We start from the raw sequence: 167,943 nt of genomic DNA on the forward strand, positions 1-167,943 counted from the left end.
CAGTTTGATCGGATAAACCGAACCAAGATTTATAAGACATCGAGCTTTTGACTAATCCGAGCACGACGCTTTTTCAAATTATTGGCAAGTGCATATAAGATCATGCTTAAAGCAATCGCCAATATAAGCAATCCGCACAAGATTATATTTACAATCTGAGAGATCCGCTCTGCTTGTTGCGCGCGGAGATCTAAAGGCTGGGTGATTGCCGTAATGCTTTTACCATAGAGCTGCTGCTGCATCACCCATAACTGTTCAGGCTTAAAATCATAGGCTTTAAACTGAACTGGATTACGCTTTTCAGCTTCGATCAATTGATTCACATAACTATTTGCAGTCTTGCGATCAATAGGCTGATGTAACATTGCAACCTGCGCTAAAACATAAGCTTTTTCAGTCGGCTCAATGTCAGCTTGCTGTAAGTCTTGAGCAATTTGGCTCTCAACAATATTATTTTGATAACTCATCCATTGTTGATAAGCCTGTTTGGTTTCATCTTTCCAGTCATATTGGATATAGCTCAGGCCTGACCAAAGCAAAATAAATGCAATGACCCAAGCCAAGATTCGTTGCGACCACGCCTGAAAACGCTGTTGAAAAAACTTAAATTTCTTCACCCAACTGACCAGTAAAAATGCACCAATGAATGAAATAAATATTTTCAGAAACAGCCAACCAAACCAGGACAACAGATTAAATAAATAATCGACAGGTTGTTTAAATGGGATAAGTTCTTGAACATGATAAGGCAAATCCAAGGCCTGAACATGTGTCGAAAGATCAAAAAACCGATAGATGAATTCTTTTTGCAAAAATAGCGATGCAATACTCACTACCACTAACATACTGGTCAAAATAAACCAGAGCATTAAATGTCGCTGACGCTTTTTCAGAACATCCAAACGTTGGTCTATCGGCTGTACGCTAAAATCTTCTATAGGCGACAATGATCTTTCCTTTAATAACTAAAACACATCTCAAGATTTAGATGGATTCTGTCCACTATTCTCCAGAACCAAATGATTTAAACTCTCCTGCAATGCTCGTAAACGAGTGGTCGCTTCGGCACGTTTTTGCATGCCCTCTTTCTGAATTTGAATCACATCATTTACCGTTTTAATGAGGGTGTTTTGTACATGTTCAAGCGTTTCCACATCAATCACTGAACGCTGATTGGCCTTAGCAGTATCCACGGAGTTTTGATGCAATAACTCAGCATTACGACGCAATAATTCATTGGTGGTGTCATCAATCGCTTTTGCTAACTGCACGCTGTTCTTTTGCTCTTGTAATGAAATCGCCAGACTAATCTGGTTTTTCCATGCCGGTAACGTAATATTTTTAATGGCATAGAACTTATCCACCAACATCAAGTTATTCGACTGAATAATCCGAATCATCGGCAAGGTCTGCATCGCAGATTGTTGTAAAACTTGCAAATCACTGACTCTTTTTTCAAGGTTATTGGCCAAGTGATTAAGATCATAGATCTGCTGAGTGATTTGCTGATCTTGCTCTTGCGTGGTGAGTGTCGAAATCTGCTGTTGAATATCTTGCTGTTTCAATTGTCCTGCAGCGATATAAACACCCAGTTGCTTATATTCATCCTGTACTGCATCGAACATTTTATCTAGTGTTCCAACACGTGCTTTTAGACCAGTCTGTGAACTTTCAATTTCTTTGACCAGCACATCGATTTGCTCTTTAGTCGTATTAAAGTGCTGATCAAAGCTCTGTTTGGCGCCTTTAAATTTACTCAGCAAGCCACCAAAGAAGCCTGAATTTTTAGACTTATTCAAAATACTTGAGGTATTGAGTTGTTGTGCAACCTGCACCACTTCATTCAACTTTTGCCCTGTAGCATCTAAGTCCTTATTTTGAACCAAACTGAGTAATTCATCGGTATAAGTGGATGTTTTATTGGCAATATTTTTGCCATATTCTGCCACTACAGTGGTGCTGATATCTGCCAGCTCTTTGTGCGCATCCATCACTTCAGCAAAATCTTGTGGCTGTAAGCCTAAATCTTTTAGGTTCAACTGCTCAAAACGTTGCGCTGTCTGAATTTCAGGCTCATGAGATACCTTGCTAAGTTCTGAATCTGACATCATATTTCCCTCTTATTTCTGTAATGATTGTTTCAAATTTTGAATTAAATCTTCTCGGCTCTGATCCAGCTGATCCAGTGTCGCTGTTGAATGAGACGCTCGGCTTTGTTCTAAATGATAGCGCCATGCAGGAATCAAGACTTGCTGCGCCTCTTTGAAACGATCCAGAAGACTAAAAGATAAGTGCTGAGATAATTGCATTTGTTTCATCGCAATATCATTGCTTGTTTGCAATGTCTGCAACGTATTGATCTTTTTAGAGAGCCGTTCAACAAAATGGTCTAGTATTTGCTGTTTCGTAAATTGAGGATATTCTTTTAGGAACTCATCAGCAGCCTGTATATAGGCAGCCATTTGTTCTCTTAACCCTAGGGCTTGCTGTAAACGCGATTGGGACTTTTGAATCTCGATCTGCAGTCTCTGGCTTAAATGATTTGCCTCATTGATTAAACGATCCAGATCTTTGACATACTTGACCTGCCCTGCATCATACTCAATATCAATACCTAACCATTTTTGCAGCGCATTAAAACGGCGTGTAGCCAAATATTTTTTAGATGATGACAATTGCTGAATGATTTGAGCAATCACTTCACTTAATTGTTGATTCAGCCTAGGATCTACGCCATTTAATAAGACACTTTGCGCCTGCACTAAGTGATCTGCATAATAATTGAGACGATGAGGATCATTGAGCAAAGGCAACAGGTCATTACGCTTAATCGCTAAAATATGCTCTTGATTAGACTCAATTTGCGATAAAGGTATTAGGTCGAGCGGTAGCGTCATATCAGTTGAAAATCGTAACAACAAATAAATTTGAACATTCTTAGTTGTAGCATGTTCTCGCTATTTCGCATACTTAAATGTTGTTATGTTTTTTAAAAACGCTTGCCCTGCTATTCATGAAAAACCCTCTGAATTACAATGAATAAAGAGAGAGTTCATTCAGCCGATTAAGTCACGTTTTACTCATCATTGAGTGCACATTCAAAATTATTAGGACTCTGTTTACAACGCACCTTTTTCAAGAAGTTCATCATCTTGGGATCATAAATTCCAGCTTTGGTTAAAGCGATACGAGCTTCTCGCATCATTTTCATATAGTTCACCTGTTCTTCTGGTGAAATATTCATCCAGTATTTTGCAGGAATTTCTTTTTCATATTTGGCAATAATATTAAAGGTACGTCCCAATTGCCCTGCCACCCATTCACGTGATTTCTGCCCGAATCCTTCGGGAAATTTATCTTTTCGAATAATAAAGTTTGCCGAGATTTGTGTCAGTGGAAATTTTACAATTCCGCCTTTATCTCCCAACCCCTTATACAATTCAAATGGTTTGTAGGCGACGATTGGTGCAGGCACAATATCAATCTGATGATTATTAAACTTTGCTCCAGCATTGGTCACATCGACGGAGACCGCCTGGGCACCCACTTGCGCAACAAGCTTAGGTTGTGCTTCATCATAAGCAAAGACCCCTACTTTTTTACCTGCCGCCTTTGCCAGTGTATTAATACTTCGATCTACTACAAACAAATATGCAGGGCCAATCGTTCCTAAACCTGCAATTTCATAAGGCCCATTAATCATACTTTTTGCAGCTTGGGGCTTAGACAGTAACTGATAGGCAAGAATGGCGGTTTTTAAATCGGTCAATGCCCCAATCGCATCTAAAGAGCCAATATATTTGTTGAACTGACGCCCACGTAAACCGCTGATGATCGCACCATCACATTGTCCAACTTTTAAATCCTCGGCAGCGACGCGCTCATCCACATAAGCTCTTAAATCAATGTCAGCACCCCACTTTTTAGCTTCGAGCGCATAATCCTTTGCCAATGCGAATGCATCACCCGACTTACCAACTGGATCAAAAACACAAACCGTCTGTTTGGCCTGAGTTGTCATTGCACATCCGAGTAGTGTCAAACCGATTAAACTATTTCTAATTATCATTTTTTTCTTCCCGATAAGATTTATTGTCTCTATCCTCCTCCATCACACCTGATTTATTTCTATTATCCTATGACATGTTTTGCATTTTTAACAGATTTGCAGTCAATTCCTCAGTAATCGGATGCTGTCGGGTTTTAATAAAGATTGTTGTGATTGAACAGCTTAATTTCTAAGCTTGACTTGACGGTAACGCATAAGTCCCGATCACATGTGCGACAGGTTCATCGTCATCAAGCGAATATAACCAGACCTCACCCGTTACCAAAGTTTTCCCCACTTTGATTAATTTACATACTGCCCGAATATCACGGTTACCATTGGGTTTACGGAAAAAGTTAATGGTCATATTGGTGGTGACTGCCATCGCGACCAGACCTAAGTGCCCCATAATTGCAATATAGAGTACATAGTCGGCAACCAACATGAGTGTCGGACCTGAAACCGTTTGACCAGGCCGTAAATCCCCTGTATCGACACGATAAAGGAGTTGCGCACCTTTCGGTGTAATTTCTTCAATCACACTTTTTTTCAGTGCTTGTGGAAATTCCTGCGCCAAAAATCCCTTAATTTCTTCTTTCGTTGCTGCCATGCGTTTTTCAATCCCATATATTGTGTTATTTTCACTTTAAATTCAAAAAACTATGATTTCTCTTCCTGATTTGAAAGCTCATTTAATACTTGCCAATAGCTTGGTGGCTCTGAAACATGTCCTCTTTTACGCAGCATTTCATGCATTCTAGGTAGTTTGAAATAAGGTACCGCTGCCATTAAATGATGTTCTTTATGATAATTAACATGAATTGGAGCCACCAAAGCACGTGCAATATAGCCTGCTTTAGTCGTACGAGTATTGCTCAAGGCACTATGACTACTTGGCATCCCTGCATGTTCTGCCATAGAACGCACCCTTAAGAATAATGGAAACGGGGTTAAATAGGCCAATACCCAAAGCGCATAAAGTTTAGGATGACCTGCCGCCCATAAGGCTGAAAATAAAACCGCATTGGTTGCAATTGCACCCCCACTATTTTTTAAGAATGCTTTGGGATAATCCGTCCAATGTCGCCCTTCCTGCGAAATCCAGCGACGATCATTCGAGACCGTCCATTCCATTTTCTCAACATCCATCAATACACGCCCAACCGCAAATTTAAACCCCGTTACACCAGACAAATCACGCATAAATTTACGCATTAGGGACTTTTTAGTGGTTGGGAATCCTGTTACAAGGGAAAGGTCTGGATCATCCTCTGTTGAAGTTTTACTGTGATGGCGCATATGATGCTTTCGATATTTATGCAAATCGTTCCAGATCGGGCGAGCACAAAGCCAATCGGTTAAGGTGTCATTCAGCCATTTGGTTTTAAATAAACTTTGATGGGAGGCATCATGCATAATAATTGCAAGAGCTAACTGACGGCCTGCCAAAATCACCAAAGCGGCAATACACATCAGTAACTTGCCCCAAGCAGGTAAATATTCCCAAGAGCTTGCAACCGCAGCAAAAGTTCCACCAATCACCGCCCAAGTTGAAAATACAGCCCAACTGCCATGCAGGTCTGATTTGCTCGTAAGCTCAGTAATTTCTTCCCGACTAAATAGGTCGCTAATCGCCACACGTGTATTCATATTCCTTCCCTCTATGTGTTCTATTTTTCTAAAACTACACAATTTATATTTTTATTTTAAATTAAGTAATATTTCTGTCAATCTATTAAAATTAAATTATATGTAATATTTGTAATTAATATTTACTCGATTTGACCCTCGTAGAATTTTCGCCAAGCCTCTAAACCGGTCTGATCCAATTGTTGTACACTTTGTGCAAATTGCTCGCGAAGCTGTACGTCCACAAAACTTTCAGGCAGCAAAGGATCATTCATCAACAGTGAAATGGTCTGTCGTCCCAGTAGTAACGACTCTCGAGCAGCTTCTTCTAAACTCAGTTGATGAACTGTCGATAGCCAAGTTTGAATCATATGGTTATATTTTTCATAGTTTTGATTTAAATTCTGTGTGGCCCACAATTTTGGAATTCGATCCACAGTCATGGTATCGAAATGGCTAATTTGGCAAATTTTTGCGCTGGCCTCTAAACCAGACACCTGCAATTCAGCAAAAAGCTGCTCAAAAGAAATTACTAAATTATCAGGACGAATATAGATCCCTTGTTCCAACTCTTTAAAGCCAAAGTGCTTTAAGGCCCGCTCCCGACGATTCAATGCAGTTCGATCGACCCGTCCTAACTCACCCGTAAAAACAGCCAGATAATGTTGATTCCACACTTTCGTTTGTTTGGTGCCATGCTTACGGTTCAGCATCACATTGGCCCATTCATGTGACTGAAGGGTAAATTGATAGGTTCCACGTTCAATGGCCTCGATTACCCCATCGCCAGATAAACGCGTAACCGCAACACGAATACTATTTTCACTAATCTCAAATAGCCTTGCTGCAACAATAATTTGCTTAATGGAAATCGCTCGCCCCTGAAGACCTAACAATAAATCAATAATTAAGTCTCGAGCATTCATTTTCGCTATTATCATGTCGCAGTAGAACCAGTATTCACATAGAAAATATTTAAATAAGAGAAGGGATTTTAACTGAGAATCTCCCTTTTCGCATTTGCCAAAAGGGAGATATTTTTATTTTTTATAGGAACACAAACAATAAGATAATACCGAGCACGATACGGTACCAAGCAAACACACGTAAAGTATGGCGTTCAACAAACTTCACCAGTGCACTCACCACCAACAGCGCTGAAAAAAATGCTGCCACAAAACCAACGCCAATATTCAACATGTTGTCTTGCGTCAATACATCCGCATTACGCGCTAAGTCAAAGACTGCTGCACCCAACATGGTTGGCATGGCCAAGAAGAAGGAAAACTCAGTTGCTGCCTTACGAGACAAGCCAGCAAACATCCCACCCACAATGGTTGCACCTGAACGAGATGTACCTGGAATCATCGCGACACATTGTGCACAACCCACCAAAAATGCTTGCTTGTAGGTGATTTTAGTCGCCTCTGTAGTTTTATGATCAAAGTTCTTGGACTCAACCCAGAAAATGATTAAACCACCAATAATCAAAGCGAATGCCACTACAAGCGGGCTAAACAAAACACTTTTGATAAAGTCAACCGCAAAAATACCAATCACAACGGCTGGAATAAAAGCGAGTAAGACACTAAAAGTAAAATGCCGCGATTCTGCATCTCCACTAAAGAAGCCTTTGACCAAGTCAAAGATCTTTTGACGGTATAGCCAGCACACAGCCAAAATTGCACCAAGCTGAATAACAACTTCAAACACACGACCGTCATCAGAATGAAAGTCAATCATATGACCAAATAAAATCAAATGACCGGTGCTTGAAATGGGTAGGAATTCGGTAAGACCCTCAATAAAACCCAAAAATAAGGCTTTTAAAATTTCAATATGTTCCATAACTTACTCAAAAGTACGTAATATAAAAATAAAAATATATGGCAAGCTTACCCTGAAATGTTGTCATTTTATGTGACTGTCACGTAACGTTTTTACGAAAAATTCAGATGAAGATAAAAATGTCCCTTAAATAATCATCAGACTATTTTTCTTTTGCATTTGCTCGACCACTTCATGCGTATCAAAACCTAAACGCCAATATAAAAGTGCTAAAACATCGAGTTCATCCTGTGTGATAATACGGTCATTCCAGAGACATCGTTCTGCAATAGATAAAATATTCAGACGATCACGTAACAACAAACCCGAAACATCATTCAATATTTCAGCCAAATCGAGTGGCTCATCTGAAATATCAGCATAAGTTTGCATTTCATCTTCGGTCAGCAGCATTTGTAAGATACGTTCACGTACCTCTAACTGATTTGGACTATTAATCTGCTGCACATGCAATAGCGCATCAATCAAATGCACAATCTGAGATTTAATATCCTCAAAAGCCGTAGGTAAATGTACAGGCATTAAATTAAGTTCTTGCTTGACGCGTTCCAGCAACAAGGCATCAAGCAGTCCAACCTCGCCATCTTCTTGAATAATACAAGCAAGTTTGGTGAGAAACTGGCGGGCAATACTGGTCGGCATATGACCAATGTTTTTACAAGCATCATGAAAAATCTGTACATGAATACGGCCATCCAGATTCAATAAAGCATCGACAATTGCATGACTGACTGGGGCTTCTTGAGGAATAAATTCACGATATTGACGAATCATTAAAATCGCGACCATGACTTCCCGTGACCCCGTTGCGGTCTGCATTGCTCGTTGAATTAACTCTGGGCGTTTTTTATTCTTGCGGACTTCTGAGCTCAGTGGCTTAATTGCATCATTTAAAGCAAAACTAATTGGTGATAAACGTAGTAAAGGTAATGGCTGTGGTGAACTCCACGGCATTGCAATATCAGCACCCTCTTCCTCCAAGGAACGAAATAAACTGAACAAGGGCCGATTACGAAGCTTTCTTAAATTTTCTAATTGTAGGTCTTGCAACAAGGTTGGATTAAGTTCATAAATTCGGTCTTTGATACTCGGATGAATATTCATCCAACTTTGCGGACTCAATGAATTGGCGAAGCACATATGTGAAATCGATTCAGAATAAGCACTATGAATCTGAGAGCCTGAATGATGCACATAAATCCGCAATAAAGTCTGGATATTGGCATTATTGTTCATTAAACGCATGGTTTTCAGATCATTACGAAAAGTACGACCACTGAGCGTCAGATATTTAATACAACGGGTAATCAAAATGCCTAAACTTCCAATCAGCCAAATCACTCCGCCAATTGCAACAAAGATGGTCTCAAATTTATTCCGATAAGACGTAACATAAGGGTTATAACCTGCTTGCGCTAGCTTACTTCCCCACTGACTAAACGTCGTTAACCCACTATATAGAATTTTCAGCTTGGTATTTTCTACTGCTTCGCCAGATAGAATCTGGTTAAACTCATAGCTCAATAAACCATAAAGCTCAAGTTCATCCAAATTTTGTAGTGCACCCCACGTCAGAATAATTACGATATCCTGAGATCTAAATCCTGCTGTTAGTGCATTCACGCCCACTTCATCGGGGAGTACATAAACCGCAGGTGTATCAATATCAAAACTTTTGGCAATCTGTTCGACCACTTTTAATGCGGTACTTTCTTCTGGAATACTTTCATCAAAAACCAGACGCCGCGCTTTAAGCTGTTTCGCCAGTGAATGACCACCTTCACGCAAAACATACAGCTCTACGCCAACCGACCAGAACAAAACAAAAAACAGTAAAACAATAAAATACGGGCTAAGAACATGCCACCAAATCGGTTGTGAATAATCAAAAAAATGAACGACCAATCCCAAAATCAAATTGAGAATAAAGACGGTAAGTAACATCGCAAGAAGGCAAAAGCTGACTGACCATGCAATATTCTTATTTTCAATTAAATAATGGCTCATTTCTTTCAATGTAAGTTTTCCCGATTACATTGTTTCAGTTAAGGTTTTCTTAACCCCTATCATAAAATAAAAAAGCGGGAAATTCCCGCTTTTCTATGGATTAAGATGATTACTCTTCTTTAATACCAGTTAAATCGACCGATGCTGCATCGATATTCACATCAATATAACTATCTGATTTATTTTTCGCAGAATCACTACGCTTTTGTTCAAGGTTATCAAGGTAGGCCTGATCAATACCACCAGCCACATAAACACCATCAAATACTGAACAATCGAACTCAGTTAGATCAGGAACTTTGCTAGTACGAACTGCATTTTTTAAATCTTCCAAGTCTTGGAAGATCAAACGGTCAGCACCAATAATTTCACGAATTTCTTCAACGCTGCGCTCAGAAGCAATCAACTCGGCTTTTGCTGGCATATCAATACCATACACATTTGGATATTTTACCATTGGTGCAGCAGAAGCAAAGAAAACTTTCTTCGCGCCAGAGTCTCGTGCCATTTGAATGATTTCATTACAAGTTGTACCACGTACAATCGAGTCATCGACCAATAAAACGTTTTTGTCTTTAAATTCAAGCGCAACGGGATTCAGCTTTTGACGGACTGACTTTTTACGTTGTTGCTGACCCGGCATAATAAAGGTACGTCCGATATAACGGTTTTTCATAAAACCTTCACGGAATTTCACACCTAAAATATTCGCCAATTCTAAAGCAGAAGTGCGACTGGTATCTGGAATTGGAATCACGACATCGATGTCGTGTTGCTCACCCCATTCTTTCAGAATCTTGTGCGCCAGCTTCTCACCCATTTTTAAACGGGCTTTGTATACTGAAATCCCGTCAATGGTTGCATCTGGACGCGCAAAGTATACATATTCAAAAATACATGGACGATATTCAGGATTTACAGCACATTGCTTGGTAAACAGTTGACCATCGCTATCAATAAAAATTGCTTCACCAGGTGCAATATCACGTTCAACTTTAAAACCAAGTGCAGTAATCACAACTGATTCAGAAGCAATAATATACTCTACACCCTGTTCGGTCTCACGTGAACCGTAAACCAAAGGGCGGATACCATTTGGATCACGGAAACCAACCAAACCATGGCCTGTAATCATCGCGACAACACCATATGCACCTTTACAACGCTCATGTACGCGAGAAACGGTGTGGAAAATATCTTCTGGTGTTGGATTTAAAGTACCGATCTTCTGTAACTCATGCGCAAACACATTCAGTAAAACTTCAGAATCAGAATCTGTATTCATATGACGTAAATCTGTTTTAAACAGGTCATCATGAATTTCAGCAGCATTGGTCAGGTTACCATTGTGCGCAAGGGTAATACCGTAGGGAGAGTTTACATAAAATGGTTGTGCTTCTGCACTGCTTGATGAACCTGCTGTAGGATAACGAACATGTCCGATCCCATAGTTTCCAAGTAATGCACGCATATGACGCGTATGGAATACATCACGTACCATACCGTTATCTTTGCGGAGGAATAAACGCCCTTGATGGCAGGTTACGATCCCTGCAGCATCCTGTCCTCGATGTTGCAGCATCGTTAAGGCATCAAATAACATTTGGTTCACTGGTGATTTACCGGCTATCCCAACAACTCCACACATAGCAACCTCGCGACAAGCTAGCGATTAATAAAAAGGGTTTTTCGTCGAATGATCAGAACGTTCATTGACTGAAGCTCGTTCTGATTCGTCCATTTCTTTCGAAGGGCGATGTAATAACGCCCCCTCAGATGTCATTTGATTTAAAGCTTGATTTGCTGCATCTTTGGACAATTCAGTTGCCAAAGGCGCATAAGGTAATAGAATCTGTACAAATTTAGACTGTTTCCAGTGCGGCGAGCTCTCAACCCAAGGTCCTAAACCTTGCATTGCAATGAGGACAATTAAAAGTCCTTTTAACGAACCAAAAGCACCACCTGCTAAACGATTTAATGGGCCCAATTTCAAACTTTTCAAGAGGCCATTCAGTAAGGCAGACACAATCCATGTACAGACCACAATGATCAATACAATAAAGGCAAAAGCCGCAATTTTCTGTACAACAGGATCTTGGCTTAAACTGCTCATCGCAGGTGCCAATACAACGGCGTACTTTGCCCCAACGATCAATGCGAATATCCATCCGATCAAGTTCGCAAAGGCTTTTATAAATCCTTGACGCAAACCGTTCAGCCCTCCAATGAGCAAGATGACCAGAATAATGATATCAAGTGTATTCATTTCACACTGTCATCGCATCAATACAGTCTTTGACCAGTGTTGGGCCTGTATAAATCAGTCCGCTATAAACTTGTACCAGACGCGCACCTGCTTGTTGTTTCGCGACAGCCTGTTGTCCAGCTAAAATGCCACCAACGCCAATCAATGGGATTTGTCCTGCCAATACTTCAGCAAATTGACGTAAGCACTCGGTACTCTTTTCAAAAACTGGGGCGCCAGACAAACCACCTGCCTCATTGCCATTTGGCAAGTTTTCCACACCTTCACGACCTAAGGTGGTATTGGTCACAATCAAACCATCAATTTTGAATTGCAATAATTGTGCTGCAATAAATTGAATATCTTCAGGAGTTAAATCTGGTGCAACTTTAAGGACGAGAGGAACATAATGATTATATTGATCTGCCAGTTCGAGCTGGCGATATTTTAAAGTGTGCAACAATTCTGTGAGCGCATCACCACTTTGTAAACTACGTAAATTCTTGGTATTTGGTGATGAAATATTCACCGTAATATACGACGCGTAATTATAAACTTTTTCTAAGCAAATCAGATAGTCGGATACTGCATCTTCAACAGGTGTATCCGCATTTTTGCCAATATTGATGCCCAAAACACCTTTAAATTTCGACGCTTTGACATTCTCAATTAACTTATCAACCCCATCATTATTAAAGCCCATACGGTTAATAATCGCTTTTGCTTGTGGGATACGGAATAAACGCGGTTGAGGGTTACCTACCTGTGGACGCGGTGTAATGGTTCCAATTTCAATAAAACCAAAACCTAATGCCGCTAAAGCGTCAATATGTGCACCATTTTTATCTAGTCCAGCAGCAAGACCGACAGGGTTTGGAAACTCAATTCCCATACATGTCACAGGTTTTGCAGCAACTTTCTGATGCATAAAGCCCAGTTTATGCGCTTTATCTAGCATAGAAAGTGTAAGTTCATGTGCACGCTCTGGCGCTAAAGTAAACAACAAAGGGCGAGCCAATGAATATAACATACCAATCACAGTCTACTGATTTTCAAGTAAACGTATTATAGGCATAGGCGTACCAAAACGCCATGCCTGACATAGGGTTTTTAATTGCTTACTGTACTGTTGCAGTTAATTTAATCTGATTATTATTTGAGACCAGATCCATTTTTTGAATACTGATGCCTGCTTGTGACAATTGCATCAAAAAGTTAGCCAATACCGCATAGTTCTGATGTTCAGCAACCAGCTGGATCTGCTCGCCATTTTGTTGTGAAGAAACAGCCAGACCTTGTTGTTGTGCGGTACGCTGGATTTTATCTGCCGCCGTTAACCCTTGCTCATTGGCAGGCTTCATGGTTGCTGCATTGCTCTGCATCCACACGGTAATATCTTTTAGATCATTCAAACGTTTCTGTTGCTTGTCTGCCAAAACATGCATTTGCCATAAAGATGAACCAATGGCGGCCACAAGCACAAAAATGGTGGTGACAATCACCATCACCCGTTCACGGGCAGATAAGCTTTGTAGATATTCATTTAATGCTTCAACTTTCTGATCGAAACTGTTCTGTAATCGAGTTAATGCTTTCATTATTTTACTTTCACCACCCCAATTGCACCGACACTATCTGCCTGTACATTGCCTAATTCAGCTTGAAAACCTTGTTGATTCAATTGCTGTGTTAAGCCTTGTAAATCATCCGCAGATTTTGCTTTAAGCGACAGAGCCAAGGTCGAGGCATCATAACTCACTTGTTGCGCTACGATCTGTTTTTGCATCAAGATTGGACCAACACGGCTCAAGAGTGACAACGCTTGCGTATCACCAAGTTGGCTCATACGCAGTTGTGCTTCAAACGAGCTTTTCAGATTTTGTTCAGTCACACGACCACTTTCACCAAACCAAGCTTTATATTGTTCAATCGCTTGAGCCGAGGTTTGATCGGCCACTTTTTTCAACTTCGACCAACGCAAAGCATCATAGCCAAGCTGTACAACAATTACAGCCAACAGCACTGCTGCGGCAGCTTTCCAATAACCTGACCATTGCGTTTCTGCATTTTTTGCTTTGGGTAAAACATTAAACGGATGCTGTTTAGGTCTTAACAACGGCTCAAATTGATAGCTAAATTCAGTGCGTTGATCTTTAGTAGATATAGTCGCTAGGCTCTCTAACTGAGCAGCATTTAAATTCGCAAATTTATACTGGGTTTCGGCTGTCTGAAACTCGAGATATAGCGCCAGATCATCAATCGAGTTCCCAGACCATGTATTTTCTCTTACCAATAAATGATCATATAGATTCAGCAGCACCACCTGATTCGGTTCAGGCTCAGCTACGATCAAAAAATCTGGTAAAAATGCGGCAATCTGAATCGGTAAAAGACTGAGTGCATGTTGCCAAGTTTCAATCGATGATTGTGCAACCCCCAGAATATTGAGCTGATCATTTTGAAAATGATGAACCACTTTCATTTGATCAATCGGCAAGGTCACAAATTCTTCCAAGAGGTATTTAACACCCTCCTGTCCCAATTGTTTGTAATGCACTTTACTCATCGGTTGTTGTAATAATTGCGCATTGCGGCTTGGAAAATAAACCACAGCCTCTTTTCCATGATGCTCTTGCAAGTCCTGAATCAACTGTTCAAGGCTCGGTGCCTGCAACCAACTTTCCCCTGCCGACCAATACCATGTTCCATTGGTTTCGGGCATCCATAAATACAGCATCGGTGTTCAGTACCCTTATCCTATTGCGGATATATAAAAATTATAATGTTGGTGTAAAACGATTCTTTTGCGTCGACAAACCATTTGCGATCACAGCTTGATCATAAATACGAGCTTCTGCCAATGCAAATGGATTAAAGCCTTCATGTGTCAATTGTTCTTCAATATGTGCCACAACATTCATATGACACACCACTGCAATCGACTCATAGGGTAATTTGGATAACCATTCAATCGCATCTTTAGCATCATCATCGGGTTTAATCTTATCGCAAATTAAAACTGGGATACCGTAAAAATATGCTTTGATATGCGCCAAAGTTTCCTGAGCACGCAATAAAGGACTCACCACAAAAATTTCTGGCTGGATAATATCTTTTAAAAACTGGCCTGTTTGCTCAGCTTGTTGATGCCCCCGTGGCGTGAGCGGGCGTTGCATATCGTTTCCATTAATAGCTGGAGACGCTTCACCGTGACGAACTAAAGTTAACTGCATAAAACGACCTTATTTGTTATTCCTATAGCATAACCATGATTGATGACAGTTTTTTGATTAGACTTCATGATGCGGCAAAACAAATTCCACATCACTGCGATGACCATTCTTCATCAAAGATAATGCAATGGTCATTGGTGGCGCGCCTTCAAAAATCACTTCATATAGCGCATTGGTAATCGGCATATACACATCCAGTTCTTCGGCTTTGGTTCGCACCTGAACAATGGTATTAATCCCTTCAGCCGTCTGACCGAGCTCTTTGGTCGCTTGGTCTAGGGTTTTCCCTGAGCCTAACGCAAAACCAATCTGATAGTTACGACTTAATGGACTATTACAGGTCGCGAACAAATCACCCACACCCGACAAGCCTAAAAACGTCAATGGATTAGCACCCTGCTTGACCGCAAAACGACTCATTTCAGCCAAAGCACGGGTTAAAATCATGCTCTTGGTATTTTCACCAATCTTATAAGCACCACCCATGCCCATGGCAACGGCATAGATATTTTTTAATGCGCCACCCAATTCAACGCCATGCACATCATCACTGCCAAATACACGGAACAAGGCACTATGCAAAGCATGTTGCACGGCATAACGTACTAGTTCCGATTCACTGGCAATAACCGTGCCAGATGGCATACCTGCCATGATTTCTTTGGCAAGGTTTGGACCAGATAGTACGCCATAAGGGACTTCTGGTAATTCGGCACGAATAATTTCGCTCATAAAACTAAAGGTTTTTGCTTCAATCCCTTTGGTCAACGAAACGACTGCTTGTGAGCTAATAAACGGCGCAATCTGTTTTAAGACATCACGAAAAGAATGACTTGGGATCGCAACCAGAATAATATCACGATCACGTACTGCAAGTTCCAGATCAGCAACCGCACGCAAACCCACCTCTAATGGATAATCAGGTAAATAGCGTTTATTAATATGGGTTTGATTAATTTCTTCGGCAACAGCAGCATCACGAATCCAGATCATGGTATCGCAGCCATTTCTAGTCGCTAAATTTGCCATCGCCGTACCAAAACTGCCACCGCCCAAGACGGTAATTCTCAATGCTGTTTTCTGATCTACGGCAACTGGCTCAACCAGATCGCTAAAATTTAACTCTGACATTTTTTATCCTGAAACGAATTTTTTTCTTTAATAAATAGCTAAAAAAGCTTAGCTGTCTTGCCATATTTTTATAAAATCTTGGCTATCAATCGCGGCACGGGGTGCAATCGCTTTCGCTGCTGTGCCAATATAGATAATCCCTGAAATTAAATCCTGCTGTTTTAAGCCCAATTGCTGCTTTAACCAGTTCGACTCTACGACGGCACCAGAACGCCACATTGTTGCAAAACCTTGCGCCTGTAAAGACAGCAAAAAGTTTTGAATCGCTGCACCTGAACTTAAAATCTGTTCAAAATGTGGAACTTTAGGATGATCCTGAATCGATGTTAAAGCTAATACCAATAATGGTGCACGAAATGGATGCTGTTTAACGCGATCGAGCTGTGCTGGATCAGCTTCACCCAAATCAGCTAAAGCTTTGGCCAAATGCTCGCCAAAAGTAGCTCGTTGCTCAGGTGTGATAATTACAAACCGGGTGGGTTTTAAGCGATGATGATCAGGCGCGGTCAATGCTGCTTGCACCGCTTTTTCGAGTTGTTCTGTATTCGGCGCTGGCTCAATGAGTTGCCCAATAGATTGACGTTGATGAATATTTTGATGAATTGTCTCTATAATTGAGTCCGTCATTGAAATGAATCTAACTAACACAAGGATGGCCCTAGATTAGCATAACCTGAATGATTTCCACTACGCTTATTCGTACTTATAAAATCTGGATATCCTGATTCTTGCTGTTAAATCGACAATCTAATAAATGCTAAGCTCATCATTCATTTGAAAAAATTAACAGAGTCCCTGCACAAACTGTACATAATCTGCAAAAGCACTCAGCGTTTTTATGTTCAAATAATACCATTCAGCAGCAACTTGAGAAAAAACATGAAAAAAACCGTCATCATGAGTTTACTTGGTGGTTTAGCCCTTGGTTTAACGGCATGTGCCTCAACACCAACCAATACCTTAGCGATTCAGAAAGAAAATAATCAATATGAAGTGACCGGTATTGGTAAAACCAGTCTAATCGCGAAAAACAATGCGATTGCAGCAGCGCAAAAAACCTGTACACGCAATACCGCCCCAGTCGTTGTTGATGAAAAAACTGCATATCAAGGGGTGTTAAAAGGTGTAGTCGATGAACAAACAGGTCGAATGGTCGAAGCTGCAGCAGGTGTGCTTGGTACCCTTACAGGTAAAAATGCATCTTTAGCAAAAGATGACGATTATCAAACGACGCTCACGTTCTATTGCAAAGCCAATTCATAAATACAAAAAAGCCGATGTTCAAACATCGGCTTTTTTCTGCACTGTCACTTAGTGAGCTTCGCTCGCAGCGACTTCTGAAGCTGCTTCTTGTTCAACAGCATCTGTATTGTGTTCATCTAAATTCGGCTTATCAATCGCATCAATTGCAGCTTGTTGCTCTGGGGTCGTCTGTGTTGATACAGCAGCAGCTGTCTGATCTTGCTGTTCAGCGTTTTTCGCTTCTTCTTTCTTTGCACATGCACTGAGCATGATTGGAGCAATGATTAAAGCGGCAAGGGTTAATTTGAATTTCATCACGGCTTTCCACAGTTACTTGGTTAAGTTGTGACAATCATATTTCAGATATATGACATTTTCATGACGGCATCGTTGTACAAAAGTAAAAAGAGCCGATGGACATCGGCTCTTTTTGAATGATCTACTGATGAATCAGTTCATTGCAACCTGATTATGCACGCTCAAGCAATACTGCAACAGCAGGTAAAGTTTTGCCTTCTACGAACTCCAAGAATGCACCACCACCTGTTGAGATATAACCAATTTGATCAGCAACTTGGTATTTATCAATCGCAGCAAGCGTATCACCACCACCTGCAATCGAGAAACCAGCAGACTCAGCAATTGCCAGTGAAAGCGCTTTAGTTCCTTCACCAAACTGATCCACTTCAAACACACCGACAGGACCATTCCAAAGAATGGTTTTTGATGTTTTTAAAATGTTTGCAAATGCTTTAGCCGTTTCAGGACCTACATCCAAGATCATGTCTGTGTCTGTAACATCCGCAACATTTTTTACAACCGCTTGTGCGTTCGCCAATGAACCCAAGAAGTCTTCAAAGTTGATTTGGCTTGCATCTGCAACCACAACATCCGTTGGTAATGGAACACTCACTTTTGCAGCGATTTGTTTTGCAGTCTCAACCAAATCAGCTTCATACAGTGATTTACCAACGTTATAGCCTGCTGCTGCAAGGAAGGTATTGGCAATACCACCACCCACAATAATTTGATCGCAGATGCTAGACAATGAGTTTAAGACATCAAGTTTGGTTGATACTTTAGAACCCGCAACAATCGCCACCATTGGTTTTTCTGGGGTTTGCATTGCACGACCAAGCGCATCTAACTCAGCTGCCAATAAAGGACCCGCAGCGGCGATTGGTGCAAAACGTGCAGCACCTTCTGTTGAAGCTTCTGCACGATGCGCCGTACCAAATGCATCCATCACAAATACATCACATAAAGCTGCATATTTTTTTGCAAGCTCTTGGTTATTTTTCTTTTCGCCATGGTTGAAGCGAACGTTTTCAAGTAACACCACTTGACCCGCAGCGACTTCAACACCATCTAAATAATCTGTGAATAATTTTACGTCTTGACCTAAGGCTTTGCTTAAATAAGCAGCGACTGGAGCAAGCGATTGTTCTGGTTTTGGCTCACCTTCTACAGGACGACCCAAATGAGAAAATACCATCACTGCCGCGCCTTTTTCTAAAGCCGCTTTAATGGTTGGCAATGCAGCACGTAAACGTGCATCACTGGTAATTTCCCCATTTTTTACAGGAACGTTTAAGTCTTCACGAATAAGAACACGTTTACCTGCTAAATCAAGATCAGTCATGCGCTGAAAATTCATGGATGGCTCTCTAATTGATTTTAAAAACGGCGTAATTTTAAATGATTCTCTGAAATAAAGGTGAGTTTTTTTGCAGAAAAGCTGCCGAAAGCTTCAGTTTTGATTATGATAATCAGGATCACTAAAGTTTTATATTATTATGTCTATTCATCCAGATCCTAAAATTAATCGTTTAAACGTCCTTGGTGAACCTTTAGCCAGCTGTTGTTATGATCCGATTACAGGGTATTTTCGTAATGGTTTTTGCCATACGGCGGTCACTGATCTAGGTCAGCATACCATGTGTGCACAAATGACGTCTGAGTTTTTAAATTTCTCACAAAAAGTCGGCAATGACTTGATCACGCCTTTACCCGAAGTTGGCTTTCCTGGACTTAAACCCGGTGATTTCTGGTGTATCTGTGTTACCCGTTGGGTCGAAGCCTATCAAGCAGGACAAGCACCACCGATTAAGTTGAATGCTTGCCACAATGCCGTTTTGCATTATGTTCCATTGAATATTCTGGTGGAATACGCAGTCTGATGCATCAACGTGAACTGATTCTGGCATCTAGCAGCCAAACCCGTAAAGATCTGATGGATCGGTTAAAGCTTGATTATCGTTGTATTTCACCAGATATTGATGAGTCAGCAGCAGGTGAATTGCATGCCGATGATTTGGCAAAACGACTCGCTTTTGAGAAAGCCCGTGTCGTCGCAGAACAACATCCCGATGCGATTATCATTGGCTCGGATCAAGTGGCTTGGCGTGAACATGCCCCGTATGATTTTATTGGTAAACCCTTAAGCGTTGAAAATGCAATTCAGCAATTACAGGAAAATTCAGGTCGAACCGTAATTTTTAGTACTGCGCTGAGCGTCCAACATCTGCAATCTGGCTTTGAAACCACATTGGTTGAACATTACCAAGTCAAATTTCGTCAACTGACATTGCCGGAAATCGAGCGCTATATTGAACTTGATCTGCCCTTACATTGTGCGGGTAGTTTTAAATGTGAAAGTTTAGGGATTAGTCTATTTGAGAAAATGATGGGTGATGATCAAACCACCTTAATGGGCTTACCAATGATTCAGCTGTGTAAAATATTACGTCAATTTGAGCTAAATCTTCCTTAAAAAAACACCCTGACCTAAACTCAATTTAGATCAGGGTTAATGCTTACTCCTCGACCACAGTGACTCTTTTTGGCAAAGCAAACCAAATAAAAATCGACAGAATCAAGAACAATAACGCAGCCACATTCAATACGGATCGATGCGATTGGCTAAAGGCCTGTTTCGCTGCCTGAATCAAATGTTCAGCAATTGTTGGCTGTAATTGTTTCGCCGCTTGAATCGCCTCTCCAATTGAACTACTCGCCTGCTGCAGCATGTTATTCGGTACATCGCTTGGTATTACAATCGAGTTGGCATAGAACCATGACAACATCAGACCGAAAAATGCGATCCCCAAACCTGCACCTAGCTCGTATGCCATTCCTTCAATCGCACCCGCAGCCGTTGCTTTGCTCGGTGGAACGGAAGACATAATTGCAGAGGTTGAAGAAAGTAAAGCAATCTCCACACTCAAGCCTAATAACACCATCCATGCCCATGCGTGGATTTGTGCTTGCATAAAGTTTGTATTGGCCAAGCCCCACAGACTCATCGCACTCATCAGCATACCCAATGAAGCAACAGAACGTAGACCAAAACGGTTCACCAACAGACTGGCAATTGGACCACCTAAACTAATCGCAATCATGAACGGTAAAATAAATGCCCCAGCGGCCAATGGCGAAAGCTGATACACAAATTGCAGTTCTTGCGAAACCAGCAATTCAAATCCCACCAAAGCCATCATTGACACAATCGCCATAATCACGCCAGTCGCAATAACGGGATGTCTAAACAATTGAATATCAATCATTGGTGATTTCGAGGTCAACTGCTGACGAATAAAGCCAACCAACAAACTAAAACCGACGGCAAAGATCAGAACCGACCACACGCTAAAACCATGCATCACCGATTTCACTGCATAGATCATACTCAAGATGGCGATCACCAAAACGAGCGCCTGCAATAAATTCAAGTTTTGCTTTGGCTGACCTGTTTGTTTTGGAATCAAAAATGCAGCCAATACCACCACGGTGATCATGATAGGCACATTGATCAGGAAGACTGAACCCCAATGGAAATGCTCAAGCAAAAAACCACCGAGCAGTGGACCAAAAGCTGCACCACCACCACCGACTGTTGCCCAGATCCCTAAAGCAAAGTTCCGTTGTTTTTCATCCAGAAAGGTATTACGAACTGCCGATAAGGTTGCAGGCAGAATCATTGCCCCGCCCACGGCCAATAAAGCACGTGAAGCAATCAATGCCAATGCCGTTGGTGAAAATGCGGCTGCCAATGAAGCAAGACCAAATAAAAAGGCACCAATGATCATCAATCGTTTATAACCGATACGATCACCCAAGGCACCCATCGGCAAAATCAGCCCTGCCATGACCAGTGAATAAATATCAATAATCCATAACAGCTCGTTGGCTGAGGAAGAAAGCGACTCGCTTAAAGTGGGCGTCGCTACATGTAGGATGGTTGCATCAATCGCGACAGGAATATAGATCAATACAACAATTGCAAGAATTAACCACTTGCGTGACATAAATGCCTCTAAATTGGACAACTGTTCAAATTGGCGCTATTATAACCAAAATTGAACACTTGTCCAACTTTTGGATTTAAGTGAGTTTGTTTCTGATTTGTATATGCAATAGGTATTAGAGAAAGAATGGCTTATTTAAACCGCGAACAGCGTCGTGACATGATTTTGCAGGCCGCCATGCAAGTTGCCTTAAACGAAGGATTTTCTGCAATGACGGTTCGCCGTATCGCCACTGAAGCCCAAACTTCGACTGGGCAAGTTCATCATCACTTCGCCTCTAGCTCACAGCTCAAAGCCGAAGCTTTTGTTAAACTGATGCAGCAATTGGACGAAATTGAAAATCAGGTGACGACTGCCAATTATCTACAACGTCTTTCCCTCTTGCTTGGCTGTGAAAATATTGAACAAATCCAGCCCTATTTACGCCTTTGGAATGAAGCAGAGGTTTTAATCGACCAAGATCAGGAAATCAAACTGGCTTATAACATTGCCATGCAAGACTGGCACCGTTCTATTGTTCAAATCATTGAAGATGGCCAAGCACACGGCGAATTTCATTTTGACACCAATCACCATGATATTGCATGGAGACTCATCGCTTTTGTTTGTGGCTTAGAAGGTATTTATAAATTAGGCTTAATCGGTTTAAATGAAACTGATTTTAAACGCCATACCGAAGCCATTATTCAAGCAGAACTATTTAAAAAAGCAGAATGAGTAAACAATGAAACGACCATTATTACAAAGCCGAAGACTCGATTTATTTGTATTTCAAATGGACGATCTTGTTGATATCTATCCTTGTGTGACAACAACATTAACCCGTTATATGGCATGCGAACCCGCTCGAAATTTCGCAACGCAAGAAAAAATTGGTCAAGAATGGCTAGTCAAAGAAACAAAGAATACCGACCGACATTTTGTTTTACGCAGCAAACAAGATCAACGTTTTATTGGTCTCATTGGGGTTCATCGAATGCAGACCTCAACACCCGAACTGGGATTATGGATTCGGGAAGATAGTCATCATCAAGGTTTTGCTAAAGAAGCCTTGTTTGAAGTATTTCAATGGGCTTCATTACATCTCTCTGCCGAATATTTCTTATATCCAGTTGCAACCGAAAATCAGCCAAGTCGAAAACTGGCTGAATTTTTAGGTGGAACAGTTGCTGCACATAAAACCGAAAAGAAATATGATGCCGTGATTTATCATATTCCGCCCTATCAAGCAAAGTCCAATTAGAACCAGCCCTTTCGCCCTGTTAGAATTTCATCTGCACATCGTAGGGTTTCTTGGCTCAAGCCCCATAGACGATAATCCCCTGTTGCCGAGGTGACATTAAAATTATGCGTATAAGCAAAACTCAGTTCACGATCAACATCACACCACGCACCTGAACCATTAAAGCCCACATGCCCAAAGCCATGTGGCGCACGTTTGCCCATCGTTAAAATACGGTGGTATCCCAAACGCCAATGCATTGGAATCGGCATCACGCGATCACGCGCTTTACTTTGCACCGTACTAAGTTGCTTAAATACCTCTGGACGAATCAGTTGCTGCCCTTGCCATTGTCCTTGATTGGCCAGCATGGCATAGACTTTTGCCAAACTATCCGCCGTAAATACACCATTGGCCGCAGGAATGACCGCTTGCAATCCTTCATCACTATAGAAGCTAAAATTGCGCATCCCTTTAGGGATCATGGCATCCTGAAAATCTTGTGGATTTTGACCTGAAAGCTCCAATAATCTTTCTGATAAAGATGCTTTACGTGGAGCATTATTTTTCTTGCTTTGTGGCGCACTTGTTGATGGTGCTTTTGGCCTTTCCAATAAACGTGCCACCCGACCCAATTCTGAAGTTGGTATACCAAAATACGCGCCATCCAGCTCAAGAGGTTGTACAAGATAACGCTGCATGAGCCAACTTAAGGGTTGTTTGGCTGCCTTCTCAATCACACCACCTAAAATCCAACCATAAGTTAAAGGCTGATAAGCAAAACTTTGCCCTGCTGCAAAACGTGGTGTCGCTGCGGCCATAACCTCCAGCATATGCGACCAGTCCAGCATCTCTGTTGCAGTTTCAATGGTATTGCGAATATCAAATAGACCACTTTGATGTGACAGGACATGACGTAGCGTAATATTGGCTTTGCCATTCTGAGCAAACTCAGGCCAGTAATAGGCAATCGGCTGCTCATAATCCAACACACCTTCACTGACCAATATATGTGCAAGTGTTGCCAGAATACCTTTACCAGTTGAGTAGCACATCGCTAAAGTATCGGATTGCCAATCTTCTTGTTGAGATTTCTTACCCGTGAAAATATCAACCACTTTTTGACCTTGGAAATACACCACCAATGCCGCCCCACCTTGCTGGCTACGCGCATCTTGCAAGCGACTAAATTGGCTTGCTAAATCAATAAAGCGTTCATCAACACTGCCATGATAATGCTGCGTATCGGCAAATAGAATTTCTTTAATCACGGCTCAATTCCTTATGATATTTATGTTTTTATAATCTCCCTGTTGCGAACAACAGGGATCATTTGCACGACATGATGGTATTAAAGGGCTTTTACTGTACCTGCAACATGTGGCTTTTTAGATTTCACATTACGAATCAGGAAATCTGTTTGTTTTGGCTCAGTCGCAGTTAGAAACTCTACCGTTGAAGGTAAATACATTGGCAATTTGAACCAGACATCTGCTTCATACGCTGCTGGAAGCTCAATACTCGCCAAAGCTTTAGCCTTGCTCCACATCCCGTGTGCAATCGCCTGTTTAAAGCCAAATGCCTTTGCAGTTACGGCATGGATATGAATCAAGTTAAAATCCCCTGAAATCACGGCATAACGACGGCCGGTATTTTCAGAAATATTCCATTCTGCCTGTGGTTGATAAGCTGGCTCTTGAGACTCTTTGGCTTTTTCAGTCGCTTTATTCTCAGTTTTTTGGCGAGATAAATAAGTGGTTAAACTTTCCATCACCACTTCACTACCCACTTTGGCAGTGGTGATGAAATCAAACTGTAAGCCTTTGTCGTGTGGTTTTAACTCACCAAACTTACAAGACAGCGTAATTTGCTCATTTACAGCAATTTTGCGAGTTTGCTTGATCTGGTTACGAATATGCACCAAGCCCAAGATTGGGAATGGAAATGCTTCGCTGGTCATCATATGCATTTGCAGGCTTTGCGATAAAACTGCTAAATAAATCGCAGGCACGAAACCATCATTTTTAAAACCACAAATCTCGTTATAGCTTTCTAAATGTTTGCTATCAATCTTAAGTGTATCCACCACATATTCAACTTGTGGTAATACTTTTTCACCCTTTGGCTTTTTGAAAATCAGACCTTGAATGACTTTTGGATAAGCTAAATAAGGTTTTGGCAGTTGACTAAAATGACGTGTATTCATAATAAACCTTTTATATTTTAGGAATCCTCCCCAACCCTCCTTTCATAAAGGAGGGAGCTTCCACAAATTATACAGGTTTTAATTTTTAGGAATTCCCCTCTTTTTAAAGAGGGGTTAGGGGAGATTTTATAGCTTGAAGTTCTTAAGCACCTAACAAGCTTTGACCGCAGACACGAACAACGTTACCCGTCACGCCTGTTGAACCTGTTGATGCATACCAAGCAATCGCTTCAGCGACATCTACAGGTAAACCACCTTGGTTCATTGAGTTCATACGACGACCCGCTTCACGAATCGCGAATGGAATCGCAGCAGTCATTTGCGTTTCAATGAAACCTGGCGCAACTGCATTGATGGTAATTCCATTCTTTAATGTCGGTGCAGTAAATTTCACCAAACCAATCACACCCGCCTTAGACACAGCATAGTTGGTTTGACCAAGGTTACCCGCGATACCACTGATTGATGATACACAAACGATACGGCCATTTGCATTTAAACCATCATGAGAAAGTAAGTAATCGTTAACACGCTCAATGGCAGACAAGTTAATGTTAATTACAAGATCCCAAAGCTCTGGTTTCATGTTTGCCAAAGTCTTGTCACGAGTAATCCCCGCATTATGCACGATTACATCTAAACCGCCTTGTTTTGCAGCAGCAGTTTTGATTTTTTCACCTGCATCAGCAGCAGTAATGTCGATTGCCAATACTGAACCACCAATTGAACCCGCAACACGCTCAAGATCTGCTTGTTGTTGTGGTACATCTAAGCAAATCACATGTGCACCATCACGTGCCAAAACATGTGCAATCGCTTCACCAATACCACGGCTCGCGCCAGTCACTAATGCAGTTTTACCTGCAAGTGGTTTTGCCCAGTCCAAATCAACCACATCTGCTTTAGAAACACGAATCACTTGACCAGAAACATAAGCTGAACGTGGTGAAATCAAGAAACGTAAAGTTGATTCAAGGTTTGCTTCCGCACCTTGATCGACATAGACCACTTGTGCAGTAATCCCCTTTTTGAACTCTTTACCAACAGACTTGATAAAACCTTCTAGCGCACGTTGTGCAATCGCCTGTTTGACTGTTTTTGCAGTTTCTGGTGTGGTACCAATCACGATCACACGTCCTGAACTTGAAATCTGACGAGCAATAGGATTGAAGAAATCGTATAACGCTTTTAACTGCTCTGAATCTTGAATACCAGAAGCATCAAATACAACCGCTTTAAATTTAGACTCTTTATCATCTGAATTCAGTGGACGAAGGTTTAAGCCTACTTTCGCAGCTGTTTGTTGTAATTCAACATTATTACCGACATAGCTATCGACATGAATATTACTCAAAACCTGAGCAATCGCAGCAGAAATCGTGCTTGATGGTGCTGCGCCAAGCAATACTGCACCATTTACAACTGGTTGAGCACTTTCAAAACGATCTAGCGCAACTGGCGATGGTAAACCTAGATTTTTTACGACAAACTTACCTAATGGTGATTGTGTAAATGCTTGGTACTGATCAGTCATGGTTATTATCTCTCATACAAATGAATTTGTTACAAACACATGAATCATGTTGGGATATGGCATGAAATCAATGTCTGATTGACTCATCGCAAATCATACTTGAGTTCATGTCTGGATGTCTTGACCTGAATGTGGTCTCAAGCGTCATTCTAGTCAATACAGCAGTATTGGAAATATGGTATGTTTGTAGCAAGAATATCGCAATTATGCTTGGAAAAGCCTTATGAGCAAAACAACTCAAGAAAATCCAGCAGTCGAGACTTCAGCTCAAGAGACTGTGTCAAATACATCAAAAGCAGCTTCAACTTCACGTAAAACTGCAAGCACAACTCCAAAAGCCGCAACGACGACACCAAAAACAACGCGTGCTCGCTCTACCGCGCGTAGTGCAGCTACGACAAAAAGCACTGCTTCTTCGACAACAACGAAAGCAGTTGCAGCTAAAACAACCAAACCTTCTGTTCAACAGGATAAAACCATGAGCCAAAACACTGTGCGCCGAGTTGCCATTATCGGCGGCAACCGTATTCCTTTCGCTCGCTCTAACGGCGCTTATTTCACAGCTTCCAACATCGATATGTTTACAGCTGCGTTAAACGGTTTGGTTGAGCGCTTCAACCTACAAGGCCAACGCCTAGGCGAAGTGGTTGCTGGTGCTGTATTAAAGCACAGCCGTGATTTCAACATGACACGAGAGTGTGTATTAAATACTCAACTTGCGCCAGAAACCCCTGCATATGACATTCAACAAGCATGTGGTACGGGTTTACAGGCAGCATTCCTTGTCGCAAACAAAATTGCTTTAGGTCAAATCGAAGTGGGTATCGCAGGTGGTGTTGATACCACTTCTGATGCGCCAATTGCTTTCGGTGATGGCTTACGTAAAGCCCTACTTGAACTTAACATTGCGAAAACAGGTAAAGACCGTTTAAAAGCTTTAGCGAAAATCAATGTGAAAGATCTTATGGATGCACCTAAAAATGGTGAACCACGTACAGGTTTATCGATGGGTGACCATCAAGCAATTACTGCGCTTGAGTGGGGTATTCCACGTGAAGAGCAAGATATTCTAGCTGCTTCTTCTCACCAAAAAATGGCAAAAGCATATGAAGAAGGTTTCTTCGATGACTTAATCACACCATTCTTGGGTTTAAGCCGTGACAACAACTTACGTGCAGACTCTACAGCTGAAAAATTAGCAAAATTAAAACCAGTCTTTGGTAAAGGCGAAGCTGCAACCATGACTGCGGCTACTCAACACCATTAACTGATGGTGCGTCTTGTGTACTTTTAGCGTCTGAAGAATGGGCGAAAGCCAATGGTCATGAAGTACTTGCTTATCTGACTTTCTCGGAAACTGCAGCAGTTGATTTCGTTGGCAAGAAAGAAGGCTTATTGATGGCACCTGCTTATGCAGTTCCACGTATGCTTGAGCGCGCTGGCCTTAAACTTCAAGATTTCGACTACTATGAAATCCACGAAGCATTTGCATCACAAGTGCTTTCTACATTGATAGCTTGGGAAGATGAGAAATTCTGTAAAGAGCGTTTAGGTTTAGATGCACCTTTAGGTTCAATTGATCGTAGTAAGTTAAACATTAAAGGTTCTTCTTTAGCTGCGGGTCACCCATTTGCTGCTACAGGCGGTCGTATCATTGCAACTGCTGCGAAAATCTTAAATGAAAAAGGTTCAGGTCGTATTCTCGTTTCGATCTGTGCTGCTGGTGGTCAAGGTGTAACAGCGATTATTGAAAAATAATTGTTCACCTACCCATAAAAAGGCTGAATCATTTGATTCAGCTTTTTTATTTAGAGCACATCTTTGACTTACACAGTAGCTGCATTCATCTCGCCCGCTTAAACTTCACATAATAATCGTTTAACACGTTAATCGCTTGCTTCAATTCCTTTAGATTTTTCTCAGTGTTGCCCAATCGCTCAACAAAACGTTGCGAATGCAATTCCAAATCAATCTTTTCATTAATTTGCGGTGTAATCCGAAATAACTTCTCCAGATCATCAAATCGGTCTAATTTTCGATTAGAAAAATATTCCAGACGAACGCTCAACCCATTCAACACTACACCATTCAGAATGGCGCCTTGCTCAGCATCAAACACCAAAGCATGTTCTTTTAAAAATAATTGCTCAGGTGTTTCTTTGGAACTTTTAAAGAGATTGGTGAATTGACTCAACATGGTGGATGATCACATAACTATTTTCGGGTCTATTAAACCGCTAAATCTTCGATGGAAGCAATCACTTCATCTCACATAAAAAAGTATCTTCCAAAAGATGCCTTCTCTGCCTTCATTTTATTGCCCGTACTGCTGCTTGAGGTATTCCACAATTTTAGCCGACTCAAACATTTTCACGCCTGTGTTCGGATCAACCAAATATGGGACCTGAATATCTCGCCCCATTACTTCAACAATTTTTTCACGTTTACCATTGGGCAGTGGAATATATTTTCCAGGCTTCAAACGCAAAATTGCTGGCCCCATATCCTGCCAACGCTCTTTAGCAACATTATGCAGAAGATAAGGCAGTTCGAACTCAGTCAGTACTTCACGAACCAGCCGTGTATAAGGGCTTGCCTCAAAACTCCACAGCTCCAGTAACTGTGCTGGCGCTGGTCGGTCAACAATCTGCGGATTAATCCATACTCCACGCGCAGCATTGGCAGCGGAAGCTAAAGCAGATACATAGGGGAGCTTTGGATAATGACTAAACTTCTTTGGTGTTTGTCCTGTTTTGCCATAATGTTTAAACAGATGATGAATAATTTGCTGTGACTCATATAACTGATCACCCGTATTTTCATCTATCAGAAATGGAAACTGTTTTTTACCACCAGTTGCTTTGACAATCTGACGATATTTCTGCCCCCCTTTTGGGCAGGGATAAATCTCTACATCCAGATTCAATAAAGTCATTACTTCACGAACACGGCGGCAAAATGGAGAACCTTCAAACTCGTAGAGCTTAAGTGCTTTTGCAGGCTGATTTGGAAATGGTGTACCAGAAACACCTCTTCCACCTTCAATTACAGTTGCACATACAGATTGTAAAACCTTGAATTGATGGCTCACCATTTTCAACATAATATTATCCTTTTAGCAGTCGACTAATTTTTCTTCTGCAATCACAATGCCATTATTATCTGCATAGATATAATCGCCAGAGTTGATTGTCACACCACCAAAATACAATGTGATGTCCACTTCACCTATGCCTTTACGATTACTTTTTTGTGGAATGGCAGCCAATGCATGTACGCCTAAATCGAGTTCTGCAATCGCATCAACATCACGGACACAACCATAAATCACGACACCATTCCAGTGATGCTTAACCGCTGACTCAGCAATCAAATCCCCCATGAGCGCACAACGCATCGAAGCACCACCATCAACCACCAACACTTTACCCGTACCATCGGTTGCCAATAATTCTTTTACACGTGAATTGTCTTCAAAACACTTAACGGTCACGGCTTGTCCACCAAATGTCTTACGGGCACCATAACTTTTAAAGAATTTACCATCTAGAGATGGTGTTACGACTTGTAACTTTTTTTCAGGATTATCATCTAACAAATCACATGTTACGAAAGGGATTGCGGTCACTGAAATGCTCCTTTATCTAGTTTGTTGTATGCTTAAATTATCATAGTATTTGAATGCTGCAGTTTGAGTTTGTGCTGCAATCAACATAGTATGCGCCAATTGCTCAGCAGTAACAGGTTTAAATTTAAACGGTCTGGTCCATGCTTTTTCGACCAGCTTAAATGCGGTCTGCGCCAAGTCCTCAAGCAAGCGAATATCACTACGCTTACCAATTAACAGTGAGGGTTGGAAAATTGATAGCTTATAAATTGACAGGTTTTTTAGGTAGTTTTCCAATTCGCCTTTGACTTTATTATAAAAAACTGGCGAATTAGCATTCGCTCCCAATGCACTCACCACCAATAAATGAATATTTTTATCCTGAACTAAATCTGCAAAATGGGCATTGATTTCATAGTCAATCGCATAAAAAGCATCTTTAGATCCTGCTTGTTTGATCGTACTTCCCAAACAACTGAATGCATGGGTATAGGGACTTACATCCTCATCATTCAATAGCAGAAAGTCTTCTAATATCAGCTGTGTTACTTTGCTATAAGATTTTAATATTTCTGAACTTTTTCTAACCACCACTGTAATTGAACTAAAATCACCTGCTTGCTGCAACGCATCTACAAGGGCTTGACCAACCAAGCCTGTTGCGCCAATAACAATTGCCTTTTTATCACCTATTTTCATTTTTATTTGTTCCAATCAATGACTAAGGCTAATGTAACGTTTTCTTGCACGTTTTTCACCTGTTAAATCTACTTAAAAGTATCACAAGACTTGACTTCGCGGCTTAGTTTCCTCAAAATATGGCACTTGTTTACGGGCTGGTGAATGTTGCTAATGTTTATTGGTTTTAACTTCAGCCCGCCCAGACCAACTTATTTTCAAGGAGTGCACGAGTGGCAAACTCTGCTCAAGCTAAAAAACGTGCTCGTCAAAACGTTAAAGCACGTAAACACAACGCAAGCTTACGTTCTATGGTTCGTACTTATATCAAACGTACTGTAAATGCGATCGCTGCTGGTGATTATGCTACTGCTACAGAAGCTTATAAAACTGCTGTTCCAGTTATCGACCGTATGGCTGATAAAGGCATTATCCACAAAAATAAAGCTGCTCGTCATAAGAGCCGCTTGAACGCTCAAGTTAAAGCATTAGCTAACTAATTTGATGCATATAAAAAAGCCCGAATATTCGGGCTTTTTTATTATGTTTAATTTTTGATGTAAGGCTGCATCCCTGTTCCCGCTTCTGTCACGATCCTGACTAACTTCTGACAAAAGTTATGACTTTCTTCAAGTAAACCTAAATCACTGGCACGTGCATGATTCTGTGTCAGCACAGTTTTATGATACTGATAACGCTCTTGCAAATATAGTTCATCTTGGCTCAAGGCCAGCATCATTAATTCAAAACGAAAATCCAGATCAATTTTAATTCCTTCAGGCATATCCCCATACGCCCAGGCCTGCAACACCTCTAATCGGCTTTGTCCCAAATTAGAAAAGATAAAATTGATATAATCATCCAGATTTTTAAAGAAATTCTGAATATCAGCCTGTGTATCCCATCGACCTGTTAAGGCAAAACACGGTTCTGCGTGATACTTCTGCCCTGTATTCTTATGTACATCCATAGAGCGCAGCCTAAAAATCAAACGCTCTGATAACTGTTCTTGCAACTGCTGAGGAATAAAGCGGTCGGTCAAGTCCATCGCAAAAGATAGCATTGGACTAACTGTTAATTTTCTTAGCACCATTTTTAACTGATAAAAAACACCCAGTTGTTTTTGCGTCAATAAAAAACAGCGATAGCCTGTATCCAAAGCCAATTCAGGACGACCAATATTCCCCCAATTTGAAATAAAGTCATGAGCAACATTAAACACATTAAGACTTAACTGCTGGGTATAGAATTGTTGTTCAAACCACTGACTGATCAATTGCTCAGCCTCAGGCATATTCTGTGGGGCTGGTAACTCACCTGCAACCTTAACAGGCTCAGGTTCAACCAAAGCTTCGATCTGCTGAGTATGCAAAGGCTCCAATAAATAAGGTTGCAGCATATGGGAAACCGCATTTTCAGGAGATTGCAACTCTCCTGTAGCCCATACATTATAATTCGGCTCATAGAAGCCTATCCCTGTTTCATGAACCGCCTCATAGAAAACCCGATATACCGCATCATTTTGCGCTTCACTTGCCCAAGTTTCCAACTGGATACTGGCACATATGCCCTGAGCAAATTTATTCTTAATTTCTTGCACCCACTGTAGGGTCTGTTCAGAAAAATAGGATTGATATTGTGGATCACCAATCTTGTTGCTAAATAACTCTAACCACGCCTGCAAAGTTCTGCCATGACTAGAGATATTACGATATTGCTGATGCAACTCAAAAGCAACTTGATATGAATCATCTTCTGCGGGAACTTTACCTGTAAAAATTTCAGGCTCCCATAAATAAATTGTGTTTGATAACATCTTTTTATCCAATTATGTGTCAAGTTTCTCTTTTTATAGCCTTATCATGACGAAAAATGATAAATTTTAAAAGTGCACTTTTATTATTTTTTAAACTTTATAACAAATATATTCTGGATAAAAAAATATGAAGCTCCGAAGAGCTTCATACCATTCATTTATGACACACAAATAAAAATATTAAGGGGCAACAGCCAAAATCTTGCTCGCAACGGGTAAATTCTTGGCAGACAAACCTGCAAGGATCAAACTGTTATTTGCTACAGGAATTGTCCATTTTTGATTCGCACCGCTGGTACAACGATAGCGAATTAAGCGTGCACGGTTATTGGTTAAATAACCACCCTCTAAATCAAAGCACTGATTTGACTGCTTAATCGCTTGTGCAGTCGTATCAATTTCCCAAACCTGACTACTCACGCCACTACAAGGCATAAGATTAATCACATTGCCTGCGGTGGTCGTTAAACATTGATCGATATATTGCTTGTTATGAATTTTACCCAAGGCATCGTAGACCCACTTTTCTGAATCATTACCAACACAACCCGTAGAACCACTGATAAATGCATTGAGTTGTCCATTGGCCAAAGTTTCAGCTTTTAGGCAGTTGGTACGGTTCATTAAATTGGTACTCGAAGCAAAGTTCAAATCACCTTTAAGCGCTAGCTTTTCCAAAAAGGCCTGAAATGCCGTTACTGCATCAGCATTTAAATGATCTAAATCTGAACGATACACATTGATCCAGCGATTTAAACGATACAGCTTAATTTGCTGCTGGGTATAACGTACCATTTCATTCTGAGCATCTGAAGAAAGCTGATCTTTAAAACCTCGGTATGAATCAAACAACAGCTTAGATTCAGGCGAAAGATTTACAACAGGCTTATCTTTATTATCAAGCAAGACCTGCTCGAGTTGAGGTAGCTCTATCGCTCTGAGCGCTGAGTATTCTGCTTCTTTACCAATTTCAACTGCGGGTGCTAAAGCAATTGTATTGGCTGGAATCGACATGCTCGACAGTAATACCGCCGCTTGATTGGCTTTTTTACAATACAGATTAACTTGCTGTGGCGCCTCACTTTGTGCAAGGTTGACATGGAATTTATTGGCTTTGCTATTGCTGTTTATTCGCTGTGGTGCCAAAGCAATATTTTGACTCGCACTTGCAAACTGCACATTCAACCAGCAACTTGCCGTGACTGCATTCGGATTGGCTTGCGGCAGGTCAAATACATTACCCCAGTTCCCTTTGGCAGCAGGATAGACCAAGCCTGTTTGTGTTTCTGGATCATAGCCACCCAGAATGGTATACACAGGCACACCAAACATTCTTGGTTTCAAGTAATTGCCATCGGCGCGGTTATACCAAACATTGCTTGAATTAGGCGTTTTAGGCTGAGCCACTTCCATACTACGGGTTATTGCATTCCATTTTTTATAGCCTGTTGGCGAACTTGCATCCCAGACATAACGATCAAATGCTGGCTGAATTTTCAAATAGGTACTATAACCAGTGTAATGGGTATATTTAGAAATACTGCTTGCAGTTGCACCACCAGACATTGCATCCCAACCATAGGCATATTTATTCAGGAAGTTAGGAACTCCATTGGCACCATCACCTAGATTGGTGGTGGTCCAATTGAGGTTACCACGCATTTTATTTCTAAAGGCAATATAGCCCCATCCACTATCTGCATGATGCGCAGCCCAGAACATATTGTCACCCACAGCGCCAGGATAATGCCCAAGCCCATAGTGATGTCCAATCTCGTGACTAAACTCATTACCCACAGAGTCAATCAAGGTCAGCATACCATTACCACCACTTAAGCCATGGGTTGCCTCACCGTTGCTATATTTACCACGTGCATAATGTGCCACGACACTTTGAGTAATTTGTGGTTGTTCCTGACTGGCCATTGAAGCACTGGTAATCCCCCAATTGGCTAGGTTAATCCCAACACCAAAGGTCGATTTAGCCGTATCCTCACGCATATCACCACTATAGACATCACCCGTGCTTGCACTGGCAGTATCATAAATGATACCGCTTGCCACCATAACTTTATTCAACTTTAAGTCATCATATTTAGCAACAATCATGCGTGCCGCAGGAATCGTTTGAAAATAATCTGTGCCTGCCTTTGCAGGCTCGAGCAACATATAATGACCTGTTGATTTTGGCGGGTCGGTCAATAGGCCTAGACGGATATTTTGCAATACCAATTCACCCGGTGCGGCTAAATCAATATTATCAGCAGTGAGCTCACCACTACGATTATTCAGTGGATCAATGACCCGAAGATGCAGGCCTGCACGAATTTCACTCCATTTTAATGCAACCGTCCATGCTCGCTTTGAATAGCTTACTGGTGGGCGCCCATCGGTATTGGACTGATCAGAAGCCGCAATTCGTGATGGCTCTTTTAATTTAACCGTTCTGAGCAGTTGATTACCTTGATAAATTTCGACTTGTAGTTTTTGCAGATCACCCATTTCCGCCAGAGGTGTCACCAACAACAAAGCATCTTTTTCTGTGGTTAAACGCGGCATTGAATCTTTTTCATTATTTTTAGGGTTCACTACATGGCTTTGTGCAAACTGCAACATTGCAGCAAAACTGCCATTTAAATCATTGCGTAGTAACCGTGGTAATCCAAGTTTATCGTAATCATAAAAACCTAATACCGCCTCATCGATAAGATCTTTGCGAGGTTCAGGATACTTTTCTGCAACAGGTGGGATTGAAGGCGTCTCAGTATTTCCATTCCCGCCCTGATTGGGTATTTCGGTCGTGGTATTTCCTGAACCATTATTTGGCGTTTCTGGCGTGTTAGGCCCTGAACCGTTATTCGGTGTCTCAGATGTGCCGTCACCCGGTAACTCATTGGTTCCATCACCTGGAATGAGGTTGCCATTTCCAGCAGTGGTTTGATCATTCTTTGGTGGTTCATTATGGTTTGCCCCACTTGTACGATCAGCCCCACCTCCACAAGCGGCCAGCATGATCGATAGCAAACAAACTGTTAAATGCTTAAGTTGTAATTGCATCACATTTCCCCAAGAAAAATTTGATAAATTATCGTTAACGACAAATTAGGTTAAATAGTTAAAATTTATATAAATCATATGCTTATATATACTAACAATTTTATTACCATCAAGGGAAATTAATTTATAGTTAAAAACAAGAAACACTAAGTTTATGGCACACGCACCCCCAGTTTATTCACACCGCTAAATTAAATATAAACCATCCAGCAAGCTTACCATCCCCTCATGAGCAAACTGCACGCTAAACAATTCATCAATTAAAGAGGATATTGATATTCAAAAAGGCGAATGTTCAATTGGAACATGGCTCTTCAATGCAAAATAGTATTCAAGCCAATCAAGCAAAAGCGATTAGATCAATTCATTCAAGTGCGAGGGATAATGTACTTATTGCAGATTCAGCGACCACATTCAGCTGAGATAAATCGATTATTTCTAGTGATATACATGGCTCAATCTCAACCACGTTGTAAGCCCACCTTAGCAGTATCGAAGGACAGAAATTAGTAAAAGGCCGATAATTAGATTATTTTGCACTCAGCTATAGATAAATCCCAATATAGCATTTGGATTCAAATTAACAGCGATTCAGTGCTTTTTACTATTATAAAGTTGCCCGTCGTTTATTAATGCTATTGATGCAAAAACTGTTTAACATCTAATTTATTAAGTTCGCCACGCCAGATCCATTTCAACTGGCTTTCAACAAAATCCTCGCCCTCAAACCAGACAAACAATCCTTCCATCATGGCGGGCCAATCTGTTTGTTCAATTTGATTTTTACCTGAAATCACAGCAAGGATTGCTGCAATAATCGTGTCATGACTAACCGCTAAACTCAGACCATTCTTTTGTGTGGGATGCGTATGGTAAAGCAATTCAAGTACATCAAACACACCTGCAATCGGATGCTTCATTCCTGGTAATGCATTATTCACAAAACTATTAATAAACCCCAAAGCTCCCTGCTTGCGAAAGTACGGGGCTGCTTGCTGTATATCCAACACAAAACTACCAGGCTCAACCAATAAACGCTGTTCCACAATTTCAATATGATGGGTATTCACGGCTTTACGGGTCTGGTCAGCCCCTTCAATCATCAAGGCTGCAGTATCCACACAACGCTGAATTGGGCTTGAAATACAATGCTGGATTGCACGATCACTATGCTGGCTTAAATATTCACCCCAAGCATAGGCCAACTCTCGCCCCTGTTCAGTCAACTGTAGATCATAACCCGCCAAGCCCTGTCCATTCACCAACTCACGCAGGGAATGACGCGTAAATAACGTCACAGGTGTTGAAGCATCGGGTAATAAATCGATTGCTTCAAACATGCTTTTAGGCAATAGATGCAGGGCCATATTCACACACAAAATCAAATTTAATCCACTATACCATGTGCAAGATGACTCTCAATCTAAAATGCCAGAATGAGCCAGGGCCTGGTAAGCAATTTTTTTGCAATGTTGATCTCGATAAGCGATAAAGCCGCCATTCAAGACTGTTTCACGCTGGTTATACATAAAAGGTTTTTCGTCCAAGGTCATCAAACCACCACCGATACTTTCCAGTAAAGCCTGTCCTGAACTGGTATCCCATTCAGAGGTTGGGTGAAAGCGAGGGTAAATATCAATCTCACCTTCCAGCATCATACAAAATTTATAAGCACTGCCCGCCTCACGCCGCTCTACCTGACGACTCTGTAAGATTGGCTCAATAAAGTTTTTATACTTTGGATTTTTGCTGTTGTGACTCAAGCCAATTTGCAGTGGTGCTGCCAAATCATGTTCTTCTAACTGATATTGCGCCCATTCTTGTCGGCTAAAGCTATATTTATAAGGTCGTTGCGAGGTGTAACCAATATACATCACCTGTTCGCACGGCACTGCAATAATCGCAAAAGTGGTTTTATGCTCTTCAATCAAACTGAGATTAATGGTGAATTCATCACGCTCATGGATAAACTCTTTAGTTCCATCCAGTGGATCTAGCATCCAGCAGCGCTGCCATGCCGCACGTGCAGAATAATCGCTTTCTTCTGACAACACGGGTAATTGTGGTGTCACTGTTGCTAAATGCTTCAATAAAAAGTGATTTACTTTTAAATCGGCTTGCGTAACTGGGGAATCATCACTTTTTTCCTGAATATTAAATTCGCAACCTGCACAATAACTTTGGTATTCTTCCAGCAATATTTGACTAGCCTGCGCCATAATTGGAACAAGTTGTGTAATTAACTGATCTTGTGGGGCAAGCATTTTTATAAACATAGACCAACCTTATGTCATATTCAGATTTACAGCAGCCGATTGCCATGTTTGACATGGACGGCACATTACTCGATTTAGCCTTTGATGATTTGATTTGGAATCATTGTTTGCCTGAACGACATGCTCAAGTGCATCAATGCACACTTGCACAAAGCCAACAGACCTTATTTCAATTTTACCAACAACATAAGCATACACTATCTTGGTACTCTTCGGCGTACTGGACGGCTAAAGTAGGTGTTGATGTGTTGCAACTGCAATACGAGCATCGCGAAAAAATCCGTGCAAGAACTGGCTGCCATCAACTGTTACAACAGTTAAATGCGCAAGGCTATCGCTGTTGGCTACTCACCAATGCCGATCGTGCCAGCCTAAAACTCAAACTTGAAAATGTCGAACTGAGCCCTTACTTTGAACTTATGATCAGTAGCGAAGAACTTGGGCACGCCAAAGAAGAAATCGCATTTTGGCAAAAGTTACAACAACTTCATCCATTTGACCCAGCACAAGCGGTCTTTATTGACGATACAGTTGCTGTGCTCAAAAGTGCTGAAGATTTTGGGATCACTCAACTCTTTAGCATTTTACAGCCATCTAGCGGAAAATCCGCCAGAATGGCAACAGAACTACCCTATCCCGCACTTGATCAATTAACCGAACTCGTTGATTATCTTGAAACCAATTTACAGGTAACAGATGCCAAAACAGCATGAACCAGACAGCATGGATGCCATGCGCATTGATAAATGGCTTTGGGCAGCACGTTTTTTTAAAACACGCTCGATTGCCAAGGCCGCCATTGAAGGTGGTAAAGTTCACCACAACAATGATCGGGTGAAAGTTTCCAGAGATGTCCGGATTGGAATGGAACTGACCATTCAACAAGGTTTCGAGAAAAAAACTGTAGTGGTCAAGGCACTTTCTGCCGTCCGGGGTGGCGCTCCGGCAGCCCAGTTACTTTATGAAGAAACAACAGAAAGTATTGCGCGCAGAGAGTTGCATGCATCTCAGCGAAAATTGCATAATCTAGCCCGACCAGATCACCGACCAAGTAAAAAAGATCGTCGTGATATCAATCGTTTTAAACAGGAAAATGTCCAATCATGGTCTTATCATGATGAGTAGATTTTGATGGATATTTTTCAATTTTGGATGCGTCATTTTGTGTCGCATAGACACAGATCAGATGTAGAATAAACAACGAGAATCTGCCACTATACTCAAGTCCCAACAAGTTGAGATTCAATACATCCACTTGGGTTAGTCGTTAAGAAATAAAGTTTTGAGGTTTTGAGATGGATGATAATAAAAGTAAGGCGTTACAAGCTGCGTTAAGCCAGATTGAAAAACAATTTGGTAAAAATACAGTGATGCGCTTAGGTGATAACACAGTACAAGCTGTTGAAGCGGTTTCTACAGGTTCTTTAACACTTGATATTGCATTAGGGATTGGCGGATTACCAAAAGGCCGTATCATTGAAATCTACGGTCCTGAATCATCAGGTAAAACGACCATGACATTACAGGCGATTGCTCAATGTCAAAAGAATGGCGGTACTTGTGCCTTTATCGATGCGGAACATGCATTAGATCCAGAATATGCACGCAAGCTTGGTGTCGATATTGATAATCTTTTGGTTTCACAACCAGACCACGGTGAGCAGGCACTTGAAATTGCAGATATGCTGGTGCGTTCTGGTGCAATCGATTTAATCGTTGTCGACTCTGTTGCAGCATTGACCCCAAAAGCTGAAATCGAAGGCGAAATGGGTGACTCACATATGGGCTTACAAGCACGTTTAATGAGTCAGGCTTTACGTAAAATCACAGGTAATGCAAAGCGCTCGAACTGTATGGTGATCTTCATTAACCAAATCCGTATGAAGATTGGTGTGATGTTTGGTAGCCCAGAAACCACAACAGGTGGTAACGCACTCAAATTCTACGCCTCTGTACGTTTAGACATTCGCCGTATCGGTCAAGTCAAAGAAGGCGACGAGATTACGGGTAACGAAACACGCGTTAAAGTTGTAAAAAATAAAATGGCACCTCCTTTCAAAGAAGCAGTGTTCCAGATTATGTACGGTAAAGGGACTAATCAACTCGGTGAATTGGTTGATCTTGCAGTTCAACAAGACATCGTACAAAAAGCGGGTGCTTGGTATTCTTATCAAGGCAATAAAATTGGCCAAGGTAAGAACAATGTGATTCGTCATTTTGAAGAAAACTCAGCAATGGCTCAAGAAATTGAAAAGCTGATTCGCGAACAACTACTCACCAAGAACAAACCAACTGAAAATACAGAAATTGAAGAAGAAGAACCAGATTTCTTAGAAAGCTAAACTGAAACGCCCTTCGGGGCGTTTTTCTTTAATGAAGGAAATAAATTTTGTTTAACTCAAACAATGAAAAAACTGAAAAGCCTAAAACACTCACTGGTTCGAGATTACGCTCATATGCCTTTGCTCTACTCACGCGTCGCGATTATTCCCAAGCCGAATTAATTGCCAAACTGAATCAATATGCGATCAACCCAGAAGAAGTCGCAACACTGGTCGAAGAGTTAGCACAGCAAAATTATCAAAGTGATCAACGAGTCGCCGAACTCACCCTAGCGAGCCAACTCAGAAAAGGCAAAGGTTTGCAACGCATTAAACAAGCACTGAAAGCCAAACAACTTGATGCTGAGCTGATTACTGAAGAACTTGAAGAGGTCGATTGGCTTGATCAAGCCTATCAGCTTAAAGTTAAAAAGTTTGGAGAAGAAGTGGCAACTGATCCAAAAATCAAGGCAAGACAAATTCGGTTTTTACAATACCGTGGCTTTGATATGGGCGTTATTATGAAAGCGGTTGCTCGAACGAGCGGAGAAGAATAAATGGTGGCAGCCCTACCAGCATGACTTCGGCACATCATAGTTCTACTACCGTTGCTACCTTCCGGTCCTGGCGGGGTTCGTAGAGTACAATTGCGAAGCTACCAGCAGGGCTACCATTGCCTGACAAAGTATAGAGATTTTTACCTGAGTTGCAAGACTTCTCGCTGTTTTTCCGCAAGTTTTGCATTCAACTGCCTAATTCCTCGTCAACTGCTATATATTTGTTATCTATTCACTTTCAATACGAACAAACATTAAACAACAACCTCGTAATTTCCTGCAAAAGTGCTTGAAGATTGTAAATGCTTATTGCATTTAAATGAGTTGCTGTTTTAATGGCTTAATCAAAAATCTATATCTAGTGTGTTGCAAGTAAAAAGTGAAGACTTTTCGACCACAGCTTTATTTTTCAACTTATGGATGAATTTTTATGCTAAAAAAGCATTCCGTACTTTTTATTGCCCTGCTCAGTAGTGCGCATTTATATGCCAATGTTCCAATTGAATCGCGCTCTTTGAGTCAACAACAAGCCAATAATGTTGTTGCTGGTACTCCTAGCCTAAACTGGGAAATCATGCAAAAGAACCAAAAGCTTGAAGAAGAAATTCGTAAGCTCCGTGGTCAGCTTGAAGAACATGACAATGCCATTGAGCAATTAAAAAAAGAACTGAGCAATCGCTACACTGACCTAGATCAACGCTTAGAGCTGCTTTCGCAAAAAATTGATCCACCAGAAGATCATCCAGAAGCCCAAGATGGAACTGCTCCTGCAGCAACCGCCAATGCTGAGGCTGCAGCGCCCGTGATTGCACCAACAGCTCCAGCGCAACAGCAACAGGCTGCTCCATCGAAAGCAGAACCTGCTGCAGATCAACCATCTGCCAATACAGCGACAACAAGCAATACCACCAATCAAATCGAGCTCGAAAAAGCAGCCTATACCGTTGCACTCGACGCTTATAAACAAGGCGGTGCAAAAAAAGCCATCCAGCCAATGCAGAACTTCATCAAAAACCATCCCAATGGAATTTATGTGGGTAATGCATACTTTTGGCTAGCTGAGTTTTATTTAGCCGTTGAGCCTGTAGATTATAAAGCTGCAAAGCAAAACTATAATATTGTTGCGACTCGCTATCCAAACTCAGCAAAAGCATCCCGTGCTGTCTATCAACTCTATAGTATTGCCAAAGAAGTGGATAAGAATACCGCCTTAGCCAATCAATACAGAAGTAAACTCTTAAGCCAATATCCGCAATCAGAAGAAGCGAAATTCATTCAGAAAAAGTAGTTTTCTTTTTGCAATAAAAAAGCCAGTTCTGATCGACTGGCTTTTTTATTGCTTAGAACAAACTTATTTGATCTTTGCCTGTGATTTTAAGTATTCAGTATAGTCTTCTAAGACTTGCTGGCCACGGAACTGTTGATAAAGCTTATTCAGCTCTTGTAACTGCTCAGCAGGCAAGGTACTTGCAACACTACTATTCACATTTGAAACCGCAACAATCACCAACTCATTTGGTAATTTCGCTGTGGTTGCAGACCATAGACCCTCTTTAGCTGGCGCTGGAATGCTGAATGCTGCACGCTCAATCGCACGTTTTAAACCTTGTGAACGCGCAAAGGTACCCGCATTTTCAAAAGTCACCTGTGATTTTGCAACCACTTGTGCCGCAGGTTGAGTTTTAAAGTCAGCAAGAATCGTTGCAATTTTCGCTTGAGCAGCTTTATACGCCTTCGCCTCAATGACTTTAGCTTTCACTTCTGCAGTTGCCTGATCTAGAGGCTTAACTCCTGCTGCATGATAATTACGAACCTTAATCCAGATCGTATCGCCATTCGCCAATTGAATATTTGAAGATGCATTACGGTCACCGTTTTTCACATCATCATTAAACAATTTTGCTTTAACGCTTAAATCACCTAAATATGGATTATTCGTTGTAAGGGTCACAGCATTTGCAGATTCAATACGTGCACCTTTCACTTCTTGTGCAACCACATCTAATGAATCACCTCCAACAACCATTTCATTGAGATTGTTAACCGTATCACTGAATAAATTCGCTGCTTTCGACTTTTCAACCTCAGCCGTCAAACGAGCTTTCTCAGCTTCAAACGATGGTAATTTCACCATTGGTGATTCAGCTTCAATAATGTGATAACCATATTGGGTTTTTACTGGTTTTGAAATCTCACCATTTTTTAATGCATTCACTGCATTGTCAAAATCAGCCGAGAAGACACCTGGTGCATATGACTCAACCAAACCACCATTCGCTTTAGAGCTCGGGTCTTCTGAGAACTGAGCAGCAGCCTGTGCAAATGATTCACCTGCCTGAATTTTTGCATACACCTCATTGGCAAGCTTTTGAGCAGCCGCAGCATCACGTGCATCAGTAGTGATTAAAATATGCTTAACTTGACGTTTAACTGCTTTTTTCTGTTCATCAACAAATGCCGCATAAGCCTGCTGTAAATCTGCTTCTGTTACTGCAAGATTTGTTTTAGGAAGCAATGCTGGCGTCAATACCACATAATCAACATCAACACTCGCAACTTGCTTAAACTCATTTTTATGCTTGTTGTAGTAGTCGGTAATTTCCTGATTTGATACAGTTACACCCTTTTTATAATCATCCAGCTTGATACTCGCCAAATGCAAGGTCCGTTGTTCAGTTTGTAGATTTGCCAATTGCTGCACATCCGACTTACTAACCAATGCATAATCCATTAAAGACGTTGAAATCATTTTCAATGCATGATCCTGACGCAAGCTTGCAATTAAAGCTTGATTGGTCATTCCCACTGAACGCAAATAATTTTCATATAAGGTCTTAGAGAATTGACCATTTTCTTGAAAGCTCGGTTGCTGCGCCAGCATTTGTTCAAGTTGCACATCACTTAAAGTCATACCCAACTTTTCAGCTTGTTGCTGTAATAAGCTACGCGCAACTAATGCATCTAAAGCTTTCTCCTGAATAACTGGTAAATTTAAAAGCGACTCATCACCTTTCACCAAAGAGAGATATTGGTCTTTATAGTTTTTGGTGGCACTTTCTAATTCTTTATTAGAAATATCTTGACCGTTTACCGATTTCGCAACATCTGCTTTATTGCTGCCACTAAAATATCCTTCAATACCTACAAGTGCTAAAGGGGTCAAAAACAAAACTAACAGGACTTTGCCAAGCCAACCCTTAATGAGAGTACGAAACGATTCCATAAGAATTCCAATATTTTATTTCGGGGCAATTTTAACTGAAAAACAAAGGCGAATGAATGCAGAATAAGAATCAAATTAACTTTTTCATTCAATAAATAAAAAACGCACCCTAAATGGTGCGTTTATTGATTTAAAAAGATTACGCAACCGAATCTTTTAAACCCTTACCAGCTTTGAAGCTAGGTACTTTACTTGCTTTGATTTGCAGCTCTTCACCAGTTTTAGGGTTACGACCTGTACGAGCAGCACGTTCTTTCACGCTGAAAGTACCGAAACCAACTAAAGTAACAGTGTCACCTTTCTTAAGTGCTTCAGTGATTGACGCAATTGTCGCATCGAGTGCCTTACCAGCATCCGATTTAGACACTCCCCCTTTTTCAGCAATCGCATCAATTAATTCTGATTTATTCATGATAAAAAATATCCTCTTAATATCGTTTGTTAAGATCCAAGGCTATAGTTTAAAAGGCCATGACGCCTTTATAGCAATGCTTTGGGGGAGAACGCAATACTAGAAGGACCTTTTAATTAAAATAAATACTGAAATACGACATAAACGGACGAGTTACCTGCCATTTTTTTACTTTTTATTCAATTTAGCCTTCAATTGATCATTTTCTTCGATCAACGCATCAACCTTAATATGGAGTTGCACCAGTAACTGTTCGATATGCTGTAGATCCTTTGGCGTGACCAAGCCAATACGATTCAACGAGTGGTTGACACTCGTATCTAAAATCTTTTCAACCTTGTCTTTGGTGTCTGTTACAGACTCTTTGGCTTTTTCTGTCACCTTGCCGACAGTGTTATCGGCAAAATCGACTGTTTTAGACTCCAGCTCCTCACCCACCTTGACCAGTGAGTCAAACAATTTATTGCCTTCCTCTTCAGCACGTGAAAAAGCACCCAAACCAGCCAGCCAAATTTGTTGTGTATATTTTTTGAAATCAAGTGCAGATTTTTTAGAACTCTTTGATTTTGGCTTAGTTTTTACTTCAGCTTCTTCATTAGGATTTTCTATATTTGAGTTATCCATTGACCATTACTCCTAAGCACTTTACAAACAGTATGTCGTATTTAACCATAAAAATGTTTTTATAATATCAAAGTTAAGACTTGATCGTTTTAAAAAACTGTTCTACAAAGCAATAAAGTCATGTAAATTATTTTTAATAATTTGAGTACGGATGCTCAGGTTTACAGATTTTATTGTTTCGCAACGTTATTGGTAAGGAAAAAGAGATCTATGAGTGATACGCAACAAAGACATAAACATCCCCATTTGTTGCTAAACATTGTCATCATTGTTTTAGAAACTTTTTTCTCCTTCATCTTGACGCATGATGCTGGCCTACGCCTACAAGCAAAAAAGTTGATCGACAAAAAAATGACTATTCGAATCAATAGTTATATTCCTTTCTTTGACTTTTATATCCAATTTACCGAAAAAGGTCTTTTATTTGATATGAAAGCGCTGGATCGAAATATCGATCTGGAAATTAATAGCACATTGATCGATTTGATTAAGATATTTGTGTTAAACAATCAGCGTAGCATTACAAATATGCGCATTTTAGGTGATGCAGCCCTTGTAGAAGAGTTTCTAGATTTAGTTCCTCATCTAACCCTCTCTAGTATTTTAGCAAACTGGAAACAATGGTTTAACCTGTTTAATGATGAAGCAGAAGTCATTGCAACCCAACAGCGTATTGCTCCACTATTGGAAAAAATCGATCAACAACGTTCTGAAATCAATACATTGCTAGTAGAAGTTAAGCAATATCAGAACCGCATTCATCGCCTGCAAAAACGTCAACGCTTGATCAACATTAGCTTTGCTGTATTGAGCTTTATTTTCATTGCCTTTTTTGTTTATAATACGTGGATACAATAATTCCAACATATTTCACTTTTCACGCTGATTATGGCAATTTAAAACTTGACTATTTTAGTCGGAATTCATAAAATTTAAGCATCTAGTCTAACCATGTGTACCGAATCATGCGTCTTACAACTCGCGGTCGTTACGCAGTGACTGCTCTACTTGATTTAGCTTTGCAGCCAACTGAACAAACGATCACGCTTGCGGAAATAGCAGCACGCCAATCCATCTCAGTCGCTTATTTAGAACAGTTATTTGCGAAACTCAAACGTCATGGGTTAGTTTCAAGCGTTCGTGGTGCAAATGGTGGCTATCACCTTGCACGTAATGCAAGTGAAATTACTGTGCTAGAAATTATTGAAGCTGTAAATGAAACCGTTGATGCAACACGTTGTGACCACAAAGGCAACTGCCAGAACGGTGCGATGTGTTTAACGCACGACTTATGGCAAGAACTCTCCCACCATATTGCCGATTATCTCGCAAAAATCACGCTTGCTGATTTAATTGCGCGTGACAACGTCCAAACTGTTGCTTTACGCCAAAATTCTTCAAGTTTAGATTCAGCCCTTCTATCGGTTACAGGTATTTGACATGAAACGTCCAATTTATCTTGATTACGCAGCAACCACTCCTGTACTGCCTGAAGTTGCAGAACGTATGATGGAATGTTTAACGTTCGAGGGAACTTTTGGTAACCCAGCATCACGTTCACATGCATATGGTTGGCAAGCCGAAGAAAAAGCTGAATATGCGCGCGAGCAGGTTGCAAATCTTATCAAAGCAGACCCGCGTGAAATCGTGTGGACTTCAGGTGCGACTGAGTCAGACAACCTTGCATTAAAAGGGATTGCTCAGTTCTACGGTTCAAAAGGCAAACACATCATTACAAGTAAAATCGAACACAAAGCTGTGCTAGATCCTTGCCGTGAGCTGGAAGAACAAGGTTTTGAAATTACTTATTTAGAGCCAGAACCACGTACCGGTTTAATTACCCCTGAAATGGTTCAGGCAGCCCTACGTCCAGATACAATTCTTGTTTCCCTCATGATGGTAAACAATGAAATCGGTACCGTAACAGACGTTGCTGCGATTGGTGAATTAACTCGTGCCAACAAAACATTCTTCCACGTCGATGCAGCTCAAGCTGTTGGTAAGGTAGAGATTGATCTTTCAACAATGAAAGTTGATTTGATGAGTTTCTCTGGTCATAAAGTTTATGGCCCTAAAGGCATTGGTGCACTTTTCGTTCGTCGTAGCCCACGTGTTCGCTTAAAAGCACAAATGCATGGTGGTGGTCATGAGCGTGGTATGCGTTCTGGTACTTTAGCGACACATCAAATTGTTGGTATGGGTGAAGCGTTTGAAATTGCGGGCAAAACCATGCAAGCAGAACAAGAGCGCATCCGTAAATTACGCGACAAACTTTGGAATGGTTTACAAGATCTTGAACAAGTATTCTTGAACGGCCACCCAACACAAAACGTTGCAAACTATCTAAATGTCAGCTTCAACTTTGTTGAAGGTGAATCACTGATGATGGCACTGAAAGATGTTGCTGTTTCAAGTGGTTCAGCATGTACATCTGCAACTTTAGAACCTTCATACGTTTTACGTGCTTTAGGTTTATCTGATGAGTTGGCACATAGTTCAATTCGTTTCAGTTTTGGTAAATACACCACTGAAGCTGATATTGACCATGTGTTAACAATTACCAAAGCTGCGGTTGAGAAATTACGTGAACTTTCTCCGCTTTGGGATATGTACAAAGAAGGTATCGACCTTTCAACAGTTGAATGGGCAGAACACTAATTCATTGCACGCTCAATTGAGCAGTTCATTGAAAACGTGTTTTTAACCCTCATATTAATATTAGGCTGACCCCGAGGTTTGGAGAAGCGACATGGCTTATAGCGAAAAAGTAATTGATCATTACGAAAACCCTCGTAATGTAGGTGTTTTAGACAAAAATGCAGAAAACGTAGGTACAGGTATGGTCGGTGCACCAGCGTGTGGCGACGTAATGCGTTTGCAAATTCAAGTCGATGACAATGGCGTAATTGAAGAAGCTCGCTTCAAAACTTATGGCTGTGGTTCTGCAATTGCATCAAGCTCACTGGTAACTGAATGGTTAAAAGGTAAGACGCTTGATGAAGCTCAATCAATCAAGAATATTGATATTGCGACTGAACTTGCACTTCCACCAGTAAAAGTACACTGCTCTGTCTTAGCTGAAGATGCAATTAAAGCTGCGATCGAAGATTATCGTGGTAAAAAAGCGAAAGCTTAATTGATGACCGAAATAACATTGGAGTTTTCATGATCCATCTAACCGAAAATGCTGCGACTCACATCAGCAATTACCTGCAAAACCGCGGTAAGGGTGAAGGCATTCGCATTGGTGTGAAAACTTCGGGTTGTTCTGGGTTGGCTTATGTACTTGAATTTGTCGATGATATCGATGCACATGATCAAGTGTTTGAACAGCTCGGTGTTAAAGTTTTTGTTGATCCTAAAAGCCTAGTTTATCTCAATGGTTTAGAGATGGATTACGTGAAAAACGGTCTGAACGAAGGCTTTGAGTTTAATAACCCAAATCAAAAAGGTGAATGTGGTTGCGGTGAATCATTTACTGTTTAACCTCAACCACCCTCTTTCTTTTCGTCAAAACAGTGTGTTCCGCACTGTTTTAACGTATTTATCAATAGCGGAATTCATCTCCCATGAATCATTTTGAGTTGTTCCAATTACCCGAAGCACTCGATATAGATTTAGCTGCTTTAAAAAAACAGTTTTTAAGTTTGCAACAGCAATATCATCCAGATAAAGCTGCTGACAAAGATCAGGCCTTGATCAAGTCAAGTGAAATCAACCAAGCGTATAAAGTACTCTCACAGGTTGATAGTCGTGCAGCATATTTACTTGCGTTAAAAAAACAAGATCACCATCTGGATCAATCTATTAGCGATTTTGAGTTTCTTCAATCTGCACTCGAAATGCGCGAGCAACTAGATGAAGCGACCTCAACAGAGCAACTTCGCACATTAAAGCTTGAAATTCAGCAATGGATTGACGGTCTAATTCGTGAATTCAAACTCGATTTTGCCGATGAAGACTGGGCTGAAGCACGTGATACTGTTCGTAAGTTACGTTTTTTCCAACGTGTTATGAATGATATTGATAAAGCTGAAGATCGCATGTTGGATGAAGAAGATAGCTTCGACCTCGATGATGATTTCTAATCCGCTGTTACCAATTATTTTCAAGGGATACCGCACGCATGGCACTTTTGCAAATTGCTGAACCTGGTCAATCTACTGCCCCGCATCAACACCGTATTGCGATTGGCATTGACTTGGGGACAACCCACTCTTTAGTGGCGACAGTGCTATCGGGAAAACCGAAAGTTCTACAAGATGACAAAGACCGGGTTTTACTTCCATCAATTGTTCATTACGCAAAGGATGCAACCACGTTTGGTTATGAAGCCAAGCCATTTATGCTGACTGACCCAAAAAATACAGTGGTTTCGGTCAAACGCTTTATGGGTCGCTCGCAAGCAGATATCAAATTCCAGCATCCATATACGCTTGTTGGTGCAGAAAATGAAATGCCAGCATTTGAAACTGCTGCGGGTCGAAAAACACCTGTCGAAATTTCTGCAGAAATTCTAAAACAGTTAAAAGACCGCGCTGAAGCAAGCCTGAATAATCCTGTGAATGGTGCGGTGATTACTGTTCCAGCTTATTTTGATGAAGCACAACGCCAAGCAACACGTGATGCTGCACAACTCGCAGGCTTGAACGTTTTACGTTTACTGAACGAACCGACAGCCGCGGCTGTTGCTTATGGTCTTGATCAAGAGACCAACCTCAGCACAGATCGTAACTATGTGATTTACGATCTAGGTGGTGGTACCTTTGATGTGTCAATCTTACGTTTTTCGCAAGGTGTCTTTGAAGTTCTTGCAACTGGTGGCCACACTGCTCTCGGGGGTGATGACCTTGACCGCCTAATCGTAAAATGGGCCAAAAAACAGCTCAACATCGAGACTTTAAGCGATGAAGAGTATGCCGTTTTTGTGATTGCAGCTCGTCAAGCCAAAGAATATTTAACAGATCACGAATCTGCTGAATTAAAATTACTGGATGACCGTTTAACGCTAGATCGACCTACTTTTGAATCCATTATTCAAGTTGCGCTCGATAAAAGTATGAGTGTGTGCAAACGCGTATTACGCGATGCCAAACTTGAACTTGATGAAATTGAACATGTGGTCCTGGTCGGCGGTTCAACCCGTTCGTATGCCGTACAGAAAGCGGTACGCGAATTATTTGAACGTGAGCCATTATGTACCATCAACCCTGATGAAGTGGTTGCGATTGGCGCATCAATTACAGCAAATCAGCTGATTGGTAATAGTCAGGATGGCTCGTTATTGCTTGATGTCACACCACTTTCACTTGGTCTAGAAACCATGGGTGGTTTGGTTGAGCGCCTGATTTCACGTAACACTGCTATTCCTGTCGCACGCCGTCAGGAATTTACCACCTATCAAGATGGTCAAACCGCCATGTTAATTCATGTGGTGCAAGGTGAGCGTGATTTAGTCGAGCATTGTCGTTCATTGGGCCGTTTTGTATTACATGGCATTCCACCAATGACTGCGGGTCAAGCACGTATTGAAGTGACGTTCCAAGTCGATGCCGATGGTTTATTGACCGTATCAGCCAAAGAAACCACTTCTGGTGTGCAGGCGCAAATCGATATTAAACCATCTTATGGCTTATCTTCAGCAGATACTGAGCGTTTATTGGTTGAAGGTTTCCAATATGCCGAAGAAGACAAACATCTTCGTCACTTGCAAGAAACCAAAGTCGAAGCACAACGCGAGCTAGAAGCACTCGAACAAGCATTGAAAGCAGATACGGATTTACTTTCTCAGCAACAGGCTCGCGATTTAATCCTTGCCGCTGAAGCATTAAAAGCCCGTCTGAAAACCGATGAGCTTGCAGCGATTGAACATGCAGTTCAGCAACTTAAAATTCATAGCGATGCCTTTGCTGCATTGCGTATGAACCGACATATTGACCATGCCTTAAAAGGTACAAAACTTGAAGATTGGTCAAACTCAAACTAAAGGTATAGGTGATCAATATGCCACGTATTAAAGTTCTTCCTCATGCACAAATTTGCCCTGAAGGTGCAGAATTTGAAGTCGAACATAACGCCAATTTATGCCAAAGTTTATTAAAAAATGGTATTAAGATTGAACATGCTTGTGACATGTCGGCAGCCTGCACCACCTGTCACGTGGTTGTGCGTAAAGGCTTTGACAGCCTTGAGGAAATGAATGACGTTGAAGCAGATTTGCTTGACCGCGCGTGGGGCTTAGAGCCTGACTCTCGCCTCTCTTGCCAAGTTGAAATTGTGGATGAGGATTTAGAAATCGAAATTCCTAAATACACCATCAACCACGCTTCAGAAAATCATTAAGCTTAAATGATAGTTTAAAATAAAAAAGCTAGAGTTAATCTCTGGCTTTTTTATTTCTCACTGTATCGTGCTGTAAAAATTAAAGATTGATGCGCAGCAGCGCCAGCCATGATGCCATCTCCAACAGACAAGAACACCGAGCTCCCCGATCAAGCCACATCGCCACAAGCCCCTGTGATTAAAGTTTCTTGCATGGTATTGAGTTTAATCGCCTCACCCATTGCGTTCTACTCTATCTCACCACCCAACAGAAGAGTCTATTCCTGCCCCAATATTTGGTAGTTAGTCATTCAATGGCAATTTAAAAATTACGCTGCTTTGGAATATTTGTCAGCCGTAGCTAAACTGACCATTTTTGCGATTATTTATGAGATTGAAAATCCAGAATACTGAGTCGAACGTGTCATGAATACTACTTTGAATCATACCATTTAATATGTACAAACCACTCTGACAAAACAACTCAAAGCCACGACTAACCTCATTAGCTAGTGAATTTGATCATTTATATGAAATTCATGCACATTCACAATGAACGTGAAATAGAATGCTAATTATTATCTAACTTCATCATCTAAAGTCAGTTTAGGAATACCCTGTGCATTGGTAATTTTTTGCTGGGTCTTGATCCTCTGAACCATATTTTCCAGGATTTCTACCAGTTCAGGATATTCGTAGTTCTGTACCTCTTCCAGATTCAGAACCAAATGGAAGCCTTTATAATCGAAATCAAACCATTTTTGCGTATCTGATTTCTTGCCTGTGAATTTCTCCATCACTTGCCATGTTTTAACCGGGCCTTGAATGCCTTTTAAATAAATAGGCACTTTCGGCACACACAAAAACTCATTTTTAATCAATTGATGAGTGTCATCAGCAATTAAAATTTCATCGACTTCAGCTGCAGATTGCAAGCGTGCTGCCAAGTTTACATCGCGACCGACAATGGTATAGGCCATACGATGTGAAGCACCATAATTGCCTACGTGACAATAACCTGTACTGATGCCCATACGAATATGTAAAGCGGGATAGCCCATTTTCTTCCAACGTTCACGCAGCAGCTTCATTTGTTGACGCATCGCAATTGCCATTTCCACACAAGACTTGGCATCTTGCTCAACGCCTTGCGAGTTTGGATCGCCGAAGAAAATAAGAATCGCATCGCCCATAAACTTATCGACGGTCGCTTCGTACTGCTTGGCAATTTCAGTCATATGACTCAAATAATCATTGAGCAAGAAAGCCAAATCATCAGGAATCAAAGTTTCTGAAAGTTCGGTAAAACCCTGAATATCGGAGAAAAAAACTGTTAATTTTTTGCGTTTGTATTCAATTTTTGCTTCTGCTTCACCACGCATAATCGATTGCCACAATTGCAGTGGCGCATAACGACTCAACTGATTTGCAAATGCAATATAGCGTGTCATCTGATTATGATAATGCTGACGTTGCTGCCCGAGGATATTTAAACGACGGTGTTGGTAATAATTACCAATCACAATAAACATCATTAATCCAAGCAGACTGACCACGGTCAATTCAGGATTCGTTGGCTCAAAATATTGCTCTGCGCCAAAAATTACGAAGGTACTAAAATAGAAAATAATAACGCCAATCAGGCCGATTAAACATGCAACAGGTAGAGAAATTCTGTTATTCAAGCCGACGTAAAGCAATCCAAATAAAATAGTAAAAGTAGGAACTAAACTTAAATGGATAGCAGCTAGTACAAGCGCTACAACAACTGCCTCATTGGCAAAAAGAACATTTTTTTCTATTTTTTTATCAAATTTATATTGCAACCATTTTTCTAAACGGGGACAAAGCAAAAAATAGACAAGTAACAGAGGAAGGAGATAGAGTTGATAGCTAGCACTGGTTGAGGTAAATGTATAAATTACCAAGATCAGCGACAGAATCGAATATCCCATCAAACGATGAAAATAAGCGAACTGTCTAGGTTCTTTATCAATCAACCTATCTAGTGGCACCCTATCCTCCTTTTGTTATTATAGAATACTGTATTTCTTCTATTTTTCTGGATCAGTCCATACGCCAATCAAATGGCATATCACCCTGTCCACGCAATGCCAACATCAATGTTTGACGCATATGCGCAAGCACATCATTGCTGTATGGCACAGCTGGCATTCCCCATACAGGTTTCGGCCATGCAACATCATTTTGATAACGCACCACATGATGAAAATGAAGCTGCGGAACAACGTTGCCTAAAGCTGCAACATTCATTTTGTCAGCGCGGAACACACGTGACAGCTGGCTTGATAACCAACTTGACTCACGTAAAAACTGTTCTTGGTCTGCTTGGCTTAATTCATATAATTCTGTTACACCTGGAACACGTGGAATCAGGATTAACCAAGGAAATTGCATATCATTCATTAAACGACATGTTGAAAGCGGAAAGTCGCCTACAAAAAATGTATCTTGAGCAAGTTGTGGATGCAAACTAAACATATCTTTATAAATGATGCAGAATAATGATGATCAATACTATCACATCAGTTTTGATGTGAATATTATTAGTAACCCGTTTGCTTACAAATAACAATGATTTTCCTCATTTATTGCATGAACATCGGATCAAAACATGATCACATCTACTAAAAAAAAGTACATGCTCATTTAATCACCACATTATGTGCTTAAAAACCTCAATTTAACTCACTCAATAACTTATTCAATAGCTCAACAATGAACTGAATTCGCTTATCATACTCGGCCAATTGCACCATGACTTTTAAGCGTTGTCCGCCTTCCATTCGATAGTAGGTTGGATTTTTTTGCATCAACTGAATAATGCTAATTGCCTGCACAGGTGTATCAGGAGCAAACTCGATATAACCGCCATTACTATTGATATCAATCTTAGTAATCCCCAACTGCTCTGCACGCAAACGCAGTTGATGGACACTAAACAATTGCTTCACGGGTTGTGGCGGAATACCAAAACGGTCGATCAACTCCATACGGATATTATCAAGCTTCTCCTGACTATCGGTATTACTGATACGCTTGTAGAACAACAGACGCTGATGCACGTCACCGAGATAATCATCTGGGATCAAGGCAGGCATATGCAGATTAATTTCAGCAGTTAACGAAAGTGGTGCATCAAAGTTTGGGGTCTTACCCTTTTGAATTGCTTTGGTCGCTTTTTCAAGCATTTCCATATACAGGCTATAACCAATTGCCTGCATTGAACCGCTTTGTTGTTCACCCAATAACTCACCCGCACCTCGAATCTCCAAATCTTCCGTCGCCAGCATAAAACCAGCCCCCAGAGTTGAAGCGCGTTGAATGGCATCTAATCGTTTTTCGGCATCTCCTTTGAGGTGCTTGATCGATGGAACCAATAGATAAGCATAGGCTTGATGATGCGAACGTCCAACACGACCACGCAATTGATGCAGTTGCGCCAGCCCCAGTTTATCTGCACGCTCGATGATGATGGTATTGGCATTGGGTACATCAATACCTGTTTCAATGATGGTCGAACAGACTAGCACGTTATATTCTTTGTGATAGAACTGCTGCATCACCTGCTCAAGTTCACGTTCTCGCATTTGACCATGTGCCACAGCCACGCGTGCTTCGGGAACTAAATTGCGAATAGTTTCGGCAGCACGTTCAATACTATCGACTTCGTTATGCAATAAGTACACCTGACCACCACGTAATAACTCACGCAGAATCGCTTCCTTAACAGAATCATCAGTATGTTCTTGTACAAAGGTTTTGACCGCTAATCGACGTGCTGGTGGTGTTGCGATAATCGAAAGATCACGCATCCCCGAAAATGCCATATTTAAGGTCCGTGGAATTGGTGTTGCAGTTAAAGTCAGCATATCTACATCAGCACGTAGTGCCTTAATACGCTCTTTGTCTCGAACCCCAAAACGATGTTCTTCATCAACAATCATCAAACCCAAATTTTTAAACTGTATATTTTCTTGCAGAATCTTATGGGTTCCCACCACGATATCAACTTTGCCTTCGGCTAAGTCTTCAATGGTTTTCAAATGAGTCTTATTGCTGCCAAAACGAGACAATACTTCAATGCGTACTGCCGTATCAGCAAAACGATCTTTAAAAGATTCATAATGTTGCTGGGCTAACAGTGTCGTTGGGACTAATACTGCAACTTGTTTATTATTTTGCGCCGCAACAAAAGCCGCTCGCATCGCCACTTCTGTTTTACCAAAGCCCACATCACCACACACCAAGCGGTCCATTGGCTTGGCAAGTTGCATATCATGTAGGGTCGCTTCAATGGCATTGGCCTGATCAAGCGTTTCCTCATAAGCAAATCCACTGGCGAATTGCATATACCCTGTATGATCCAGTTCAAAAGCAAAACCTGGTTTTGATTGACGTCGTGCCTGAATATGTAATAACTCGGCAGCCACATCATGAATTTGCTCTAAAGCTTTACGCTTTGCCTTACTCCACGTATCTGTGCCTAATTTATGCAATGGTGCCAGATCTGGATCACCGCCACTGTAGCGACTGATCAGATGCAAATTGGTTACTGGTACATAAACTTTTGCACCATCGGCATAGTCAAGCTGCAAGAACTCATGATCCTGCTCGTCGATTTCTAAAGTAATTAAACCTGCGTAGCGTCCAACACCATGATCAATATGCACCACAGGTGCACCAATACTCAGCTCGGTTAAACTACGGATTAAAAACTCTTCAGATACTTCTTGCTGACGCTTACGGCGACGCTGCACCACACGATGTTCATAAAGCTGATTTTCAGAAATGACCGATAATTGATGACTGAGTAACAGACCTCGATCCAGAGGTGCACTGGTAATTGCAACCTGTAACTTGTCTCTTTGGAATTGGGCAAAACTATCTACGTTCTGGATTTCACCTAACACACTACGCAGGGCATCTTTCAAAGTTTCACGACGACCCGCACTCTCAGCCACCAATAAAACAGGATGCTTGGCTTGATCAATGTAATGTTTTACTGCTTCAAAAGGTTGTTCTTTTTTCGGATCAACTGCCAGTTTAGGCGGTTGTTCAGCGGCGATATTGAGTACGCCGGCTTTGGTCTCAAAAACTTCTGCTGAAGCCAAAATTCGAGGAAATTGATTTAATGCCTGTAAAACATGGTTGGGCATTAAAAATAATTCTTCTGGCGGTAGAATCGGTTGATCAATGTTATGTCGTCGATCTTCATAACGACGCATTACTTCTTTCCAGAAGTTCATTAAATCATCTTCAATTTCACTATTTGTAATGACAACGCAATTATTAGGTAAGTATGTCGTCAACATACTTTGTGCTTCCATCACCTTCTTCTCAAAGAATAATGGCAAGTAAAACTCTAAACCTGGCGTTGCAATTCCCTCTAATACATCCTGATAAATCGGATTTTTCTTTGGATTTGCAGTTGGGAAGCTTTCTGCATAACGATCTCTAAAGGTAGAACGCCCTTCTTTGAGTGGAAATTCTTTTGCAGGTAAAACAGTAAAGTTTTTTAAGGATTCTGTGGTTCTTTGTGTTTCTGGGTCAAAGAATTTTAGGCTTTCAATTTCATCATCAAATAAATCGATTCGAATCGGTTGATCTTGTCCAGATGCAAAAATATCCATGATACTACCGCGAACTGCAAATTCACCGTGATCATAAACTGTGTCAACTAAGCGATAGCCTGCTTGAACCAATTGCTTCTTTTGCGCTTCAAGGTCAAGTTTCTGTCCTACTTTAATATCAAAGTGTTCGCCCACGACCCACGAATAAGGCGCAACGCGTTGCGCTAAAGTACTGGCTGAAACCAGTAAAATCCCTTTTTGTGGCATATTTGATAAAATTGCCAAGCGCTCAGAAACAATATCTTGATGTGGAGATAAACGGTCATAAGGCAAGATTTCCCAATCTGGGAAAATTATCGGCTTGATACCATAAAATTCGAGTTCGCTCTCGAGCTGAGCAAGATGTTGATTATTCCTTGCGACAATGACATATAGATTTGAACTTTGTGAAGCAATTTCTTTGAATAATAATGCTGCGGATGAGCCCATTAATGAACCAATCCAGCGTTTTTCGCCCGCTTTAAATTGTTGTAAGTTTAATTGAGAGATTTCTTGTTGAAACATAGAGAAAATCATGCAATCTAAAAAGATAAGTACCCTATTTTAGCATGATGTTTTTTAGTTGAAGAGCAAATTCCCCTTATTCAAACAATTTAATTTTACTTAGGCTATTCTTGTTATTTAATTTAGCAAAGAAAGCTCATATAGAGCCTTCTGCTGGATAACATCAATCTATACATCAATTTTAAAACCTAAATTAACATCACAAGCCGCTTGTCCCCCACGAACACCGAAGTTCTCCGAGGGCAGTTCACGAAGCATAATTTTCACATGGTCTTTAGGTATGCCAATCGGCTCAAGATTATGCACAATCATTTTATACAGCTTTCGCTTTGCATCTAAAGAGCGCCCAAGAAATGCATCAATACTGATCAAGGTATAGCATTCGGGTTTGGCCTTTTCTGGCGGACATTGAAACCGATGTGCTTCATGAACAATTAAACGGACATTTCGATCACCGTGCATGATTTTAAACGCATCTCTGAGTGCTGAATGAACGGCTTCCATAATCTCAAGTTCTACATCTACAGCATATTGTTGCCTGACCTCAATAAGTACACTAGGCATATTGTTATTCTCCTACGATGTTACATGGTGATATCTATTTATTTTTACTATTTTCAATCACGATATTAAATAAACTTTATTGTCCTGACTTTATCAATACTGTAATCGAGTCATTTTTGCCAAGACAATAAAAAAGCATTCTTCAGAAAATTCCAAAAAATGCTTTTTCTCATCATTCATCATTATTTAAGATGCGAATTTTGCATTTGGGAAGAAACGGCCTTCAATAAGGTCATAACACCACTGGAAAATGAATGTATAAACCAAAATACACATCGTCAACCCAAAATCCAGGATCAGAGCTTCAAGAAAACTCATCTTCATCATATAAGCGATGATTGGAATTGTTGCCAACATTAAACCGCCTTCAAAACCTATCGCATGAAGAATACGCACAGGAATCGTTCTTTTCCACTGATATTTATGTTCTACTTTTTCAAAGTAATGATTAAAGATCATATTCCAGAACACGGAAATGACAGCCATGATCGTGCCAAGAACACCTGTCACTTCAAGCGGCATACTAAAAATAAAACTTAACGCAATTGCGATGATGACCAATAAAATCACTTCATAGCTAATTGCATGAATGAGTCTTCTTTTGGAAATCAACATTTAATAACACTCTTTTGTTTGGATAGTCGCTATTTTATTTTTATAATTTTGATTAATCCAATCAGGTTCTTTCAGTTTTTTTGACAGATGAATATTAATCAAGAACAACTCATCATGTTTCAAGCCGTTATTGAAACCGGCTCTTTCTCAGCCGCAGCACGTAAATTAGGCAAGGTTCCTTCAGCGGTAAGTATGTCGATTGCCAATTTGGAAATTGATCTCAATCTTAATCTATTTGAAAGATCTGGACGTGAGCCTATACCAACCGCCGAGGCAATCGTACTTTATGAGAAAACCCAGCAATTATTGATTGAGATGAATCAATGGAAGCAGCATGCCCACGCACTGAGTACAGGCCTGGAGTCAACCCTGAATATTGTAGTGGTATCTGAACTGCTTTATACCAATTGGACCGACTACATTACCCTGCTTGAACAGCGCTTTCCGAGTCTTGCCCTTAATATCTTCTCTGCTCCTCAAGAAGATGCTTTACAAATGTTGCTGGATCAATCGGCACAGCTGGCCCTGATGTTCGAACGTGAGCAACTGGATAGCCGCGAACAATTCGTGGAACTAAAAAGAGAGGCGCTTGTCCCTGTCATTGCTAAAAATCACTCTTTAGCGCAACTCACTCATGTGTCTTTTGAGCAAATTGTACAAACACGTCAGATTGTCGTAGCAAGTCGTGATTACAGCATCAAGCCAGAGTTACTCTATTCAAAAGACTATTGGCGTACGGATAATCACCATTCGGCCTGTATGATGATTATTCGTAACTTAGGTTGGGGTGTTCTGCCTTTACAGATGTTTAATGAAAACCCAGAACTTAAAAAGAAACTTAAGATTTTGGAGATGTATGATTTCACACCAAAATTTGAATATTATGTCGATCTGGTGTGGAGCCGTGAAAGCGAATTGGGTCTGGCTGCAAAATATTTGATTGATCATATTCGCTTACAACGTCAGCAGAATGAATCCTGAGACTTACTCAGATGAACAATACAACCAACAAAAGCGGGGCTTTGCTTTCATGCAGATTGTGTTATAACAGAAGTTACCAATAATATTGTTTATTAAGAATGCGATATCAATGACTCAGACTGCATTACACCAATTAAAAAATTTAACTACTGTTGTTGCTGATAGTAGTGATCTCGAAGCAATTGAAAAGTTTCGTCCTTTAGATGCAACAACCAATCCATCACTCATCACAGCAGCGGCAGAACAACCGGAAAGCCGAACACTGATTGAAGACGCCTATACCCAAGCAAAGCAAGAAGGCTATCAAAGTGATGAACTGATTGAACGTACCATTGATATTTTGACGGTCAAATTTGGTGTCGAAATTTTAAAATTGATTGATGGTCGTGTCTCTACTGAAGTCGATGCATCTCTGTCATATAATACTGAAGCAACAATTAGTAAAGCACGTGAGTTGTCTCAGCTCTATCAAGGTTATGGCATCGAACAATCGCGCATCCTGATTAAAATTGCTTCCACTTGGGAAGGAATTCAGGCAGCCAAAGTTCTAGAAGCTGAAGGAATTCCTTGTAACCTGACTTTATTGTTTGGTTTACATCAAGCTCAAGCCTGTGCTGATGCCAAGGTCACACTGATCTCGCCTTTTGTGGGACGTATTTTGGATTGGTATAAAAAAGCCGAAGGTGTTGAGCAATATCCAATTGCCAAAGATCCGGGCGTACTGTCGGTGAAGAAAATTTATAACTATTACAAACAGCATGGTATCCCAACCCAAGTCATGGGTGCGAGCTTCCGTAGTACGGCACAAGTACTGGGTTTAGCCGGTTGTGACTTACTCACGATTGCCCCTAATCTATTGGCACAGTTGGAGCAAGACCAACAGCGTGTTGAAGCTCAGCTCAGCACCGAGTTTGCCCGACAAGCAGAAAAAATCGAACGTCCTGCACAAACAAAAGAAAGTTTTAAAGCTGAGCTTGAGCAAGATCTGATGGCTTTCCAATTACTGCAAGGCGGCATTGATGGCTTTATCAAAGCGCGTGACCAGTTAAGTTTATTGCTGCGTCAATCTTTTGGAATTGATGCTGAAATCCAACCTTAATTAGTCGATTTTTCACCAATAAAAACCGATTTTTGCTATATTAGCGAAAATCGGTTTTTTAATGAGTTTATTGTGTTCGGTATAACAGATTTAACCACTTATATTATTGGTACAATCTTAATTGTGTTATTACCTGGTCCAAATTCACTCTATGTCATGTCCGTAGCATCCCGTTATGGCATTCGCACTGGTTATGCCGCTGCATGTGGTGTATTTACTGGCGATTTTATTTTAATTCTGTGTACCGTATTGGGCGCGGCCTCTTTACTCAAAGCCTTCCCGATCTTATTTATTATTCTCAAATTGACAGGTGCATGTTACCTCGCTTACTTAGGCTTTAAATTATTGCAAGGCGCTTATCAAACGTGGAATAAACCACCGCATCATGTAGAAATGGCCGAACTGCCGAACCTTGATCAGGTTCATCCCTATCGTACCGCACTCAGCATTAGCTTGCTAAACCCCAAAGCGATTCTATTCTTCCTCTCCTTCTTTGTTCAGTTTGTTGAACCAAGTTATGCTTACCCAGCATTCAGCTTTTTAATTTTGGCAATTATTCTACAAATCGTGAGTTTCAGTTATTTAACAGCCCTCATTTTTTCAGGGATAAAACTTGCTGGCTTTTTCAAACATAATTATAAGCTCGCAGCTTCTGGTATCTGTCTGGTCGGCATTTTATTCTTTGGTTTCGGTTTAAGATTGGCTACCTCGACTTTAACTTAATCTAGATTTAACCGAATGATCAATTTATTCAATCATTTTAGAACTACGATTTAATACGCATTAACGATATACTTTTCAACAAATTTTAAACAAGTATAGATGCATAGATGCAACGTCTCCTTCAGGATTTTTCCATTCCAGCAGTTTTCGCTGGCTTTATTACATTCTTAATCGGGATTAGTGTTTCCGCCGTCCTTGTTATTCAAGGTGCACAGTCTTTAGGTGCCAATACCGCCCAAATCAGTTCTTGGTTCTGGGCTCTGGGGCTTGCCATTGGCCTCTCTGGCTTAATCTTGTCCTGGAAATATAAATATCCTGTTGCCACGGCATGGTCTACACCCGGTATTGCACTGATTATTGCATCGACTGGACATTACGATCTTTATGAAGCCATTGGTGCCTTCCTGATCTGTGGTATTGCCATTGCTGTGGTCGGCTTTTCAGGGATTTTTCAAAAACTATTGGCCCATATTCCACAAAGCTTAACTTGCGCGATGCTTGCTGGGATTCTATTAAAGTTCGGTATTCAGATTTTTAGCAGCTTAGAAAGTCATCTCGGCTTTATTTTAAGTATGCTCGTGATTTACTTGGTGTCAAAACGCTTATTCCCACGTTATAGCATTGTACTGACCGTCATTTTAGGCGCGGCCATTTGTCCCCTGTTTATTGATTTTCAACTCCAAGCCATCACATGGTCTCTAACTCAACCTGTATGGATGCAACCTTCATTTTCGTGGTCTGCGATCTTGGGTTTGGCGTTGCCTCTGTTTGTGATCAACATGACCTCACAAAACTTACCAGGCATCGCCATGATTAAAAGTTATGGCTATCATCCACATGTCAATCAATTGGTGGGTTGGACAGGTGTTGCACATACTTTTTTCGCGCCTTTTGGCTGCTTTTCAATCAACCTCGCAGCAATTAGTGCAGCAGTGAGCTTAGATGATCAAGTGCATCCTGATCCAAGCAAACGTTATATTGCAGGTATCAGTTGTGGTCTGTTCTATATTTTGATGGGACTTTTTGCAGCAACCTTAGTCAGTTTATTAATGTCATTTCCGCAGATTTTTATTGTGGCACTTGCAGGAATTGCGCTATTTGCAACGATTAGTCATAACATTGCGGTGGCTTTTTCAAATGTAGAAGAGCGTGAAGCAGCATTATTAACTTTTTTATGTAGCGCTTCTGGTGTTCAATTCTGGGGCATTGGCTCTGCATTTTGGGGCCTGTTATTGGGTATCTTGGTACTGCTGCTCTTTAGATTTAAAGCAAAAAAATAAGCCTTAGTTGACTAGGGTCTGTTGACATTTCAGCCATGTCTTGCGTTATTAGCTAAAACAACATAAACAAGGCATGAAACGCAGGTAATGGTAGTCCCCTTGCCAAGTTTCATAACGCAGCTTAGGGAAGTTTTAGCTATAACCCTACGGGACAGAGACATTTTTTGTCGCTACTACGTTATGCCTTATTCATTTAGAATAACTAAATCTCATAAGTCATGCCTCGTATCGTCTAAAAATGTCTTCTGTCGCAAGCATCTGTGAAATATCAACAGACCCTAAGGCTTATTCAACAATAGAGAGGAAAATTGTGGATTACTTTTCCTCTAAATCTTTCTGCGCTTCTTCATCATTAAGGATTCGGGCAGCCTGTTGAGGGCGAATTAATGGCGCCGTTGGTCGTGGATGCGTATGAGTATACTGTAAGCCGACGCCTGCATAGACATCATCCGCTGCAATTTCAGTTTCAAAACGCTCTTCATCACGATCTCGAATTTCATCGGTAATCCGTTGTACTTCGTCTTCGTCAACACCCAATTCATGTAAAATCACTCCACCGAACTTGATTGCTGATTCAAAGGTTTCACGGATCATATAATCGACTTTCTGTTTCACTAAGTAGAGTGAATGCTCACGGTCATACGAACGCACCAACAGCTTTGCCAATGGAAATTCGTGTGTTACCAACTCCACAATCCGATTCGTCGTTTCTTTACTATCCACACAGACAACAATGGCTTGTGCCGAAGAAGCACCAGAGGCATGCAAAATATCTAAACGGCAACCATCACCATAATAGATTTTAAAACCAAACTTTTCTGCGTTTTGAATCATATCAATGTCATTGTCAATAATAGTGACATCGACGCCACGTGCTAATAACAGTTGACTGGTTACTTGGCCAAAACGACCAAAACCGATCATCAAAATACTTCCACTCAAACCCTCGGCCACCTGAACATTGTCCAAATTGACTTGATCTTTGGCTTGCGTGAAGCGTTTGAAAATGATGCCTAAAATCGGTGTCAACACCATCGACAACACCACAATCGCAGTAAGATTCGACTTTACCGAATTATCAATCACTTGGGCACTTAGCGCTGCAGCAAAGAGTACAAAGGCAAATTCGCCCCCTTGTGCCATTAACAGTGCACGATCCAGTGCTTCCGTATGCGAACTTTTGGTGACTCGCGCTACGATATAAATCATCAGGGCTTTAGCAAACATCATCGCCAATACGCCACTGAGAATCAGCTGCCAGTTTTGCGCAACCACGGAAAGATCTAAAGACATGCCTACGCCAAGGAAGAACAAACCCAGTAGTAAACCACGGAAAGGCTCAATATCAGCTTCAATTTGATGTCTAAAGGTCGATTCAGACAACAGCACGCCTGCCAAAAATGCACCCATTGCCATAGATAGACCGCTTACTTGCATCAACAATGCGGCACCTAAAACCACAAGAAGTGCTGCGGCAGTCATGACTTCACGTGCCTTGGCAGCGGCCAACAATCTGAATAATGGATTAAGTAACCAATAACCTGCGGCAATTAAACCCGCTATTGCAATAAGTCCAAGACCGATACTTTCTAAACGTGTTGAGGTTGTTTCAACCACATGGTTGGGTGCCATAAAAGCCACAATTGCCAATAAAGGAACAATCAATAAATCTTCGAATAATAAAATGGCAACGATCTTTTGACCTTGAGGTTGAGCAATATCCCCTCGATCGCCCAATAAATGCATCACAATGGCTGTCGACGTCAAGACAAAACCTGCGGCACCAATGAATGCAACTTGCCAGCTAAAACCAAATAGCAAACCAACACCTGTGAGAGCTAAGGAACAAGCAACAATCTGCAAAGTCCCTAAACCAAAGATTTCACGTCTTAAACTCCATAAATGCGAAGGCTGCATCTCCAGACCAATCACAAATAAATACATCACAATGCCTAATTCGGCAATATGCAAAATCGAGGCAGAATCATGGAAAAATGCAAAGCCGAACGGCCCAATAATCAGACCCGCAATTAAATAACCTAATACTGAACCTAAGCCAATGCGCTTAAAAATAGGAACGGCAACAACCGCTGCCGCGAGAAGCACCACTGGTGCAATTAAACTAATAGAATGTGCTTCTGAACTCATACAGTTCTCATTGTTATCTAGCTGCTTTCATTTTATGTGAAACATTACACGTTTTATATATCATTTATGAGACAATGTATCTCAACTCATTCATTTAACAGCTTTTAAATCACTGCTTTTTCAAGAATAAAACAAAGGCTTAATTGATTGCATTTTTATCCCAAAAAGCCTGTCGAATTTGAGGCATTGCATTAAGGTGATTAATCATGTGCTGAGCTTCTTCAGCATCAATTGAGGTTGCAATGAGTGTCACCTCAATCTCAACTTCTTTTTCCCCAAATGGCGTGACATCAATATCTTTTGCAGGGTAATTATGATGTTTTAAGGTGAGATTCAGTTCATCCATTACGGCTTTGCTATGGCTACGATCACAAATGATATAAATCACATGCAAAACCTCAGTGTCATCGTCTAATGGACGACGATCGATCACATGCACGATCGGACGCAGCAAGGTATTAGCCGCCAGAATAAATAAGGTGGCGATAATAGCCTCTACGATTAGGTCTGCGCCCGCAGAAGCTCCCACAGCTGCCGAACACCACAGAGTAGCAGCTGTATTTAAACCATGAATATTGCCTTCTTGACGCATAATCACACCGGCACCCAAGAAGCCAATCCCTGAGACCACATAGGCAATCACTCGGACAGCTCCATCTGCCCCCGTGAGATTTATTGCAATATCTACAAAAATCGCAGCGCCAACGGCAACCAGTACATTGGTTCTTAACCCTGCCGTCCGCTGCCGATACTGACGCTCTATACCAATTAATGCACCTAAAGCGAATGCTGTAACAAGGCTAATTAATGTATCAACGATATTAGATAAATCAATATGTTGTAGAAATTTTAATTGCATTATACACCTATTGTGTTATTGCCAGCCATAACGGCGGATATACATTGTTTTGACCCATTGTGTCACACACATATAGGCAATCAAGATGAAAGGTAGATAGAAAAAATAACTTAGCGGTAAAGCTTCCAATTTCAAATAGCTAGCTAAAGGCCCCATTGGTAAGAATATACCAATACACATAATGATTGCAGTCATGACCAGTAATGGTGTTGCAGCTCGGCTTTGAATAAATGGAATTTTAGCGGTACGAATCATGTGCACAATCAATGTTTGCGTCAACAATCCCACAACAAACCAACCCGATTGGAACAAAGTTTGCTGTTCTGGCGTATTCGCAGAGAACACAAACCACATCAATGCAAATGTAAGGATGTCAAAAATTGAACTAATCGGCCCAAAAACGATCATAAAACGCCCCACTTCCTCAGGTTGCCAACGTTGCGGCTGAGCAATCAACTCTTCATCGACATGGTCAAATGGAATCGCAATTTGAGAGATATCGTAAAGCAGGTTCTGGATCAGTAAGTGAATAGGCAACATTGGTAGAAATGGAATAAAAGCACTGGCTATTAATACCGAAAAAACATTACCAAAATTTGAACTTGCCGTCATTTTGATATATTTCAGCATATTGGCAAATGTTCTACGTCCTTCGATCACACCTTGCTCAAGTACCATCAGACTTTTTTCAAGCAAAATCAAATCTGCCGATTCTTTTGCAATATCAACCGCTGTATCAACAGAAATACCAATATCCGCAGCACGAATGGCAGCTGCATCATTGATACCATCTCCCAGGAAACCAACCACATGCCCATTGGCTTTAAGTTGCTCGACAATTCGTTCTTTATGCACGGGACTGAGTTTTGCAAAAATATGGTACTGCTCTACCGCTCTTTGAAGCTGTTGGTCGGTCAGGGTTTCAATCACACTACCCAATAAAACCTGCTTAAAATCGATCCCAATTTCACGGCATACTTTTTGAGTGACAAATTCATTATCACCTGTCAGTACTTTCACCGTTACACCGTGTGCATGTAGGCTTTTTACTGCCGCCATTGCTGACTCTTTTGGCGGATCAAGAAAAGCAACATAACCAATTAAAATAAGATCGCTTTCATCGACGACCGAAAAGTTTTCCTGTGCATTTGAAAACTCGCGATATGCAACCGCCACAACACGCAAACCGTCCTTGTTATAACGCTGAGTTAACGCTTCAATCGCTACTTGCCGTTGCTGGGTCAATGCTTCAATTTTTCCGTTAACCTCAACATAACGGCAAACTTTCAGCATTTCTTCTACCGCACCCTTGGTAATCATTCTGACACGATCTTCGGGTGTCTTCACGACCACAGACATCCGACGACGATCAAAGTCAAATGGCACTTCATCTACTTTTTTATAGTGTAACTTTTGCGTTTTAATATCTTGGCCAACCGCTTCCAGCACTGCCACATCAAGCAGATTTTTTAATCCGGTTTGATAATAACTGTTTAAGAAAGCCTGCATTAAAACATAATGTGAAGTTTGTCCATGTACATCCACATGCTGAGATAAAAAGATTTTATCTTGTGTCAACGTTCCCGTTTTATCTGTGCAGAGTACATCCATCGCACCAAAATTTTGAATTGCATCCAGCCGTTTGACAATTACTTTCTTTTTAGAGAGGAAGACTGCGCCCTTGGCTAAGGTTGAAGTCACAATCATCGGTAGCATTTCAGGTGTTAAGCCGACCGCAACTGAAAGTGCAAATAGAAATGCCTCTGTCCAGTCGCCTTTGGTGAAACCATTAATAAATAACACAATCGGTGCCATCACCAACATAAAGCGAATCAGTAACCAACTTACTTTATTGACCCCCATCTGAAACGATGTGGTCCCCCGATCTGTCGCCGTCACACGATGTGCCAAAGCACCGAAATAAGTTTGAATACCAGTACTGACTACAACAGCTTGGGCTGAGCCAGACACCACATTGGTCCCCATAAATACGATATTTTCCAACTCAAGCGCACTTTGCTCCTGCATATTTTTTTGCAATGCAAATTTTTCTACAGGCATCGATTCGCCCGTCATTGCAGCTTGCGACACAAACAAATCTTTGGCTGTTAAAATGCGACAGTCTGCAGGGATCATATCTCCCGCTGAAAGCAAGATGACATCACCTGGAACCAAATACTGAATCGGCATTTCAAATTGAGTATTTTTTTGATTTTTTACATCAATTCCATAACGTTGTTGCATCAATGTCAGATCATCATAGCTGACCTGATGACGTAACACCGTTGCTGTGTTACTGACCATGGCTTTTAATGCATCTGCTGCCTGATTAGACTTTGACTCTTGCCAATAGCGTAATAAGGTTGAAAGTATCACCATTACACTAATAATACTGGCACCGGTTAGGTCATCTGTCAGAAAGGCAACCAAAGCTAACAAGCTCAATAAAATATTGAATGGATTGCGATAGCAATACCAAAGATGTTGCCACCAGGTTAATGGCTTTTCATGTGCAATTTCATTTAACCCAACAAGTTTCTGTTGTGCGTTTGCCTGTTGCTCAGTTAACCCCGAATTTGAACTATTTAATTGTTGTAATAACTGTGCTGAATCAAGCTGTGCAGCATCCACTAAACGAGCAGATAATGTTTTACCAATTTCTTGTGCATAGCTTGATTGATGTAATTCTTTAAATGATTGACTCCGCCCAAAAAAGCGCATGAGGTGGAATCTTTTAAGAAATGCAGTAAAAAGTCGTTGCCAGAGTTTCATATTGAAATCCTCTTTTTTAGGCATGCAAAGGCCTTGACCTTATTTTCATCAATAAAGTCGATTGAAAAAATATAAATTTAGGAAATAAAGAAGTTGAGCATTCTTAGAATGAAGGGGTAAAACTTAACCCAAGCCCAAACCATCTCTGTCGAAAGGCATTTAGACGTTCGCCGATTGAAGCTTCTAATACGAGGATATTTGGAATGAGGCTGTAATTCACAGCAGCTTGCACAAAGGGTGATTGACGGTCTTGATTATAGGTTTCTGCGCTTATGGCGAAACGGTCGGATAAAGAGTAATTGGTCGCAACTCCCCAACGGATTAAACCGACATGATCCGGACCATCCTGATAACCAATATTGGTATTGAGGCCCAAGCGTTGATCAATCAGATTAAAACTCATCGGTACGTTGAAAAACCAATCTAGATCGGAGCGCTGTTTAGATTGTTCATCACGTGACAACATCAGGCTGGTAGCAACACCCCAGTGGTTACTCATTGGCTTTAAGACAGTTTTCGCTTGAACAGAAAAACCATGCACATTATCCAGATCTTGGGTCGCATGATAGCCAAGCGAGACTTCAAAATTTTGGCCTAGATTACAGGCTGGCGTAATCTGATAGGAACTGGCTCCGCCCTTTAAAAATAGATATGACGATTCTAATTGACAATGATGTGCTGCGGTTATTGAAGCATCATCTGTATTTAACAGTGGATCTGCCTTGCTCTTTTGAGCGAGCAGCAATACCCCACAGAGTAAAAATACGCTGAGGGTATAATACCATTGAATGGAAGCGTGTAAAAACATAGGCTTCTCCCCATTTTTAGGTGGGAAACTAAACGGGCTGTAGTCAATACAATAAATTTTTGCTAATACGTAAAAATTTTATAAGTCAGGGAATAATTATATACATTTTATCAAAGCTATCTCCTTGCAAGATAGCCGACCTAAAAGGCTAACTTGCTCAGTATTCGCTTTGGTTTAAAAGATAATTAAACCCGAACCTCGAACAACTTCCCATTTAGGATCTCCGTTGAATAAACTCATCGGCATTATAGGGGAAGTTATTAGATTAACAAGCCCCTTTTCATGAATTTTTTATTGCAACACACAATTCAGTGCGACAAGGTTTTATTGCTTAAAGCTCTCTCACTACTACTGTTTTGGCCATTTTGTCATGCCAACCCTGTTTCTTGGAGTCAAATGCAACCCAAATTAAACCAATAAAAAATACTAATGTAGCTGGAATATAACCAATGTAGCGAATAATCCCTTGCCCAACACTAATCTTTTCTCCTGTTTTTTCATCCAAGACTTTTAATCGAAGTAAACGTTTACCTGGCGTTCCTGCGAATTTAATCCAGCAAAAAATGTAAAAAGCTGCTGTGATGATTTGCCACACCCAATCCCATGTAGACATAAACTGGAATGATGAGAACCCATCTGAGGCAACAGTAGTATCACCACCCCCAAAGATCATGGTTAAAGGAATTAATGCGACAATGATAATGATCGAATCAATAATTGCTGCGCCAACACGTATCCAGAAACCCGCATACTCATATTGTTGAGACATATTTCCCCTCTCTTTGATTATTTCTATAAAATATTAATAAATAATAACCTGTTGCAGCATTTATTTATATTATCTTTTGTTGTAATTCTCGCTCAAAAAAATCAATAGTTCGTTGCCAAACCACTTGTGCTTCCGGCATACCGCGACTCACGCTACGAAAACCATGCGGCATATTATAGGTATAGGCTTCCACACGATCACCCAATTGTTGAATAAGTTGATTGCGTTTGGTCGCTGGACAAAATGGATCAACCGTAGACCAATGTCCTTGTAAAATACGAACTTGATCTAAAGATTCTTTTTTCGGTACGCCTGCTCCTTCAATCCCTAATGAGTGGTGATACACCACAGGCGCCAACATATCGTCTCGTTTGGCCATCTGAATGACATAGCCGCCTGTAAGACATTGCCCCAACATCCCCAAACGTCCATTTGACCGTGGATCTGCTTTTAATGCATCCAGTAATACATGAATTTCCTGATTCACCCCACTATCCGCAGCATTGGTTCGTCCTGCCTTATTTACCATAGCACGAATACAATATTTGACTGCGCCACCACTAAATAAGTTAGGGACATAGACCAAATAGCCACGATCCGCCAAATCTTGGGCATCTTCTCGATAGACATCTAAAATACCGAATAACTCATGCAGCAATAATATGGCAGGTGCTTTTTCTAAGGTTTGAGCAGGTGCATACACTTCAACTTCAATTTGACGTGTCGGTAATGTGATTGTTTTTATTTCCATTGCAGTCATCCGTTGCGTTCGAATGATTTTCATCCTATTTGTGACAATATCAATTGTCAAATAAAAAAGGATGTCTGACGACATCCTTTTTACATTCATTCAATCAGCTGGTTAAATACTTAATAAACTGTTCAAAGTCTCTGCCACATTTTTCGATTTTACTTTAGGCTGTAGGCCTTTAAGTGCCTGTTGCACTTGGCTACGTTGTGGTTCAGCCAAGGTGTACCAACGTGACAATACTTGCAATAATCGAGAACCCAAAATTGGATTTTTCTCATCCAGATAAGCGGCAAGCTCGATGAAATGATCAACACCAAAACTCCAGGTATTGACTGGGTTTGCTGCCAAACCACCACTCACTGCACGGATACGATTCGGTGTTCCCAAATCATAATCGGCATGTTTGGTCAGATACTCAATTGTTTCTGCTGTTGCACACGGGTTCGATGCCTGGATACTAAACCATTGGTCTAAAGATAAGGCTTCATCTTTAAAACGGTTATAGAAATCAGCGAGCGCTGCTTGCGCTTGTGGTGCATCGTTCCACACCAAAACACGTAAGGCCCCTAAACGCTCAGACATATTGCCCGTTTGTTGATATTGCGCATAAGCCAACTCAAAGACCGATTCATCACCTTGACGTGCCAGCATGTTGAGCATGATATTTTTCAATGCTCGCACGCCCATTGCCAAAGAAAACTCTTTCTGTTGCGCTGGATCAAGGGCTAAATAGGTGTCTTTCCAGAATGAGCCCAACTCACGCGCTAAACGATCCAGTACCGCTTCACGTTTTTCACGAATCAGTTCGGGTTCATAGTCCTGATCAATACGGCTGCCCAAGTAGTTTTCACTTGGTACATCAAATAAACGCGATGCCAGTAACGGATCTTGATTCACTAATTCAGGCAAGGTATTTTTAATCGCCTGAATATAAATATCTGCCTTATGATCGTCTAATAAAATCCGTTCCAATAAGGTTTGTGTGGCTTGCCATTGGTTAAAACCATTGGTTTCATGCTGAATTAGAAAAGCCAGATCGTCATCGGAATAGTCAAATACCAAATTCACAGGTGCCGAGAAATTACGCAATAAGGAAACGACAGGTTGCTCGGTTACCCCTGTAAATTCAATTGTTGCTTCATCTTGATCAAATAAATACACCCCATCTTTGACCTGATTCACAAACAGGTCTATGCTGTGCAAAGTATATTGCTCACCCGTATTAGCATTAAATAAAGCCAAGGCCACAGGAATTGGCACTGCTTTAAGGTTTGGATATTTTGGATGTGCTTTCAAGCTTTGTTTGAAGCTTAGACGATAAGTCTGTGCCGCAGCATTATATTCACCTTTGGCTTCTAACTTTGGCGTCCCTGGCTGGTTATACCAAGTCAGGAAATTAGAGAGATCCACACCAGAACCTGCACTTAATGCAGCCACCCAGTCTTCCACTGTGACCGCTTGCCCGTCATGACGCAGGAAATATTCATCAGTCCCTTGACGGTATTTTTCTTTGCCCAATAAAGTAGCCATCATGCGATTGATTTCAGCACCCTTCTCATACACCGTAGCAGTATAAAAGTTGTTGATTTCAACAAAATGATCTGGGCGTGGTGGATGCGACAATGGACCTGCATCTTCCGGGAATTGATGCGACTTTAACACGGCCACATCATCTATGCGTTGTACGGCCGCTGATTGTAAGTCTTCAGAGAAAGACTGATCACGAAAAACCGTTAAACCTTCTTTTAAGCACAACTGGAACCAGTCACGACAGGTAATCCGGTTGCCTGTCCAGTTGTGAAAGTATTCATGTGCAATCACCGACTGGACTCGCATAATCGCAGCATCAGTGGTGTATTCTTCATCGGCAAGTACACAAGAGGTATTAAAGATATTTAAACCTTTGTTCTCCATTGCCCCCATGTTGAACTGACTTACTGCCACGATCATATAGTTATCGAGATCGTAAGGACGCCCATAATGTTCTTCATCCCAGCGCATTGAATGCTTTAGGGCTTCCATCGCGATGTGACATTTTGGGATATCTTTTTCAATCGCATAAATCTCCAAAGCAACATCACGGCCTTCGGAAGTTGTATAACGATCTTTCAATACTGCTAAATCACCAATCACACAGGCAAATAAATAGCTCGGTTTTTTGGTTGGATCTTGCCAGATCGCAAAATGACGGCCCTCTCCAGCCTCACCCGTTTCCAATAAGTTCCCGTTTGCAAGCAATACTGGATATTTCTTGTCTGCTTCTACTCGCGTTGTAAATTCAGCAAGCACATCTGGGCGATCTGGATAGAAGGTAATTTTACGGAAACCTTCAGGTTCATTTTGAGTGACAAATAAATCCCCTGCCTTGTATAGACCTTCAAGCTGAGTGTTCGACTCAGGATGAATGATCACTTGCGTTTGTAGAATGACCTGATCTGGTGCATCAGTGATCACCAATTGTTCACTGTCCAGATCATATTGCTCGGCACTCAGCGTCTGACCATTAAGTTGAATTGATTTGAGTTCCAGATCACGACCTAACAGAACCAATGCACCTGCTGTCTGACGTTTCATCACCAGTGTAGAATCAACAACGGTATGATCATCATAAACCTGAATATCCAGATTGATGGATTCAACCAAGAATGAAGGCTTTTGATAGTCTTTTAAATAAATGGTTTGATCTGCCTGTACAGGGGGCTGCGCCGCAATATTCATCAGTATTCCTTATCTTTCATCATGTCGGATGGTCTTGTTGGCAAGACTCTTGATGAGTCGATCATACGCCAACTTACAAAAGCTGTCTTTAGAGCCACGTACCAGTTTTAAGAATTTTATTGGGTTTACTTTTCATCTTTTCAAATTTATTGAGCAAATCACGTGCCGTTTAGACAAAATTACAACATGGTTTTCCATTCTTAAATAAATGCTACAGAATCGAAGGGGTTTTATCGCTCAACTTACATTTTTTCTGGCGTTTTACATTTTGTGCACGGTTATTGCTTAAGTTTATATGCCAATGTAGGTAATACAATAAAACATGTGAGGGTATGACGATGGAATTAAAAGCACACTTATATCGTTTAGAAAATATCAAGGCGATTCACGATCTAGCAAAAGCAGGCGTGGATCATCATGTCATTTCCGTTTTTTTAACTGCAGAAGGAATTGAATTGACCGCATTAGAAGTGACCAATATCGTGAACACCTATGACGCGCTTGGTAAAGAAAAATTACCGAGTAAAAAAGTACAAGCACTCATTGCTGCAAAAAAAATCGGTCAGGAGGACGAAAACTTACCATGCCCAGTTTAATCATTCACTTTAACCAAAAAACCTCGAAGCGATTTCGAGGTTTTTTTTATAACTATTTGATTAAGGGGTCGCGTTATCGGTACGCAACCAGACGACTGTACGGCCCAATGCTGAAACGCCCATATAACCACGCATACGTAAACGTTTACCTTCGCCTGTTACCACGCCTTTGCCTTTATAGATACGGCCAGATGTCGGCTCCAATACTCGACCATCAATATAAGAATCCGGCTTATCTGGATCTTCCCTAAAGCCTGATAAAATCTCTAGACCTAGAATCGGTTTATTGGTATTGGGTGCTGCACATTTAGTACAATTGGTCAGTGCAATGCCGTGTGAGTTTGGATAACGATAAACAATCTTCCCATGATAACGGCCGTCATTTCCTTTACGGATTTCTACGATTGAGAGTTGCTCACCTGTTCGTTCTTCGATACTTTTCCAGTAGCCCTCAATTGAAGCTGCAAAAGTCGTTGCGCTTGCACAAGCAATAGTGAGTCCCATGATTCCGTTCATGAGCATACGATTTAGCATATTAACCCCGTCTAAAAAAAGAAACCTATTCATCGTTATAGGTTTAATGCACGGAAATTATCACACTTTTTAATAAGTTACACTGTACGCTAGCGTTCATTTGTATAAGAAATGAGTTATCTATTTGCTGAGCTTTAAACAATAATCGTTATTGTTTAGTACAAATAAAAAAGCCCAAACAGGTCGTTTAGGCTTTCTAAAGAACGATTGAATCCGTTAAGGATTCGCGCTGTCGGTTCGAATCCAGACTTGAGTACGTCCAAGTGCTGAAATTCCCATATACCCCCGCATGCGCAGACGCTTGCCATCGGCACTCAATTGCGCCTTACCCTTATAAATATTACCTGTTTTAGGCTCAAGAACTCGACCATCAATATATTGATTCGGATTTTTCGGATCTTCTTTTAGCCCCCACGCAATTTGCAATCCGAGAATTGGCTTATTTTTAAATGGTTCAGGACATTTAACACAATGGGTCAATACTGTCGCACCGCCAGGAACGGGATAACGATAGACAATCGTTCCTGTATAGGTATTATCGGGTTTCTTTTTAATTTCCACGATTGAAAGCTGCTCCCCTGTACGATCATCAATACTTTTCCAAAATCCTTCTGGGGTTGAAGCAAAACTAAGTGTCGTGAGTACAGTGAAAGAGATGCCCATGATTCCTTTCATGAGTGTGTTTTTTTGCATAATCAACTCCGTAATGCAAAACCGATCCGTCTATGACTTCATTTTTATACGAATGTTCAGAAACAGTCAACACAACAAAAGGTCATTTAATTACTTAAAATCAAACAAAATTTTAATTAATTCTCAGAATTTTTAATTAATGATTATGGCTTGGCACTACACATACAAATCCACTTTAAGATTCGACCTTAAGCAGAAACTCAGACAGTGTTCCGCATCTCAGCAACGATTAGATTGCCTAGAGTGTATGAAGCTTCACCTCTTTGAGTGTCTACAATCTCACCTATAATTTTGATCTCGCTGTAAACTTTGCATCACTCTACAGATACAGCATGTATAATTCTGTTTTTAATGGTCGCAGGTTTCAAATCGATGGATTTACAGATTCTACAAAAACAGTTAGATGAAAGTAGCCATTGCCCGTTGTGCCGCGCGTCGATGTACTGGATTGAGGCAGAACAGTACAATCAAGAATTTCAATTCCACGAATGCAGCCACTGTCAGCACCGTGTCTTTAAAAGTGACAGCAAACTGAATTGCCATTGTGCTCAATGCACCGCTCAACGGAAAAAACAAACCCAGCAGACCATTTTACAAGAACAGCGAAAGAACAAAGTTAAAGACGAGGTCATTTATAGTCTGAATCAACTGAGTTTTTTACATAAATTATTTTTGCTCAGCCTGCTAGATAACTATGCACGCGAAGACATACAGCATGATGAGCTGATTCATTGGCAGAATATTAAATATCGAGAATTTACACCCAACTATTTGTTCCAGAATCATTTAGTTCAAGAATTACTGAAACTCGGGGTATTTAAGTCACAAGATAGTAACTTGGAAACTGAACATTTTTATTTGAATGTTCGACTGGATGGCTATTCTGACCCGAGTCTGTTTAGTGTCACCCAACAATTGCGGCACTGGTTTTATGAAAACCTGAGTCTAGGAATTCCCTTTAAAAACACCGATGAGGTCAAGGATGCCCTCTATCTTGTGCTTTACCAAGAAATTGTACAATTCATGCAGTTCTATTGTCGAACTTGGGGCATCCAGATTGCAGGTAGCCGCCCATTCCAAGCTTTTTGCTACCGTTTAATGGAAGGTCTCGCTGTTGGCCAAATTTTTTATTTGATTCAAACTGCATTAGAATATCTGCATAAACAGAATGCCTTACAGCCAAGAAATGATAAATTCATTAATACCAATTTATTAAAAAAGACATTGGAACAATATCGTGAGCGCGCCTTAACTGAACGTTGGGAAACCACGACCTTACCCAGACCTTACACCATTCCATTTAGTAAAATGAGTGAAGTGCTGCTGTTTAAATTTTTGGGTTATGACGAGAGCATTTTTATTCAGCCAGTCTGGAAGTCTTGGCGAAAAATCGAACCTCGCTTAAGTTTCTACTCGGTTAAGCGATGCATGTATTGCGGTTCAAATGACTTAATTGTGGATTATGATGCCGAAGATTATGTGTCATTAATTTGCCGTCAATGTAAGCATCAAGATCATTATTTCACTCGCTAATAAAGACCTTATTCAGGATATGTCATGTCACACAAACAACAACTGATTGATCAAGTCATCGAAGCTTGGCGTGCCTTACAACAACAAACGCCTTTAGTGCAATGCATGACCAATAGCGTTGCCAACAATTATGTGGCAAATATCTTACTGGCAGCAGGTGCATCTCCTGCCATGATTGATAATCCATTTGAAGCCGAAGATTTCACTAAAATCAGTGCCGCCTTAAGTATCAACCTGGGTACACCCACCAGTGAACAGACCCAAGCCATGTTGATTTCAGCTCAAACGGCTCAACAGCAGCAAGTGCCTTGGGTACTTGACCCTGTCGGTTATGGTGCAGTGTTAAAATGGCGCAGTGCAACGGTCGATCAACTGTTAACATTCCAACCCAGCATTATTCGCGGCAATGCTTCGGAGATCAGTACCTTAGCGGGCAGCCAAATCCAATCTAAAGGTGTCGATAGCACTTTAAATAGTCATGAGGTTTATGCACAAGCCAAAAGCCTATTGCAGCACACTGAATGTGTTGCAATTTCAGGTGAATCAGACTTCATCATCTCTAAACAATTCGATGCGGTGATTCAAGTCAATGGTGGCTGTCATTTACAACCCAAAATTACCGCAACAGGGTGTGCCTTAGGCGCATTAACCGCAGCCTATCATTCAGTCAGTCATCCAACCATCGCTGCACTTGCCTCACACATTCATTTTGCCATTGCTGGTAAACTGGCTTATGAGCATGCGCAAACCGTTGGCAGCTTTCATGTGGCCTTTTTAGATTATGTGCATATGCTGGATGACAACCTGATTCAGCAATATGTCGATATTGAAATCATTTAAGTATTTCATTCCACAATATTCATATGTACAGAATAAACAAACACATCACTGATATGTCTGTTTATTCTGGGGCTGAATGAGCAATCTGCTGATTGTCTTTTCTGAGCTAAAGACGGATAACCTTGTCATAATGCCGAGGGTTTAGACGAATCATCAACCCCGCAACAATCACGACCATCAATATATGCCAAATCCATCCTGCACGATATGTGTCCGTCATACCATGCAGTACTGCAACCCACCATGGCGCAAGCGCCGCCAATAGAAAGCCACCACCCTGCATCAAAGCTGAAAGTTGTCCCGCATGCGTTGGGTCAGCTAAATGATCGAGCACTACAATCATCAGCAAGGCAAAACATCCGCCTAAGCCCGCTCCCACGGTAATCGCCCAGAGATAAGGCAAAGCATCTGCAAAAAAGGCCAAGCCTGAAAAGCCAATCAACTGCAAGATCAAGGTGATCGCAATCCAAATACGGCGATCTCGATTGTTACGGGATAAATAAGGCAATAGCAATGCGGCTGCCGCTTGGCTGAGTGTTAACACAGCCATCAAATTACCACTCGCAGTTGCTGTCCAGCCCTGTGCTTGGAAAGCAGGTGCCAGCCAAGCCACAATCGAGCTATAGCCACCATTGATTAAACCAAAACAACAGATCAGCAGCCAAGTTCTTGGCTGTTTTAACAGGGTTAATATTGAAGGCATTTTATTATGCTGCCGCGCTGCTTCAGTCAAAAAGCAACTTGCAAATACAAGAGCAAGTAATGCAGGCAAAACAAAAATAGCCAGCCCGATTTTCCAGTTACCGCTACTATTTGTTACTACTGGTGCAATGAGAGCACCAAGCGCTCCTCCGCCCATCAACGTCGCTGAATAAAGCCCCATCATCGGGCTTAGATGGGCATGGAATTCTCTTTTTATCAGACTTGGAAAAGCTGCTTGAACTACCGCCACACCAAAACCAATAATGGCTGCCGTTCCAATTAAAGCCCATCCATTAGGTACAATGAAACGCAAGCCACACCCTAAGCAAATCAGCCCTAAGGCCCCGAGAATGACACGCCGTTCTCCAATCGCACGCTGTATTACAGGCCCAATAAAAGCAATCAGCCCCATCAGCACCATTGGCACTAGAGTTAATAGTGCAATGCCTTGTAAACTCAATCCAGTCGTTGCTCGAATCTGATTGGCAACGGGCCCAATACTGGTCATGAATGGTCGAAGGTTCAATCCCACCAAAGCAACGGTTATAATCAAAAAAGATCGCTGATTTATCCTATTCATGGTTTTAGCTGCACATCAATCATGTAATGGATTGCCAATAGCGGTACAAGTCCGGCTTTGTTTCAATGCGTACAGGCACATAACGGATTGTCATCGACTGCTCTGCAAAGGGTTTGGCTAAGTCAGCATAGATCGCAGCCGTTGACAAACCATAGGCTTCAGCATCTTCATTGGAATGTGCATAAGTCACGCCACTAATGCCCGCCATACGCATCGCTGCCATACACATAGGACAAGGCTGCCCACTGGCAAATACAACACAACCGTCCAAATTGGCTGTCCCCAATTGCTGGCTTGCGGCACGTATTGCCAAGAGTTCTGCATGTGCGGTTGGATCATTACTTTTCAATATTTCATTGACACCTGACGCAATCACTTGGCCATCTTTCACTAAGATTGCACCAAACGGCCGTCCACCTTGCTCGCAATTTTGATAAGCCAGTTCAATGGCCTGACGTAGAAAATCGGTATTCTGTTGCACGTCTATACTCCAATTATTTTGCTTTTGCGCCTGCACGCAGTAACGCTTTTTCGATATGGCTATAACCACGTGCATGCGCATGTTCGAGTGCCGTAATCCCATCAGCATCAGGAATATTGACATTCGCCCCTGCTGCAATCAGCACATCGACAATCTGTTGATAAGGTTGCGTACCATTGCCTAAAATGATCGCTTCCAATAAAGCGGTCCAGCCTAAGTTATTGATATGATCGACATCCACACCCGCGTCAATCAGGGTACGAACCGTATCCACATGGCCACGTTCAGCCGCAGGAATCAATGCTGTGCCACCATAGCGGTTGGTACTTTTCAAATCAGCACCATGCTTTAACGTGAGCTTTAATATTTTTAGATAACCACGCGCTCCTGCATAGAGATAAGCACTATCCTGCATTCGATCTTTGGCATTGACATCTGCACCTGCATTCATCAAGGCTTGTGCGGCATCGAGATTATTGGCACGCGTTGCAACCAGTAAAGCGGTAGAACCAGAGGCATCACGGGCATCAATCTGAATATTTTGAGCAAGCAACTGCTGGATTTGTGCTACATTATTGCGTGCCGCCGCCGTATGTAAGGCATCTTCTTGCATCGCATCTCCCGAACTCGCATGGCTGCATGCAGTCAATGCCATCGTACAAATAACCGATAATAATGATTTGTGCATAAAATCCTCCTTGGCTCAGCCGAAGTTATTAGATGACAAATAAACACTATGACTAGGATAATCAGCTTCATTTCTATTTAAAAATTAAATTATTTAATAAAATCTATTAAGATTATAAATACCATATAAACAACACCACCAAATTCCACTGCCTCAAGGGTAAGTCGATATGTTTGATCCACGCTTGCTTCGTGCCTTCGTCAGTATTTATGAAGCAGGAAGCTTTACTTTAGCTGCTGAACATTTGCATATGACACAATCTACAATCAGCCAACAACTCGCCCGACTAGAGGAATCTGTAGGTAAGAGCATGATTGACCGTAATGCGCGCCCCTTACAACTGACCAGTTCAGGTGAATATCTGATTAGCTACGCACGGCGGATTTTAGCCCTGCAACAAGAAGCACTGATGATTTTGAGCGATCCATCAGGCACGATTCCAATTCGGATTGGTTTGCCTGAAGATATTATGAATAGTGATATGGCTTTGGCCTTAAGTGCCTTTAGCAAACAACACCGTACGGTACGGCTAGATGTGACTGCAGGACTCAGCCGCGATTTGATGGAACGTTATCGCAATGCACAACTTGATATTGTGATTGTCAAAGAAACTGCGGCCAGTTCTGATCATCATGCCTGTTTCCCCGAAGAAATGGCGTGGTTTGAAAGTATTGATCATGGCGGGGATTGGTCTGATCCACTACCCTTGGTGACCTTCCCACAAGGTGGGCTCTATCGTGATGAAATGTTTGAACGGATTGAACGTGAGCGCCTACATGGCTATATCGCCTTTACCAGCAATAGTTTAGCCAGTGTATTAGTCGGTGTTGAAACTGGTCTGGGTTTATCACTCTTGCCTGTAGCGACCACCAAAGGCCATCGAGTACAGGAATATTTGCCCTTGGGTAAAGCTCAAGCAATGACTGTTGCGATCTATGCCTGGGATAAAGATGGTCTGGTGTTTGATCTTTTAGCACAAATGACGAGCGTACTCAGCAACCGTTTTGAAGCATCACAACGTGAATGATTTGTGCTCAAATCACCTAACAGCTCAGGCAATGCGTCATTATGTGCCAAGCCTTATGCTAGATGTGCCAAAAATAGATGACATGGCACAAAAAGTTAAAACACCTGATTTACTGTCAAGACTATACCAATAGCGCTGATTACTATCGATTGAAATAGGCAGCTTTGACAAGTAGATCAGCATGACAAAACAGACAGAAAAACGATACCGCCAGTATGATCGTAATCACCTGATTTTTAATGTGATTGATTCGGGTCCAATCGATGGTAAACCCGTCATTCTTTTGCATGGTTTCCCCGAGACTGCACAAAGTTGGCAAGCCACCAGCACCATTCTCAATCAACAAAACTTTCGAACGTTTGCGATTGAACAACGAGGCTACAGCCTAACAGCCTCACCCAAAGGTCGTTTTCAGTATGCTATTGGAGAGCTGGTTGCTGATGTCAAAGCCTTCATCGATTTATTAGGCCAACCAGTATACGTCATTGGCCATGATTGGGGTTCAATTGTCGCCTGCGAATTGGCCCAGCAATTCCCCAATCTAGTCAAGCATCTCACATTGGTCTCGGTTCCACATACTGGGGCATTTCTGAAATCCATGCTTAGCAGTACGCAAATCTTTAGCTCGTACTATATTGGCTTTTTCCAATTGCCCTTTATTCCTGAACTGCTGTTTAAACGGGCCAAATCACTGAGTCGGCTATTGCTAAAAAACTCAGGGATGAATGCGGAACAAATCAGGGATTTTCAGCAGTATTTCATTCAAGAAAATCGCATCGGCACAGCAATCAACTGGTATCGCAGTATGCCACTCGCACCTTTCAACTCGACCTTTAACAAGGTAAAAGTCCCTACCTTATTTATCTGGGGCAATAAAGATATTGCAGTTGGTAAGAAAAGCGTACAGTTGAATAAACAGTTTTTTACTGGCGCATATCAGGAAATTTATCTGGATGCCACACATTGGATTCCTGCCCAGAATGCCGAGCAACTTAGCCATTATTTTATCAATGCCGTGAATGAGGGAGAACACTATGCATCCTAAACAACGACTGGAAAATCACTATCTTGAACAGCGCCGTGTGCAATTCGATTTTAGCAATACACCAGAATATTGGATCTATGACAATCCTTTTGCCACTCATTTAGTTAATGCAGTGCATTTGATTTTACCTGTGGGCGAACTCTGGATGTGCCGCTCATTTAATGAAGCCTTACCTTATGTCAAAGATGAAAAGCTTCGTGCCGATGTAAAAGGTTTTGTCCATCAAGAAGCGCACCATGCCTCCGCACACAAGGTCGCTCAAGATTATTTACGTCACTATAATTATGATATTGATGAATTTCTTGTATCTTTAGACAATATCTTTAAACAAATTAATGTTGCACCTTTTGGCTTAACCTTATCCAGTACTCTGGCATATCGTTGGCTCACAATGCGCATCGGTATCGCAGCTGCGGCTGAACATTTTACAACGATGCTGGGAACTTGGTGCCTCGAAAACCAACCTTGGCAAAATAAAACTGCTGATAAAATGATGTCTGATCTGATGACTTGGCATTTGGCAGAAGAAGTTGAGCATCGAAGTGTAGCTTTTGATCTCTATATGCACTTATGTGGTGAAGAAAATAAAATCTTTGCCTACTTACAACGCCAAATGATCATGCTGGCGGTCGCACCGGGATTTACTTTTGCCATCTATCAATGCTTTAAGGAACTTGCTCGACAAGATACTCAAACCAAACGCTATCAAAATTATGGTCTGCTCCGTTCCCTAGCTCAAATGGCAATTGAAAATGCCCGTAGCAAACAGGTACCAAGCTTTTTCTCGGTGGTCTTTAGTTTAAAACATTGGCTGAAACCGAGCTATCACCCATATTATGAAGGCGATACTTTAAAAGCCTTGCAAGTCATCAATAACTCCCCTGCGGTCAAAGCCCTAACCCAACTTCGGGTTTGCTAAGTCACTCAATTATTCCTTCCACTTCCAGGCACATGATGTGCCTTTTTTTGTTTTAACAGAATTCAAGATAGAAGCCCTATCAATATAAACTTTTTTAAGGTTTTAGCGATGAAAGCTATAACGATTGCCAAGTCTCTATTTGTTTCACGAAAATATGAACTAGTTCGGATGCGGTGCAAATGAATAGGAATAAATCAAAGATGGCTCATCACATTCACAGCCAGGATAGGTATTTTCCCGCCAAACGCCATCCACTTCATTTGATTTTTCAACAATAATAAAATTATTGATTTTTTGCTGTTTCAGCTCAATCTTGATTTAACGCTGAGATCTTCTACTCTCAAATCATAAAACCTTTTTAGTTCAATGTTTCAATCCTATCTACACCGACGCAAAGATATCTCTCTGGAAAGTATTAACATTCAGCCCTAAAATTTGACCTGAAATATCATCTTAAAAGAATCAAAGTCAAATGAATGAATGATTAAATCATGTTTTAATTGATTAATTTTTTAACCATAGATATAGAGACCAAAGTCCATGATTCTGTCCTTTGATGATACACAGAGATTGAATTGAATAAGTTAAGATAACTTATAAATCAACTGCATCATGCTGCAATGATTTATCTTTAATTGGGTTAAAGGATTTGGCTTCGAAATTAGCAGAGCAATTATGACTGATCTTCCAAGTATTCCATCCGTTCTATTAGAACTCATCAATAAATATTTACAGCAACAGAATATTTCGAGTCATCAGCTCAATCAACTTACTCAACAGTACGCCAATCAACCGAGAATGCCCTTACACAAATGGTGGAACTTGCTTGAAGAAATCCACCAGCAACACCCAACGCCTGTGTTAGGACATTATATTGGTGAACTCTCAGAGCCGCATCATATTCATATTTTAGGCTACTTGGCCTTATCCAGCCCTCATCTACTCAGTTTCTTGAATTGTTTTAAAAACTTCCAGCCCCTTTTACAAAATTCAGCTTCATTTTCTATTGTGCAGAAAGAAGATCGCTTCTGTATGTGCTGGACACCCGTGGTGCATAAAAACTCTCAGCTTTCAAATGAAGTATTGCTTTCTGGTGTATTGAGTACCATTCGAAAGATTTTACACCGACCAGATATTCAGCCTTTAAAGATTGAGTTCTCTGCTGTTGCACCTGCCGATACCACACCTTATCTGCAAATTTATGGTTGCCCTGTCAGTTTTGATTCAGAAATATTACGATTATGGCTTCCGCTGGAGATTCTGCATTTTCCAATCCCTAGTCACGATCCACATCTTAAAAAACTGTTGGATCAGCAGGCTGAAGCCTTGCTAAAGAGCATTCCAAATCCTGATACCTTTTTAAAAGACTTACAGTTGCTCATCGTGAATATGCTCAAGATGGGTGAACCCTCGGCGGAGCATATCGCCAAACAGATGAATCTATCGTTAAGAAGTTTTTATCGTAAGTTAAGTAGCTATCATTTGCAGTATAGTGATCTGGTAAAAAGCATTCGTTTAGAACTGGCTAAAAGCTATTTACTCAAATCAGAGCTGTCACTCACTGAAATTGCGCTGTTACTGGGTTATGCAGAACAAAGTGCTTTTAGCCGGGCCTTTAAACAGTGGGAACACCAAACCCCGTCAGAATATCGAAAAAATCAGCTTGCCTAGCACCTACAAAAACCAAAAGAATGAATCATCAATATGACTCACCCCTTCAAAAAAGCACTGATTGAAAATTTAGAAGCTAAATCCAATATTTAAATTGATGCGGTAGAGCCATTGGTCACTATACGGCGAAACAGTTGAGGTAAACCCCGTTGCATTGGATGCACCCCCAATAATATTGGCGTTTTTACCCCAGCTATAATCTGCCCACACCATAAACGGCGAAGCAATAAACATCATCCCAGTGGTATTCATTTGTGAAGCTGACCAATCAGCACGTTTCTTGTCCATATAACTATAGTCATTATAAAAACGGATGGCTTTGAGTTTGCCCATATCCTGTACGGGTAAGGTATAAGCCAAGTTTAAACTGGCGACGGTGGCTTCGGATGCAATGAAATAGGCAGGGGTAAAACCATTATTCCCCATCAAGGTCATGTCATTATTGATCCCTTCTGGATTTTTGGCATCATATTGGTAATGAATCACAGAGCTTTGTAAATTAAAACGTTTGTAATTATTATCCGTGTGCAAACCGACCGCATAATACTGACCATTTTTATCGGTCGTTTTATTATGCAATTGTGCAATAGCCCCCGATACACCAAACTCTTGCTTACCGAATTCGGTTTCCAGCTTACGTACAATACGCGTATTCAATTGATGCCGCTTTTCATTTTGATAGGCTTTCTGGTTTGGAAATGCATTGTTCCTCAGATCATCATAGGTGGCGCTTTCAGGTGAATAACGAAGGTTGGTCTCCAGCATTTGCGGATAATAGCCCAGTTTCACATCCCAATCCTTGTTATGAAAGTTCCAGTTCAAACCAGGTGCAATGTTATTGCCATAACCCAAGAAGAATGGAATATGATAAGTCCAGCCATTTTGCGGATAAGGATAAATGGCAAAGGGCTTATAGACAAAACCTGCTTCTATACTGTTATTTTCATCTAGGTTATAACCGACATAGGCTTTCTCAACCGAACGTTTTTCCTGATCTTGAAATAAATAACTGGCATTAAAATAGGCATCGTCAAATTTGCCTTTTACATCCACCCGAAAAATATCGAAATACAGTTTACCAAATCCACCATTGGCCCCTTGCCAATTTTCATAACGCTGATTGAGTCGTACCACACCGCCGACTTGTACTGAATCCTTGCTGTCTTCACTTTTCCATTCTAGGGCTGAGCTTTGTGCAAATACATTTGCACTGCTACCCAAATAAAATGCAGCACATAGCATGGCTATAGAGGTCTTTTTCATCTCTTGATTCCTTGGTTTTTGTTCCAACGATCCTGTTGGCTAGCTTTTTTGTTTTACCTATAAAACATAGTTTTTATCGTTTTATGGGCAAAAAAATTTGCCCATAAAGCGGTCTTCACATCAGTACGGACTGCCAATGATCAGTAGGATTAGTACAATTTTTTCTGTGGTGGACCTGCAAAGTTCAATGGCCCAATTGAATGCATATCCAGTTCAATCACGCTTGGACCTTTAAAATCAACCGCTTCCTGAATTACGGTCTTGAATTCATCCGCACTACCCACTTTCCAGCTCTTCACACCCATTGCTTCACCTAAGACTTTGTAGTCTGGGGTATGCAATTCATTGAAATACTGGCGACCACCGAAGTAATTTTTCTGAATACCGCGCATTACGCCATAACCACCATCATTCATGATCATCAGCACCATATTGGTATTTTCTTGCGCCATGGTGGCAATTTCGCCAATGCCTAACATCAAACCGCCATCACCAACCAAGCCAATCACTTTCTTGTCAGGATTAGCAATCGACGCACCAATCGCAGTGGCCAGACCTAGACCAATGGCGCCTGCTAGAGAGTGAATATTCTGGTTTGGCGCCTGTACTGGGAATAAACGGCTGCCCCAAGTACTGCCTGACATGGTAATGTCACGTACAAAAATACCATCTTGCGGTAATGCGGCACGTAAGTGATCACAGATCAAGGCATATTGATCCAGTTGCTTGCGTAAAGCATCAATCGCGGCCTGTTTAGCCTGAACCACTGCTGCATCATAATCTGCGTCGACTTTTGAGATACCTTGCAAGCCTGTCAATACGCGTTGCAACACATCTTTGGCATCTCCACAGATGAAATTACGAACTTTGTAATTACGCTGTTGTGCGACAGGATTGGCATCAATCTGGATAATATTGTCAGGGAACTGCACGGAATAGGTTTTGGTTTCATTACTACGTAAGCGTGAACCCACCACCACCAATAGATCAGCATCTTTAAGTAATTGTTCAACACCAGCCGAGTTATGGAATGCGCCTAAACTACGAGGATGATCATCGGCCAATACGCCACGTGCATGTGTTGATGACACCACAGGAATGCCGAGATCAGCGATGGCTTTAACTTCCGCAACACTATTCAACGTCCCACCACCGATCCAAAACACCGGGCGTTTGGCTTTTTTCAGTTCTTCGACGATTAAGTCGACTTCGATCTGTTCAGCTTGTGGCAATTCAAGCGCTTTTACTGGCCCTAAGTTCAGCGGCAAATCGATTTCTGCTGCTTGCACATCAATCGGTAACTCAACACTGACTGGTCCCATCGGTACTGTCGTTGCTACACGAATCGCTTCACGAATCACTCCCACCGCATTGTCCGGGCTGGTAATACGAAATGCCGCTTTGCTGGATGCACGTAAGAAGGTCAGCTGATCTTTAGTTTCATGAATAAAGCTGGCATCACGATCTAGATATTCACGCTCCAATTGTCCAGTTAAATGCAACACTGGACTGCCTGCATTCATGGCTTCAATCAGTGAACCAACTGCATTACCTGCACCTGCACCCGTACTGGTGAGCGCCACACCCAGTCCTTTAAAGCGTGAATGACCATCTGCCATAGTGACCGCACCTGCTTCACCACGTGCCGCCACAAAACGGATTTTTTCACGGCGACCGACTGCATCGGCAATCGGTAAGTTATGGATCAAGATCACCCCATAAATACTGTCTACTTGGTGTGCTTCTAAAACACGGGCGATGGCTTCGCCGACATTTACACGTTCTGTCATTGCTATATTCCTTAAAAACTGTTCATTCCATGAATGTATTAATTCGCCCAAGGATTTGGCTGTTCGCTTAATCCCATATAGATGCTTTTTTGTTGCATATAAGACAAAATGCCTAAACGACCTTTTTCACGCCCGATCCCACTTTCTTTAAAGCCACCAAATGGCGCAGAAATCGAGAATTTCTTATAGGTATTGATCCAAACCGTACCCACTTCTAAAGCGCGCGCAATTTGCCATGCCTTGCGATAGTTTTCAGTCCAGATGCCTGCGGCAAGACCAAAACAGCTGTCATTGGCTTGTGCCAGTAAATCTTGCTCATCGTCATATTTCATCACCACCAGTACAGGGCCAAAAATCTCTTCCTGACAGGTTTGTGCTGAATTACTTAAACCTGTGATGATGGTTGGCAAGTAATAACTACCTTTGGCCAACTCACCTTCGGTTAAGGCATGACCACCAACTAGGACTTGCCCACCTTCTTGTTTCGCGAGCTGTACATAGTCATCAACCGAAGCCAAATGTTTCGGATTGATCAAAGAACCAAGATGTACGCCTGCGGTTTCAGGGTGTCCAACACGCAAGCCTTTGGTAATTTCAACCAGACGACTGAGGAATTGATCATAGATACTGCTGTGTACAAACAGACGCGAACCGGCAATACAGGCTTGTCCTGCTGAACTGAAAATACCGTAAGCCACACCTTTGGCTGCCAATTCAATATCTGCATCTGGCAATACAATCGTTGGGGATTTTCCACCTAGCTCTAAAGACGTCGTAATTAGTTTATCTGCGGCAAGATGTGCCAGATGACGACCTGTAGTGGTTCCGCCCGTAAATGAAATCTTACGCACCAAAGGATGCTTTACGATTGCATCACCAATCACCGAACCGCGTCCGACCAATACACTGAGCAAACCTTTCGGTAAACCCGCTTCTTCAAAGATTTTGGCAAGTTCCAATGCAATCAAAGAAGTCACTTCCGCAGGTTTTAGAATCACGGCATTGCCGCCCGCAAGCGCAGGTGCCAATTTTTGCACTTCACTGGCAATCGGTGAGTTCCACGGGGTAATTGCAGCGACTACGCCTACAGGTTCATGCACGCTCATGGTCATAAAATCTGCAGCACGTTGCGTGGTCAACTCGTCATTCAAGGTTTCACAGGCTGCTGCCACATAACGCGCTGTTGCCGCTGCACTTAGGGTCAAGGCTCGGGTTTCAGCCAAGGGCTTACCATTATCACGGGTTTGCAGCTTTGAAAGTTCATCCACACGCGCTTCAATAATGTCGGCCACTTTATATAAAATACGGGCACGTTCATGCGGCATGCTGTTACGCCACTCTGCTTTACGCCAAGCGGCATCTGCTTTTTCAATGGCTTCATTGACATCTTCCAGACTCGCCGTTGAGATTTCAGCATTCACCGATTGATCTGCTGGAAATAAACTTTGAATCGTCGCGCCTTTACCTAATCGCCATTCACCTGCGATATAAATTTCCTTCACCATGATCAAATCCTTTAAATCTGAATTGCTTCAACACTATTGCGGCAAGCGCGAATCACACTGAGTGCGGCTAAGGTTGAGGTTTTGGGATTACTCGCCAATGGCACACCAACCAGTTCAATGGTCATTGCACCGAATACACCCTCTGCAACAATGGTGTGCTTGTTTTTGTTGATATTTGGATCAACCGTCAATTCCACCATGGTGTCATCCATACCCAGTCCAGCCAGTGCAATCGTGGCGGCTACATTGGCATTGGCTGGAAACTTCAAGGCAGCTTCTCTGGCTGTACCACGGAAAAAAACTGTTGCTTCGCTGACCTGATCGAGGTCGACCAATTGCTCGGCATAGCTGCCACGCCAGCTTTTCGGACTCTTACAGCCCTTATAGGTGACCTTTTCTAAACCACCTTCTTTGGCCGCAGAGATACCATCAATCCCAGCAATGGCACCCGCTAAAAGGTGCAGATGTGCATCATGTTGTTCTGCCGTGGTTTTGAGTTGAATTAAAAATTCGTTATCCGCCAAAGTGCCTACTGAGATCAAGCCAATGGTCCAGCCTTTTTCCAAGACTTTTTGTGCATGTTCTTTCACCGCAGCTTGGCCTGCCACTTCAATCACATAATCAGGTGTTCCCTGACATTGATCAATTGAAGAAATCACCTGTACATCAGCAGCAACCTGCGCCTGTACTTTTTCGATACTGCGAGCAGGTACCACAATCCATTTAAGTTGCAGGTCTTGTGGCATGTGGGCATACACTTCTGCCGCCATCGCGCCAAAACCAATCATCATCAACTGTTTCATGTGCACACCTTATAAATGTTTGTTAAATCCACCAGAAACATCCAGTGTCGAACCTGTGGTATACGATGCCAAAGGCGATGCCAGAAACACCAAGGCACGTGCTGGCTCTTCTGGCTTGCCTAAACGTTGCATTGGAATGCCACGATTTTTGGCAATATTGCCTGTCCACTGTTCCCAAGTCGCATTGGGGTCTGAACGGGTTTCAAAACGGCGTTTCCACTGTGCTGATTCCACCATGCCCAACAGGATTGAATTGACCCGAACACCATACTGGGTAAATTCATGCGCCAATGAATGGGTCAGATTCAGCAATGCTGCACGCGCAGATGAGGTTGCAATCATGTGCGGTTCAGGTTGCAGTGCCAGCAAAGAATTGACATTGGTAATCGACCCGTATGCCGAATGTTTTAAATCGTTTAAGAAAGCACGTACTGGATGTAATACACTGAAATACTTCAGTTCAATTTCCTTCATCCAGTCTTCGTCTTGGGTGTTTTCAAAATTAGACACACGCCCCTGACCTGCGTTATTGATCAGCATGTCGACATTGCCCAGATACTGATTGACCTGTTGTGCAAAGCGTTTGACATCTTCTTTATCCAAAACATTGCAGATACTGGTGAAGATATTGGCATGCGGATATTTTTCTAAAATAGATAGTTTTGATGCCGCCAAACGCTGCTCATCTCGACCACACCACGCCACTTTGGCACCTTCTGCAACTAAAATTTCGACTGCAGCCAAACCAATGCCTGACGAGCCACCTGTGACAACTGCTACTTTTCCTTCAACTTGGAAGCTCATATCCATATCTCTCGTTTAAATCTTAATGTGCCGATAAAACAATGTCGTTAAACTGTTCAGCTTGATCGACATAACTTAGATGACCGGCATCTGTAATGAGATGACATCGGCTCAATTGCATTTCTACCGCCAATTCCTCGATTGCTTGCGCAGGCGTAATGCCATCCTTGTCACCTGCAATCACCACACAAGGAACGGTAATTTCTGTTAAATAATTTCGAATTTCATCATAGGCCAACAAATAAGATGCTCGAGTAAAACCCTCTAATCTCAGTTGCCCCATCACTTCACTGACCAATGCCAGTGCCTGAGGGTCTTGTTTATAAATCAAATGTGGTCCACGACTGGCTGCCATGCCTGCATTGCCCAAGCTTTTCAACAGATTCGGGCGCTTTTGATAGACCTGTGCTTGGGTCTCTTCATCGAAACGTTGGTAGCCTTGTGCTGCATTGGCAAGGATTAAGGTCTGTACCCGTTCAGGATAAAGATGGGCAAACGCACTGGCTTGTAAGGCACCCAATGAATGACCAATCAGCATGGCTTTTGAAATGTTCAATGCATCCATCAAGCCCAATACACGTTCTGCATAATCAGTTGCATTCGGTTGTTCTGTATCTAGGTTGTCAGATAAGCCATAACCGGGTGCATCCCAAGCAATAACATGAAAGTGCTGACTGAGTGTCTCTAGCAGATTGATCCAAGAAGCTGAACCCGAACTAATCCCATGCAATAAAATCAACGGCTGACCTTGGCCTGCTTCACGATAGGCTTGCACCTGCCCATTCACTACAATGGTTTTCACTGGATATTTGGCTAGCGTTTCAATCAGCGTCATCATGTCCTTCCTTGTATTTGCGCTAATCTGTCGAATCAGCGTTTGATTTGAGACAATGGATGCTCAGGTGGATAGTTCGGAATGGTTGGTTTACCCGCGCCCAACATCACACACATCAAGGCATCTTCCTGACCCGGATTAAATAAGCCACGGTAAATGCCTGGTGGAATCGAGATCAGGTCACGCTCTTTCAGTCGGGTCTCGAACTTTTCACCGTTATGTTCAATGAACAGATCAATCTCGCCACGCAACATGAAAAATACTTCTTCAACATCGTGATGAATATGCAAAGGCCCTTCGCACTGCGCAGGTAATACCATGGTTGAGAAGGTAAAGTTTTCCGCTGGAACGGTGTTGCCATCATTGACCACGCCTGTTGCACCAGTCCCCATATAACGCATTTGTGCACGGCGATATTTCGGGTCATAGTCCGCTTGGAACTTCAAAGCATCAAAATCATATTTACGTGTTTCAAAGCGTGCGATACGGGTATTTAACCAGTCTTGTAAGCTTGTACCTTCAGGTTGTGTCCATGATTCGAATTGTTGAGTAGTCATGTTTTAACTCCTAGGTTTTGTTCAATATTTTGATTAATAACGTTTCAATAAAGGAACTAAGAAGAACGATCCAATCACAGCGACGGCTGCCAAAAAAGTAATTCCTAAATTAAAACTGTGGGTTTGCATCACGATGTAACCGATCAGAACAGGCGCAATTGCGCTGGCAAAATTACCCATTCCATTGAAAATTCCACCCGCAGTTGCGCCAACATCGGCAGTTGTGACACGGGCAAGTAAAGCGAATACGGCTGCCACACCAAAGCCCCAAGCCATTGCGCTTAAAGACATTGCTGCAATCACCAGAATCGGATCAGTCATAATCACCATGACATACATAAAAATGCCTGCCACCAACAGGCCACTGAACACCTGAACAGCACGGCGACCTAACTTGTCCGAAAGGAAAGCACCAATCACTTCACCAATCAGCATGGCAATAAATGGAAGGCTTGAATAAACCCCAAACTCTTTCAGGTTAAAGCCTTTGTCCTGAATCAGATAAGAAGGTACCCAGCTATTTAAGCCCCAGAGATAGGTCATGAGTGCAATATTGAAAATGCACACCAGCCAAAACGCACGGTTCTGTAATAGCACTTTGGTGTTATGAATATGGCCTTTGAAATTGACACGTTTGCTGGTCGATTCCAGTTCAATGGTTTTCTTGAGTTGTAAATTACGCAAGCCAAATGCAATCGCAAGCAATGCAATCACCGTTAAACCCGCCATTACAAAGAAGGTGGTGTGCCAGTCGTGCTTCGCAAGCACTGCGGCGGTAATTGGAAAACCCAGAAATGCACCGATCGGCGTACCTAACAGGAACATGGTCGAAGCGCGCGCTTGCTGGCGGTCGGTATAGGTTTGTTTAACGATGGCATAGGCCAATGCAAACAAGGGTCCCTCCGCGAGGCCAAGCAAAACGCGCAAGATCAACATGCCGGTATAGTGGGTGGTAAAGCCCATACAAAACATTAAGATGCCCCACGATGCGACACTCCAGAACAGCATTTTCTTTGGATTGAAAATATCGCCCAGAAAGCTTAAAAACACCGAGGAGAATCCATATGCCAGCAAGAAACTGGTCATCAACCATCCGAGCTTGGCTTTATCTTCTGCAATCCCCATCGCAGCTTGAAAGTGCGGGTCAGCAAATAACACCGCAATACTAATTTTGTCGAAGAATGCCAGTACAACACATACCATCAGGACAAAAGCAGGAACCCAATGCTTTAATCCACTTTTCTCTTCATTACTCATACTTCATTCCTTCGATTGAGTCATGAACCGGATCTAATGTTTATGGTTTTAATTTCATCACATTAAATTCTGGGTCTGCTAATAGGTTTGGGTCTAACACGGTATCCGACTGCATCCAGCGCTTTGCCAGTTTGACCAATTTGGAATCATTGATTGCGATCATATTGAGTAAATGGTTTTGATCATCCAGATACAAATAACTGCATTGATCAGCTGCGCTTTTGCGAACCACAATCTGCCCAGTTTTTTCAGGTTGATAGGTGCCTAAAATCTGAATGTTGAAGTGATACTGATCTGACCACAGCCACGGAATATCGCTATATTCGGTTTCAATACCCAACATCGATTTTGCAGCAGCAATCGCCTGATTCTGCGCATTGGCCCAAGACTGAATGCAATAGCCCAGGCTTGGATGAATCGCAACATCACCTGCGGCATAAATATCCTGATCTGAAGTTTGACCAAAACCATTCACCACGATGCCATCTTTCACGTCCAAGCCCGCATTAACACCCAGCTCTTTGGCAATATCCGCACCTGCACCTACAACGACACAATCAAACAGCTCACTTGCATGTGGATGATTGACCACTTCAACTTTTTTCTGACCCGCTTCAATCAAATGCAGATTTTTACTGTCGAAATGAATCTGGGTACCCTGCTGCTCATGCATGTTTTTCAAGAACTCAGAGACATCGGGACTGACACTACGTGCACACAGACGATCGCCATATTCAAAAATATGGACCTCTTTGCCTTGTTTACGTGCCGTCGCTGCAATTTCCAGACCAATCCAGCCACCACCAATCACGGCTAACTTTTGCGAATGCTGCAAGATTTCGGCCAAACGCTCACAATCCTGAACATTACGTAAAGTCACCACATTAGGAATAAACTGCCATGTATTGACTGGAACACGTGCTCGACTGCCTGTGGCGATCAACAATTTGTCATAGGCTAAAACCTGTCCATTTTCCAGAACCACCTGTTTCTGCTGGCGATCCACTAGCGTTGCTAACGCAGGTTTATGCCACTGGATATTGAACCCCTGAATCTGTTCTGGAGAAAACAAATGTAAGCTTTCATAAGTGGCTTCTTTTGAAAGCACCTGTTTTGACAATGGTGGGCGTTCGTAAAACACACAGTCTTCATTGGAGACCACATGAATTTCACCTGAATATCCATTTTGACGTAAAGTACTGACTGCCCAACCCGCGGCTTGTCCTGCACCCACAATTACGATTCTGTCCATCGCTTGTTCTCCCTGCTCTATATTGTGTTACACAGGTTTGACTTGACGACGAGTGTGATCATCCAGACCACCTTCAATCGCCCATTCAGTGAAAAGTTCTAGGCGATGTTCTTCAACCCGTGGCTGCCATTCTTCGGTCAAATAGTCATCATTGGTGTAATACTCAAACGCACCACCGAGCGGTGAATTGACATACCAGAAATAAGCTGAAGAAATCGGATGGCGTCCCGGACCAATGAAAGTCGACCAATCAGAACGGTTCATATGCAATCCACCACCAATCACCTCGTGAATATCACGCACAACGAATGCCACATGATTGAGTCCCGCAGGTTTATTTGGCACTGAAAGTAAGAACAGGTCATGGTGGAAACCTTTACCACGACAGCGTAAGAATGCACCACGATTGCGATAAGCATCGGATAAGAAGAAACCAAGTTTTTCAATATAGAACTGTTCCGTCTTTGCTAAATCAGACGTGAAAAACACCACATGACCAATCGCAACAGGTTGTCCTTTGTCATACACCGGACTGGCTGCATTGACACGTTGTACATTGCCGTACTGGTTAATACCTTCTGTTTTTAATGCAGGTAGATCTTGGATAAAGCTTTTCTGAAATCGAATGGTCATACCATTGGGATCAATGCATTGCACTAAATCAACACTGGCTTGATAGCCACCAACATCCTTTAACGTGAATGTTAAATTTGCCAAATCCTGTGCCGCATCATCTAGCCCCCAAGTCACTTCACGTAAAGTTGAACCTGACTCAATTGCGGGTGGTAGACGTGGATCATCACAATCAAATAAGTAAATCTTGCTGCCATTTTGTGTCTGGTAAAGATCCGTCCCTTCAATATCTGACTGACTTTGCTTGAGACCAAAATCTGCCAAAAATTTATTCGAAGCAGCTCTGTCTTCAACGCCAAACTTTAAAATCTCAATCCCTGTAATCATGAGATCACTCCTTAATTAAAGACAAAACCACCATTTACTGGGATATTTTGTCCAGTCACGAATGAGGACAACTCTGACAGTAAATAAAGGGCTGTTCCGTTCAAATCCTGCGGTAATTGCTGACGCTGAATCGCACGACCGTTGACATATAAATCATGACGTTCCTGCGGCACATATTCTGTTGCTTCAACCAGAGTTAAACCCGGTGATAGCGTGTTAATACAAATATTGAATGGTCCGAGTTCTCTAGCCATGGAACGTGTCATCGCAGTCAAAGCCCCTTTACTCGCTACATAAGCCATCAGATTCGGCGCGCCCCATAAAGCGGTATCCGAAGCGACATTAATAATCTTGCCTGAACCAGACTGCTGGAGATAAGGCACACATGCCTTGGTCACCAACCACGTACCTTTGACATTGATGTTCATGACCCGATCCCAAAGATCAGCGTCATAATCCATCATTCTTTTGCCACCCACATTGGTTGCCAGTGCGGCACAATTCACTAAACCATCCATACCGCCCAGACGTTCAGCCGCTTGCTGAACTGCTTGCTGGATCGAGTCAGCATTGGCCAGATCAATACTCACCGCATCAACCTTTAAGCCTTGTGCTTGCAAAGCAATAGCTTCTTTTTGCACCAGATCAGTCAGGATATCAGCCATAACCACTTCAGCGCCGGCTTCCGCAATCGCCTGTGCAAAGTCTCGACCCAAGCCTCTTGCCGCACCTGTGACAAGGACTTTTTTGTCCTGTAACAATGCGACATTAACCATGAACTTCTTCCTGCATTTCAATACGGTTTGAGCTATGCAATGCTGCAATTTTCTTTAACTGTTTTTCCGCTTCTTTTTTCATTAAACGGCGTAAACGAGAGAGACCAACATCATGTTGATAAAGGAATTCGTGTTGACGAGCGTTCGGCGCGAGATTTTCTAAAATAATCCGATCTTGCTCCAACACATCCCAATGCAATTTTTCTAAATGGTTGCGGTAAAGGAAGCGCCAGACATGACGTTGCCAGCCACTGACTTTACGACAGCGCCAGAAGAATACACGGGTATTGTTGGCATCAATCGGTGTGGCATACCCCACGATCCAGAACTCGCCGCCTGGGCCAAAATCTTTACGATATGGAATCGAAAGACGTAGCCAGCTTGCACCGGTATTGGCATATTCAACCCAGTCAAAATTCACTCCGACTTGGCCTTCTTTTTCAAAAATAAAGCCATTGGGCGTTGAACGGTGTTTCATTTCTGCCGTTCGGTCACCTTCTGCCATTGAGTGTGAGGTGCAATGCAAATAGCTGCCATGCATCGGGTCCATCACATTATCAATTGCGTACTGATGATTCACTTTCCAGTCCGCCTGACATAAGAATGAACTCCACTCATCACTTGCCAGTTGTTCAGGAAAATCCAGCGGCGTCGGTGCTTCATTGGCATCAATGCCGAACCACATAAAAATGGCACCATGCTGCTCGATCACAGGATAGCTTTTGACACATGAAGTCCCTTTCATTGGGCAGTCATGTACCGCAGGTACATCTTCCACCACGCCATCATGGCGAACTTCAACACCGTGATACCAGCAAGCTACACGATTGCCCAGATTCCAGCCTAAAGAAAGACGTGCGCCACGATGCGGACAGCGATCTTCCAAAGCATGAACCTGACCTTCTGCATCACGCCAAACTACAATGTTTTCGCCCAAACGGGTAATACCAACTGGATTAGCCGCCACTTCCCAACTTGCCAGCACTGGATGCCATTGGTCGCGTAAACCTAAATCCAAATATGCTTCTACACTTGGTGTTACTGATACTGCTGCGTTCATCACTATTCTTCCTTGAATTAATAACCTAAACGTTGCATTTCTTCCGAGAAGGTTTCAGAAGTCCATAGCTCACCCGATTCACAACGGAAGCCTTGTTGATTTAAAGACTGCACTAAATCACCAAGTTCTGTTACACCTGCTGCAAAGGCTTTAATTAAGTACTGAACAAAATCTTGCTCATAGGCCGTTGGCGCTTTATACCGTGTCTGCCAAACCAGAAGCTCTGCCTGACCTGGTATCTGAATATTGTTGATCCCTGCTTCAGTCGCTGGCGTGGCATGAATCCAGTTCGCTAGCTTCTTATTAAATGTTTCCATGAGATTCCATCCTTATAAATAAGATTTATAGTTGAATTTGAACGTCCTGCCCTTCAACACGTACTGGATAAGTACATAGATCGCGGCATCCTGGTCCACTTTTCAACGCACCGGTTTGAATATCAAAAATGGCCTCATGTAATGGACATTCCACGGTTTGATCTTCAATAAAGCCTTCTGTCAGTAAGGCAAAGGCATGCGGGCAAACATTCTCAATGGCAAAATAATGATCATCGATGAAAAATACGCCAATTTTTTTACCGTCGACTTCAATGGCTTTCGGCTCGTCTTCGGTGATGTCGTCTTGCTGACAAACTGAGATCCAACTCATCCTTGCATCCTCATTTGTTTTATATATAAAACATTATTTGATATAACAAACTTTAATAAAGAATACTCCTATGCTGTTTTTTATGTCAAATACTATAAATTTTTAAAAATCATAATCTTGAAATTTATTACAAATTATCTTATGTTTTGTTTAGAAAATTTTGTTTCATATATAAAACTATCTTTTAATTATGCTTTGCAGTTAGAATAGGAATCCTAAGAAAATGAAATTTTTATGACTTGCGTTTTTTGTAGGAAAATTAAACTGATGAATTCAAGTACTGAAACAGACTCTCAAGAATCTGAACTCACAAAAAATGATGATCGCTATTTAGTCCCTGGCTTAGTGCGTGGTTTGGCAATTTTGCAAGCCTTTAATCAACAAACCCAAGAAATGACCATTACTGAAATTGCCGAAGTTCTCGATGTCAACCGTTCAAGCGCCTTTCGACTAATCTATACACTGGAATCCTGCGGCTTTCTCCGCAAAGCCTCACAAAAGACCTATGCACTCGATTCGAAGGTGATGGAACTTGGCTTTAATAGTTTGGCGAAGCAATCCTTATTAGATCTCGCCACCCCCTTGATGAAAGAATTACGTGATCAAACTCAACTGGCTGTACATTTATCCATTTTGGAAGGTACACATATTGTCTTTATTAATAACATTCAATCCAACGGCACCTTTACCAGTAACATTGGTCTTGGTACGCGTTGGCCTGCACATGCCACGGTGATTGGGCAAATGATGCTGGCAGATCTGAGTGAAACCGAAATACGTGATCGTTATAAAAACTTTAATCAATGGGATACATTCTCAGAACTCACCCCAAAAAATCTAAAAGAACTGTTACAACGCCTCAGTTTTGTCAAAACTCAACGCTCTATGGTCAGTTGGGGGCATTACAATCACGATATGGCGGCTTGTGCTGCACCGATTTTTAGACAATCCACCCAAAAAATGGCAGCGGTATTATCAGTGAGTTGCCCTTTAGGCAGTTATGATGAACATTATTTTAGAAATGAAATTGCCGAAACGGTGATTCAGAGTGCAGATAAAATTTCAAAATTTATTTATTAAATCTAGACCCTAAAAAAAGCAGCGCAAGCTGCTTTTTTCAAACTTCAATCATCAAGATTGATCTGTTTTTAATTTATTCTTTAAGCGTTTATCCATCGCATCAAATAAAGGACGTGACAGATTCATCATCCATGTCGGTGCTGTATTTAATAACGCATTGGCAACCAAACCAGATTTACTGCTAACACGATAGGATTTGTCTTGAATCGCTTTCACAATCCAGCCCGCAGCGGCAGGTGTATCCAACATTTTCATATGTTTGTAAATTGCTGTCTTGGATGACATCGGTGTTCTTACCATTGGAAAATACACAATACTGACATCAATGCCTTTGCCTTTGAGTTCCATCGATAAGGAACGGGAGAAAGATTCCAATGCCGATTTACTGGCCAGATAAGCCGAGAATAATGGAATTGGCAATTGGGTCGACATGGTCGATATATTGACAATATGACCAGCACCATTGGCCAAGAAATGCGGTAACAGCGCCAAGGTCAGATTCACCGCTGCAAAATAGTTAATCTGCATGGTACGCGTATAATCATGCAGACGATCAAGTGATTCAAGAATTGGGCGTCGAATCGACCGCGCTGCATTATTCACCAAAACATCAATTTTTTGATGCTCAGCTAAAATCTGAGCAATGCAGTTTTGTGCTTGTGCTACATCAGTCAGATCGGCTGGATAAATGGAGACTTGCCCACCTTGTGCCTGAATATTACTTTGAATGCGTTGCAACTCATCAAGTCGACGCGCAATCAGGCAAACCGTAGCCCCTGCTTGCGCCAGTTGCATTGCAGCCTGTTCACCAATCCCGCTTGAAGCACCTGTAATAATGATGGTCTTATCCATTACATGCATTATTTTCTCCTTGTAAATACATCAGCTTCAAATGTTGTCATTTTTATCCTAAGACTACTGTAGCGCATCATGATCGAATAGATGTTGTTTGCTCTTGTTTTATCAAATTCGATGGTCTAACTATAACGCTTTAATTTGACATTGATTGATTTTCACTGCGATTTTTTTTAATCCACGCGTTGCAGATAGTTTAAGCTGCATTAAGGTCATTTCTGTCAGCAATGGGACTTTGCTCTCCAGCCAAATAGTATCGGTTAAGTCAGTACAGCCCTGCGACCCACTAAACTCCAAACGTCCTAAATGGTAACTAAAAAAGCCATTTTTGATCATTTGATATTCAATCATCTGATTGGGTAAGCTTTGGGTAATCACTTCTTGGATCGCTTTAAATACCCCAATGCCCATTTTCCGTATCGGACTCACACCACCAGTATTCTGATCATCCTCAGCTGCCTTAATCACAACCGATTGCAGGGGCCACAACACCGTATTAAAGGTTCGATGCTTAGAAAATATATGAAAAATGAGATCTACGGGTGCATTAAAGCTTTGTTTTATCACAATACATTTAGGCATTCGACATCATCCCTTACAAGATCTACCCCAAAAATTATTTTGATATGAAATCAAGCCGCTCTACGTTTATAGCACCGCCTAAACACTTAGCTGTCCATCAATCTACGCATATAAAATGCTGGTACTTTTTTGTTATCATTATACAGAGCACCTAAGATATATCTTGACACTACTTCTATTTTTTGACTTTTTGTGCCAGCTTATTAAAGGTAAAAACAGATAATAACCATACTCTTATCTTAAAAATACAAGGTAAAGCAATTAGCATTCACAAGTACCAAACATGTTATATACAAAATATACAGGTGCATCTTCAGGATAGACATCACTATCTTTAACCATCCATAAAACCCCTTCGCTTAAGATAATCAGAACATCTTGATTGCGACTTACCACCGCGCCTTTACTTATTATTTTTTTGGCAGCGCCTAGATTGTCGGCATCATGTATAAAAAAAACTTTTCGACCAGACTTAATATGACTTGGAATAACTTTCTTATATAATCCACAATTTTTACAAACCCATTTCTTCACTATCAATTCTCAAGAATAAAAGAAAGATCATATTAAAAATAAAATCATTTTAGTGAACATAAAAAACCAAATATATTAACAATATAGTCTTTTCTTTATTAATTTTAAGAAATCAGCCTCAAAGCGAACAGATAAAACATAAAATAGAAACAAATTAGGACACCCATTTAAGTTGAATACAAATATTCATTATAATAATACATTAATAAATAGAATCTTTTTCTGATCCAATTTTATTGCTTGAGGAAGTTTTATGGAAAAATAAAATTAATGTATTTTAATCAACATGAATCACAAAACCAGCCACTACCTTCTTAAAAAAACTTTTCGCTACAAGATGGTTTTCATCTAAGCCATTAGCATAATGAGATACGGTATAATTCTATTTTCTTTATTTATTATACATATTAGGCCATTCATGCTTAGACCATTCTATAATTGATAAATTTTTCGAAATTGTTACTGCTAAGCCAAATCACTAATATCTCTATTTATTTTATATCGCATCTACCAATAAAAGACTAATTCACCCCTCTTGAGCCCGTTTGATTTCAAAAAAACTGATAGCTCCTTTATTTAACATTCAAAATAGGTGAACTAATATCCAATCAATGAAGTCCAATATGAAGTCTCACCTGATGAAAGATTATATATATAAAATGCCTGCTGAATGGGCCCCCCAACAAGCCGTATGGATGATTTGGCCATATCGTACCGACAACTGGAGGCAAGGTGCTTTACCTGCTCAGCAAGCCTTTGCCAAGGTCGCAGAAGTTATATCTCAAACCACTCCTGTATTTATGGCTGTTCCGCATGCTGAAATGAACAAGGCAAAAACAACCCTTCCTACACATGTCACCTTAGTTGAAATAGAAAGTGATGATGCGTGGATGCGCGATACAGGTCCCACCATTGTAAAAGACCAAACAGGAAACAATATCGCTGTAGATTGGGTCTTTAATGCTTGGGGTGGAAAAAATGGAGGCTTATATTCAAATTGGGATAAAGATCTCAAAGTTACACGCCAAGTTGCGCAGTTTCATTCAATTGCCTTACAACCATCATCTATGATTTTAGAAGGAGGAGCCATACATGTAGATGGCGAAGGTACGTTAATGACTACCACAGAATGTTTGCTTCACCCCAATCGAAATCCGCAAATGACACAAACCCAGATTGAAAATGAATTATCAGGTTTGTTAGGGATCGAGAAATTCATTTGGTTACCATTGGGTGTCTATAACGACGAAACCGATGGACATATCGACAATATGTGTTGCTTTGTCCGTCCGGGTGAAGTGGCTCTGCATTGGACCGATGATCCTAATGATCCACAATATGAAAGATCTCAACAAGCTTTGTCTGTGCTTGAGTCTGTTACCGATGCAAAAGGTAGAAAGCTAAAGGTCTGGAAATTACCTGCACCAGGCCCGCTTTATGCCAGTGAAAATGAAACCATTGATGTTGAAAAGGGTAATGCCATTGAACGCTTTGAGGGTAATCGTTTAGCGGGATCATATGTCAATTATTTGATCAGTAATCAACACATTATCTTTCCCTTATTGGATGAAAGAACAGATGATGAAGCCTATATATTGTTCCATAAAATGTATCCCGATTATCAAATCACAGGCGTACCTGCACGTGAAATTTTATTGGGGGGTGGCAATATCCATTGTATTACCCAACAAATTCCTAAATAGCACAGGTATCAGCACGCTTGCAAAAATTTAAATTGATCTTCTTATGGTGAGTATTTATGGCTTGGTTATATTTATTCATTGCGAGTTTATTCGAAATACTTTGGGCGATTGGCTTAAAGTATTCTAGAAACTTATTTGAATGGTCATTTACAGTTTTATTTATTGTCGGAAGCTTTCTGTTTTTATTGTTAGCAGCAAGAAAAATGAAGCCTTCTTATGCTTATGTCTTTTTTGTTGTGCTTGGCACCTTAGGCACCTTTGTTTTTGACATCTATATCATCGAAAATCCCGTGAATTTTGTTTAAGTGCTGGCAATTGTGATGATCATTATTGGTGTTATTAAATTAAAGCAAATTGGAGACTAGAACATGGATTGGTTGCTGTTAATTACTGCAGGACTGTTAGAGGTCTTTGTGGTAAAAAGTATTCGCGATCTGATTCATAAAAAATACAGAACAGCGATTCCGCTTTATCTTCTGTCGCTGACATTTTCGCTATTTTTATTACATTTGGCGATGAAAACTATTGATGTCTCAATTTCATATGCCATTTACACAGGTATTGGTGTCATCGGGACTATCTTGATGGGAATCCTGTTTTGGGGTGAGCGAAAAAGTATTGAAAAGTTCTTCTATGTCGGTGTAATTGTCACAGGTGTGATTACCTTAAAACTTGCCAGTTAACTCCACAGGTCAGTTGGACTTGCTCTTAGATTGATTCAGACAGCTATAAAATATAGCTGTCTGAAACATATTTATACTGGGATCTGCTGCGTAATACAGTGAATATTGCCGCCACCCAATAAAATCTCACGCGCAGGAACACCAGTAATTAAATAATCAGGATACATTTGCTGGAACAATGCTTTAGCTTGCTCATCGGTACGTTCATCTAGCAATGGGAAAATGATTTGTTGATTACTGATCAAATAATTGACATATGATCCCGCTAAACGATTACCTTCAAAACGTTCAATCGCATTGCCCTTTTCAACATCAACCGTTTCATTTTCACTGGCATACAGTGGCCCTGGTGAAGGCAACTTCCACACTTTTAAATTTCGCCCTTGTGCATCTGGGGTACTTTCAAGCACCTTCAATGCAGCAACAGATCGCTTATATTGTGGGTCATTAGGATCATCGGTCCAATGCAGTGCCACTTCACCCGGACGGACGAAACAGCACATATTATCGACATGCCCGTCAGTTTCATCATTGAATACACCTTCAGGTAACCAGATAAAATGGCTTACACCTAGACATTCTTTAAGGGTATTTTCAATTTCGGTCTGGGTCAAATTTGGATTTCGGTTTGGATTAAGCAAGCATTCTGCCGTGGTTAACAGCGTACCTTCCCCGTCAACATGAATCGCACCCCCTTCCAAAATGAGAGGGGTTGAATAAGTTTCAAGATCATGTCGTGCTGAAATCTGTTTAGCAATCAATTGATCTTGATCCCATGGAAAATACAGGCCACCGTTCTCGCCGCCCCATGCATTAAAAGTCCAGTTAATCCCTTTTCGCTCTCCTGCAGCATTCTTGACAATACTTGGCCCCGTATCACGCGTCCACGCATCATCACTTTCCATTTCGACTAATGTCACTTGCGTTGGCATCACTTGACGTGCTTTATCCATTTCAGCGGATGGAACTGCCATAAAGACTGGTGTGTTTTGAGAAATTGCCGCAGCAACTTGAGCAAAAGCCTGTTGTGCAGGTTGGCCGTTGGCACGCCAGTTATCAGTACGATAAGGCCAAATCATCCAGACTGCTTCTTGAGGTGACCATTCACCTGGCATCAGAAAACCATCTTGGTTCGGTGTATTCATTGTTTGTTGCATATCCTGTTTTTCCACAACTTTTAATCCTTAGCAATAATTTTTAACTCAATAAACCTTCAGTTTGATTAGGTGGTTGCTCCAAAGGAGATCGGCTGCTTTCTCAATTTTTTATAAAGTAGTAGCAAGATACCTGTTACTAACCATATTCCACCAAACTCCAATGCTGATTTTTCGAGATGTAGCCACAACCCTAACAAACACAGCACGGAAGCCAATGGCAGCAATAAATTGAAGAAAATATTTTTAAATCCTGCCCGTTCTTTACCAATCACAAAAAACTTCATAAATACCGAAAAGTTCACCATGGTAAAGGCAATCAAGGCACCAAAACTCACCAGACTCACCACTGTTGCTAAATTCACAACAATCGCGAGCAAGGAAATTAAGCCCACAAAAAAGATCGAATATAGTGGTGTGCCTAACTTGGCATTCACTGAACCAAAAATTTTCTGGTTAAATACTCCATCTCGGCCCATGATATAGAGCAAGCGTGAAGCACTGGCATGAGAAGCCAAACCTGATGCAAAGGCATTCATGATTTGTACCGTCAACAATGCGGACTGGAAGAACACTCCACCGACATACAGTGCAATTTCAGGCAATGCTTCATCTGGATTTTTAAACTGTTCCAGTGATGGAAAAGATAATTGTACAAACCAAGACACAGTAATAAAGATAATCCCACCTAATAAAGTGGTCAGTATGATTGCGCGTGGAATGGTCTTGGTTGGGTTCTTACTTTCATGCGCCAAGGTCGAAACTGCATCGAAACCTAAATATGAGAAACAAACCAGTGAAACACCTGTCAGTAAAGTTAGATATTCAGGATTACCATTCAGCAATGGTGTTAGGGTCATTACACTGCCATAACCATGAGAATTACCAATGCCTGTGACCACTAAGAAGATAAATACCAGCATCATTGCAATGGTGGCAGCAATAAACACAAAACTAAAATTGGCGAGAATATTGATTCGAAAACTGTTAATCAGAGTTAACAGTCCAACCATGACGATCACCCATCCGGTATAGGAAATATCTGGCATTAGTGCATTCAGGTAAAACGATGCCAATAGCACATTGACCAATGGAATCAGTAAATAATCAATCAGTGAGCACCACCCCACAAAAAAACCAGCGGTCTTACCGCAAGTATCTGTCGTGTAAGTATAAGCTGAGCCTGATTTTGGCGATAATTTACTAAAGCGCGCATAACTAAAAGCTGTTAACAGCATGGCAATTAATGCCAAAACATAGGCAAGCGGCACACGCCCTTCTGTCACTCTGGAAATAATACCAAAGGTATCAAACACCGTAGCAGGTGCCATATAGGCCACACCAATGACGACGACTTGCCAAAGTGACAGCCCTTTTCGGTTATTTTCGCTTTCCATGCATATTTCTCCTACATCAATGCAAACACTTGTTTAGTGCATTGTTTTTTTCACCACGTTGGCGTTGTATTGGAAAGAAAAGTCCCTTTCTCGATCCAATAACCTGATTAAAATGAATTAAATCGTAATCACGTTTTCCTCTAAATAACTGTGAATGCCAGACTCACCGAGTTCACGGCCAATGCCACTCTTTTTGAATCCACCCCATAATGAGCCTGGTTGAATCATTTGATGTGAATTGATCCAGATGTGACCCGATCGCAAGCGTTTGGCAATATTCTTACCATGCTCTATTGATCTCGTGATGATGGTTGCAGCCAAACCAAATTCAGAATCATTGGCCAAGCGCACTGCGTCATCTTCGGTTGCAAAACTACGGCAACATAGCACTGGGCCAAAGATTTCTTCTTTCCAGAGTCGGCTTTCGGTCGGCACATCAATAAAGACATGCGGCTTGATAAAGAAACCTTTGTTTGGAAGAGTAATTTGATTCAGATCAATCAAGGATTGAAGTTTTTCGTGCTGTGCAATATTTAAATATTCATGCACTTTTTTGAATTGCTTTTCTGTGGTCATCGGCCCCATCGCCAATGGCCCTGTAAGGTCAGTACCGAGTAGCATCGACTCCACAGCTGATTTCAGTTTTTGGTAGAAAGGCTCGGCAATGGATTGATGTACCAACAAGCGTGACGTTGCAGAACACATTTGCCCACTGTTATAGAACATGCCACCCAATGCTTTATCCACTGCTTCATCTAAATCGGCATCTTCCAGAATTAAAATCGGTGATTTTCCACCGAGTTCCAAAGTGACACGTTTGACAGAAGGTGCAGCAGCCTGCATCACATGAATTCCCACTTCAGTACTGCCCGTAAATGAGACTTTTTGCACATCCGCATGCACCACTAGATGTTGCGCTGCAACAGCATCCCCAAGAATCAGGTTAAAAACCCCTTGTGGAAATTGGATTTGATCTAAAATTTCAGTAAAGGCATATTCAGGTAACGGCACCAATTCTGAAGGTTTAAAAACAATGCTACAGCCCGCTGCCAGCGCAGGCGCAATTTTCCATGCACTGGTAATTAACGGAAAATTCCACGGCGTAATCAGTGCAACCACACCCACAGGGTTCTGCTGATGGGTCAGTTCAGTCCCATCTTCACATTGCGTGGTTTGACTAAACGCCATGTTCTGTACTAAATCTGCATAATAGCGATAGCACTTGATACTATTTTCAACATCAACCTGTGCTTGCTCAGATGACTTGCCATTATTTCGATGAGAAAGTTCAATCAGTTTGGCTTTTGCAGTTTCAAGCTGGTCTGCGATTTTATTTAACCATGCTGCCCGTTGTTGAGGCGTGGTCATACTCCATGCATCAAGCGCTTGATTCGCAGCATTGACAGCCGCATCGACATCTTGCTTGGAAGCAGCAGTATAATGAAGGATTTGCTCTTCATTATTCGGGTTGATTACCGCAATCTCTGCTGTACCTGTGGTTGCCTGCCACTTTCCATTGATATAATTCTTCATCTGCTTACTCGCCTTCAGCTCATACATCCGTTTAAAGTGCTCTGACTGCAATTACCTCAGAACAACTCCACAACGGTCTAAACCTTTATTACTTAGCCATCTCGGTCCATGTCTTTTTTGTTTCACCTCACCCTATTGGTTGAGACTTTCAACTCCCCCCTAAGGGCAAGTTGAAATAATGGGAAATAAACAATGATCTTTCAGTTTATAGATGCCCTTCAGCTTTAAGCTCTTGAATGGTATTTTGAATCGCATGACGTAAAGTCTTCACTGCAAAATCAACTTGCTCACGGGTCAAAATCAGTGGTGGAGACAAAACATTCATGTGACCGACTGGACGCACAATCAGACCTAATTTTTGACAGTGATTGGCAATACGTTTTCCAACACCCACCGAGCGATCAAATAGCTCTTTGGTTTGTTTATTACGTAAGTTTTCGATACACATCATGAACTTTTTGCCGCGCACTTCACCGACAATTTCAAGATCAGCTAAGGTTTTTAACTGTTCTTCGAAATAAGCACCCATGTCTTGCACATGTGCACAAATGTTTTCTTTTTCGATAATTTCAATATTTTTCAGTGCAGCAACACAGCTCACAGGATGACCTGAATAAGTGAAGCCATGGGTTAACAAGCCACCTTCATGATGGGGCTTACTGATCGCATCATAAATCTCATCAGAGATAATGGTTGCACCTAATGGCAAGTAACCTGAAGAAAGACCTTTGGCACAGGTAATGATGTCTGGAACAATGCCAAATACTGCTTCAGAAGCAAACATATGCCCCAAACGACCAAATGCAGTCACCACTTCATCAGATACATAGAGTACGTTGTACTTCTTACACACCGCTAAGGTTTTGGCATGGTAACCTTCAGGTGGAACAATCACACCACCTGCACCCATAATCGGTTCAGCAAAGAACGCCGCAACATTGTCTGGACCTAATTCCAAAATCGTATCTTCGAGTTCCTGCACTTTTTCATTACAGAAATCTTCCATCGATTGAGATTCAGGCTTGCGATATGGGTTCGGGCATGACACATGATGAACCAGTTGATTGTGGATTTCGAACCCCACATGATCCGCTTCAATTCCAGTCAACGTCATACTGATATAAGTACTGCCGTGATATGCATCTTTACGTGCAATCAACTTTTTCTTAGATGGCTTGCCAATTTGATAAAAATAATGATGAATCAAGCGCACAGCAGTATCATTGGCCACTGAACCACCACAACCATAGAACACATGATTCAAGTTACCCGGGGCTAACTCTGCCAGTTTGGCCGCCAACTTTGCTGCTGGTGCAGTCGTTTGATGTCCAAATGGAGAGTAGTAAGGCAATTGCATAATTTGCTCAGCAACCGCATCTGCAATTTCTTTACGTCCATAGCCTACATTGACACACCACAAGCCACCGATACCGTCGAGGTATTTATTGCCATGTGCGTCATAAACATAGACATTTTCACCTTTAGACATAATTAAAGAACCTTCGTCTTTAAATGTCGAAAAATCGGTCCATGGGTGAATCACATGGTCTTTATCTTTTTGCCAGATATCTTGAATATCAATTTCTACTGGTAATTTAGAGTTCATCGTTGTCCGTCCTCAATATTCGCAGCACTTCTGTTAGAAGCCTGCATTTCCTACATTTTACTCTTGGCTTTAATCGTTAAATGGTTGCTGCATGCGCTGATGAATCTTGCGCAGCATGATTTCTGTCATAATTTAAAATGGCATTGAGTAACACATCTGCACCTTGTGCCGCATCGTTCGCATAGATGTCTTCTGCTTCGTTATGGCTCAATCCATTAATACATGGAATAAAAATCATGGTGGTTGGGCAGTGTTTGGCAATATTGATTGCATCATGGCCTGCACCGCTGACAATGGTTTGATTGCTATATCCCAAGCTGTCCACCGCATCTTGTACAGTTGCAACACAAGTGCGATCAAAATAGGTTGCCGGGCTTAACCAATGTTGTGAAATGCTAATCTCTAAATCTCGTTGTGCTGCCAATGACTGTAATAGCGTATGTGTTGCCTCTTCCATTGCCTTGAGTGCAGCATCATTTGGATTGCGCAAGTCAATGGTCCACTGAATCTGACCAGGAATGGTATTACGTGATGAGTTCGCCACTTGCATTTCACCAAAGGTCACCAAACCTTCAGGGAATTGCTCCAAGATGTATTGCTCTAAAGCCACAATCATTTCAGCAGTGCCGACCATGGTATCTTTACGCATACTCATTGGCGTGGTACCTGCGTGTGCAGCACGACCTTTGGTTTCAACATCCAACCACAGAATCGCTTGTCCGCCTGTCACCACGCCAATTGAAATCTCATTTTTTTCCAATACAGGGCCTTGCTCGATATGGGCTTCGTAATAAGCTTGGAATGGGCGAGCCAGTGGGTAATTGCCGAGTTGACCTGTACGAACCAATTCCTCAAAAACTGAAACACCCTGCTTATCGGTGCTGTCATAAATGTGTTGTTTCGGGATAACACCCGCGAAAGCCGCAGACCCCATCATCGCTGGAGTAAAGCGTGCACCCTCTTCATTCATCCAAACCACAAGTTCAAGTGGATGCTCAGTCGCTATTTTTTCTTCGGCTAAACGTTGTAAAACTTCCATACCCGCCAGCACGCCATAAATACCATCAAAGCGACCACCTTTAGGTTGGGTATCTAAATGACTTCCCATCACAATCGGTAAAGCACTTTCATTTTGACCTTCACGGCGCAGGATCAGATTTCCGACTTCATCGTAATGCACTGAAAGATTAATTTTTTCTGCCCATTGCAGTAGTAGAGCTCGACCCGCAATATCTTCATCACTCAATGCTAAGCGGGTATTCCCCCCCTTATCCGTCGCACCAATTTTTGCCATTTCCATGAGCATTTGCCATAATCGTTCTGCATTCACTCTCATTGTCTTGCACATCCCTTTTTAAATATCTTTTAGAGTCGCCTTAGCATCCACTTTGATAAATAATTCAATAAAAGACGAGTACCAATTTCATCACTCCTTTAGGAACCAATTTCACAGACTTCATATAAACCCTAAAAAAACTTTAACTTTCAATTAACTAGACAATACAAAAATGAAGGAATTTATGTTTTTCAAAGTGTTTAAATGCTTATTATTAAGCCACTTCAAATTGTGTTGAAACGTGGATTGGCCTATACCATTATTGTTCTGTTTTACAGATAAAACATGCTGACTAGATAGCGCTAGAAAAGATGATCATTACTGCATTTTCATTTGCTAATCACCATAAAAAAGCCGCATGTCGATGCTGAAAAAAACAAGATCTATTACTCACTGGTTCTTTTCAAAACATCGCTCATGAGGCTTTTTGTTTTTAATCAATGAACTTCATCATTCAACCCTTTTCTGGATTAAAAGGTTCTAGTCAAGCTAAATACCACAGTCGAATCCGCATTTTTCAAAGCCTTATTCACATTGCCATCGGCATAATACAGATCGAAAATAAAATCTTGATAATTAAAATCGACGCCTACTTTATAATCATAAAAATGTTTCTTTTCATTAGTCGCCCACAGCAGCTCATAGGCTTGATTGCTTGCAAATTGGTTATAGGCGGCTTGAGCATAGGCATGCCATTTATCAGCAACAGGATAGCGGTAGCCGGCTTCATAGCGCAGCATTTTTCCTGTCTCAAAGGTATAATCTGGTGAATAATAAAATGAAAGATTCAATTGATCTTGTTGATTTAACAACCCTGATGCAAACAACCCGATTGAATATTCTTCAAAGTCGACCTGTGGCAGTGCCTTGTCTGCACCAGGGTAATTGACATCCAAGTACTGAACATTCAACTTTAAATGATCATTGAATTGGTAATCATAGCCAAGGTAATAGTCGAATTCGATGCTACTTCCGATATCGAGTTGTATATTCGAGGCAAAAAGCTGGGCGTATAAACCTGAATCATGATCAACTCTTAAAGTGCCTTGAACTGCTGGTTTTCCTTGTGTTTGTGTGATTCCACGCCAGTAGTATTCGCTTAAAAATGCCATCGAACCACTGACTGCAACCTGATCCTTTAACGTCTTTTGTTCTGCGGCTTGTACCTGTACAGCTAAAAAGGTTACTGGTGTGAAAATCGCTAACATCACTGTATTTTTTATCATCCTTTTATTCCATTAACACATGATTATTCTTGAATTTTTATTGTCTTTAATTTTGAAATAAAACCGAGAACCAATTTAAATAAAAATATAGGAACCATTTATTTTTTAACCAAAATGCTGTTAAGCACGATTTAAAATCAAGTTGCTAAAAATAAAAAAGCCCGCAGGCTTTTTTACTTCCCTCAATGTATTATTGACTGTTCAACTTACCGTCATAAACTTTTTCACCAGCAAACCAAGTCTGAGCCACTTTCCAATCCTTAATATCCTTATTTAATGGCGTTTGCAAAGCCCCTTGTAAAACCACAAAATCTGACCATTTCCCTACGCTAATACTGCCGATTTCATTGCCCCAGCCTGCGACATTGGCCGGTGCTTGGGTATAGGCATATAAGGCTTCATCTAAACTTAAAGCATTATCGCTATAACGTGTCTTGCCATTATATTCACGGAATACCACATCGCTGAGTTGTAGCATTGGATTTTCAGAGGCTGTTGGCCAATCACTACCCAATACAACTGGGGCTCCACTACTTAACAATGACTGCCATGCATAACTATATGGCAATCGTTCTTCTCCTAAACGTGATTCTTGGTAATTCCCAGAAATTGCATGATCAGGTTGCATGGATGCAATAACACCCAATTGAGCAAATCGTGGAATGTCTTCCTTACTAATCACCTCTATATGCTCAATTCGATTAACAAATTGTCGATGTTTTGGACTGTTTTCAATGGCATTCAAAGTCATATCGACACTTTTATCACCAATGGCGTGAACAGCAACAGGAAAACCTGCATCATTGGCTCTTTTGACCAATAAATTAAGTTGGGACTGTGAAGAAATCGGTTCGATGTTGAAATTATGACGATCCGCATATGGGGCATTTAATGCTGCGGTATAATTCATTAACGTGCCATCAACAAAGTATTTGATATAACCAAAACGGAATTGAGGTCCTTTTTGCCATTGCTGTTCTTTCTGGACAAAATGCTGATTGATCTCATCTCTCTGCTTGGCATAGCTTTGCAGATTATTTTTAGTCGCCTGATCTTCTCCTGTCATTAAACCAAAACGGATCCGTATCGGCAGCTGTTTCTGTGACTCGAGTAAGGCAGGATATACGGTAGCGAGTTCAGTCCACATATCATGGACCGAGGTAATGCCTAAACTGTTAAAATGAGCAACGATTTTTTCAACCACTGGAAGTGCTGCTTTGCCTGACAGCAATGCCTTTGCGTATAGAGGATTGGCTAATACCAGTTGATTGGCTGCCGTTTCTTTCAAAATGCCTGTCGGCTCACCTGTTTGAGGATCTTTGACAATCTCACCACCTTCTGGTGCTTTGGTATTCTTATCAATTCCCAGTAATTGCATGGCTTTAGTATTGATCCACACAGTATGGTAATCAATATCCTGCAATACCACAGGTCGATCTGGCACAATCGCATCAAGTTCTTGTCTGGTAGGCATATGTTGGTCTTTAAGACTGGTAATATCCCAACGTCCTCCAACTAACCATGCATCTTTAGCTAACTCTTTGTCGCGTTTGGCAATTAACTTGAACCATTCTTGTCGGTCATTTACACCAAATAGATCCACCCCCTCCCACAGCTCCAAGCCACCTAAAAGATGTGTATGTGCATCAGTCAAACCTGGGAGCACTGTTTTCCCTTGTGCATCAACGATCTGCGTCTTTGCAGTTGCCAAGGTTTGGATAAATGCATTATTTCCAACTGCCAGAAACTTACCATCTTTAATTGCAAAGGCTTGTGCTATAGGCTTCGCAGGATTTGACGTGCGAATATCCGCATTCATCACGATCACATCTGCTTGCGGCATTTGTGCATTCACACTGAAGGCAATCAGCGAAGCACCGACACATAACAACAATTTCTTTTTCATAAGTCCTTTATTCCATTATCCATGAGCATTTCTTGTATTTTTATTGTCCGTACTTTTCCAGTAAATCCGAGAACCAATTTGCGTTAAAACTTAGGTACCATTTGATCCATAAAATATCGAGCTTTCACTTTTAATTGGGAGTGGACTAAATCCTTAATGTAAAAAGCACCCCATCACTGGAATGCTTTTTAGATTAAGTCAATCACATTGAGAAGATCGCTATAGACTCGCTCAATGGATAAAAAGGTCTGAAGAAAGGAGTACGCTCATTCAGACCATCAACCGTTTAATTAAGAAATATCAACGCACATATACTTGAGCTCTAGATATTCTTCAATGCCAAACTGAGAGCCTTCCCGACCTAAACCCGATTGCTTAATTCCACCAAAAGGTGCGACTTCATTAGAAATCAGTCCTGTATTCACCCCGACCATTCCATATTGCAGTGCTTCGCCTACGCGCCATTGGCGTGCCATGTCTTTGGTAAAAATATAACTCGCCAAGCCAAATTCGGTGTCATTTGCCATCGCAACGGCTTCAGCCTCATCATTGAAACGGAACAACGGTGCTAATGGACCAAAAGTTTCCTCTTTGGCAACTTTCATCTGCTGAGTGACATCTCTTAAGATGGTCGGTTCAAAGAAGGTTTTCCCCAATGCATGCGGTTGACCACCGACCACAATTGAAGCGCCTTGACTCACCGCATCGGCAATATGTGATTGCACTTTCTCAACTGCATCTTGATCAATCAATGGGCCTTGGGTCACGCCTTCTTCACGTCCATCACCAACACATAGTTGCTGTTCAACCGCCACTTTTAAGCGTTCACAAATCGTGTCATAAATTCCTGCCTGCACATAGATCCGGTTGGCACAGACACAGGTTTGTCCGGTATTACGGAACTTACTGACCATAATCCCCTGTACGACACGCTCAACATCTGCATCATCAAAAATAATCACAGGTGCATTGCCACCCAGCTCTAAAGAAAGCTTTTTGATGGTGGGCGCACATTGTTTCATCAGAATACGACCGACATCGGTTGAACCGGTAAAGCTGAGTTTACGCACCGTATCACTGGCACACAGGGTTTGCCCGACCGCAACCGCATCACCACTGATTAAAATAAATAGATCAGCGGGTAAGCCTGCCTGCTCTGCCAGTACCGCTAAAGCATAAGCGGTTAATGGGGTTTGTTCCGCAGGTTTAACCAGCATCGAACACCCCACAGCCAAAGCAGGTGCAATTTTTCGGGTGATCATTGCTGCTGGGAAATTCCACGGCGTAATCGCTGCGGTGACCCCAATCGCTTGCTTAAGCACAATCAAACGCTGTTGTGATTGGACAGGTGTTAATACTGAACCATCGACACGACGTGCCTGCTCTGCAAACCAACGAATGAATGAAGCCGCATAAGCGATTTCTCCACGCGCTTCCGCCAGTGACTTACCCTGTTCTGCCGTGAGAATCTGAGCTAAGCCTTCACGCTGTTGCAAAATCAACTGATACCATGCCAATAAAATATCAGCACGCGCCAAAGCAGTTTGCTGCTGCCATTGGGCTTGAGCGATGGCAGAACGCGCAATCGCTGCTTCAACTTCAGCTTGGTCAGATGCTTTGACCCAAGCCAAAGCTTGTCCTGTTGCTGCATCGTCCACCACAAAATAATCTTCAGTTGGCGCTGCATCAAAACGAATATCTGGATGCTTTAATAAAGTCTGTAATTCAAGATCAATCATGCTTCAGCCCCTGCAAGCTTTTGCAGTGCGGGTTGTTGTACTGCAATTGCATCTTGGATAATCACCAGCGCCTGATTGAACTGAACTACAGGAATCGTCAATGGATACAAGAAACGAATTACATTGCCATGCTTGCCACAGGTTAAAAGCAATAAACCCTGATCCATCGCATATTGCTGAATGGCTTTCGCCACTTCTGGTTTCGGTTGACCTGTGACATGATCACCAAACTCAACCGCCACCATCGAACCCAATGCACGAATATCAATAATATCGTTTGAATACTTTTGTGCCGCTTTGAGCATGCTCACTAACTCGTCACCCAGCGTATTGGCCCGCTGACACAACTGCTCATCTTCAATCACATCAATCACGGCATTGGCTGCTGCAATAGCAAGCGGGTTACCTGCATAAGTCCCCCCTAAACCACCCGGGTTTGGTGCATCCATCACTTCCGCACGTCCCACTACTCCCGACAGTGGGAAACCACCGCCCAAGCTCTTCGCCATAGTGATTAAATCAGCTTTAACGGGATAATGTTGCATGGCAAACAATTGGCCAGTACGGGCAAAACCCGTTTGGACTTCATCTGCAATTAAAAGAATGCCGTGCTCATCACAAATCTTGCGCAGCTGCTGCATAAATTCAACTGGCGCAACGTTGAATCCACCCTCACCTTGGACAGGCTCAAGCACAATGGCAGCCACATCATGTGCCGCAATATCTTCACTAAAAATTTCTTCTAAGCTAATCAGTGCATCTTCAACACTGATTCCTTTAGATGCAACTGGATAACGGGCATGGAATACACCTGCTGTCATCACCCCGAAATCACGTTTATAAGGAGCTGTTTTGCCTGTCATGGCCATGGTCATAAACGTACGGCCGTGGAAACCGCCACCAAAGGTGATAATGCCATGACGACCTGTTGCTGCTCGTGCAATCTTTACTGCATTTTCAACTGCTTCTGCACCTGTAGTAAAAAACGCGGTTTTCGCAGGGCCTTCAATCGGTGCACGGGCATTGATTCGCTCAGCCAAAGACACATAGCTTTCATACGGTACAATCTGATACGCCGTATGGGTAAATTTATCCAGTTGCTCAGCAACAGCTGCAATGACTTTTGGATGGCGATGTCCCGTATTTAAAACTGCAATTCCACCTGCAAAATCGATATATTCATTTCCTTCCGTGTCCCACAAAGTCGCATTACTTGCACGTTCGGCATACCATTGGCACATCACGCCAACACCGCGTGGCGTTGCTTGCTGTTTACGAGCATTTATTGCAATATGCTTTGCATCCATTTTGTTACCTCTATACGACAAAACAATAATCTTTTTGGGCATTTAAATTGCTTTATGACTCCATATTGCAAAAGCAAGGTTAAAATGCACTTTGGGTACTTAATGTGTACCTTTTATAAGGAATTGACGAGAGCCACTTTTGGACTAAAGGAGAGAGCCAATTGCGTACCCTGTTAGGAGGCTACCTGTTGCAACATTTACAACAGGCCAGTGAAGGGACCTTACCCGCTCGGGTTTTTCATTGTTTAAGAGCTGCCATTTTGGAAGGCATTCTTGCGCCCAATACTCGTCTTCCCGCATCACGTGACTTGGCCAATGAACTGCATGTTTCTCGTAATACCGTACTCAATGCCTATGAACAGTTGCGTGCCGAAGGTTATATTCAAGCGCATACGGGTCGTGGCACTTGGGTATCCGAAACACTCCCTGAGAGCTATATTCAAGTTGCTGCGGTACCCACTCAGACTGCGATAGCCAAAGAGGATACAACGCATACGCTTTCTCATCGTGGTGCAAGTTTGCTTCAGTACGCAGCCGCATCCCCTTATCAGTGGGGTGCCTTTGTACCTGGTGCGCCTGATGTGACTGAATTTCCACATGCCGAATTTAATCGGATCAAATCACGCTTAAGTCGCCAGCCTGAAATTGCCAATTTAATCTACAGCAATGCTGGAGGATGTGCGGAATTACGCCATGCTTTGGCCGATTATTTACGGATTGCGCGTTCCGTCAATTGTGAAACCGACCAGATTATTATTACTGAAGGCATCCATCAGGCAGTTGATCTGGTTTCGCGGGCTTTATGTGATTTAAATGATCATGTCTGGATTGAAAATCCAGGCTATTGGGGTGCCAAAAACTTTCTACGTATTAATGGTTTAAATATCATTCCGATGCCTGTCGATGCTGAAGGGATTATTCCGGAAGAACACCCTTCGACACCACCGCGCCTGATTTTTGTCACGCCTTCACACCAATATCCTTTGGGTTCACATCTCAGTTTAGCGCGACGGAGAAAATTGCTGGATTTGGCTAAACAGCATCGCAGTTGGATCATTGAAGATGACTACGACAGTGAGTTCCGTTTTTCTGGTCAGCCTTATCCGTCATTACAAGGTTTGGAAGATAATCCACCCGTCATTTATATTGGAACCTTTAGTAAAACCATTTACCCAGCCTTGCGTATTGGCTATATGGTGGTTCCAAAACAGTTAGTACAGCCCTTACGTACAATTTCGGCTGAGCTTTATCGTGGTGGTCACTTACTCACTCAACGTGCCTTAGCCGAATTTATCCGTGAAGGACATTATGCAGCGCATATAAGAAGAATGCGCCTGCTATATAGTAAAAGGCGTAAATTTTTGATTGAACTGATTCACCGCTATCTGGGTGATGTTTTTGTCCATGAATTTAATCACGATGCTGGACTGCATCTGGTGCTTAAATTACCTGATCACATCAATGATCTAGAGATATCCAAACTGGCGCTTTCTCGCGGAGTCAATGTTCGGCCATTATCGCAATATTATTCTGGTCTGAGTACGCCAATTCAATCTGGTCTATTGCTTGGATTTGCCTGTGTGCAGGAACAAGACATGACTTTTGCTTTTAGTATTTTACGTCAATGCCTGATTGAAAATGGTATCCGTCTAGATCCTCACAAAAATTAGTTTTTTGATTGGAGATCAATGTGCTTACTTGCCTTGGCCTATGTCATATCGATGACAAGGGCAAATACAATATCGCTTGGGCAAGCAAGCATATAATATTTGCCCTCTACTGTTTTGTTTGAAATTAATCCAAATGTACAGGAACTGCCCTGTCTGATTTTTTCCGATGGGTTACGATCAGCCCACAGATTACAACTATGAACGTTACGCCTAAAGATAAAGTGGTTTCATAGCTATATTGAGGTGACAAGAACATATAGCCCAGTACGCTCATAATCACGATAATCACAAACCAAGTCAGCCACGGAAATAACCACATTTTAAAAGGAACAGTAGCACCCTCTTTGTCTAATTGGGTTCGTAAACGCAGTTGTGACACCGCAATCACTAGATAAACCACCAATGCAATCGAACCCGTGGTTGAAAGTAAAAAACCAAATACTTGTCCAGGAAACAGATAATTCACCGCACCACAAATCAATCCAATCAATGTCGATGCAAATACCGCGATGGTCGGCACACCTGCTGCATTAATTTTCGTAACCATTTTCGGTGCTTCTTGACGAGCTCCTAAAGCAAATAACATGCGTGAAGAGGTATAAACAGCCGCATTCATACAGCTGGCCACTGCAATAAATACCACAGTGTCCATGATCATCTTGGTTTGAGGAATATTTAAGCTGACCAGAACATACTGAAAGGTACCTAGTTTTTGTAAATCGGGTGAACGCCAATCAACCAAGGCAACCGCCAGAAAAATTGAAACCACAAAGAACAGAATGATTCGATAAAGTACCAAATTGGTCGCCCGTTTGATTTTTTCTTCAGGATTTTTAGACTCCGCCGCAGCAATCGAAAGAATTTCAATGCCAAAGAAGGAAAATGCCGAGATCAAAATCGCAGATAAAACACCACCCATGCCATGTGGCATAAAGCCACCATTGGAAAATAGATGACCCACACCGCTGACATCTTTGGCTAAAGGCCACAGCCCAAATACGGCGGATGCACCAATCACAATAAACACCAAGATCGCAATCACTTTAATCAGTGCAAACCAAAACTCAAACTCGCCAAAACTTTTGGTACTAAAGAAGTTTGCCAAACTCAGTAAAATAATAAATACGAAAGCATAAATGGCACTGGATACCTGCGGAAACCATGCATGTAAAATTTCAGCGCCTGCAATGGCTTCGATCGGGATTACCAACACCCAGAACCACCAATACAGCCAACCCACACTAAAGCCTGCCCAAGGGCCGATTGCTTTGCGTGCATAAGTTGAAAATGAACCTGTATCTGGTTGCGCTACCGCCATCTCACCGAGCATGCGCATCACCAGAAAAACCAGAATACTGGTAATAATATAAGCCAATACCGCAGCGGGACCTGCTTTGGCGATTGCAGCAGATGAACCGACAAATAAACCTGCACCAATAACACCACCAATACTAATCATCGTGACATGGCGGTTAGAAAGTCCTTCACCTAATTTTGTTGTTTTTGCACTATTCATATTTTATTCCTTAAAAATACGTTTAAACCATGAATGACTCATTTCATTGTTCAATTCCTATAAAAATAAAAAGGGAAAACCAACGGTCTTCCCTCCAGCAAAAATTAATTTAACGTTGGCATAGCAAATTGTTTGGCCTCACGAATTTGCGCAGACGGCCAACGTTGGGTAATAGTTTTACGACGGGTATAAAAACGTACGCCATCTGGCCCATAGGCATACAGATCACCAAATAGTGACCGTTTCCATCCACCAAAACTATGGTAAGCAACTGGTACAGGTAATGGTACGTTCACACCGACCATGCCCACTTGGATATTATTGGTAAAATAACGCGCGGCTTCGCCATCGCGGGTATAAATACAGGTCCCATTGCCGTATTCATGATCATTGATCAAGCGCATGGCTTCCTGCATGGTTTCGACACGAATCACCTGTAATACAGGCCCAAAAATTTCTTGTTGATAGCTGGTCATCTCTGCTGAAATTTGATCAATTAAGGTCGGCCCGACAAAGAATCCATGTTCATAACCGACTGCTTTGGCATCACGTCCATCCACCACAATTTTAGCACCTTGTTGTTCGGCACTTTGGATATATGCTTGTACCTTATCTTTATGTGCTTGAGAAATGAGCGGTCCGAAGTCATTACTGGCATCCGCATAATGTCCAAACTTCAATTGCTGCATCTCTTGTTTAAGCTTGGCAATCACCACATCGGCCACTTCATCACCAATGGCCACCGCAACCGATAACGCCATACAACGCTCACCCGATGAACCAAAGGCGGCACCCAGTAAAGAGGTCACCACATTATCAATATCGGCATCGGGCATAATGATCGCGTGGTTTTTTGCACCACCCAGTGCCTGACAGCGTTTTCCTGTCGAGGTCGCTGTTCGATAAATATATTCTGCGATTGGCGTTGATCCGACAAAACTGATGGCTTGAATTTTGGGATGATGTAGTAAGGCATCGACGGCTTCTTTGTCGCCATTGACCACATTAAACACCCCATCGGGCAAGCCCGCCTGTTTAAGTAATTCAGCTAAATAGAGTGCGGCTGAAGGTGCCTTTTCAGAGGGTTTTAAAATAAAGCAATTGCCACACACAATCGCCATCGGGAACATCCACAACGGCACCATTGCAGGAAAATTAAACGGGGTAATCCCTGCAACTACACCTAAAGGTTGAAACTCACTCCAAGAATCAATATCTGGGCCAACATTTTTAGAATATTCGCCTTTTAAAAACTCAGGCGCGCCACAGGCATATTCCACATTTTCAATGCCACGCTGTAATTCACCTTTGGCATCATGACAAATCTTGCCATGCTCCTGACCTATCAACTCACACAGTGTTTCAGCATTCTCTTCAAGCAATTGTTTAAACTTAAACATTACCCGCGCACGTTTGATCACTGGCGTATCACGCCATGCAGGGAATGCCTGTTCTGCAATCTGCACCACCTGATTCACTAACTGTGTATCCGCCAAGGTTACTTCTTTGCTGATCTCACCCGTAGCAGGATTATAAACCGCTTGTTTTCGGTTGGATTTGGTGACCAAACTACCTTGGATAAAATGCCCAATCAATTGAGTGGTTGCTGCTTGAATTGAATCCGTATTGCTGAACGCATTGGCATTAAAATCTTCTAAATTATTCATCTGTATTCCTTGTCACTGTGTCTTATTTTCCATTTGCTTCTGGCAGGTACTCAGCCAGGCTTTATTTCACTTGATAAAGGGTTTCACCCACAGCATTGATCAAGCGTGATAATTGCGCTTCGGTGCTATTGAACATTGGGCCAAACTGAATGGTGTCTCCGCCAAAACGCACATAGAAACCGGCTTTCCACAACTTCATACCGATTTCAAAACTACGAATGGTGGCATCGCCATCGCGTGGTGCCAGTTGTAATGCACCAATCAAACCACAGTTGCGAATATCGATCACATTCGGTGCGCCTTTTAATTCATGTATCTGTTTCTCAAGACTCGGGGCTAAAGCCGCAGATTGAGTGATCAAATTCTGTTTTTCCAATACATCTAATGTGGCTAAAGCAGCGGCACAGGCAACGGGATGCCCTGAATAGGTATAACCGTGGGTAAATTCAACCGCATGCTCAGGCAAGTCTTGCTGCATAAAGGCATCATAGATTTCGTGGCTTGCGACAACGCCACCTAATGGAATGGCACCATTGGTAATTTGTTTGGCAAACGTGAGTAAATCAGGCGTCACACCAAAATATTCAGCCGCGGTCCATTTACCCATACGGCCAAAGCCAGTAATCACTTCATCAAAGATCAGCAAGATATTGTGTTGATCACAAATTTCTCTAAGACGTTTTAAATAGCCCTTTGGCGGCACAATACAACCTGCTGAACCAGAAACAGGTTCAACAATCACTGCTGCGATATTGGATGCATCATGTAGCTCAATCAGCTTGAGCATTTCATCGGCTAGCTCAATTCCACCTGTTTCAGCGCAACCTTTGGTAAAGCTCAGATGCGGTTGTAAGGTATGCGGTAAATGATCGACATCCATCAATTGACCAAACATTTTACGGTTGCCGCCAATCCCGCCTAGGCTTGTGCCTGCCACATTGACGCCATGGTAGCCACGTGCCCGCCCAATCAGCTTGGTTTTGCTCGGTTGACCTTTAATTCGCCAATACGCCCGTGCCATTTTGATTGCGGTATCTGCCGACTCGGAACCCGAATCGGTAAAAAATACATGCTGTAGTTTTTCAGGCATGTGCTGCACAATTTTTTCAGCCAATTGAAAAGATAATGGGTGTCCGAATTGGAATGCAGGGGAATAATCCAGTTTTGCCAATTGACGTGTTACCGCTTGCTGGATTTCAGGCAAGCTATGCCCTGCGCCGCAAGTCCACAAACCTGACAATGAGTCATAAATCTCGCGTCCTGTACTGTCGATTAAAGATGAACCTTTGGCCGCCACGATGATACGTGGATCTTGATGAAAGTTACGATTGGCGGTAAACGGCATCCAATGAGCTTGGTAATTTAAGCGCATAGAAACTTCTGACGGACTAGCTTCCAATGCATCATCTCGGTCATTTGCGGTGTCGATATCAAACATAATCACTCTTCTTGTTTTGGGGTTATTGTTGGAGTGTACAGCGCGATATAGTTTTGATAAATTCAAATTATCTTGAGTTTAGATATAAAAAAGCAAAACTAAATGAAGCCGAAAAAATTAAATCAAGTGACTGATTTTGATATAAAACTACTCAAAATATTTCAAACGGTATGTGATTGCCATAGCTTTAGCGCTGCTGAAAGTATGCTTGGCATTAGTCGTTCAGCAATTAGTCTGCATATGAGCGATCTGGAAAATCGGCTCGGTATTCGGCTGTGTCAACGAGGTCGAGCAGGTTTTGCGCTCACCGATGAAGGGCGGGAAATTCTGGAATATATTGAAGTGTTGAATGCTTCGATTGAAGTCTTTCGCGCCAAGATCAATAAAATGCATAATCAACTTAAAGGTGAGTTTAATATTGGGATTATTAATAACTTGGTGACCATGCCCAGCGCCTATATCACCAATACGCTTGCTGTGCTGGCCGAAGAAAATACCGAAGTGGTAATCAATATTAGTATGAGCACCTTATCGGATATTGAATGTCGTGTTTTAGACAATCGCTTACACGCAGGTGCCATCCCCCTTGTTACCCCATTGTCTGGCTTAGATTATTTTAACTTATATAGCGAAAACTCTTTACTCTACTGCGGTAAAAATCACCCCCTGTTTCAACATTTAGGTGACATCCACACTGCAGATTTAAAAAAATGGCAAGCGGTATTGCCGAATTATGCAACGACAGCTGAAGCGGCGAAATTACACCAACTTCTTGATTGTTCTGCCACCGCCAGTGACCGTGAAGGCATCGCCTTCCTAATCTTGACAGGAAAATTTCTGGGTTTTTTACCCGATCATTATGCGAGAAAATGGGTAGAAGATGGTTTTATGCAACCGATTTTGCAGGATGTGATGCATTACAGTACCCCGATCTGCCTGATCACCCATAAAGGCAAAAACTACAATATGATTTTAAAAACCTTTATGGAGATTTTAAAAACCAGAATTATGCAACCCATTTAAGCCTGAATTTTCTACCCAAATTTCTAATTCACATTGATATTCAACCAAAACCCCTCGTGAATATCAATGTATTGCAACGCTATGTTTATTTTGATCAACAAGATCAAAACCATTAAAAATCATAACTCGCCATCATATTAAAGCGATTATCAATTCCTTTTCGCCCCTCAAAAGTTTCACGTTCGCCATAGACGTATTCCACCCCCAAGGTAATTGGTTTATAGGGATTGTACATGGCATTGATCCAGCCCTGCCAAAGTTCTTTGTTTTGAGTCAGGTTAGTTTTCTGGATTTGGGCAAAGGTGTTGTCATCCTTGGCTTTCATATAGCCATAACCCAAGGTTGAGCGAAGCTTCGAATTAAATTGATGGGTCAGACCTGCTGAAATGGTATCGAACTCATTGCTCTGAATATGATTTTTATCATCAATCACATAACTGTTATTGGTCCAAAGCAGGAAACGGCCATCGCCTTTGACATGGTAATAATCCGCTTTTAAGAAAGTTTGTGGTGTTAACTGATATTTACCCCCGAGCCCCACACCCCATGCCCATTCCTCATCATTACTGGTTTTTTTCTCAGCCATAAAAGTTCGGCCAGACAACAAGGAACCATTCTCAAATTTATGGTTCAATCGGCCCACCAAAGCAGGTAAACGCATTTCATTATCAGGGTCTGAAGTTGCGGTATATTTTGGATCTTCAATCGCGACAGCAAAACTGGTATTGGCCGATAAATTATCGCTATAACGTAGCAGCGGAGAGCGTTGTAATGCACCACCGACATAAGTTCCTGCATCAATGGTTTCTGGATAATATTCAGGTGCAATAAAAGTGGACCAAGTCTGACCAATCAACCATTTATCAAAGGTTAAATAAGCATGACGAATACGGAATTGATCGCGTGTACTGCCACCAAAGAAATCCATTTCCAGCTTGCCACCAACATCGCCAGCGGCTGTCGGTGTTTTAAAATTTAAGCCCAAACGGGTGACATTGACGGTTGAATGCAAACGATCTTTTTGTTGAGCTTCCTCGGCAGTATGTTCCAGTGGTACACCACTGATATTGTTATACATGGTCGATGCACCTTTGGCCTGATAAGAGGCATCGGCACGGAGATAACCATATAAACTGACTTCTGCTCCACCTTTACTGATATTCAGTTTTGGCGCCTGTGTTTGAGTCGCTTGTGGCGCAGCAGCAACTGCGACTTGTGGGCTAGAGGATGTTGGAACAGGTTGCTTTACATATTGTTGCAGCATCGCGCGCAACTCTTGTACTTCCTGTCGAAGCTGTGCAATTTCAGCACTTTCAGTTCCTGAATAAGCAGCAGACATAGCCGTTAAAACTGCCGTTGCCAATATGCTTTTTTGTACCGTTATAATAAACTTTTTCATTAAAATCAATTTCCTTTCTGGCTAATCTTAAAACCCGTTTTAAGATCATTCTTGTTTGTGTTTTTCCTTTGTCGTACCGATGTACCACATCACATTTTTTATTTTTAAAACTTCAAACCATTGATTTATTTGTTTTTCACCTCCTGTTTAAATAAATAGCCACTTTTTTAAAGACAGCAGAGCCGAGCAGCGACAATTGCTGCCACTGTTAAAAACTTCGGTTAAAAGCTAAAAATTAAGTTGCTGTTTTAATGTTGAATTCCTTGTTGAGTGAAAACAGCCTTGCCAGAATGTTCCAAGGTCAAGATATCGTCCTGTTTTTTCTGGGCAATCAGTCCTTGATAGGTTAAAACTTGGCTAAAGCAATGCACCTGTTCAAAACCTGTCCGCTGAAGCAGTTGCTCATAAGCCTCATAAGAAACAGTAAAAAAGTCTTGTGCTAAACGTTCCATCATTGTCTCACTCTGCTCAATACTCAGACCATTACTCTGACATAACAAAGGCAAGGCTTTAAATTGTTGAGGATTTTCACAAGCCATCAGATCGTAGGTCATCAGCAATCCACCGGCTTTTAAGCGCTGTGAAATCTCAGCAAAAAAATCTGGTTTCAGCGCATGCGGTACAAAATGCGCAACCAAGATAGACAGTGCTGCATCAAATTTTGGCTGCCTAGACAATGCTGCTGTTTCGCCATGAATAAATTGCACACGCTCTGACTGCCCAAGCTGCTGAATCAGTGCTTGTGCTTTCTGCAACATACTTAAAGAAGGATCAACTGCCGTAAATCTCCAAGTTGGATGCCTATTCAGTAAATATTCAAGCTCATAGCCTGTGCCACAACCGACAATTAGAATCTCTGCGTCTGCACTTAAAGCCGACTGTAAAATCGCATCCACTTGTTGATGCATCAGCGCATAACCCGGAATCAGACGACGGATATGATCGTCATAGCGTTCCACCACTTTCTGACTGTTAAAATCTTTCGCCATTTGATCCTCTTTTTTTTGAAAAAGCCTTAAACGGTCAGCATCGCATCAACAGATAACTGCTTTATAGAAGGTTTAGCCGCTTCGATACTTAAGCCCAATTTTTGAAATAAAGCTTGGTCACGACTTTCACCGGCATTGGCAGTGGTTAACAGTTTTTCACCTGAAAAAATAGAATTAGCACCGGCCATAAATGCCAAGGCTTGATCGGAATCGGTTAATGCTTCGCGCCCAGCCGAAAGTCGAATATAACTTTGCGGCATAAGCAGTCGTGCCACCGCGATGGTCCGTATCCATTCAATCACATCCAGTTTTTCTACTTGAGCCAAAGGTGTCCCTTCGATCGGCACTAACATATTAATCGGTACAGACTCTGGATGTAGCGGCAAAGTCGCTAACTCATGTAAAAGACCAATTCGATCCTCTCGGCTTTCACCTAAACCGACAATACCGCCACTACAGACTTTCAACCCTGCCTGACGAACATGGTCCAGTGTCTCCAGTCGATCATCAAAAGTTCGGGTGCTGATAATATGGGAATAATATTCCCGCGAAGTATCCAGATTATGGTTGTAATAATCCAGACCAGCCTCTTTTAAACGCTCCGCCTGAGAAGCATTCAGCATGCCCAAGGTCATACAAGTTTCCAGCCCTAAAGCTTTGACCTCGCGCACCATATCCAATACATAAGGCATATCGCGCTCATGCGGATTGCGCCATGCGGCACCCATACAAAAACGAGATGCGCCTGAAGCCTTGGATTTTTGTGCCTCTTGAATGACTTTCTCGACCGCAACGCGTTTTTCTGCTTCCAGTTTTGAATCATAACGCGCTGATTGCGAACAATACTTGCAATCTTCAGGACATTTGCCGGTCTTGATCGAAAGCAAAGTACTGACCTGAATCGTATTCGCCGTAAAATATTGTCGGTGCACCTGTTGTGCCTGAAACAGCAAATCTAACAATGGCTGCTCATAAAGCGCCTGTATTTCCACACGTGACCAATCATTTCTAATCTTCATTTCTTGATCCTGACATCCTCTGTTTAGATAGCAACCATGGCATCAAAGCTCCTCCTCAGTCTCAATACACGGGAGAGGAATACGGTTTTAATCAAAAATTTCAGCAGTCAAATTCAGCTCTGCCCGCATGATTTCCTGCAATTTAAATTTCTGTGCTTTGCCTGATGCGGTCATTGGGAACTCAGCAAAAAACTTCACGTAACGTGGCACTTTGTTATGTGAAATATGCTCTTTGCAGAAACTGCGGATACTGTCTTCATTGCTTTGATGGTGCTCGTGTAAAATGATGCAGGCACAGAGCTCCTCCCCATAACGCATATCGGGCAAACCAATCACTTGCACATCGCAGACATCGGGATGGGTATATAAAAAGTCTTCGATTTCTTTTGGAAATAGATTTTCACCCCCGCGAATCACCACATCTTTAATTCGGCCTTTGATTTTGACAAAGCCTTCAGCATCCATTTCAGCAATATCGCCCGTGTGCATCCAACCCGCTGCGTCGATCACTTCTTTGGTTTTTTCAGGCTCATCCCAATACCCCGCCATGACCGAATAACCACGGACACAAAGTTCACCGAGTATCCCTAATGGAACGATTTCACCTTCTAAATCGACAATTTTGACTTCCAAATGTGGATGAACATGCCCCACCGTGCTGACCCGTTTATCAATTGAATCATCAATATAACTCTGCACACTGACTGGAGAGGTTTCGGTCATGCCATAACAGATGGTAATTTCTGACATATGCATGCGGTCAATCACACGCTGCATGATTTCTCTCGGACATGGACTGCCTGCCATGATACCGGTACGCAAACTGCTCAAATCAAATTCGGCAAATTGCTCATGTTCCAAAATGGCAATAAACATGGTCGGCACACCATAAGCCGCGGTACATTTTTCCTGCTCAATGGTTTTTAAGCTTTCCAATGGATTAAACACGGACGCAGGATAAACCATGGTAGCACCATGGGTAATACAGGCCATATTGCCCATTACCATGCCGAAACAATGGAATAAAGGAACTGAGATACAGACGCGATCTTGGGGCGTTAAGCCAATCCCTTCACCAACAAAATACCCATTATTCAAAATATTATGATGGGTCAACATGGTTCCTTTTGGATTGCCTGTTGTTCCTGAAGTAAATTGAATATTGATGGTTTCATCAAACTGCAATTGTTTGGCTAAGCGCTGTAACTCATCGAGCTGCGATTGATTTGGAGTTTCGAGTAAATCGCTAAAACGATAGATACCGCTATGCTGCTGCTCATCAATTTTGATCACATATTTTAAATGTGGTAAACGGGCTGAATGAAGCACTTTATCGGAGCTAGATGTCAGCTCAGGTGCAATCTTAGTGAGTAATTCTTGATAATCGGTGGTCTTGAACTGTGAGGCAATGATCAAGCCTTTGCAGGAAACTTTATTGAGTACATATTCCAGTTCATGACTTTTATAGGCGGTATTCAGATTCACTAGAATAATGCCAGCTTTGAATGCGGCAAATTGGGTCACCGTCCATTCCACGCAATTAGGTGACCAGATTGCCAGTCTATCGCCCTTTTTCAAACCCAGCTTGAGCAGACTACAGGCAAACGCATTCACTTCATGCTGCAGTTGTTTATAGCTTAGGCGTCGGTTCTGATGCGAACTGACAATCGCCTCTTGCTCAGCATATTGCTGGCAGGCCTGATCAAATTTATCTCCAATCGTCATCCCCAACAGGGGCTGCGAGCTGGTTCCAGAGGCATAGCTTAACCGTACGTGTTGCATTGAATCATTCTCCTTGATTCTTTTTTAATTCTGTTCTTAGCTAATCTAATTGTTGTGACTGCAACTACTCTTCAAACTGCTTATTGTTGTGATTTTAAACCGTTCTATCTGCCCTACTTTTTCTGTACTGCATCCACACAAAAGTCAGCAATCTGTTTGGAAAAATAGTCTTTGTGCGTCTGATCAAACTTGGTATTTTGTGCTGGATCTAAAGGTTCAACCACCACATAGGTCATCGCACCGACCACACACATAGCGGTTGTGTTTAAGTCATCCAGAACAAACTCGCCACTTGCATTTCCATCCGCAAGGATTTTTTTAATACTTTGTTTAATCAGTTGCTTTACCCGAAAACGCTCATGTTCTACTGTTGAATCTACAGGTTCAAACATCAGTGAATAGGCCAACTGCGGGCTATTCAATGCCCGTTTTACAAAGGTCGCGACGGCCTTGTGCAATTTTTGTTGTGCGGTCAGATCACTTTCTGTGATGGCATCAATCACCAACAGTTCGGTATTGATGGCTTCCGACAAAACCTCAATTAACACCTGACTTTTATTGTCAAAGTAGCGATAAACCAGACCACTTGAGACCCCTGCTTGCTCAGCAATGGTTTGTATCTGTGCGTCTTTGAACCCTCCCTCTGAAATTAATTTTCTGGCTGAACTCAAAATCGATTTACGATTTTTCTCCATCCTCTCCTGCATTAAGGTTGATCGTTTATAGCTCATAAATTTTATTCTCTAACAAATAAAGTGAATTGTAAATCATTTTATGAATCACTATTCACTTTTTTAAAAAATCATTGTAAGGTACTTCCTAAGCACACACAACAACGCTTAATGGAACAACAAATATAACCACCGGGATGACAACACAATGAACCTACGTAGCTTAAACTTTGGTCTGGATGAAACATTAATTGCACTACAAGATTCAGTTGCTGCATTTTGTGCCAAGGAAATTGCACCGATTGCGCAACAAGTCGATCAGGACAATGTATTCCCTGCCCATCTTTGGAAAAAGTTTGGCGATATGGGATTGATGGGCTTAACCGTTTCTGAAGAATATGGCGGTACCAATCTGGGCTATCTGGCACATATCCTTGTGTTGCAAGAAATTTCGCGTGCATCAGCCTCTATTGGCCTCTCTTACGGTGCGCATTCTAACTTGTGTATCAACCAGATTAATCGCAACGGCAGTGAGCAACAAAAACAGAAATATTTACCCAAGCTGATTTCAGGTGACTTTGTCGGTGCTTTGGCGATGTCTGAACCCAACGCAGGTTCGGATGTGGTCAGTATGAAACTGCGTGCTGAACAAAAAGGCGATCATTTTGTTCTCAATGGTTCAAAGATGTGGATCACCAACGGCGGTGATGCTGATGTATTGGTGGTGTACGCAAAAACTGATCCACATGCAGGTGCCAAAGGCATGACAGCATTTCTGATCGAAAAAGATATGCCTGGCTTTAGTCATGGTAAGCATCTAGATAAGTTAGGTATGCGTGGTTCTAATACCTATCCGCTATTTTTTGACAATGTTGAAGTCCCTGCTGAAAACGTGCTCGGTGGTGTTGGCAACGGTGCCAAAGTACTGATGAGTGGTCTGGACTATGAACGCGCGGTCTTAAGTGCTGGTCCTTTGGGCATTATGGATGCCTGTCTGGATGTGGTCATTCCCTACCTGCATGAGCGTGAACAATTTGGGCAAGCCTTGGGTGAGTTCCAATTGATGCAAGGCAAACTGGCGGATATGTATTCCACATGGCTCGCTTGTAAAGCCTTGGTTTATGCAGTTGGTGCAGCCTGTGACAAAGCCGACCATGACCGCAGCTTACGCAAAGATGCAGCCAGTGCCATTTTATATGCCGCAGAAAAAGCCACATGGATGGCAGGTGAAACCATTCAAACCCTCGGTGGTAATGGTTATATCAATGAATTCTCAGCAGGTCGCTTATGGCGCGATGCCAAACTTTATGAAATTGGTGCAGGAACTTCAGAAATTCGCCGCATGCTGATTGGCCGCGAACTGTTTAATGAAACCAAATAATAACCATAAATCAGGATGCAGCTTATGAACCAATTACACAGCAAAATTAATGTTCGAAGTGAAGACTTCAAAACCAATCAACACGCCATGCAAACCTTGGTCAGCGATCTGAAACAAGTGGCTCAAAAAGTAGCACTCGGTGGTGGCGAAAATGCCCGCCAAAAACATTTAGCTCGAGGCAAATTATTACCACGCGATCGTATTGACCAACTGATTGATGTCGGCACGGCTTTTTTAGAAATTGGTCAGTTGGCTGCTTATAAGGTTTATGAAGATGACATTCCTGCTGCGGGTGTGATTGCAGGTATTGGCCAAGTCAATGGTGTGACCTGCATGATTGTTGCCAATGATGCAACCGTCAAAGGTGGCACCTATTATCCATTGACAGTGAAAAAGCATTTACGTGCGCAGGAAATTGCCGAGCAAAATCACTTGCCCTGTATTTATCTGGTGGATTCAGGCGGTGCATTCTTGCCGATGCAAGATGAGGTGTTTCCTGATCGAGACCATTTCGGGCGTATTTTCTATAATCAGGCGCGGATGTCGAGCCAAGGTATCGCACAGATCGCGGTGGTGATGGGTAGCTGTACCGCTGGTGGTGCTTATGTCCCTGCCATGTCTGATGAAACCATTATTGTACGCAATCAAGGTACGATTTTCTTGGGTGGCCCACCATTGGTGAAAGCCGCGACAGGTGAAGTGGTCAGCAGTGAAGATTTGGGTGGTGGTGATGTACATACTCGCTTGTCAGGGGTTGCCGATCATTTGGCGGAAAATGATGAACACGCACTTGCGATTGCCCGTAACATCGTCGCCAATCTAAATAAAAAACCAACTGAATTAAACAAGCAGATTGATGAACCACTATTTGATGCCAACGAACTCTATGGGGTTGTACCCAGTGATGCACGTAAACCTTTCGATGTCCGTGAAGTGATTGCCCGTATTGTCGATGGTTCACGCTTTGATGAATTTAAAGCCCGTTTTGGTTCGACCCTAATTACAGGTTTTGCTTCGCTTTACGGGATGCCAGTTGGCATCATTGCCAATAACGGCATTCTCTTTTCCGAGTCTGCACAAAAAGGCGCACATTTTATTGAGCTGTGTACCCAACGCAATATTCCATTGTTATTTATCCAAAACATCACCGGCTTTATGGTGGGTCGTCAATACGAAAATGAAGGCATTGCCAAAAATGGTGCCAAGTTGGTGATGGCAGTTGCCACAGCCAATGTACCGAAACTCACTCTGATTATTGGGGGGTCTTTTGGTGCAGGTAACTATGGCATGTGTGGCCGCGCTTACTCGCCACGCTTTTTATGGACATGGCCAAACTCGCGTATTTCTGTGATGGGTGGTGAACAGGCTGCCAGTGTGCTCTCAACTTTAAAACGTGATCAGATTGAGCAAAAAGGTGCACAATGGTCAGCACAGGAAGAAGATGAGTTTAAACAACCGATTCGTGAACAATATGAGCACCAAGGCCATCCGTATTATGCCTCTTCTCGCCTTTGGGATGACGGCGTCATCGATCCTGCTCAAACCCGTCATGTGCTGGGGCTGAGTCTTGCTGCCGCATTAAATGCACCAATTCAGCCAACCAAATTTGGCGTGTTCCGCATGTAAGAGGTGTCTATGAGCTATCAATTTTTACAACTGGAACAACACGGTCAAGTGGCCTATGTTTGGCTCAACCGACCAGAACTGCACAATGCTTTTAATACTACGGTGATTGAAGAATTACATGACTGCTTTAACAGTCTCAACACACGAGATGATGTGCGTGTGGTGGTCTTGGCTGGCCGTGGCAAAAGCTTTTCAGCAGGTGCCGACCTAAACTGGATGAAACAGGCAGGTCAGGCCTCTTCTGCTGAGAATGAAGCCGATGCGCTCAAACTTGCACAGATGCTAAATGCTCTCGCGACCTTAAAGCAACCGACACTTGCGCGTGTGCATGGTATTGCCTTTGGTGGTGGCATGGGTTTGGCCTCGGCTTGTGATATTTGTATTGCCAGCACTGACGCCAAATTTGCAACCTCGGAAGTTCGTTTAGGTCTTGCCCCTTCGACTATTAGTCCGTATGTAATTCGTGCGATTGGAGCACGGCAGGCTTCGCGTTATTTCTTAACTGCGGAACGGATTTCGGCACGGGAAGCTAAACAGATTGGTTTAGCCCATGAAGTTGCAGATGCAGAAGACTTAGATCGAAAAGTTCAAGAAATCCTTGATGCATTGCTGCTCGGTGGGCCTCAGGCACAGGCTGCATCGAAACAGTTAATTCAGATGGTGAGCCACCAAAGCATGAGTGATGATTTGCTCAAGCAGACTGCACAACATATTGCTCAAGTTCGTCAAGGCAGCGAAGCCAAAGAAGGTTTGAATGCCTTTTTAAATAAACAACAACCTGCGTGGACTTCCACCTCCAAATAACAAAAATTCAGGACGATCACAATGTTTGAAAAAATTTTAATTGCGAACCGTGGCGAGATTGCCTGCCGTGTGATTCGTACCGCAAAAAAACTCGGGATTGCAACGGTTGCAGTGTATTCAGATGCAGATGCCGATGCACAACATGTCAAAATGGCGGATGAAGCCATTTATATTGGGCAATCACCTGCCACACAAAGTTATTTACAGGTGGATCGTATTATTCAGGCAGCGATTGATACAGGCAGCCAAGCGATTCATCCAGGTTATGGTTTTCTGTCTGAAAATGATCAATTTGCACTCGCTTGCCAGCAACACAATATTTGCTTTATTGGCCCACCCGTGGATGCGATTTTAGCCATGGGTCTCAAAGCGACCTCTAAAGCCTTGATGGAAAAAGCAGGTGTGCCTTTAACACCAGGCTATCATGGAACCAATCAAGAGGCCGAGTTTTTAAAACAGCAAGCCGATGCAATTGGCTATCCTGTGCTGATCAAGGCCAGTGCTGGCGGTGGTGGCAAAGGTATGAGCTTGGTTGAGCGTAGTGAGGATTTCTTGCAGTCCTTGGCCTCGTGTAAACGTGAAGCCAAGTCTAGCTTTGGCAATGACGATGTGCTGATTGAACGTTATGTGATTCAACCACGCCATATTGAAGTACAAGTGTTTGGTGATACACATGGTAACTATGTGCATTTATTTGAACGTGATTGTTCGGTACAACGTCGCCATCAAAAAGTACTTGAAGAAGCCCCTGCACCGCAAATGCCTGCTGAAAAACTGGATGCCATGCGCCAAGCCGCCATTGATGCTGCCCGTGCAGTAGATTATGTCGGTGCAGGAACAGTTGAGTTTATTGTGGAACAAGACGGTACTGCCTATTTCATGGAAATGAATACCCGTCTGCAAGTGGAACATCCTGTCACGGAAATGATTACCAGCGAAGATCTGGTGGAATGGCAACTGCGTGTCGCGGATGGTGAACCCTTACCGAAACTGCAACACCAATTACAGATTCATGGTCATGCCCTTGAAGCACGGATCTATGCCGAAGAACCCGAAAAGGGCTTCTTGCCTGCCATCGGCAAAATTGACTATCTACACTACCCAACGCAAAACCAGTCTGTCCGTGTTGACAGCGGCATTGTAGAAGGCGATGAAATCACCACCTATTATGATCCAATGATTGCCAAACTGATCGTTTGGGGTAAAAACCGTGAAGCAGCTTTGATCCAAATGCAACATGCACTCAGTCAATTCCATGTCGATGGTTTGGGTAACAACATTGCCTTTCTGCAAAAGATTGTTCGTTGTGATTCATTTAAACAGGCCAAACTGGATACTAACCTGATTCAACGTGAACATGATTTCTTGTTCCAGCCTGAACAGATTAAACCTGAATTGGTGGTCGCCACAGCCTTTATCGAGTTTTTAAGCAAACTGAATAATAACCGCTCTAGCCAAAAACAGTTATGGCAAGCACAACCGCTATGGCGTTTAAATATTGCCTTTAAACAAACCATCAAACTTAACTATCTAGATCAAAATATTCACATCAAGCTGAGCTCAGCCGAGCACGGTTTTAATGCAGAGTATAACGGTGAAAGCTACCCGATTTCAGGGCAGCTATTGGATGCACATACTGCGGTGATTCATCTCAATGGTACCCAACAGAAATTGTCTTTTAACCAGAGTCCACAAGGCATCACCCTGTTCCATAACGGACAAAGCCATAAATTTGGCTATATTCAACAAAATTATCACCAGAATGATAGCCAAGCAGAGCAAGGACACCTCAAAGCACCCATGCCGGGTGTGGTGACTCAGGTTCTGGTCGGAGCCAATCATAACGTGAAAAAAGACGATATCCTGATGACGCTTGAAGCCATGAAAATGGAATACACCATTCGCGCACCGCAAGATGGCGTAATTGTGGATGCCTATTTTCAAGTGGGTGATCAGGTTAAAGCTGGCGATGAACTGGTGGAATTTCAACCTGTACAGGAGGAAGTTGCATGAGTGAATTTGTCAAAATCGTGGAGGTCGGCCCGCGTGATGGCCTGCAAAACGAAAAACAGGCGTTAAGCGTCGAACAACGCCTAAACTTCATTCATGATCTGATAAATGCTGGACTAAAATCAATTGAGGTCGGTTCCTGTGTGTCTGCCAAATGGGTGCCGCAAATGGCGCAAAGTGATGAGCTGTTTAAGCAATTGCCCCAGACAACCGATGTGCAATTTAGTCTGCTCACACCGAACATCAAAGGTTTTGAAAGTGCTCAAGCGGTAGGATGCCAAGAAGTTGCAGTGTTTACCGCAGCTTCTGAAAGCTTTACCCGTAAAAATATTAATTGCTCGATTGATGAAAGCTTTGAAAAGTTTGCCGACGTCATGCGTGCAGCCAAAGCACAAAATATCCGTGTCCGCGGTTATGTCTCTTGTATCGTCGATTGTCCTTATGAAGGTGCGATTGCACCTGAGCAAGTGGTAAACGTGGTTAAACGACTGTATGAGATGGGCTGTTATGAAGTTTCTTTGGGAGAAACCATCGGTACCGCCACACCAGATCGTGTCGCAAAAGTCTGGCAAGCCTGTCTGGCTGAACTCGACAGCCAAGTTTTGGCAGGACATTTTCACAATACCTATGGCATGGCAATTGCCAATATTTATCAGTCCTTACAACAAGGCATTCGTGTATTTGATTCTTCATTAGCTGGATTGGGTGGTTGCCCTTATGCCAAAGGTGCTTCAGGCAATGTCGCCACCGAAGATCTGTTCTATTTGCTCTCGCATATGGGCTTTGAAACAGGTATTGATTTAGAAAAGCTGATGCAAGCCAGCCAAAATATTAGTCATGTACTCAACAGGAAAAGCTTATCGAATTATGCCAATGCCTATTGGCAAAGCCGTTGTGTTTAAACAACTCAAATATCACCCTTAACTCTAATATGGTGAATCAAGGTTCACGTTTAAACTCACAAAACTAATCACCGGACATTTTTCTCTTGTTTCATAATTTATTTAAATAACACAGGTTTGGTGTAGTTATATGATACTCGGAGACGTCATCTACAAACTGCGGGATATCTGTAAGATTCTGTTTTTGCAATCCATCTATTTAATTGAAAGAAGTGAACAGGTTTTGTAGATGACAATGCCTTTGCTTACTTTGGGCGAAACCAAAGTAAGGCGAACCGCAGGTTATTGCTAAAAACAGGATGAGAGCACTATATGACTCTAGCATGATTATTTATTTTCAGTAGTTTAAAAAGAAATTACATTAAACTCAGATAAATAATATATTCAATAACCCATTTATAAAAAATAATCCGTATCCATTTGGATTTTCGGAGAAATATGTTGCTCGACCCACTCCAGCCATGCCCGTGTTTTTGCATCCACAAAATGACGTGATGGCAATAAGGTATAGACTCCAATATCAGGCGATCGCCAAGCAGGTAAAATACGGCGCAGTCGCCCTGCCCGAATTGCATCAATCGATGAAAAGGTTGGCAATAATGCAATCCCCATATCCTGCTGTACCACATCCAGCAACAACTCAGGGGTATCGGCAATCAAGGGACCAGTGATATCAATCTGGTAAGAACAGCTGTTTTCACTGACCAAATGCCATTGCGGCGTAATTGACGGATTGACCAAACGTAAACAGGCATGCTTTTGCAAATCATCCAAGGATTGAGGTTCACCATGTTTTTCCAGATAGGCAGGCGAAGCGCATAACACCGAAAAGATGGTACCAATTCGACGCGCCACAAATCGTGAATCTGCCAAGGACTCGGTGAGATACAGGCTGACATCAATCCCTTTGCCTAATAGATCAGGTACATTTTGCGAAGTGCGATATTCAACCGTAAGCTCTGGATAAGTTTGACAAAATTCCGCCATCATCGGCGCCAGATAATGATGGCCAAAACTGGCCATACTCAATACCCGCAACCGCCCCTGCGGTCTGGCTGCCATGCCCATGGCTTGGGCTTCAGATTCCTCCACCATGGCCAATACTTGTCGGCACTGCTCTGCATAGTTTGCACCAATTTCGGTCAAGGCATGCTGTCTGGTCGAGCGTTGTAGGAGTTTTGTACCTAAACGCCCTTCTAATTCACTAATTAATCGAGAAACCTGCGCTGTTGTGAGATCCATCTGCTCCGCAGCAGCCGTGAAACTCCCGCTATCAATCACTTTCAGGAAGGCATGCATGGCATGTAGCAATCCACCATCAAGATTTTTGCGCATAACGTAAATATCTTTTTCTAAATTACGCATTGTTGCACCAGTCTGGATCAACCACAATGACAAATATGTACATTGATTGAGCAGTTTTTTTTAGCGAACGCCGCTGATCAGTCTTTTTAAAATATGTACTTACTCCAAATATTCAACCGGATGTTGAAAAAAGAAAGTAGTCAAAACTACACACAATTCTAAGGAGACATAAATGAATATAGCGACAAAAGTTGCTCCAAAAATTATTGCCACTAAAGATGTATCACTGGACGATAAATATATCAGTGATTACGGTTCAGCCTATATGACGGGCATTCAGGCACTGGTTCGCTTACCTCTGGCACAAACACGCCGTGATGAGCTGAATGGGTTGCACACTGCTGGTTTTATTTCGGGTTATCGTGGTTCACCTGTCGGCAACTATGATAATTTTCTTTGGCAAATTGGAGGCATACTTAAAGATCACAATGTCGTCTTTCAACCCGGTATTAATGAAGACCTCGCGGCGACTGCCATTTGGGGCACACAACAAGCCAACCTCGCAGGTCAAGGCAAATATGATGGTGTTACTGCATGGTGGTATGGTAAAGGTCCAGGTGTAGACCGTTCAGGCGATGTACTTCGCCATGCCAACCTCGCAGGAACGGCCGAACATAGTGGCGTAGTTGCGCTGTTTGGGGATGACCATTCCTGTAAATCATCGACCGTTCCCCATCAGTCCGAACATGTGATGATGGGGTGTGGCATTCCAATTTTCTATCCCACTTCTGTACAACACATTCTCGATCTCGGTGGCCATGCGGTGGCCATGTCACGTTTTGCTGGGGTGTGGACCTCAATGAAACTGGTCAGTGAAATTGTTGAAACTTCAGCTTCGGTCATTGTCGATCTCGATCGTGTCACCCCTGTTTTACCTGAAATCGAGCTGCCTGCCGACGGCATCCATATTCGCTGGCCAGATCATGGCATCCAACAAGAACAACGGCTTTATCAATATCGCTTACCTGCGGTATTGGCTTATGCCCGCGCCAATCAACTCAACCAGATCACATGGCCGTGTGAGCATGCCCGTATCGGCATTGCAGCCAGTGGTAAAGGCTATCTCGATACCATTGAAGCCTTGCGCATTCTCGGCATTGAAAATGAAACCGCGCAACAACTGGGTCTTCGGGTTTATCAGGTTGCACTGATTTGGCCATTAGAACCCCAAGGTCTGCGTGAATTTGCTGAAGGTTTACAAGAACTGATTGTGGTCGAAGAAAAACGTCCAATTATGGAAGCACAGATCAAGGATGAACTGTATTCCCTACCTGATGAACAGCGTCCGCATGTGATCGGCAAAGCAATCCATGGTAAAGGTGAATGGAGTACCTCATTTGAGGAAGCTCCATTGATTGGTCATTACGAGTTCCAGCCTGAGCCGATTGCCAAAATGTTGGCAGCACGGTTTTTAAAATTAGATTTGCCCGAAAGTTTAAGACAGCAAATCCAGAGTCGTGTCGATTTATTGCAAAAAGCTGAGCAAGAATCACGACGCGTGCTGGATCTGGCTGAACGTAAACCCTATTTTTGTAGCGGCTGTCCGCATAACACCTCAACAGTCGTACCAGAAGGCAGCCGTGCGCTAGGTGGCATCGGTTGCCACTATATTGCGGTATCACTAGATCGCGGCACAGAAACCTTTTCGCAAATGGGTGGTGAAGGTGTCAGTTGGGCGGGTGCCTCACATTTCACCAATGAAAAGCATATTTTTGCCAATCTCGGTGATGGCACCTATTTCCACTCTGGCTATCTGGCAATCCGGCAAGCCATTGCGGCAAACATCAATATTACCTATAAAATTCTCTATAACGATGCGGTCGCCATGACCGGTGGTCAGCATGTTGATGGACATTTGAGTGTGGCGCAACTGACTCGACAACTGGATGCCGAAGGCATTAAAAAACAAGTGATTGTCACGGATGAACCCGAACTGATCCATGCCGAAGAACATCTTGCGCCGCATGTCGATATCCGCCACAGAAATGACCTCGATGCCGTGCAACGTGAATTACGTGATATTTCAGGTGTGACCGCTTTAATCTATGTGCAAACCTGTGCCAGTGAAAAGCGTCGTCGCCGTAAACGCGATATGTATCCTGACCCAGCTGAACGTCTTTATATCAATAGTGACATTTGTGAAGGCTGCGGTGATTGTTCTAAAAAATCCAATTGCTTGTCGATTGAACCTGTAGAAACCACTTTAGGCACCAAACGTCAGATTAATCAAAGCAGCTGTAATAAAGATTTCACCTGTGTAGAAGGTTTCTGCCCAAGCTTTGTGACCGTTCATACCCGTAATATGAAACGGCCTGCCAAATTTGAAGGCTTTGCTACGGGTTGGCCTGATCGCCCCGTGATTCCTCAACTGACTGATACGCCGAGTCGTATTATGGTCGGGGGTGTCGGTGGTACAGGTGTGGTCACTGTCGGCGCTTTACTGGGTATGGCAGCCCATCTGGAAGGTAAAGCAACCCGGGTCATGGACATGGCTGGGCTGGCACAAAAAGGCGGTACGGTATATTCCTATATCCAAATTGCCACCGATGATGCACAAATTTCATCGACTAAAATTCCAGAATATCAATGTAATCTATTGATCGGTGCCGATGCTATTGTAGCAGGTAGCAATGCCGCGCTCTCCCGTTTAAAACAAGATGCAATGGTGATCGTCAATGAAGATGGTTCACCGACCTCTGACTTTATTAACAAACGTGATTGGTATGCACCGATTAATGATTTAATCGATCGTCTGCGCGGCCGTGTCCAACAAGGGAAACTGGTTTCCTTACCTGCTGCACGCATTGCAACCCAAGTATTGGGTGATGCCATCTACGCCAATCAGATCTTGCTCGGTATGGCATGGCAGTCAGGGCAAGTTCCTTTGCTACGTGAAAGTATTGAAAAAGCCATCCAACTGAATGGCACGGCGATTGACAAAAATCTTGAAGCCTTTCGTATTGGTTGTCATCTCTCCAGTGATCCAGACTTAGTCACTGCTTTACTCGCCAGCCTGCCAAAAAGCAATGTACCGCAAACACTGGCTGAACTGATCCATGACCGCACCACACGTCTGCAAGACTATTGGAATGAAGCCTATGCAGAGCGCTATAGAATGCTGTTAGAGCAAGTGGCTAAATTGCTGCCTGAAACATTGGCAAGCACCATCGCAACCCAACTGTATCGTGTCATGGCCTATAAAGATGAGTATGAAGTGGCACGTTTGCTCACTGGCGCAAGCTTTAAAAAATCAATTGAGTCGCAATTTGGTCGTGGTGTCCGTCTTTCCTATCATCTTGCACCACCGACCTTGGGTACTGATCAAAATATCCGTAAACGTATCTTTGGCTACTGGATGCGCTTTCCAATGATGTTGCTGGCACGCTTACAATGGTTACGAGAAAGCTTTTTCGATCCATTTACCCGTCAGCAAGAACGTCAACATGAGCAAGCATGGCGGGAGCGCTATATCGCTTTTGTTGAAACCCTGATCTCATCACCAAACAGCTATAATTTGGCTGTTGCAGAACAGATTGCCGAATTGCCTGCTGAAGTGCGGGGTTTTGGACATATTAAGATGCAGGCCATGCAAGCCGCAAACCAACGTTGGGATGAGTTGTCAGTTGATCTCACCAACAAAGTTTAAGTACCAATAAATCGCTGACTGAGTATATTCAATAAAATATCTACTCAGTCAGCTGATTAAAAATCAACATCGCTCTGGATCAGTACCGCATCTGTTTGATGGTATGTTAATCCAGACGCATTGTAAAAATCCCAGAGCTAACAAACCCTAAATTCCATAGACGATAAACCCAGAATAGAGCACGCATCGAATAGAAATTTAATTGATGCATCTCTCAAATAAGTTAAAGTAACTCTACTTAACTTGAACGCTCAAGTTAAAAAAAACTGACAAGAAATTGCGAAAATAATGATCAAGGAATAAAGAATGAGCCGTGTTGAATTTCGCTGGAATGACCCTTTTTTAATTGAGCAGCAACTAGACGAAGAAGAGCGCATGGTTCGTGATACAGCCCATGCCTTCTGCCAAGACCAGTTAATGCCACGGGTACTTGATCAATTCCGTCATGAAACAACCGATCCGCACATCTTTAGGGAAATGGGTGAATTAGGCCTGCTCGGACCCACCATCCCAGAACAATATGGCGGTGCAGGCTTGAATTATGTGAGTTATGGTCTGATTGCCCGTGAAATTGAGCGCGTTGACTCAGGCTATCGTTCAATGGCCAGTGTGCAAAGCTCATTGGTGATGGTGCCCATTCATGAATTTGGGACTGAGCAACAAAAGCAAAAATACTTACCTAAACTGGCCACAAGTGAATGGATTGGCTGCTTTGGCCTAACCGAACCCGACCATGGTTCAGATCCAGGTAGTATGGCCTGTCGCGCCAAGAAAATAGAAGGTGGCTACCGTTTAACTGGCGCCAAGATGTGGATTACCAATAGCCCAATTGCAGATGTATTTGTGGTGTGGGCCAAAGAAGTTTCGCCTGAAGGCAATGTCGGCCCGATTCGTGGCTTTATTTTAGAAAAAGGTTGGCAAGGGCTTTCTGCACCTGCAATTCACGGCAAAGTCGGCTTAAGAGCGTCTATTACGGGTGAAATTGTGATGGATCAAGTTTTTGTCCCTGAAGAAAATGCATTTCCAGACGTTCGTGGCTTAAAGGGCCCTTTCACCTGCTTGAACAGTGCCCGTTATGGTATTGCTTGGGGCGCCATGGGTGCAGCTGAATTTTGCTGGCATACTGCACGCCAATACACACTGGATCGAAAGCAATTTGGCAAGCCACTGGCTGCCAACCAACTGATTCAAAAAAAATTAGCCGACATGCAAACTGAAATTGCGCTCGGCCTACAACTTGCCCTTCGTTTTGGTCGAATGAAAGATGAAGGTATTGCCTCGGTTGAAGCGACCTCTCTAATCAAACGTAATAACTGTGGTAAGGCCTTAGAGATTGCCCGTTTGGCGCGAGATATGTTGGGCGGAAACGGGATCAGTGATGAATTTGGTGTCGCCCGTCATCTGGTCAATCTTGAAGTTGTGAATACCTATGAAGGGACGCATGATGTGCATGCCTTGATCTTAGGTCGCGCCCAGACAGGGCTCGCAGCGTTCTAAAGCGCTAAGTGACGAATAAAATAAAACGGCGAGCATCGACGCTAGATGGCTCGCCCTATCGCAACTTGATCTTATCCAGATCAATAGTTGTACACTGATTAAATTGGGCGAAACGCTGTAATTCTCGTTCTAATGCAAGCAGAAACTCATCTCGATTTCGCATCTTGGCATCTTCTAAATGCAAACTTATCACTTCTAATCTTTGTTCACGACGATGCACTTTACAATCGATTCGTCCGACAAAATCATGCGCATAAAGCAACGGTAAGCAAAAATAACCATATTGTCGTTTGGCTGCAGGCACATAACATTCAATCCGATAATCAAAGTCAAATAAGCAACTTAAACGTTCCCGATGAATCACCAGATTATCAAACGGAGATAAGATTTTAACCTCCGCTTCAATCTTGGGTTCATGTTCCAACACGGCGCTCGCCACATAAACCGTTTGCCCACTTTCCAGCTTGATCAGATTGATCACACCTGCATCAATCTGTTCGTCCAAGAGTTTACGCATGATGTCACGTAAATCTTTATTGGTTTTTAAATGCAGCAACTGCTTCCATGTAAATACGCCATGGGCACGTATGGTGGTATCCAATAAATACTGCGCATATTCCTGTAAAGTCGGTGTACTGACATCAAGACCCTTCGGTATGCAACGTTCAGTCAGGTCATACACTTTCTCCATGCCATTAAGTTCACAGATCATTAAATCGCCTTGCATGAATAACTGTTCAATTGCCTTGCGACTCGGTCCAGCATTCCACCAGCCTGCTGATCCTTCCCGTTTTTCCTTCTGCATATTTCTAAGTCGGATTCTGCCTTCGGCCTTCACCTGAGCCAGAATCTCATGCATCAGTTTCTGATCGCCTCTTGAGAAATAACGGCTTTCCCCATTACGAATAGAATGCATTAACGGCATGGCATAGCGATAATCCCGCATCGGTAAATAAGATGCAGCATGGGCCCAATGTTCAAAAATCAGTTGATCTTGTACCAGTTGATTTAAATGACCCAATTGATAATTCGGCACCCGACTCCACAACACATGATGATGGGCACGTTCCACCACTGAAATGGTATCTATTTGCACATAGCCCAGATGTTCAATGGCTTGTTGTGTTCCAGATAAGCCCTCACCAAATTTATTGTTTTGTTCTAAACCCTGATGGGATAAAGCTAAGCGTTTTAATAATGAAATCATAATATTGTCATTTAAATCATATTTTATCGATAAAGATAGATGAAGCTGCAATAAATGCAGTTATTCAAATTAACACAATTATGCCAACCCCTTGTTTATTTTCCTTGTATATAAAAACGAGGCGCCACACCCAAAGAACGTTTAAAGGCTGCGGTAAATGCACTGCTGCTGCTATAACCCAGCTCGATTGCCACACGGGTAATGGATTGGCCCAATTCCATTCGGGTCAGCGCATTAAGTAAACAGGCTTGCTGGCGCCAGTTACTAAAGCTCATCCCCGTTTGCTGCCGAAAAATTCGTGTAAAGTTACGGCGGCTCATGCCAACTTGTGCGGCAATTTGATCAAGATCATCGTCCAAGTTAGGTGCTTTTAACAATTGCAGGCATAAGGCCGCTAACCGTGGTTCTTGCGGCAAGGGCGCATTTAAAGGCAGTTCAGGCATCAGTGCAATTTCTGCAATGATTAATCGCATAAGATAATCATCTCGGCTACCCAACGCATATTCAACAGGCAAATCAACCGCGGTCGACAATAGCTCATGCAATAAAGGGGACACGTTGATCACTGCACAATAGGCTGGCAAGCCTGCCGCATTTGCGGTTTCAGGGAGAATATAGGCACTACGGGTTTTGGTGATCCCACCCATGTGTACTTCATGGTCAATCCCTGCTGGAATCCAAAGTGCACGTTTCGGTGGCACCACCCAACTGCCAGTAGCGGTAATGACCGTTACTACCCCTGTAATCGCATACAGACATTGACCTCGACGATGGCGATGACTCGCCAGCAGATGACCATCAGCATAATCATTGCCCGTGGCCATCACTTCACGCGCCACATCCTGATAGTCGTTGACCTGAATATTACGCATTGCCCTCCTCCCCCAAAATGGCCTGAACTCGATACTATCTGTCCCAAATATGATTGTGGGCCGATTTCTATTCAGTTTAGGATAAAAACACTGAAAAACAAACCTCTTTCAGCAGCACCATTTCAAGCTGATATAACGTGTTGGAGCAATCATGGCAAGCAATACAGGCACTCTTGAGAATGCATTTCCGCAAGAGCAATTTCCCCCCAATGATCAACCGCAGAAATTCGTGTTACGTGTTGTCGGCGCAGTTGCTTTTGCCCATCTGTTAAATGATTCAATTCAAGCCGTAGTCACTGCAAGTTATCCGATGTTAAAAGCCGAATTTTCCTTAAGTTTTGCTCAAATCGGCTGGATTGCCTTGGTCTATCAAATTACCGCATCCTTATTACAACCTTGGATTGGGCTATATACCGATAAACATCCAAAACCCTATTTATTGCCGATGGGTATGGCAGCGACACTGATTGGCATTGGCTTGATGGCAATTGCAGCAAGCTTCCACAGCTTATTATTTGCTGCTGCACTAATTGGGGTCGGTTCATCGACTTTTCATCCTGAAGCCTCTCGCATCGCCCGTACTGCGTCAGGCGGACGTTTTGGTACAGCACAATCGATGTTTCAGGTTGGAGGTAATACAGGTTCTGCGATTGGGCCATTAATGGCTGCGGCTGTGATTATTCCGAATGGACAAGGGGCAATTGGCCTCTTTGTTTTGGTTGCTGCTTTGGCCATATTTGTTTTATTACGTGTCACCAAATGGGTGGTCAAGCAAGCACCTGTACAGCGTGCTGCCAGTCAAGGTGCCATCTCCACCTTAAACCTAAAACAAGTGATTCAGGCTATGGCGGTGATATGTGTGTTGATGTTTGCCAAATTTATCTATATCGCGGCCATTACCAATTATTTTACTTTCTATCTGATTGAACGTTTTAATGTTTCTATTCAAACTTCTCAGCTATATCTATTTATATTTTTAGGTGCAGTAGCACTGGGTACTTTTGCGGGCGGCCCTGTGGGCGATCGGATTGGCCGTAAAGCTGTGATTTGGGTCTCCTTCTTGGGGATTGCACCATTTGCCTTAATGCTACCTTATGTTGGCTTAACTGGCACGGCAATTCTGGTCATTATTATTGGTTTAATCATGTCCTCTGCTTTCTCTGCCTTGGTGGTTTATGCTCAAGAAGCCGTGCCTGGTCGCGTCGGTATGGTTGCTGGCTTGATGTTTGGACTGATGTTCGGGATCGGTGGGATTGGTGCAGCAGGACTGGGGCATTTAGCCGATACCCATGGTATTGTTTGGGTCTATAAACTCTGCTCCTTCCTGCCTTTATTAGGTTTTATGACTGCGTTCTTGCCGAATACCAAAAAATAATCCATCTCTCAACAACTGCAGCATACCAACGGGCTTGATGCAGTTGTTTTGATAGATCAACATGATCTTGTTTGCCTGCACGTTTAAGTGCTAGAATTTTAGCCATCGTTGGAACTTGCTAGATTCCTTCGTTTTCATTGTTACGATAAAAACCGCGAAAAATTGATGCTGATGTTTTTTCATTCGTGAAAAATATCACATCAACACATATCCCAATCATTAAGATTCGGTCAGCGTTCATCAGGGCTTGAGTTGTTATCAGGCATCGTTAACAGGTTCTCACAGTATTTCTGTGCCTGCTTTTTCGATAGGACGCTTTATGAATCGCTCTCTATTTATTATTTTTTCAACCATTGCTTTAGATGCGATTGGCATTGGGCTGATTTTTCCAATCTTACCCGCCTTACTTCAAGATATTACACATAGTCATCAGACTGCATTATACATTGGTCTGCTCGGCAGTCTCTATGCCGCCATGCAATTCCTCTTTTCACCTGTACTCGGTGCATTAAGTGACCGATTTGGACGGCGACCGATTCTGCTGCTGTCATTGGCAGGTTCAACCATCAACTACACTTTCTTGACCTTTGCACATAGTCTGGTGCTGCTAGTGATCGGTCGAATCATTGCAGGCATGAGCAGTGCCAATATGTCGGTTGCTTCCGCCTATCTCGTCGATATGACCAAACCAGATCAACGTGCCAAATACTTTGGCCTCATGAGCGCGATGTTTGGTGCAGGTTTTATTATTGGACCAATCCTTGGAGGTTGGCTGGGTGACTACTGGCTCAGACTGCCCTTTTTTATTGCAGCCATTCTTTCAGGTCTCAACTTTTTACTGGCCTATTGGGCATTGCCTGAGTCAAAAACAACAGAACTCTCAAATAACACTGTTTCGAGCCTGAATCCATTTAAAGCCTTTACTTCGCTTCGGGCGATCCCGAATATACGTCCCTTAATTGCCACCTTTTTTATCTTGAGTGGCACAGGTGAAGCTTATGCGGTGTGCTGGGCGTTGTGGGGACATGCTACCTTTCAATGGAACGGTTTTTGGGTAGGTCTATCTTTAGCTGCTTTTGGTTTATCTCAAATGCTGGTTCAAGCCTTTATTCCTCAGCATGCCTCCAGACGATTTGGAGACCGAAACACCGTCCTTATCGGAATAAGTTGCTCTTGTATTGCATTATCCATCATGGCTTTTGCTCAACAAGGCTGGATCATTTTTGCCATCATGCCGCTTTTCGCCTTAGGCAGTATCGGTAGCCCCTCATTGCAAGCCTTGGCTTCGCAAAAAGTTTTACCAGAACAACAAGGTCAATTTCAAGGCATTATTGCCTCTACCATCAGCTTGGCCTCCATGTTTGCTCCTCTACTATTTTCCACCCTGTATTTTCAATTTCAATCTGAATGGCCGGGTGCAATCTGGCTGAGTGTGGTCATGATTTATCTGCTTGCACTGCCCATTGTGATTCGTAGCCTCAAACCAAATATGCAACCTTCAAAATGACAAAAACGTAATTTTCCTGTTGTTCAGAAGTACTGATGCAGCTTGGATAATAAACCATGAAAGCTGAGAGCGCTGATTGCGCCCTCAGTCCCACATCATGTTTTAAAAGAGGATAAAAAATGAGTTTTGTGCAAAACAGTAAAACCATGTTGCGCAACCTGATCATCGGTACAACCCTAACGATTGCAACATCAACCGCTTTTGCCCATGTCAGCTTGATCAGTGCTACACCCGCAGCAAATACCATAGTTTCAAGCCAACCTAAAAATTTAAGCCTTAATTTTGATGATGAGGTGATGTTAATGAAAATTCAAGTTTTAGATGAACAACGCCGAGAGCTTCCATTGAATTACAAGGTCAGCCATGACCTGAAAAAAACCTTTGATATTGCCATCCCTACACTGAAAAAAGGTAAATACACCGTACTTTGGAGCACCATGGGCAAAGATGGACACAACATGAACGGTGAATATAGTTTCACTTTGAAATGAGCCAAATCAAACTCGAAATAGATGAGCAACTTGCCAATCTCATCCCTTGACCAGTTGCTCGGTGTCAGGAATAAAAATAATGTCTGGATATTGGATATTCGCCGCTTGGATAACAAAAATCAGTCTATATCTAAGTACTGCTTTTGTCATTGGAGGTGCATTCAGCTACTTCCTCCTCGGACACTATGCTGAAATCAAAAAAGGGATGGTCAATTACATCAGCATTGGAGCCATTCTTGGTTTTATGTCTAGTACGCTAAGTTTCTTGCTTTTAGTTGGAAGCTTTGCCAATACAGGCCTGCTCGGCATGTTTGACTGGAACTATATCAACATTCTGATCAACACTGCGACCGGACATGCCCATCTGCTTCGTATGATCAGCTTTGCGTTACTTCTAGCGTTGCTGATTTTTAAACTCAAAATGCACAGAACAGAAATTACTCTTTTTGAAAAATGCATTTGGCCAATCCCAATATTGCTGATCGCCTATAGTTTTTCTCAACTCGGCCATGTCACCCATCTCCCCACTTTCGCCCAGCTGTTATTGACGATCCATGTGCTTTTAATGTCTGTTTGGATGGGGTCGCTCTATCCGCTTTGGAAAACCAGCCGTATTATCAGTGGACTACCGTTAAAACAATCTATGCATTTATTTGGACAGATTGCCGCATTTATCGTCGGCATTCTGATTGCATGTGGCATCACCCTTGCACTACTCTTGTTTAAAGATTTTGATGTGCTCAGCGCCACACCTTATGGACAAGATTTTATCATTAAGCTTGTCTTGGTTATCGGCATTTTACTGTTGGCCGCTTTTAACAAATGGTACTTTAGCCCACGTTTACAACAGGCTAAATTTGCCAAACAACTCGGCTATGCCATTTTGTTTGAAATGTCACTCGGTTTCATGATTTTAATGACCACTGCCTATATTACGACTGTTGTCGGAATTGAATAAAATCACAAGGAACTGCTATTCGATGTGAATCATGACCATTTGAATAAAGCCCTGATTCACTCGAGTGCATTAAAAAGATGTTAAAACCGCAGCAGTGTTCAGTCTGACCAAGTCTTTTTAGAATAAAGATAAGATTAATAAATATACAGGCTTGCTATATGAGATCACCTTGATTTGACTGATTTGCTCTAACTGGATTTACGCTGACAGCCTTGTTACGCCAATAACTGAGGTCGTGTCATAGTCAACCACTTGTTTTATTCATTCCAAGGGCCCGATTTTCTGATCACTGTCTGTACTTTGTAAGCTAAGTAAACCCCCAGCAATAAAAAGCGAAGCAAGATTTAATCTCGCCTCGCCTTTGTCTTCAGTACTACTGATTATTCAATAATTAGATCTTTAGCAGGAATACCATCGCCATAGACCGGCTTTAAGGTTTTTTCATAAGCCTGATGAATCACGCCTTCTTTGGCTAATTTTTGCAAATCTTGATTTAACCAGTCCAATAATTCTTTATTCCCTTTTTGTACTGCAGGTGCAATTAAATCCTGCTCACCCAGCTTGGTAATCCCCACGGTATAATTTGGATTTTCTTTTGCCCAAGCCAAGACTAGAAGATTGTCATGGGCTAAGGCCACGCCTCGACCATCTTTTAAAGCATCAAAGGTTTCGGTATTTTGTTCATATTTTTGCAATTTGATCTCAGGATGTTGCTTACTAAAGAACGAATCTGCTGTGGTTCCTTTATTCACAAGCAAGGTTTGGCCTTTTAACTGCGCAATATCAGTAATTGGTTTGTTCTTAGGAGAGACCACACCTAAAGCGACTTTTAGATAGGGTTTCGCAAAATCCACCACTTGCTCACGTTCAGGCGTCACGGTGAAATTGGCAAAAATAATATCCACTTTATTGGCTTTCAGATATTCAACACGGTTGGCCGCTTCCGTCAGTACAAACTGAACCTTGTTTTCATCGCCCAATAGATCTTTGGCCACATGTTTGGCAATTTCAACATCAAAGCCCTGATTTTTACCTTGTGCATCCAGATAACCAAACGGCGGCTTATCACTAAACACCCCGATACGAACCACACCATTTTTCTTGATCTGCTCTATGCTGGAGACCTTAGCCGACGTATCAGCTGGCTTTTCCGTGGACTGTGGATTTTTATTACATGCCGTCAACCCCAAACTGAATACAGAAGCCAGTAGTAGTTTTTGCAGATTTGAGAATGTTATTGTTTGCATAGTTTCACCTTTTTTAGCGTTTTGAAAATCTGTTATTGCTTAGCGGAATCAACATCTAAAAAGATATTGGCATTTACTTTTTCACCGTAAATCGGTTTCAAGGTTTGGTCATAAATTTTCTGAACTTCGCCCGTTGTCCTTAACTGCTTGATTTCATCATTGAGCCAGTGCAGTAATTGGCTATTGCCTTTTTTCACACCTGCTGCGATAAAATCTTCGTTGCCAATCTGTGGAATACCCACCACATAATTAGGATTCTTAGCAGCCCAGGCCAAGGCATAAGTGCTGTCTTGAGAAATAGCATCACCACGTCCATCAGTGAGTGCATTAAAAGCATCGGTATTTTGTTCAAATTTCAACAATTTGACTTTAGGGTAGTTTTTACTGAAATAGCTGTCTGAACTTGAGCCCTTATTTACAATTAAGGTTTTACCCTCAAGCGCTTTTACATCCGTAATGGCTTTATTTTTGGGGGAAACAATCCCTAAGGATGCTTTTAAATAAGGCTGGGAAAAATCAATCACCTGTTGCCGTTCTGGTGTTACGGAGAAACTGGCAAAAACTACATCGACTTTATTTGACTTTAAAAACTCGACACGGTTAGCTGCTTCAGTTACCACAAACTGGATTTTATGTTCATCCCCGAGTAAATCTTGAGTTACTCGCTTGGCCAATGCCACATCAAAACCCTGATTTTTGCCTGCACTATCAACATAACCAAACGGTGGATTGTCCGCAAAGACCCCAACCCGTAACACATCATTTTTTTTGATTTGTTCCAGTGAAGTGTCTTGCGCCGAAATTTTCGGTTCTAATGATGTCGGTTGATTGCACCCAGTCAATAAACCACCCACCATGAAACACAGCATACCCAAACTGAATATCTTTGTTTTCAATGAATTTCGGTCTGCCACGGCGACAATATTCAATTTCATAACATCCTCTTATTGCTTTTAATAATTCAAAATATTGAGAAAGGTTCTGGCGCGTTCCGTCTGCGGATGCTGAAAAAATGCTTCTGGCGAGCTTTGTTCAATGATCTTGCCCTTATCCATAAAAATAATGCGATCCGCCACTTTGCGGGCAAAACCCATTTCATGGGTCACAATCAACATGGTCATGCCTTCCTGCGCCAGTTTCAGCACCACATCTAGGACTTCCCGCACCATTTCAGGGTCAAGCGCTGCGGTAATTTCATCCAGTAAAATCACTTTCGGTTGCATCACTAAGGCACGAACAATGGCAATTCGCTGCTTCTGTCCACCTGATAAATTGGCGGGATAATCGTATTTACGATCGAGCAAACCTACGCGCTGCAACAATTGATCGGCCAATTGCTCCACTTCCGCACGTAGTCGTTTTTGTGCTTTTAGAGGACCCAGCAAAATGTTATCGATCACATTCATATGTTTGAATAATTCATAGTTCTGGAACACCATCCCAATCTGCTGGCGCACACTATCCCATGGCAAATCCTGCCCCAATACACCCACATCTTGAAGGTGAATTTCACCGTCTTGAATCGGTTCCAGTCCATTGATACAGCGTAATAAGGTGCTTTTGCCACAACCGGATGGTCCCAAAATCACCACCACTTCACCTTGTTGTACGTCCAGATCAATGCCATGCAAAATATGACTTTGTTTATAAAACTTGTGTAAATGCTGTATCGATAACAAAGTCATGCGTTCTCCCACACTTTTTCTAAATGCGCTGCTAAAAGCGATAATGGATAACAAATCAGGAAATAAAGAATAAAGATGAAACCGTAAATCCACAGCGATGCGCTGGGCACGGTCAATAATGAGTTTTCAATAATCTGCTGTCCGACTTTCAGGACTTCCACCATCCCGATCAATACAGCTAATGAACTGGTTTTGATCATACGGGTAAACAGATTTAATGCCCCTGGGGTGACCCGTTTTAGACTTTGAGGGAAAATCACGTAGGCTAAAGCCTGTAGATGATTGAGTCCTACGGCATAGGCAGAATCTCGTTGATGCTGATCAATCGAGGTGATCGAAGCACGTACCAGATCGCCCATTTCTGCAGTTCCCCATAAGGTAAATACAAAAATACAGACCCAGAATGATGATAACTGCCAGTTAAACCATGTTGCTAAGCCAAAATAGAACACAAACAAAAGAACAAGAATGGGGACAATCCGAATGGTTTCCAGATAGAAACGGCACAGAATTTTGACCAGCATATTTTTTGAGGTCATGATCACCCCAAATACTGTCCCGAAAATCGCAGATAAAAACACGGATAGAAAGGCAATTTCGATGGTTTGCAACAAGCCATACAGTAAACGCTCGACATGACTCGGCTGAAATAAATACTCAAGTCCCATGGCTCACCTTCCGACTGCGGTATTCCAAATAACTTGTTAGTGCCGAAACAGGTAACAAAATGATCAGATAAGCCATGATTAATAGAAATAGCGCCTCTGTAGTTTTGTAATCCATCCCGATCAGATCTTTGGTCACAAACAGAAGTTCCACCACGGCAATGGCACTCAAAACCGAGCTTTCCTTGATCAGGAATAAGCAGTTCGCACCAATCGCCGGAATAGACAATGACAATGCTTGCGGAAACACCACATACTGAAAGACTTGCACGGCGTTTAAGCCTACGCTTCGGGCAGAATCAATCTGTCCTTGCGCAACTGACTGTAAGCCTGCACGAAAGGCTTCTGCCATATAGCTGCCACCTAGAAAAGTCAGACCAATCACACCACAAGTAAAACCATCCAGTTTGATCCCGATCTTAGGCAAACCGTAATAAAGAAAAAACAGCTGAATGAGCAAGGGTGTATTGCGGGAAACCTCGATATAAACTTTGACAATTTTATTCAATACCCGAACCTGATAGGTGCTAATCACACTACAGATCAGCCCAAGTAAAATAGATAACACGATACCAATACAGGAGATTTTTAAGGTCATGAGGGTGGCCGCATAGAACTGCGGCAGCACACTCTGTATATACTGCCAATCCAAAGAAAACATCCGAATGAAAAATTGATTCTTTTGATAAATACGTTGTTGTTACTTATCTTTGGATGAGTCTATGCTGATTGAAATTTCACATGAAATATTATTATTTGCTAAGCTTTGCAGAAATTATAATGATTCGATATTGATCTAATTCAAATGCTTAAATGCTTAAATGCTTAAATGCTTTCGTGAAACAAGATACATGTGCATGGCTATTTACAACGCAAAGAACGCGTCTATGTTATTAAAATGATATCAGCTAAAAATTATTAAAAATTTGAAATAGCACGGGAAAACTGTACTACGCTATAAATATCGAAAAACAAACCTTAACCTAATCAATAGATACCTAAATAAATGATTAAAATAAGATAAAATTACCAAATGATATAAATAAAATACTCCCTACATAGAAAAAATATAAACACATTCAATAAAAACAAACCCCAAAACTTCCGACATATTTTGAGAGAATTATTAAAAAAACCTAACGTTCAAGCAAGCTCATGTATTTCATATAAAATTAACCGTTTGTTATATTAAAACATATGATTATTAATAATAATTATATTTGGATTTAATAAATTTTAAATATTCTATCTAGACTATTAAATACCCAAGTTGATAAAAGGTCCGCTCATGTTAGTAGAAGAAAATCTAGCAACTAAAGACATACTTTCAAGTTATCAATCACCTTTCACCTACGATTTTAAATTTTCAACACTCAAAGAGAATTTGCGGCAAAATGGCTTTATTCAATATAAAGCGTCGGACATCGATATTGAGTCAAAAATAACCATTGCAAGAGAATTCAAAGCTTTAGAACAAGATCCCTTTTCAGCAGCTGAGAATCATCGCTTTATCCGCTATGGCAATGCCTTAATCCTCCCTTGGGAAAAACAGATCAGACCAATTTGGTTACCCACAACATTGTCTGAAGATGGTCAGGAACTCTCAGGATATGATCAGGGAAATAATACATCTGGACAAGATTCGATTCGCTATTTCAATGCACTGAGCCAAAATGTAAAGCTGTCCCACTATCTAAATCAACTAATTACTGAGGACTATGCGCTTACGTTCGGTTTAAAAGAATATTATCTGCCGATCTATGTCGGCATACATTTCGTTAAATTGACTTCAGATGTACAGTACTTAGGGATCAATATGCCTGATAGTTTCCATCAGGATGGTAAGCCATTTACCTTTGCCCATCTGTTCTACCGAAGCAGCAACATTACTGGCGGAGAAAATTACATTGCCAGCCCAAGCGAAAAGAACAAACGCTTAGAAGATGTAAGTGCTGAGAATATTTATACCCATTTCACTTTAAAGAATATTTTAGACAGTTTTGCGATGCATCACTCCTCTGTATGCCATTACGTGTCACCGATTCAAAAGATTCCCAACAACCAACTTAACTACCTCGGTGAAAGATGGGTCATCTTGATTGATTTCTCATTAACCAAGCAAAAGATATGATCGATATCCGGCCACCTCTGTCTGCTACCTTATGACTATCCTGCTTAAGTTAGGAGCCAGAGGCTTTTAAAACAATAGACAGAGCACATCATAAAAAATGTAAATTGAACCTTTAAACTCTATTTTACATCCACCCTGTTAAGACGAGTTAAGGGTTGATTGTCTTGTAAGTAGTTAAAGATCAAATTGAATTTTGAGAGACTTAAGACAATAAATCATCCAGAGCATTCAGAGAGTTATTTCATTGAATTGCTCACATAATGTCTTCGTTAATCTCATTTTCAAACTAGGCGATCCTGAATCAATCCTTTACAATGGCCCCAGCTTTTTATATTCAGCGCATCCTATCTTGAATAACACCTCTCCCCAATTAAAACGTGGGCTTAAAAATCGTCATATCCACCTAATCGCGATGGGTGGTGCTGTGGGTACTGGACTGTTTTTAGGTTCTGCTCAAGTAATCCAATCGGCTGGCCCTTCGATTATCTTAGGCTATGCCATTGTCGGTTTAATTGCATTTTTAATTATGCGTCAAATGGGTGAAATGATCGTAGAAGAACCTGTCGCTGGTTCTTTCAGTTATTTCTCACAAAAATATTGGGGAAGGTTTGCAGGATTTTTATCGGGCTGGAACTACTGGGTGGTTTATATTTTAGTGGCAATGACTGAGCTGACAGCAATTGCCAAATACATCCATTATTGGTGGCCACACATTCCTGCTTGGATTTCGACCTTATTTTTCTTCATCATCGTCACCTGCCTAAACCTCGGCAATGTGAAATTTTATGGTGAATCCGAATTCTGGTTAGCTATTATTAAAGTCGTTGCAGTGATTTCAATGATTTTGTTCGGTTTGTACCTACTACTGACTGCCGGTGCAGATTCCACTGCAACTTTCACCAACTTATGGCAGCACGGCGGATTCTTTCCACATGGCTTTTCTGGTCTGTTTTATATGCTGGCGTTCTTGATGTTTGCCTTTGGCGGCATTGAACTGATTGGTATGACCGCAGCTGAAGCAGAAAACCCAGAAAAAAGTATTCCGCAAGCGATTAATCAGGTGATTTTCCGAATTCTGCTGTTCTATGTAGCTTCCCTTGCTATCATCATGTCATTGATTCCATGGAATCAACTGGATTTAGGTGGCTTGGATAAAAGTCCTTTCGTGATGATCTTCAGTCAATTGGGCATTGATTGGGCCGCACATTTACTGAATTTTATTATTTTAACCGCTGCACTCTCGGTGTATAACAGTGGTATGTATGCCAATAGCCGTATGCTGTTTGGACTTGCTGTACAGGGTAATGCACCTAAGATTTTTGCCAGAGTCAGCAAGCAAGGCGTGCCAATGCCAGCGGTAATTTTTTCTTCTGTGCTTATTTTTGGCTGTGTATTGCTGAACTATTTTGTTCCAGAACAGGCATTAAGTCACCTGATGTACATGGCCGTTGCAGCCTTGGTCTTAAACTGGGCCATTATTAGCTTTACCCACTTAAAATTTAAACGTGCAGTTCGACTAGAAGGTACGGCCGTTAAATTTCCAGCATTGTTCTCGCCGTTTAGTAACTATCTGGTTCTCGCCTTTATTGTCATGATTTTATACATCATGTGGACACAAGGCTTTAAAGAATCCGTCATTTTAATTCCAGTCTGGATCATGTTTATGTTTGGATTATTTAAAGTCTTGAAATGGAATAAATCACTTTAAGGATAATCAATCATTCGCATCTACAGCACTTAACAGTAAAAGCTGTAGATGCCTTCCCCCATCTCAATCATAAATTCCGACATAATAGGCCTGATTTGTTATCAGCTTACTCAATTTGCTACTATAGGCATATCTCTGTTATTACTTGATTCCATGTCTGATCTGCAACTCTCTCTAAGCGATTACTTATCGACGATACAGGAAGTCATACGCGTGGCTTTTGATGAGCCAGTCTGGGTCAAAGCAGAAATTCGAAATTTAAATATCAAAGCTGGTCATTATTACCTTGAGCTCGCTGAAAAAGAACAAGACACAGACAAGGTCATCGCAAGCTGTAAAGCCACGATTTGGAAATTTACTGCAGCTAAAATGGTGCTCAAATTTGAGCGTGAAAGTGGCATAGAACTCTCAAAAGACTTAAATGTGTTAATAAAAATCAAAGCTCGCTTTGATCCGCAATACGGTTTCTCAGTCAATATCGAAGACATCGACTCAAGCTTTACCTTGGGCGATATTGCGAAACGCTACCAGCAGATTCTTGCCCGATTAAGCAGTGAAGGTTTGCTTCATTTGAATAAAGCACTTCCGACACCTTTTGATCTTGAAAATGTACTGGTCATTGCACCAGAAAATGCAGCAGGATTGGGCGATTTCAAAAAAGATGCCGATGCTTTAGATCAAGCTGGTGTATGCCATTTTGTTTACCATAACGCGACTTTTCAGGGCAATACGGCCGCACACAGTATTATGGAGTCATTAAGCTCAGGACTACGTCAATGGGCAAAAACATTTAGCTTACCTCCTGATCTTATTGTGATTATTCGCGGAGGTGGTGCTGTGAATGATCTGGCTTACTTAAATGACTACGATCTTGCTGCCCTACTGTGTAAACGTAAAGTGCCGATTTGGGTGGGAATCGGCCATGAAAAAGATCGTACCATTTTAGATGAAATTGCACATCGTTCCTTCGATACCCCCAGTAAGGTCATCGCAGGTATTCGCAATCTGATCAGTGAGCGCTCACAAGATGTCATCGATCATCTACAGACCATTAAATTACTCTCACAACATCAGATAACCGCCTATCAAAGTCAAAATGATCAGCTCATGAATGTCATCAAGACACTGGCTCAGAATCAAATCATGACCAGCCATATGCAGCTTGATGTGGTTAAATCAACCCTACAATATTTTGCCCGTCAAAAACTAAAGCTGGCTTCGACGCAAATTGAAGCGTTAATGCGGGAAACCCTATTACAAAATCCGAAGAATGTTTTGGCCAAAGGCTATGGCATTATTCGTAGTGAAAACAAAGCGATTCGCTCGGTCGATCAAGTGACATCGACTGTCTCCATCGAAATGCAAGATGGCTACATCCATGCCAATGTCAGTGAGGTAATTCATCATGAGTAAAAAAGAGTTAAGCTTTCAAGAAGGTTACCAGCTGTTAAAAAAGAATGCCGAGCTGTTAGAAGCACAGGACGAGCCTGATATTGATAATCTCATGAAGATTGTTGAAGAGTCGATGGCAGCTTACAAAGCCTGCAAAACAAGAGTCGATGCCGTACAACAAGCGTTGAATGAGACGTTTAAAGAAAACTAGTGCCCTGTTCTGCTCTAAGCGTATCCTCTAAAGCATTGCTTCATTTTTTGTACTTATACAATTCTGCTAGCTTCATGATCAATTGGTCGATATTTACGGCGCCGTAGGATAGATACTCGGTTTCAGGAATATTTTTTTTTGATGTAATTCAATCGACTGATATATTCGTCAGCCCGATCATCCATAAACAAATAGAAGTGATACCCTTCCAATAAACCATGTTCATTTTTTTCTATGATCTTTGACTTTTCAAAATCAACAAACAACTCATCCGTCATACAACTTTTCTATCTATCATTGAATAAATTTAGCTTAGAAAACAGATTATTTCATAGGGTTATGACGAACTTATGAATTCGTTTGCGCAATTTCTTTGTATATGACGTTCTATCAACAACCCGTGGGTCGAGTCATTAACTCTCAACCTCTTTGCTGAGATCAGCTTCTTGGCTATGACTCTCTTCATCTTTAGCTAGAAAACAGACTCCAGCAAAAATCAGAATGGCACCTGCAACTTTGGTGAATGTAAGTGGCTCATTGAATAACCAGATAGACAAAAACATCACACTAATTAATTCTAAATGTGATGCAGCAAAAGCTGGACCAATGGGGGCATGTTTAAGTAAATTCATCCAGATAAAGAAAGCCCCCAGATATCCAATGAACGCACCATAAATCCAAGGATGACTAAATACACGAACCAACCATGCCCAATCAAAAGTTAAAGGCATCGCATGAACAGACGCAAATTTAAAACTGATCTGCGCTAAAGTATCAAACAGCATCAGTACCAGAAAGCCAATAATATAAAACTTTTTCATGCACCAACCCCAACAATGGTGACACCTAATGCAATCAACACCACACCAATTAATCGATTTCGGGTCAGTTTTTCTTTAAAGAATAATCGCCCAGCAAGCATAATTACCACAATATTAATGCAGCCCAGCATAACGCCGATGGAGAGTGGAACCAATGAAAGAAAAGCCAGCCAAACCACAAATTCAAAGATATAACAAAAAATACCGAGCCATAACCACGGACGTTTGAACATGAACCACCAATGATCAAGCCCTTGATTGGTTTTGCTTTCATGAGCAGCGGCCTTAAACGCCAACTGCCCAACCGTATCAATTAAAATAGTTAACATCCATACGCCAAATACAATTGCATTCATACAAGCAGCCCCACCTTAATCGGGGGGGTAGTGAATTCTTGTGAGGTTGAATGCGATTTAGGTGCACTATTGTGCCGACGCTGGTATTGTTGAATGAAATGCAGAGACTCTTCAATCACTTGCTTGCGATCATTATCAATCGTAATCATGTGATAACTATTATATAGCCAGACTAAACGTTTAGGTCCCTTGACTTTGTCATAAACCAATTGGCTATTGTTACGATGAGAAATATCATCATCATAGGCATGTAATAAAAGACACGGGGCAGTAATATTTGTCAAGTTTTTACGGACATTGCGCGACAAACGTTGTAGCTGAAACAGCGAATGCCAAGGATTTCCAGGTAAGCCAGCCTCTCCGCTTTCCCCACTATTCATTGCCTGAACAATACGAGAACGCAAGACCTTATTTTTAATGCCATATGGTTCAGCTTCATCAAAGGTATTGTTACGACAAATATTGAGATAATGCACACTCGGCAATACAATCGGCGCCAACAATTTTGACCATAATGGAATACTCCAGCCATCGTATTGAAACGTAGGACTATAACCAATGACGCCTGCGACAGGATAGACCGAGGCGTATTTTAGTGCCAATAACGCTCCCATCGATAACCCTGCAACAAAAATTTCATCGGTATGCTGTTTTAACTTTTCTGCCGCTGCAGTTACACTCGCAAACCAATCCTCCCAACGACTATTCACCAGATCTTGCACATCACCACAATGCCCAGCCAATTGAACACCAGATACACTATAACCCGCTTGATGAAATGTTCGTGCAATCCCTCTCATCTCATTCGGCGTTCCAGTCAATCCATGAATCAGTAAAATGCCCGTGCGGTTGCCTGAGAGAAAAAATGAATGATCTTTTATCATGTTATCACCATAACAGAGTTATCCTGCCCTAAATCACTATTCAGCAGTTTAGCCAAAGGATGATAAATTTCTTCGAAATTCTCAAAAGTCGTATGAGAAATATGATGATCTTTACAGTGCTGTATCAATGATTTTTTTGCAAAAACATAATCCGCCTGAGCGGCAAGACAGAAATCTGAACGACCATCACCAATTAAGATGATATGCTGCTTCGGATACTGTTGTGCAACACTACACTTACAAGTGCCACTTTGGCTGATACAACTCAACTTCTCATTGGGAAACTCGAGCTGCCAGCTTCGCTCATCTAACTGAGCCAAATGATTGGCAATGATGGGTAAATGGTATAAACGATAGCGTTTTAAAATATGACGAATAACCAGATCAAGCCCATCACTCACGATTGTTAAAGGAATTTTATATTGTGCTGTAATCTTGACTAATTCCAGAAATCCTAAATCAATTTCAATATGATCTAGGCATTCATATAACTCATCAATGGAAACATCCAGCAAGGCAATTTGTTTTTGCATACAAACTTTAGAACCAATTTTTCCAGCAACCCATTCATCCTCAATATCTTGCCAGCCCGGTCTAGCAAATGTCTCTAACAAGTGATCAGTCGTATCTTTTAAACTAATTGTTCCATCAAAGTCACATAAAATATGGCAGGGTACAGTGTGGTCTGTATCGTAATGCTGGTTGACCATGAACATAAGATGCCTCATATGGATAATTTAAAAATCTTTTTATAAAAATTACATGCTAACTTTAGGCCCGAAATCTTAAAATTTCTTTAATTATAAATATTCTCAATTTATACCAAAACTGTGTGAATAAAATGTTATATTATTCTAGCACTTCATCGAATTGCTCTAAATAACAAGTTATTCTAAGACCCCAAAGCCATACTGAAATGAAAAATAAACTAATGACAATCAATAGATTAAATCAAACAAATATCTGCAATTCAAGCATTGTTTTTATCGGGAAGCATGTTTACCAGCTTAAAACCCATAAAACTTCACAAAAAAATACAAAATAAAGCTTGTTTTAATTTTTCATTAAGATTTATGTAAGAATCAACTTTTATATTAAAAAAATATTTCATAGATCACGATGTCATGCATCAATATACAAAGACTGAATATGCTTAAACCATTGAAAAAAATGACCATAGCAATAGTAACTAGCAATATCTGCTTTTACTATCCAGCTTATGCGAAAGACACTGAGTTACCAGATTTAACCATGGGTTTTAACTATTCGGTAAACTTCCAAGCGTATAAAGGTCACAGAACCTATCAGAGTGTACTGCCTGTTTTTTTCTATGATAATGATCAATTTTATATTGAAGGCGACGATGCAGGCGTCTATTTGTTTAAGGATGATCACAACCAATTACGCCTCAATGTTCACTATGACAGTAATTCCTACGACCCAAGTGGTGAACTTCATTCACTGGATAAACGCAAATGGTCAGTTATGGCGGGTGGAAGCTACATGCGGATTACCCCCTATGGTGGATTTAAGGCACGCTTGGCTACAGATGCTTTATCGCGCAGTAAAGGAACCCTGTTTCGAGGTTCCTATCTGGCCGAATTTGATCAAGGCAATTGGTCCTTCTATCCTGAATTGGGCTTTCAATGGAATAACGCGCAATACAATCAGTACTACTACGGTGTAAGTGAAACTGAGTCCAAACGTAGTGGTATTTCAGCCTATCAACCTGGCCAAAGTGTATTTCCCTTTGTCAGTTTTGCCGCTAACTATGAAATGTCTAAACACTGGAATGCTTTCAGCTCAGTGGAATTCAACTATCTCTCAAATGAACAATTTAAAAGCCCGATGATTAAACGACGGACAGATATCACCCCTGCCTTCGGGATCACCTATAACTTTTAAATCTATCACCCCATTCACTCAGCCTCTGTATTTAAACCATACATACTGAAAACACCAACCACAAAGGAAACAAGTATGAACAATAATCATAAATTCACGCATGAACCTGCTTCTGCAAAGAATTTCGATGACAGCGTTCCACTGAATGAGGCACAGCTTTTAGCAGATGAAGCAAAGTATTGTTCACATGGTGATACCGTACATTATGTTAACCCACCTAAAATCTTTACCGATTGTCAGGGTAGTTATATCTTCGATGATCAAAACGTTCCCTATTTAGATTTACAAATGTGGTATTCAGCAGTCAATTTTGGCTATAAAAATCCACGTTTAGATCAAGCATTAATCAATCAAATTCATAAACTGCCTCAAATTGCCAGCCAATACTTGCATCCAACCAAAATTGAACTGAGTAAGGTCATTGCTGAAGACATGTTCAAGAAGACCGGTGTAGAAGGCCGAGTTCATTACAATGTCGGTGGCTCGCAGGCAATTGAAGATTCACTAAAACTTGTTCGAAACTTTTGCAAAGGTAAAAGCCGAATGTTTGCTTTCGAGGGAGGCTATCATGGTCGTACCTTAGGTGCATCGTCGATTACCTCAAGTTATCGTTATCGCCGTCGTTATGGTCATTTTGGTGAAAGAGCGCAATTCATCCCATTCCCATATCCTTTCCGTCGCCCGAAAGGCATGACACCAGAAGAATATGCAGATAAGTTAGTTGCTGAGTTCGCACGTCTTTTTGAAAATGAATACCACGGAGTATGGGATCCAAAAGTTCGTGAAAGTGAATTCGCCGCGTTCTATATCGAAACGATTCAGGGTACGGGTGGTTATGTAATTCCACCGAAAAATTTCTATAAAGGCTTAAAGAAAGTCCTTGATGATCACGGTATTTTGCTGGTTGTAGACGAAATCCAAATGGGCTTCTACCGTACTGGTAAATTATGGTCATTTGAACATTTTGATATTACGCCTGACGTCGTTGCATTTGGTAAAGCACTGACCAATGGATTAAACCCGCTTGCAGGGATTTGGGCCAAGGAAGAAATGATTAACCCAGACGTATTCCCTGTTGGCTCAACACATTCAACCTTCGCATCTAACCCACTTGGTACTGCGGTTGGCCTAGAAGTGATGAATATGTTGGCTGAAAAGGATTATGAAAAGCAGATCATGGAAAGTGGTGCCTATTTCCTAGAAGGACTCAAAGACCTGCAATCACGTCACCCTGAAATTGGTGATGTAGACGGACTTGGTCTCGCGCTACGTGCTGAAATTTGCCAAGCTGATGGCTTTACGCCAAATAAGGAATTATTGGACAAGATGGTCGATATCGGACTTTCTGGTACGCTTGAATATCAGGGACAACAATGTGGTCTCGTTCTGGATGTGGGCGGTTATTACAAGAATGTGATCACATTCGCACCGTCACTCGAAATCTCACGTGCTGAAATTGAGCAAGCCATGGTCTTGCTTGAACAACTCTTGGTTCGTGCAAAACGGGAATTATAAAATCAACTTATGGACAAAAACCTGAATCAGTTAGAACCTCAGGCCGTGGTGGATGCTTTTTTACAGCATCCACCCATCAGTTTTCAGGTTCATTCTCCTCAGCACTTTCTACCGTACTTTTATACCGACTTTGACTTATTGACGACGCTAGATACCGATGTTCATAAAAAAGTTAAAGCATTACCTGGTTATAAACTATGGGGCAAACTTCTGCATCTGAAGACCTGTTTTATCGGCACAACCGTGACTGAATACAGCCCACTGCCGAATCAGCTCTCTGTAGAACCCATCACAAGTTTTCTTAAAAACAATGACCAAAAAATCAAATTAGGAATCATTAAAGACCTGCCTTTAAGCTCACCTTTATTGAGCGAGGCTGAAAATACTTATAGCCACCACTTTATTCAAGACGCTGAACAGCGAGGATTTCTCTCTGTTGAAGGACAAGCTTTGGCCTATGTATCAATCGACTTTAGCAGCCGTGAAGATTATCTTTCCAGACTTTCTCGCAGCCGCCGTAAAAATTTAAAGAGAAAATTAAAAAGCTTGGATGAACTCAATGTCGAACAATTGTCCACGGGCGATATACAGTTCAATGATAATGAGTTTAGAGCACAGCTCTACCAACTTTATCTCGCGGTTTATCATCAAAGTGAAATACATTTTGACTTACTCAGCGCCGAATTCTTTGATCAGATTTTGCAAGACCAGAACAGCGGCGGCAAAGTGTTTTTGTATTGGGCTGACACACAGCTTGTTGGTTACAATCTGTGTTATGAATACCAAGGCAATCTGGTGGATAAATATATTGGCCTAAATTATCCCTTGGCCACAAATTACAATTTATATTTCATCAGCTGGTTTGTGAATTTAGATTATGCACTGAAGCATGATTTAAAGTTCTACATTGCTGGCTGGACAGACCCCGAAGTGAAAGCTCAGTTAGGTGCTCAATTTACCTTTACCCGACATTTGGTATGGGTGCACTCCCCAATCTTACGGTTTATTCTAAAAAAATTGCGGCCCATTTTTGAAGCAGATCATCACTGGCACAGCAAACAGGAACAATAATTATGACGCTGACGGATAACAGAAGACCGATTGTATTAAATTTCGATGACTCCGCTGGTGAATTTGAAGGTGCATTACGTCTAGACCTCAGTACGTGGCAGGAAATGATTCGATTTGGCTGTAAATGGAATCAATTTCAAGCCTTAGGCAACTATCTCAACCAGCACCTTCCTGCACAATTTGGGTGTCTACTGATGGGAAGTGGCGATTATCATCACATCACTCAACTGTTACTTGCAAGACAAGTCACAACCAGACCCATTCATCTCATTGTCTGTGATAATCACCCAGATAACATGCGCTATCCGTTTGGTATTCATTGTGGTTCATGGGTGTACTGGACAAGCCAATTGCCCCATATTGCACGTATCGATGTTATTGGAATTCATTCGAATGACATTGGCTGGCAACATGCTTGGGAGAACCATTGGTCTCCGTTACGCAAAGGTAAATTGCATTATTGGAGCTTACAAAAAAATGCTTCATGGACACGCTTTATCGGTGCTAAAGGTGTTTGGCATAATTTCAACCATCCAGATGACCTGCTCGCTAGTTTCTTAGCCGAAATAAGCCATCAGGATAGCCCGATTTATTTATCCATTGATAAAGACGTACTCTCCAGTGAAGTGGTCATGACCAACTGGGATCAAGGTCTGTTTCTCGAACAACATTTACAAAGTTTGATTCAGGCATGTCAGGGTCGACTAATCGCTGCAGATATTACCGGTGATATCTCGGCCTATCATTATAAAAATTATTTTAAGCGCTTCTTGGCCGCCTCAGATGGACAACAAGAGCCCTCCGTGACTGAGATTGAGAATTGGCAATTACAGCAAAAAGCGCTCAACCTACGTTTAGTCCATGAGATCAATACGGCATGGATGAATTAACCCAATATTTTTTTATCGTTATCGTTTAATTCATCTCATCAAAATGTCATTCGGTAAATCTTTATGCCATTGTTGTTGCGTCGCTGCAAACTGATAGCCATATTCATATAGCTTCCTCATATAAACGGTATCAAACTGTTTTAAATGTTCTCCTTTAAAATCCTCATCAATATAAGCAAGATTAAAATCAACCTGATCTTGCTTTGCAATTTGATAAAGATGCAATACATCACTTATGCCTTGATTTTGTATCAATGCCCGAATAGCCCGTCCACCAATACTTAAAGTTTTCCTCTTGGTCTGATTCCAACTCGGCCGAAAACGGCCATTGCGGATGACATACAAATGCACTTCGCGATTGATGGATTGACCCATAATTTGCTCTAATCGTTTCTTTAGTGAAGCGGGATATAAAAAGACCTGATTGACCACCCCACCATCGACATGCATTTCCTGATATTTTTTCCCATCTACTTCAACATCAATCATCACGGGTGAAACCACTCCAGGAATACTGGTAGATGCAATAATAATTTTACGAAATAATTCTAGTGCATTCGGTGCATTGCTCGATGCAATTTCTCCCATATTCCAAATCGATTGACGTCCGGCATCGATATCGGTTGTTCCAATTTGTAAGATCCGACCTTTGGCATGCTCTTGTGCAATCAAAGCTAAAACTTCAGGTGTTATGTATTTTTCAACAATCTGGGTAAGTGGCTCGCTACTGGCCATACCATCTTTGACTAAACCCATGACAATATTACGATATCGAAATATCGTATTCGGTCCAGCGGAGGTCGCGACTGTACTCAAAATATCATCATATTCTGGGCCTAAAAAAGCAAATGGCGCAATCAATGCACCCGCACTTACCCCTGTAACAACCTTAAAGTCATGCCGTTTACCACTTGCCGTCAGTCCACATAATACACCTGCGGCAAAAGCCCCATTTTCACCTCCGCCCGAGATTGCCAAGGCATATAATGGAGGTAATTTTTCAGATGCATGCCTGAGCGATTCCAACTCGCGCTGACTATTTCGAAGTATCGCTTCAATAAAAGGTGTCAGATCATGGTCAAACCAAACGCGTGCATTGGGAATACCTGAAATAATTGCTTTTTCTGTCATCCGTTCTGGAACAGCTTCAAGGCGTGAGTGCCAGTTAAACGCCTGAATAATCCGATGAAATAAATTCATAATCCACCACCTAAAATCATTAATAGGATTTTTACTGCCAGACTTTAACTATAAGACCTTGCATTGATTTTTATCGTATAGAAATTTTCTCAAATCCATTTTAATAAAAAAGAGATAAGAAGAATTCATCCTCTTATCTCTTTAGCCTAGCTCATCTTGTCTAGAAACATCATTTTTTCAACATAGATTACTTATATT

Annotated in this window: 153 protein-coding genes, 1 other RNA gene and 2 pseudogenes; 56 read left to right on the forward strand and 100 right to left on the reverse strand. The window is 41.9% G+C overall.

What is annotated here, in order from left to right:
• Positions 1-29: 29 nt before the first annotated feature.
• The 17 genes from Aba26S_RS04040 to Aba26S_RS04120 form a co-directional block, all read right to left on the reverse strand.
• Entirely contained in the window at positions 30-947 is a 918-nt protein-coding gene (locus tag Aba26S_RS04040; RefSeq protein ID WP_043970111.1) for a hypothetical protein, read from the reverse strand.
• A 30-nt stretch (positions 948-977) separates the two neighbouring features.
• Positions 978-2,108: a toxic anion resistance protein gene (locus Aba26S_RS04045; RefSeq protein WP_043970343.1), complete on the reverse strand. Its 1,131-nt coding sequence runs from the start codon at positions 2,106-2,108 to the stop codon at positions 978-980.
• 12 nt (positions 2,109-2,120) lie between these two features.
• Entirely contained in the window at positions 2,121-2,897 is a 777-nt protein-coding gene (locus Aba26S_RS04050) for a hypothetical protein (protein ID WP_043970113.1), read from the reverse strand.
• Positions 2,898-3,076: 179 nt separating this feature from the next.
• Complete coding sequence (locus Aba26S_RS04055; protein WP_010589947.1) at positions 3,077-4,021, reverse strand: putative solute-binding protein; 945 nt, start codon at positions 4,019-4,021, stop codon at positions 3,077-3,079.
• A gap of 217 nt (positions 4,022-4,238) precedes the next feature.
• Entirely contained in the window at positions 4,239-4,658 is a 420-nt protein-coding gene (locus tag Aba26S_RS04060) for a PaaI family thioesterase (protein WP_005240929.1), read from the reverse strand.
• 50 nt (positions 4,659-4,708) lie between these two features.
• The gene (locus Aba26S_RS04065; RefSeq protein ID WP_043970116.1) at positions 4,709-5,698 is read right to left on the reverse strand and encodes a fatty acid desaturase family protein; all 990 of its coding nucleotides are present in this window, start codon (positions 5,696-5,698) and stop codon (positions 4,709-4,711) included.
• A 122-nt stretch (positions 5,699-5,820) separates the two neighbouring features.
• Positions 5,821-6,618: a PaaX family transcriptional regulator C-terminal domain-containing protein gene (locus Aba26S_RS04070; RefSeq protein ID WP_005240927.1), complete on the reverse strand. Its 798-nt coding sequence runs from the start codon at positions 6,616-6,618 to the stop codon at positions 5,821-5,823.
• Between the two features lie 106 nt (positions 6,619-6,724).
• Positions 6,725-7,525, reverse strand: coding sequence for an undecaprenyl-diphosphate phosphatase (locus Aba26S_RS04075; RefSeq protein ID WP_005271215.1), 801 nt, complete (start codon positions 7,523-7,525; stop codon positions 6,725-6,727).
• Positions 7,526-7,651: 126 nt separating this feature from the next.
• Positions 7,652-9,541, reverse strand: a complete 1,890-nt coding sequence (locus Aba26S_RS04080) for a M48 family metalloprotease (protein WP_026040172.1) — start codon at positions 9,539-9,541, stop codon at positions 7,652-7,654.
• Between the two features lie 100 nt (positions 9,542-9,641).
• Positions 9,642-11,180: an amidophosphoribosyltransferase gene (gene purF, locus Aba26S_RS04085; RefSeq protein ID WP_043970119.1), complete on the reverse strand. Its 1,539-nt coding sequence runs from the start codon at positions 11,178-11,180 to the stop codon at positions 9,642-9,644.
• Positions 11,181-11,204: 24 nt separating this feature from the next.
• Positions 11,205-11,798 (reverse strand): CvpA family protein, encoded by a 594-nt coding sequence (locus Aba26S_RS04090; protein ID WP_005240920.1) that lies wholly within the window; start codon positions 11,796-11,798, stop codon positions 11,205-11,207.
• Between the two features lies 1 nt (position 11,799).
• A complete protein-coding gene (locus Aba26S_RS04095; RefSeq protein ID WP_043970120.1) occupies positions 11,800-12,807 on the reverse strand; it encodes a quinone-dependent dihydroorotate dehydrogenase in 1,008 nt (335 codons plus the stop codon).
• An 88-nt stretch (positions 12,808-12,895) separates the two neighbouring features.
• Positions 12,896-13,375: a type II secretion system protein GspM gene (gspM, locus tag Aba26S_RS04100; protein WP_005240916.1), complete on the reverse strand. Its 480-nt coding sequence runs from the start codon at positions 13,373-13,375 to the stop codon at positions 12,896-12,898.
• A complete protein-coding gene (gene gspL / locus Aba26S_RS04105) occupies positions 13,375-14,514 on the reverse strand; it encodes a type II secretion system protein GspL (RefSeq protein ID WP_043970122.1) in 1,140 nt (379 codons plus the stop codon). Before gspL ends, gspM begins: the two co-directional genes overlap by 1 nt.
• 40 nt (positions 14,515-14,554) lie before the next feature.
• Positions 14,555-15,010 (reverse strand): histidine phosphatase family protein, encoded by a 456-nt coding sequence (locus tag Aba26S_RS04110; RefSeq protein ID WP_005240912.1) that lies wholly within the window; start codon positions 15,008-15,010, stop codon positions 14,555-14,557.
• Between the two features lie 57 nt (positions 15,011-15,067).
• Complete coding sequence (locus Aba26S_RS04115; RefSeq protein WP_043970125.1) at positions 15,068-16,141, reverse strand: NAD(P)H-dependent glycerol-3-phosphate dehydrogenase; 1,074 nt, start codon at positions 16,139-16,141, stop codon at positions 15,068-15,070.
• Positions 16,142-16,189: 48 nt separating this feature from the next.
• Entirely contained in the window at positions 16,190-16,768 is a 579-nt protein-coding gene (locus Aba26S_RS04120; protein ID WP_043970127.1) for a nitroreductase, read from the reverse strand.
• Positions 16,769-17,020: 252 nt separating this feature from the next.
• On the opposite strand from Aba26S_RS04120, the gene Aba26S_RS04125 reads away from it, so the two are divergent.
• On the forward strand, positions 17,021-17,404 hold the full coding sequence (locus Aba26S_RS04125; RefSeq protein ID WP_005271252.1) for a hypothetical protein: 384 nt from the start codon (positions 17,021-17,023) through the stop codon (positions 17,402-17,404).
• Between the two features lie 48 nt (positions 17,405-17,452).
• Here the strand turns inward: Aba26S_RS04125 and Aba26S_RS04130 are convergent, their stop codons facing one another.
• Together Aba26S_RS04130 and Aba26S_RS04135 are read right to left on the reverse strand one after the other, a co-directional pair.
• Entirely contained in the window at positions 17,453-17,698 is a 246-nt protein-coding gene (locus Aba26S_RS04130; RefSeq protein WP_005271255.1) for a hypothetical protein, read from the reverse strand.
• 154 nt (positions 17,699-17,852) lie between these two features.
• Positions 17,853-19,040 (reverse strand): phosphoglycerate kinase, encoded by a 1,188-nt coding sequence (locus Aba26S_RS04135; RefSeq protein WP_005240892.1) that lies wholly within the window; start codon positions 19,038-19,040, stop codon positions 17,853-17,855.
• A 139-nt stretch (positions 19,041-19,179) separates the two neighbouring features.
• Here Aba26S_RS04135 and Aba26S_RS04140 point away from each other — a divergent pair, with 139 nt between their 5' ends.
• Both Aba26S_RS04140 and Aba26S_RS04145 read left to right on the forward strand, forming a co-directional pair.
• Positions 19,180-19,563: a DUF2237 family protein gene (locus Aba26S_RS04140; protein ID WP_004653014.1), complete on the forward strand. Its 384-nt coding sequence runs from the start codon at positions 19,180-19,182 to the stop codon at positions 19,561-19,563.
• Complete coding sequence (locus Aba26S_RS04145; protein WP_043970130.1) at positions 19,563-20,156, forward strand: nucleoside triphosphate pyrophosphatase; 594 nt, start codon at positions 19,563-19,565, stop codon at positions 20,154-20,156. Before Aba26S_RS04140 ends, Aba26S_RS04145 begins: the two co-directional genes overlap by 1 nt.
• A gap of 43 nt (positions 20,157-20,199) precedes the next feature.
• Here the strand turns inward: Aba26S_RS04145 and Aba26S_RS04150 are convergent, their stop codons facing one another.
• The gene (locus tag Aba26S_RS04150) at positions 20,200-21,690 is read right to left on the reverse strand and encodes an MFS transporter (RefSeq protein WP_043970132.1); all 1,491 of its coding nucleotides are present in this window, start codon (positions 21,688-21,690) and stop codon (positions 20,200-20,202) included.
• Positions 21,691-21,816: 126 nt separating this feature from the next.
• On the opposite strand from Aba26S_RS04150, the gene Aba26S_RS04155 reads away from it, so the two are divergent.
• Both Aba26S_RS04155 and Aba26S_RS04160 read left to right on the forward strand, forming a co-directional pair.
• Positions 21,817-22,407: a TetR family transcriptional regulator gene (locus Aba26S_RS04155; RefSeq protein WP_005240889.1), complete on the forward strand. Its 591-nt coding sequence runs from the start codon at positions 21,817-21,819 to the stop codon at positions 22,405-22,407.
• Positions 22,408-22,414: 7 nt separating this feature from the next.
• Positions 22,415-22,933 (forward strand): GNAT family N-acetyltransferase, encoded by a 519-nt coding sequence (locus Aba26S_RS04160; protein WP_043970134.1) that lies wholly within the window; start codon positions 22,415-22,417, stop codon positions 22,931-22,933.
• Here the strand turns inward: Aba26S_RS04160 and Aba26S_RS04165 are convergent.
• The 3 genes from Aba26S_RS04165 to Aba26S_RS04175 all read right to left on the reverse strand — a co-directional run bounded on the left by Aba26S_RS04165 (position 22,930) and on the right by Aba26S_RS04175 (position 26,652).
• The gene (locus tag Aba26S_RS04165) at positions 22,930-24,183 is read right to left on the reverse strand and encodes a serine hydrolase (protein ID WP_043970136.1); all 1,254 of its coding nucleotides are present in this window, start codon (positions 24,181-24,183) and stop codon (positions 22,930-22,932) included. The two genes, Aba26S_RS04160 and Aba26S_RS04165, sit on opposite strands and share 4 nt — an antisense overlap.
• A gap of 80 nt (positions 24,184-24,263) precedes the next feature.
• Positions 24,264-25,118 (reverse strand): MaoC/PaaZ C-terminal domain-containing protein, encoded by an 855-nt coding sequence (locus tag Aba26S_RS04170; protein WP_043970139.1) that lies wholly within the window; start codon positions 25,116-25,118, stop codon positions 24,264-24,266.
• Positions 25,119-25,260: 142 nt separating this feature from the next.
• On the reverse strand, positions 25,261-26,652 hold the full coding sequence (locus Aba26S_RS04175; RefSeq protein WP_043970141.1) for a 3-oxoacyl-ACP reductase: 1,392 nt from the start codon (positions 26,650-26,652) through the stop codon (positions 25,261-25,263).
• Positions 26,653-26,875: 223 nt separating this feature from the next.
• On the opposite strand from Aba26S_RS04175, the pseudogene Aba26S_RS04180 reads away from it, so the two are divergent.
• A pseudogene (locus Aba26S_RS04180) lies at positions 26,876-28,410 on the forward strand (acetyl-CoA C-acetyltransferase).
• A gap of 85 nt (positions 28,411-28,495) precedes the next feature.
• Here Aba26S_RS04180 and Aba26S_RS04185 read toward each other — a convergent pair.
• The 4 genes from Aba26S_RS04185 to Aba26S_RS04200 form a co-directional block, all read right to left on the reverse strand.
• Positions 28,496-28,849: a hypothetical protein gene (locus tag Aba26S_RS04185; protein WP_043970143.1), complete on the reverse strand. Its 354-nt coding sequence runs from the start codon at positions 28,847-28,849 to the stop codon at positions 28,496-28,498.
• A gap of 117 nt (positions 28,850-28,966) precedes the next feature.
• Positions 28,967-29,755: a glutathione S-transferase N-terminal domain-containing protein gene (locus tag Aba26S_RS04190; protein ID WP_005240881.1), complete on the reverse strand. Its 789-nt coding sequence runs from the start codon at positions 29,753-29,755 to the stop codon at positions 28,967-28,969.
• 12 nt (positions 29,756-29,767) lie between these two features.
• Positions 29,768-30,280 (reverse strand): ribonuclease E activity regulator RraA, encoded by a 513-nt coding sequence (gene rraA, locus Aba26S_RS04195; RefSeq protein ID WP_005240879.1) that lies wholly within the window; start codon positions 30,278-30,280, stop codon positions 29,768-29,770.
• A 12-nt stretch (positions 30,281-30,292) separates the two neighbouring features.
• Entirely contained in the window at positions 30,293-30,958 is a 666-nt protein-coding gene (locus tag Aba26S_RS04200) for an NAD-dependent epimerase/dehydratase family protein (protein WP_043970145.1), read from the reverse strand.
• 212 nt (positions 30,959-31,170) lie between these two features.
• Here Aba26S_RS04200 and rpsT point away from each other — a divergent pair, with 212 nt between their 5' ends.
• The gene (gene rpsT / locus Aba26S_RS04205) at positions 31,171-31,437 is read left to right on the forward strand and encodes a 30S ribosomal protein S20 (RefSeq protein ID WP_004652997.1); all 267 of its coding nucleotides are present in this window, start codon (positions 31,171-31,173) and stop codon (positions 31,435-31,437) included.
• Positions 31,438-31,484: 47 nt separating this feature from the next.
• Here the strand turns inward: rpsT and Aba26S_RS04210 are convergent, their stop codons facing one another.
• The 4 genes from Aba26S_RS04210 to Aba26S_RS04225 form a co-directional block, all read right to left on the reverse strand.
• Positions 31,485-32,753, reverse strand: a complete 1,269-nt coding sequence (locus Aba26S_RS04210; protein WP_043970147.1) for a hypothetical protein — start codon at positions 32,751-32,753, stop codon at positions 31,485-31,487.
• Positions 32,754-32,933: 180 nt separating this feature from the next.
• Positions 32,934-35,810 carry a M66 family metalloprotease gene (locus Aba26S_RS04215; protein ID WP_043970149.1) on the reverse strand — a complete coding sequence of 959 codons (2,877 nt, stop codon included), beginning with the start codon at positions 35,808-35,810 and terminating at the stop codon, positions 32,934-32,936.
• Positions 35,811-36,445: 635 nt separating this feature from the next.
• Entirely contained in the window at positions 36,446-37,177 is a 732-nt protein-coding gene (locus Aba26S_RS04220) for a histidine phosphatase family protein (protein WP_043970151.1), read from the reverse strand.
• A 51-nt stretch (positions 37,178-37,228) separates the two neighbouring features.
• On the reverse strand, positions 37,229-38,086 hold the full coding sequence (locus tag Aba26S_RS04225) for a 3'(2'),5'-bisphosphate nucleotidase CysQ (protein WP_043970153.1): 858 nt from the start codon (positions 38,084-38,086) through the stop codon (positions 37,229-37,231).
• 11 nt (positions 38,087-38,097) lie between these two features.
• On the opposite strand from Aba26S_RS04225, the gene Aba26S_RS04230 reads away from it, so the two are divergent.
• The 4 genes from Aba26S_RS04230 (at position 38,098) to Aba26S_RS04245 (ending at position 40,964) form a co-directional block, all read left to right on the forward strand.
• Complete coding sequence (locus Aba26S_RS04230) at positions 38,098-38,799, forward strand: HAD-IA family hydrolase (RefSeq protein WP_016652681.1); 702 nt, start codon at positions 38,098-38,100, stop codon at positions 38,797-38,799.
• Positions 38,783-39,211 carry an RNA-binding S4 domain-containing protein gene (locus Aba26S_RS04235; protein WP_004652990.1) on the forward strand — a complete coding sequence of 143 codons (429 nt, stop codon included), beginning with the start codon at positions 38,783-38,785 and terminating at the stop codon, positions 39,209-39,211. Before Aba26S_RS04230 ends, Aba26S_RS04235 begins: the two co-directional genes overlap by 17 nt.
• Positions 39,212-39,381: 170 nt before the next feature.
• Positions 39,382-40,428 carry a recombinase RecA gene (gene recA, locus Aba26S_RS04240; RefSeq protein WP_005271305.1) on the forward strand — a complete coding sequence of 349 codons (1,047 nt, stop codon included), beginning with the start codon at positions 39,382-39,384 and terminating at the stop codon, positions 40,426-40,428.
• 47 nt (positions 40,429-40,475) lie between these two features.
• Positions 40,476-40,964, forward strand: coding sequence for a regulatory protein RecX (locus Aba26S_RS04245; RefSeq protein ID WP_005271307.1), 489 nt, complete (start codon positions 40,476-40,478; stop codon positions 40,962-40,964).
• Between the two features lie 10 nt (positions 40,965-40,974).
• On the opposite strand, the gene ffs is transcribed toward Aba26S_RS04245, so the two are convergent.
• An RNA gene (gene ffs / locus Aba26S_RS04250) (signal recognition particle sRNA small type) lies at positions 40,975-41,071 on the reverse strand.
• 323 nt (positions 41,072-41,394) lie between these two features.
• On the opposite strand from ffs, the gene Aba26S_RS04255 reads away from it, so the two are divergent.
• Positions 41,395-42,252, forward strand: coding sequence for a YbgF trimerization domain-containing protein (locus Aba26S_RS04255; protein WP_043970157.1), 858 nt, complete (start codon positions 41,395-41,397; stop codon positions 42,250-42,252).
• A gap of 63 nt (positions 42,253-42,315) precedes the next feature.
• Here Aba26S_RS04255 and Aba26S_RS04260 read toward each other — a convergent pair whose 3' ends face one another.
• The 3 genes from Aba26S_RS04260 to Aba26S_RS04270 form a co-directional block, all read right to left on the reverse strand.
• Positions 42,316-44,187, reverse strand: coding sequence for a SurA N-terminal domain-containing protein (locus Aba26S_RS04260; protein WP_043970159.1), 1,872 nt, complete (start codon positions 44,185-44,187; stop codon positions 42,316-42,318).
• A 139-nt stretch (positions 44,188-44,326) separates the two neighbouring features.
• Entirely contained in the window at positions 44,327-44,599 is a 273-nt protein-coding gene (locus Aba26S_RS04265) for an HU family DNA-binding protein (protein ID WP_004639426.1), read from the reverse strand.
• Positions 44,600-44,767: 168 nt separating this feature from the next.
• Positions 44,768-45,223, reverse strand: coding sequence for a phasin family protein (locus Aba26S_RS04270; protein ID WP_005240858.1), 456 nt, complete (start codon positions 45,221-45,223; stop codon positions 44,768-44,770).
• A 210-nt stretch (positions 45,224-45,433) separates the two neighbouring features.
• Between Aba26S_RS04270 and Aba26S_RS04275 the strand changes: the two genes are divergently transcribed.
• The 8 genes from Aba26S_RS04275 (at position 45,434) to fdx (ending at position 51,565) form a co-directional block, all read left to right on the forward strand.
• A complete protein-coding gene (locus tag Aba26S_RS04275; protein WP_005240857.1) occupies positions 45,434-46,081 on the forward strand; it encodes a hypothetical protein in 648 nt (215 codons plus the stop codon).
• 107 nt (positions 46,082-46,188) lie between these two features.
• Entirely contained in the window at positions 46,189-46,662 is a 474-nt protein-coding gene (locus Aba26S_RS04280) for an Rrf2 family transcriptional regulator (RefSeq protein WP_005240855.1), read from the forward strand.
• Position 46,663: 1 nt separating this feature from the next.
• The gene (locus Aba26S_RS04285; protein ID WP_005240848.1) at positions 46,664-47,881 is read left to right on the forward strand and encodes an IscS subfamily cysteine desulfurase; all 1,218 of its coding nucleotides are present in this window, start codon (positions 46,664-46,666) and stop codon (positions 47,879-47,881) included.
• A gap of 91 nt (positions 47,882-47,972) precedes the next feature.
• Entirely contained in the window at positions 47,973-48,359 is a 387-nt protein-coding gene (gene iscU, locus Aba26S_RS04290) for a Fe-S cluster assembly scaffold IscU (RefSeq protein ID WP_004652980.1), read from the forward strand.
• Positions 48,360-48,388: 29 nt separating this feature from the next.
• Positions 48,389-48,709, forward strand: a complete 321-nt coding sequence (gene iscA / locus Aba26S_RS04295; RefSeq protein ID WP_005240846.1) for an iron-sulfur cluster assembly protein IscA — start codon at positions 48,389-48,391, stop codon at positions 48,707-48,709.
• An 83-nt stretch (positions 48,710-48,792) separates the two neighbouring features.
• Positions 48,793-49,311 (forward strand): Fe-S protein assembly co-chaperone HscB, encoded by a 519-nt coding sequence (gene hscB / locus Aba26S_RS04300; protein WP_005240844.1) that lies wholly within the window; start codon positions 48,793-48,795, stop codon positions 49,309-49,311.
• Positions 49,312-49,349: 38 nt separating this feature from the next.
• Positions 49,350-51,209, forward strand: a complete 1,860-nt coding sequence (hscA, locus tag Aba26S_RS04305) for a Fe-S protein assembly chaperone HscA (RefSeq protein WP_043970163.1) — start codon at positions 49,350-49,352, stop codon at positions 51,207-51,209.
• Between the two features lie 17 nt (positions 51,210-51,226).
• Positions 51,227-51,565 (forward strand): ISC system 2Fe-2S type ferredoxin, encoded by a 339-nt coding sequence (fdx, locus tag Aba26S_RS04310; RefSeq protein WP_004652975.1) that lies wholly within the window; start codon positions 51,227-51,229, stop codon positions 51,563-51,565.
• A gap of 557 nt (positions 51,566-52,122) precedes the next feature.
• Here the strand turns inward: fdx and Aba26S_RS04315 are convergent.
• The 5 genes from Aba26S_RS04315 to aceI all read right to left on the reverse strand — a co-directional run bounded on the left by Aba26S_RS04315 (position 52,123) and on the right by aceI (position 58,881).
• Complete coding sequence (locus tag Aba26S_RS04315; protein ID WP_005240842.1) at positions 52,123-53,559, reverse strand: adenylate/guanylate cyclase domain-containing protein; 1,437 nt, start codon at positions 53,557-53,559, stop codon at positions 52,123-52,125.
• A gap of 52 nt (positions 53,560-53,611) precedes the next feature.
• Positions 53,612-54,046, reverse strand: a complete 435-nt coding sequence (locus Aba26S_RS04320; RefSeq protein ID WP_005240841.1) for an HIT domain-containing protein — start codon at positions 54,044-54,046, stop codon at positions 53,612-53,614.
• A gap of 197 nt (positions 54,047-54,243) precedes the next feature.
• A complete protein-coding gene (mfd, locus tag Aba26S_RS04325; protein ID WP_043970165.1) occupies positions 54,244-57,702 on the reverse strand; it encodes a transcription-repair coupling factor in 3,459 nt (1,152 codons plus the stop codon).
• A 168-nt stretch (positions 57,703-57,870) separates the two neighbouring features.
• Complete coding sequence (locus Aba26S_RS04330; RefSeq protein ID WP_005240839.1) at positions 57,871-58,266, reverse strand: tautomerase family protein; 396 nt, start codon at positions 58,264-58,266, stop codon at positions 57,871-57,873.
• A 186-nt stretch (positions 58,267-58,452) separates the two neighbouring features.
• Positions 58,453-58,881 (reverse strand): chlorhexidine efflux PACE transporter AceI, encoded by a 429-nt coding sequence (aceI, locus tag Aba26S_RS04335; protein WP_005240838.1) that lies wholly within the window; start codon positions 58,879-58,881, stop codon positions 58,453-58,455.
• Between the two features lie 87 nt (positions 58,882-58,968).
• Here aceI and Aba26S_RS04340 point away from each other — a divergent pair, with 87 nt between their 5' ends.
• From Aba26S_RS04340 to Aba26S_RS04355, 4 genes are all read left to right on the forward strand, one after another.
• The gene (locus Aba26S_RS04340; protein WP_005240837.1) at positions 58,969-59,862 is read left to right on the forward strand and encodes a LysR family transcriptional regulator; all 894 of its coding nucleotides are present in this window, start codon (positions 58,969-58,971) and stop codon (positions 59,860-59,862) included.
• Positions 59,863-59,971: 109 nt separating this feature from the next.
• Positions 59,972-60,961 carry a transaldolase gene (gene tal, locus Aba26S_RS04345; RefSeq protein WP_043970167.1) on the forward strand — a complete coding sequence of 330 codons (990 nt, stop codon included), beginning with the start codon at positions 59,972-59,974 and terminating at the stop codon, positions 60,959-60,961.
• Positions 60,962-61,033: 72 nt separating this feature from the next.
• The gene (leuE, locus tag Aba26S_RS04350; RefSeq protein WP_005240829.1) at positions 61,034-61,684 is read left to right on the forward strand and encodes a leucine efflux protein LeuE; all 651 of its coding nucleotides are present in this window, start codon (positions 61,034-61,036) and stop codon (positions 61,682-61,684) included.
• A 107-nt stretch (positions 61,685-61,791) separates the two neighbouring features.
• Positions 61,792-62,964: a benzoate/H(+) symporter BenE family transporter gene (locus tag Aba26S_RS04355; RefSeq protein WP_043970169.1), complete on the forward strand. Its 1,173-nt coding sequence runs from the start codon at positions 61,792-61,794 to the stop codon at positions 62,962-62,964.
• Between the two features lie 315 nt (positions 62,965-63,279).
• Here Aba26S_RS04355 and Aba26S_RS04360 read toward each other — a convergent pair whose 3' ends face one another.
• From Aba26S_RS04360 to pepN, 7 genes are all read right to left on the reverse strand, one after another.
• Positions 63,280-65,112, reverse strand: a complete 1,833-nt coding sequence (locus Aba26S_RS04360) for a monovalent cation:proton antiporter-2 (CPA2) family protein (RefSeq protein WP_043970170.1) — start codon at positions 65,110-65,112, stop codon at positions 63,280-63,282.
• 139 nt (positions 65,113-65,251) lie between these two features.
• Entirely contained in the window at positions 65,252-65,971 is a 720-nt protein-coding gene (locus Aba26S_RS04365; protein ID WP_005240823.1) for an MgtC/SapB family protein, read from the reverse strand.
• A 15-nt stretch (positions 65,972-65,986) separates the two neighbouring features.
• Positions 65,987-68,743 carry a magnesium-translocating P-type ATPase gene (mgtA, locus tag Aba26S_RS04370; protein WP_043970172.1) on the reverse strand — a complete coding sequence of 919 codons (2,757 nt, stop codon included), beginning with the start codon at positions 68,741-68,743 and terminating at the stop codon, positions 65,987-65,989.
• A gap of 103 nt (positions 68,744-68,846) precedes the next feature.
• Positions 68,847-69,551, reverse strand: a complete 705-nt coding sequence (locus tag Aba26S_RS04375; RefSeq protein WP_005240821.1) for a hypothetical protein — start codon at positions 69,549-69,551, stop codon at positions 68,847-68,849.
• 331 nt (positions 69,552-69,882) lie between these two features.
• A complete protein-coding gene (locus Aba26S_RS04380) occupies positions 69,883-70,320 on the reverse strand; it encodes an RDD family protein (RefSeq protein ID WP_005240820.1) in 438 nt (145 codons plus the stop codon).
• A gap of 64 nt (positions 70,321-70,384) precedes the next feature.
• The gene (locus tag Aba26S_RS04385; RefSeq protein WP_043970345.1) at positions 70,385-71,071 is read right to left on the reverse strand and encodes a dienelactone hydrolase family protein; all 687 of its coding nucleotides are present in this window, start codon (positions 71,069-71,071) and stop codon (positions 70,385-70,387) included.
• A 111-nt stretch (positions 71,072-71,182) separates the two neighbouring features.
• Positions 71,183-73,789: an aminopeptidase N gene (gene pepN / locus Aba26S_RS04390; protein WP_043970174.1), complete on the reverse strand. Its 2,607-nt coding sequence runs from the start codon at positions 73,787-73,789 to the stop codon at positions 71,183-71,185.
• Positions 73,790-74,127: 338 nt separating this feature from the next.
• On the opposite strand from pepN, the gene Aba26S_RS04395 reads away from it, so the two are divergent.
• Positions 74,128-74,385, forward strand: coding sequence for a hypothetical protein (locus Aba26S_RS04395; protein WP_005053401.1), 258 nt, complete (start codon positions 74,128-74,130; stop codon positions 74,383-74,385).
• 60 nt (positions 74,386-74,445) lie between these two features.
• Here Aba26S_RS04395 and Aba26S_RS04400 read toward each other — a convergent pair whose 3' ends face one another.
• Together Aba26S_RS04400 and Aba26S_RS04405 are read right to left on the reverse strand one after the other, a co-directional pair.
• A complete protein-coding gene (locus tag Aba26S_RS04400; RefSeq protein WP_043970181.1) occupies positions 74,446-74,919 on the reverse strand; it encodes a DUF2147 domain-containing protein in 474 nt (157 codons plus the stop codon).
• Between the two features lie 216 nt (positions 74,920-75,135).
• Positions 75,136-75,612 carry a DUF2147 domain-containing protein gene (locus Aba26S_RS04405; RefSeq protein ID WP_043970183.1) on the reverse strand — a complete coding sequence of 159 codons (477 nt, stop codon included), beginning with the start codon at positions 75,610-75,612 and terminating at the stop codon, positions 75,136-75,138.
• Between the two features lie 372 nt (positions 75,613-75,984).
• Here Aba26S_RS04405 and Aba26S_RS04410 point away from each other — a divergent pair, with 372 nt between their 5' ends.
• Together Aba26S_RS04410 and thiM are read left to right on the forward strand one after the other, a co-directional pair.
• Positions 75,985-77,145, forward strand: a complete 1,161-nt coding sequence (locus Aba26S_RS04410; RefSeq protein WP_043970186.1) for a hypothetical protein — start codon at positions 75,985-75,987, stop codon at positions 77,143-77,145.
• 24 nt (positions 77,146-77,169) lie between these two features.
• On the forward strand, positions 77,170-77,985 hold the full coding sequence (thiM, locus tag Aba26S_RS04415) for a hydroxyethylthiazole kinase (protein ID WP_043970188.1): 816 nt from the start codon (positions 77,170-77,172) through the stop codon (positions 77,983-77,985).
• Between the two features lie 106 nt (positions 77,986-78,091).
• Here the strand turns inward: thiM and Aba26S_RS04420 are convergent, their stop codons facing one another.
• The 3 genes from Aba26S_RS04420 to Aba26S_RS04430 are packed head-to-tail and all read right to left on the reverse strand — an operon-like array spanning position 78,092 to position 80,436.
• On the reverse strand, positions 78,092-79,267 hold the full coding sequence (locus Aba26S_RS04420; protein ID WP_043970189.1) for a cyanate transporter: 1,176 nt from the start codon (positions 79,265-79,267) through the stop codon (positions 78,092-78,094).
• A gap of 19 nt (positions 79,268-79,286) precedes the next feature.
• On the reverse strand, positions 79,287-79,748 hold the full coding sequence (locus Aba26S_RS04425; protein WP_005240810.1) for a nucleoside deaminase: 462 nt from the start codon (positions 79,746-79,748) through the stop codon (positions 79,287-79,289).
• Between the two features lie 13 nt (positions 79,749-79,761).
• The gene (locus Aba26S_RS04430; protein ID WP_043970192.1) at positions 79,762-80,436 is read right to left on the reverse strand and encodes an ankyrin repeat domain-containing protein; all 675 of its coding nucleotides are present in this window, start codon (positions 80,434-80,436) and stop codon (positions 79,762-79,764) included.
• Between the two features lie 169 nt (positions 80,437-80,605).
• Between Aba26S_RS04430 and Aba26S_RS04435 the strand changes: the two genes are divergently transcribed.
• The 3 genes from Aba26S_RS04435 to Aba26S_RS04445 all read left to right on the forward strand — a co-directional run bounded on the left by Aba26S_RS04435 (position 80,606) and on the right by Aba26S_RS04445 (position 83,427).
• The gene (locus tag Aba26S_RS04435; RefSeq protein WP_043970194.1) at positions 80,606-81,463 is read left to right on the forward strand and encodes a LysR family transcriptional regulator; all 858 of its coding nucleotides are present in this window, start codon (positions 80,606-80,608) and stop codon (positions 81,461-81,463) included.
• 181 nt (positions 81,464-81,644) lie between these two features.
• Complete coding sequence (locus Aba26S_RS04440; protein WP_005240805.1) at positions 81,645-82,508, forward strand: alpha/beta fold hydrolase; 864 nt, start codon at positions 81,645-81,647, stop codon at positions 82,506-82,508.
• Complete coding sequence (locus tag Aba26S_RS04445; RefSeq protein ID WP_005240803.1) at positions 82,498-83,427, forward strand: metal-dependent hydrolase; 930 nt, start codon at positions 82,498-82,500, stop codon at positions 83,425-83,427. The genes Aba26S_RS04440 and Aba26S_RS04445 overlap by 11 nt, the downstream gene beginning before the upstream one ends.
• A gap of 124 nt (positions 83,428-83,551) precedes the next feature.
• Here the strand turns inward: Aba26S_RS04445 and Aba26S_RS21330 are convergent.
• Positions 83,552-83,739: pseudogene (locus Aba26S_RS21330) on the reverse strand (cyclohexanone monooxygenase); the annotation flags it as partial.
• A gap of 363 nt (positions 83,740-84,102) precedes the next feature.
• On the opposite strand from Aba26S_RS21330, the gene Aba26S_RS04450 reads away from it, so the two are divergent.
• Positions 84,103-85,098, forward strand: a complete 996-nt coding sequence (locus tag Aba26S_RS04450) for an AraC family transcriptional regulator (RefSeq protein WP_043970196.1) — start codon at positions 84,103-84,105, stop codon at positions 85,096-85,098.
• Positions 85,099-85,167: 69 nt separating this feature from the next.
• On the opposite strand, the gene Aba26S_RS04455 is transcribed toward Aba26S_RS04450, so the two are convergent.
• The 14 genes from Aba26S_RS04455 to Aba26S_RS04520 form a co-directional block, all read right to left on the reverse strand.
• Complete coding sequence (locus Aba26S_RS04455; RefSeq protein WP_043970199.1) at positions 85,168-86,361, reverse strand: hypothetical protein; 1,194 nt, start codon at positions 86,359-86,361, stop codon at positions 85,168-85,170.
• A 149-nt stretch (positions 86,362-86,510) separates the two neighbouring features.
• Positions 86,511-88,151 (reverse strand): thiamine pyrophosphate-binding protein, encoded by a 1,641-nt coding sequence (locus Aba26S_RS04460; protein WP_043970201.1) that lies wholly within the window; start codon positions 88,149-88,151, stop codon positions 86,511-86,513.
• A 38-nt stretch (positions 88,152-88,189) separates the two neighbouring features.
• The gene (locus Aba26S_RS04465; RefSeq protein WP_043970203.1) at positions 88,190-89,656 is read right to left on the reverse strand and encodes an aldehyde dehydrogenase; all 1,467 of its coding nucleotides are present in this window, start codon (positions 89,654-89,656) and stop codon (positions 88,190-88,192) included.
• Positions 89,657-89,667: 11 nt separating this feature from the next.
• Complete coding sequence (locus tag Aba26S_RS04470; protein ID WP_043970206.1) at positions 89,668-90,459, reverse strand: aspartate dehydrogenase; 792 nt, start codon at positions 90,457-90,459, stop codon at positions 89,668-89,670.
• A gap of 9 nt (positions 90,460-90,468) precedes the next feature.
• Positions 90,469-91,263, reverse strand: a complete 795-nt coding sequence (locus Aba26S_RS04475) for an SDR family oxidoreductase (RefSeq protein WP_043970208.1) — start codon at positions 91,261-91,263, stop codon at positions 90,469-90,471.
• Positions 91,264-91,285: 22 nt separating this feature from the next.
• The gene (locus Aba26S_RS04480) at positions 91,286-92,101 is read right to left on the reverse strand and encodes an alpha/beta fold hydrolase (RefSeq protein ID WP_043970210.1); all 816 of its coding nucleotides are present in this window, start codon (positions 92,099-92,101) and stop codon (positions 91,286-91,288) included.
• 32 nt (positions 92,102-92,133) lie between these two features.
• Positions 92,134-92,655, reverse strand: coding sequence for a cupin domain-containing protein (locus Aba26S_RS04485; RefSeq protein ID WP_005231167.1), 522 nt, complete (start codon positions 92,653-92,655; stop codon positions 92,134-92,136).
• Between the two features lie 33 nt (positions 92,656-92,688).
• Positions 92,689-93,912, reverse strand: a complete 1,224-nt coding sequence (locus Aba26S_RS04490; RefSeq protein WP_043970222.1) for an MFS transporter — start codon at positions 93,910-93,912, stop codon at positions 92,689-92,691.
• Between the two features lie 40 nt (positions 93,913-93,952).
• Positions 93,953-95,164, reverse strand: a complete 1,212-nt coding sequence (locus tag Aba26S_RS04495) for an NAD(P)/FAD-dependent oxidoreductase (protein ID WP_043970223.1) — start codon at positions 95,162-95,164, stop codon at positions 93,953-93,955.
• 27 nt (positions 95,165-95,191) lie between these two features.
• Positions 95,192-96,124: a VOC family protein gene (locus tag Aba26S_RS04500; RefSeq protein ID WP_043970226.1), complete on the reverse strand. Its 933-nt coding sequence runs from the start codon at positions 96,122-96,124 to the stop codon at positions 95,192-95,194.
• An 11-nt stretch (positions 96,125-96,135) separates the two neighbouring features.
• Positions 96,136-96,900: an SDR family oxidoreductase gene (locus Aba26S_RS04505; RefSeq protein ID WP_043970228.1), complete on the reverse strand. Its 765-nt coding sequence runs from the start codon at positions 96,898-96,900 to the stop codon at positions 96,136-96,138.
• On the reverse strand, positions 96,893-97,960 hold the full coding sequence (locus Aba26S_RS04510) for an aromatic ring-hydroxylating dioxygenase subunit alpha (protein WP_043970230.1): 1,068 nt from the start codon (positions 97,958-97,960) through the stop codon (positions 96,893-96,895). The genes Aba26S_RS04505 and Aba26S_RS04510 overlap by 8 nt, the downstream gene beginning before the upstream one ends.
• A 17-nt stretch (positions 97,961-97,977) precedes the next feature.
• On the reverse strand, positions 97,978-98,277 hold the full coding sequence (locus tag Aba26S_RS04515; RefSeq protein WP_004652921.1) for a recombinase-like helix-turn-helix domain-containing protein: 300 nt from the start codon (positions 98,275-98,277) through the stop codon (positions 97,978-97,980).
• Positions 98,278-98,302: 25 nt separating this feature from the next.
• The gene (locus tag Aba26S_RS04520; protein ID WP_043970232.1) at positions 98,303-98,608 is read right to left on the reverse strand and encodes a non-heme iron oxygenase ferredoxin subunit; all 306 of its coding nucleotides are present in this window, start codon (positions 98,606-98,608) and stop codon (positions 98,303-98,305) included.
• A 267-nt stretch (positions 98,609-98,875) separates the two neighbouring features.
• Here Aba26S_RS04520 and Aba26S_RS04525 point away from each other — a divergent pair, with 267 nt between their 5' ends.
• Complete coding sequence (locus Aba26S_RS04525; protein WP_043970234.1) at positions 98,876-99,688, forward strand: IclR family transcriptional regulator; 813 nt, start codon at positions 98,876-98,878, stop codon at positions 99,686-99,688.
• 51 nt (positions 99,689-99,739) lie between these two features.
• Here the strand turns inward: Aba26S_RS04525 and Aba26S_RS04530 are convergent, their stop codons facing one another.
• From Aba26S_RS04530 to Aba26S_RS04540, 3 genes are all read right to left on the reverse strand, one after another.
• On the reverse strand, positions 99,740-100,549 hold the full coding sequence (locus tag Aba26S_RS04530) for an SDR family NAD(P)-dependent oxidoreductase (RefSeq protein WP_043970236.1): 810 nt from the start codon (positions 100,547-100,549) through the stop codon (positions 99,740-99,742).
• 120 nt (positions 100,550-100,669) lie between these two features.
• On the reverse strand, positions 100,670-101,125 hold the full coding sequence (locus Aba26S_RS04535) for a polyketide cyclase (protein ID WP_043970238.1): 456 nt from the start codon (positions 101,123-101,125) through the stop codon (positions 100,670-100,672).
• Positions 101,126-101,386: 261 nt separating this feature from the next.
• The gene (locus tag Aba26S_RS04540; protein ID WP_043970241.1) at positions 101,387-101,659 is read right to left on the reverse strand and encodes a hypothetical protein; all 273 of its coding nucleotides are present in this window, start codon (positions 101,657-101,659) and stop codon (positions 101,387-101,389) included.
• Positions 101,660-102,297: 638 nt separating this feature from the next.
• Between Aba26S_RS04540 and aguA (Aba26S_RS04545) the strand changes: the two genes are divergently transcribed.
• From aguA (Aba26S_RS04545) to Aba26S_RS04555, 3 genes are all read left to right on the forward strand, one after another.
• Positions 102,298-103,362 (forward strand): agmatine deiminase, encoded by a 1,065-nt coding sequence (gene aguA / locus Aba26S_RS04545; RefSeq protein ID WP_370538954.1) that lies wholly within the window; start codon positions 102,298-102,300, stop codon positions 103,360-103,362.
• A 56-nt stretch (positions 103,363-103,418) separates the two neighbouring features.
• Positions 103,419-103,667, forward strand: coding sequence for a multidrug efflux SMR transporter (locus Aba26S_RS04550; protein WP_043970246.1), 249 nt, complete (start codon positions 103,419-103,421; stop codon positions 103,665-103,667).
• A 63-nt stretch (positions 103,668-103,730) separates the two neighbouring features.
• Positions 103,731-104,045: a multidrug efflux SMR transporter gene (locus Aba26S_RS04555; protein WP_043970248.1), complete on the forward strand. Its 315-nt coding sequence runs from the start codon at positions 103,731-103,733 to the stop codon at positions 104,043-104,045.
• A gap of 71 nt (positions 104,046-104,116) precedes the next feature.
• Here the strand turns inward: Aba26S_RS04555 and aguA (Aba26S_RS04560) are convergent, their stop codons facing one another.
• The 9 genes from aguA (Aba26S_RS04560) to Aba26S_RS04600 form a co-directional block, all read right to left on the reverse strand.
• Positions 104,117-105,202 carry an agmatine deiminase gene (gene aguA / locus Aba26S_RS04560; protein WP_043970347.1) on the reverse strand — a complete coding sequence of 362 codons (1,086 nt, stop codon included), beginning with the start codon at positions 105,200-105,202 and terminating at the stop codon, positions 104,117-104,119.
• Positions 105,203-105,267: 65 nt separating this feature from the next.
• A complete protein-coding gene (locus Aba26S_RS04565) occupies positions 105,268-106,596 on the reverse strand; it encodes an APC family permease (protein WP_043970249.1) in 1,329 nt (442 codons plus the stop codon).
• Between the two features lie 117 nt (positions 106,597-106,713).
• Positions 106,714-108,129 carry an aldehyde dehydrogenase family protein gene (locus Aba26S_RS04570; RefSeq protein WP_043970252.1) on the reverse strand — a complete coding sequence of 472 codons (1,416 nt, stop codon included), beginning with the start codon at positions 108,127-108,129 and terminating at the stop codon, positions 106,714-106,716.
• A 205-nt stretch (positions 108,130-108,334) separates the two neighbouring features.
• Positions 108,335-109,735, reverse strand: a complete 1,401-nt coding sequence (locus tag Aba26S_RS04575) for an aminotransferase (RefSeq protein WP_043970254.1) — start codon at positions 109,733-109,735, stop codon at positions 108,335-108,337.
• Positions 109,736-109,811: 76 nt separating this feature from the next.
• Positions 109,812-111,071, reverse strand: a complete 1,260-nt coding sequence (locus Aba26S_RS04580) for a Zn-dependent hydrolase (protein WP_043970257.1) — start codon at positions 111,069-111,071, stop codon at positions 109,812-109,814.
• Positions 111,072-111,541: 470 nt separating this feature from the next.
• A complete protein-coding gene (locus tag Aba26S_RS04585) occupies positions 111,542-112,297 on the reverse strand; it encodes a TorF family putative porin (protein WP_043970259.1) in 756 nt (251 codons plus the stop codon).
• 190 nt (positions 112,298-112,487) lie between these two features.
• Positions 112,488-114,203: an amidohydrolase gene (locus Aba26S_RS04590; protein WP_043970261.1), complete on the reverse strand. Its 1,716-nt coding sequence runs from the start codon at positions 114,201-114,203 to the stop codon at positions 112,488-112,490.
• A 290-nt stretch (positions 114,204-114,493) separates the two neighbouring features.
• Positions 114,494-115,942 carry an NAD-dependent succinate-semialdehyde dehydrogenase gene (locus Aba26S_RS04595; protein WP_043970262.1) on the reverse strand — a complete coding sequence of 483 codons (1,449 nt, stop codon included), beginning with the start codon at positions 115,940-115,942 and terminating at the stop codon, positions 114,494-114,496.
• On the reverse strand, positions 115,939-117,249 hold the full coding sequence (locus Aba26S_RS04600) for a 4-aminobutyrate--2-oxoglutarate transaminase (protein ID WP_043970265.1): 1,311 nt from the start codon (positions 117,247-117,249) through the stop codon (positions 115,939-115,941). The genes Aba26S_RS04595 and Aba26S_RS04600 overlap by 4 nt, the downstream gene beginning before the upstream one ends.
• A gap of 161 nt (positions 117,250-117,410) precedes the next feature.
• On the opposite strand from Aba26S_RS04600, the gene Aba26S_RS04605 reads away from it, so the two are divergent.
• Positions 117,411-118,919, forward strand: a complete 1,509-nt coding sequence (locus Aba26S_RS04605; RefSeq protein WP_043970266.1) for a PLP-dependent aminotransferase family protein — start codon at positions 117,411-117,413, stop codon at positions 118,917-118,919.
• 124 nt (positions 118,920-119,043) lie between these two features.
• On the opposite strand, the gene Aba26S_RS04610 is transcribed toward Aba26S_RS04605, so the two are convergent.
• The 3 genes from Aba26S_RS04610 to Aba26S_RS04620 all read right to left on the reverse strand — a co-directional run bounded on the left by Aba26S_RS04610 (position 119,044) and on the right by Aba26S_RS04620 (position 123,546).
• Positions 119,044-120,435 carry an amino acid permease gene (locus Aba26S_RS04610; protein WP_043970268.1) on the reverse strand — a complete coding sequence of 464 codons (1,392 nt, stop codon included), beginning with the start codon at positions 120,433-120,435 and terminating at the stop codon, positions 119,044-119,046.
• A gap of 104 nt (positions 120,436-120,539) precedes the next feature.
• Positions 120,540-122,102, reverse strand: coding sequence for a CoA-acylating methylmalonate-semialdehyde dehydrogenase (locus Aba26S_RS04615; RefSeq protein ID WP_043970269.1), 1,563 nt, complete (start codon positions 122,100-122,102; stop codon positions 120,540-120,542).
• Between the two features lie 61 nt (positions 122,103-122,163).
• The gene (locus tag Aba26S_RS04620) at positions 122,164-123,546 is read right to left on the reverse strand and encodes an aspartate aminotransferase family protein (protein WP_168926883.1); all 1,383 of its coding nucleotides are present in this window, start codon (positions 123,544-123,546) and stop codon (positions 122,164-122,166) included.
• Positions 123,547-123,642: 96 nt separating this feature from the next.
• On the opposite strand from Aba26S_RS04620, the gene Aba26S_RS04625 reads away from it, so the two are divergent.
• Positions 123,643-124,563: a LysR family transcriptional regulator gene (locus Aba26S_RS04625; RefSeq protein WP_043970273.1), complete on the forward strand. Its 921-nt coding sequence runs from the start codon at positions 123,643-123,645 to the stop codon at positions 124,561-124,563.
• A gap of 112 nt (positions 124,564-124,675) precedes the next feature.
• Here Aba26S_RS04625 and Aba26S_RS04630 read toward each other — a convergent pair whose 3' ends face one another.
• From Aba26S_RS04630 to Aba26S_RS04650, 5 genes are all read right to left on the reverse strand, one after another.
• Positions 124,676-125,962: a DcaP family trimeric outer membrane transporter gene (locus tag Aba26S_RS04630; protein ID WP_043970275.1), complete on the reverse strand. Its 1,287-nt coding sequence runs from the start codon at positions 125,960-125,962 to the stop codon at positions 124,676-124,678.
• 248 nt (positions 125,963-126,210) lie between these two features.
• On the reverse strand, positions 126,211-126,951 hold the full coding sequence (locus tag Aba26S_RS04635) for a cyclopropane-fatty-acyl-phospholipid synthase family protein (protein ID WP_043970278.1): 741 nt from the start codon (positions 126,949-126,951) through the stop codon (positions 126,211-126,213).
• A gap of 26 nt (positions 126,952-126,977) precedes the next feature.
• Positions 126,978-127,970: a biotin synthase BioB gene (gene bioB / locus Aba26S_RS04640; RefSeq protein WP_043970279.1), complete on the reverse strand. Its 993-nt coding sequence runs from the start codon at positions 127,968-127,970 to the stop codon at positions 126,978-126,980.
• An 87-nt stretch (positions 127,971-128,057) separates the two neighbouring features.
• On the reverse strand, positions 128,058-129,752 hold the full coding sequence (locus Aba26S_RS04645) for an AMP-binding protein (protein WP_043970281.1): 1,695 nt from the start codon (positions 129,750-129,752) through the stop codon (positions 128,058-128,060).
• A gap of 113 nt (positions 129,753-129,865) precedes the next feature.
• Positions 129,866-130,483: a TetR/AcrR family transcriptional regulator gene (locus Aba26S_RS04650; RefSeq protein WP_043970283.1), complete on the reverse strand. Its 618-nt coding sequence runs from the start codon at positions 130,481-130,483 to the stop codon at positions 129,866-129,868.
• A gap of 148 nt (positions 130,484-130,631) precedes the next feature.
• On the opposite strand from Aba26S_RS04650, the gene Aba26S_RS04655 reads away from it, so the two are divergent.
• From Aba26S_RS04655 to Aba26S_RS04675, 5 genes are read left to right on the forward strand one after another with little or no spacing between them, the layout of a single operon-like run.
• Positions 130,632-131,804, forward strand: coding sequence for an isovaleryl-CoA dehydrogenase (locus Aba26S_RS04655; protein ID WP_043970285.1), 1,173 nt, complete (start codon positions 130,632-130,634; stop codon positions 131,802-131,804).
• Positions 131,805-131,828: 24 nt separating this feature from the next.
• On the forward strand, positions 131,829-133,430 hold the full coding sequence (locus Aba26S_RS04660; protein ID WP_043970287.1) for a carboxyl transferase domain-containing protein: 1,602 nt from the start codon (positions 131,829-131,831) through the stop codon (positions 133,428-133,430).
• A 9-nt stretch (positions 133,431-133,439) separates the two neighbouring features.
• On the forward strand, positions 133,440-134,234 hold the full coding sequence (locus tag Aba26S_RS04665; RefSeq protein ID WP_043970288.1) for an enoyl-CoA hydratase/isomerase family protein: 795 nt from the start codon (positions 133,440-133,442) through the stop codon (positions 134,232-134,234).
• Between the two features lie 21 nt (positions 134,235-134,255).
• On the forward strand, positions 134,256-136,247 hold the full coding sequence (locus Aba26S_RS04670; protein ID WP_043970291.1) for an acetyl/propionyl/methylcrotonyl-CoA carboxylase subunit alpha: 1,992 nt from the start codon (positions 134,256-134,258) through the stop codon (positions 136,245-136,247).
• A complete protein-coding gene (locus tag Aba26S_RS04675) occupies positions 136,244-137,146 on the forward strand; it encodes a hydroxymethylglutaryl-CoA lyase (RefSeq protein ID WP_043970293.1) in 903 nt (300 codons plus the stop codon). Before Aba26S_RS04670 ends, Aba26S_RS04675 begins: the two co-directional genes overlap by 4 nt.
• A gap of 396 nt (positions 137,147-137,542) precedes the next feature.
• On the opposite strand, the gene Aba26S_RS04680 is transcribed toward Aba26S_RS04675, so the two are convergent.
• The gene (locus Aba26S_RS04680) at positions 137,543-138,481 is read right to left on the reverse strand and encodes a LysR family transcriptional regulator (RefSeq protein ID WP_043970349.1); all 939 of its coding nucleotides are present in this window, start codon (positions 138,479-138,481) and stop codon (positions 137,543-137,545) included.
• A 202-nt stretch (positions 138,482-138,683) separates the two neighbouring features.
• Between Aba26S_RS04680 and Aba26S_RS04685 the strand changes: the two genes are divergently transcribed.
• On the forward strand, positions 138,684-142,157 hold the full coding sequence (locus Aba26S_RS04685; protein WP_043970296.1) for an indolepyruvate ferredoxin oxidoreductase family protein: 3,474 nt from the start codon (positions 138,684-138,686) through the stop codon (positions 142,155-142,157).
• Positions 142,158-142,463: 306 nt separating this feature from the next.
• Positions 142,464-143,654, forward strand: a complete 1,191-nt coding sequence (locus Aba26S_RS04690; protein ID WP_043970298.1) for an acyl-CoA dehydrogenase — start codon at positions 142,464-142,466, stop codon at positions 143,652-143,654.
• Positions 143,655-143,709: 55 nt separating this feature from the next.
• Here the strand turns inward: Aba26S_RS04690 and Aba26S_RS04695 are convergent, their stop codons facing one another.
• Both Aba26S_RS04695 and Aba26S_RS04700 read right to left on the reverse strand, forming a co-directional pair.
• Positions 143,710-144,861, reverse strand: coding sequence for a winged helix-turn-helix domain-containing protein (locus Aba26S_RS04695; RefSeq protein ID WP_043970301.1), 1,152 nt, complete (start codon positions 144,859-144,861; stop codon positions 143,710-143,712).
• Positions 144,862-144,956: 95 nt separating this feature from the next.
• Positions 144,957-145,733 carry a helix-turn-helix domain-containing protein gene (locus Aba26S_RS04700; protein WP_043970305.1) on the reverse strand — a complete coding sequence of 259 codons (777 nt, stop codon included), beginning with the start codon at positions 145,731-145,733 and terminating at the stop codon, positions 144,957-144,959.
• A 151-nt stretch (positions 145,734-145,884) separates the two neighbouring features.
• Between Aba26S_RS04700 and Aba26S_RS04705 the strand changes: the two genes are divergently transcribed.
• The 4 genes from Aba26S_RS04705 (at position 145,885) to Aba26S_RS04720 (ending at position 150,064) form a co-directional block, all read left to right on the forward strand.
• Complete coding sequence (locus Aba26S_RS04705; protein WP_043970307.1) at positions 145,885-147,108, forward strand: MFS transporter; 1,224 nt, start codon at positions 145,885-145,887, stop codon at positions 147,106-147,108.
• A 319-nt stretch (positions 147,109-147,427) separates the two neighbouring features.
• The gene (locus tag Aba26S_RS04710) at positions 147,428-148,615 is read left to right on the forward strand and encodes a TCR/Tet family MFS transporter (protein WP_043970309.1); all 1,188 of its coding nucleotides are present in this window, start codon (positions 147,428-147,430) and stop codon (positions 148,613-148,615) included.
• A gap of 119 nt (positions 148,616-148,734) precedes the next feature.
• Positions 148,735-149,106 (forward strand): copper resistance CopC family protein, encoded by a 372-nt coding sequence (locus tag Aba26S_RS04715; protein ID WP_043970311.1) that lies wholly within the window; start codon positions 148,735-148,737, stop codon positions 149,104-149,106.
• Positions 149,107-149,185: 79 nt separating this feature from the next.
• Positions 149,186-150,064, forward strand: coding sequence for a CopD family protein (locus Aba26S_RS04720; RefSeq protein ID WP_280638687.1), 879 nt, complete (start codon positions 149,186-149,188; stop codon positions 150,062-150,064).
• 380 nt (positions 150,065-150,444) lie between these two features.
• Here Aba26S_RS04720 and Aba26S_RS04725 read toward each other — a convergent pair whose 3' ends face one another.
• The 5 genes from Aba26S_RS04725 to Aba26S_RS04745 are packed head-to-tail and all read right to left on the reverse strand — an operon-like array spanning position 150,445 to position 154,313.
• A complete protein-coding gene (locus tag Aba26S_RS04725; RefSeq protein WP_043970313.1) occupies positions 150,445-151,311 on the reverse strand; it encodes a cysteine ABC transporter substrate-binding protein in 867 nt (288 codons plus the stop codon).
• A 32-nt stretch (positions 151,312-151,343) separates the two neighbouring features.
• The gene (locus Aba26S_RS04730; protein ID WP_171248918.1) at positions 151,344-152,225 is read right to left on the reverse strand and encodes a transporter substrate-binding domain-containing protein; all 882 of its coding nucleotides are present in this window, start codon (positions 152,223-152,225) and stop codon (positions 151,344-151,346) included.
• A 39-nt stretch (positions 152,226-152,264) separates the two neighbouring features.
• On the reverse strand, positions 152,265-152,996 hold the full coding sequence (locus tag Aba26S_RS04735; RefSeq protein WP_043970316.1) for an amino acid ABC transporter ATP-binding protein: 732 nt from the start codon (positions 152,994-152,996) through the stop codon (positions 152,265-152,267).
• On the reverse strand, positions 152,993-153,664 hold the full coding sequence (locus Aba26S_RS04740; protein ID WP_043970318.1) for an amino acid ABC transporter permease: 672 nt from the start codon (positions 153,662-153,664) through the stop codon (positions 152,993-152,995). Before Aba26S_RS04740 ends, Aba26S_RS04735 begins: the two co-directional genes overlap by 4 nt.
• Complete coding sequence (locus tag Aba26S_RS04745; RefSeq protein ID WP_043970353.1) at positions 153,654-154,313, reverse strand: amino acid ABC transporter permease; 660 nt, start codon at positions 154,311-154,313, stop codon at positions 153,654-153,656. The genes Aba26S_RS04740 and Aba26S_RS04745 overlap by 11 nt, the downstream gene beginning before the upstream one ends.
• Before the next feature lie 636 nt (positions 154,314-154,949).
• On the opposite strand from Aba26S_RS04745, the gene Aba26S_RS04750 reads away from it, so the two are divergent.
• From Aba26S_RS04750 to xseB, 4 genes are all read left to right on the forward strand, one after another.
• Positions 154,950-155,792, forward strand: a complete 843-nt coding sequence (locus Aba26S_RS04750; protein ID WP_043970320.1) for a 2OG-Fe dioxygenase family protein — start codon at positions 154,950-154,952, stop codon at positions 155,790-155,792.
• A 349-nt stretch (positions 155,793-156,141) separates the two neighbouring features.
• A complete protein-coding gene (locus Aba26S_RS04755; protein WP_081408432.1) occupies positions 156,142-157,500 on the forward strand; it encodes an amino acid permease in 1,359 nt (452 codons plus the stop codon).
• A 153-nt stretch (positions 157,501-157,653) separates the two neighbouring features.
• Entirely contained in the window at positions 157,654-158,913 is a 1,260-nt protein-coding gene (gene xseA, locus Aba26S_RS04760) for an exodeoxyribonuclease VII large subunit (protein ID WP_043970322.1), read from the forward strand.
• Positions 158,906-159,103, forward strand: coding sequence for an exodeoxyribonuclease VII small subunit (xseB, locus tag Aba26S_RS04765; protein ID WP_005271643.1), 198 nt, complete (start codon positions 158,906-158,908; stop codon positions 159,101-159,103). The genes xseA and xseB overlap by 8 nt, the downstream gene beginning before the upstream one ends.
• A gap of 413 nt (positions 159,104-159,516) precedes the next feature.
• On the opposite strand, the gene Aba26S_RS04770 is transcribed toward xseB, so the two are convergent.
• The 4 genes from Aba26S_RS04770 to Aba26S_RS04785 are packed head-to-tail and all read right to left on the reverse strand — an operon-like array spanning position 159,517 to position 161,880.
• Positions 159,517-159,924, reverse strand: a complete 408-nt coding sequence (locus Aba26S_RS04770; protein ID WP_043970325.1) for a multidrug efflux SMR transporter — start codon at positions 159,922-159,924, stop codon at positions 159,517-159,519.
• On the reverse strand, positions 159,921-160,280 hold the full coding sequence (locus tag Aba26S_RS04775) for an EamA family transporter (protein WP_043970328.1): 360 nt from the start codon (positions 160,278-160,280) through the stop codon (positions 159,921-159,923). The genes Aba26S_RS04770 and Aba26S_RS04775 overlap by 4 nt, the downstream gene beginning before the upstream one ends.
• Entirely contained in the window at positions 160,277-161,164 is an 888-nt protein-coding gene (locus tag Aba26S_RS04780) for a carboxylesterase (RefSeq protein WP_043970330.1), read from the reverse strand. Before Aba26S_RS04780 ends, Aba26S_RS04775 begins: the two co-directional genes overlap by 4 nt.
• Positions 161,161-161,880, reverse strand: a complete 720-nt coding sequence (locus Aba26S_RS04785; protein WP_043970332.1) for an MtnX-like HAD-IB family phosphatase — start codon at positions 161,878-161,880, stop codon at positions 161,161-161,163. Before Aba26S_RS04785 ends, Aba26S_RS04780 begins: the two co-directional genes overlap by 4 nt.
• Positions 161,881-162,313: 433 nt before the next feature.
• On the opposite strand from Aba26S_RS04785, the gene Aba26S_RS04790 reads away from it, so the two are divergent.
• From Aba26S_RS04790 to Aba26S_RS04805, 4 genes are all read left to right on the forward strand, one after another.
• Positions 162,314-163,069 carry a MipA/OmpV family protein gene (locus Aba26S_RS04790; protein WP_043970334.1) on the forward strand — a complete coding sequence of 252 codons (756 nt, stop codon included), beginning with the start codon at positions 162,314-162,316 and terminating at the stop codon, positions 163,067-163,069.
• Between the two features lie 75 nt (positions 163,070-163,144).
• Entirely contained in the window at positions 163,145-164,584 is a 1,440-nt protein-coding gene (locus tag Aba26S_RS04795; RefSeq protein WP_081408431.1) for an aspartate aminotransferase family protein, read from the forward strand.
• A 9-nt stretch (positions 164,585-164,593) separates the two neighbouring features.
• Positions 164,594-165,655: a GNAT family N-acetyltransferase gene (locus Aba26S_RS04800; RefSeq protein WP_043970337.1), complete on the forward strand. Its 1,062-nt coding sequence runs from the start codon at positions 164,594-164,596 to the stop codon at positions 165,653-165,655.
• 2 nt (positions 165,656-165,657) lie between these two features.
• The gene (locus Aba26S_RS04805; RefSeq protein ID WP_043970339.1) at positions 165,658-166,545 is read left to right on the forward strand and encodes a hypothetical protein; all 888 of its coding nucleotides are present in this window, start codon (positions 165,658-165,660) and stop codon (positions 166,543-166,545) included.
• 30 nt (positions 166,546-166,575) lie between these two features.
• Here Aba26S_RS04805 and Aba26S_RS04810 read toward each other — a convergent pair whose 3' ends face one another.
• Complete coding sequence (locus tag Aba26S_RS04810; protein ID WP_043970341.1) at positions 166,576-167,745, reverse strand: patatin-like phospholipase family protein; 1,170 nt, start codon at positions 167,743-167,745, stop codon at positions 166,576-166,578.
• Between the last annotated feature and the right edge of the window lie 198 nt (positions 167,746-167,943).

The organism is Acinetobacter sp. NBRC 110496 (assembly GCF_000876115.1).
GTDB lineage: Bacteria > Pseudomonadota > Gammaproteobacteria > Pseudomonadales > Moraxellaceae > Acinetobacter.

Coding starts and splice junctions, on each gene's coding strand:
- Aba26S_RS04045 (WP_043970343.1), bottom strand. CDS start 2,108: ATGTCAGATTCAGAACTTAGCAAGGTATCTCATGAGCCTGAAATTCAG.
- Aba26S_RS04050 (WP_043970113.1), bottom strand. CDS start 2,897: ATGACGCTACCGCTCGACCTAATACCTTTATCGCAAATTGAGTCTAAT.
- Aba26S_RS04055 (WP_010589947.1), bottom strand. CDS start 4,021: ATGACAACTCAGGCCAAACAGACGGTTTGTGTTTTTGATCCAGTTGGT.
- Aba26S_RS04060 (WP_005240929.1), bottom strand. CDS start 4,658: ATGGCAGCAACGAAAGAAGAAATTAAGGGATTTTTGGCGCAGGAATTT.
- Aba26S_RS04065 (WP_043970116.1), bottom strand. CDS start 5,698: ATGAATACACGTGTGGCGATTAGCGACCTATTTAGTCGGGAAGAAATT.
- Aba26S_RS04070 (WP_005240927.1), bottom strand. CDS start 6,618: ATGATAATAGCGAAAATGAATGCTCGAGACTTAATTATTGATTTATTG.
- Aba26S_RS04075 (WP_005271215.1), bottom strand. CDS start 7,525: ATGGAACATATTGAAATTTTAAAAGCCTTATTTTTGGGTTTTATTGAG.
- purF (WP_043970119.1), bottom strand. CDS start 11,180: ATGTGTGGAGTTGTTGGGATAGCCGGTAAATCACCAGTGAACCAAATG.
- Aba26S_RS04090 (WP_005240920.1), bottom strand. CDS start 11,798: ATGAATACACTTGATATCATTATTCTGGTCATCTTGCTCATTGGAGGG.
- Aba26S_RS04095 (WP_043970120.1), bottom strand. CDS start 12,807: ATGTTATATTCATTGGCTCGCCCTTTGTTGTTTACTTTAGCGCCAGAG.
- gspM (WP_005240916.1), bottom strand. CDS start 13,375: ATGAAAGCATTAACTCGATTACAGAACAGTTTCGATCAGAAAGTTGAA.
- gspL (WP_043970122.1), bottom strand. CDS start 14,514: ATGCTGTATTTATGGATGCCCGAAACCAATGGAACATGGTATTGGTCG.
- Aba26S_RS04110 (WP_005240912.1), bottom strand. CDS start 15,010: ATGCAGTTAACTTTAGTTCGTCACGGTGAAGCGTCTCCAGCTATTAAT.
- Aba26S_RS04115 (WP_043970125.1), bottom strand. CDS start 16,141: ATGTCAGAGTTAAATTTTAGCGATCTGGTTGAGCCAGTTGCCGTAGAT.
- Aba26S_RS04120 (WP_043970127.1), bottom strand. CDS start 16,768: ATGACGGACTCAATTATAGAGACAATTCATCAAAATATTCATCAACGT.
- Aba26S_RS04125 (WP_005271252.1), top strand. CDS start 17,021: ATGAAAAAAACCGTCATCATGAGTTTACTTGGTGGTTTAGCCCTTGGT.
- Aba26S_RS04130 (WP_005271255.1), bottom strand. CDS start 17,698: ATGAAATTCAAATTAACCCTTGCCGCTTTAATCATTGCTCCAATCATG.
- Aba26S_RS04135 (WP_005240892.1), bottom strand. CDS start 19,040: ATGAATTTTCAGCGCATGACTGATCTTGATTTAGCAGGTAAACGTGTT.
- Aba26S_RS04140 (WP_004653014.1), top strand. CDS start 19,180: ATGTCTATTCATCCAGATCCTAAAATTAATCGTTTAAACGTCCTTGGT.
- Aba26S_RS04145 (WP_043970130.1), top strand. CDS start 19,563: ATGCATCAACGTGAACTGATTCTGGCATCTAGCAGCCAAACCCGTAAA.
- Aba26S_RS04150 (WP_043970132.1), bottom strand. CDS start 21,690: ATGTCACGCAAGTGGTTAATTCTTGCAATTGTTGTATTGATCTATATT.
- Aba26S_RS04155 (WP_005240889.1), top strand. CDS start 21,817: ATGGCTTATTTAAACCGCGAACAGCGTCGTGACATGATTTTGCAGGCC.
- Aba26S_RS04160 (WP_043970134.1), top strand. CDS start 22,415: ATGAAACGACCATTATTACAAAGCCGAAGACTCGATTTATTTGTATTT.
- Aba26S_RS04170 (WP_043970139.1), bottom strand. CDS start 25,118: ATGAATACACGTCATTTTAGTCAACTGCCAAAACCTTATTTAGCTTAT.
- Aba26S_RS04175 (WP_043970141.1), bottom strand. CDS start 26,652: ATGACTGATCAGTACCAAGCATTTACACAATCACCATTAGGTAAGTTT.
- Aba26S_RS04185 (WP_043970143.1), bottom strand. CDS start 28,849: ATGTTGAGTCAATTCACCAATCTCTTTAAAAGTTCCAAAGAAACACCT.
- Aba26S_RS04190 (WP_005240881.1), bottom strand. CDS start 29,755: ATGTTGAAAATGGTGAGCCATCAATTCAAGGTTTTACAATCTGTATGT.
- Aba26S_RS04200 (WP_043970145.1), bottom strand. CDS start 30,958: ATGAAAATAGGTGATAAAAAGGCAATTGTTATTGGCGCAACAGGCTTG.
- Aba26S_RS04210 (WP_043970147.1), bottom strand. CDS start 32,753: ATGTTATCAAACACAATTTATTTATGGGAGCCTGAAATTTTTACAGGT.
- Aba26S_RS04215 (WP_043970149.1), bottom strand. CDS start 35,810: ATGCAATTACAACTTAAGCATTTAACAGTTTGTTTGCTATCGATCATG.
- Aba26S_RS04220 (WP_043970151.1), bottom strand. CDS start 37,177: ATGGCCCTGCATCTATTGCCTAAAAGCATGTTTGAAGCAATCGATTTA.
- Aba26S_RS04225 (WP_043970153.1), bottom strand. CDS start 38,086: ATGTTTATAAAAATGCTTGCCCCACAAGATCAGTTAATTACACAACTT.
- Aba26S_RS04230 (WP_016652681.1), top strand. CDS start 38,098: ATGTCATATTCAGATTTACAGCAGCCGATTGCCATGTTTGACATGGAC.
- Aba26S_RS04235 (WP_004652990.1), top strand. CDS start 38,783: ATGCCAAAACAGCATGAACCAGACAGCATGGATGCCATGCGCATTGAT.
- recA (WP_005271305.1), top strand. CDS start 39,382: ATGGATGATAATAAAAGTAAGGCGTTACAAGCTGCGTTAAGCCAGATT.
- Aba26S_RS04255 (WP_043970157.1), top strand. CDS start 41,395: ATGCTAAAAAAGCATTCCGTACTTTTTATTGCCCTGCTCAGTAGTGCG.
- Aba26S_RS04260 (WP_043970159.1), bottom strand. CDS start 44,187: ATGGAATCGTTTCGTACTCTCATTAAGGGTTGGCTTGGCAAAGTCCTG.
- Aba26S_RS04265 (WP_004639426.1), bottom strand. CDS start 44,599: ATGAATAAATCAGAATTAATTGATGCGATTGCTGAAAAAGGGGGAGTG.
- Aba26S_RS04270 (WP_005240858.1), bottom strand. CDS start 45,223: ATGGATAACTCAAATATAGAAAATCCTAATGAAGAAGCTGAAGTAAAA.
- Aba26S_RS04275 (WP_005240857.1), top strand. CDS start 45,434: ATGAGTGATACGCAACAAAGACATAAACATCCCCATTTGTTGCTAAAC.
- Aba26S_RS04280 (WP_005240855.1), top strand. CDS start 46,189: ATGCGTCTTACAACTCGCGGTCGTTACGCAGTGACTGCTCTACTTGAT.
- Aba26S_RS04285 (WP_005240848.1), top strand. CDS start 46,664: ATGAAACGTCCAATTTATCTTGATTACGCAGCAACCACTCCTGTACTG.
- iscU (WP_004652980.1), top strand. CDS start 47,973: ATGGCTTATAGCGAAAAAGTAATTGATCATTACGAAAACCCTCGTAAT.
- iscA (WP_005240846.1), top strand. CDS start 48,389: ATGATCCATCTAACCGAAAATGCTGCGACTCACATCAGCAATTACCTG.
- hscB (WP_005240844.1), top strand. CDS start 48,793: ATGAATCATTTTGAGTTGTTCCAATTACCCGAAGCACTCGATATAGAT.
- hscA (WP_043970163.1), top strand. CDS start 49,350: ATGGCACTTTTGCAAATTGCTGAACCTGGTCAATCTACTGCCCCGCAT.
- fdx (WP_004652975.1), top strand. CDS start 51,227: ATGCCACGTATTAAAGTTCTTCCTCATGCACAAATTTGCCCTGAAGGT.
- Aba26S_RS04320 (WP_005240841.1), bottom strand. CDS start 54,046: ATGTTTAGTTTGCATCCACAACTTGCTCAAGATACATTTTTTGTAGGC.
- mfd (WP_043970165.1), bottom strand. CDS start 57,702: ATGTTTCAACAAGAAATCTCTCAATTAAACTTACAACAATTTAAAGCG.
- Aba26S_RS04330 (WP_005240839.1), bottom strand. CDS start 58,266: ATGCCTAGTGTACTTATTGAGGTCAGGCAACAATATGCTGTAGATGTA.
- aceI (WP_005240838.1), bottom strand. CDS start 58,881: ATGTTGATTTCCAAAAGAAGACTCATTCATGCAATTAGCTATGAAGTG.
- Aba26S_RS04340 (WP_005240837.1), top strand. CDS start 58,969: ATGAATATTAATCAAGAACAACTCATCATGTTTCAAGCCGTTATTGAA.
- tal (WP_043970167.1), top strand. CDS start 59,972: ATGACTCAGACTGCATTACACCAATTAAAAAATTTAACTACTGTTGTT.
- Aba26S_RS04355 (WP_043970169.1), top strand. CDS start 61,792: ATGCAACGTCTCCTTCAGGATTTTTCCATTCCAGCAGTTTTCGCTGGC.
- Aba26S_RS04360 (WP_043970170.1), bottom strand. CDS start 65,112: ATGAGTTCAGAAGCACATTCTATTAGTTTAATTGCACCAGTGGTGCTT.
- Aba26S_RS04365 (WP_005240823.1), bottom strand. CDS start 65,971: ATGCAATTAAAATTTCTACAACATATTGATTTATCTAATATCGTTGAT.
- mgtA (WP_043970172.1), bottom strand. CDS start 68,743: ATGAAACTCTGGCAACGACTTTTTACTGCATTTCTTAAAAGATTCCAC.
- Aba26S_RS04375 (WP_005240821.1), bottom strand. CDS start 69,551: ATGTTTTTACACGCTTCCATTCAATGGTATTATACCCTCAGCGTATTT.
- Aba26S_RS04380 (WP_005240820.1), bottom strand. CDS start 70,320: ATGTCTCAACAATATGAGTATGCGGGTTTCTGGATACGTGTTGGCGCA.
- Aba26S_RS04385 (WP_043970345.1), bottom strand. CDS start 71,071: ATGGAAATAAAAACAATCACATTACCGACACGTCAAATTGAAGTTGAA.
- pepN (WP_043970174.1), bottom strand. CDS start 73,789: ATGAATATTGCGGCGCAGCCCCCTGTACAGGCAGATCAAACCATTTAT.
- Aba26S_RS04395 (WP_005053401.1), top strand. CDS start 74,128: ATGGAATTAAAAGCACACTTATATCGTTTAGAAAATATCAAGGCGATT.
- Aba26S_RS04400 (WP_043970181.1), bottom strand. CDS start 74,919: ATGCTAAATCGTATGCTCATGAACGGAATCATGGGACTCACTATTGCT.
- Aba26S_RS04405 (WP_043970183.1), bottom strand. CDS start 75,612: ATGCAAAAAAACACACTCATGAAAGGAATCATGGGCATCTCTTTCACT.
- Aba26S_RS04410 (WP_043970186.1), top strand. CDS start 75,985: ATGGATTTACAGATTCTACAAAAACAGTTAGATGAAAGTAGCCATTGC.
- thiM (WP_043970188.1), top strand. CDS start 77,170: ATGTCACACAAACAACAACTGATTGATCAAGTCATCGAAGCTTGGCGT.
- Aba26S_RS04420 (WP_043970189.1), bottom strand. CDS start 79,267: ATGAATAGGATAAATCAGCGATCTTTTTTGATTATAACCGTTGCTTTG.
- Aba26S_RS04430 (WP_043970192.1), bottom strand. CDS start 80,436: ATGCACAAATCATTATTATCGGTTATTTGTACGATGGCATTGACTGCA.
- Aba26S_RS04435 (WP_043970194.1), top strand. CDS start 80,606: ATGTTTGATCCACGCTTGCTTCGTGCCTTCGTCAGTATTTATGAAGCA.
- Aba26S_RS04440 (WP_005240805.1), top strand. CDS start 81,645: ATGACAAAACAGACAGAAAAACGATACCGCCAGTATGATCGTAATCAC.
- Aba26S_RS04445 (WP_005240803.1), top strand. CDS start 82,498: ATGCATCCTAAACAACGACTGGAAAATCACTATCTTGAACAGCGCCGT.
- Aba26S_RS04450 (WP_043970196.1), top strand. CDS start 84,103: ATGACTGATCTTCCAAGTATTCCATCCGTTCTATTAGAACTCATCAAT.
- Aba26S_RS04455 (WP_043970199.1), bottom strand. CDS start 86,361: ATGAAAAAGACCTCTATAGCCATGCTATGTGCTGCATTTTATTTGGGT.
- Aba26S_RS04460 (WP_043970201.1), bottom strand. CDS start 88,151: ATGACAGAACGTGTAAATGTCGGCGAAGCCATCGCCCGTGTTTTAGAA.
- Aba26S_RS04465 (WP_043970203.1), bottom strand. CDS start 89,656: ATGGTGAAGGAAATTTATATCGCAGGTGAATGGCGATTAGGTAAAGGC.
- Aba26S_RS04470 (WP_043970206.1), bottom strand. CDS start 90,459: ATGAAACAGTTGATGATGATTGGTTTTGGCGCGATGGCGGCAGAAGTG.
- Aba26S_RS04475 (WP_043970208.1), bottom strand. CDS start 91,263: ATGAGCTTCCAAGTTGAAGGAAAAGTAGCAGTTGTCACAGGTGGCTCG.
- Aba26S_RS04480 (WP_043970210.1), bottom strand. CDS start 92,101: ATGATGACGCTGATTGAAACGCTAGCCAAATATCCAGTGAAAACCATT.
- Aba26S_RS04485 (WP_005231167.1), bottom strand. CDS start 92,655: ATGACTACTCAACAATTCGAATCATGGACACAACCTGAAGGTACAAGC.
- Aba26S_RS04490 (WP_043970222.1), bottom strand. CDS start 93,912: ATGAGTAATGAAGAGAAAAGTGGATTAAAGCATTGGGTTCCTGCTTTT.
- Aba26S_RS04495 (WP_043970223.1), bottom strand. CDS start 95,164: ATGGACAGAATCGTAATTGTGGGTGCAGGACAAGCCGCGGGTTGGGCA.
- Aba26S_RS04500 (WP_043970226.1), bottom strand. CDS start 96,124: ATGATTACAGGGATTGAGATTTTAAAGTTTGGCGTTGAAGACAGAGCT.
- Aba26S_RS04505 (WP_043970228.1), bottom strand. CDS start 96,900: ATGGTTAATGTCGCATTGTTACAGGACAAAAAAGTCCTTGTCACAGGT.
- Aba26S_RS04510 (WP_043970230.1), bottom strand. CDS start 97,960: ATGAACGCAGCAGTATCAGTAACACCAAGTGTAGAAGCATATTTGGAT.
- Aba26S_RS04515 (WP_004652921.1), bottom strand. CDS start 98,277: ATGGAAACATTTAATAAGAAGCTAGCGAACTGGATTCATGCCACGCCA.
- Aba26S_RS04520 (WP_043970232.1), bottom strand. CDS start 98,608: ATGAGTTGGATCTCAGTTTGTCAGCAAGACGACATCACCGAAGACGAG.
- Aba26S_RS04525 (WP_043970234.1), top strand. CDS start 98,876: ATGAATTCAAGTACTGAAACAGACTCTCAAGAATCTGAACTCACAAAA.
- Aba26S_RS04530 (WP_043970236.1), bottom strand. CDS start 100,549: ATGCATGTAATGGATAAGACCATCATTATTACAGGTGCTTCAAGCGGG.
- Aba26S_RS04535 (WP_043970238.1), bottom strand. CDS start 101,125: ATGCCTAAATGTATTGTGATAAAACAAAGCTTTAATGCACCCGTAGAT.
- aguA (WP_370538954.1), top strand. CDS start 102,298: ATGAAAGATTATATATATAAAATGCCTGCTGAATGGGCCCCCCAACAA.
- Aba26S_RS04550 (WP_043970246.1), top strand. CDS start 103,419: ATGGCTTGGTTATATTTATTCATTGCGAGTTTATTCGAAATACTTTGG.
- Aba26S_RS04555 (WP_043970248.1), top strand. CDS start 103,731: ATGGATTGGTTGCTGTTAATTACTGCAGGACTGTTAGAGGTCTTTGTG.
- aguA (WP_043970347.1), bottom strand. CDS start 105,202: ATGCAACAAACAATGAATACACCGAACCAAGATGGTTTTCTGATGCCA.
- Aba26S_RS04565 (WP_043970249.1), bottom strand. CDS start 106,596: ATGGAAAGCGAAAATAACCGAAAAGGGCTGTCACTTTGGCAAGTCGTC.
- Aba26S_RS04570 (WP_043970252.1), bottom strand. CDS start 108,129: ATGAAGAATTATATCAATGGAAAGTGGCAGGCAACCACAGGTACAGCA.
- Aba26S_RS04575 (WP_043970254.1), bottom strand. CDS start 109,735: ATGAACTCTAAATTACCAGTAGAAATTGATATTCAAGATATCTGGCAA.
- Aba26S_RS04580 (WP_043970257.1), bottom strand. CDS start 111,071: ATGAGAGTGAATGCAGAACGATTATGGCAAATGCTCATGGAAATGGCA.
- Aba26S_RS04585 (WP_043970259.1), bottom strand. CDS start 112,297: ATGATAAAAAATACAGTGATGTTAGCGATTTTCACACCAGTAACCTTT.
- Aba26S_RS04590 (WP_043970261.1), bottom strand. CDS start 114,203: ATGAAAAAGAAATTGTTGTTATGTGTCGGTGCTTCGCTGATTGCCTTC.
- Aba26S_RS04595 (WP_043970262.1), bottom strand. CDS start 115,942: ATGATTGATCTTGAATTACAGACTTTATTAAAGCATCCAGATATTCGT.
- Aba26S_RS04600 (WP_043970265.1), bottom strand. CDS start 117,249: ATGGATGCAAAGCATATTGCAATAAATGCTCGTAAACAGCAAGCAACG.
- Aba26S_RS04610 (WP_043970268.1), bottom strand. CDS start 120,435: ATGAATAGTGCAAAAACAACAAAATTAGGTGAAGGACTTTCTAACCGC.
- Aba26S_RS04615 (WP_043970269.1), bottom strand. CDS start 122,102: ATGAATAATTTAGAAGATTTTAATGCCAATGCGTTCAGCAATACGGAT.
- Aba26S_RS04625 (WP_043970273.1), top strand. CDS start 123,643: ATGAAGCCGAAAAAATTAAATCAAGTGACTGATTTTGATATAAAACTA.
- Aba26S_RS04630 (WP_043970275.1), bottom strand. CDS start 125,962: ATGAAAAAGTTTATTATAACGGTACAAAAAAGCATATTGGCAACGGCA.
- Aba26S_RS04635 (WP_043970278.1), bottom strand. CDS start 126,951: ATGGCGAAAGATTTTAACAGTCAGAAAGTGGTGGAACGCTATGACGAT.
- bioB (WP_043970279.1), bottom strand. CDS start 127,970: ATGAAGATTAGAAATGATTGGTCACGTGTGGAAATACAGGCGCTTTAT.
- Aba26S_RS04645 (WP_043970281.1), bottom strand. CDS start 129,752: ATGCAACACGTACGGTTAAGCTATGCCTCTGGAACCAGCTCGCAGCCC.
- Aba26S_RS04650 (WP_043970283.1), bottom strand. CDS start 130,483: ATGAGCTATAAACGATCAACCTTAATGCAGGAGAGGATGGAGAAAAAT.
- Aba26S_RS04655 (WP_043970285.1), top strand. CDS start 130,632: ATGAACCTACGTAGCTTAAACTTTGGTCTGGATGAAACATTAATTGCA.
- Aba26S_RS04660 (WP_043970287.1), top strand. CDS start 131,829: ATGAACCAATTACACAGCAAAATTAATGTTCGAAGTGAAGACTTCAAA.
- Aba26S_RS04665 (WP_043970288.1), top strand. CDS start 133,440: ATGAGCTATCAATTTTTACAACTGGAACAACACGGTCAAGTGGCCTAT.
- Aba26S_RS04670 (WP_043970291.1), top strand. CDS start 134,256: ATGTTTGAAAAAATTTTAATTGCGAACCGTGGCGAGATTGCCTGCCGT.
- Aba26S_RS04675 (WP_043970293.1), top strand. CDS start 136,244: ATGAGTGAATTTGTCAAAATCGTGGAGGTCGGCCCGCGTGATGGCCTG.
- Aba26S_RS04680 (WP_043970349.1), bottom strand. CDS start 138,481: ATGCGCAAAAATCTTGATGGTGGATTGCTACATGCCATGCATGCCTTC.
- Aba26S_RS04685 (WP_043970296.1), top strand. CDS start 138,684: ATGAATATAGCGACAAAAGTTGCTCCAAAAATTATTGCCACTAAAGAT.
- Aba26S_RS04690 (WP_043970298.1), top strand. CDS start 142,464: ATGAGCCGTGTTGAATTTCGCTGGAATGACCCTTTTTTAATTGAGCAG.
- Aba26S_RS04695 (WP_043970301.1), bottom strand. CDS start 144,861: ATGATTTCATTATTAAAACGCTTAGCTTTATCCCATCAGGGTTTAGAA.
- Aba26S_RS04700 (WP_043970305.1), bottom strand. CDS start 145,733: ATGCGTAATATTCAGGTCAACGACTATCAGGATGTGGCGCGTGAAGTG.
- Aba26S_RS04705 (WP_043970307.1), top strand. CDS start 145,885: ATGGCAAGCAATACAGGCACTCTTGAGAATGCATTTCCGCAAGAGCAA.
- Aba26S_RS04710 (WP_043970309.1), top strand. CDS start 147,428: ATGAATCGCTCTCTATTTATTATTTTTTCAACCATTGCTTTAGATGCG.
- Aba26S_RS04715 (WP_043970311.1), top strand. CDS start 148,735: ATGAGTTTTGTGCAAAACAGTAAAACCATGTTGCGCAACCTGATCATC.
- Aba26S_RS04720 (WP_280638687.1), top strand. CDS start 149,186: ATGTCTGGATATTGGATATTCGCCGCTTGGATAACAAAAATCAGTCTA.
- Aba26S_RS04725 (WP_043970313.1), bottom strand. CDS start 151,311: ATGCAAACAATAACATTCTCAAATCTGCAAAAACTACTACTGGCTTCT.
- Aba26S_RS04735 (WP_043970316.1), bottom strand. CDS start 152,996: ATGACTTTGTTATCGATACAGCATTTACACAAGTTTTATAAACAAAGT.
- Aba26S_RS04740 (WP_043970318.1), bottom strand. CDS start 153,664: ATGGGACTTGAGTATTTATTTCAGCCGAGTCATGTCGAGCGTTTACTG.
- Aba26S_RS04750 (WP_043970320.1), top strand. CDS start 154,950: ATGTTAGTAGAAGAAAATCTAGCAACTAAAGACATACTTTCAAGTTAT.
- xseA (WP_043970322.1), top strand. CDS start 157,654: ATGTCTGATCTGCAACTCTCTCTAAGCGATTACTTATCGACGATACAG.
- xseB (WP_005271643.1), top strand. CDS start 158,906: ATGAGTAAAAAAGAGTTAAGCTTTCAAGAAGGTTACCAGCTGTTAAAA.
- Aba26S_RS04770 (WP_043970325.1), bottom strand. CDS start 159,924: ATGAAAAAGTTTTATATTATTGGCTTTCTGGTACTGATGCTGTTTGAT.
- Aba26S_RS04775 (WP_043970328.1), bottom strand. CDS start 160,280: ATGAATGCAATTGTATTTGGCGTATGGATGTTAACTATTTTAATTGAT.
- Aba26S_RS04780 (WP_043970330.1), bottom strand. CDS start 161,164: ATGATAAAAGATCATTCATTTTTTCTCTCAGGCAACCGCACGGGCATT.
- Aba26S_RS04785 (WP_043970332.1), bottom strand. CDS start 161,880: ATGTTCATGGTCAACCAGCATTACGATACAGACCACACTGTACCCTGC.
- Aba26S_RS04790 (WP_043970334.1), top strand. CDS start 162,314: ATGCTTAAACCATTGAAAAAAATGACCATAGCAATAGTAACTAGCAAT.
- Aba26S_RS04795 (WP_081408431.1), top strand. CDS start 163,145: ATGAACAATAATCATAAATTCACGCATGAACCTGCTTCTGCAAAGAAT.
- Aba26S_RS04800 (WP_043970337.1), top strand. CDS start 164,594: ATGGACAAAAACCTGAATCAGTTAGAACCTCAGGCCGTGGTGGATGCT.
- Aba26S_RS04805 (WP_043970339.1), top strand. CDS start 165,658: ATGACGCTGACGGATAACAGAAGACCGATTGTATTAAATTTCGATGAC.
- Aba26S_RS04810 (WP_043970341.1), bottom strand. CDS start 167,745: ATGAATTTATTTCATCGGATTATTCAGGCGTTTAACTGGCACTCACGC.